The following is a 214,970-nucleotide window of genomic DNA, read 5'->3' on the forward strand; positions in this document are numbered from 1 at the left end:
AGACCTCTTCCGGCTTCTCGACCGGATCGACATCGGTGATGTTGACGACGACCGCCTCGTTGTCCGAGCGCACCAGCACGCATTGCAACGGGTTGTCAGGATCGGCGTTGATCTCCTGGTGCGGCACGAAGGGCGGCACATAGATGAAATCGCCCGGCCCGGCCTCGGCGACGAATTCCAATCGCTCGCCCCAGCGCATCCGCGCCTTGCCGCTCACGACATAGATCACGCTTTCAAGATCGCCGTGATGATGCACGCCGGTCTTGGCATTGGGCTCGATCGCGACGGTGCCGGCCCAGATCTTCTGGGCGCCAACGCGGGCATGGTTGATCGCGGCCTGCCGGAACATGCCGGGTGTCTGCGCCGTGTTCGGGTCGAGCTTGTCGCCGGAGATGACGCGCACGCCGTCATGCTTCCAGCGCGGCTCGCCGTCATGGCCATGATCGTGCGGATGGTCGTGATCGTGGCTCATCGATGCCTCCCGCTCAGCCCTGCTTCGCCGGTCCGGTCGCGACCGGCCGCTCGCCCATGCCCCATTCGGACCACGAGCCATCATAGATCGCCTTGGCCGGCTTGCCGACGGTCTCGAGCGCCGTCGACAGGATCACGGCCGAGACGCCCGAACCGCAGGTCATGATCGAGGGCTTGTCGAGATCGACGCCGGCATCCTTGAACAGCGCGACGATCTCTTCCGGGGACTTCAGCCGGCCATCGCTGGTGAGCTGCGAAGACGGCAGGTTGAGCGAGCCGGGGATATGGCCGGAGGCCAGGCCCGGCCGCGGCTCCGCAGCCTCGCCGCGGAAACGGTCGGCGGCGCGGGCATCGACGACCTGGATCGCCTGCGAGGCGGTGGCGCGGGCCACGTCATCGGCATCGGCGACGGCGCCGTTGTCGAGCCTTGCGGTGAAGCTGCGGGGCTGGCGCGCCTTCGGACGATCTTCCTCGACCGGCCGGCCTTCGGCGAGCCATTTCGGAAAACCACCGTCCAGGATGACCACATCGCGCGCGCCGAAGACCTTGAAGGTCCAGCGCACGCGCGGCGCCGAGAAGAAGCCGAGTCCGTCATAGACGACGATGCGCATGCCGTCGCCGATGCCGAGCGCCCCGACGGCCGCCGCGAATTCGGGCGCCGAGGGCAGCATATGGGGCAGGGACGAGCGGGTATCCTTGATCTTGTCGATATCGAAATGGACCGCGCCCGGAATGCGGCGCTGGGCGTATTCGGCCGCGCCGTCGCGCTTCTGCGCCGGCAGATACCAGGAGGCATCGACCACGACGATATCGGGCGCATTCAGGCGCTCGGCCAGCCACTCGGTCGAAACGAAGACGTCTTCACGGGCCATAGGCGTATCCTCTGGGCATCAGCTTTGGTGATCTCAGGCCAGCGCGATCCGGACGCGCCGGTTCTGCTTGCCCTTCTTCTCGATATCGGTGACCGCGACCGCGCCGATCTCGGCGGTGTTGCGGACATGGGTGCCGCCGCAGGGCTGCAGGTCGATATCGCCGATGGCGACGAGCCGGACCCGGCCCGAACCGCGCGGCGGCTTCACCGACATCGTTTTGACGAGACCCGGATTGGCGTCGAGCTCCTCGTCGGTGATCCAACGCTCGGTCACATCGGCATGGCGCGCGACGAGCGCATTGAGCTTCTCGCTGATTTCGGCCTTGTCGAGCCCGCCTTCGGGAATGTCGAAGTCGAGCCTGCCGTCGCCATCCCCGATCGAGCCGCCGGTGACCGGAAAGGACAGAACGACGCTGAGCAGATGCAACGCAGTATGGATGCGCATCCGCTTGAAGCGGCGCTCCCAGTCGAGCACGACCGTCACCGCCTCGCCGGGCGCAGGCAAGGCCTGCCCTTCGGCCGGGACATGGATGACCCGGCTCTTGTCCTCGGGATCGTAGATCGTGGTGGCGATGGCGATCTGGCTGCCGTCAGTGCGGCGCAGATGCCCGGCATCGCCCGGCTGGCCGCCGCCGGTTGCGTAGAAATTGGTCCGGTTGAGGATGATGCCGCCGCGTTCGTTGACGGCCTCGACCGTCGCAGGCGTTTCCTTGAGATAGGCATCCTGTCGAAAGAGAAGCTCGGTCGGCATGATCTCGTCATTTCGCTGGCGGCGCGGAGCGCCCTTCCGGCGCAGACTGCACCGATTGAGCCAGCCATGCCACCGCGTTGGCGGGATAGCGGGGATGATTTCGGCCGCATGGCTTTCGGTCTGATGATTCGATGCCTAGATGACTGTCCCGCCAACCCGGAGCTGTCATGGCCTTGCCCCGCATGAAGCCGCAGGACGGCATCGCTTGGATCACCGGTGCCAGTTCCGGCATCGGCGCTGCGGTCGCGCTCGAGCTGGCGGCACGGGGCTGGACGGTTGCCGTCACCGCCCGGCGTCTGGAGGTGCTTGAGCGCCTCGCCCGTAGCGCCGAGAATCTGCCGGGCCGCATCGTCGCCCATGCCGGCGACGTGACCGACGCGCAGGGCATGCGGAATGTCAGTGACGCGATTGAGAGCATCCATGGGCCGATCGCGCTGGCATTCCTGAATGCCGGCATCGCGTCGGGCCAGGGCAGGGCGATCGATGTCGAGACGGTCGAGAAGGTGGTGGGCGTCAACCTGCTCGGCGTCGCCAAGAGCTTCTTCGCCGTTCAGCCGCGCATGGTCGCGCGGGGCAGGGGGCAGATCGCGGTCAATGCCTCGCTGGTCGGCTATCGCGGCCTGCCGGGTGCGGCCGCCTATGGCGCCGCGAAGGCGGGGGCGATCTATTTCTGCGAATCGATGCGCTTCGATTGCGAGGCGGCCGGCATCCGGCTGCAACTGGTCAATCCCGGCTTCATCGAGACGCCGATGACGGAGGGCCGCCGTTTCCCGATGCCGTTCCTGCTGACGGTGGAGGATGGCGCCAGGCGAATCGTCGATGGTTTCGAGCGCGGCGGCTTCGAGGTCACGGTGCCGCGCCGCCTTGCCTGGATCCTGAAGGTCGCGCGTCTTCTGCCTTACCCGGTCTATTTCGCGCTGATGAGCCGCTTTGCCGAGCGTAGCGGCTGAGCCAGTCAGCCGTTGCGGATCGCGGCGAAAGCGTCGAGCGCGCGCTGGCGCCCGAAGGCGAGGTCGACGAGCGGGGCAGGATAGGTCTCGCCGATTCGAATGCCCGCCTCGCGCAGCGCCTTTTCCGAGGCCTTCCAGGGCTGGTGGATATCCTTGTCGGAAAGCCCGGCAAGCTCCGGCACCCATTGGCGAACGTAAGCTCCGTGCGGATCGTGGGTTTCGCCCTGGGTCACCGGGTTGAAAATGCGGAAATAGGGCGAGGCATCGGCGCCGGACCCCGCCACCCATTGCCAGCTTGCGGCGTTGTTGGCCGCATCGGCATCGACCAGCGTGTCCCAGAACCAGGCTTCGCCGGCCCGCCAGTCCTGCAAGAGGTGCTTGATCAGGAAGGAGGCAACGACCATCCGCACCCGGTTATGCATCCAGCCAGTTGTCCAGAGCTCGCGCATGCCGGCATCGACAAGCGGGATGCCGGTCTGCCCGCGCTGCCAGCGATGCAGCGCCGCCTCGTCTGGGAGCCAGGGGAAGGCGTCGAATCGCGAATCGTAGTTGCGGGTCGCCAGCTCCGGATTGTGGAAAAGCAGGTGGTGGGAAAACTCGCGCCAGCCGATCTCCGAGAGGAATTTTTCCGCGTCCTGCTCCGATCCTGCGGCTTCGCCGGTGGCGCGGGCGTGGTGCAGAGCATGCCAGACCTGCCGCGGGCCGATTTCGCCGAAATGCAGATGCGGCGACAGCCGCGACGTCGCGGCCCGGTCCGGCCGGTCGCGGTCTTCGGCGTAGCCTGAAAGCCCGCTGCCGAGAAAATCGTCGAGACGCTCCGCGGCGCCCGATTCTCCTGGTGTCCAGGCGGCCCGCAGACCGCCGGCCCAGTCCGGCTTCCGCGGTGCGCGCCCGAGATCGTCAAGCGAGACCGTCAGCGCCTCGATCGAATCGGGCAGCGAGAATGCAGGGATTCGCGCAGGAGCGGCGATCGGAGCAGCCGGCTCGCCCTTCTGGCGGGCAGCACGCCAATAGGGTGTGAACACCTTCATCGGCTGCCCGGTCGTGGTGGTCACCTGCCAAGGCTCGTTGAGCAGATGGCCGTTGAAGCTGCTGACATCGATGCCGTTTCCGGACAACGCCTCCTTGAGCCGGCTGTCGAGTGCGATCTCCTTCGCCTCGTAGCGGCGGTTCCAGGTGACTCGGTTGATCCCTGCCTCTGCCGCAACGCGCGGCAGCAGCTCGGCTGGATCGCCTTTCATCAGCACGAGCCGCCCGTGCCTCCGTGCGAGTGCTTCGCCAAGCGCATCGAGCGAGCGCGACAGCCACCAGCGCGAGGCGCCGCCGATCGGGCGGCGATCAGGGCCTGTATCGAGAATGTACAGACATAAGGTCGGCCCGCCCGCTACGGCAGCGAGAAGTGCCGGGTTGTCCGCCAGCCTCAGATCGTTTCGGAACCAGTGAAGGGTGCGTCCGGTCATCATTCCTCATCCCCGGCACGGCCACGCAGGCCGCAATCCCCGATCAACGCGGCCGAAGCGGAGCGGGACCGGACAAGAGGAAAGATTTTTGGAAGCGATGGCTCGCGGGGCTTCGAAAACGGGCCGGCTTCTGCCGAATCTGTTATCGTCGCTCAGATTTCCAGCGGCAGATGCAGAATATCGGCGACCAGCCAGGATACGCCTGCGGTTCCGGCCATGAGGACCGCTATCAGAATGGCTTCGAACATGACGCTACTCCGCCCCGAACGGGCAGCCGCCACTAACTCAAATTTTAACGATCTGTAAATGAAGTTCTTAAGGCGAATCACAGCCTGAACGATAGCTCCCGATGGACGGCTGTTGAGACGATGGATGCATTGGAGGAAGCCGGTCTCGATCTCGAGCTCGGAGAAATCGGCCGGAGGCTGGATACCCTGTTCAGCGCGCGCCGCCCGCGGCCGGCGCCGCGGCACAAGCCTGCGGCCTTCGAGGTCTCGGCCGCCGAGGCCGGGGCCGGTCGCCTGCGGGTGATGCTGGACGCCAACCTGCCGGAGGCGATCGGCCGGACGATTCTCACGCTGGCGATCAAGCATGGATCGGGCCCGAAGCCAGGCGAGGGCCGGCAGAATGCCGCTTCGGCTTCGTCGGCCGATGCCGCCCGAAAGGACTGACGAGCTTCCCAAAAGCCGCGACGGCGCCTTCGCTGCTTGAGATCGGGAACCCGAAGCCTGTTCGGGCGTCCCTTTCATGATGACTGATCCGAAAAAACCGCCTTTGGATTTTTGGCTCTGGCTGGCCGTCATCGGCCTGACGGTGATCGTCGCGGTGTCGTCGCTGACATTTCCGGAGCGGGTCGCACCGGATTTGTTCCAGCCTTCCTCCACGGCGCGCTGAGAGGGGGGAGGTGCCACCGATCCCGTCGATCGGGCTACCGGACCCTTGCCCTGCCAGCCGCCGCTGCCGGGCACCATGCGAAAATCCGCGAGGACACCATCGGATGCGCAAATGGGCTCCGCAGGCGCAGATCCGCATCGTCGCCGGAAACCGGAACGCCACAGCAGCGATCAAAAGGAGAAAAGCGCAATCATATCAGCGCTTGAGATCTTTGGAGGCCTCGCCCGGAATCGAACCGGGGTGCAAGGATTTGCAGTCCTCTGCGTAACCACTCCGCCACGAGGCCTTCCGGCCAAAACGGCCACGGCCGCTTCAGCGAGAGCGCACTAACCACAAGCCGTGCGCCGCCGCAACCCGGCATCGCAACTTCCACAGCAGCGGCGACAAATCTGCCAGGTCGGCTCGCAAGGGGGTTGCACTATCCGGATCGCGCCGCTAAGACGCCGCCACGTTGTTCCCGGATAGCTCAGCGGTAGAGCAATCGACTGTTAATCGATTGGTCGCAGGTTCGAATCCTGCTCCGGGAGCCAGCCTCCTCCTGACATCGACGGTTCGTCCTTGCTGAACGGCAGAAGCAGCCTGCGGTCAGCCGGCGCTTGCCTTTTGCGCGAGCCTCGAACAGAAAGCTGCCGAAGAACGGCGCGATCGCTGCACCGGTTCGATGCGGCTTCACAGCAGCGGTCGCCCCTTGCAGCACCGGCGTCGTGGACGGAGAGTTCGGGCATGGACGATTTTACCTCGCTGCGCCGCAATATGGTCGATTGCCAGCTGCGCACCTATGACATCACCGACCGGGCCGCGCTGGCGGCTGCGGATTCGGTGCCGCGCGAAGCGTTCGCTCCCGAGAACCTCGCCCATCTCGCCTATCTCGATCAGGCGATTCCGCTGCCGGGCACCGGCCGGGCGCTGATGACCCCGATGGTCGCCGTGCGGATGATCCAGCTGCTCGATCCGCAGCCGGGCGAAGACGCGCTCGAATACGCCGGCGGTTCCGGCTACGGGGCGGCATTGATGGCCCATATGGGCGCCAGGGCCACGCTCTGGGAGCCCGACGCGCCGGCGCGCGCCTTGGCGGAAGCGGCGCTTGTTCGCGCGGGGGCCGCCGGCGTGACGGTCACAGCCACGCAGCCCGGCGATGCCAGCTTCGACACCATCCTCGTCAGCGGGGCCTGCGAAATCGTGCCCGAGGCGCTTTTCCCGCTGCTGCGGCCGGAAGGCCGGCTCATCGTGGTCGAGGGCCTGGGCCGCGCCGCGCGGGTCATGCTCTATCTGAAGTCCAGCGACGCCGTCTCCGGCAGGCCGGTTTTCGACGCGGCGGCGCCGGTCCTGTCGGAGTTCCGCCGTCCGGCGGCCTTCGTTTTCTGAAGCGATTGGTGTCGCATTTTTGCGGCACTGCACGAACGAAACCATTCCGGAGCCGCCCAATGCGTTGGCGGGAGGCGCCGAAACGGTTATGAATTGCAACTCTGCCGAGGCTGGGGCGATGCCTGGGCGCGACTTTCAGTGCGCACATGAGGCGTCCACGTGTATAAAAGCGACGAAAAGACTTCCCGGTTCGGGCTCTCCGCCGTCTTCGCCTTGGCGTTGGCGGGCGGCTGGGTGGGGCCGGTTTCGGCTCAGACGATGGAAGCCGCGCTCGCGCGGGCCTATTCCGCCAATCCCACGCTCAATGCGCAGCGCGCCTCGGTTCGCGCGACCGACGAGAACGTGCCGCAGGCGAAGGCGGGCTATCGCCCGCGAATCACGGCCTCGGCCGATATCGGTGCCAGCATCACGGAATCGGGGATTCCGGCCTTCGCCAGCACCTCGCCGGTCCATACCAACAACGTATCCCGCCTCGGGCCGCGCGGCGCCGGCGTGCAGATCGACCAGAACATCTTCGATTCCGGCAGGACCCGCAGCGCCGTCGGCCAGTCCGAATCGCAGGTTCTCGGCGCTCGCGCCACGCTGCGCAACACTGAGCAGAACGTGCTGCTCGATGCGGCGACGTCCTATATGAACGTGCTGCGCGACACGGCGATCCTGAATCTCAACCGCAATAACGTCGAGGTTCTCGAAGAGCAGCTGCGCCAGACGCGCGACCGCTTTCAGGTCGGCGAAGTGACGCGCACCGACGTGGCGCAGGCGGAAGCCCGCCTATCTTCGGCCCGGTCCCAGGCGATTCTCGCCGAATCGAACCTGAAGACCTCGGTGGCCCGCTTTCGGCAGAATGTCGGCACCGAGCCGCGCTCGCTCGCTCCGGGGCGCCCGGTCGAAAGGCTCTTGCCGAAATCCTTGCCGGCCGCGCTGAACCAGGCCCTGTCGAACCATCCGGCCATCATCGCCTCGCTTCACGGCGTCGATGCCGCCGAGCTCCAGGTCAAGGTCACCGAGGCGGATCTCTATCCGGTGGTCGGCGTGCGCGGCGTGGTCCAGCAGCGCTACGATACCCAGTTCTCCGGCGACAACCGCTTCTCGGCCAGCATCGTCGGCACGCTGACGATCCCGATCTACGAGGGTGGCCAGGTCTATGCCCGGACGCGCCAGGCCAAGGAAACGGCCGGTCAGCGCCGGATCGAGGTCGATACCCAGCGCGACACCGTGCGCGCCGCCGTCGTTTCCGCCTGGGGCGGGCATGAAGCCGCCAAGGCCCAGATCGTCGCCGCCCAGGCGCAGGTCGAGGCGGCCTCCACCGCCTTGTCCGGTGTCCGCGAGGAGGCGAAGGTCGGCCAGCGCACCACGCTCGACGTCCTCAACGCCCAGCAGGAGCTGGTGAGCGCGCGTTCGAGCCTCGTCGTCGCGCAGCGCGACCGCGTCGTTGCGTCCTATGCGGTGCTGTCTGCCGTCGGCAAGCTCTCCGCCCAGTCCCTCAAGCTCAAGGCCGAGGTCTACGACGCCCGCCAGCATTACGAGCAGGTCCAGGGCAAGCTCTGGGGCACGCAGACGCCCGACGGCCGCTGAGCCCCGGCGGGCAGCCTCACACCACGGCGTATTCGAGCAACAGGGCGGATTTCTCCTGTGGGGGAGCCGGTTGCCGCCTTGTCTGACAGCGACGCCGTGGAATACTGCGCTCGTGGAGCAGCGTTGATTCTGTCGGCGCGCCCGGTGTCCAACGGTTAGACTCATGAGCGCGCAAGCCAAGCCCAGCGAACCGTCGATGGAGGAGATCCTTGCCTCCATCCGCCGGATCATTTCGGACGATGAGGCGAAGCCGGCCGATGAGGCTGCAGCGCCGCAGGTAGACGTGGCGCCGGAGCCCGAGCCGGTTGCGGCGATCGACGACGATGTTCTCGATCTCGGAGCCGAGGCAGCCCTGGTCGCAGCGCCGGAGCCCGCGCCGGCCGCACTCCCCGACGATGCCGATATCGCCTTCATCGAGGAGGAGCCCGCCGCGGCCCTGCCTCCGGAACCGCCGGCCCCTGCCGTCGAGCCGCAGCCGGCTCTAGTTCAGCCCGAAGCACGGCCAGAGCCCGCTTCCACGCCAGTCCCCGACATGGCGAGCCTGCTGTCGGATCAGGCCAGCTTCGTCGTGACCAATGCCTTCGGCCAGCTCGCCAACACCGTGCTCAGCAATAATGCGCGGACGTTGGAGGATCTGGTCAAGGACATGCTGAAGCCGATGCTGAAGACCTGGCTCGACGACAACCTGCCGACCATGGTCGAGCGCCTGGTGCGCGCCGAGATCGAGCGCGTCGCGCGAGGCGGCCGAAGTTAAGCCAGCCGAACCGAAACGCGGGAGCCGCGCTTCGGTCGAACCTGCTCAGTTCCCGCTGGCCGCCCGTCGACGCCGTGTCGGCGCGCGTCTCCGCTCGAAAGCGCCAGCCTCCTGCAGCCGCAGCAATCCGTAGCCGAGCATGGCGAAGGCTGTCGCCGGCGCGCCCAGCCGCGAGACCAGCATAGTCAGGCCGACGGCGACCGGGCGGGGGTAACGGCCGGAGGCCGCTTCGACGGCAAACCAGGCCCCGAGGGCATGGACCAAGAGTTTCATCATCGCATCCTGCTCGTCGTTGCGGGGGTCAGAGGGAAACCTTGCGGTTTTCGCCGAGGTCAGGCTTGGCGCCGGTCAGGGCGGCCGCAGCCATCTTGACGCTGGTGACGATCTTGCCGGGGCTGTCCCAGAATTCCGCCATGCTCGGCCGGACGCGCAGCACCCGGATGTTCGGGTCGTTCTCGTCGTCCCAGAACGCCCGGTTGCTCGCATCCCAGAGGTCATGCACGCGCTGGCGGTCGTCGAGCACGGTCGCGGTTCCCGTCACCGAGAGATAGCGCTGGCTATCGGTATCGGCGAAGGCGACGCAGACATTGTCGTTGATCTGGATCTCGTCGTCCTTGTGGTGGCGGCGGTCGGTCAGGAAATAGATCGCATCATCCGCGCGTTCGCCATGGGCGTGCATCGGCCTGGCACGCAATTCATCGCCCTGACCGTCATGGGTCACGAGCATCGCGAACTTGATCGAATCGATCAGGTCCCAGACCCGTATCTGGTCGCTGTGGTGAGGCATGTCGCTCTCCCTGCTGGCTGTCGTTGGCTGCTGCTTGGTCCAACGGGGCGCGGCGCGGCTGGTTCCGTCGCAAAGGCCTCGAGCGAAGCGGAACCACTCGGCGTTTCGCGCGTATGAGGAAAGGCGTGCCGGCATCGGCCCCGCGCCGACGTCACGACGTCGCTCCGATAGTCCTTCTCGATATGGGGTTTGCCATGGCCAAGACCGCAGCCAAAGCCGCGCCACGTAGCGCACCGAAGAGCGCGACGACGGGAAGGGTGGTCAAATCCAGCCGGATCGACCTGGCCTCGAACACCAAGACCAAGGTCATCGGCCTGCTCAACGAGCGCCTCGCTGACGGCATCGACCTCTCGCTGCTGACAAAGCAGGCACACTGGAACCTGAAGGGCCCGGGCTTCATCGGCATCCACCTGATGCTCGATGGTTTCCGCGCCGAGCTCGACACCCATGTCGACACGGTCGCCGAACGCATCGCCCAGCTTGGCGGCATCGCTTTCGGCACGACGCAGACCACGGCCCAGTCGACCTCGCTCAAGCCCTATCCGACCGAGATCGTCGCCGTTCCGGACCATCTCGCGGCGCTGATCGAGCGCTATGCCGCTACCGCCAACAAGGTCCGCGAGGCGATCGACGCCTGCGACGAGGCCGGCGATGCCGATACCGCCGATATCCTGACCGCCTATTCCCGCATGCTCGACAAGTCGCTCTGGTTCCTGCAGTCGAACCTCGCCTGAGGTGCGTGCAGAATGGCCGCGTATCATCGAAAACGTTGACGCGCGGCCCGTGCATGGGTTCTTAAGGCGCGAGACCTTTTTGGCCCATGATTTTCCGGCCGGGGCAGGTTCCCCGGCCTTTCTGCGTTCGAGCGATGCGATGATGGACAAGACTTTCGAACCGGCCGCCGTCGAGGCCCGGATCAGCAAGGCCTGGGACGAGGCGCAGGCCTTCAAGGCGGGCAGGGGGGCGGCACCCGGTGCCGAGCCCTATTGCATCGTGATCCCGCCGCCGAACGTCACCGGTTCGCTGCATATGGGCCACGCGCTCAACAACACGCTGCAGGACGTGCTCTGCCGCTTCGAGCGCATGCGCGGCAAGGACGTGCTCTGGCAGCCCGGCACCGACCATGCCGGCATCGCGACGCAGATGGTCGTCGAGCGCAAGCTCGCCGCCGAGAACCGCACCGACCGGCGCAGCATGGGCCGCGAGGCCTTCCTCGCCGAGGTCTGGAAGTGGAAGGCGGAGTCGGGCGGCACGATCTTCAATCAGCTCCGCCGGCTCGGCGCCTCATGCGACTGGTCGCGCGAGCGCTTCACCATGGACGAGGGGCTCTCGGCCGCCGTCCTCAAGGTCTTCGTCGGCCTGCACAAGCAGGGGCTGGTCTACCGCGCCAAGCGGCTGGTGAACTGGGATCCGAAATTCCAGACGGCGATCTCCGACATCGAGGTGCTGCAGCTCGAGAAGAACGGCTCGTTCAAATGGCAGCGCGGCGGCGAGGAGGCTTTCGACGCAGCCAAGCTCGACAAGGTGCTCAGCCGCGACCCGAACGGCCATCTCTATTATTTCAACTACCCGCTCGAAGGCGTGGCCTACGATGCGGACGACGCTTCGACCTTCATCACGGTCGCGACGACGCGCCCCGAGACGATGCTGGGCGATACCGGCGTCGCGGTTCATCCCGAGAACGAGACGATCGGTCGCCTGATCGGCCGCAACGCCGTGCTGCCGCTTGTCGGCCGCGTCATCCCGATCTTCGGCGACGACTATGCCGATCCCGAGAAGGGCACCGGCGCGGTCAAGATCACGCCGGCGCATGATTTCAACGATTTCGAGGTCGGCAAGCGCCACCAGCTCGACGTCATCAACATCCTCGATGGCGAGGCGCGTATCCTCCTCGCCGGGAACGAGGAGTTCCTGGCCGGTGCGACGCCCGAGGCCGAGACGATGGCCCTCGACGGTGCCGATCGCTTCGCCGCGCGCCGCCGCGTCGTCGAGATGATGGCCGCCCGCGGCCTGCTCGCGAAGGTCGAGCCGCACGCCCACACCGTGCCGCATGGCGACCGTTCCGACGTCGTCATCGAGCCCTGGCTGACCGACCAGTGGTATGTCGACGTCAAACCGCTGGCCGAGCGTTCGATCAAGGCGGTCCGCGACGGCCGCACCAAGATCACGCCGGAAAACTGGACGAAGATCTATTACGACTGGCTGGAGAATATCGAGCCCTGGTGCGTCTCGCGCCAACTCTGGTGGGGCCACCAGATCCCGGCCTGGTTCGGGCCGGACGGCGAGGTCTTCGTCGCCGAGTCGGAAGCAGAAGCACAGACGCTGGCGATGGCGCATTACGGCGACACCGTCGCGCTGAAGCGTGACGAGGACGTGCTCGACACCTGGTTCTCTTCGGCGCTCTGGCCGTTTTCGACCCTGGGCTGGCCGGAAGAGACCCCCGAGCTGAAGCGCTACTATCCGACGGCGACGCTCGTCACGGGCTTCGACATCATCTTCTTCTGGGTCGCTCGGATGATGATGATGGGCCTCAACTTCATGGACGAGGTGCCGTTCCGCGACGTCTACCTTCACGCGATGGTTCGCGATGAGAAGGGCGCGAAGATGTCGAAGTCGAAGGGCAACGTCATCGACCCGCTGACGCTCGTCGACACCTATGGAGCGGACGCGCTGCGCTTCACCTTCGCGGCGATGGCGGCGCAGGGCCGCGACATCAAGCTCAGCACGCAGCGCGTCGAGGGCTATCGCAACTTCGCGACCAAGATCTGGAACGCCGCGCGCTTCGCCGAGCTGAACGGCTGCGCGCGAGCGGAAGGCTTCGATCCGGCATCCGTCAAGCAACCGCTCAACCGCTGGATCCTCAGCGAAGCCGCGCAGGCGGCCGAGGAGATCGCGGCCGGCATCCCGAGCTTCAGGTTCAACGAGGCGGCGGGCGCGGCCTATCGCTTCGTCTGGAACCAGTTCTGCGACTGGTATCTTGAGCTTGCCAAGCCCGTGCTGCAGGGCGAGGGCGTCGATGCCGCGGCGCGGGCCGAGACGCAGGCGACGGTGGCTTATGTCATCGACCTGATCTGCCAGCTCCTGCATCCGTTCATGCCGTTCCTCACCGAGGAGCTCTGGGCGCAGAAGGCCGAGGCCGGCGCACCGCGCAAGCTTACGGAGGGCGACGCCTCGCTGGTCTGCCTGACCCGCTGGCAGAACCTCTCGGCCCTCAAGGACGCCGCGGCAGAAGCCGAGATCGGTTTCGTCGTCGACCTGATCTCGGACATTCGCTCGGTGCGTTCGGAAGTGAACGTTCCGGCCGGCACGCAGGCACCGCTCGTTCTCGTCAATGCCTCGGCTGCGACGCGCGCGGCGATCGAAAGCTGGCGGCCGATGATCGAGCGGCTGGCGCGCATCTCCGACATCGCCTTCGAGGCGGCGGCGCCGGGTCAGTCGGCCCAGATCATCGTGCGCGGCGAGGTCGCGGCGCTGCCGCTGGCCGGGCTGATCGACCTCGATGCCGAGCGTATGCGCCTGACCAAGGAACTCGCCAAGCTCGACCAGGACATCGCAGTCGTCGAGAAGAAGCTCGGCAACCCCGATTTCATGGCCCGCGCGCCGGACGAGATCGTCGAGGAGAATCGCGAGCGCAAGGCTGCGGCCGAGGCCCGCAAGCTCAAGGTCGCGGAGGCGCTGACGCGGCTGGCCTGACCCGGGGTATCGCATTCCGGTCACGCCCGTGTCGTCAAATTGACGCTGATCCAAGAGAGGACTCGCATTCCCATGCGGACCCCGCTTAGATGCGCCCGACGCAAACCCGTCATGCAGAATGTGTGACGGCACAAGGACCGGCTGTTCAGAACCCATGCTCAAGCGAGCCTATGACTGGTGCGTTTCCTACGCCTCCCATCCCGCGGCCCCCTGGCTGCTCTTCGGCCTCACCTTCATTGAAAGCTCGTTCAGCCCGCTGCCGCCGATTCCGCTGCTGATTCCGATGTGCATCGCCCGGCCGGACCGGGCCTGGTTTTATGCCGGCATCTGCTCGCTAGGTGCCGTGCTCGGCGGCTATCTCGGCTATGCCATCGGGGCGCTGCTTTACGAGTCGGTCGGCGCCTGGCTGATCGGCATCTACGGGCTGCAGGACAAGGCCGCTACCCTGATCGCGACCTCGCAGGACTACTGGTTCTGGGTGCTCGTGACCAAGGGCCTGACGCCGATCCCGTTCAAGATCGTCACGATCATGTCCGGCTTCCTGCATTTCGACCTGTGGAAGTTCACCATCGGCATGGTCGTCTCGCGCGCGACCTTCTTCCTGATGATCGCGGTGGCCTTGCGTTTCTACGGCGACGACATCCGCATCTTCATCGAGAAGCACCTGCCGATGACGGCGCTGGCCCTTGTCGTGGTCATCGTCGGCGGCTTCTTCGTGCTGCCGATGGTGCTGTAAGTAGCCGTTACGTCACCCCGCCGCCCTGAACTTTGTGACATCGGCGCAACACCCGGACGGGAACGGTGCCCGGCACCCCAGCGACCTCCACAATCGCCGCGAAGCCGCCACAAACGAAGCCCAGCAAAACGCTGCGTTAAGTGCCTGAGATATATCGAAATCGGGAGTAACGCGCCGGTCCTTGAACGGTTCCGGACGGTTTTCGGGTTTTCGGGGGCGCGATTGCTCCCGGTAGGCGTGGCGTGGCACATCTTCGCGCCGTGCTGATCGGGGGACAGGGCGAGTGGCGATGGACGGGCGTGTGTACGACAAGTCGAGGCTGCCGAGCCGCCATGTGAGCGTCGGCCCGGCCAAGGCCCCGCACCGCTCCTATTATTACGCGATGGGCATGACCGCGAAGCAGATCGCGCAGCCCTTCGTCGGCGTCGCCTCCTGCTGGAACGAGGCGGCCCCCTGCAACATCTCGCTGATGCGCCAGGCCCAGGCCGTGAAGAAGGGCGTCGCCTCCGCCAGCGGCACGCCGCGCGAATTCTGCACCATCACCGTCACCGACGGCATCGCCATGGGCCACCAGGGCATGAAGTCGTCGCTGGCCTCGCGCGAGGTCATCGCCGACTCCGTCGAACTGACCATGCGCGGCCATTGCTACGATGCGCTCGTCGGCCTCGCCGGCTGCGACAAGTCGCTGCCGGGCATGATGATGGCGATGGTGCGCCTCAACGTGCCCTCGATCTTCATCTATGGCGGCTCGATCCTGCCCGGCACCTTCAAGGGCCGCCCCGTGACCGTGCAGGACGTCTTCGAGGCGGTCGGCAAGCATTCGGTCGGCGCGATGTCCGATGAGGACCTGAAGGAACTCGAGGAGGCTGCCTGCCCCTCGGCCGGCTCCTGCGGCGCCCAGTTCACGGCCAACACCATGGCGACGGTCGCCGAGGCGATCGGGCTCGCGCTGCCCTATAGCTGCGGCGCGCCGGCGCCCTACGATGTCCGCGACACCTTCTGCTACACCGCCGGCGAGATGGTGATGGAGCTGATCGCGAAGAACATCCGCCCGCGCGACATCGTCACCCGCAAGGCGCTGGAGAACGCCGCGATGGTCGTCGCCGCGACCGGCGGCTCGACCAACGGCGCGCTGCACCTGCCGGCGATCGCGCATGAATGCGGCATCGATTTTGACCTGTTCGAGGTCGCCGAGATATTCAAGAAGACCCCCTATATCGCCGACCTGAAGCCGGGCGGAAAATACGTCGCCAAGGACATGTTCGAGGTCGGCGGCATTCCGCTGGTGATGAAGAGCCTGCTCGATGCCGGCTACCTGCACGGCGACTGCATGACCGTCACCGGCCGCACCATCGCCGAGAACATGGCCTCGGTGAAGTGGAACGACCAGCAGGACGTGGTCTATCGCGCCGACAAGCCGATCACGGTCACCGGCGGCGTCGTCGGCCTGCAGGGCAATCTGGCGCCGGAAGGCGCGATCGTGAAGATCGCCGGCATGTCCGAGGATCAGCTCGTCTTCACCGGCCCGGCCCGCTGCTTCGACCGCGAGGAGGACGCCTTCGAGGCCGTCCGGAACCGGACCTACAAGGAAGGCGACGTCCTCGTCATCCGCTACGAGGGCCCCAAGGGCGGCCCCGGCATGCGCGAGATGCTGTCGACCACCGCGGCACTCTACGGCCAGGGCATGGGCGACAAGGTCGCGCTGATCACCGATGGCCGCTTCTCCGGCGCCACACGCGGCTTCTGCGTCGGCCATGTCGGGCCTGAAGCCGCTGTCGGCGGCCCGATCGGCCTGATCCGCGACGGCGACATCATCGAGCTCGACGCCATCACAGGAAAGCTCGCAGTCCGCCTTTCTGATGCCGAACTTGAGTCGCGTCGTAAAAGCTGGGCGCCGCGAAAGACCGACTACAATTCCGGCGCGCTGTGGAAATACGCGCAGACCGTCGGCTCCGCCAAAGGCGGTGCCGTCACCCACCCAGGAGGGGCGGCCGAAACCCATTGCTATGCGGATATCTAGCTCAACCATAGCATGCCTGTTCCTGTTGCTGGGTGGCCATCAGGCCGCCCAGGCGCAGGATTTCTCAGGCGCCAAGCCGCTGCCGCCGCGCGCCATTCCGGGCGGGGCGCTGCCGGAGCCTGACGATTCCGTGCCCGGCGGCTCGGACGCTGCGGCCATCGCTCCCGGCCCCAATACGCCGACCGCCCATACCGCGCTGCCGCTCGTGCCCTTCACCAGCGCGCGCGACGCACTCAAGGCCTGGATGCGCGATTCCACGGCCGGCAACAAGGTCGGTGCCGTCCGCGCGCTCGAATACGCGGCCTCGCAGGGCCATCTCACGGCGCAGTACAAGCTCGGCCGGATGTATGCCGGCGGCGAGGGCGTCCCGGCCAATGATCTCAAGGCTTTCGAGTATTTCTCGAAGATTGCGGACGAGAATGCCGATGCGATGCCCGGTACGGCCGACGCCCGGCTCGTCGGCAGCGCCTTCGTCGCGCTCGGCAATTACTTCTCGGACGGCATCAAGGGCAGCTATGTGAAGCCCAATCCCGACCGTGCCTTCGACATGTTCCATTACGCCGCTTCCTATTTCGGCGACCCGGACGGCCAGTACAATCTCGCCCGCCTCTACATGACCGGGCAGGGCGCCAGCCGCGATCGTCGTCAGGCCGCCCGCTGGATGAAGCTCGCGGCCGAGAAGGGCCACGCGCCCGCCCGCGCCGCCTTCGGCGAAATGCTTCTGCGCGGCGGCGAGGGCGTGCCCCGTCAGCCGGTTCTCGGGCTGATGTGGCTCGCCATGGCCCGCGAGGGCGCCGATCCGACCCGCGAGGCCTGGATCATCGAGCGGCACGACGTGGCTTTCGCGGCCGCCTCGGCGAGTGACCGCTCGGCAGCTCTGGCCCTGATCGAGCGCCAGCATCTGGTCAACTCGCGCAACGGCAACGCCGTCCAGAACTGAGCAGAAATACTGTCATTCTCGGGCGAAGCGAAGCGCAGACCCGAGAAGCTCTTGCACGATGAGGCGCCTCTCCGTCCTGAGATGCTTAGGACTCAAGCCCGGGCATGACGTCCGGTTTCTGCCCTCAGTGCAATTCGATCATCACCGGGACATGGTCCGAGGGCTTGTCCCAGCCGCGGACATGCTTGGCGATCCTGACGCCCGACAGCCTGTCCGCCGCTTGCGGCGAGAGCAGCAGATGGTCGATGCGGATGCCGTTGTTCCGCTGCCAGGCGCCGGCCTGATAATCCCAGAACGTGTAGAGCCCGGGCGCATCGGTCGTGCTGCGCAGGGCCTCGGTCAGACCGAGATTGACGAGCCCGCGGAAGGCGGCACGCGTCGGCGGCAGGAACAGCGCATCGCTCACCCAGGCAGCGGGATCGCGGGCGTCGCGCGGCTCGGGGATGACGTTGTAGTCGCCCGCCAGCACCAGCGGCTCCTCATGCTCCATGAGCATGCGGGCATGGGCGGTCAGCCTCTGCATCCAGCCGAGCTTGTAGGGGTATTTCTCGGTGTTGGGCGGGTTGCCGTTCGGCAGGTAGATCGAGGCGACGCGGACCACGCCATCGCCGAGCGGCAGAACGCCCTCCAGATAGCGCGCCTGCTCGTCGCCATCGTCGCCCGGCAGGCCGCGCCGGACATCCTCCAGCCGCGAGCGGCTGAGGATCGCGACGCCATTGAAGGTCTTCTGCCCGTGGGTCTCGACCTGCCAGCCGGCAGCCTCGATCTCGGCGCGCGGGAAATCGGCGTCCACGCATTTGATCTCCTGCAGGCAGAGCGCATCGGGCTCGGCCTCCTTCAGGAAGTCGAGGAGATGGCCGAGGCGCTGCCTGACCGAATTGACGTTCCAGGTGGCGATCCGCACGAGACGCTCCGATTCAAGACGAGCCGCAGGATAAGCGGCACGGTCGCCGTCATGGCAAGCCGGTTTCGACCGCAAACAAAAAACTCCCCGCATCGCTGCGGGGAGTTCTTGTCTGCGATCGCGCTGTCGCCTGCTGTCAGGGGCAGGCGCGAACGACGCCGCGCGCGGCGATATAGGTCCCGGTCTCCGGGTTGTAGCTCTTGAAGCGGCGCGAGCAGTAGGCGACCGCGTCCGTATCCTCGATGCTGTAGCCATAGGCGCGCGGTACGGGTGGGGCATAGACCACCGGCGGCGCGACATAGACCGGCTCCGGCTCGTAATAGACCGGCGGGGGCGGGGCTGCCAGCGCACCGGCAGCGAGCGCGCCGCCGATGATGCCGGCCGCGATACCGGCGCCCACGGCCGGGCCGCGGCGATAGCCACCGTAATAGCGCGGGCCGTAGCCGTAGCGGCGCCATTGCACGGTCTGGACGAGATCGCTGCCGGCCTGCGCCGTGGCGACGGCGGACGTAGCGGGAGCGAGAGGCGCGGCCGATGCAGGAAGGGCGAGTAAGGTGCCACCGGCAAGGGCGGCAGCGACGGCGAGCGTCCTGATCATGACGAAACTCCTCTGCGATACCAGGCGAGCGGAACTCCGCATGTTCCCCCGTTTGGATTCGAATGTAGCGGTCCGGTGACCGCAAGGGAAGCTAGCAGTCAATCCGGGCATAAATGGGCCGTCCCGATCCCGTCGTTTTTGCCCCGAAAAGCAACGCGGGGCTGCTTGCGCGGGCCGAATTTCCTCGCCATCTAGCGTTGCACTGCACACGGACATCTGCCCGAAGGATCGGAACCCACAATGGCGCAACCGCGCGACCCATCCGCCCAGTCTGCCGCGCTTGGCCCCATGAAGCCGCTGCCAGCGCTGATCTTCAGCTCACGCTGGCTGCAATTGCCGCTCTATATCGGCCTCATCGTGGCGCAATGCGTCTACGTCTTCCTGTTCCTCAAGGAGCTCTGGCATCTCGTCACCCATGCCTTCGACTTCAGCGAGCAGCAGATCATGCTGGTCGTGCTCGGGTTGATCGACGTGGTGATGATCTCGAACCTGCTGATCATGGTGATCGTCGGAGGCTACGAGACCTTCGTCTCGCGGCTGCGGCTCGAGGGCCATCCCGACCAGCCGGAATGGCTGAGCCACGTCAATGCGAGCATCCTCAAGATCAAGCTCGCCATGGCGATCATCGGCATCTCGTCGATCCACCTGCTCAGGACCTTCATCGAGGCCGGCAATATCGGCATCGCCGGCAAGACCGCGAACTATACCGAGTCCGGCGTCCTGCTGCAGACGCTGATCCATGTCGTCTTCATCCTGTCGGCCATCGGCATCGCCTGGGTCGACCGGATGACGTCGACGCCTGGCAAGGGTCACTGAACGAGCAGCCCTGAAACGTAAAACGCCCCGCCGGTCCGGCGGGGCGTCTTGCATTTGGGATGATGGCGCCGAAGCTTACTGGCCGCGCCCGGTGCGGGCGGCGAAGCGGATCGCTTCCTCGGCGGCGCGGAACAGGGCCTTGGCCTTGTTGATGCATTCTTCCTGCTCGGAGGCCGGGTTCGAATCGTAGACGATGCCGGCGCCGGCCTGGACATGCATGCGCCCGTCCTTGACCACCGCCGTGCGCAGCACGATGCAGGTATCCATCTCGCCATTGGCGCCGAAATAGCCGATGCAGCCGGCATAGGCGCCGCGCGCATCGCGCTCCAGCTCGTCGATGATCTCCATCGCCCGGACCTTCGGCGCGCCCGACACCGTACCGGCCGGGAAGCCGGCGATCAGGGCGCCCAACGAATCGTGCTTCGGGTCGATCTTGCCCTCGACGTTCGAGACGATGTGCATGACCTGACTGTAGCGCTCGATGAAGAACGAATCGGTGACCTTCACCGTGCCGATCTGCGCGACGCGGCCGACATCGTTGCGTCCGAGATCGAGCAGCATCAGGTGCTCGGCGCGCTCCTTGGGGTCGGCCAGCAGCTCCTCGGCCAGGGCATCGTCCTCGGCCTGAGTTGCACCGCGCCGCCGCGTGCCGGCGATCGGCCGGATCGTGACCGTGTCGTCGCGCAGCCGCACCAGGATCTCCGGGCTCGAGCAGACGATCTGGAAGTCGCAGAAATCGAGATAGCAGAGGAACGGCGCCGGATTGACCCGCCGGAGCGCCCGGTAGAGCGCGAAGGGCGGCAGGGCGAAAGGCGCCTCGAAGCGCTGCGACAGCACGACCTGGAAGATGTCGCCGGCGCGGATGTACTCCTTCGCCTTGTCGACCATCTCCAGATACTCGGCCTCGCTGGTGTTCGAGGTGGTCGCCGGGACCGGCAGGTTAGCGATGTCGATCTCGGCCTCGGCGGGGAGGGCACCTTCCAGCGCCTTCACCACGGCCTCCAGCCGCTCCTGCGCCCGCTCATAGGCGTGGCGGGCACTGAGGCCCGGCATGTGCCGGACCGGGGTCACGACATGGATCTCGTCGCGCACCGCATCGAACACCACCATCAGCGTCGGCCGCGTCAGGATCGCATCGGGCACGCCGGTGCCGGTCTCCTTCGGCTCCGGCAGGCGTTCCATCAATCGGACCATGTCGTAGCCGAGATAGCCGAACACGCCCGACGCCATCGGCGGCAGGCCCTCGGCCTCCGGGATGGCGCTCTCTTCCAGAAGCGCGCGCAGGCTCTCGAAGGCGGGGCGCGGATCGTCCAGGAAGGTCTCGCCCAGAGCCGTGCGGCAGAGCGAGGCCTGCCCGTGATGGCAGCGCCAGATCAGGTCGGGTTCGAGCCCGATCATCGAGTAGCGGCCGCGCACGGCGCCGCCCTCGACCGATTCGAGCAGGAAGGCCGGGCCCGCCGTGGCGTGGCGCAGCTTCAGGAAGGCGGCGACCGGCGTCTCGCAATCGCCGACCAGCACCTGCCGCAGAAGCTGCGGCGCGCCGGTCTCGTAGGTCTGCGCGAAGCGCTCGAACTCCTGGAGAGGCTGCATCGTCAATTCTGCGCCCCACCGGTCGCGTTGCGGAACGCCGCATCATTGATGCTGACGCCGAGCTCGGCCTGCCGCTTCGCGACATATTGCAGCAGGATGTCCTCGCTGACGCTGGACGACAGCAGCCGCTCGAAATTCCCGGCCTCCTGCGTCGTCCGGACATAAGGCGCGACGGTCGCCGAATCGACCTTGAACAGGATGCGCCCGCCATCGGTGCCAGCGGCGGAATTGCTCTTGCCGGCGGTTGTGCCGAAGACCTGGGCGACGACCGTGCCCGGCAGTTCCGGGCGCTGGTCCTGCCGGCCGAGATCAGCAGCCGTCTCGATGGTCAGCCCGGCCGAGGCCGCGACCGCGTCGAAGCTCTCGCCCTTGTCGAGGCGCTCGACGAGTTCGCGCGCCTTGGCCGAGAGCTTCGTCGCCGTCTCGTCGGCGCGCCACTGCGTCTCGACCTCGGCCTTGACCTCGTCGAAGCTGCGCTCACGCGCCGGATCGATCTTGGTGACGTCGAACCAGACATAGCCGGTGTCGCGGGGCAGGCGAATCGCCTCGTTGTCGACGCCGACATCCGAGCGGAAGATCGCCTGCAGCGTGGGATCGCCGCCCGGCAGCGCCTCTTCGCGCGAGCCGTCGGGCTTGCCGAGGCCGGCATTCATCGGCCCAGCAGTGCGCAGCTTGAGATTGAGCTCCGTGGCGATCTCGGCAAGCGGCTTGGCGGAGGCGCGCTGGTCCTCGATCTTGTCATGCAGATCGGTCACTTGGGCAGCGGCGCGGCTCGTCGCCAGCTCCTGCTTCACCTCGGCCACGACCTCTTCGAACGGGCGCACATGCGCAGCATCGACCTTGGTGACGCGCAGCAGCACCGTGCCGAAAGCGCCCTTGACCGGAGCGCTCACGCCGCCTTGATCGAGCGCGAAGGCGGCCTCGCCTACGGCAGGGTCGATCATCTGCTCGCGGGTGAAGGTGCCCAGCGTCAGATCGTTGAAGGCGACGTTCCGCTCGGTCGCGATCTCGTCGAAGGTCTCGCCGCCGTCGATCTTGGCCTTGGCAGCCTGCGCCTCCTCGATGTTCGGGAACGGGATCTGCTGGACGGTGCGCGTCTCGACCGAGGTGAAGCGCTGGGCCTTCGTCGCCTCGTAGCGGGCCTTGGCCTCCTCGTCGGTGACCTTGGACGGATCGGCCAGCGTCTCGGCGGTGATCGAGAGAATGGCGGCCGTGCGGTATTCCGGCGCGCGGAACGCGATCTTGCGATCGTTGAAGAAGCTCTTGAGCTGGTCCTCGCTCGGTGCCGCGATCTCGCCGGCCGCGCTCGCCGGCATGCGGGCGAAGGTGATGGCGCGCTTCTCGTTGCGCAGGCGATTGCCGACTTCCTGCAGCGCGAGCGGGGCGGAGAAGCCGCCCACGACCATCTCCGAGATCTGCTGGCGCAGGATCGTCGAACGCTGGAGCGCGACATAGCTCTGCTCGGTATAGCCGTTCGTGCGCAGCAACTCGTTGAAGCGCGCCGCGGAGAACTGGCCGGCGGCGTCGCGGAAGGTCTGGTCGTCGAAGATCAGGTTGCGGATGGTGTCGTCGGACACCGCCAGCCGCATGCCCCGAGCCGTCTGGTCGAGCGTCGCTTCGGTGAGCAGGCGCGACAGCACCTGCCGATCGAGGCCAGCCGCACGCGCCATCTCGGGCGAGATCTGCCGGCGCTGCTGGCGGATCAGGTTCTGGATCTCGTTCTGATAGGCCGTGCGCATCTCCTCGAGGCCGATCTCGGTCTTGCCGACCCTGGCGACCTCGTTGCGGCCGTAGCCGCGGAAGATGTCGCCCACGCCCCAGATCGCGAAGGAGATGATGAGGAAGCCGAACATGATCGCGATGACGAGCTTCCCAAATAAGCCCTGACCCGCCTTGCGGATGCCCTGCATCATCATCGAAGCTGTCTTTCCCTGAACCTGTCCGTGGCGCGGGAGCGGGCCCGCGCGCGCAATTCTCGGCGCTGCTTATAGGAACCGATGGCGAAAGCCGCAATCGTCCTGCGGCTTTGCACGCGATTGCGGCGCCGGCCGGGCGTTGCTAGAGCCGAAAGAGCTGATTTCAGGAGGATGGACGTGACGCGCAGCATCAAGCCGTTGGTGGCAGGCAACTGGAAGATGAACGGGCTGAAGGCCGACCTCGCCATCGCGGCCGAGGTGGCCAGGGGCTACGACGCGGCGTTGAAGCCGGCCGTCGACCTCGCGATCTGCCCGCCGGCCAGCCTTCTCTTCGCCGCGACCGCCGCCCTGATCGGTTCGCGCATCGCGACCGGCGGCCAGGATTGCAGCACGCAAGGCTCCGGCGCTTTCACCGGCGAAGTCTCCGCGGCGATGCTGGCCGACGCCGGCGCGAGCTTCTGCATCACCGGCCATTCCGAGCGCCGCACGCTGCATGGCGAGACCAATGCGACGGTCAAGGCCAAGGCCGAAGCCGCGCAGAAGGCGCTGCTGGTGCCGATCGTCTGCGTCGGCGAGACCAAGGACGAGCGCGAGGCCGGCAAGGCGCTCGCCATCGTGAAGAAGCAATTGCGCGGCTCCGTGCCGGACGGCGCCACTGCCGCGACGCTCGTCGTCGCCTATGAGCCGGTCTGGGCGATCGGCACCGGTCTCACGCCGACGGCGGCCGATGTTGCCGAGATGCATGAAGCGATCCGCATCGAGCTCGGCCGGCTGCTCGGCAAGCAGGCGGCTGCGGGCGTCCGCCTGCTCTATGGCGGCTCGGTCAAGCCCTCGAATGCCACCGAATTGATGGGTGTCCCGCATGTCGATGGCGCCCTCGTCGGCGGCGCCAGTCTCAAGGCCGAGGAGTTCCTAGCGATCGCCCGGGCCTGTGCCGGTTGAGCATTCCTGTAAATCGGCCGGCGCGCAGGGGTGGCGCTGCCGGCTGGCGCATGTTATGTGCCGCGCCGAATTCGCCTCGATTTTCGAGGAGGAGCGGGTGGCCCTTGGCGGCGGCCCGCGCCATGCCCATTTCGTGAGACCATGCAGAACGTTCTCATCGTCATCCACCTGATCATCGTCGTCGCGCTCGTCGGCGTCGTGCTGCTGCAGCGCTCCGAAGGCGGCGGCCTCGGCATGGGCTCGGGCGGGGGAGGCGGCGTCGGCGGCTTCATGACCGGCCGCGGCCAGGCCAATGCCCTGACCCGCGCGACCGCGATCCTCGCCGGCCTGTTCTTCCTGACCTCGGTCGTTCTGGCCGTGATGGCCACGCGCGGCCGCGTCCAGCGCTCGATCATCGACGGCGCGCCTGCGACCTCCGCTCCGGCCACGCCCGGCGCGCCGGCCGGCCCGAGCGCCCCGAATGCCGGCGGCGTGCTCGACCAACTCCGCCAGATGCAGAACCAGAATCAGGGCGGCGCACAGCCGCCGACGCCGCCAGCGGCGCCGCAGCAGTAACCAGGGCAGGGCCGGGAAACCGGCCCTTCTCTTTTGTGTGATGCAGAAGGCTCAAGGCCGGGTGACCGGCCTTCTCTTTTTGTGGACAAGCGCGCAGAGCAAGGCGGGACTGCTCTGCTGGCGCTTAGCGAATCGAACCCGTGGCGATAGAGGTGTCCTCCCATGACGCGGTATGTTTTCATCACCGGCGGCGTGGTGTCCTCGCTTGGCAAAGGCCTGGCGGCGGCGGCTCTCGCAGCCCTTCTCCAGGCACGCGGCCACACGGTTCGCCTGCGCAAGCTCGACCCCTACCTCAATGTCGATCCGGGCACGATGAGCCCGTATCAGCATGGTGAGGTCTTCGTCACCGACGACGGCGCCGAGACCGATCTCGACCTCGGCCATTACGAGCGCTTCACCGGCCGGCCCTGCAACCGGGGTGACAACATCACCACCGGCCGCATCTACATGGACATCCTGACCAAGGAGCGCCGCGGCGACTATCTCGGCGCCACGATCCAGGTCGTGCCGCACGTCACCAACGCCATCAAGGAATTCATCCTGACCGGCAACGAGGGCTACGACTTCACGCTGGTCGAGATCGGCGGCACCGTCGGCGACATCGAGAGCCTGCCGTTCCTGGAAGCCATCCGCCAGACCAATCAGCAGCTCCCGCGCGGCCAGTGCATCTTCGTGCACCTGACGCTGCTGCCCTATATCCCGACCGCCGGCGAATTGAAGACCAAGCCAACCCAGCATTCGGTCGCCGAATTGCGCTCGATCGGCATCCAGCCCGACATCCTGCTCTGCCGCACCGACCGCGAGATCCCGCGCGAGGAGCGCCGCAAGCTCGCGCTGTTCTGCAATGTCAGGGAGACCGCGGTCATCGAGGCCCGCGACGTCGCCTCGATCTATGACGTGCCGCTCTCCTACCATGCCGAGGGGCTCGATAACGAAGTCCTCGCCGCCTTCGGCATGGATGCCAAGCCCGAGCCAGACGTCACCAACTGGAAGCGCATTTCCGAGCGCGTGAAGAACCCTGAGGGCGAGGTCACCATCGCCGTCGTCGGCAAATACACCGGCATGAAGGACGCCTATAAGTCCCTCATCGAGGCGCTGACCCATGGCGGCATCGCCAACAACGTCAAGGTCAATCTCGACTGGATCGAGTCGGAGGTCTTCGAGAAGGAGGACCCGGCGCCCTTCCTCGAACATGTCCACGGCATCCTCGTGCCCGGCGGCTTCGGCCATCGCGGCGCCGAGGGCAAGATCAAGGCGGCGACCTTCGCGCGCAACCGCAAGGTGCCCTATTTCGGCATCTGCTTCGGCATGCAGATGGCGGTGATCGAGGCGGCGCGTTCGCTAGCCGGCATCACGGATGCCAATTCGACCGAGTTCGGCCCGACCGAGCAGCCCGTCGTCGGCCTGATGACCGAGTGGATGCGCGGCAACGAGCTGGAGCAGCGGGCGGCCAATGGCAATCTCGGCGGCACCATGCGGCTCGGCGCCTATGCCTCGACGCTGGCAGCCGGCTCGAAGATCGCCGAGATCTACGGCTCGACCGAAATCTCCGAGCGCCACCGCCACCGCTACGAAGTCAACATGGGCTATCGCGAGCAGCTCGAGGCGAAGGGCATGCGCTTCGCCGGCCTCTCGCCCGACGGCCTGCTGCCCGAGACGGTCGAGTATCCCGACCATCCCTGGTTCATCGGCGTGCAGTACCATCCCGAGCTGAAATCGCGTCCCTTCGAGCCGCATCCGCTCTTCGCCAGCTTCATCGAGGCGGCGAAGGCCCAGAGCCGCCTGGTCTGATTCAGGACTCTGCGAGCTGCACCGTCGCCCAGGGCAGGCGGTGCTGCTCGAACACCGCCTTGCTCGGCCCGGGAAAATCCGGGTCGGCGAAGGCGCCGATCGCGACCGCGACCATCTCCGGCTTGCGCGACGGCTCCCAGAACACCGTGCTGCCGCAGGCCGGGCAGAAATGGTGCAGCACGCGATAGCCGCTATCGGCCGGGCGCTCGTAGTCGTTGAACTGCCCGGTCACAGTGATGTCGCCGCGCGCGAAGAAGGCCGCGACGCCATAGGCGCTGCCGGTCCGTCGCTGGCAGTCGCGACAATGGCAGAGCGAGACGCTCACGGGCTCGCCGGTGCAGGCGATGCGCAATTGCCCGCAACTGCAGCGGGCCTCCCGGGTCGTCATGCGGCGCATCCTCCTTTTAGATGACGGCTTGTGCGGTTTTCACGTTAGCCTGACTATGTGGCATCGTTGACTGAGAGTCTTCGCATCGGCACGGGGGCAGGGCGCATGACGATCTCGATGGCGGGCCTGCCCGCATTCCTCCTCTATTTCGTCGTCGGCGTCGCGCTGATCGCCGCTTTCGCCGCGGTCTACCTCCGCCTGACCGCGCATGACGAAATCGCGCTGATCCGGGCCGGCAACCTCTCGGCCGCGATCGCCTTCGGCGGCAACCTCGTCGGCTTCGCCGTGCCGCTGGAGAAAGCGATCTCCCAGGCCAGCAGCATTCCCGACTGCGTGCTCTGGGCGGTGGCGGCGATGATCATCCAGTTCGCCGCCTACGGCGTTGCGCGGGTCGCGATCCCCGATTTGTCGCGCAAGATTGAGGAGGACCGTCTGCCGGCCGCCGCGATGCTGGCGGTGATCGCGGTGATTTCGGGCACGCTGGCCGCGGCCAGCATGACGGCGTGAGGCGGCCATGAAGCGCTCCTCGCAGATCGGTCTCGCTGCCGTCGGCGTCATCCTCGTCGCTACCGTATGGTCGATGACATCAGACGATAAGGAGGAGAACCTCGTCTACAACAGCCTGAGCGATTGCCGGGCTGCCGGGCAGCTCACCGCCCAGCAATGCGAGACCGCCTTTGCCGAGGCGACCGCCGCGCGGCTCAAGGATGCACCGAAGTTCCAGAGCCAGAGCGCCTGCGAAACGCAATACGGCGCCAGCGGCTGCAGCTCAGCCAGCATCGGTGGCGCCCAATACTTCATCCCGGCGCTGGCCGGCTTCATGCTGGCGCGCGGCCTCTCCGGCGCGCAGGCGCAGGCGCAGCCCCTGATGCCGCCAACCGCCGCCACTTGCCCGCCGGGCTCGACGCTGCCGGAATGCCAGCAGGCGCGCTCTTCGTCCTCGGGCTCGTCCGGTGGCAGCGGCTACTATGGCGGCAGCAGCCGTTCGCGCGCCTATTCGACCACATCCGGCCGCAGCATCACGGCGGCCTTCTCATCCGGTTCCCGCGGCGGCAGCGCCTCGACGACCAGCACCTCCTCGCGCGGCGGCTTCGGCTCGATCGCGCGCTCCTTCTCCTCGCATTCCTCGTCCTGAGATGCGTCGCGTCGCGCTCTCCCCGCGCCCGGACTGGACCGAGCAGGTCGAGCGGCTCGGCTTCGCCTTCCACACCATCGACGGCGAGACCTACTGGGACGAGAGCGCCGCCTTCGCCTTCACGCTGGAGGAGATCGAGCGCGATATCGAAGGGCCGACGGAAGCGCTCGAACAGCTCTGCTTCGCCTTCATCGAGAAGGCGCTCGACAGCGAGGAAACGCTGACCAGGCTCGCGATTCCCGCCGAGCACTGGGACTATGTTCGCGAAAGCTGGCAGCGCGGCGACCGCAACCTCTATGGCCGGCTCGATCTCGCCTATGATGGGCACGGGCCGGCCAAGCTCCTCGAATACAACGCCGATACCCCGACCGCTCTGTTCGAATCGAGCGTCGTCCAGTGGGACTGGCTGGAGCAGGCGATGGCGCGCGGCGCGATCCCGAAGGGCTCCGACCAGTTCAACTCGCTGCACGAGCGCCTGATCGCGGCCTTCGGAGCCTTACGCGAACCCTCGCCCTATCGCCTGCACCTGACCTGCGTGCAGGATAGTCCCGAGGACAAGGGCACGGTCGACTATCTCGCCGATTGCGCGGTGCAGGCCGGGCTCGACGCGCGCTTCACCTATATCGAGGAGCTCGGGCTGCTCACGGACGGGCGCTTCTGCGACGGCGCCAACCAGCCGATCGAGACCCTTTTCAAGCTCTATCCCTGGGAATGGATGTTCCGCGAGAGCTACGGCAGCGCGCTCGCCGGTTCACGCTGCCAGTTCATCGAGCCGCCCTGGAAGGCCGTCCTCTCCAACAAGGGCCTGCTCGCCTGCCTCTGGGAGATGGAGCCCGGCCATCCGAACCTCCTGCCGGCCTTCTTCGAGGGCGATCCACGCTGCGCGACGCTTTCCGCCCGGCATGTCCGCAAGCCGCTCTATTCGCGCGAGGGGGCCAATGTCACGCTGCTGGAGCGCGGCCGCGTGCTGGACAGCGACGACGGCCCCTATGGCGCCGAAGGCCATGTCCTGCAGGATGCCGCGACCAACCTGTTCTCGTCCGAGGGCAATTATGCCGTGCTCGGCTCCTGGCTCGTCGCCTCGCAGGCCTGCGGCCTGTGCCTGCGCGAGGATGCCTCGCCGATCACCAAGAACACCTCGCGCTTCCTGCCGCACTATATCGAGCCCTGAACGCACGACATGACCGCGCCCTGATCTGTGCTAGCCTTGGGCTCCGATACGCCTGTCGACGGAGCCTGCCATGCCTGCAACAGCCTCAACGCCCCGCGGTCTCGACCATCTCGTCATCGGCGTCCGCGATCTCGATGCCGCCTGGCATTTCTACGAGAAGCTCGGCTTCCGCGTCGGCGCCCGCAACCGCCATCCCTGGGGCACCGAGAACCGGATCGTGCAGTTTCCCGGCTCCTTCCTGGAGCTGGTGACGATCGCCGACGACGCCGCCATCCCGCCCCATGGCGAGCGCCGCTTCTCCTTCGGCGCCTTCGTCCGCGAGGCGCTGGTGGGGCAGGGCGAGGGGCTCTCGATGCTGGTGCTGGAGAGCACCGACGCCAAGGCCGATGCGGCCACCTTCAAGGCACAGGGCATCGGCGATTTCGAGCCCTTCTTCTTCGAACGCCGGGCGAGGCGGCCGGATGGCAGCGATGTCCGCGTCGCCTTCGAACTGGCCTTCGCCGCCGATTCGCGTGCGCCAGAATGCGGCTTCTTCGTCTGCCAGCAATTCGAGCCGCAGAATTTCTGGAATCCGGAATTCCAGCATCACCCCAACGGTGCCACCGCCCTCTCGGCCGTCGTGATGCTGGCCGAGGAGCCCGCCTTCCACCGCGCCTTCCTCTCGGCCTTCAGCGGCGGCGCCGAAGTACTGGAGGGCAACGAGGATTACGTGCTCGCCCTGCCGCGTGGACGTATCGACGTGCTCGATCCCGAAGCCGCGCAGGGCGCCTATCTCGTCGAGCCCGATACGACACCGGCGCGCTTCCTCGGCTTCTGCGTCTCGGTGCCCGATCTGGAAGCCGTGGCGGAGCGGCTGACCGAGAACGAGGTGTCGTTCCAGCGCGGCGACGAGCGGCTCTTCGTCCCGGCCGAGGAAGCCTTCGGCTGCATGGTTGCGTTCGAGCAGGGCTGAAGGCCGCCCTCAAGCCGCAAGAAGTCATTCCGGGCTTGCCCGGAGTGACGAAGTTCTCAGCCCTTCGCCTCGACCGGCGGCAGCGAGGCCAGCAATCCGATCAGCGCCCGGTCGTGCAGCACCACCATCCGCTCCTTCGGCTTCAGCCAGATCGCGGCGTCGTCGATCGTCTCGGCATCGACGAGCTTGGCCTGGGCCACCGCGCGATCGGGCTCGATCTCGCCACGCCGGCGCGATTGGCCATAGGGCAGCATCAGTTCATGGGCGTGGCGCAGTTCCGCATCGGCGTGGAGCGCCTTGATGCCGTCGGCGTCGTCGTAACCAGCCTTCTCGAACTCGGCCTGCAATTCGTTGGCGCGCGTCGCGATCGCGGGCGGGGCGCCTTCCTCCGGCGTCATCAGGAGCTTATGGCGCTTGAGCCAGAGGCCGATCGCGAGCTGGCCCGAAGCCCATGACAGCGGGATCGCCAGCACAAGGCCGACGATCGTCGGGGACATCCAGGCGAAGAGCGAGGTCGCGATCATGAAGGCCGAGAGGCCGGTGACGACGCCGAGTACGGTATGGGTCCGGTGCCGGCGGATGATGTCCTTCAGCGGGATCGAGCCGTCGTCGCGCCGCTGCGGGTTCCAGCCGGTGTCGCGCCCGAGCAGGATCTGGAAGACCGAGCCGGACTGGATCAGCATCATGATCGGCGCGAAGAAGGCCGAGAACAGAACCTCGATCAGCGCCGAGACGATCAGGCGGATCGCGCCGCCGCCGGCCTGCCTGAGCTTGTTGTTGAACAGGGTCAGCAGCAGGCCGAACAGCTTCGGCGCCAGCAGGATTCCCATGGTGATTGCGAACAGGCGCAAGGCGCGCTCTGGATCGAACCGCGGCCAGACGGGGAAGAGCGTGAATTCCTGCGTGAAATACTCAGGCCGCGCGTAGTTGACCTGCAGCACGATCAGGATGCCGACCACGAGCTGCATCAGCCAGAGCGGCGAGGCGAGATAGCCCATGATGCCGGTGGCGAAATGCTGGCGCGTCGGCATGACGAAGCCCTTGCCGCCCATGATCCGCGAATGCTGGAGATTGCCCTGGCACCAGCGCCGGTCGCGCACGGAGATATCGATCAGCGAGGGTGGGCTTTCCTCGTAGGAGCCCGTCAGGTCCGGGAGCATGTAGACCGACCAGCCGGCGCGGCGGATCAGCGCCGCCTCGACGAAATCGTGGCTCAGCACATGGCCGCCGAAGGGCGGCTTGCCCTTCAGGTCCGGCAGGCCGCAATGGTCGGCGAAGGCCTTGGTCCGGATGATCGCGTTGTGGCCCCAGTAATTGCCGTCGCGGCCGGACCACATCGCGAGCCCGGTCGCGATGACCGGGCCATAGACCCGCGCCGCGAATTGCTGCAGCCGGGCGAAGAAGGTGTTGCGGTTGATGATCAGCGGCAGCGACTGGATGATGCCGGCATCGGGGTCGTTCTCCATCGCGGCGGTGAGGCGCACGATGCAGGTGCCGGTCATCAGGCTGTCGGCGTCGAGTACGACCATATGCTCGTAGAGCCCGCCCCAGCGCGTGACGAAATCAGCAATGTTGCCGGCCTTGCGGTGATGGTTCTTCGGCCGGTGCCGGTAATAGACCCGGCTGTTCGGGCCGAGGCGCTCGCGCAGCGCCAGGAAGGCGCGCTCCTCCGCCACCCAGACATCCGGGTTGGTCGTGTCGGAGACGATGAAATAGTCGAAATGATCGCCTAGGCCCGTGGCCTCGACCGATTCGCGGATCGCCGCCACCGCCGCGAAGATGCGGGCCGAAGACTCGTTGTAGATCGGCATCACCACGACGGTGCGGTGCTTCAGCGTTTCGGCCCGGTCCGCCCGGCCCGCGCCGAACATGACGCCGAAGAAGCCGAGCAGCGCGCTGGTGAAGGCGAGCGCGATCCACGAGAAGTTGATCGTGAACAGCACGAGCAGGGCGTACTGCAGCGAGGTCGTGCGGCTGACCGACACGACATTGTACATTTCCCAGGCGCCGAAGCCGGTGAGCACGAGCCCGCCGCCGAAGACGAAGAGGCGCTTCAGCCACGGCGTCTTCCAGTCGCGCGGTGCCGCCGGGGCACGGCGATCCGAATCCGCCCAGCTCCGGAACGACTGCACCGGCATGACCAACGGCTCTTCCGGAGGCGTGGCCGGCTCGCGAGCCGCGCTGTAGCCGCGCTGTTCCGTTTCCATGGCGTCGCGGCGGGTTGCCGTTACCAGGTCCATCGATTCAACCAGGTCTCAGAGACGGGCTGGCCGCCCGATTGCAGGACGAGCCGGAGCTCGGAGAGATTGTCGTTGCCGGGATCGACCTCGAAGCCGACGCGCATCAGCTTGCGCTCCGGATAGGGCCAGAGGCGAACGTTGTGTACGGCGCCGGGCTGGGCCGTGATCGTCGCCCGCGTCGAGGCGATCAGCGCCGCATCGGCCAGCTTGTCGCCGGTGAACTCGACGATGAAGCGCCGCCGGCGCCCCTGCGAGCCCTTGCCTTGCCGCGAACGGGTGGCGAGCGCCAATGGCGGACGCTCCGGCGGCTGCCAGCACCAGGCCTGGCGATAGCTCAGCGAGGTCTCGCTGCCGGCGGCAAGCGGCTGCTTCGGCCGCCAGTACATGATGATGTTCTTGTTCGGCTCGGAATCGCTGGGGATCTCGATGAGCTGCACCGAACCCGCGCCCCAGTCGCCGAGCGGCTCCATCCAGACGCTCGGCCGGAGCTCGAAGCGCTGGTCGTCGTCCTGGAAGGCGGCGGGGTCGCGCTCGCGCTGGACCAGGCCGAAGCCCTTGGGATTCTCGTCGACGAAGGAGGAGACCTGCAAGGTCGCGGGGTTGTTGACCGGGCGGTAGATCCACTCGCCGCCACCCGACTGCATCTGGACGCCCGAGACCTCGCCGATCGAGGGGCGGATATCGTCGAAGACGCGCCGGCTCTGCGGGCCGGACAGGAAGGTCGCGCTGGTGCAGCCGAAGCCGACATGGTCGAGTGCCTGGCGCGCGAACAGCGTCATCTCGACATCGACGAAGGTGACGTCGCCCGGCCGCAACGTCATCCGCACCGCGCCGGCGACGCTCTCCGAATCGAGCAGGCCGTGAATCACCAGCGAGCCCACCGCCGGGCTCGGCCGCTCGATCCAGAACGCCCGGAAGAACGGCAGTTCCTCGCCGCGCGTCTCGCCGGGGCGCAGGATCAGCGCGCGCGCCATCGCGCCGAAATTCTGGCCGCGGGCGAGGGCGCGGAAGAACGTGCCGCCCTGGAAGACCGCGACCTCGAAGGGGCGTTCCAGCCCGGCGGCGATCCGCATGCCGGAGAACTGCAGGTCGGCATTGCCCGTCGGCGGCGCGACCCGTCCGTAATCGAACTTGCTGCGATCGAAGCCGATGCGGCGCACCGTTCCCTCTTCGATCGTGAACAGGCTCACCGGATTGGAGAAGACATAGCCGCGATGCAGAGGCTCGACGGTGAAGCCGCGATTCTCGCCGGCCCAGACCGTGGCGCCCGGCTGCATCCGGATGCCCGCATACTGATCGGCGGGCAGGGCGGCATAGCCCTCCGGCAGGTCGTTCGCGGCAAGCGGAATGAGTGGGCGCTGGGCCAGAGCCCTGGCGGCGTCGACCACCAGCGCGGGGTCGAAACGCTGCCCGTCCACGAGGGAGGGGATGTTGAAGGAAGCTGCGCCGGTCGGCGCTTGCGCTGCGGCCGGGCCGGCCAGCGAGAGCAGCGCGGCGCCGCCGGCGGCGCCTTCCAGAAACTGCCTACGATTCAACGGTGTCGACATGGGATCCAAACTACGCGGCGACGCCCTCGCCCCTCGCGCTTCTAGAGCATTTCCAGTTCGCCTGAAAAGCCTTTCCGATCGGGAAGATGCACGTCTTTTGGATGGTGCGATCCTGCGAATTCAGGCCGGAGCCGGCCCGCGGCGGCGGCCGTCCTCGGATGGTGCCTTTTCGCCGCGATTGAACTTTGGCAAAAGGCGAGCGGATCGGCTATCCACGGCGCCTGCGACGCCGGCATGCGTGAAGTCGATTGTGATGGGCGGACCGTGGTTCAGACATGCCTGCAGGGGAAACGAGAAACATGACCGAAATGCAGTCGGCCCGATCCTGCCTCGCGATCGTCCTGGCCGCCGGAGAGGGCACCCGCATGAAATCGCGGGGGCCGAAGGTGCTCCATGCCGTGGCCGGCCGGTCACTGCTCGGCCATGCGCTGGCGGCGGTTTCGAAGGCTGGCGCGGATGCCGTCGCCGTCGTGATTTCCTCGGAACGCCCCGAAGTCGGCGAAGCGGCGCGCAAGCAGCTTCCGCATGCGCAGATCGCCATCCAGCACGAGCGCCGGGGCACCGCCCATGCCGCGCTCGCCGCGAAGGCCGCCATCGCGGCCGGCCATGACGACGTCATCATCGCCTTTGGCGATACGCCGCTCGTGCGTCCCGAGACCTTTGCGGCCCTCCGTCGCGGTTTGAGAGAGGGCGCCGCCGTCGTTGCGCTCGGCTTCGTGGCCAAGGACCCGACGGGCTATGGCCGCTTCGTCGAGAAGGACGGCCATCTCGAGGCGATCGTCGAACACAAGGACGCCACCCCGGAGCAGCGCGCCATCACGCTCTGCAATGCCGGGCTGATGGCGCTCTCCGGCGCGCACGCCCTCTCGATCCTGGAAGCGATCGGCAGCCACAACGCCCAGGGCGAGTTCTATCTCACCGATGCGGTCGAGGTGGCGCGCAAGCGCGGGCTCGACGCCGTCGCGCTGCGGGCGCCCGAAAGCGAGGTCCAGGGCATCAACGACCGCACGCAGCTCGCTGCGGTGGAAGCGGAGTTCCAGCGGCGCAAGCGCCTCGCCGTGATGCTCGGCGGCGCGACACTGATCGCCCCGGAGACGGTCTTCTTCAGCTATGACACGCAGATCGGCCGCGATGTCGTGATCGAGCCGAATGTGGTCTTCGGGCCGGGCGTGCGTGTCGATGACGGCGCGGTGATCCACGCCTTCTCGCATCTGGAGGGCGCCACGGTCGGTGTCGATGCCAGCGTCGGCCCCTATGGCCGCCTGCGGCCGGGCGCGAAGCTCGCGGAGAAGGCCAAGGTCGGCAATTTCGTCGAGGTGAAGGCGGCCGATATCGGCCCCGGCGCCAAGGTCAATCACCTCACCTATATCGGCGATGCCTCGGTGGGGGCGGCCGCCAATATCGGCGCCGGCACGATCACCTGCAACTATGACGGTTTCAACAAGTCGAAGACGACGATCGGCGCCAATGCCTTCGTCGGCTCGAATTCGTCGCTGGTCGCCCCGGTGACGATCGGCGAGGGCGCCTATATCGGCTCCGGCTCGGTCATCACCGAGGACGTCGCGCCCGATGCGCTCGCCATCGGCCGCGGCCGGCAGGTCGCGAAGGAGGGCTGGGCGGTGACCTTCCGTGCTGCCGCTGCGGCCCGGAAAGCCGCCAAGAAGGCAGCCGAATAGCGCGGAATCGCGGCGGATCGGGCCATCCGCCGTTCACAGTTCGTCATGTAGATTGATTGGGCATGCGCGCCGATCGCGGCTATGCGCTTTGCCGACATCAATCGCTGGAGGGGTTCGCCCATGTGCGGCATCGTCGGGATTCTGGGCAAGGAAGCGGTTGCGACGCAGGTCGTCGAGGCGCTGCGGCGGCTTGAATATCGTGGCTACGATTCCGCTGGCGTCGCGACGCTGGAAGGTGGCCGGCTCACCCGCCGCCGCGCCGAGGGCAAGCTCAAGAATCTAGAGACCCGCCTCTCGAACGAGCCGCTCGAAGGCCTGGTCGGCATCGGCCACACCCGCTGGGCGACCCATGGCAAGCCCAACGAGACCAATGCCCATCCGCATGCGACACCGAAGCTCGCAGTGGTCCATAACGGCATCATCGAGAATTTCCGGGACCTGCGCGCCGAGCTCCAGGCCGACGGCTACGTCTTCGAGACGGAGACCGACACCGAGATCGTCGCCCATCTCGTCACCCGTGAGCTCGACCGCGGCAAGATCCCGGTCGATGCGGTTGCCGCGAGCCTGCCGCGCCTGCACGGCGCCTTCGCGCTCGCCTTCCTGTTCCAGGGCGAGGAAGACCTGCTGATCGGCGCTCGCAAGGGCTCGCCGTTGGCCGTCGGTGTCGGCGAGGGCGAGATGTATCTCGGCTCGGACGCGCTGGCGCTCGCGCCCTTCACCAATCTCATCGCCTATCTCGAAGAGGGCGACTGGGTCGTGCTGCATCGCCGCGGCGCGACCTTCTACGACAAGACCAACAAGCAGGTGGAGCGCCGCGCCCAGCGCGTCGCCGCCGGCGCCTTCCTGGTCGAAAAGGGCAATCACCGCCATTTCATGGCCAAGGAGATCTACGAGCAACCCGAGGTCGTCGGCCATACGCTGACGCAGTATCTCGACATGGCCAACGGCAAGGTGCGCCTGCCGTTCGGCGACCAGATCGACTGGAAGAACCTGTCGCGCCTGACGATCAGCGCCTGCGGCACCTCCTATTATGCCGGCCTTATCGCGAAATACTGGTTCGAGAAACTGGCGCGCCTGCCGGTCGAGATCGATGTCGCGTCGGAGTTCCGCTACCGCGAGGCGCCGCTGCCGGACCAGGGCCTAGCGCTCTTCGTCTCGCAGTCCGGCGAAACCGCCGACACGCTGGCCGGCTTGCGCTACGCCCGTCAGAACGGGCAGGTCATCCTGTCGGTCGTCAACGTGCCGACCTCGACGATCGCGCGCGAGAGCGATGCGGTGGCGCAGACGCTCGCCGGCCCCGAGATCGGCGTCGCCTCGACCAAGGCCTTCGTCTGCCAGCTCGCCGTCTTCGCGTCGCTGGCGCTTGCCGCAGCCCGTGCCCGCGGCACGCTCTCGGCGCAGGACGAGGTCAGCCATGTGCAGAACCTGATCTCGCTGCCGGGGCTGATGGCTCGGGCGCTGGAGCTGGAGCCCGAGATCGAAAAGCTCGCGCGCGAGCTCTCCAAGGCCAAGGACGTGCTCTATCTCGGTCGCGGCACGAGCTTCCCGCTCGCGCTGGAAGGTGCCCTGAAGCTGAAGGAAATCAGCTACATCCATGCCGAAGGTTATCCGGCAGGCGAACTCAAGCACGGGCCGATCGCGCTGATCGACGAGGACATGCCGGTCATCGTCGTCGCGCCCCATGACGCGCTGTTCGAGAAGACCGCCTCCAACATGCAGGAGGTCGCTGCACGCGGCGGACGGATCATCCTCGTCACCGATGCGAAGGGTGCCGCCGAATGCGGCATCGAGCCGGAAGCGACGATCGTCATGCCGGACATGGACCCGACCTTCGCGCCGATCGTCTACGCGCTGCCGATCCAGATGATCGCCTATCAGACGGCGGTTTTCATGGGCAAGGACGTCGACCAGCCGCGCAACCTGGCGAAATCCGTCACGGTGGAGTGACGGCGGCTCAGGCTTCGGGCCGGGTCGAAACGTAGAGGCCCGCGCCGATCAGACACAGCGCCGCCGTCGCAAGAGCGATCGGCGGCGCACTCGTTTGCGTCAATAAGGCGAAACTCAGCGCCATCGAACCGCAGGCCAGGACTTTCGCTCTGCGGGCGATGGCGCCGGTCTTCCGCCAGCGCAGGACATGCGGCCCGAGCCTCGGATGTCCGATCAGCCAAGCCTCGAATCGCGGCGAGGATTGCGAGAAGCACCAGGCCGCCGCGATCAGGAAGATCGTGCCGGGCATCAGCGGCAGGATGAGCCCGACGACGCCGAGCGCCGTGAATACCCAGCCCGCAGCGAAGAGCAGCGGCCGTGACCATCGGCGTCGCGGCTGATCGTCCTCGCTCACGGCCTTACCCTTGCTTGCGCTATCTCTTTGTATTGTCGCATTTTCTTCTCGCGAACCGGTACCCACTTCGCTCGAAAATGCTCTGGGGGCTGGCGGATGGCGCCGCCTCGCTTATCGTGTCATATCGCGGCCCATGCGAGCCGCCGCAAGCAGGCGGGAGGTCGCGCCGGTGTTCTGGGAGAGACGATGACAGCCGGCCCGCCCGATCCCCGCCTCATCCTGCCCGCGGAAATCCTGCGCCCGACCTGGGGCGCTCGCTTGCGCCGCTATTTCCTGACCGGGCTCGTCATCGCCGCACCGCTCGCCATCACGGCCTCGGTGACCTGGTGGTTCGTCAATTTCGTCGACGGGCTGGTGAAGCCGCTCATTCCGAATTCCTACCTGCCTGATTCCTATTTGCCCTATCCGATCCCGGGTTTCGGCCTGGTCATCGCGCTGATCGGGCTGACCCTGCTGGGTTTCCTGACAGCCAATCTCGTCGGGCGCTCGCTGATCCGCGCCGGCGAGGCGATCCTCGACCGCATGCCGGTGGTCCGCAGCCTCTACAAGGGCGTGAAGCAGGTCTTCGAGACCATCTTCTCGCAGTCGGGCACCTCATTCCGCAAGGTCGGGATGGTGCAGTTCCCTCAGCCGGGCATGTGGTCGATCGTCTTCATCGCACAGGAGGCCGCACCCGAGATCGCCGAACGCCTGCCGATTGGTCAGGAACCGGGCGACGAGCAGATCGGCGTCTTCCTGCCCTGCACGCCGAACCCGACCACGGGCTTCTTCTTCTACCTGCCGCGGCGCGAGGTCGTCGAGCTCTCGATCTCGGTCGAGGACGGCGCCAAGCTGATCATGTCGGCCGGGCTGATCCAGCCCGGCGAAAATGGCAAGCCGAAGCTCGAGGGGAAGCCGCCGGTCACCCTGCCCTGAGCAACCTGATCGCGACGTCGCGCTCGAACAGATAGAGCAGCACCCGGATCGCCTGGCCGCGCGGTGTCTCCAGATGCGGATCGCGCTCGATCAGGAGCCGCGCATCGTCGCGTGCGGCTGCCAGCAGGTCGCCATCGATTTCCGGCCGGGCGATGCGCCAGTCCGGCGAGCCCGACTGCTTGGTGCCGAGCACCTCGCCCTCACCACGCAGGCGCAGATCCTCCTCCGCGATCCGGAAGCCGTCTTCGGTCTCGCGCATGATCGTCAGTCGCGCTTCGGCGACCGGGCCGAGCGGCCCCTTGTAGAGCAGCAGGCAGGTCGAGGCGGCCGAACCGCGCCCGATGCGCCCGCGCAGCTGATGCAACTGCGCAAGGCCGAAGCGCTCGGCATGCTCGATCACCATGACGCTGGCATTGGGCACGTCGACGCCGACCTCGATCACGGTGGTCGAGACCAGGATGCGCGTCTCGCCGGCGACGAAGGCAGCCATGGCGGCGTCCTTCTCGCGGCCGGGCATCTGGCCATGGAGCAGCCCAACCTTGCCGCCGAAGATTTCGCGCAGGGCGTCATAGCGCTCCTGCGCTGCGGCGACATCGAGCGTGTCGGATTCCTGCACGAGCGGGCAGACCCAATAGGCCTGCGCGCCGCTCTCGACCGCCCGGCCGATGGCGCCGACGACCTCGTCATAGCGCTCGGAAGAGATCGCACGGGTGACGATCGGCTTCCGGCCGGCCGGCTTCTCCGAGAGGATCGAGATATCCATGTCGCCGAACCAGGTCAGCGAGAGCGTGCGCGGGATCGGCGTCGCGGTCATCACCAGCACGTCGACCGCCTCGCCCTTGGAGCCGAGCAGCAGGCGCTGATGCACGCCGAAACGGTGCTGCTCGTCGACGACGGCGAGCGCGAGATCATGGAAGGCGACACCCTCCTGGAACAGCGCATGGGTCCCGACCGCGATATCGATCGAGCCATCGGCTAAGCCCGCCAGCACCTGCTTGCGGCCGGCGCCCTTCTCGCGCCCGGTCAGCAGAGCGAGCTTCAGGCCGGCCTTCTCGGCCAACGGCGCCAAGCGCTCGGCATGCTGGCGGGCGAGGATTTCTGTCGGCGCCATCAGCACAGATTGCCGGCCGGCCTCGGCGGCGGCGGCCATGGACATCAATGCAACGACCGTCTTGCCCGAGCCGACATCGCCCTGCAGAAGGCGCAGCATCTTCTCGGGCTTGGCCATATCGGAATGAATATCGGCGATCGCCTTGCGCTGGCCCTCGGTCAATTCGAAGGGCAGGGCAGACTGGATGCGGAAGCGCACGCCGCCATCGCCGGTGGTGGCGCGGCCGGCGATCTTCTTCTGCTGGCGGCGCACGAGGGCGAGCGCGATCTGGCTCGCCAGCAATTCGTCATAGCCGATGCGGCGGCGCGCGACGGTGTCGCCCTCGGCGGCCCTGCGGTCGACCGGATGGTGCAGGGCCTCGATCGCCGCATGGAAGGTTGGAAAGTCGCCCTTGGCGAGAAAGGCCGGGTCCTGCCATTCCGGCATCTCCGGGCAGCGCTCGGCCGCTGCCTGCACGGTCCGCATCATCATGCGCTGGCCGATGCCCTCGGTCAGCGGATAGACCGGCTCGAAGGCCGGCAGCGTCGCTGCGAGCTTGGGATCGAGGATGCGCTCGGGATGCACCATCTGGCGCATGCCTTCCCAGAGCTCCAGCTTGCCCGAGATCAGCCGGTAGGCGCCGATCGGCAGGGTCTGTGCCAGATGCCGCGAATCGGCATGGAAGAAGACGAGCGTCACGTCGCCGGTCTCGTCCTCGACGATGATGCGATAAGGCGCCTTCTTGCCGGCGGGGGCGGCGCGATGCTCGCTGACGCGGGCGGTGAAGGTCGCGACATCGCCGATCGGCGTATCCGCGATCGAAGGGCTTGGGCGCCGGTCGACCGCACCGGTCGGTAACTGGAACATCAGGTCAATGACGCGGGCGGGCCGCGTCTCGTCGCCAAGAAACTTGTCCAGAACCTTGCCGAGCTTGGGCCCGACGCCGGAAAGCGTCGTGACGGGAGCGAAGAGCGGATCGAGGATCGAAGGGCGCAAGACGTCTCGGCAATTGTCAGGAGCGCGAAGATCGCAGCCGCTTCGCCGCTGACTTCGCCGGGTTGCATCGCTATATAGCCTGCTCAGGCAGGCTCCGCGACGGGGCCGGCCCATTCGTTATTGCGCCTTCCCCCAGGTTTTCAGCCTGAAGTTTTTCCTGTTCGAGGTTCCCATGTCCGGCTCGACCCGCTCCAGCGCCGATCTCGACCCGCGCCGCCGCAAGATCCTGTTCCGCGCCTGGCATCGCGGCATGCGCGAGATGGACCTGATCATGGGCCGTTTCGCCGACGACGCGATCGCCGGCTTCAGCGATGCCGAGCTCGACGAGTTCGAGCGCCTGATCGAGGTGCTGGACCGCGACCTGCTGAGCTGGGTGACCGGAGAGGCGCCCGTGCCGGCGAATTACGACACGGAGCTGTTCCGCAAGCTTCGGGCTTTCCACCATCACGACAAGCCGATTCATGTGTGAGGGCTTCCACACCCGTCATGGTCGGGCTTGACCCGACCATCTCTGAATTAGTGACCACTCATCCCGAGATTCTCGGGTCAAGCCCGAGAATGACGCGCTTCCGATGAGCATTCCTCCCCCGTCCCAGATCGCAAAGCCGCAGCTCGACCGCCTGCTCGATGCGCTGAACCGCGGCGACAAGCCGACGCTTGCCGGTGTGCCCGACGGATTCGACGCCGTCGTCCTCGCGGATCTCACCCGCGCACGCGCCAAGAAGGCGGAAGGCCCGGCGCTGCTCGTCTTCATCGCGCGTGACGGCCAGCGCCTGCAGGTGCTTGAGAACGCGCTGCAATTCGTAGCACCCGACCTCGAGGTGATGAGCTTCCCGGCCTGGGACTGCCAGCCTTATGACCGTGTCTCGCCGGCGCCGGCCATCGTCGCGCACCGGATGACGACGCTGTCTCGCCTCGCCAAGACCAGGTCCGGCGACCGGCCGCGCCTGCTGCTGACCACCGTCAATGCCGCGCTCCAGCGCGTGCCCGCCTTCGGCAAGGTGGCGTCGGAGAGCTTCTCGGCCGCGCCAGGCAACATGGTCGATATCGAGCAGCTCGCGCGCTGGCTCGACATCAACGGCTATCTCAGAACCTCGACCGTGCGCGAGACCGGCGAATTCGCCGTGCGCGGCGGCATCGTCGATCTCTTCCCGCCGGGCATGCCGGCGCCTATCCGGCTCGACTTCTTCGGCGACACGCTGGAATCGATCCGCACCTTCGATCCGGAGACGCAGCGCACCACCGGGCAGCTCCGTGGGCTCGACCTCGTGCCGATGTCCGAGGCGCAGATGACGAGCGAGAGCATCCGCCGCTTCCGCCAGTCCTATATCTCGACCTTCGGCACGCCCGGCCGCGACGACACGCTCTATGAAGCGGTCAGCGAAGGCCGCCGCCCGGCCGGTCTTGAGCACTGGCTGCCATTGCTGGCGGAGAAGCTCGACACGCTCTTCACCTATCTGCCGGACGTTCCGCTGGTGCTCGACCATCAGGCCGATGATGCGATCGGCGAGCGCATCAGCCTGATCAAGGATTATTACGACGCCCGTAAAGCCGCACTGGAGCAGGGCGGGGGCGGCGGCATTCCCTACAAGCCACTGCCGCCGGATGCGCTCTATCTCTCGCCGACCGACTGGCGCGCGGTGATCGATGCTTCCGGCGTCGCCAGCATGACGCCGTTCCAGCTACCGGAGAGCGAGGGCAAGCTCATCCTCGATCTCGGCGGCAAGCAGGGTCGCAGCTTCGCGGCCGAGCGCACGGCCGATGCCGGCGGCGTGTTCGATGCCGCCGTCGCGCATGTGAAGGCGCTGGAGACTGAGGGCAAGCGCGTCATCCTCGCCGCCTGGTCGGAGGGCTCGCGCGAGCGGCTGGCCCATGTGCTGGCCGACCATGGCCTGAAGAGCACGCAATTGACCGGCTCGTTGCGCGCCGCCTTCGATCTCAAGCCCGGCACGATCGCGCTCGCCGTCTGGGGCTTCGAGACCGGCTTCGAGGCCGGGCGCCTCGCGGTCATCGGCGAGCAGGACATCCTGGGCGACCGCCTCGTCCGGCCGCGCCGCAAGACCAGGCGCCCGCAGGACTTCATCGCCGAACTGTCCTCGCTCGCGCCGGGCGATCTCGTCGTCCATGTCGATCACGGCATCGGCCGCTTTATCGGCCTGCAGACGATCACGGCGGCCGGCGCGCCGCATGATTGCCTCGAAATCCATTATGCCGGCGATTCCAAGCTGTTCCTCCCGGTCGAGAACATCGAGCTTCTGTCCCGCTACGGCTCCGAGGATACGGAAGTTCAGCTCGACCGGCTGGGTGGCGGTGGCTGGCAGGCGCGCAAGGCCAAGCTCAAGCAGCGGATCCGCGAGATGGCCGGCAAGCTCATCCAGATCGCGGCGGCCCGCGCGCTCAAGGATGCGCCGCGGCTCATCCCGCCCGATGGCGTCTATGACGAGTTCTGCGCCCGCTTCCCCTATGAGGAGACCGAGGACCAGCAGAACACCATCGACGCGGTGCTGGACGATCTCGCCGCCGGGCGGCCGATGGACCGGCTCGTCTGCGGCGATGTCGGCTTCGGCAAGACCGAGGTCGCGCTGCGCGCCGCCTTCGCCGCCGCGCTCAACGGCAAACAGGTCGCGGTCGTCGTGCCGACGACGCTGCTCGCGCGCCAGCATTACCGCAACTTCGCCGACCGCTTTGCCGGCTTGCCGGTCAATGTCGGACAGGCCTCGCGCTTCGTCGGCTCGGCCGATCTCAAGGCGGTGAAGCAGGGTGCGCGCGACGGCACGATGGATATCGTCGTCGGCACGCATGCGCTGCTCGGCAAGGGCGTCGACTTCAAGGATCTCGGCCTCGTCATCGTCGACGAGGAGCAGCATTTCGGCGTCGCCCATAAGGAGAAGCTGAAGGAACTGCGTGCCGAGGTGCATATGCTGACCCTGTCGGCGACGCCGATCCCGCGCACGCTCCAGCTCGCCATGACCGGCGTGCGCGAACTTTCGATCATCGCGACGCCGCCGGTCGATCGTCTCGCCGTGCGCACCTTCGTCACGCCGTTCGACCCGCTGATCGTGCGCGAGGCGCTGCTGCGCGAGCGCTATCGCGGCGGACGCAGCTTCTATGTCGTGCCGCGCATCGAGGACATCGCCGACGTCAAGGACTTCCTCGACAAGCAGGTGCCGGAGTGCAAGGTCGGCATCGCCCATGGCCAGATGGCGGCGGGCACGCTGGAAGACGTGATGACCGCCTTCTATGACGGCCAGTACGACATCCTGCTCTCGACCACGATCGTCGAATCGGGCCTCGATATCCCGACCGCCAATACGCTGATCGTCCACCGCGCCGACATGTTCGGACTAGCGCAGCTCTATCAGTTGCGCGGCCGCGTCGGCCGCTCGAAGACGCGCGCCTATGCGCTCTTCACCGTGCCGGCCAACCGCAAGCTGACCGAGCAGGCCGACAAGCGGCTCAAGGTTCTGCAATCGCTCGATACGCTCGGCGCCGGCTTCCAGCTCGCCAGCCACGATCTCGACATCAGAGGCGCCGGCAACCTGCTCGGCGACGAGCAGTCCGGCCATATCAAGGAGGTCGGCTACGAGCTCTACCAGCAGATGCTGGAGGAGGCCGTGGCGGCGCTCAAGGCCGGCATCGAGTTCGAGACGGAGACGCAATGGTCGCCGGCGATCCAGGTCGGCGCGCCCGTCATGATCCCCGAGCACTATGTTGCCGACCTGACGCTGAGGCTGACGCTCTACAAGCGCCTCTCGACCATGGACGACGATGCCGAATTGCAATCCTTCGGCGCCGAATTGGTCGACCGCTTCGGCCCGCTGCCAGAGGAGGTCAACCAGCTCCTGGAGATCGTCGCGATCAAGGCGCTCTGCAAGCGCGCCAATGTCGAAAAGGTCGAGGCCGGGCCGAAGGGCATCATCGTCGCCTTCCGCAACAACGAGTTCGCCAATCCGGAAGGGCTGGTCTCGTATGTCGCGAAGATCGGCACGCTGGCGAAGGTCCGCCCCGACATGCGCGTCGTCTTCATCGACGATTTCGACACTGTCGAGCAGCGCCTGAAGGCGACACGCCGGCTGCTGACCGATCTCGCGCGGATCGCGGAACGGAAAAAGGCGGCCTGAGCGGCCGCCTTTCACCTACAGATCGAAGAACACCGTCTCGTTTTCGCCGGCGAGGTTGATGTCGAGCCACCAGGTCCCGTCCGGCTTGCGCTAGGCGATCAGGGCCTGTCGCGGGCTGCGTGCCACGGTCGAGCGGTAATCCGGCGAGAGCGAGGCTGGCTGTCCGGCATCGAGCCCCGCATAGGGAAGGGGCAGGCTGCTCATGCGGCTTATCTCTCCTCAGCCATGGCTCGGCGCGGGAACGCTGATCGGACGCGCAAGCCTGGACTGCGCGGTCAGCCGGATGCCGGCATTGGCGGCGCCATAGCCGGCATAGCCATCGCGCTGGACGATCTCGAAGAACAGCCCGCCATCCAGCGTCTGCGTATAGGCCTGGCGGAAGGCACCACCGGCATCGCTGTCATGGAGGATGTTCAGCGCCTTCATCGCGTCGATCTCCTGCGCCGTCAGGTCGGAGCGGGCTTCGAGGTCGTCATAGTAGTTCTCGGGGATGGGTAGCATGGCGACGCCATTGGCAACCAGCCGCTTGACGGTCGCGGCGATGTCGTCGGTCGCGAAGGCGATATGCTGCACGCCCGAGCCGAAGAAATCGGTGATGAAGCGGGCCGAGAGCGTGCGGTGGCTCTGCGAGCCGTTGAGGATGAGCCTGAGGCCATGACCGTTCCGGCCGTCGAGCCCGCTCTCGATCACTTGGCTCTGGACCACGCCGCCGGGATCGAGCACGGCCTGGCTCGGCGTCTTCCGCGTCTCGAACAGCGAGGAATAGAACAGCAGCCAGGTCAGCATCTCCTCGTATTGCATGCTCTGCGAGACATGGTCGACGCCGGTGAGCCCGGCATTGTCCGAGGCCTCGCCCGTCGCTTCGAAATCGACCTCCGCCCAGCGGCCCAGCGCCGAAGCCTTGTCGAGGAAATAGAGCAGGCTGCCGCCGAGCCCGCGCACGGCCGGGATGTCGAGCTCGTCCGGCCCGATCGCGCCGGCATGGGGCACGTCGAGCAGGGCCTTGGCGCGCGCGATCGCGGCCTGCGCATCCGGCACGCGCAGGGCCAGCGCACAGACCGAGGTGCCATGCGTGATCTGGTAGCTATGGGCGAAGCCGTCAGCCTCGCTGTTCAGGACGATGCGGATATCGCCCTGGCGCCAGAGATCGACATCCTTGGAGCGGTGCGCGCCGGTGCGTGCGAAGCCGAGCGCGCGCAACAGCCGCTCGAAACCGGGCCGCTCGGCCTCCGACACCGTGAACTCGATGAACTCGACCGCTTCGACAGGGGCGGGTGGCGGCATCGATACGGCGCCGGGTACGGGTTTGCCGACCTGCCGGGCGGTCTCGTCGAGCAGCCAGATCAGGGAGCGATGGCCGTCGAGCGCGACGGAACGCGCGGAACCGGCGCGGAAGCGATCGTTGAAGATCTCCAGCGAGAGCACGCCGTCATAGCCGGTCGCGGCCAGCGCGCGCATGAAGCCGGAGAGATCGAGATCGCCCTGGCCGGGCAGGCAGCGCCAGTGCCGGCTCCAGGAGAGCGGGTCCATCTGCAGCAGCGGCGCATCCGCCATCTGCACCATCTCGATCTTGTCGCGCGGGATCGTGCCGATCGCCGCAAGATCGAGGCCGCGCGCCAGGATGTGGAAGGAATCGAGGATGATGCCGACTTCCGGCCGGTTGGCGCGCCGCACGATCTCCCAGGCATCGCGATAGTCGAAGACATGCCGCCCCCAGGCCAGCGCCTCGTAACCGACGCGAAGGCCGCGCCGCCCCGCGCGCTCGCCGAGCTCGGCGAAATCGGCGGCGAGCCGGTCGATACCCGGCAGGGCTTCCGGCGAGACGCTGGAGCAGACGAAGAGCAGGTCCGTTCCCAGCTCCTGCAGCAGATCGAACTTGCGCTCGGCCCGGTCGAAGACGCGCTGGCGGCGCCCCTCCGGCATGCCCTCGAAATCGCGGAAGGGCTGGCAGGTCACGATGGTCAGGCCGAGATCGGCGCAGATGCGCCGGACCTCGGTCGGCGAGCCGGGGAAGGCGATCAGGTCGTTCTCGAAGATCTCGACGGCCGTGAAGCCAGCGGCGGCGATGGCCTCCAGCTTCTCCTGAAGCGTGCCGGAAACGCAGACGGTGGCGATCGATGGGGTCATAGAATGCCTCCTCTCAAGCCAGTCGCGCCACGGCGCGCAAATCCTCGGCCGTGGTCGAAGGCAAGCCGAAGAATTCCAGATAGGCGGGAATCTGCTCGAACAGCATGTCGGTACCGACCTGCACGGCGCAGCCGCGCGCACGGGCGGCCGCGAGGAACGGCGTGATCTCCTGCGCCATCACGACTTCGCCGACGAAGGCGGAGGCGGGCAGGCGGGAGATATCGACCGGCAGGGGATCGCCGGGCTTCATACCAAGAGGAGTCGCGTTGACGACGAGGTCGAAGCCATCGGGGTCATTCGAGCCGATCGTGACGCGAAGGGCAGGGTAGTGCGCGACCAGCCGCTGTCCGAGTTCCGCGGCTGCGGGCGCATACTTGTCGAACAGACCCAGCTCCGCGACGCCGGCCTTCGCCAGCGAGGCGGCGATGGCCGAGCCGACGCCGCCGGCACCGATCACCAGCGCGCGGGCGCCAGCGAGCTTGTGCCCCTTGCGCAGGACGCCGCGTACGAAACCTTCGCCATCGAACATGTCGCCGGTGAGCCGGCCGTCCGCTTCGAGGCGCACCGCATTGCAGGCGCCGGCAATGGCGGCGGTCGGCGAGAGCGTGTCGACGAGCCCGGTCGTGGTGACCTTGTGCGGCATTGTCACCAGCGCGCCATGGGCGTTGGACAGGCGGAAGAACAGCTTGAGGAAGTCGGGATAGTCTTCGCTGCGGCAACCCATCGGCACGACGACGGCATCGATCCCCTCGCGCTGGAAATAGGGGTTGTAGATCATCGGCGCCTTGAAGCTCTCGGTCGGATAGCCGAGATGGCCGATCAATCGCGTCGTGCCCTTGATCATGCTTTGGCCCTCGCCGGAGCAGGCTCCGGGGCGATCTCGACCGGTGCGCCGCTGCGTGCGGCCCGCTTCACCGCCTCGATGACGGCAAGCGTCGCCAAGCCCTCGCGACCGGAGACGAGCGGTTGTTCCTCGCCACGGATCACCGCGCAGAAATGCCGGACCTGGGCCTGAAGCGGGTCTTCCGGAACGAAGGGGATGCGCTCGCGCCTGAGCGGCTCCCACCAGCCGCGCTTGTCCGCATGGCTCCAGAGTTCGAGCGCCGGGATCGTCAGGGCGCCATGGGTGCCGCCGATCTGGTAGCAGGACTGATCCTGCTGTGGGTAAGCCGGGTTCTCGCCGGTGGTCAGCTCCCAGCTCCAGGGCGAGACGACGGTGTCGGACGCGCTGACCGTCCCGAGCGCTCCATTGGCGAAGCGCAGGATGGCGACCGCGGTCTCCTCGGCCGGATTGCCGCGCACGGCGTTCGAGCTCAATGCCTGCACGCTGACGATCTCGCCGCAGAGATAGCGGAACAGATCGATATCGTGGATCAGGTTGATCAGGACCGGCCCGGCGCCTTCCTGCCGGCGCCAGTCGACATCGAAATAATCGTCCGGCTTCACCAGCCAGAACTGGCCGTTGAGGGTCAGGATACGGCCCAGCCGGCCGGCATCGATCGCCTCGCGCGCTTTCCGGATCATCGGATTGTGGCGGCGGTGATGGCCGACGAGCAGCGGCACGCCGGCCGCCTCGGCGGCCTGGACGAGCTTGCGGGCGCTGTCGACGCTGTCCGCCAGCGGCTTCTCGACGAGCATCGGCACGTTGGCTGCGACCAGCTCCAGCCCGTTGGCGACATGAAGCTGGTTCGGCGTCGCGACGATGACGCCATCCGGCTTCTCGCCGGCGGGGAGCGTGTCGAAACCCGGATACCAGGCGACGCCGATCTCCTCGGCGAAGGCCTTGCCGGCCGGGGCGGGATCGATGATCGCCGAGAGGGCGGCGCCGGGCTCGGCCCGGACATGGGCGGCGTGGCGCTTGCCGATCAGGCCCGCTCCCATCACCGCGATCTTCACCGGAGCCATCGGGGGGTCCTCACGCGGCCGCGTCGGCGATCAGCTTGGCGATGCGCCGCAAGCCAAGCTGATACCCTTGCGTTCCGAAGCCGGCGATGACGCCGTCTGAACGCATGGAGACATAGGAGTGATGGCGGAAGGCCTCGCGCTTATGCACCTGCGAGATATGGCACTCGATCACCGGCCCCTCGAAGGTGTTGAGCGCGTCGAGCAGCGCGACTGAGGTATGCGTGAAGGCGGCCGGGTTGATGACGATGCCGGCCCCATCCTCGCGCGCCTCATGGATCCAGTCGATCAGTTCGTATTCGCGGTTCGACTGGTGGAAGCGCAGCTCGAGCTTCAGCTCTTCGGCGAGCTTGCGGCAGTCGCGCTCGACATCGGCCAGGGTCTCGTGCCCGTAGATATGCGGCTGGCGCTTGCCGAGCAGGTTCAGGTTCGGGCCGTTCAGGACATAGACGAGGCGGGACATCGATCGCATTCCGTTGAAGCGTCCGGACCTTGGCCGGACGGATGTTTCAGTGCTTGTGCAGGATTTCGCCGAGGAACTTCCGCGTCCGCTCATGGCGCGGATTCTGGAAGAACTCCTCGGGCGGCGCCTCCTCGACGATGGCGCCCTCGGCCATGAAGATGACGCGGTTCGCCACCTGGCGGGCAAACCCCATCTCATGGGTGACGCAGATCATGGTCATGCCCTCCTCGGCGAGCGCGATCATGGTGTCGAGGACTTCCTTGACCATCTCGGGATCGAGCGCCGAGGTGGGCTCGTCGAACAGCATGACCTTCGGTTTCATGCACAGCGCCCGCGCGATCGCGACGCGCTGCTGCTGGCCGCCGGAGAGCTGCGCCGGGTATTTCTCGGCCTGTTCGAGGATCTTCACGCGGCCGAGCAGTTGGCGGGCGGTGGCCTCGGCCTCCGCCTTGCTGGCGCCGAGCGAGCGCATCGGCGCCAGCATGCAGTTCTGCAGCACGGTCATGTGCGGGAACAGGTTGAAGTGCTGGAAGACCATGCCGACCTCGCGGCGTACCGCATCGATGGTCTTCGCATCGTCTCCGAGCCTGGTGCCGCCGACCCGGATCTCGCCCTTCTGGTAAGTCTCCAGATGGTTGATGCAGCGGATCAGCGTCGATTTGCCGGAGCCCGACGGTCCGCAAAGCACGATGCGCTCGCCCTTGCGGACCGTGAGACTGATATCGGTCAGGGCCTTGAACTCGCCATACCATTTCTCGACATGCGTCATGGCAATCATGGCATCCGCCCCGGAAGGCTGTGCGGCTGGCGCGTTCATGGCCCTGGCCCCGATTTCTTGGCGATCAGCTCGCGGTGAAGGTGATGCCTTCGAGGCTGTCCGGGAACTTGTGAACCGGCACCTTCATCCACTTGTCGTAGATCTTCTGCAGCTCGCCATTGGCCTTGATCTTGTCGATGAAGCTGTTGATCGCGGCGTTGATCTCCTTCTCGCCGAGACGGGTGCAGGCGCCGTTATAGAGGTTCTGGAATTCGAGCTTGTTCTCGAACTCGCCGGGGCGGGCCTGCTCGATGCGCTGCATGTAGAAGATGTTGCCGCCGATCGCCTGGACCTGGCCGGAGACCAGCGCCTGGATCGAAGGCGCATCGCCGTCATAACGGCGGATCGTGGTGTTGGCGGGCGCGTTCTTGGTCACCTGCGTGTCCTGCGCCGCGCCCTTGGCGACGCCGATCGTGTAGCGGCCCATATCCTCGTTGGTGGTGATCTTGTCCTTCTTCGGGCCGATGAACACGATGGTGTTGGCGACATAGGGCTTCGAGAACTGCACGGCCTTGGCGCGCTCCGGCAGCATCGCCATGGTCGCGAACAGCACGTCGACGCGGCCGGTGGTCAGGGCCGGGATGCGGTTGTTGACCTCGAGCGGCACGAACTCGACCTGCACGCCGAGCTCCTTGGCGAAGAGCGTCGCGATATCGGCATCGAGACCGTCCTGCTTGCCGGCGCTGGTGACGAAGCCCCACGGCGGGTTGTCGCCCTGGATGCCGACGACGATCTTGCCCTTGGCCTTGATCTCGGCCGGGGTGACGGCGAGGGCAGGGGCGCTCAGTACGGCCGGCAAGGCCAAAGCAGCGGCGCCCGCGATCAGGACGCTACGGCGGGTGGTTTTCATCTTTGTCATGTTTCTCTCCCTCTTCGTGTTTGGTGGTTGGTGGTCAGGCGGTGAACGGGTCTGTCAGCGCGCGGCAATGGCCATGCGACGTTCCAGGTGCGAGCCGTAGAGCGAGAGCGGCCAGCACAGCAGGAAGTAGAGGATGCCGACGATCCCGAAGACGAGGAGCGGCTGGAAGATCTGGTTGGAAACGATGTTGCCGGCCCGCGTCAGCTCGGTGAAGCCGACGATCGCGGCGAGCGAAGTGCCCTTGATCAGCTGGACCAGGAAGCCGATCGTCGCCGGCAGCGAGATGCGGATCGCCTGCGGCAGGATCACGTCGCGCATCCGCGAGACATAGCGGAGGCTCAGCGCCTTGGCGGCCTCGGTCTGGCCCTTCGGCACGGCCTCGATCGATCCGCGCCAGATCTCGCCGAGATAGGCGCTGGCATGGAGCGTGAAGCCGATCGCGACCGCGATCCAGGCATCGAGCTTCAGCCCGACCAGCGCGAGGCCGTAATAGACCACGAAGAGCTGCATCAGCAGCGGCGTGCCCTGGAACAGCGCGATATAGCCGGAGGTGATCCGCTCGATCAGCGGCCGGCCGGACACGCGCAGCAGCGCGATGGCGAGCCCGAACACGCCGCCGCCGATGAAGCCGACGATCGAGAGCAGCACGGTCCACTTGAGACCGGTGAGCAGGAAGAGGAATTCGTTCGCTCCCATCGTGCCCTCACTTCACCGGGTAGCTGAAGTAGCGGGTCGAGATCGCGTCGAAGAAGCGCATCATCACCCAGGAGATCACGAGGTAGAACAGCGTGATCGTGCCGTAGACCTCGAACGAGCGGAAACTGTCGGACTCGATCCGCTGCGCCACCGAGGTCAGCTCATAGGCCGAGATCGCCGAGGCGATGCTGGTCGTCAGCGTCAGCAGCACGAACTGGCTGGTCAGCGAGGGGAAGATCGCCCTCAGCGCCGGCTTGAGCACGATCAGCCGGAAGACCTGCGCCTTGTGCAGGCCGAGTGCGAGCCCTGCCTCGATCTGGCCCTTGCCGATCGACTGGACGCCGCCGCGAATGATCTCGATCGCATAGGCGCCGCCATTGATGCCGAGCGCGATGATCGCGGTCGGCGTCGGGTCGAGCCTGAGGCCCGCCAGTGGCAGCGCGAAATAGATGAAGAAGATCTGGACCAGGAAGGGTGTGTTGCGGATGATTTCGACGAAGGCCTTCACCAGCCAGCGCACCGGGGCGATCTTCGAGTCGCGCAGGATCACGCCGCCGACGCCGATGACGATGGCCAGCGCCATGCCGCAGATCGCGAGCAGGAAGGTGCCGAGGCAGCCCATCAGCAGGGCTGGCATCCCGTCGATCACCGGCGTGAAATCGAGCTTGTAGTTCATGGCGCTCCCTAGATCATCGCGCGCTCCACGGGCGCGGTGATCTATCTCCTTGGTGTTGCATCGGATTCATCCGAAAAGTGAAATCCACTTTTCGGTCCGACGCAGTCGCGGTCGACCTTCTCGAAGGGGTCGATCCGGTTCCCGTCTGAAGTCGCGACACCTCTCCTCGGGTGCCTTGGTCGTCAGGCTCGCCGGCTTGCGCTCTGCCGGCGACATGTTAAATGTACCAGATAGTTCATTTGGTCAAGCGCAATGTACCATCTTGTCCATTTCAATGCGTGCGACCCGGCTTTCGCGCCGGTTTCCGATGAGGGAAGCATGAGCAAGGCAGCCTCGACGCAGAAGGTGACGGGCCGCAAGCCGGCGTCCTGGACGCAGGACCCGGAGGGCGTCCGCCGCAACATCCTGACCGTCGCGAAGGAGGAATTCGTCGAGAACGGCCTGAGCGGCGCGCGCGTCGACGAGATCGCGGCGCGGACCGCGACCAGCAAGCGGATGATCTACTATTATTTCGGGGACAAGGAGGGGCTCTACCGCGCCGTCCTCGAGGAGATGTACGAGCGCATCCGCGGCTTCGAGCGCAGCCTCGACCTCGCCAGCCTGCCGCCGGTCGAGGCGATGACGTTGCTGGCGGGCTTCACCTTCGACTATCACGCCGAGAACCCGGATTTCGTCCGTCTCGTCATGGTCGAGAACATCCACCATGGCCGCCATCTCGCAAGCTCGGACCGGATCGCTTCGCTCAACCTTTCGGCCATCGACATGATCCGCGAGGCCTATGAGCGCGGCGTGGCGGCGGGGCTGTTCCGGCCGGGGATCGAGGCGCTCGATATCCACCTGACGATCAGCGCGCTCGCCTTCTATAACGTCTCTAACCGCGCCAGCATCCGCCAGGTCTTCGGGCACGACATGGGCGCGCCCGAAGCGTTGGCCCGCCGCCGCGCGGCCGCGATCGACACGCTCCTGCGCATGCTGCATCCCTGAAGCCTTGCCGGGCCGGGAGGGCAGGGGCATCGCCATCAGGCCCTGGCCGCGACCAGGCCGGCCATCGCCTGGATGGCAAGTTCGTAGCCGGCGGCGCCCATCCCGATGATGATGCCGGTCGCGGTCCGCGAGATCAGCGAGTTGTGATAGATGCTCTCGCGCGCATGCACATTCGAGATGTGCAGCTCGATCTTCGGGCCGTCGAACATCTTGAGCGCATCGAGCAGCGCAACCGAGGTGAAGGTGTAACCGGCCGGGTTGATGATGATCCCGCAGGCCTCGAGCCGCGCCTGATGCACGCTCTCGACCAGTTCGCCCTCGAAATTGGTCTGTCGAAACTCGACCGAAAAGCCGAGCGAACCTGCCTTCGCTTCGCAGCTCTCCCTGATCTCGGCCAGCGTGGTCGAGCCGTAGATATGCGGCTCGCGCTGCCCGAGCAGGTTCAGGTTTGGGCCGTTCAGGATGTAGAGGCGGCGCGATGCGGCCGCGCTTCCCGCTGCGGCGCGGGCCGGCCCTTCCTTCTCCGACATGACGATCTCCCAGGGCGAGATTCTTGGCCTCGCTCGCGTTTCCTGAGCGAAACGTGATACAAGACGAAACAGAGATCAACTGATAATTCATCGATCATCAGTTGATTTATGAGATTGCTGTCCCCGCGCTTGCAAGCCGTAGCGGCGGCTGGCAGGAAGGCGGCGAGGCGGTACGGAGCACCATGACGGACGCGGCATTCGATCTCGGCAGCGATGACATCCCGGCGCTGTCGACCGGCGAGCAGGCCTATGAGCGCATCCGGCACGACATCGTGTTCGGCGTGCTCCAGCCTGGACAGCGTCTGCCGCTCGATCGATTGAAATCGGTCTATGGCGTCGGCATCAGCACGCTGCGCGAGATCCTGAACCGGTTGGCGCCGCAGGGCCTCGTGGTCGCGGAAGGCCAGCGCGGCTTCCAGGTCTCGCCCTGCTCGGTGACGGACCTCAAGGAACTGGCGGATCTGCGCCTGCTGATCGAGAGCAACGCCCTGGCGCAGTCCTTCCAGGCCGGGGATGTCGAGTGGGAAGGGCGCATCGTCGCCGCCCATCACAAGCTTGCCCGGATGGAGCAGCGCCTGCTCGCCGGCGACGAGTCGGGCACGCAAGCCTGGAAACGCTACGATTTCGAATTCCATCAGGCGCTGGTCTCGGCTTGCGGCTCCAAGGCGCTGCTCGATCTCCATGCCGGTATCTATGACCGCTACCTGCGCTATCAGATGGTCTTCTTCGTCTTCTGGGGACCGACCTCGACCGAGGATCACAAGGCCCTGCTCGATTGCGCCCTGCGCCGCGATGCAGCCGAGGCTCAGCGGCTGCTGCACGGCCATATCCATGGCTGTATCGACATGGCGCTGGAGCGCGGCCTGGTCGACTGAAACGGCCGGCTGAGAGTTCTCGCCCGTGCTCTGTCGCCAGAGCGTGGGGAGGTGCCTCACTCGACAGGGAAACGCGCCTCCATCAGCGCGAGCGCTTCCAGCAAGGGCTCGGCATGGGGGCCGAGCGCAGTGAGGATGGAGGCCTCGAAAGCCAGCGCGCGCGGCACGATCTCGCGATAGGCGTGCAGCCCGGGCGCCGTCAGCGACAGGCTTTCCTCGCGCCTGTCCTGCGCGTTCTCGCGTCGGACCAGCCAGCGCCGCTCCTCCAGCGCCCGCACGGCCCGGCTGACCTTAGTCTTGTGCATGGAAGAGTGCTTGCCGATGGCTTTCGCCGTCATCGTGCCGAACTGGGCGAGAGTGGCCAGCACCCGCCATTCCGGCACGGTCAGGTCGTGATGCGGACCGTAGACCGCCCGGAACTGCTGCGAGACCGCCGAACTCAGGCGATTCAGGCGATAGGGCAGGAAGTGCTCGAGTGCGAGTTTCGACATGCCTTGTTAGTTACAAAATCGACAGTTACCAAAGCAACCATCTTGAGCGAAGGCCGTCGCGAGGAGAGGGCGCCCCCATGACCGTTCAGAACCCGGCCCATGCCGGCGGCTCAAAGGCCCCGAGCGCGATCCAGGCGGGCTACATGTCCGGCTTCGGCAATGGCTTCGAGACCGAGGCGCTGCCGGGCGCCCTGCCGCTCGGGCGCAACTCGCCGCAGAAATGCGCCTATGGGCTCTATGCCGAACAGCTCTCCGGCTCGCCCTTCACCGCACCGCGCACCACCAACGAGCGTTCCTGGCTCTATCGCATCCGGCCGACGGTGGCGCATTGGAACGAATTCCGGAAGGTCGATGCCGGCTTCTGGCGCACGGCGCCGGCCCGCGAGGTCGACATGCCGATCGCGCCCTTGCGCTGGAGCCCGATCCTGATCCCGTCGGAGCCGATCTCCTTCATCGAGGGCATCCGCAGCATGACGACCGCCGGCGACGCCGGCAGCCAGGGCGGCATGGGCGCGCATGTCTACCTGATCACGCGCTCGATGGTGGACGCGTATTTCTACAATGCCGATGGCGAGATGCTGTTCGTGCCGCAGCAGGGGGCTTTGCGGCTCTGGACCGAATTCGGCATCATCGACATCGAACCCGGCGAGATCGCGGTGATCCCGCGCGGCGTGAAGATCCGCGTCGAGCTCAGGGGTGGGCCGGCGCGTGGCTATATCTGCGAGAACTATGGCGGCGCCTTCACCTTGCCGGAGCGGGGGCCGATCGGCGCCAACTGCCTCGCCAATCCGCGCGACTTCCTGACGCCGGCGGCGGCCTACGAGGACCGCGACGCGCCCTCGAAGATGTATGTGAAATGGGGCGGCAATCTCTGGGCCGCCGATATCGAGCATTCGCCGCTCGACGTCGTCGCCTGGCATGGCAACTACGCGCCCTACAAGTATGATCTCAGGCGCTTTTCGCCGGTCGGACCGGTCCTCTACGACCATGCCGATCCGTCGATCTTCACGGTGCTGACCTCGCCCTCGGAGACGCCCGGCACGGCCAATATCGACTTCGTCATCTTCTCGGATCGCTGGCTGGTGGCCGAGAACACCTTCCGGCCGCCCTGGTACCATATGAACGTGATGAGCGAGTTCATGGGGCTGGTCTACGGCGTCTATGACGCCAAGACCGGCGGCGGCTTCGTGCCGGGCGGCATCTCGCTGCACAACTCGATGCTGCCGCATGGGCCGGACGTCGACGCCTTCGAGAAGGCGAGCAATGTCGAACTCAAGCCGCACAAGCTCGAGGGCACGCTGGCCTTCATGTTCGAGACGCGGTTCCCGCAGCAGGTCACGGCCTTCGCCGCCGGCTCGGATTCGCTCCAGCGCGACTATGGCGGCTACGGCCATAAGCTGACCAAGCACTTCGATCCAAACAGGCCTTGAGAGGGCGTTACGGTCGATAGGTCAGGTATCGCCAGGTAGAAACAAGACGGCAGCTGCAGCGTCGTGGCTGCCGGTCCTGATGTCAGTCCCAGGAGCGAAGGAAGAGGGCCGAAATCCGTCCAGGCTTGATTCGCATAAGGTATATTATGGAACTAATGTTGATGTAAGTGCGGCCCGGAACGCTGGCGGTTCAGGCTGGGGTCGAGATCGTCATCCCGTCGAACGCCACCTCTGCAATACCGGCCAAGCGCTTGGTCAGACTGGCATAATCCAGATCGACATGAAGGTTGGTCAGGATCGCGCGCCGCGGCTTCAGGCGTGCGATCGCCTCCAACGACTGCGCCAGATGGAAATGACTGGGATGCGGCGTCTCGCGCAGGCAGTCGAGGATCAGCACGTCGAGATCGGCCATCGCATCCATGGCCGCCGCCGGGATCAGATTAACATCCGGCAGGTAAGCGAGATCGCCGAAGCGGAAGCCCAGCGCCTCGTAGTTCGGCCCGTGCTCGACCCGGAACGGCAGCGCCGTGATCGGCCCGCCGGCGCCGTCGATGGTCTGCGGCCGGCCGGCGCTAATCTCGTCGAGGTCGAGGATCGGCGGATAATAGCTGCCGGGCGGCGTCTCGAAGAGATAGCCGAAGCGCGAATGCAGCGAGGCTTGCGTCGTCTTGTCGGCATGGACCCGGATGCGCTGACGCATATGCAGGACGAGCGCGCGCAGATCGTCGATGCCGTGGGTATGGTCGGCATGGTCATGCGTCATCAGCACGCCGTCCAGCGCCGGGACCTCGGCCGAGAGCAGCTGCTCGCGCAGATCCGGCGAGGTATCGACCAGGACGCGCGTCATGCCGTCCGGGCCGGAGCGCTCGACCAGGATCGAGCAGCGCCGGCGCCGGTTCTTCGGCTCGGCGGGATCGCAGGCGCCCCAGCCGGAACCCGGCCGTGGCACGCCGCCTGACGATCCGCAGCCGAGGATGGTGACGGTGAGCGTCATGGCGCCGGATCAAGCCACCTGCGCGACCGGCGCGGCGTGGTCCATCTTCCAGTAGCAGCGCCGCGCATTCTCGGTCGTGATCGCAGCGATCTCGTCGAAGGAAACGCCGATCGTTTCGCCAAGAACCTTCGCCGTTTCAACGACATAGGACGGCTGGTTGCGCTTGCCCCTGAACGGCACGGGCGCCAGATAGGGCGCATCGGTCTCGACCAGCAGGCGCTCGCGCGGGACCATTCGGGCGATCCGGCGCAGGTTCTCCGAGGTCTTGAAGGTCAGGATTCCGGAGAACGAAACGTACAATCCGAGCTCGACGCCGGCCATCGCCAGCGCTTCGCCAGCGGTGAAGCAATGCAGGATGGCGGGGAAGGCGCCCTTCCCCATTTCTTCCCGCAGGATCGTGATCATATCGTCATCAGCCTCGCGGGAATGGATGACGAGCGGCAGCTGCGTGATCCGCGCCGCGGCGATATGCGTGCGCAACCCTTGAGCCTGCGCCGCGCGCGGGCTCGAATCGTAGTGATAATCGAGCCCCGCCTCGCCGATGGCGACGCAGCGCGGATGGCGCGACAGTTCGACGAGGCGCTCGGCCGTGACGTCGAGTTCCTCATGCGCCTGATGCGGATGCGTGCCGACCGAGAACCACACCGACGGGAAACGCTCCGCCAGCGCTGCATAGTCCGCGTAACGCGCGACCCGCGTCGAGATCGTCACCATCCGGCCAACGCCGGCTTCTTCAGCCCGCGCGACATAGGCCGGCAGCTCCTCGGCAAAGTCCGGGAAGTCGAGATGGCAATGCGTATCGATCAGCATCACGCGGCCTGGCCGTCCTCGGGCTCGACATAGCGCGGGAAGATCGCGCTCGGCGCCGGCAGGGCCGCACCGCTGACGAGCCGATGCTCCGCACCGAGCGCCGCGAAGCTGCGGGCTTCGGGCCCAACGCCCAGCAGGTCGAGCAGCTTGCCCGCTGCCTCCGGCATCACCGGCTGCACCAGGATCGCGACCTCGCGCAGCACCTCGATCGTGACATAAAGGATGGTGTCACGACGGGCCGGATCGGTCTTGGTCAGGCGCCAGGGCTCGTTATTGGCGAAATAGCGGTTCGCCTCGGCAACGACGGCCCAGAGATCGGCCAGCACGGTGTGAAGGGCGAAATCCTTCATCGCCTCGCGCGCCTTGGCGAGCGCCGCATCGGCCATGGCGAGCATGGCCTCGTCCGCCTCGTTCAGCGCGCCGCGCGGCGGCACCCTGCCCTCGCAGTTCTTGGCGATCATCGACAGCGAGCGCTGCGCCAGATTGCCGAGATCATTGGCGAGATCGGCATTGATGCGCCCGACGATGGCATCGTGGCTGTAATTGCCGTCCTGGCCGAAGGAGACTTCGCGCAGGAAGAAATAGCGCAACTGGTCGACGCCATAGGCCTCGGCGAGGGCGAACGGATCGACCACGTTGCCGAGCGACTTCGACATCTTCGTGCCCTTGTTCAGCAGGAAGCCATGGCCGAAGACGCGCTTCGGCAGCGGCAGCCCCGCCGACATCAGGAAAGCCGGCCAGTAGACCGCGTGGAAGCGCACGATGTCCTTGCCGATGATATGGACATCGGCCGGCCAGTAATGCGCGCGCGGGCTCGCCGGATCGGGGAAGCCCGTCCCGGTGACATAGTTGTTGAGCGCGTCGACCCAGACATACATGACGTGCTTCGGGTCGCCCGGCACGGCTAAGCCCCAGTCGAAGGTCGTGCGGCTGATCGAGAGGTCCTCGAGCCCGCCCTTCACGAAGGAAACGACCTCGTTCCTGCGCGTCTCCGGCGAGATGAAGTCCGGCACGTCCTCGTAGAGCTTCAGGAGCCGATCCTGATAGGACTTGAGGCGGAAGAAATAGCTCTCCTCCTCGACCCATTCGACCGGAGTGCCCTGCCCGCCCAGGCGCGTGCCGTCGGGCTGGAGCGTGGTCTCCTCCTCGCCGTAGAAGGCCTCGTCGCGCACCGAGTACCAGCCGGCATATTTGGCGAGATAGATGTCGCCATTGGCCTCCATCCGCCGCCAGAGTTCCTGGGTCGAGGGCAGATGGTCGGCATCGGTGGTGCGGATGAAGCGATCGAAGGAACAGCCGAGACGCTGCTCCATCTCCTCGAAGCGCGCCGCGATCTTGTCGACGAATTCCTTCGGCGAGAGGCCGTTCTGGGCCGCCGTGCGCTGCACCTTCTGGCCGTGCTCGTCGGTGCCGGTCATGGCGAAGACGTCGTAGCCGTCGAGCCGCTTGAAGCGCGCGATCGCGTCCGACGCCACCATCTCATAGGCGTGGCCGATATGCGGCGGCCCGTTGGTGTAATGGATCGCGGTCGTCAGGTAGAATTTCGGGGCCGTGGCCATCGTCTGTCCGAAAGCTTCGCTTCACGCTGCGCGCGAGCGGGACACCGCAGACGACAGATCATGAAACAGGGTCATCACGAGCGGGCGGCGGTCGAGATTATAGGTCTCGACCTCGCGCGCCTGCTGTCCAAGCTTTTCCCATACCTCCGCCAGCGGTGCAAGGCGCGCCGGTTGCGCCGCAGCATGCGCGTGGAGGTGGTCGGAGATCCAGCCCTGTATGGTCTCGATCATCACCGCGAAGTCGCGCTCGCCCGCCTTGCCGGCGACATCCTCGGCCAGCGCCATCAGCGCGGCGAGGTCGATCTGCGGCAGGGCATCGAGCCGCGCCCTCACCGCTTCCACCAGCGCCAGCGTCTCGGGATCGACATAGGTCAGCGCGCGCCGCACCGAGCCCTCGGACAGGCTCGCGGCGCGGCGGAGCGCCGAACTGTCGAAGGGCATCTCCATGCGTTCCAGTGCCAGCCGGCCGGCTTCCGCAACATCCGCTTCCGCAAGCGGGTCGAAGGTCAGCAGACGGCAGCGCGAACGGATCGTCGGCAGCATGCGTCCGGGCGCATGGGCAACGATCAGGAACAGCGCCCGCGGCGGCGGCTCCTCCAGAAGCTTGAGCAGGGCATTGGCGGCCGAACGCTCCATATCCTCGGCCGAGTCGACGATGCAGACGCGCCAGCCGCCCTCGGCCGCGCTCGATCCGAAGCGATCGATCACGCGCCGGATCGAATCGACCGGAATGTTGCTGGTGTAGCTCTTGCCATCCGGCTTCGGAATGCGGCGCAGCACATGCAGGTCGGGATGGGACTGCGCCATCACCCGCCGCGTCACCGGATCGTGCTCGGGCATCGAGAGATCGGCGCTGCTGGCTGCCCTCCCCTGCGGATCGCCAGACGCGAGCAGGAAACGCGCGGCGCGATAGGCGAAGCTCGCCTTGCCGATGCCCTCGGGGCCGCCGAGCAGCCAGGCATGATGCATGCGGCCCGAGGCCAGCGCGTCGAGGAAGGTTCGTTCGCGCGCGGTATGGCCGACGAGCGCGAGCGTCTCGCGCGGATGCGGCGCGTTCGGCAGCCGGTCGGGTTCGTCGCTGGTCGCTAGCATCAGGTGTCCGGGTCGATAGGCAGGCGCGCGCGCAGGATATGCCACGCAGCTTCGGCAAGCGCTTCGGGCGGCAGCGTCGCATCGAGCACGGCGCAACGCTGTGGTTCGGCGCTCGCGATATCCAGATAGGCTTGGCGCAGATTACGGTGGAAGGCCAGCGTCTCGCCCTCGAAACGGTCGATCGCCTCGCCCGGCCGACGGCGCTTGGCGGCGCGGGCGAGCCCGATCTCGGGATCGAGATCGAGGATCAGCGTCAATTCAGGCATCAGGCCCGAGATCGTCACGGCCTCAAGTTCGGCCAGCACGGTCTTGTCGAGCTTGCCGAGCACGCCCTGATAGACTCGCGTCGAATCGATGAAGCGGTCGCAGATCACCCATTCGCCGCGGTCCAACGCCGGCCGGATCAGGCTGTCGATATGGTCGATCCGGGCGGCCGAGAAGAGCAGCGCCTCGGCGAAGGAACCGTAATCCCGCGCCTGCCCCGCGAGGATCATCTCGCGGATCGCCTCGGCCTTCGGGGAGCCACCGGGCTCGCGAGTCGTCCGGGCTGTGACGCCGGCCGCATCGAGCCGTTCGCTCAGCGCGCGCGCCAGCGTCGACTTGCCGGCGCCCTCCCCGCCTTCGAGCGTGATGAAATGTCCCTTGCCCATGACGGCCTGCTCAGCTCCGGCTCAGCGCCTTGCGAACCCAGCCGGTCGTGGCCTCGAACAACGCATCCAGCGCCCGGCTCTGCAAGGTGCCGGCCTGCACGCTCTCGGCCGCGTAGAGCGGAATGTCCAGCGTCTTGATGTCGCCGCGTGTCACCACGAGCCGCGCCACCTCCGCCCCTTCCTGGACGGGCACGGCAAGCGGGCCGCGATAGACGATCCGGGCCGCGAGCCGCTCCGTGCCACCCCGCGGCAGCAGCAGGCTGACCGCGCCCTTGCTCCGAAGCGCGACCCGGCCCTTCGCGCCGCCATAGACGCTGGCCTCGCCCACCGTCTCGCCGGCGGCGAAGATCTCGCGCCGCTCGAAAGCGCGAAAGCCCCATTCGAGCAGCTTGCGGGCCTCCGTCGCCCGGTCGCGTCCCGTCTTCAGGCCGTTGACCACCACGATCAAGCGCTGGCCGTTCTGCACGGCAGAGCCAACGAGGCCGAAACCGGCTTCATCGATATTGCCGGTCTTCAGCCCGTCCGCGCCGATATCCATCGCCAGCAGCGGATTGCGGTTCTGCTGACGGATCTTGTTCCAGGTGAACTCGCGCTGGCCGAAGATCTTGTAGAGCTCGGGATAGGTCTTGATGATGTGGTCGGCGAGCAAAGCGAGCTCGCGCGCCGTCACCCGCTGCTGCGGATCGGGCATGCCGGTAGCATTGCGGAAGACAGATTTCGTCAGGCCGAGCCCCCTCACCCGCTCGGTCATGATCCGGGCGAAGGTCGCCTCGTCGCCGGCAATGGCTTCCGCCAGCGCGATCGAGGCATCGTTGCCGGACTGGACGATGATGCCCTGCAGGATGTCGGAGAGCTTGATCCGGCTGTTGATGATGGCGAACATCGCCGAGCCGCCGGACGGAGCGCCGCCCTTGCGCCAGGCGTTCTCGGAAATGCCGATCTCGCTGTCGAGCGAGAGCCGGCCGGCGCTGAGCTCCTGGAAGGCGACGAGCACCGTCGCGAGCTTGGCCATGCTCGCCGGCACCATCAGTTCGTCGGCCGCCTTCTCGTAGAGCACCGCGCCGGTATCCGAATCGAGCAGGACGGCGAAGGGCGCCTGCGACTGGAAGTTCTGGGCCAAGGCGGCAGGGCCTGACGAGAGCAGTCCCAGGGCCAGAACAAGGCCGGCAGCGAACCGGCTGGCCATCCGGAGCGATGCGGCAATCCCTGACTGACGGCAAAAGGCGCTCATGCCTCGATGTGAAGCAGAGCGCCCGCCATCAGGTCAAGCTGGGATCAGTTCCGCGCGAGCGGCTGCAGGGTCTGCGGCGCGAGCCTGTTGAGCGGATGGGTCTTGGCGAGGCGCTCGCCCGCGCCCTTCTCCGGCGCAGCGAACAGGCTCGCCACGCTGGCTCGCGTCGGCGGCAAGGTGGTGCGCAGAGCTGCCGGAACCACGACAGGCCTTGCCGCGTTGGCAATGGTGTCGAGATCGAACGGCCGGCTGGGCGGCAGCGGCGCGGCGCGCAGAGGCGCTTCGTCGACCGGCGTGGAGACGGCCGAGGCTAGGGTCGCGACGACCGGTGTCGAGGGCGTGATCGTTCGCGGCTGCTGCGGAGCATAGGCCTGCACGACCGACGGCAGCGCGGCAGGAGCCGGCTCCGGCTCGGCGGCCGGCTGCGCGTCGAGATCGACGCTGCGGGTGCGCGTGGTGGGCACAGGATCGGCGCTCGCGACCATCGTCCGCGCACTGGTGCCCGGGATCGGCGCGGGCGAGCCATCGGTGCGCAGCGTCGCCAGGAGAAGCTTGTCGTCGGAGCCGGCGAGCGAGGCCTGGCCCAGATATTCCATCTTGATCCGCGCCGTGCCGAGATGGCGGAAAGCGAGCGCGTCGGCGGTCTTCTGGGAGACGTCCATCATCCGGCCGCCATGAAAGGGGCCGCGATCGTTGACGCGCACGATGATCGAACGATTGTTCATCAGATTGGTGACGCGGGCATAGGCCGGCAGCGGCATGGTCGGATGCGCGGCCGAGACGCTGAAACGGTCATAGACTTCGCCATTGGCGGTGCGACGGCCATGGAATGCCTCGCCATACCAGGAGGCGGTACCGATCTGCGAATAGCCCACCGGTTTCTGGAAGGGCGTGTAGCGCTTGCCGGCGACCGAATAGGCCTTGCCGACGAGCTGGCGTCCGCCGCCCTTCGGCACGTCCTCGCCTTCGGCGACCACGCGCGGACTGGCCGTACCGTATTTCGCATGCGAAAAGGCGCCGATCTCCTTGGAGCGGCGCCCGGCCGTCTGGTTGCCGGCGCAGTTTGCGGCGAACAAGCCGGCGAGGATGACACAGCTCACACGGGCGACGGTCGGCATGGAAGAAAACGCTGGCGTCGGTCCGGACATCGTGGAAGCGGTCTCCCGGGCCGAAAAGCGAGCGTCTCGAGTCATTCCGCCAATTCCGCTTTCTGCGCCAAAAACATTCTGTCGGCTCGCCGCCATAGGCGGAGAAGCCGAATCTTCGGCCAATTCCATTAAGGGATCGTTAAGTCGCTAAAATCCGCTGGAAAGCGGACCGCTGAACAGGCCATCCCTGCGCCGTCGGACGGCCACAGAAACGTTCGAAAAGTGACGCATGTCAACCCGAGGCGATCGCCGCCGCCATTTTTCTGTGCAGCGTGACCGACAGGACACGCTCTGGAGCCAGTCCGGATCTCGCATGGAACCGAGCGGTCAGAGGGCCCGGCAGCCCGCATCCGCCGGCCTTCCGGGGTATCATCCCTCGAATCCTTCATTCCCATCTTCCACTTGCAAATCCTCTCACCGGGCGGCATTGAACGGCCGCACGGAAGGGTGGCCGAGTGGTTTAAGGCAGCGGTCTTGAAAACCGCCGTGGGTGCAAGCCCACCGTGGGTTCGAATCCCACCCCTTCCGCCAGCACACCGCTAAGCCGTTGGTTTAGTTTCAGGCGCTCGCGGCGCGAGAGAAACCCTGCAAGCTGCCAAACCATGATCACCCGCTCCGCCGTGGCGGGCGCGATTTCATGCGAATGCCTAGTTCAGGGCGACGATCAGGAACGTCGACAAGATCACCGCCGACAGGGCGAAGACGGAAAACAAGATGGCCTGGAAGATGCCGGAGCCGAATGCGGCGCCGGCAATCGTCGCAGCCACTCCGGCCAGAATCAGAACGGCCAATATCGCTTTGTTTCGCGTTGCTTCGGACAAAGTCATGATGTGCACCCTTTTGGTCGAGGGAGATGTAGCGGCCCGGCCGGAAGCGTCTTTGCGCTGGAGCAAGGACAGAGATGATCTTCGAGCGATCGTCGAGGACGCCCGGTGCAGCGATCGGGGATTGGAACGCCTGTCCTGAGGCGGACGCGGCGCGACGCGAGCGAATAGGACTGCGCCCCGCGAGACGAAATGCGCTAGCGTCGCCTTTCTCTGGATCGACCGGGCAGGACGACATTGAACAGCCGTCAGATCGAAGTCTTCGCCGCGGTCATGAAAGCGGGCACCGTCTCGCGAGCGGCGGAGATTCTCGGCGTCACCCAGCCCGGCGTCAGTCGCCTGGTCGCCGATCTCGAACGATCGCTGGGCTTCGCCTTGTTCGACCGGGTGCGCAATCGCGTCGTGCCGACGCCGGAAGGGCGAACCTTCTTTGCAGAGGTCGAGGCCAATTTCCGCGGCATGGACCGGCTGCGCGCGAGCGCTGCCCGCATTCGCGACTACGGGGCGGGGCAATTGCGCGTCGCTACGCTGTCGGCGCTGAGTTCCTCGATCATCCCCGGCGCCGTGCGGCGCTTCCGCGCGCTGCGGCCGGACGCGACCGTCACGCTGATGGTGCTGCCGTCGCGCGACGTTCGGGACGGGGTGGCGGCCGGCATTTTCGATATCGGCCTCGCCGCCGATGAGATCGACGTGACCGGGGTCGTCCACCAGACCTTCGTCCAGCCGCGCGCGCTCTGTGCCATCCCGCTCGGCCATCCCCTCGCCGAGCGCGAGACGATCGGCCCGCATGATCTCTCCGGCGTCGATTTCGTCGCCTATGTCCCGGAGGATCGCGCCCGGCAGCGCTTCGACATGATCCTGTCCGAGGCCGGCGCCGCGCCGCCGCGCGTCGTGGTCGAGACGATCTACGCCGCGACCGTCTGCGCGCTGGTGGCGGAGGGGGTAGGCGTGGGGCTGGTCAGCCCCTATGCCATCGCCGGCCATGACCAGAGCCAGATCGTGCTGCGGCCGTTCGAACCGCCCGTGCAGAGCCGCAGCTTCCTGATCCTGCCGCCGGACCGGCCGAAATCCGAGCTGGTGCGCGACTTCATCGGCTGCCTCATGGAAGCGCGCTGAGATCATAACATCCCGGCATCGAGCCATGCCTCGGCACAAATTGTAAGGCGGCCCTCCCCGGCTATCCTTCCCCGGAAACGCGCCTGAGACGCGATTGCGAGGGACAACGATGAATTCGACCATGAAGCGGGCTGCCGGGCCTGCAGGCGACGATGCGCGCGCTGAGGCACGGCCTCCCCGCATGAACGCACCAGGCTCTTCCTCAACCAGATCCTCCACTGCGCAGCCCCATCGTTCCCGACCGGAGACCGCCATGACCGCCACCTCGCGCCGCCATCTTCCCCTCCTCCTCGCCGGTGCGCTCACGGTGCTTTCCGGCTTCGCAGGATCGGGCACCTCGCAGGCACAGGCCCAATCCTCCGAATGGGCTGGCAAGAAACTCGTCGTCGGCATCCATAACCGCACGCCCTGGGCCTATCGCGACAAGGACAGCAAGGTCGTCGGCATCCATCCAGACGTGATCCGCGCGGTCTTCGCGCCGCTCGGCGTCAAGGATTTCGAGTTCGTCGTCTCCGATTTCGGGGCGATGATCCCGGGCCTGCTCGCCGGCCGCTTCGACATCATCGCGTCCGGCGTCGCGATCACCCCGCCGCGCTGCGAACAGGTGCTGTTCAGCGAGCCGGATGTCGCGGTGGGCGACAGCCTGCTGGTCAAGAAGGGCAACCCGCTCAAGCTGCATTCCTACGAGGATATCGCCAAGAACCCGAAGGTGCGTCTCGCCGGCGGCCGCGGCTCCGAGAATACGAAGAACGCCATCGCCGCCGGCGTGCCGGAATCGCAGATCTCGCTGTTCCCGAACAACGAAGCCGCGGTCAGCGCCATCCTCGCCGATCGTGCCGACGTCACGACCCTGTCGGTCCCCAGCGCGATCGGCGTGATCGACGAGCAGAAGGTCGAGGGCATCGAGCGCGCCGTGCCGTTCAAGGGCCTGATCAAGCCGAACGGCCAGCCGGCCAAGCTCTATACCGGCACGGTCTTCCCGAAGGGCAGCGCCAAGCTTCGCGACGCCTACAATGCCGAGCTCGCCAAGCTGCGCGCCAGCGGCGGCCTCAAGCCGATCATGGAGAAATACAACTTCACCGCCGACGAGGATGCCGGCCAGGTCACCACGGCGCAGATCTGCGCCGGCAACGGCTGAGCGGCGCAGGCAGCGCCATGAGCTTTCTCGAAGTCCTCTCGGGCATCTTCCAGGGGCTGAACGTCACGCTGACGGTGACGGTGCTCGGCATGCTCTATGCCGTGCCCTTCGCCTTCGCCGCCGGCATCGCCCAGCATAGCTGGCGTGGCCTCGCCTATGGCGCGATTACCACGGTGATCGAGTTCTGGCGTTCGACCTCGGTCGTCATCCTGCTCTACGGCTTCTATTACACGCTGCCCTCCTTCGGCCTGCGGCTCTCGGGGATCACCGTCGGCTCGATGGTGCTCGGCCTGCATATCGGCGCCTATGGCAGCCAGGCCGTGCGCGGCGCCCTGCAGTCGGTCGACAAGGGCCAGAGCGAGGCCGGGCGCTCGCTCGGCCTGCGCGGCTGGCAGATCCTGATGCTGATCGAACTGCCGCAGGCGCTGCTCGCGATGGTCCCGACCTTCATCAACCAGTTCATCCAGCTGGTGAAGGGCACGGCGCTGGTCTCGCTGGTGACGCTGACCGACATGACCTTCCGCGCCAAGGAGATCTCGCAGCTCTTCTACGATCCGCCGAAGGTCTATTTCGCGCTGCTCGTGGCCTATTTCATCCTGTGTTACCCCGCGACGATCATCGGCCGCTGGGTCGAGCGCAAGGTCGGCGCCGGACGGAAGCTCGACCATGCTGTTTGACGCGGGCTTTGCCCTCTCGCTCGTGCCGAAGATCGCCGGCGCGCTCTGGACCTCGATCCTGGTCGCGCTGCTGAGCTGCATCGGGGCGTCGCTGCTCGGCTTCGGTCTGGAGATCGCGCGGCGCAGCAACCGCGTGATGCGCTATGCGATGCGCTTCCTGATCGACTTCATCCGCTCGACGCCGCTGCTCGTGCAGCTCTACTTCTTCTACTTCGTGCTGCCGTCCTACGGCATCAAGCTGCCGGCGCTCGCCATCGGCGTCATCGCGATCAGCATCTATTACAGCGGCTATCTCGCCGAGGTCTTCAAGGCCGGCATCGACGGCGTGAAACCCGGCCAGTTCGAGGCGGCGCGCGCGCTCGGCCTGAAGCGGTTGCAGACCGTCATCCTGGTGATCGCGCCGCAGATGCTGCGCAATATCGCGGCCCCGATGGGCAACTACTTCATCGGCATCTTCAAATCGACGCCCTACCTCGCCGCCATCGCCGTCTACGAAGCCTTCGGCGCGGCGCTCGACATCGCCTCCGACACCTTCCGCTACACCGAGCCGATGGTGGTCGTCGGCGCGATCTTCCTCGCCATCGCCCTCGTGCTCGCCTGGCTCGTCAGGCGGCTGGAGGAGCACCTGCTGCTCTCCGCGAAACGCTGATTCCTGCAGACGGACCGATCATGGATACGACACTTCTTCCGCGGCTGACCGAGTGGCGCCGCCATCTCCACGCTCATCCCGAACTCTCGGAGCAAGAGACGAAAACCTCTGCCTTCCTCCAGGACCGCCTGCGCGAATTGGGCATCCCCTTCGAGGCCGGCATCGGCGGCGCCGGTATCGTGGCGACGCTGTCACGGCCGGGCTCCAACCGGTCGGTCGGCCTGCGTGGCGATATCGATGCCTTGCCGATCGCGGAGCGCAATGACGTGCCCTATGCCTCGCTGAATCCAGGCGCGATGCATGCCTGCGGCCATGACGGTCACGCGGTCGCCCTGCTGGGCGCAGCCGCGATGCTCGCAGCCGATCCCGACTGGAAAGGCACGATCCAGTTCATCTTCCAGCCGGCGGAGGAGAACGGCGCCGGCGCCAGGGCGATGATCGCCGACGGGCTGTTCGAGCGCTTCCCGATGGAGCGTGTCTTCGCCTTCCATAACTGGCCGGGGCTCGAGGCCGGCACCGTCGCCGTCCATGACGGGCCGGTAATGGCGGCGGGCGGGCGCTGGCAGGTGACGCTGCACGGGCTCGCCGGCCACGCCGCGATCCCGCACCAGACACGCGACCCGATCCTGGCCTCGGCGCATCTGATCATGGGTCTTCACACCATCATCTCGCGCAATGTCGATCCCTGCGATGCCGTCGTGCTCTCGATCGGCCAGATTCAGGGCGGCGTCGTCAGCAACCAGATCCCGGAGAGCGTCACGCTCGTCGGCACGTTGCGCACCTATCGGCCGGAGGTGCGCGAGGCCGTCATCAAGCGCATGGAAAACCTGATCGCCGGCACCTGCGAAGCCTACGGCATGCGCGCCGATGTCGAGATCCTCTCCACCGGCCGGTCGATCATCAACACCCCGGCTGAGGTGAAGCTCGCGGTCGCGGCCGGCGAGGCGATCGGCGCGAAGGTCCGCACCGACCTTCGTCCCAGCACCACCGGCGACGATTTCTCCTTCCTGATCAAGGACAAGCTCGGCGCCTATGTCTGGATCGGCAACGGCCCGGCGGGACCGGATGGCGAGCTTCACAACGCCCGCTACGACTTCAACGACGCCATCCTGCCCACCGCGATTGACTGGATGCACGAGGTCGCCCGGCGCGCCCTGCAGGACGACGTTCCCACCCCATAACATCCCGGCATCATGCGATGCCCTGGGCCCGATTGCGGCCTGTTTTCAAAGCTTTGAGTATCAGCCCGACAAGGGAATCCGACCATGCACGACCAGACACTTTGCGTTCATCACCCGGCCGTCGACGAGGAGGGCTACGCCTCGCTTGCCGTGCCGACGCACCGCGCCTCGACCATCGTCTACCCGGACGGCGCGAGCTTCATGGCCCGCAAATATCGCGGCTTCGACGGCTATACCTATGGCCTGCACGGCACCCCGACGACCCGTACGCTGGAAGCGCAGTTGACGGCCCTGCACGACGGCGTGCGCACCGTGCTCGTGCCATCCGGGCAGGCGGCCGTGACCACCGTCATGCTCTCCGTGCTGATGCCCGGCGACAAGGTGCTGATTCCCGATCACGCCTATCCGCCGGTCCGCAGCTTCTGCACCGAGTATCTGGCGCCGCGCGGCATCGCCCATGACTTCTACGATCCCCTGATCGGAGCGGGCATCGCCGAGCTCATCGACGAAACCGTCAAGCTGGTCTGGGTCGAGTCGCCCGGCTCCAATACGATGGAGGTGCAGGACGTGCCCGCCATCGTGGCGGCCGCCAAGGCGAAAGGCGCCCTTGTCGGTTGCGACAACACCTGGGCGACGCCGCTGATCTTCAAGCCGCTGGTGCACGGCGCCGATTTCGCCTGCGAGGCGCTGACCAAATATGTCGGCGGCCATTCCGACCTCCTGCTCGGCTCCATCACCGTCAAGGACATCGCGCTGCGCCAGAAGATGAAGGAGATCCTGCGCGGCTTTGGCATCGGCGTCTCGCCGGACGAATGCCAGCTCGCGCTGCGCGGCATCGAGACCATGGGCCTGCGCGTCGCCCATATGGGCAGGGTCTCCGAGGATTTCGCCCGCCGGCTCGTCGATCATCCCATGGTCGAGCGCGTGCTGCATCCGGCCCTGCCCTCCTGCCCGGGCCACGCCATCTGGAAGCGCGACATGGGGCGCTCCTCCGGCCTCTTCAGCCTCGTGCTGAAGCCCGTCGACGACGAGGCCATGAGCGCGGCGTTGAGCGCGTTGCGCGTCTTCGCCATTGGCGCCTCCTGGGGCGGCACGCGCAGCCTCGTCGCGCCGCAGGCGATCGCGCAGGACCGGAGCGCGACCGCCTGGACCGCGAAAGGCCCATTGCTGCGCATCAGCATCGGGCTCGAGGAACCGGACGAGCTCTGGGCCGATCTGAGCCGCCTGCTGTCGGTGCTCGGGCGGGCGACCGCGAACAAGGCCGCCTGACAGGCGGCAAACGTAAGGCCGCAATGACGACACGGCGCGAGGCTCGCGCCGTGAAGGGAGAATTTTGCCCGCAGACAGCTTCTCAACCACAAAAACGAAGGGGACATACCATGAAGACGGTTCTGACCGGACTGGGCGCCCTCGCGGCAGCCTGTCTCGCCGTGGCACCTGCCGACGCGGACACGCTCAAGGCCATCCGCGACCGCGGCAAGATCATCTGCGGCACCAGCACCGGCGTCGCCGGCTTCTCCACCCAGGATGCCAATGGCCGCTGGCAGGGCTTCGATATCGACATCTGCCGCGCGCTGGCGGTCGCGATCTTCAACGACACGGAGAAGGCTGCCTTCGTGCCGCTGACCTCGAAGGACCGCCTGATCGCCCTGCAAGCCGGCGAGGTCGACGTGCTGCCGCGCACGACGACATGGACATTGGCGCGCAACACCGGCCAGGGCGTCACTTTCACCGGCGTGAACTATTACGACGGCCAGGGCTTCATGGTGCCGAAGAAGCTCGGCGTCACCAGCGCAAGCAAGCTCGACGGCGCCTCAATCTGTGTCGCGCAGGGCACGACGAGCGAACTCAATCTCGCCGACTACTTCCGCCGGACGAAGATGAAATACGAGGTCGCGGCCTTCGGTACGGCGGAGGATGCGCTGAAAGCCTATGAATCCGGGCGCTGCGACGCCTACACGACCGACGTATCGGCGCTTTCGGCCAATCTGCTCAAGTTCCGCGATCCGAGCGAGCATCTCGTGTTGCCCGAAGTCATCTCGAAGGAGCCGCTCGGTCCCTGGGTGCGCAGCGGCGACGATACCTGGTTCAACCTCGTGCGCTGGACCTTGTACGTCCTGATCAATGCCGAGGAGCTCGGCGTGACCAAGGCCAACGTCAAGGAGCTGGCGGAAACCGCGACCAATCCTGAAATCCGTCGCTTCCTCGGCAAGGACGGAAAATACGGCGAAGGCCTCGGCGTGAGCAATGACTGGGCGGTGCGGATCGTAGCCGCGATCGGCAATTACGGCGAAAGCTTCGAGCGCAATCTCGGCATGAGCTCGCCCATGAAGCTCCAGCGCGGCCCCAATGCGCTCTGGACCGAGGGCGGCCTGCAATACTCGCCCCCGTTCCGGTGAGGCGTTCGCGACAGTCCTTGCCGGACCCTAGCCTGCCCGCAGCCACGTCCTCGCGGGCAGCGGGCCGAACCGCTGTCACCCGGCTCCAGCGCCTCCTCCGCGCCCACCAGCTCGAACGGCGATACGCTTTGCCGGCATTGCCGGCATGCTCGGTCCATTCGACGACTGGACGCCCGGGCCCGGCCATGCATTGCTGGCGCGCCAATGAAAACACGGCATTCAATGCCGGGCGCCATTTTGCTGAAAAGGTGGAGGGAATCCCATGAAGGAAGAGGAAATTCGCGGCCTGGTCGCGGGTGTGAAGGACGGCTCGCTGTCGCGACGATCCTTCATGCAGAGAATGGCGGCGGTAGGCATCATGGCGCCGATCGCCAGCCAGATCCTCGCCTGGAACGACGTCGCGATGGCGGACGCCACGGTCAAGTACAAGCCGACCAAGGCCGGCGGCGGCGGCGCCCTCAAGATCCTGCTCTGGCAGGCCCCGACGCTGCTCAATCCGCATTTCGCCGCGGGCACCAAGGACCAGATCGCCTGCCGCGTGTTCTACGAGCCGCTCGCCGGCTGGGACAAGGAAGGCAACCTCTTCCCGCAGCTCGCCGCCGAGATCCCGAGCAAGGCCAATGGCGGTCTGTCTGCCGACGGCAAGACCGTGACCTGGAAGCTGAAGCAGGGCGTGAAATGGCATGACGGCAAGCCGTTCACGGCCGACGACGTCGTCTTCAACTGGGAATATGCCGCCGATCCGGCGACCGCCGCCTACACCACCGGCTCCTACAAAGACATCAAGGTCGAGAAGGTCGACGCCCACACCATCAAGGTGATCTTCAAGGAGCCGACGCCATTCTGGGCCGACCCGTTCGTCGGCGTGGTCGGGATGATGGTCCCGAAGCATCTCTTTGCCGAATACAAGGGCGCCAAGTCGCGCGAAGCCCCGGCCAACCTGAAACCCGTCGGCACCGGCCCCTACAAGTTTGTCGAGTTCAAGCCGGGCGATATCCTGACCGGCGAACGCAATACCGACTATCACGTCAAGAACCAGCCCCAATTCGACACGATCGAGGCCAAGGGCGGTGGCGATGCGGTCTCGGCGGCGCGCGCCGTCCTCCAGACCGGCGAATACGATTATGCCTGGAACCTGCAGGTCGAGGACGAGGTCCTCAAGCGCATGGAGACCGGGGGGCGCGGCAAGGTGGTCGCGGTTCCGGCGGGCGACGTGGAGTTCATCACGCTGAACACGACCGATCCGTGGACCGAGGTCGACGGCGAGCGTTCCAGCGCGAAGACCAAGCACCCGACCCTGAGCGATCCCAAGGTACGCGCGGCGCTGAACCTGCTGATCGACCGCGATTCGATCGAGAAGTTCATCTATGGCCGCGGCGGAATCGCCACGGCGAGCTTCGTCAACGAACCCAAGCAGTTCAAGTCGACCAAGCTCAAATACGAGTTCAGCATCGACAAGGCCAACAAGATCCTCGACGAGGCCGGCTGGAAGAAGGGCGCCGACGGCATCCGCGAAAAGGATGGCAAGAAGCTCAAATATGTCTTCCAGACCTCGATCAACGCCCCGCGCCAGAAGACCCAGGCCATCATCAAGCAGGCCTGCCAGCGTGCCGGCATCGATCTGGAGCTGAAGTCGGTCACGGCCTCGGTGTTCTTCTCGTCGGATGTGGCCAATCCCGACACCTACACCAAGCTCTATGTCGACATGGAGATGTATACCCAGACGCAGCCACAGCCCGATCCGGAGCGCTTCCTCAACCAGTGCGTCTCCTGGGAAATCGCCAGCAAGGAGAACAAGTGGCTGGGCCGCAACGTCTCGCGCTATACCGACCCCGAGGCCGACAAGGCCTACAAGGCGGCGCAGACCGAGCTCGACCCGGCCAAGCGCGCCGCCCTTCTGATCAAGGTCAACGAGATCTTCTGCGAGGCCAACGTGCTTCTGCCGATCATCTCGCGCACCGTCGTCGGCGCCGCCGCCAATAACCTGACGGCGGATATTTCGGGCTGGGAGGTGACCACCTGGAACCTCGCCGCCTGGTATCGCAGCTGAGCCCGTCCCGCTGCCCGGAGGCCGGAGCTTCTCCGGCCTTCCGTTCCAACCTTGCCTCGGCCCGAACCGGGCCGGGGCTGCTTTCGCTCATTCGGGCTGTATCGGCCGCGTCTGGCATGAAGCCGCATCGCGGTTCGATCGACATCCCTTCCTGTTCTTCCGCACCCCGCCCGTCTCGAAGGCAGGGGCTGACGAACACCGCACCCAGGGAGACGCATCGACAATGACGACGAAACGAGACCTGATCCTTGCAACCGCAGCCTTCGCGCTGCTGGCAGCCGCGCCGGCACTGGCGGAGACCTGGCCAGCCCGCCCGATCACCTTCATCGTGCCCTTTCCGGCCGGCGGCGGCACCGATGCCTTCGCACGGCCGCTCGCTGCCCAGCTCGACCAGCAGCTCAGCCAGCGCATCATCATCGAAAACCGCGGTGGCGCCGGCGGCACGGTCGGCGCATCGGCCGCCGCGAAGGCCAAGCCCGACGGCTACACCTTCTTTGTCGGCGCCGCCCATCACGCCATCGCGCCGGCGCTCTATCCGAAGCTCGACTACAGCATCCAGACCGATTTCATCCCGATCGCGGTCATCGCCCAGCCGCCCCAGGTCATCGTCGTCCATCCCGGCAAGGTCCAGGCCAAGACGCTGGCGGAGCTGATCGACTTCGCCAGGAAGAACCCGGAGAAGCTGAACTTCGCCTCAGCCGGCAACGGCACGACGCATCATCTCGCCGGCGAACTCTTCCAGATCTCGACCAAGACGAAGCTGACCCATGTGCCCTATCGCGGCGCCGGGCCCGCCCTGCAGGACACGATCGCCGGCCAGGTCGACCTGCTGTTCGACGGTCTCGGTTCCTCGGCTGCCCAGATCCAGAGCGGCACACTGCGGGCGCTCGCGGTCGCGGCTCCCACCCGCTCGGAAGCCGTGCCCGACGTGCCTACGGCGAAGGAGGCCGGCCTGGAAGGCTTCGAGGTCTCGACCTGGTACGCTCTCTGGGCGCCCAAGGGCACGCCCGCGGAGATCGTGACCAGGATGCGCGACGAGGTGGGCAAAGCCCTCAAGACTCCCGCCATCGAGGCCACCTGGAAGAAGAGCGGCTCGCCGATGCCGACCCTCTCCGGCGACGATTTCGGCAAGTTCGTCACGGCCGAGGTCGACCGCTGGGGCAAGGTCGTCAAGGAGGCGCAGGTCAAGCTGGAGTGAGCCAGGCGGTTGCCCTCACCCCTCCCTTGTTGAATCGACCCGCACAAGGGGCCTGATGCGAGAGGGACGGAGCATGATGAGGCTGGCCGTCATCGGCTTGGCGATCGCGTTGGCCGCTTTTGCCGCGCTGCTGGCCGTGGGCCTCCTCACAGACTTCGCGACCGTGCCCTGCCAGGACGGGGTGTGGGATGCGACCAGGCAACGTTGCATCCCGACCTGAGACGACGCGCGCATCGTTCTATCAGATAAGCGCGCCGTCGTTCGTCTCGTCGTCGCCCGTGCCGTCGATCACGGCACGGGCGACCGTGATCGTGAAGCCGGCTCGCGCCATCGCCGCGAGATCCTTCTGGCGGTTCGCTGCCCGGTCACCGCGCGACCACGGGCCGAGCCGCTTGCGCCGCGCGGCTTTCCGGGCCGCAGCCAATTCCTCCTCGTCGCCGACGCTGCTGGCCTGTTCGGCGAGTTCGCGGCCCACGCCCTTCGCGGCGAGCGTGGCGGCGACGGCGCGCGCCGAACGGCCACGGCGCCTGAGCGTCGCAGCCCTCGCCTCGGCGAAACGCCGGTCGTCGACCAACCCGGAGGTGATGCAACGCGAGACGACATCATCGAGCGCGGCCGCATGCGCAGCCGGGTCCTCGCCATGGTGGCGGCAGCTCAGGGCGACCTTGCGCGCCAGAACCCGGCGCAGTTGCGCAGCCGGCGCGGAATAGCGTTCGAGATAGTGCATCGCCGCGCGCTGGAGGTAATCGGGTGTGATGCGCCGCGGTGCTCGGGCGGAGCGGGCACCCTGCCCTCGCCTATCCCCTTGATCCGTCATACTAATCGTTTGCCGGCTTCTGCCGACCGGCCTTGACGCCGGAGCGCTTTTCCTTCGAGGCGAGCCGGCGTTCCTTCGAGGCCTTGGTCGGCTTCGTCGCGCGCCGGACCTGCGGGCGCACGGCAGCCGCCCGGATCAGCTCCAGCAGCCGCTCCAGCGCCTCCTCGCGATTGCGCTTCTGGCTGCGATGCGCCTGGGCGACGATGACGATCACGCCGTCCTGCGTCAGCCGGCTGCCGGCGAGCTTCATCAAGCGGATCGCGACATCGTTGGGCAGGGACGGCGAGCCGCGGGCGTCGAAGCGGATCTGCACCGCGCTCGACACCTTGTTGACGTGCTGGCCGCCTGGGCCCGAGGCGCGAACGAAACTTTCCTCGATCTCGCTCTCGTCGATCGCGATGGACGGGGTGGCTTGAATCATGGGAGGAGCGTAGCCGAAATCACGGAGACATGCAGCGTTGAAGCCCTCTCGCGACATTGCCGGCCTGATCGAGATCATGGCCGCGCTGCGCACGCCGGGAACCGGCTGCCCCTGGGATCTGGAGCAGGATTTCGCCTCTGTCTCCCCCTACACCGTCGAGGAGGCCTATGAGGTCGCCGATGCGATCGCCCGCGGCGACAGGCTCGATCTCAAGGACGAGCTCGGCGACCTGCTGCTTCAGGTCGCGTTCCATGCGCGCATGGCGGAGGAGGAAGGCTCCTTCGCCTTCCCCGACGTCGTCGAGGCGATCACCAGCAAGCTGATCCGCCGGCATCCGCATGTCTTCGGCGATGCGCGCGATCTCTCGCCTGCCGAAGTGAAGGTGCTCTGGCACCGGATCAAGGCGCAGGAGAAGGCAGCCAAGGCTGCGGCGCGCGAGGCCGCCGGCCTGCCGCCGCAGACGGAGGAGCGCGGCGTGCTCGCCGGAGTGCCCCATACGCTGCCCGCCCTCACCCGCGCCTGGAAATTGCAGGCCCGCGCCTCGACCGTAGGCTTCGACTGGAACGATGCCCGTCTCGTGCTCGACAAGATCCGCGAGGAAACCGCCGAGATCGACGAGGCGCTTGCCGGCGGCGACAAGGCCGCGATCCATGAGGAGATCGGCGACCTGCTCTTCGTCGTCGCCAATCTCGCCCGCCATGTCGATGCCGACCCGGAAGGCTGCCTCGCCGCCGCCAACGCCAAGTTCGAACGCCGCTTCAAGGGCATCGAGGAGGCGCTGGAAGCCGAAGGGCGCACGGCGAAAGATGCCAGCCTCGACGAGATGGAGGCGCTTTGGCAGGCGGTGAAGAAGCGGGAGAAGAGCGCCCGTTAGCGCCTGCCGCGCTTGTTATCCCTGCCGCTCAGCCTCGGGAAAACGGGCCGTGAACGCCCCTTCCCGCTCGAGCGGCAGGCGCACGACGAGCTTCAGCCCGCCATCCTCGCCATCCTCGCGCTGGAGGATTTCGCCATTGGCATGCAGCCAGGCGAGCGACTTGCCGTCTCCGGGCGCGAGTTCCAGCGTGTAGACCGGGCGGCTCGACGCGATCCGCGCTTCGATCGCGCGTGTCAGGCGTTCGATGCCCTCCCCGGTCAGCGCCGAGACCAGCACCGGGCGCGATCCGTCCGGCCGGAGCGTGGCGATGCCGAGCTGGCGCTCGCGTTCGGCCGGGTCGAGCAGGTCGGCCTTGTTCCAGACTTCGATGACGCGCTGGCCATCGTCCGGATTGATCCCGAGATCGCGCAGGATCGTCTGCACGTCGGCGGCTTGCGCCTGCGTGTCCTCATGGGCGACGTCGCGGACATGCAGCAGCACATCGGCCTCGATCGCGTCCTCTAGCGTGGCGCGGAAGGCGGCGACGAGCTGCGTCGGCAGGTCCGAGATGAAGCCGACCGTGTCGGAGAGCATGATCCGCGCGCCATGCGGCAGCTTGATCGCGCGTGCCGTCGGGTCGAGCGTGGCGAACAGCATGTCCTGCGCCAACACCTCGGCCGAGGTCAGCCGGTTGAACAGCGTCGACTTTCCGGCATTGGTGTAGCCGACCAGCGCAACGATCGGATAAGGCACGCGTTTCCGGCTGGCACGATGCAGCGAACGCGTGCGCTTCACGCTGTCGAGATCGCGCTCGATCTTGGTCATCCGTTCCTGGATGATGCGCCGGTCGGCCTCGATCTGGGTCTCGCCAGGGCCGCCGAGGAAGCCGAAGCCGCCGCGCTGGCGTTCGAGGTGGGTCCAGGACCGCACCAGGCGACTCTTCTGGTAGTTCAAATGCGCGAGCTCGACCTGGAGCGCGCCTTCCTTGGTGCGGGCGCGCCGGCCGAAGATTTCGAGGATCAGCCCGGTCCGGTCGATGACCTTGCAGCCAAAAGCCTTTTCGAGATTGCGCTGCTGGACCGGCGACAGGGCGCAATCCATCACGACGAGGCTGATCTCCTCGAGCTTGATGCGCTCGGCCAGTTCCTCAACCTTGCCCTTGCCGAGATAGGTCGCAGGCCGGAGCGCCGTCAGCAGCACCTGCACCGGCTCGACGACCGTCAGGTCGATCGCGGCCGCAAGGCCGACGGCCTCGTCCAGCCGCGCCGCGAAGGAACGCAGATTGGCATCGACCGCGACGCCGCGCTTCTGCGAATAGGGGCCAACGACAAAGGCGCGCGTATTCGCCGCGATGTCGCGTTCGATTTCGTCGAGCGGCTTCGCGCCTGTGACCCGCGTGGCCGCCCGATCCTTGTCGTCCTTGTGGCTTGTCGCCAAATCAGTTCTTGTCCGTTTCCTCGGGCTCGAACAATTGCACCGGATGTCCGGGCATGATGGTCGAGATCGCGTGCTTGTAGACGAGCTGCGAATGACCGTCGCGGCGCAGCAGCACGCAGAAATTGTCGAACCAGGTGACGACACCCTGCAGCTTGACGCCGTTGACGAGGAAGATCGTCAGCGGGATCTTCTGCTTGCGCACATGGTTGAGGAAAGTGTCCTGGAGGTTCTGTGCCCGCTCGGCGGCCATGGGTAGTCCCTGTTGTTGGGATCGCCGATCGGATTAAATCCAGCGATCCAATTCGTTCCGTTTCAGGCCGGGGGCGCATTCCACCAGCGTCGGAACACCGATGCTCCATTAGATCGTCGTCTTCGCCCACAACGCAAGTGCAGCAATGCCGACTTTAGATGCATGCCGCCTGCGTGGCGTGCAACTGGGCATGCGTGACGCGCCTGACGCGTCTCAACCGACGCCGAGCGACTTCAGTTTCCGGTGCAGCGCCGAGCGCTCCATGCCGATGAACTCGGCCGTGCGCGAGATATTGCCGGAGAAGCGCGCGATCTGCGCGATCAGGTATTCGCGCTCGAAGATCTCGCGCGCATCGCGCAGCGGCAGGCTCATCAGGCGCTCGCCGCCCGAGCCCGAGGGCGTCGTCGGCACCATCGCGCCAACCTCGGCCGGCAGCATCTCGATCGTCACCTCGGCCGTCGGATCGCCCTTGGTCAGGATCATCAGGCGTTCGACATTGTTGCGCAGCTCGCGGACGTTGCCCGGCCATTCATGTGATTGCAGCACGGCCATCGCGTCGCTGCCGATCTGGCGCTTCGGCAATCCGCTCGCGATCGAGATCTGTTCCATGAAGAACTCGATCAGCTCCGGCACGTCCTCGCGCCGCTCCGACAGTGGCGGCACCTTGATCGGCACGACGCCGAGGCGGTGATAGAGATCCTCACGGAAATGCCCGTCGGCGATGAGCTGCGCCAGGTCGCGGCTCGACGAGGAGATGACGCGGACATCGACATGGACCCGCGTCGCGCCGCCGACGCGCTGGAAATTCTGGTCGACCAGCACACGCAGGATGCGGTTTTGCGTCTCGCGCGGCATGTCGCCGATCTCGTCGATATAGAGCGAGCCGCCATGGGCCTCCTCGAGCGCGCCGATCCGGCGCGACCGCCCGTCCCCGCCTTCGACGCCGAACAGCTCCTCCTCCATCGTCTCGGGCGTGATCGTCGCCGCGTTGATGACGACGAAGGGCCCGCTCGAACGGGTCGAGGCCTCGTGCAGCGTGCGCGCCGCCAGTTCCTTGCCGCAGCCGGGCTCGCCGGTGATCAACACCCGCGCATTGGTCGGCGCGACGCGATCGATCGTCTGGCGGAGCTGGTTCACGACCGTGGTGCGGCCGACGATGCGGTCCGCCTGGACCGAGCGGGTCTTGAGCTCGCGGACTTCGCGGCGCAGGCGCGATGCCTCTAGCGCGCGCTCGGCGACCAGCACCAGCCGGTCGGCCTTGAACGGCTTCTCGATGAAGTCGTAGGCGCCGCTCTTGATCGCCGAGACCGCCGTCTCGATGTTGCCGTGGCCGGAGATCATCACCACCGCGAGATCGGGGTTGCTCTCCTTGATCAGCTCCAGAACCTGCAATCCGTCGAGCCGGCTGCCCTGCAGCCAGATATCGAGGAAGACGAGGTTCGGCCGGCGCGACGCGATCGCGGCCAGAGCTTCGTCGGCGGAGCCGGCCTTGCGGGTCCGGTAGCCCTCGTCTTCCAGAAGGCCGGCGACCAGATCGCGGATATCGACTTCGTCGTCCACTACCAGGATGTCAGCGCTCATAGGCGTATCCCATTCCTTGAATCCGTGTTGCGCGAGCCGTTTTCCGGCTGGGCGGCCGCATCGCCGCCCTCTGTGTCCTGCGCCGGGCCTGTTTCGGGGAACCAGAGGCGGATGCGCGCGCCCCGTGCACCGCTGGCGGCATCCGGACGGTCGAGCAGTTCGATGCCGCCGCCATGGTCCTCCAGGATCTTGCCGACGATGGCGAGGCCCAGGCCGGTCCCGCCTTCCCGCGTCGTCATATAGGGCTCGAGCAGCTTCTGGCGCTGGTCCGCCGGCAGGCCCTTGCCGTTGTCGATCACGTCGATGACGACCCGGCCGTCGTCAAGGCGGGCCATCTGGACGTCGATGCGCCCCTGCCCGCGCTCATCGGCCGGCACGGCCTCGATCGCCTCGGTCGCATTCTTGATGACATTGGTCAGCGCCTGCGAGATCAGGCGCCGGTCGAAGCGCGCCGGCACCGGGTCCGGAGGCAGCGTCTCGGCGATCGTCGTCTCGGGATTGCCGACCCGCCAGAGGAAGACGATCTGCCGGACGGTCTCGACGATGTCTTCGCGAGCAAGCGACGGCTTCGGCATGCGGGCGAAGGAGGAGAACTCGTCGACCATGCGCCGGATATCCTCGACCTGCCGCACGATCGTGTCGGTGCACTGGTCGAAGACGTCCTTGCCCTCGACGATGACGCGCCCGAACCGGCGCTTGATGCGCTCGGCCGAGAGCTGGATCGGCGTCAGCGGATTCTTGATCTCATGCGCGATGCGGCGGGCGACGTCGGCCCAGGCGGCGGTGCGCTGCGCGGAGACGAGGTCGGTGATGTCGTCGAGCGTCACCACGAGCCCGGCTCCCATCCCCTCGCCCTCCCGCACGGCGCGGATATTGACCATCCGGTCCTGCCCGGCGCGCGTGAAGGCCACCTGGCCGGAGCTCTGGCGCTGGCGGTTCTGCAGCGCTTCCGCGACGAAGCCGGCCACCTCCGGCGCGATCTCGGCGATCGGCTTGCCGAGCAGGCGCCCGCCGGTCCCGAGCAGGATCTCGGCCGAGCGGTTGATCGTCGTAACATGGCCGTCGCCATCGAGGCTGAGCACGCCGGAGGAAACGCCGGAGAGGACCGTCTCGGTGAAGCGCCGGCGCCGGTCGATCACCTCGCTCGCCGTGACCAGGCTGTCGCGCTGGCGGCGCAGCTCCGCCGTCATCTTGTTGAAGGTCTCGCCCAGATGGGCAAGGTCGCCCTCGGATCGTCGGATCGGCACCTGGACGTAGAAGTTGCCACTCGACACCTGGTCGGTCGCATCGATCATCCGCCGGATCGGTGCGACGAGCCCGTTGGCAAAGCTCAGGCCCAGCCAGATCGCCGAGAGCAGCAGAATCAGCGCGATCAACCCGTACATCGAGGCGAAGGCGATCTGGACGCCCTTCCGGCGCGCATCGATCGAGAGGTATTCGACAGCGGCCCCGCGCGCGACCGAGGGGAACTCGACCGCGAGCGGGTCGACCTCTCGCGCGACATGCAGAAAGCTGTTGTCATAGGCCGGCAGCTTCATCACGGCGCCGAAGACGGTGCCCGTCCGCGGGATCACGCAGATCGGCTCCGGCGCGGATTTCGCATCGTCGAAGGCGGCCTGGTCCGGCATCGGCGGATCGCGCAGCACATTAATATTGGCCCGCACGATCACCTTGTCCGGCGGCTGCATGACCGCAGCGACCGGAAGGCCGAGCGCCGTCGCGCGGGAGGTCAGGAAGTTCTCGAACCATTTGCGATCGACGTCGAAAGCGGGCTTCGCCCGGCTCAGGTCGTCGGCCAGCACCCGGATCTCGCGCCCGAGCGAACGGCACTGGCTCGCGGCATAGGCGTCGGCGACCTCGACCGATTTGAAGACGGCATCGCGCATCCGGTCGGAGAACCACGGCTCCAGCCCGCGCTCGATCGTGACGGTGGCGATGATGGCGACGAGAACCGCCGGCAGGGCGGCGATGATGCTGAACAGGCCGACGATGCGGACATGCAGTCCCGCCGCCGCCGCGCCAGCCTTGCGGGCGCGGATCAGCACCGCGGCCTCGAAAGCGACGATGACGACCAGAACCAGAATCAGCAGCGCGTTGAGCACGAAGACGCCGACCACGACCTCGTGCACAGGTGCGATCGGCGTCGCACCGGACAGCACGAGGAAGGTGAGCAGCGCCGAGATCAGCGCGAGCGCGACGACGATTCCGCCGACCCAGCCCGAGACGCGGCGGGACTTCTCCTCGCCACGCGGCATCATTCTGGCTTCGTTGACAGAAGCGGACACGTTTCGCGACAACTCCGATAGGGGCAGGGATCGCAAACCGATCACGCCTGCGGGCGCCACTGATGCGCCGCCGCAACGGTGTTGTCAAAATATGACATTCACAAGGCGGGATGGCCCCGTTTCAGCGTGGCGAGCGCACCACCTGCATGTCGAGTTCGCGAATCTTCTTGCGCAGCGTGTTGCGATTGAGGCCGAGGAGTTCGGCGGCGCGGATCTGGTTGCCGCGGGTCGCGGCCAGCGCCGCGGCGATCAAGGGCGGCTCGATCTCGCGCAGGATGCGATGATACAGCCCCGGCGGCGGAATATTGTCGCCGAACCCGCCGAAATACTGGCCGAGATGGCGTTCGACCGAGCCGGACAGCGTCTCGGTGCGCTCGGACGGCGCCGGGCTATTGGTAAATCCCGGCCCCACCGCTGCAGGCTGCAACTCCGCCTCGATGATCGGCGCGGTGATCGTCTCCTGCGGGTAGAGCGCCGCCAGGCGCCGGACCAGGTTCTCCAGCTCGCGGACATTCCCCGGCCAGCGATACTGCCGCATCACGTCCATCGCTTCCGAATCGACCTGCTTGCGCGGCAGACCTTCCTTCTCGACCAGCGTGAAGAAATGGCGGACGAGGTCCGGGATGTCCTCGATGCGCTCGCGCAGCGGCGGCAGGCGGATCGGCACGACGTTAAGCCGGAAGAACAGGTCCTCCCGGAACAGGCCCTGCGCGATCGAGATGCGCAGGTCCTTGTTGGTCGCCGCAACGATGCGGACATTGGTCCTGATCGGGGTGCGCCCGCCGACCGTGGTGTATTCGCCCTGCTGGAGCACCCGCAGCAGGCGGGTCTGCGCCTCCATCGGCATGTCGCCGATCTCGTCGAGGAAGAGCGTGCCGCCCTCCGCCTGCTCGAAGCGGCCGGACGAGCGCGTCAGCGCCCCGGTGAAGGCGCCCTTCTCATGGCCGAAGAGCTCGGATTCGATCAGGTCCTTCGGGATCGCCGCCATGTTGATCGCCACGAAGGGGCCGTTCTTGCGCTTGCCGTAATCGTGCAGGGCGCGGGCCACCAGCTCCTTGCCGGTGCCGGATTCCCCGTTGATCATCACGGTCAGGTCGATCGGCATCAGGCGTGCCAGCGCGCGATAGACATCCTGCATCGCCGGCGAGCGGCCGATCAGCGGGATGTCCTCGGGCTCGGTCGCATGACCGCGAACCGCCTCGCCCCGCGGCCGCGACAGGGCGCGCCCGACGATGGCGACGAGTTCCTTCAGGTCGAAGGGCTTCGGCAGATATTCGTAGGCACCGCGCTCCGACGCCTTGATCGCCGTCATGAAGGTGTTCTGCGCACTCATCACGATGATCGGCAGTTCGGGCCGCACCCGCTTGATTCGTGGCAGCAGGTCGAAGGCGTTCCCGTCCGGCATCACGACATCGGTGATGATGAGGTCGCCCAGTCCCTGCGCGGCCCAGGTCCAGAGGGTCGCGGCCTGGCCGGTGGTCCTGACTTCATAGCCCGCCCGGGCGAGCGCCTGGTTGAGGACGGTGCGGATCGCGGCGTCGTCGTCGGCGACGAGGATATGACCGGTCGGCATGGGTTGCTTGAGGCCTCTACGTTGCCTGCCCTGACCGGAGTTGGTGCAGGGGCAGGAGTATCCTGAAATGCGTCCGGCGCGGAACGGACTCGCATTCGACGATTCCACCGTGATCGCCGATCACCTTGGCGACAAGTGCAAGTCCAAGGCCACTCCCCTGGGCCTTGGTCGTGACGAAGGGATCGAACAGGTGCTGCACCAGGTCGGCCGGCACGCCCGGCCCGTTGTCGCGCACCCCGATTTCGAGCGGCAGCGCGATCCGTTCCGAAGAGCCGGGAACCTGCAGGCGGATGCCGGGGCGATAGGCCGTCGTCAGCGTGATCTCGCCGTCGATGGCATCTTCGCCGATCGCCTCGGCGGCGTTCTTGACCAGATTGAGCAGAACCTGGACGAGCTGGTCGCGATTGCCGGCGACCGGCGGCAGCGAGGGATCGTAGGTCTCCGTGAAGCGGATATGCCGGGCAAAGCCGGAATGGGCGAGGCGCTTCACATGGTCGAGCACGTCGTGGACATTGACCGCGTCGCGCTCGCTCGGCCGCTCGTCGCCGAACAATTCGACGCGCTCGACCAGCTTCACGATCCGGTCGGTCTCGTCGCAGATGAGCTGCGTCAGCATCCGGTCGGAATCCGGGATCGAGCCTTCGAGCAGTTGCGCGGCGCCCCGGATGCCCGAGAGCGGATTCTTGATCTCATGGGCCAGCATCGCGCCGAGCGCGGTGATCGAGCGCGCTGCCCCGCGATGCGTCAATTGCCTGTCCATTTTTTCGGCAATTGTCCGTTCCTGCAGCATCAGCACGACCGCATCGCCCTGACTGGGCAAGGGAGAGGCAAAGACATCGACGATGTGATCGGTTCCGAGGCGCGGCGTGCCGAGATCGAGGCGGTATTCGCTGACGCTGGCACCGCGACGCTGCACCTCCTCGATCACCCCCAGCACGGGTGAGCCGAAAGCGACGAAATCGTCGATGCGCTGGCGCTTGAGCAGAGCGGCACTCGACTGGAAGAAATCCTCGGCCGCCGTATTCGCATACAGCACGGCATGGCTCTCCCCGATCACCAGAACCGGCATCGGCAGCACGTTGAGTGCCTGGATCTCGATCGGGTCGAGCAGGTAGGCGCTGCGGCCTCCAGGCCCGTTGTCGGTAAACATCGCCGTCATCGCCTCATCCCCTCGGCTCAAGCGGCTTCACGATCGCGGTCGGTCGAGAACAGGCCCGTCAGCGCCGCCAGGACCTGCTTGGGCTGATCCGAGGTCAGAAGGCTGCGGCGCAGCTCGGCATCGGGCCGGCAGCCCTCGGCCACAGCCTCGTCCGCATAGGCGGCGAGATGCTTGCGGGCGTGGCGCACACCATGGGCGATGCCGATCAAGGCCAGCAGGCCTTCGTAATGCTCGCAGGCCAGCGCCAGCTTCTCCGCCAGCGTCGGTGCCCGAAACGCGCGCCCGCCGAGCGCCGCGCCGATCTCGCCGACCAGCCAGGGCCGGCCAAGCGCAGCGCGCCCGACCATGACGAAATCGGCGCCCGACTGCGCGAGGCAGTCCCGCGCATCCGCGACGTCATGGATGTCGCCATTGGCCACCAGGGGGAAATCCCCGGCAGCGCGCACCGCCGCGATGGCCTGCCAATCCGCCGTGCCCTTGTAGAATTGCTGGCGCGTCCGGCCGTGGACCGTGATCATCCGCGCACCCGCCGCAACCGCGCGACGGGCAAGCTCCGGAGCGTTGCGGGAGGCGTCGTCCCAGCCCAGCCGCATCTTGACCGTCACCGGCACGCTGGTGGCGGCAACCGCAGACTCGACCAGCGCAACGGCATGATCGAGATCGCGCATCAGCGCAGAACCGGCCCAGCCGCCCGTCACCTTCTTGGCCGGGCAGCCCATATTGATGTCGACGATATCGGCGCCATTGGCCTCGGCCAGCCGCGCCGCTTCCCCCATCCAGTAAGGATCGCAGCCGGCGAGCTGGACGACATGCGGCGACACGCCCACGCCCTCCGCGCGGATGCGCGCTTCCTCGCTGCCGCGCACGAATTCGTCGGAGGCCACCATCTCGGATACGACGATTCCGGCATGGCTGCGGGCTGCGAGCCGGCGCATGACGATATCGGTCACGCCGGACATCGGCGCCAGGAAGGCGCGGGACGCGATCGGGATACCTGCGATGTCCAAAGGGGCAGCCTGCTTTTAAGGCATTTCTCTGGATGCATATTTATTGGACAATGCTGCGGGAGCGCAAGCGCTTAGAGAGAAATGCTGCATTGCAACAGCGTCGCACCCCCTGCCCCATCGCAGCAGAATTGGTTATGCCATGCGGCCATGACCCGCTTGCAGCCAGAATCCAGCACCGTGCTCCGTCACTCCGATGCGCCCCAGCCCGTCGCTGCCCTGCTCGTCGCAGCTGGCCGCGGCCTGCGGGCCGGCGATGGCGAGCCGAAGCAATATCGCCTCGTCGAGGGGCGTCCCGTTCTCGCCCATGCGCTGACGCCCTTTCTGGCGGAGCCTTCGATCGCGCGCATCGCCGTCGTGATCGGCGAGGGCGACGAGGCGCGCTACACCAATGCCATGGCCGGCATCGACAGCTCCCGGCTTGCGGCCCCGACGCTCGGCGGCGCGACGCGCCAGGCTTCGGTGCGGCGCGGCCTGCTTGCGCTTGCCCGCGAGGGCTTCGACGGCATCGTGCTCGTCCATGACGCGGCCCGGCCCTTCGTCTCCCGCGCCCAGATCAGCGCCGCGATCCACCGGCTCGGCGCCGGCGCCATCGCCGCGATCCCCGCCTTGCCCGTTACCGACACCGTGAAGCGCACCAGCGCCGACGGCCATGTCGCCGAAACCCCGCCGCGCGACCAGCTCGTCACCGTCCAGACGCCACAGGCCTTCCGCTTCAAACCGCTGCTCGACGCCCATGAAGCAGCCGAGGCGGCGCTGCTGCACGGCTTCACCGACGATGCCGCGCTGATGGAATGGGCCGGCCATCCGGTCGCGACCTTCCAGGGCGACCCGGCCAATGTGAAGCTGACGCATGCCGCGGATTTCCTGCGGGCCGCGGCGCACCCCGGCAGGACCCTCGTGACGCGGGTCGGCACCGGTTACGATGTCCATGCCTTCGGTCCCGGCGACCATGTCTGGCTTGGCGGCGTCCGGATCGGGCATGATCAGGGCGTCATCGCCCATTCCGATGGCGACGTCGCGCTCCACGCCTTGACCGATGCCCTGCTCGGCGCGCTCGCCGACGGCGATATCGGCACGCATTTCCCGCCGAGCGATCCGCAATGGCGCGGCGCGGCATCGGCCCAGTTCCTCGCCTTTGCAGCCACGCGGGTCCGCGAGCGCGGCGGGCGGATCGACTTCCTCGACCTGACCGTCGTCTGCGAGGCCCCGAAGATCGGCCCGCATCGCGAAGCCATCCGCGCCGAGATCGCGGCGATCGTCGGCCTCCCCCTCGGCAAGGTCGCGATCAAGGCAACGACTTCGGAACGTATGGGCTTCACCGGGCGACGCGAAGGCCTCGTCGCCCTGGCGACTGCGACGATCCGCCTGCCCGAGGAGGACTAGCCATGTTCGATCTCGATATCCGCTCGCTCGCGGCCGAACTGCTGAACATGAGCATGGAGCGTGGCTTCACCGTCGCCACGGTCGAATCCTGCACCGGCGGTCTCGTCTGCGGTGCGCTGACCGCCATCGCCGGCTCGTCCTCGATGGTCCAGGGTGGCCTGATCACCTACGCCAACGAGGCCAAGGCCGCGCTCGCGGGCGTGCCGATCCTCCTGATCGAGCAGCACGGCGCCGTGAGCGAACCCGTGGCGCGCGCCATGGCGGAGGGCGGGCGCACGCGCCTCGACGCCACGTTCGCGGTCTCGATCACCGGCGTCGCCGGCCCCGGTGGCGGCAGCGCCGAGAAGCCGGTCGGACTGGTCCATTTCGCCTGCGCCGGATCTTCCAGCACGCGCCATCGCGAGCGGCACTTCGGCGAGCAGTCGCGCGACGAAATCCGTCGACTCAGCGTGTTGGAAGCGCTCGACCTGCTGCGCGAGACGGTGCTGACCGGGCCGTGACCGCTCAGGCGCCCAGCACGGGCGCCGCGCCGCGGCCATAGACCAGATCGGCGCGCTTCTCGAAGGCTTCGGCAAACTTGCGGAAGGCCTTGTCGAACATCGCGCCCATCAGCAGGCCGAGCATCCGGCTGGCGAACTCGTAGGAGATGAAGAACCCGACCTCGCAGCCCGCCTCATGCGGCTTGAAGGTCCAGCGGTTCTCGAGATAGCGGAACGGCCCGTCGACATATTCGACGAGGATCTTGAGATTGGCCGGATCGAGCGTGACGCGGCTGGTGAAGGTCTCGCGGATCGCCTTGTAGCCGACGCTCATATCGGCCAGCAGCACTTCGCCGCCGCCCTCGCGCGGCGTGCGCCGCCGCACGGTCAGCCCCTCGCAGAGCGGCAGGAACTGCGGATATTTCTCGACATCGGCGACGAGCGCGAACATCTGCTCGGGCGAGTGCCTCACCCGGCGGGTGCTGTTGAACATCGGCATCGAGGGCGCGCCTTCTCAGCCGCGGCTGTTATGGCCGATACCGATCTGGGCATCGCGCGCTGCACGCAGCTTGGCGAAATCCTCGCCCGCGTGATGCGAGGAACGGGTCAGCGGCGTCGAGGACACCATCAGGAAGCCCTTGGCATAGGCGATCGTCTCGAAGCTCTTGAACTCGTCGGGGGTGACAAAGCGGATCACGGCATGGTGCTTGCGCGAAGGCGCGAGGTACTGGCCGATCGTCATGAAATCGACCTCGGCCGAACGCAGGTCGTCCATCAACTGGAGCACCTCATTCCGCTCCTCGCCCAAGCCGACCATGATGCCGGACTTGGTGAAGATGGTCGGGTCGAGCTCCTTCACCCGCTGCAGCAGGCGCAGCGAATGGAAATAGCGGGCGCCCGGCCGCACCTTCAGGTATTTGCCCGGCACGGTTTCGAGATTGTGGTTGAACACGTCGGGCTTGGCCGCCACGACCACTTCGAGCGCGCCGGGCTTGCGCAGGAAGTCCGGCGTCAGGATCTCGATGGTGGTGCCGGGCGAAGCCTTCCGGATCGCCTTGATCACCTGGGCGAAATGCTCGGCACCGCCGTCCTTGAGGTCGTCGCGGTCGACCGAGGTGATGACGACATGCTCGAGCCCGAGCTTGGCGACGGCATCAGCGACCTTGCGCGGCTCTTCGAGATCGAGTGGCAGGGGCACGCCGGTCTTCACGTTGCAGAAGGCGCAGGCCCGCGTGCAGGTGTCGCCCATGATCATGAAGGTGGCGTGCTTCTTCTCCCAGCACTCGCCGATATTCGGGCAGCCGGCCTCCTCGCAGACCGTGACCAGCTTCTCGGCCTTCACGATCGCCTTGGTCTCGGCCCATTTCGGCGAGCCCGGTGCCTTGACGCGAATCCAGTCCGGCTTGCGCAGCACCGGGTTCTCCGGCCGCTTCTGCTTCTCGGGGTGGCGGATTTCCGTGGCTTGCGCCTTCGGATTGCCGGCATTGGGCCGCGGATCGCGGTTCAGCAGGTCGAGAACAAGCGCCATAACAGGGTCCGGGCTTCAACAGCAGGAGCCGGCCAAAGCCGGCTCCCTCTAGCTAATCCCCAAAGCGCTCTGCCGCAACTGCCGGCCCCGGCAACAGAGCTTCACCTGCGACCGCGGGCCGCGTTCCAGATCACGATGACGATGATCGCGCCGGCGACCGCCGCGACCAGCGTCCGCCAGAAGCCGAAGACCGGAATCTCCAGGAGCTCCGCGACCTTGGCGCCGACAAAGGAGCCGGCGACGCCGACAAGCATATTGGTGAAGAGGCCGTGATCGGACGAGGTCAGGCGCTCGGCGATCCAGCCGGCAAGCAGGCCGATCAGCAGCGTCATGAAGAAGCCATAGCCCGGCTGGGCCATGGTGGCGGCAAAGCTTTCCATCGCGGATATTCCCCTAGCCATGCGCGAATGCGCGCGTACCCAACGGCGTCGGCTGCCGCCGGTTCCACGGGGTGATGGTATCTCAGGCGATGAAACGCGCCAGCAGGATAATCAGGATGGCGCCGATGACCGCCATGCCGGCATCGTCGAGGAAGCCATAGCCGGTATTCAGGCGCCAGCCGGTCAGGCGCACGATGCCCTGCCCGACCAGCATGCCGAGGACGCCGACGACCGCATGGCGGATCACGCCGCCGCCACCGACGATCAGGCTCGCGGCGAAGCCCGTGACGGTGCCGAAGGCGACGGTCGGCACGATGACGCTCCAGTCGAGCGGCAGCGTCCGGCGCGGCGGCAGGATCTCGACCTCCTCGTCGCGGACGACGCGATCGGGCTTGGCGGATTTGCGGGTGCGAGGCGGCATCGGCGCAATATGGAGCGCGGGAGGGCTGGCGCCAAGCGCTCGCTTTCATTCTCGGGCGCCACAGAGCGGCGACCCGAGAAGCTCTTGCAGGATGAGGCTCAGGCGCCCTCTCGTCACGAGATGCTCGGGTCAAGCCCGAGCATGACACGCTCTGGCAATCAGGCGTTCAGGACCTTGCCGTAAGCGTCGAGCACGCTCTCCTTCATCACCTCCGACAGGGTCGGATGCGGGAAGATGGTGTGCATCAGCTCTTCCTCGGTCGTCTCCAGGTTCATGGCGACGACGAAGCCCTGGATCAGCTCGGTCACTTCCGGGCCGACGAGATGGGCGCCGAGCAGCTTGCCGGTCTTGGCGTCGAAGATCGTCTTGGCCATGCCGCTATCCTCGCCGAGCGCCACGGCCTTGCCATTGGCGACGAAGTTGAAGCGGCCGACCTTGATCTCGTGGCCGGCGGCCTTGGCCTTCGCCTCGGTCAGGCCGACGCTGGCGATCTGCGGGTGACAATAGGTGCAGCCCGGGATCATCAGCTTGTCCATCGGATGCGGATGCAGGCCCTTGATCGCCTCGACGCAGATCACCGCCTCGTGCTCGGCCTTGTGGGCCAGCATCGGCGGGCCGGCGACGTCGCCGATCGCATAGACGCCCTTCACATTCGTCCGGCAGAGATCGTCGATGACGATGCAGCCGCGATCTGTCTTCACGCCGAGCGTCTCGAGACCCAGGTTCTCGATATTGCCGACGACGCCGACGGCCGAGATCATGCGGTCCGCCGTGATCGTCTGCTTGCCGCCCTTCTCATCCTCGATATGTGCGGTGACGGAGTCGGCACCCTTCTCGACCTTCGTCACTTTGGCGCCGGTCAGGATCTTCATGCCCTGCTTCTCGAAGGCCTTGCGGGCGAAAGCGCCGATCTCGGCATCCTCGACCGGCACAACCTGCGGCAGCACCTCGACCACGGTCACCTCGACGCCCATCGTCCGGTAGAACGAGGCGAATTCGATGCCGATGGCGCCGGAGCCCATCACGAGCAGCGATTTCGGCATCTTCGCCGGAACCATCGACTCGAAATAGGTCCAGATCAGCTTGCCGTCCGGCTCGAGACCAGGCAGCGCGCGCGGCCGGGCGCCGGTCGCGACGATGATATGGTCGGCGGTATAGGTGCCCTCGCCCTTGGCGTTCTTCGGCGGCGGCGTCTGCGGCTGCATGGCCGGCTTCTTGGTCGGCGCGACGGCGATCGTGCCGGACTTGGTCAACTTGGCCTCGCCCCAGATCACGTCGACCTTGTTCTTCTTCATCAGGAACTGGACGCCGTTGTTCATCCGCGTGGCGATGCCGCGCGAGCGCTTCACGATCGCCTCCAGATCCGCCTTGAACGAGCCTTCCAGCGTCAGGCCGTAATCCTTGGCGTGCTGGCCGTAATGCAGGATCTCGGCCGAGCGCAGCAGCGCCTTGGTCGGGATGCAGCCCCAGTTCGAGCAGATGCCGGCAAGATGCTCGCGCTCGACGATCGCGGTCTTGAAGCCGAGCTGAGCGGCCCGGATCGCGGCGATATAGCCGCCGGGGCCGGAGCCGATGACGATGATGTCGTAGTCAGCCATGGTTTTTCTCCCGCCGCCTCAGACCAGCATCGCCATGGGCTTTTCGATATAGCCCTTGAACGCCGCGAGAAGCTCGGCGCCGAGCGCGCCGTCGACGGCGCGGTGATCGGTCGAGAGCGTCACCGACATCACCGTCGCGACGGCCGGCTGGCCGCCCTTGACGATGACGCGCTGCTCGCCGGCGCCGACCGCCAGGATCGTCGCATGCGGCGGATTGACGATCGCCGCGAAGTCCTTGACCCCGAACATGCCGAGATTGGAGACCGCCGTCGTGCCGCCTTGGTACTCCTCGGGCTTCAGCTTGCGGGCCTTGGCACGTGCCGCCATGTCCTTCATCTCGTTGGAGATCTGCGACAGGCTCTTGTGGCAGGCATCGCGGATGATCGGCGTGATCAGGCCGCCGGGAATCGAGACGGCGACGCCGACATCGGCATGCTTGTGCTTGAGCATGGTGTTGTCGGTCCAGGATACGTTGGCATCCGGCACGGCCCTGAGCGCCAGCGCCAGCGCCTTGATCACCATGTCGTTGACCGAGAGCTTGTAGGCCGGCTTGCCGTCCTTCTCCGGCGCCGCGGCGTTGAGCTCCCCGCGCAGCTTCAGCAGCGCATCGAGCTCACAATCCACGGTGACGTAGAAATGCGGAACCGTCTGCTTGGCCTCGGTCAGGCGGCGCGCAATCGTCTTGCGCATGCCGTCATGCGGAACCTCCTCGTAGGAGCCCGGCTCGAACAGCTTCTTGACCTGCTCGTCGGACGGGCCGCTCGCGAGCGGCGCAGCCGCAGGCTTGGCGGCCGGAGCCCCGGCGGGAGCCGCAGCCGGCGCAGCCTTGGCGCCCCCGCCGGCCTTGGCAGCCTCGACATCCTTCTCGACGATGCGGCCATGCGGGCCGGAGCCCTTGATCGCATTGAGGTCGAGCCCGGCATCCTTGGCAATGCGACGGGCGAGCGGCGACGCGAAGGCACGGCTGCCGTCGGACTTCGCCGGAGCGGATGTGGCGGGAGCTTCGGCAGCCTTGGCGGGCGCAGCCGCCGGGGCTGCTTCAGCCTTCGCAGGTTCGGCCTTGGGAGCTTCCGCCTTCGGCGCGTCGCCCTTGGCGGGAGCCGACACGCTCTTGGCGTCCTCGCCCTCAGCCGCAATCACGCCGATCACCTCGTTGACCGCGACGTCGGCCGTGCCTTCCGGCACCACGATCTTGGCGAGCACGCCCTCGTCGACCGCCTCGACCTCCATCGTGGCCTTATCGGTCTCGATCTCGGCGATGATGTCGCCGGACTTGATCGTGTCGCCTTCCTTCTTCAGCCATTTGGCGAGATTGCCCTTCTCCATCGTCGGAGAGAGCGCGGGCATCAGGATGTTGGTCGGCATCGGTCAGCCCCTCTCAGCGATAGCAGACGGCCTTGGCCGCCGCGACGACCTCGCCGATGTTCGGAAGCGCGAGCTTCTCGAGATTGGCCGCATACGGCATCGGCACGTCCTTGCCGGTGACGCGGGCGACGGGAGCGTCGAGATAATCGAAGGCCGCCTCCATGATCTTCATACCGATCTCGGCGGTGACGCCGGACTGCGGGAAGCCCTCCTCGACCGCGACGCAGCGATTGGTCTTCTGCACCGAGGCGATGACGGTCTCGATATCCATCGGGCGGATCGTGCGCAGGTCGATGACCTCGGCCTCGATGCCCTCCTTGGCCAGCGCCTCGGCGGCGCCGAGCGCATAGGTCATGCCGATGCCGAAGGAGACGATCGTCACGTCCGTGCCCGGACGCACCACCTTCGCCTTGCCGATCGGGACCAGGAAATCGTCCCCCTTCGGCACGTCGAAGGACTTGCCGTACATGATCTCGTTTTCGAGGAAGATCACCGGGTTCGGATCGCGGATCGCACTCTTCAGCAGGCCCTTCGCGTCAGAAGCGCTGTAGGGCATCACGACCTTGAGACCCGGCACGTTCGAGTACCACGCCGCATAGTCATGGCTGTGCTGGGCGCCGACGCGGGCAGCCGCGCCGTTCGGGCCGCGAAACACGATCGGGCAGCCCATCTGGCCGCCGGACATGTAGAGCGTCTTGGCGGCGGAGTTGATCAGGTGGTCGATCGCCTGCATGGCGAAGTTGAAGGTCATGAACTCGACGATCGGCTTCAGGCCGGAGAGCGCCGCGCCGACGCCGATACCGGCGAAGCCGTGCTCGGTGATCGGCGTGTCAATGACGCGCTTGGCACCGAATTCCTGCAGCAGGCCCTGAGTCACCTTGTAGGCGCCCTGGTACTCGGCGACCTCCTCGCCCATGACGAAGACGTCCTTGTCGCGGCGCATCTCCTCGGCCATCGCGTCGCGCAGGGCTTCGCGGACCGTGGTGTTGACGATCTCGGCGCCGGCCGGGAATTCGGAGGAGGAATCATAGGCCTTCGCTTGAGCCGGGACGGTGTCCGGCTTACTGGCGGCGGGCACGTCCTCGCTCTTGGCCTCCGCCGGCTTGGCTTCGGCTTTCGGCTCGGCCTTGGCTTCAGGCGCAGCAGCCTTGCCACCACCGCTGGCCGCAGCCGCAACATCCTCGCCCTCGGCTGCGATGACGCCGATCGGCGTGTTCACGGCGACGTTCTCGGTGCCATCCGCGACGAGGATCTTGGCGAGCACGCCCTCGTCGACGGCTTCGACCTCCATGGTCGCCTTGTCGGTCTCGATCTCGGCGATGATGTCGCCGGACTTGACCTGATCGCCCTCTTTCTTCAGCCACTTGGCCAGTTTTCCTTCCTCCATGGTGGGGGAAAGGGCAGGCATGAGAATGTCGATCGGCATGAACGCACCCGGATTCTAAGACGCGGGGAAAAGGATGAAGGCCGGTAGCGCGGGGCGATCAGCCCCGCGGGGCTTCCAGCAGGATGTCGGTGTAGAGCTCCGACGGATCCGGCTCGGGATCGTGGGTCGCGAACTCGGCGGCATCGTTGACGATCTCGCGCACCTTGGCGTCGATCGCCTTGAGTTCGTCCTCGGCGATCTTGAAGTCGCGGATCAGCCGCGCCCGGACCTGCTCGATCGGATCGTGCTCCTCGCGCATGCGCTGGACCTCGTCCTTGGAGCGGTACTTCGCCGGGTCGGACATCGAATGCCCGCGATAGCGATAGGTCTGCATCTCCAGGATATACGGCCCCTTGCCGGAGCGGGCGTGCTCGATGGCGCGCTGACCGGCCTCGCGGACGGCACGGACGTCCATGCCGTCGACCTGCTCGCCGGGAATGTTGAAGGAGAGGCCGCGGCGGGAGAAATCGGTCTGGGCCGAGGCACGATTGACCGAGGTGCCCATGGCATAGCGGTTGTTCTCGATCACGAACACGACCGGCAGCTTCCAGAGCTCGGCCATGTTGAAGCTCTCGTAGACCTGGCCCTGGTTGGCCGCGCCGTCGCCGAAATAGGTCATCGAGACCGTGTTGTCGCCGCGATACCAGTCGGCAAAGGCAAGCCCTGTCCCGAGCGATACCTGCCCGCCGACGATGCCATGGCCGCCATAGAAATTCTTCTCGCGGCTGAACATGTGCATCGAGCCGCCCTTGCCGCGCGAATAGCCGCCGCGCCGGCCGGTCAGCTCCGCCATCACGCCGCGCGATTCCATGCCGCAGGCCAGCATATGGCCGTGGTCGCGATAGCCGGTGATGACCTGGTCGCCATCCTTGGAGGCCATCTGCATGCCGATGACGACGGCTTCCTGGCCGATATAGAGGTGGCAGAAGCCGCCGATCAGGCCCATGCCGTACATCTGGCCGGCCTTCTCCTCGAAGCGCCGGATCAGCAGCATCTCGCGATAGGCGTGGAGGTCTTCTTCCTTGGTGAAGGTCGGTGTGTTGCTGAGGCTTCCCCCGACCTTGCCAGCGCTTTCCTTGCCCGCACGGGCCTTTGCCGGCTTTGCAGCGGCTTTGGGTTGAGCGGGAGCTTTCGACTTACGCGCAGCAACAGCCATAGGCGGTCCTCCAAGATCATCCGACTATTGTTGTAGAGGATCGGAAAAACCTTGGCGAGGACGCTATCTCGCAATGCAACATGATCTAACCCATTGAAAAAAATGGGTTGATACGTTTTAACTGGAATTGAGTTAATCGATACGTCTGCGACTAAGCGGCGGAGGTATTTTGCCTCAGCGGCCCATGATGACGACGTCGTTCTTATGGGTCCGGCCGAGGATCTCGCGGGCGTTCTCTTCCAGGAGATCGCGATCGACGGCCTCGTTGCGCACCAGAGCGAGTCTCTGCTCCCAGGATTTGCGCTCGGCCGTAAGGGTGGCAAGCTCCCCCTCCATGTCGCGCAGCGACTCCCGGATCGCGCCGCGCGCCTCGAGGCCGCGCGCGCCGTGCTGGGCGTGGAACATGAAATAAGCCACGGCCGCCCCCGAGACCAGGTAGAGGGCCAATGTCACGAAGATAGACCGGAGTCCGCGGCGAATAACCATGGCAGGAACGCTAGGCCGACTTGGTTTCCGCCGGGTTAACGCGGGCATCCGGAAGTGGACGAACCCCACCGCAAAATCGTGCGATCTGCACGGAACGAGTTGACCGGCGCCAATCGGCTCCGTATTCACCGCGCCGGTGAGGGCGGGTAGCTCAGTGGTAGAGCACGTGACTTTTAATCATGTGGTCGTGGGTTCGATCCCCACCCCGCTCACCACAGCCGGATAGCTGCTGCTGCCGTGCAGCGCCGCCCCCGCAGATTCACATCTATCAGCCAAGCCGCCGGGTTACGCCGCCACCCTTGTATGGGCGCGCCGGCCGGCTCGCCGGCCCCGGCAGCAGATAGGCGCCGCCGCCCGCCCCGAGCGCCGGCCAACCCGGATCGGCATAGGCGTTGAGCTCCCAGCAGCGCAGGTGCTCGCGCTCCGCATCGGTCGTGGCATCCGAGCAGGCCGAGACCTGCGAGCGCTGCCAGAATGCGGATGCCGGCCCGCAGATCGCCGCGAGCATCGCCGCCGACAGGGCGGCCGGAATCAGAAACCTACGCATCGCCTGCCCTTCCGGCGCCTTGCATCGAACTCGGGAACGCTCATGATGCCGGCTACGGCCTTGCCGAAGGCTTAAGCGGAAAAGGCATCCGGACATGACCCGCTGCCGATGAGCAGCAGCCATGCGGCTGCAACGAGCGGAACCGGCTTGACCGGCCCGCGTTCGGATCGGCATCGGCAGACGTTCGATCGTCATGGAAGCGTGGCATCGCCCCCGCTTCGCTGCCCAGGAGAACACGCCCGTGAAGCTGCCCATCGTGATCCACACCGAAGAAGACTACGACCGTGCCCAGCAGCGGGTGGAAGAGCTGAACGCGATGCCTGACGGTGCGGAAAAGGAGCGGGAGCTGCACGCCCTCGCGGAGGCCATGCTGGCCTTCGAACTCCGCCGTGACGACGCCGACGACTGACGGGCACACATTCCCCAGGTTCAGGAATCGTTGCTCGCATTGAGTTCCTCCGGGCGCAGCCCCTCGTCCGGCGGCGTCGAGCGCTCCGGGCTGGCCGCCCAGGCGACAAGGATTTCCGCGATCACATCGGCACGCGAGCGGCCTTGCCGGTGAAGCTCGACATGTCGATCGAGCGCCGCAAGCGTGCGCTCGTCGACGGAAAGCGTGACAGGGAGTGTCGGCATCGGAACACCTCGCGCGGCCGAGGTTGGAACAGCGTCGCGGCTGCGGCGTTTCCAACAATGCGGCATTGGACCACGGCTTCGTCCGGCAAGCAATCGCCCGGCATAATCAAGCAAATGCCGCCGGACCGACAGGTCGATGCACCTGCGTGACTTTCTGTGCGGGCTCATTCGGCCGAGGTCTTAAATTCCTTCGCCGCCGATCCGAACAAAACCGCCGCTCGATTGTTCTCATTATGAGCCGCTCTACTGGCGGAAGCATTTTGGAGGAAGATATGATCAGGCATCATCATTTCATGCTGTCGACAGTTGGTGTCGCGATGCTCGCTACAGCCGCCATGGCCCAAACCAGCGCGCCGACGCCGCCGTCTTCAGCGCCCGCCGCGCCGACGGCCGCGCAGACGAGCGCCAGCACCCCGGCCCCGACCAATCTGGCCGGCCAGGGCAAGTGGCGCACGAGCAAACTGATCGGCGTCGACGTGTACGGCCCTGACGACAAGAAGGTGGGTGACGTCACCGAGGTGATCGTCGACAAGACCGGCAAGATCGAGATGGTCACGATCGGCGTCGGCGGCTTCCTCGGTATCGGTTCGAAGGATGTCGCGGTCCCCTTCGACCAGGTGACCTGGAGCGACCAGCCGATGGCCGCGGCAGCCCCTGCTCCCGCTCCGTCCGGCAGCGCCGGCAGCACGGGCGGCGGCATGGCCTCTCCGCCGGCCGCGGCAGCCCCGAAGGCGCCGGCGATGTATCCGGATCACGGCAAGATCACGATGACCAAGGACCAGCTCAAGGCAGCTCCGAGCGTGACCTATTCCGGCACCTGACGGAGCAACGGCCTGAATCTGGCCGGTTAGCTCGAAAGGCCCGCCTCGCGAAAGCGAGGCGGGCCTTGTCCTGCCTGCATCAGGCCGTGGCGGTATCCCGCAGCAGCGGCGGTATGGCCTCTGGCAGATCGTCCGCAATCAGCCCCATTCCAAGCTTCTCCCCGGCACGTCCATGGAGCCAGACGGCTGCGCAACTGGCTTCGAAGGCGGGCATGCCCTGCGCCAGCAGGCCGGCGACCAGCCCGGCCAGCACGTCGCCGGACCCCGCTGTCGCCAGCGCAACCGATCCCGTGACATTGATCGCGCCGCGCCCATCCGGCGCGGCGACGACCGTATCGGCTCCCTTGTAGACGATGACAGCTCCGGACAACGCCGCGGCCTTCCGCGCCCGTTCGAGCTTCGAGGGCTCGGCGGTAATGGCGGGCTCTTCGCCGAACAGGCGCTGGAACTCGCCCTCATGCGGCGTCAACACGGTCCCGCCGCCGCGCCCGCCCAGAAGGCGCACGCCACCGTCGGGGAGTCCTGCAAGCGCGGTCAGGGCATCGGCATCGAGCACCGCCGGCCTCTCATCCGCGATCACGGCCCGCAGCAGATCGTCCGCGCGCGGGTTGAGCCCCAGCGCCGGACCAGCCAGGACAGCGGAAACCCGGCGATCCCGGAGGAAGGCCTCCAGTGCTCCACGATCGGCGACGGCCCGCTGCATCAAGGCGTCCGGCCCGCGCGCCGCATGAACCGGCAAGGCCTCGGGCTCGCAGAGCAGGGTCGCGAGCCCGGCACCGACCCGCAGCGCCGCACGCGCGCTCAGCCTCGGCGCCCCGACGCCGGCAATCCCGCCGGCCAGGACAGCGACCGCACCACGCCGGAACTTGTGTGTATCGGCCTGGTGTTCCGGCCAGGCATGGCGCCAAAGCAGGGGGTCGTTGCGGAAGGCCATGACCCCGACCGCTTCGAGCGCAGGCTGAGCCGGAATGCCGATATCGGCGACCGTCACGGGGCCGCAAAGCGACCGCCCCGGCTGCAGCAGATGGCCTGGCTTCAGCCGGAAGAAGGTGATGGTTTCGCTCGCCTTGACGGCAATGCCTTCCACCTGGCCGGTATCCCCCGATACGCCGCTCGGCATGTCGACGGCAATGACGGGGCGTCCCGCGCCGTTGAGACATGCCACCGCTTCGGCAAATGCCCCGGTCAGCGGGCGCGTCAGCCCGGCCCCGAACAGCGCATCGACGAAGACATCGCCCGGCCTATCGACAAGCGCGTTCAGCGACTCGATCGGTCCGGCCCAGCGCTCCAGCGCGATCACGGCATCGCCGATGAAACCATCCGTGGAACCCGGCAGCACCACGCGAACCCTGAGTCCGCCTTCGCGCAGAAGCCGCGCCGCGACGAAGCCGTCGCCGCCATTGTTGCCCGGCCCGCAGAACAGCGTGACGGCTCCTCCCGCCCCTGCCCGCCTGAGAGCGGCCTCCGCCACCGCACGACCCGCCCGCTCCATGAGCGCGATGCCGGGCGTGCCTGCCGCGATGGCCACGCGATCGGCGGCTGCCATCTGCTGCGTGGTCAGCAAGGCGAGCTCCGCCCTGTCCTTCATGTCGGCGCGTCTGTCGTCCATGCCGCATCTTCAGGCGCCGTCCGGCAGGCCGCAAGCTGCGGCGGAATGCCGCTTATGATCAACCGATATGCACTTGCCCATTTTTTATGCTGTTTATTGCCTTTTTGCCGGGCGCGTTGGCGGGCGCTGCCGCATGGCGGGGCGTCGGCGCCAATGCTATGAGCAGAGGCAAGGCTGCAGGCGTCCAGGGCTGCGGGGTTCGTTCCCGCGCCGGAAGGCTCCGCCAGCTACAGTCCGGCTCGGCCGGATCTCGAGACGCAAGGGAGGCCGGTCGGCGCATGAAGAAGATCGAAGCGATCATCAAGCCCTTCAAGCTGGACGAAGTGAAGGAGGCGCTCCAGGAGGTCGGGCTGCAGGGCATCACGGTCCTGGAAGCCAAGGGCTTCGGCCGCCAGAAGGGCCATACCGAACTCTATCGTGGCGCCGAGTACGTCGTCGACTTCCTGCCGAAGGTGAAGATCGAGATCGTTCTCGCCGACGAGATGCTGGATCGCGCCATCGAGGCGATCACGAAGGCCGCCCAGACCGGCCGGATCGGAGATGGCAAGATTTTTGTATCGAGCATCGAGGGGGTGATCCGCATCCGCACCGGCGAGACCGGCGCAGACGCGATCTGAGGTCGTCTCCCCATCATCGGATAACGAGCCGCAGGCCGGATGGAGCCGGTTGCGGCAGCGTGAATGTGAACATGGCTGGCAAGAGGAATTGCTGAAATGAAAAGCGCCAAGGATGTCCTCAAGGCGATCAAGGACAACGACGTCAAATACGTCGACTTCCGCTTCACCGATCCACGCGGCAAGTGGCAGCACTGGACCTTCGACGTCAGCATCATCGACGAGGACATCTTCGCCGAGGGCACGATGTTCGACGGCTCCTCGATCGCCGGCTGGAAGGCGATCAACGAGTCCGACATGCTGCTGATGCCGGATCCGACCACGGCCGTGATGGATCCGTTCTTCGCGGCTCCGACCATGGTCATCAACTGCGACGTGCTCGAGCCCGCCACCGGCGAACCCTATAGCCGCGATCCGCGCGGTATCGCCAAGAAGGCCGAGGCTTATCTCAAGTCGACCGGCATCGGCGACACCGTCTATGTCGGCCCCGAGGCCGAGTTCTTCATCTTCGACGACGTCAAGATCGCCGCCGACCCGTACAACACGGGCTTCAAGCTCGACGCCGCCGAGCTGCCGACCAACGGCATGACCGATTACGAAGGCGGCAATCTCGGCCACCGCATCGCCACCAAGGGCGGCTACTTCCCGGTCCCGCCGCAGGACATGGCGCAGGACATGCGCGGCGAGATGCTCGCGGCCATGGCCTCGATGGGCGTCGCCGTCGAGAAGCACCACCACGAGGTCGCCTCGGCCCAGCATGAGCTCGGCATGAAGTTCGACACGCTGGTGAAGACCGCCGACCAGCTGCAGACCTACAAGTACTGCATCCACAACGTCGCCCAGAGCTACGGCAAGACCGCGACCTTCATGCCGAAGCCGGTCTATGGCGACAACGGCTCGGGCATGCATGTCCACCAGTCGATCTGGAAGAACGGCAAGCCGCTCTTCGCCGGCAACAAGTATGCCGACCTGTCGCAGGAGTGCCTCTGGTACATCGGCGGCATCATCAAGCATGCCAAGGCGCTGAACGCCTTCACCAACCCCTCGACCAACTCCTACAAGCGCCTCGTCCCGGGCTATGAGGCTCCGGTGCTGCTCGCTTATTCGGCGCGCAACCGCTCGGCCTCGTGCCGTATTCCGTGGACGACCTCGCCGAAGGCCAAGCGCGTCGAGGTCCGCTTCCCCGATCCGATGGCGAACCCCTATCTCGCCTTCTCGGCCCTGATGATGGCCGGCCTCGACGGCATCGTGAACAAGATCGATCCCGGCCCGGCGATGGACAAGGACCTTTACGACCTGCCGCCCCGCGAGCTGAAGAAGATCCCGACCGTCTGCGGCTCGCTGCGCGAAGCGCTGGAATCGCTGAAGAAGGACAACGCCTTCCTCAAGGCCGGCGGCGTCTTCACCGACGACTTCATCGAGAGCTATATCGAGCTCAAGATGCAGGATGTGGCGCGTTTCGAGATGACGCCGCACCCGGTCGAGTTCGCGATGTACTACTCGTACTGAGGGATTTTCGGCCGGCTGCGCAGGCACCGGCCGAGACCGCAGAACATGGAAGGCCGGGGCGGCAACGCCTCGGCCTTTTCGTTGGGCGCGGGCGTCGCGAAGCCGGGTAACCTCGCCTTCACGCGTGATCGGGCAGGTTCGGCGGAGAATTGCTGGATGGCGGTGCTCAGGCTTGCAGACGATCTCGATCAACGGGCGCTTTCTCGGCCAGCCGCTGACCGGCGTGCAGCGCTTTGCGCTCGAACTGACCAGGGCGCTCGACCGGCGGATCGGCGCAGGCGCGCTTCCCGAAAAGCTCAAGGATGCGCGCTGGCGCCTCCTCGCGCCGGAAGACGTCCCCCAGACCGATGAATTCCGGCATATCGCGCTCGAACGCTTCGGGCCGTTCTCAGGCCACCTCTGGGAGCAGACCGCGCTCGCGCGCCGGGCGGCGGGCGACATCCTCGTCGGCTTCGGCGGCAGCGGCCCCCTGCTCCACCGCCGGCAGCTCGTCGTCATCCACGACGTCACCATCTTCCGTCACCCGGAAGCCTTCAGCAGGGCGTACCGCGTCACCCACAAGGCCCTCGGCTTCGGGCTGACGCGAACGGCGCGCATCGCGACGGTCTCCCGCTTCTCGCGCGGCGAGCTCGGCACGATCTTTCATGTCCGCCCGGACAACATTCCGGTGATCTACAACGCCACCGACCATTTCTCCGGGCTGGTTCCGGATGAAACCGTCCTGCCGCGCCTCGGACTCGAGGGCACGAACTTCTTCTTTATGCTCGGTACGCTGAAGCCCAACAAGAACATCGATTTCGCCATCCGCGCCTTCGATGCCCTCGGCGATCGCGGCTGGAAGCTCGTCATCGCGGGCGCTCTCGACCGGAGCGGCGTCTTCAAGGCCGATGCGCCGGCGAGCGCCGACAACCTGATCTTCACCGGGCGGCTGACCGATGCCGAGATCGTCGCGCTCGAACGCCGGGCCCGCGGCTTCGTCTTTCCAAGCCTTTACGAGGGTTTCGGCATCCCGCCGCTCGAAGCGATGACGCAGGACTGCCCGGTCCTGGCTGCGGATATTCCGGCAGTCCGCGAAGCCTGCGGCGAGGCGGCGCTCTATTTCGATCCGCGCGATCGCGCCAGCCTCGAAGACGCGATGCGCCAGATCATGGACGCCGGCGGCGATACCTCCGGGCTGGTCGAGAAGGGCCATGCCAACCTCGCGCGCTTCTCCTGGGACAAGAGCGCCGAGACCCTGTTGTCGACCCTTTCGGACATGGCTGCGCCGCGGCGCTAACCACGCGCATCACGAGATATCCGGTGAAGCACCCGGGCGCCGGAGCAGCGCGGCGACGGTCGCAGCCGTCGGCGGAATGCACAGCAGTATGACCGCCAGCGACACCGGCAGCGATGTCTGCGGCGTGCCGGCATTGGCGAACCCGGCGATGGCGAATGCGGCGAGCGCGCTGCCCAGCGTGAGCCCGGGCCAGCGGAACGGCATCGACAGGAAGAGCGGTGTCCCCACGATCATGGCCACGGCTGCCCCCGCGGCACCGCTGTAAAGCAATCCGGTCAGCGAGCCGCCGGACAAGGCCCAGCCGGCGAGCGAACTCAGGTTGAGCAGGATGGCGTCGGTCACGGCCAGCCCGATGATCGGCCTCAGGCGCTGCGTCAGATGCGCGGGCGTCGGCAGCAGGTTCTGGACCCAGGCCCGCAGCAGCGCGAGGATCGTCACGGCCGGCGCGGCGAGGAGGAAGGTCTCGCGCAGTTCGGCCTTCACCAGCCAGGTCGCGGCCGGCGCCAGCAGGCACAGGATCACTGCCGCCGTTACCAGCGAGCAGTTCGCAAGCTGTGCGTAGTAGCCGCCGAGGCGCTCCCGGAAGGCCGGCGAACCCGGCTCGCGGTCATAGCTTGCGACCAGTTCGGGATAGCGGATCGCATGGAGCGCCGAGACGACCAGAATGAAGGGCCGCTGCAGCAGGTCGAGCGCCAGCAGCGCGCCGGCCGCGCCCTGACTGCCGATCACCGCCGTGATCAGCGCCTTGAGCCCGAGCGGCGCCAGAAGGCTGGCCACGGAGGCTCCGGCCGAAACGCCGCCATAGGCGAGGTACTTCTTCAGCAGATGACGCTGCGGCCGATGGAGCCCTCGCGCCAGCGGGCCCCCGGCAAGCCGCGCCAGCACGACATAGGCGAGGCTTCCGGCCAGCATGCCGGCCACCGCGCCTGAAAGCGTCGGGGCAAGCATGGCTCCGCCGACCGTGCCGATCGCCAGGAGTGACGCCCGGGCAGCCTGCAGGATCGAGAACAGCCGAAAATCCTGCCGGAAGCGCAGCATCGTCAGATGCAGCTCCGAACCGCCCTGGAACACCGCAAAAAAGGCTCCGCCGACGGCAATCCCCGGAGCAACCGCGCCCGACGCGAGAACGCCTGCTCCCGCGAGCAGGCAAAGAGCAGCGCAAACGGCGAAAGCGTACGCGATGACCGAGCGCTGCGCCGTCTCGTCGGGGCCGGGATAGAACCGGCTGCAGGAGAACCGGATCCACTCGAAGACGGCAATGCTGGCGAACTGGCTGATCGTGACGAAGAGCGAATAATGCGTGAAATCCCGCGCCGGCAGGATACGCGAGACCAGCAGCAGCAGCACGAGCGCCAGCACAGCCTGATAGATATAGGCTCCGAGAGCGGCGATCTGGCCCACCGGCGCGACGCTCCGCTCAGGCCGCACGAACAGGCGCGGCAGATAGCAACGCGCCGCTATCGGCCAATCCGCTATCCGTGACGATGACGCGAAACATCCCATTGCCCTCCGGCCACAGGCCTAGGGCATAAAGGTTGATATTTCCGCGCGGCCCGAGGGCGGCTTTCAGGAGAAATGCAGAACCGCAAGCCCGGCCGAAGCGGCGATCGCCGCAAGCCACCAGACCCAGCGCGAGGCATGCGGATCGCTCGCCGCCAGGGGCGTGCCGATGACATCTTCATGACCGAAGGATTCGCCGGCGAGGCGTGCAGCACGCTGCAAACCCGCGATACCCGCAACCGGCACTGACTGACGCGAAGCCACGGCCTTCTCCCCCCCTGTAGACCGATCATAGCGCATTGCGGAAATCCGCATAGGCCTGAACGTGCTGACCATCCTCGGCACGGATGGTTAACGTGGCCTGAACGGCTCGGTTCCGCCCCGCTCTTGCCCAAGCCAGCGACAGGGATGTGACAGGCATGCGATCGCCGGAGACGAGGCGGTTTCGATCCGGGGATGAGGCGTCTATAAGCTGCCCCTGACAGGGCATGACGGACCGCAATGCGCTAGAGTTCGAAGGCGCGAATCAGGAAGCATTTGGTGGCAATGGCGGATAACGGCGATCTTTTCGGTGCGGAGCCGGAGCGGCCCGACGCGGCGAGCCCGAGGCCGGAAGCCCGCTCGCCCGCCGCTGCTCCCAAGGCGCCGCAGCCGCCCGCATCCCCTGCCCGCAACGGCACCCTTTCGGAGACCGGCTACGACGCCTCCGCCATCGAGGTCCTCGAAGGGCTGGAGCCGGTGCGCCGCCGGCCGGGCATGTATATCGGCGGCACCGACGAACGCGCCCTGCATCATCTCTTCGCCGAGGTGATCGACAACGCCATGGACGAGGCGGTGGCCGGCCACGCCACCTTCATCGATGTCGAATTGTTCGAGGACGGCTCGATCGCCGTCACCGACAATGGCCGCGGCATCCCGGTCGACCCCCATCCGAAATTTCCGGGCAAGTCGGCGCTCGAAGTCATCATGACGACGCTGCATGCCGGCGGAAAGTTCGATTCCAAGGCCTATGAGACCTCGGGCGGCCTGCATGGCGTCGGCGTTTCCGTGGTCAACGCCCTGTCGGACCGGCTGGAGGTCGAGGTCGCGCGCGGCAAGACGCTGTATCGCCAGATCTTCTCGCGCGGCCTGGCGCAGGGGCCGCTGGAAACCGTCGGCGCTGTCGCCAACCGGCGCGGCACCCGCGTGCGCTTCCACCCCGACGCGCAGATCTTCGGCGAGGGCGCGGCCTTCTCGCCGGCCCGCCTGTTCAGGATGGCACGCTCCAAGGCCTATCTCTTCGGCGGCGTCGAGATCCGCTGGACCTGCGCAGCGTCGCTGCTGAAGCCCGAGGGCGACGTCGCCGCCGAAGCGGTGTTCCGCTTCCCCGGGGGCTTGCGCGACTATCTCGGCCGCGAGATCGAGGGCAAGGACCTCGTCGCTGAGCCGATCTTCTCCGGCAAGATCACCCGGGAAGGCAGCCACGGCTCGCTCGAATGGGCGGTGGCCTGGCTCGCGACCGGCGAGGACGGCTTCTCCTCCTCCTATTGCAACACGATCCCGACACCCGAAGGCGGCACGCATGAGCAGGGCCTGCGCATCGCCCTGCTGCGCGGCCTGCGCGACCATGCCGAGCGCATCGGCCAGTCCAAGCGCATGGCGCAGGTCACCTCCGACGACGTGATGGCGACCTGCGCCGCCATGCTCTCGGTCTTCATCCGCGAGCCGGAATTCCAGGGCCAGACCAAGGACAAGCTCGCGACGCAGGAAGCCCACCGCATCGTCGAGAACGCGATCCGCGACGCCTTCGACCATTGGCTCGCCGCCGCGCCCCAGCAGGCGCTGCGCCTGCTCGACTGGTCGGTCGACCGGGCCGAGGAGCGCCTGCGCCGGCGCCTCGAAAAGGAAGTCTCGCGCAAGACCGCAACGCGAAAGCTGCGCCTGCCCGGCAAGCTCGCCGATTGCTCGAATGCGGGCGCGGCCGGCTCCGAGCTCTTCATCGTCGAGGGCGACTCGGCCGGCGGCTCGGCCAAGCAGGCGCGCAATCGCTCGAACCAGGCGATCCTGCCCCTGCGCGGCAAGATCCTCAACGTCGCCAATGCCACGCGCGAGAAGCTCAATGCCAACCAGCAGCTCGCCGACCTGATCCTGGCGCTCGGCTGCGGCATCGGCACCCAGTTCCGCGAGGATGACCTGCGCTACGAGAAGGTCATCGTCATGACCGACGCCGATGTCGACGGCGCCCATATCGCTTCGCTGCTCGTCACCTTCTTCTGGCGCCAGATGCCGCGCCTGATCGAGAAGGGCCATCTCTATCTCGCCGTGCCGCCGCTCTACCGCCTCCAGCACGGCGGCAAGAGCGTCTATGCCCGCAACGACGCCCATAAGGACGAGCTGATCGAGACGGTGTTCAAGGGCAAGAAGCCGGAGATCTCGCGCTTCAAGGGGCTTGGCGAAATGATGCCGGCCCAGCTCAAGGAAACCACCATGGACCCGAGCAAGCGCATCCTGCTCAAGGTCATGGTCGATCACGAGGCCAAGGAGGAGACCTCCGACACGGTCGAGCGCCTGATGGGCAACAAGCCGGAAGCGCGCTTCGTCTTCATCCAGGAACGCGCCGCCTTTGCCGGCGAACTGATCGACCTGTGAGTTACGAGCCCTGCATCCTTGCAGGGCTGGGGCTCACGCCCGGCGGGCTGCTCGAGCAGACATTTCCCGGCAGGGTTCGCGCATGTCGAACCCTCCTCACCTCCCGGACCGCCATGATCGCCGACACCATACCTCCTGGGACTGGCCACTGACGGCATGGGCGAGCCTGCTTCCCCTCCATCTCGACGCGACGGCGATCTGGCATCCCCGGTCGGACAGGTATCCTGGGACGACATCCGGATCTTCAACGCCATCGCCGTCGGCGGGTCGATGGCCGTGGCAGCGGCGCGCCTAGGCCTGAGCGAGGCAACGGTCGCGCGCCGGCTGAAGGCCTTCGAGACCGGGCTCGGATTGCAGCTCTTCACCCGCGAGGCCAACCGGCTCGTACCGACCGCGATCGGCATTGAGCTCGCAACCGAGGCGGCCCTCGTGGAAGCCGCCGCCAGGCGCTTCGCGATCCGCGCGGACACGGCTCGCCCGCAAGCCGACGCGCCCGTCCGCATCACCGCCACCACCTCGATCAGCCTGCTCCTGACCATGAACGCAACGGCGATCTCGCAAGCCGCGGGCGGGGTCGAGATCGTCATCATCAGCACACGCAACCGGCTCGACCTGGCGCGCGGCGAAGCCGATATCGCGCTCCGCATGACCCGGGTTCCGGGCGAGCCCGGCCATTACGCACAGAAGGTCGGGCGGCTGATGCAGGCGCTCTATGTTCGCCGCGACATCGATCCCGCGACCGCGCCGATCATCTCGGTCAATCGCGAAACCTCCTCGCGGATCGACGACCACATCATGGCTTATGCCGCCGGCCGCCCGATCGCGGCGCGCGTCGGCGATTCGGCCGCGCGCTACGAAAGCGTCCGCTCCTCCGGGGCGCTGTCGATGGCGCCCTGCTTCATGGGCGATGCCGATCCGACCTTGCGCCGCCTCCAGCCGCCGCCCGAGCAGACCGGTGACGACATCTTCCTGGTTTCGCACGAGGTCTCGCGCCGCAGGCCGGGCGTCGCCGCGGTGCTGAGCGCCCTGCGCAAGCTGTTCAAGGAACAGCAGGCCCGCCTGATCGGCAGAACCGGCGAGAATGCAGGCGATCGCTAAATTCGTCTGCAATCCGGCAAGACTTGGCTAACCATCCTTTTACTGCTGAGGGCGCATGCTGCCGCAAAGCTCGTGATGTCACGGGCCGTGGAGAGTGCGCCATGCGCCTGATCGAACTGTTCTGGAAGAACAATCGCGGCACCATCGCCGCCGATATCGCCAAGGCCGGCGCGGCCATCGCCTTCCTGTCGGTCATCGCCGCGAATTTCCTGTCGAGCCAGACCGCTTCGCTCGACAAGGACCGCCTGGCCCAGGTCAGCCTCGCCGCCTCCAAGCGCGACCCGATGACCACGGGCTCGATCGCCCGGGCGGCGGGCGACACGAAGCTCGACCCCTGCGCCCTGCCCCGCTGATCAGGATCATCCTTGTCATTCCGGCTTCGCGCCTGCGGTGCGCCCCGCAATGACAAGTATCAGCCGAGCCAGCGCAACAGTTCCGCCGTCACAACCTCGGGCACTTCCAGCGTCGACAGGTGACCGCAGCCGGGCACGATCGCCAGCCGTCCGCGAGCACCGACGAGGCCGGCCATTTCCTGCGCTTCGGCAACGGGCGTGATCTCATCCTCCTGGCCCACCAGCACCAGCACCGGAATCGATAGACCTGCCAGCATCGGCCGCGAGTCCGGCCGCTTCATGATCGCCTTTTGCTGGCGCACGAAACCTTCGGCTCCGACATCGTCGGCCATCCCACGCACCAGCAGCCGCAGCGGCTCATCGGTCAGGCGCGCCGGCGCGACCAGTTTCTGCCAGAGCAGTGTCGTGACGTTGTCGAAAGCCCCCTTCTCCGCCAACCCGATCATCTGCTCACGCGGCAGGTTGGTCTCGGGCGTCGCCGGCTTGGCGCTGGTGTCGAGCAAGGCCAGCCGCGTCACGCGCTCCGGCGCCTGCCTGAGCACTTCGAACGCGACATAGCCGCCCATCGACAGCCCGCAGAGCGCGAAACGCGGCGGAGCGGCCGCGAGCAAGCGCTTGACGATGGCGGAAAGCGTGTCATCGCGGGCGTGATCGGCGACCAGGATGGGGCGTCCATCGGCAAGCGCAGGCCATTGCGGAGCATAGAGCGCGGCGTTGCAACTCAGGCCGGGAACGAGAACAAGCGGCTCCTTCATGAGGTTAAAGCAGTCCTTTCAAGGCTAGATGATTGACTTTGCCGCGTTTTCTTTGCATTCCACACGGGTCCGAAGGCGCGCAGGAACTGTCGTCGCGCCAACGCGGTGGTTGAGCAGGTCATCCCGCCGTGTTTCACCGACCCAGAAGAAGCACCATACGCGATGTCATTTGCCGAACTCGGCTTGAGTGAAAAGGTTCTGACGGCCGTCACCGCCGCAGGCTATAGCACGCCGACCCCCATCCAGGCCCAGGCCATTCCGCATGTTCTCGCCCGCAAGGACGTTCTGGGCATTGCCCAGACCGGCACCGGCAAGACCGCGGCCTTCACCTTGCCGATGCTGACCATCCTGGAAACCGGCCGCGCCCGGGCCCGGATGCCGCGCACCCTGATCCTGGAGCCGACGCGCGAGCTCGCGGCGCAGGTCGAGGAGAACTTCACCCGCTACGGCGTCAACCAGAAGCTCTCGGTCGCGCTTTTGATCGGCGGCGTTTCCTTCGGCGACCAGGATGCCAAGATCACCCGCGGCGTCGACGTGCTGATCGCGACGCCCGGCCGCCTGCTCGACCATGTCGAGCGCGGCAAGCTGCTGCTGACCGGCGTCGAGCTTCTCGTCATCGACGAAGCCGACCGCATGCTCGACATGGGCTTCATCCCGGACATCGAGCGGGTCTGCAAGCTCGTGCCTTTCACCCGGCAGACGCTGTTCTTTACCGCAACGATGCCGCCGGAGATCACCCGCATCTCCGAGCAGTTCCTGCACAACCCGGTCCGCGTCGAGGTCTCCCGCCCCGCCACGGCGGCCGCGACGATCACCCAGCGCCTGATCGCCTCCAATTCGCAGGATTTCGAGAAGCGCGAGACGCTGCGCAAGCTCATCAAGGGCGCGACCGACCTGCAGAACGCGATCGTCTTCTGCAACCGCAAGCGCGATGTCGCAACGCTGCACAAGTCGCTGCAGCGCCATGGTTTCCCGGCGGTCGCGCTCCACGGCGACATGGATCAGTACGCCCGCATGGCGGCGCTCGAATCCTTCCGCACCGGCGAGAATCCGATCCTCGTCGCCTCGGACGTCGCGGCGCGCGGCCTCGATATCCCCGCCGTCAGCCATGTCTTCAACTTCGACGTCCCGACCCATGCCGAGGACTATGTCCACCGCATCGGCCGCACCGGTCGTGCCGGCCGCGAAGGCGCTTCCTTCACCATCGTCACCCGCCATGACGACAAGCTCGTCGCGGCGATCGAGAAGCTAACCGGTCAGACCATCGCCTTCGAAGGCCCCGGCCTCGACGCCCTGCCCCCGGGCGAACCGCGCGACGAACGTCGCAGCGGCCGCCGGGACGACAAGCGCTCCTCCTCGCGCGGCGGCCGTGGCCGTCCCGAACGCGGGGCACGCGCCGATTCCAGCGCCGCGCGGCCGGATGCCGATGAGACCGTGGCCGATACGCAGCGCAAGCCGCGCCGCGTGCCGATCCGGCCGGATTCCGAGACGGCCGCGCCCCCGCCCGCCGCGCGCAATCAGGATGCCCCCCGCCGCGGGCGCGGCTCGCATGGCCGCGACGACGATGACGGTCCGCAGGTGAAGGGTCTGGGGGATCATGTCCCGGCCTTCCTGCTGCGCCCGGCGCGCGTCGGATAACGTTACGGCATCAACCGGTTTTTAACGATGTCGACCTAGATTGCCCTTCGCTGCGACGGGCTGACTTTCGCAGCGGACGGGCGCATGCCGCCGTAGATGCGGACAGGATGTCCCGCTTCGATTGTCTTGATCGAAGCTGACGTGGCCGAAGGCCACGACCCGGCTTCATACCGGAATGGCGATGGCATGGACGACCTGGTTTCGGTTCCCGCCCGCACTGATGATCTCGCCGAGCGCGTCGTCGCGGCGATGCGTCAGCACGGCTCGCCAAGCTACCCCCGCGCCTTCGAGGTCTGGTACGCCCATCTGAGCGGCGAGATGCCGGCCGTCAGCATCGCGATGAGCGCCATCGTCACCGGCAGCGACGGCCAGGTCACCGCGGCCGATATCGACAGCCTCTACGAACGCTTCATCTCGACCGAGCGCTTCTCGCGCCAGGCCGAGCGCACCAGCCTGCAGGTTCTCGGCGAGATCGAGGCGATGATGGGGCTGGTCGACAAGGCGCTCGGCTCCAGCGAGCTCTATCACGGCCGTCTCTGTGCCATGTCCGAGGATGTGCCGCCAGCGACGGATCGCCACAAGCTGCGCGAATGGGTCGAGGCGCTGGTGATGTCGACGCGCGAGGAGGTTTCGCGCAAGGCGCAGCTCGAAGCGGAATTGCGCAACAGCTCGAACGAGATCCGCAACCTGCGCGAGGCGCTGGAATCGACCCGCGCCGAGGCCCTGACCGATCCGCTGACCGGCCTCGCCAATCGCCGCCATTTCGAGGAGATGCTGCAGAAGTCGATCGATCAGGCGACGCTGCGCCGCGAGCCCTTCGCGCTGGTCATGGCCGATATCGACTTCTTCAAGCGCTTCAACGACGCCCATGGCCATCTCACGGGCGACCAGGTGCTGCGCCTCGTCGCGCGCACGATGAAGGACAAGTTCAAGGACAAGGCGATCATCACCCGCTTCGGCGGCGAGGAATTCGCCATCATCCTGCCCGAGGCCGACCTGATCGCCGGCAAGTTCGGCGCCGAGACCGTGCGTCAGGCGCTGCTGACCCGCGAACTGATCAAGCGCTCGACCAACGAGAATCTCGGCCGCATCACCATCTCGCTCGGCGTCTCCAGCTATCGCCGCGGCGATACCGCCGGCTCGCTGGTCGACCGGGCCGACCAGTCGCTGATGCAGGCCAAGCGCGACGGCCGCAACCGCACCGTCACCGAGGATGCCCTGGAGACCGCCAGCCGCGTGGCCTGAACAAGCCGGATTCCAGCGGGCTTTAACTCAGGACGCCGCCAGCGCGCTCTCGCTGCGCGGCTTGATCTCGACCGATTCGCCACAGCCGCAGGCCGAAACCTGGTTGGGGTTATTGAAGACGAAGGTCGACGAGAACCGGTCGGTCTTGAAATCGAGTTCGGTGCCGAGCAGGAACAGCACGGCCTTGGCATCGACGACGACCGTCGCGTCCTTTTCGGTCACGATCTCGTCGCCCTTGCTGGTCGCACGGGCGATCTCGAAGGTGTACTCCATGCCGGCGCAGCCGCCCTTCTTGACGCCGACCCTGAGGCCGAGCGCCGGCGCCCCGCCGCCCGCAGACTGCGCCATGATCTCGCGGATACGGGTGGCCGCGGCGTCGGTCAGCGAAATGACCTTCAGGCCCGGTATCGAAAACATTGTGGTCCCTCCTCGACCGGGTTCAAGGCCCGGTGAAGCAAGATTGTTCCCAGTAACATAGGGATCGGCAGGGCTTTCGTCGAGATGCCGCCAGCGCGCCATGCGCTTCGTATCCGCCCCCTGCCCGCCCCACGCATTGCGGAACCGCCCCGCTCATGCACTCTGGCGCTCAAGATCCCCCGAGGCCCCCAAGACCTCTTCCGACAAGACCTCTTCCAAACGGCAGGAAACCCATGGCGCACCGTCTGCACCGCCCCGAATCGCTGCAAGCCCTCGTCCGCGACATGGTCGTGAAGGCCGGCTGGACCGAGGCGGAGGCGCAGGAGACGGCCGATCATCTCGTCCTCGCCAATCTCAGCGGCCATGACAGCCACGGCGTCGGCATGCTGCCGCTCTATTTCCAGTCGCTGGCCGACGGCAATCTCAGCCCGGCTTCACAGCCGCAGACACGCGTCGACACCGCGCCCTTCCTGATCATCGACGGCAAGATCGCGCTCGGCCAGCCCAACGCGCGCAACGCCGTCGACCGGGCCATCACGATGGCGCGGACCGGCGGCGTCGCCATCGTCAACCTGCTCGATTCCCATCATATCGGCCGCATCGGCCATTATGCCGAAGTCGCCGCGGAGGCAGGGCTGATCTCGTTCTTCTGGGTCAATGTCGCGGGCCGCCCACCGATCGTCGCGCCCTATGCGGCAAAGGAAGCCCGCTTCGGCACCAATCCCCATGCCATCGGCATCCCCGTCCCCGGCGGCGAGCCCCTGATCCTCGACTTCGCCACCAGCCGCATGGCCCATGGCAAGGCCCGCGTCGCCCTCAACAAGGGTGAGCAGGTGCCACCCGGCTACATCATCGACGGCGAGGGCCGCCCGACCACCGACCCCGCCCATGTCTTCGCCAGTCCCGATCATCCGCTCGGCGCGCTCCTGCCCTTCGGCGACCACAAGGGTGCCGGCCTCTCGCTGATCGCGGAACTGCTCTCGGCCGGCTTGATGGGCGCAGCCCGCATCGACCAGAAGCCGCAGAAGACCTGGGTGATCAATTCGCTCTTCGGCGTCATCATCGATCCGGCCCGGCTGGAGCCGGACGCGGAGCTGCGCCGCAGCCGCACCGAGAGCTATCTCGCCTTCGTCCGCGCGGCGAAGCCGCAGGACCCGGCCAACCCGGTGCTGGCGCCCGGCGACAAGGAGCGCAAGGTCAGGATAGAACGGCAGGCGGCCGGCATCCCGCTCGATGATGAGACCTGGTCGCAGATCGTGGCCGCTGCCGCGAAGCACGGCATCGACGCCGAGAGCTACTGAGCCAGGAGTTACCAACGCAATGTCGCCTGCGGCCTACAACGCCTTCTGCGCGAGCCTCCCCGCCACGAGCCATGTCGTGCAATGGGGCGGCGCCGATGTCTGGAAGGTCGGCGGCAAGGTCTTCGCCCTCGGCCGGCAGCAGGAGGACGGCGAGATGGCCGTCTCCTTCAAATGCTCGCCGATGGCCTTCGACATCCTGGGCGAGCAGCCGGGCCTCAGGCCTGCGCCCTATCTCGCCTCGCGCGGCATGAAATGGATCCAGTGGCTTACCGGCGAGAGCATGCCGGACGATGCCCTGCAGGACTATCTCGCCGAGAGCCACCGCCTCGTCGCCGCCGGGCTGACGAAGCGGGCGCGGGCCGAACTGGGGCTATAGCAGCGCCTCCCCGCGGAACATCGGCACGCAGCCACCGCCGACCCGCGAGCGGAAGCCGTCCGCAGCACGACGCGACGTGACGTTCAGGCGGCTCGGCCGCCCCATCTCGACGCCCTGCGTGATGCTGTAGGCAGCCTCTTCCCCGCCATCGAGCGACAGGAGCAACGCACCGAGCGTGGCGCTGGCGCTGCCGGTCGCGGGGTCTTCCTAGGTGCCGGCCAGCGGCGCGAACATCCGCGCCCGGACCGCGTTGCCGTCGCGGGCATAGAGGAACAGCGACAGCCGCCCCTGCAATTCGGCATGCTGGCCCTCAAGCGTGCGGAAGGCGGCGAGATCAGGTGCGGCACCGGCGAGCGCGGCGGGCGCGACCTCTGCCAGCACGAATTTCACGCCAAGCGAAGCCTGGACCGGCTTATGACCGCTGGTGACGATATCGGAGAGCGAGAGACCCGCACAGGCGGCGATCCGGTCCGCCGGCAGTTCGACACCGAGTGACAGAGCCTGCGGCGCGGCGATGACGGCGCCCGATACGGCCCCGGCCGCATCGCGCTCGACGGCAATCTCGACCAGCCCGGCCATCTGCTCGAAGCGCAGGACGCCGTTGCGGTCGCGGCCATGACGCGCCAGCACGCAGGCGGTGCCGACATTGGGGTGGCCGGCGAAGGGCATCTCGGCGGTGCGATGGAAGATGCGCACCCGCGCGTCATTGGCAGGATCGTCCGGCGGCAGGACGAAGGTCGTCTCGCTATAGTTCATTTCCGCCGCGAGCGCCTGCATCTGGGCATCGGAGAGCCCGCGTGCATCGGTGAAGACGGCGAGCGGATTGCCGCCGAAGGCGCGATCGGTGAAGACGTCGACGGTTTCGTAGGGAAAGCTGGGCATGGCGGGCTCCGGTGGCGACAATCCTGCGCCCCGTCTTGATGCCATCCTTCTCCGGCCGGGAATAATGAAGGTCGATCATGCGATCGATCACGCGCGCGCGACCGCCGCCGTCACAGCAGGAAATGCAGGCTGAAGCCGATAATGACGAAGCCGGTCGCGACGATCTGCGCGATGAAGAGCGGCTTCAGCCGGAACGCCTGCGCGGCCTGAAATTCGGCGCGTTCCGAGCGCGACATCCGCTCGCGGGCCTTGAACTGTTCGGCCAATGCCGAGGGATCGCTGCTCGCCCCGTCGCGTTCGAGGTCCATCCGCACGGTGATGAAGCCGATGACGAGACCGAGCACGCCCAGGCCGAAGAAGCCGACGAGCCGCAGCGAGGCGTAGAACACGCCGATCAGCAGGGCGGCCAGGAAGGGAAAGACCAGATAATCCCACTTCGTCTCGCGCATAGGGCATCATGCGCGAGAGCAGCGGACGGGTCCAGCCTCACCACATGTCGAGCGCGACCCGGGCCTCGTCGGACATGCGCGACTGGTCCCAGGGCGGATCGAAGGTCATGTTGACCGTCACGCCAGCGACGCCGTTGACGGTGCTCACGGCATTCTCGACCCAGCCCGGCATCTCGCCGGCAACCGGGCAACCCGGCGCGGTCAGCGTCATGTCGATCGTGATCTGCCGGTCGTCGGCGATATCGACGCGGTAGATCAGGCCGAGTTCGTAGATGTCCGAGGGAATCTCGGGATCGTAGACAGTCTTCAGGGCGGCGATAATATCATCCGTCAGCCGGTCGATCTCTTCCGGCGGCAACGCGGTGCCCTTGCCCATGGCGGGGGCGTTCGGCTTGATCTCTTCAGCGACGCTGTCGGTCATCTCTTCAAAGTCCCGGTCAGGCGAACAGGCTCTCGGCCTTCCGCAGGGCATCGACCAGCTTGTCCACCTCTTCGAGCGTATTGTAGAGCCCGAAGGAGGCGCGGCAGGTCGATGTCACTCCATATCGTGCCAAAAGTGGCATGGCGCAATGGGTGCCGGCCCTGACTGCGACACCGGCACGGTCGATCACGGTCGCGACATCATGGGCATGGGCGCCCTTCATCTCGAAGGCGACGATCGCGCCCTTCTCCCGGGCCTTGCCGAAGATGCGGATCGAGTTCATCTCGCCGAGCCGCTCCATCGCGTAGGCGCCGAGCTTGGCCTCATGCGCTGCGATATTCTCGCGGCCGAGCGCCATCATGTAGTCGAGCGCGGCGCCCAACCCCACCGCCTCGACGATCGCCGGCGTGCCGGATTCGAAGCGGTGCGGCGGGTCGTTATAAGTCACTGTGTCTTCACTGACGGTGACGATCATCTCGCCGCCACCCTCGTAGGGCGGCAGCTTGTCGAGCCATTCCTTCTTGCCCCAGAGAATGCCGGAGCCGGTCGGCCCATAGGTCTTGTGGCCGGTGAAGGCGTAGAAATCGCAGCCCAGTTCCTGCACGTCGACCGGCAGATGCACCGCGCCCTGGCTGCCGTCGACCACCAGCGGAATGCCGTAGGAGCGGCAGATCGCAGCAACCTCGGCGATCGGGATGATCGTACCGATCGCGTTCGACATCTGGGTCAGCGACACCACCTTGGTGCGCGGCGAGATCAGCTTCTCGAATTCCTCGATGAGGAAATTGCCATCCTCGTCGATCGGCGCCCATTTGATCACGGCGCCATGACGCTCGCGCCAGTAATGCCAGGGCACGATGTTGGAATGGTGCTCGAGGATCGAGAGGATGATCTCGTCGCCTTCCTGGATCTTCAGGTATCGGCCGAGCGACGAGGCCACCGTGTTGAGCGCGCCGGTGGAGGAGCGCGTAAACACGATCTCCTCCAGATGCGCTGCGTTCAGGAAGCGGCGCGCACTTTCGCGAGCCGCCTCATAGGCTTCCGTCGACGCGTTGGCGAGATAGTGCAGGCCGCGATGGACATTGGCATAGTCCTCCCGCATCAGCCGCGTCATCGCCTCGATCACCGCCTCGGGCTTCTGGGCCGAGGCGGCGTTGTCGAGATAGACCAGCGGCTTGCCATAGACTTCCCGGCCGAGGATCGCGAAATCCTTGCGGATCGCCTGGACGTCGTAGGGCTTCGCCAGCGCGTTCATGGCTCAGGCCTTTCCGGGCGAGGCCGGGGCCTTGTCGGCGACCAGCACGCCGCCATGGCCCCAATCCTCGCGCTCGATCTCCTGGATCACGATATGGGTGTTCTGCGGATCCTTGCCGAGCACGCGCACCAACGTTTCGGTGAAGGTCTTGACGATCTCGGCCTTCTGCGCGCGGGTCGCGCCCTTGGTGATCTGGACGTTGATATAGGGCATCAGACGGTACTCACCTCGGAAGCGGCCTCGCGGGCCTTGAGCCACGTTTCGACCTCGGTCATCACGAGATCGCGCACATCCTCGTCGGCGATGAACTCGACCGCCTCGCCGGCGAAGGCCTGCAGCACCAGCGCCTCGGCCTGCGGCCGCGGCAGACCGCGCGCCATCAGGTAGAAGAGCTGGTCGCCGTCGATCTGCGCGACCGTCGCGCCATGGCCGCAGACCACGTCGTCGGCGAAGATCTCCAGCTCGGGCTTGTTGTACATCGACGCGCCGTCGTTCAGCAGCAACGCGTTGCTCTTCATGCTGCCATCGGTCTTCTGGGCATGCTGGCGCACGATGACCTTGCCCTGGAAGACGCCGGTCGCCTCGCCGCTCGCGATCGTCTTGAACAATTCGCGGCTGGTGCCGTGCGGCACCTCGTGGTCGACGATCAGCGTCACGTCCGAATGCTCGGAGCCACGCAGCAGGTTGACGCCGCGCAGGCCGATCTCGGTGTGCTCGCCGGCATAGCGGACGAAATGCTGCTGGCGCACCGTGCCGGCATTGCAGATCAGCGCGAAGGAATCGAACTTCGCGTGAGCGCCCACCGTCGCGAGCAGGCTCTGCACCTCAACCGTCGCCGCCTGCTGGCGGGTGACGATGCGGACGTGCTGGATCTCGCTCTCGTCGCCGGTCTCGAAGACGATCGCGCCGTTGATCTGTTGCGCGGCCTTGCCCGCCGCTTCGCTGACCTCGACGACCGTGCCCTTGGCTCCCTTGCCAGCGAGCACGACCGAGCGATGGAACACCGCCCGCTCTTCCTCGCCCGAAGCGAGCGCGACGATCACGATCCGCTGCTCCACCTCGACGCCATCGGCGATCTCGATAAACACGCCGTCGCGCATCAGCGCGGTATTGAGCGCGAGGCCCGTATCGTCGTTACCGACCGAGGGGCCGGCGAGGATGCGGGTCAGGTCCTCGCGCGGCGAAACCAGCGCCTCGGCGAGCGACTGCACCGAGACGCCTTCGGGGATCGCGTCGAGCGTGGAGAGTTCCGGCGCAAAGATGCCATCGACCAGTACAAGGCGCAGGCCGTCGAGCTTCAGCGCCGCAAGGCGAGCCTTGACCGCCGCCGTGACGGCGGCGCCGCCGGCAAGCGGGCGCGCCTCGCGCAGCAGCGTGCGCAGATCGGTATAGCGCCAGGATTCGAGCCGGCGATGCGGCAGGCCCTTGGCCTCGAAGCCAGCGAAGGCATCCTCGCGCAGCTTGCGTACGGCCGGGCCGCCCGGCAGCTCGGCCTTGCTGTCAGCGTATTGCTGAACGAGCTGCTGTTCGGCAGCCGTCTTCAGCGGGGTGACGATGGCCATCAAGCAGCCTCCCCATAGGCCGCGTAGCCCGACTTCTCGAGCTCGAGCGCCAGCTCCTTGCCACCGGTCTTCACGATCCTGCCCTTAGACATGACGTGGACGGTGTCCGGCACGATATGGTCCAGCAGGCGCTGGTAGTGGGTGATGACGAGGAAGCCGCGGTTCTTGTCGCGCAGCGCATTCACGCCCTCGGCGACGATCCGCAGCGCGTCGATATCGAGGCCGGAATCGGTCTCGTCGAGGATGCACATGGACGGCGAAAGCAGAGCCATCTGAAGGATTTCCATGCGCTTCTTCTCACCACCGGAGAAGCCGACATTGAGCGGGCGGCGCAGCATGTCCTTGGCGATTCCGAGCTTGTCGGCGGCGGCGTTGACCTGCTTGATGAAGTCCGGCGTCAGCAATTCGTCCTGCCCGCGCGCCTTGCGCTGCGCGTTCATCGCGGCCTTCAGGAAGGTCATGGTGGCGACGCCGGGAATTTCCAGCGGGTACTGGAAGGCGAGGAAGATGCCGGCGGCAGCGCGGGCATCGGCCTCCATCTCCAGCACGTTCTCGCCGTTGAGCAGGATCTCGCCATCGAGGACCTCATAGTCCTCCTTGCCGGCGATGACGTAGGACAGGGTCGACTTGCCGGAGCCGTTCGGCCCCATGATGGCGGCGACCTCGCCGTCGTTCACGGTGAGGTTCAGGCCGTTGAGGATCTGCTTGTCCTCGTCGGCGATCTTGACGACCAGATTGCGAATTTCGAGCATCGTTTCGTTCCTGTGTCATCCCGTGCGCGGTGCTGCGCGAGGCTGTGCGCCGCTGATGCGGGATCGTTTTGTCCAGTGATGGTCCTGATGACGGCCCGCATCTGCGCGGCAGCACTTTCGTGCCGCAGCGCGTGCGGGATGACCGCCCTTATCCAACCGAGCCTTCGAGCGAGATCGTGATCAGCTTCTGCGCCTCGACGGCGAATTCCATCGGGAGCTGCTGCAGCACCTCCTTGACGAAGCCGTTGACGATCAGCGCCACCGCCTCCTCCTCGGAGAGGCCGCGCTGCTGGCAGTAGAACATCTGGTCCTCGCCGATCTTCGACGTGGTCGCCTCATGCTCGAAGATCGCGGTGGCGGTCTTGGCCTCGATATAGGGGATGGTGTGCGCGCCGCACTGGTCGCCGATCAGCAGCGAGTCGCAGTTGGTGAAGTTGCGCGCGCCCGTCGCCTTGCGATGGGCCGAGACGATGCCGCGATAGGTCGAGTCCGACTTGCCGGCGGCGATGCCCTTGGCGATGATCTTCGAGGTCGTGTTCTTGCCGAGATGCAGCATCTTGGTGCCGCTATCGACCTGCTGCATGCCGTTCGACACCGCGATCGAGTAGAACTCGCCGCGCGAGCCGTCGCCGCGCAGGATGCAGGACGGATATTTCCAGGTGATCGCCGAGCCGGTCTCGACCTGCGTCCACGAGATCTTCGAGTTCTTGCCGCGACAATCGCCGCGCTTGGTCACGAAGTTGTAGATGCCGCCCTTGCCCTCGGCATCGCCGGGGAACCAGTTCTGCACGGTCGAGTACTTGATCTCGGCATCGTCGAGCGCGATCAGCTCGACCACCGCGGCGTGGAGCTGGTTCTCGTCGCGCTTGGGTGCCGTGCAGCCTTCGAGATAGCTGACATAGGCGCCCTCGTCGGCGATGATCAGCGTGCGCTCGAACTGGCCGGTATTCTGCTCGTTGATGCGGAAATAGGTCGACAGCTCCATCGGGCAGCGGACGCCCTTGGGAATGTAGACGAAGGAGCCGTCGGTGAAGACCGCGCTGTTCAGCGTCGCGAAATAGTTGTCCGTCACCGGAACGACCGTCGCGAGGTACTTCTTCACCAGCTCAGGATGCTCCTGGATCGCCTCGGAGATCGAGCAGAAGATCACGCCGGCCTGCGCCAGCTCCTTCTTGAAAGTGGTCACCACCGAGACGGAGTCGAACACCGCATCGACCGCGACGCGGTTCTCAGGGGCGACGCCGGCCAGGATTTCCTGCTCGCGCAGCGGGATGCCGAGCTTCTTGTAGGTCTCGAGAATGGCCGGATCGACCTCGTCGAGCGATTGCGGCGAGGCGCCCTTCTTCGGCGCGGCGTAGTAGTAGAGGTCCTGGTAGTCGATCGGCGGATAGTTGACGCGCGACCAGGTCGGCTCGGTCATGGTCTTCCAGCGACGGAAGGCATCGAGCCGCCATTCCAGCATCCATTCCGGCTCGTTCTTGCGCGCCGAGATGTAGCGGACCGTGTCCTCGGTGAGGCCCTTGGCCGGCTTGTCGACCTCCAGCTCCGTGACGAAGCCGTATTTGTACTCGGTCACGTCGATCGACTTGACCTGATCGATGGTCTCCTGGACCGCTGCCATTTCTCAGTCTCCAGTGCGGGTTCAAGGCCCGCCGGTTTGGTCTTCGTGTTGCGGAACGCTTCAGGCGGCAGCCTTGGCGCTCCGATCGGGTTGCGCGGTCACGAGCTTTTCGTAGGCCGCGAGAAAGCGATCGATATCTGCCTCGCAGGTGGTCCATCCGAGCGACGCCCGCAAGGCCCCCGCGCTCATGGCCGGGTCGATTTTCATCGCATCGAGCACATGCGAGCGCTTGACCTTGCCGGACGAGCAGGCCGAGCCGGACGACAATGCCGCGCCGACGAGGTCGAGTCTGATCAGAACGGTCTCGGCCTTGAAGCCCGGCGTCGCGAAGGCGCTGGTATTCGGCAAACGCAGCGTGGCCTGAGCGAAGATCGCCGTCTCCGGCGACAGCGCTGCAAGCCCCGCCTCCAGACGGTCTCGCAGGCCGGCAAGCCGCGCGGCTTCCTCGGCCAGAAGCTTGCCAGCGATCTCAGCCGCTGCGCCGAAGCCGATGATTCCCGGCAGATTTTCGGTTCCGGCACGCCAGCCGCGCTCCTGCCCGCCACCACGCATCGGCTTGTCCGCGAGCTCGAGCGCGCCGGTGCGGAAGACGATCGCGCCGATGCCCTTCGGGCCGCCAATCTTGTGCGCCGAGAACGTCAGCACATCGGCGCCGAGTGACATGATGTCGATGGCGATCTTGCCCGCCGCCTGCACGGCGTCGCTATGCATGAGGCTGCCATGGCGATGCACGATGGCGGCCGCCTCGGCGACCGGCTGGATCACACCGGTTTCGTTATTGGCGAGATGGATCGAGACGAGCGCGCGGGCGCCGGGGTTCTCGGTGACGAAGCGGGTCAATCGCGCGTCGAGCCAGGCGAGATCGACCAGCCCGTTGTCGTCGACCGGAATTTCTTCCGCCATGCCGCGCGGGAACCGATGCCCCTCGCGCACGCAGGCATGTTCGGTCGCGCTGTGAAGCAGAAGCGCCGCGGGCGTGCGCACGCAGTCGCGGCCGCCATCGCAATCCATCAGGCCCGGCGAGAGCACCGCGACATTCGCTTCCGTGCCGCCGCTGGTGAAGACGATGTTCGAGGCCTTGGCGCCGACGAGCTTCGCGACCTGCTCGCGTGCACGCTCCATGGCGGCCCGCGCGGCACGCCCCTCGCCATGGACGGAGGACGGATTGCCCGGCAGCGTCAGCGCATGCGCGACCGCTTCCACCACCTCGGGTCGCACCGGGGTCGTGGCGTTGTGGTCGAGATAGGCGCGTCCCGCCGTCACGATCCTGCCTGCTCCATCCTCGTCATCGGCGCCCACTGATACGAAATGCTTGAAATCGCACCTGTGCGCCGTGCTATAGCCGCCCATCCGAACCGGCCGGAACGGTCGAAACGCGGCTCGCAGAAGCGGTCCACCGTTTTGTTCTCGACTTGTTCACGGCTGTTAGAACTATTCTAAGCGCTCTTCATCTAGGGCGCGCATGGTGGCGCCGTCAAGGGTGGCCGGGTTTCGAGCAGGCATGCGCCCGCTTTCTGCCCGCCCGCGCCGGCACTGCCGCAAGAAGCGGTGAGACGATGCCAGAGGTTATCTTCAACGGGCCGGCAGGCCGGATCGAGGGCCGCTACCAGCCGGCCAAGAAGCGGGGTGCACCGCTCGCGATCATCCTGCACCCGCACCCGCAATTCGGCGGGACGATGAACAACCAGATCGTCTACAACCTGTTCTACACCTTCGTGAATCGCGGCTTCTCGGCACTGCGCTTCAACTTCCGCGGCGTCGGCCGCAGCCAGGGCCATTTCGACCATGGCGCGGGCGAGCTCTCGGACGCCGCCGCCGCGCTCGACTGGATGCAGGCGCTCAACCCCGAGGCTAAGAGCTGCTGGATCTCCGGCGTCTCCTTCGGCGCCTGGATCGGCATGCAGCTCCTGATGCGCCGCCCGGAGATCGAGGGCTTCCTCTCGATCGCGGCAATGGCCAACCGCTACGACTTCTCGTTCCTGGCGCCCTGCCCGTCCTCGGGCCTGTTCGTCCATGGCTCGGAGGACCGTGTCGCTCCGGTGAAGGAGGTGATGGCGGTGATCGAGAAGGTGAAGACCCAGAAGGGCATCCAGATCGAGCACACGGTCGTCGAGGGCGCCAACCACTTCTTCGACGGCAAGGTCGATGTGCTGATGGAGCAGGTCGGCGTCTATCTTGACGGCAAGGTCGGCCCCGAAATCCTCAAGAGCGAGCAGGAACAGGCCTGAGCCTGCCTGCTCAAGGAGACGGGTGGGTCAGCCCCCGGCTCGACGCCATGACGGGCAGCGTCATCTGCGCTGCCCGCGCCTCCGTCAGTATCCAGTCGCGGAACAGCCTGATCTTGCGCTCGCGCTGGCGTTCCGTCGGATAGACGATCCAATAGGCCCATGCGTCGCGCACGACGTGCTCGACGGCATAGACGAGCCGCCCGGCGGCGATGTCATAGGCAAAGAGCTCCGGCACGGCCATCGCGACGCCATGGCCGCGCATCGCCGCCTGGACGCTCATCGCCTGCATTTCCAGCGACATCGTCCGCCCGCCAGGCCGGGGCATGTCGAGACCGAGATCGGCGAACCAGTCCTTCCAGGCCCCCTCGTCGGCGCTGAGCAGCGGCGCTCGCAGCAGATCGGCCGGCTCGCGCAATTGCAGCCGCTCGCGCAGCTCCGGCGAACAGAGCGGCGCGTAATGGCAATCGAACAGCTTCTCCGCCGTCACGCCGGGCCATGAGCCCGGCCCATAACGCACGGCAAGGTCGACGGCCTCGGTGGTGAAGTCGACGAGATGCTGCGAGGTCCTGACGCGCACCGCGAATTGCGGGTTCTCCATCTGGAACTGTGCCAATCGCGGTGACAGCCAGGTGATCGCCATCGTCTGCAGCGAGGAGATCGTCAGGACCGTCTGGTTCTCCTCGCAGATGTCGCGGAACACCGTCCCGATATCGGAAAGCGCCTTGCCGACCGGGCCGGCGAGCCGCTGACCGATCGCGGTCAGCACGACCTGGCGCGGCTGGCGCAGGAAGAGCGGCGCCCCGACCCGGTCCTCCAGCAGCCTGATCTGATAGCTCACGGCCGCCTGCGTCATGCCGAGTTCCTCGGCGGCGCGGGTGAAGTTCTGGTGGCGTGCCGCAGCCTCGAAGACGCGGACCGCGGCAAGAGGCGGAAGCTTGGGCGGCGGCGGATGCGAAGGCATGCCGAAGCATAAGCTCTCTTTATGACAGGTGGCAATCTTCCGCTTTGTCGCCGCGCCGCATCTGGCCCAGATTCACCTCACATCAGCGGGCGGTAGCGCCCGCCTCCGAGAGGATACCATCATGACCTGCGCCTCCCATGCGGCGCCGCTGGAGACATCCGGCGGCTCGTCCCTTCTGCACGGCCTGCTCACGCTCTGGCAGCGCCATCGGAAAACCGAACGCACGCAGCACCGGCTCGCGACGCTCGATACCCGCGCGATCTGCGACCTCGGCCTCCCGCGCGACATCGTGGAGCTGCCACACCCGCACGACACCGCCGATATCTGGCTCGGCCGCATTCCCGGATGAGGTTGAGAGCGCCTTTGCCGCAAAAGCGATTTCCACTTTTCGGCCCGATGCTCTAGACGACGGCGGAACGACATCCAGCAGATCGCAAGCCGCCATGACCACCTACAAGTCCGATTTCCTGCGCGTTCTCGACGAGCGCGGCCTCATCCATCAGGTCTCCGATCCGGCAGGCCTCGATGCTCTGTGCCGGCAGGGAACCCAGACGGCCTATGTCGGCTATGACGCGACCGCGACGAGCATCCATATCGGCAACCTGATCTCGCTGACGATGCTCTACTGGTTCCAGGAGACCGGCCACCGCCCGATCACGCTGATGGGCGGCGGCACCTCCATGGTCGGTGACCCCTCCTTCCGCGACGACCAGCGCAAGCTGCTGACCGTCGAGGAGATCGCCACCAATATCGAGAGCATCAAGCGCGTCTTCGGCCGCATCCTGCGCTATGGCGACGGGCCGACCGACGCGATGATGGCCAACAACGCCGACTGGCTGCTGAAGCTGAACTATGTCGAGTTCCTGCGCGATGTCGGCCGGCATTTCTCGGTCAACCGCATGCTCTCCTTCGATTCGGTGAAGCTCAGGCTCGACCGCGAGCAGTCGCTGTCCTTCCTCGAGTTCAACTACATGATCATGCAAGGCTACGACTTCACGGAGCTCAACCGGCGCTATGGCTGCCGCCTGCAGATGGGCGGCTCCGACCAGTGGGGCAACATCATCAATGGCGTCGACCTCTCGCACCGGATGGGCGGCCCGCAGCTCTACTGCCTGACGACGCCGCTGCTGACCACCTCCTCCGGCGCCAAGATGGGCAAGACCGCCAATGGCGCCGTCTGGCTCAATGCCGACGTCTTCAGCCCCTATGATTTCTGGCAGTATTTCCGCAACACCGAGGACGCCGATGTCGGTCGCTTCCTCAAGGTGTTCACGCGCCTGCCGCTGGACGAGATCGCCCGGCTCGCCGCACTCGACGGCGCCGAATTGAACGAGGCGAAGAAGATCCTCGCGACCGAGATCACGGCGATCGTCCATGGCCGCGAGGCGGCCGAAGCCGCCGCCGAAACCGCGCGCAAGACCTTTGAGGAAGGAGGGCTTGCCGCCGACCTGCCGAGCGTCGCGATCGCGCGGGCCGAGGTCGAGTCGGGCATCGGCGTGCTCACCGCATTCGTGAAGGCGGGGCTGGTGCCCTCGACCGGCGAGGCCCGCCGTCAGGTCAAGGCCGGCGGCTTGCGCGTCAACGACGCGGTCGTGACCGATGAGCGCGCGCTGCTCGGCCTCGGCGACCTGACGTCAGAAGGCGTGATCAAGCTCTCCTTCGGCAAGAAGAAGCACATCCTGCTGCGCCCGGAGTAAGCTCTTCGCCTGTCATCCCGTGCGCGGTGCAGCGCGAAGCGATGCGCCGCAGACACGGGACCGTTTTACGAGAAGGCGCCTCTTTCTGGTGACGGTCCCGCATCTGCGCAGCAGCACTTCGTGCCGCAGCGCGTGCGGGATGACCGGCGGATAGCAATGCCGCACCTTACTTGTCAGGCGCCTCAGCGCGGCTGCGTCTGCCTCGGCTTCTGCGCCGGCGCGCCGCCGAGCGGATCGACGAAGCGGCGCAGGATGCCGGGCGCCAGGGCCGAGAGCGGATTGATCGACATGGTCGGTGCGCTGGCGGCGCCGGAGATGCGGAAATTCACCGCGAAGAGCCCGCCATACTGGCTGCCGCCGCCGAGCAGCGCGCCGACGACGGGCACCTGGGCGAAAGCGTTGTTGAAGGCATAGCCGGGCACGAAGGTCCCGCCGATATCGACGCGGTCGCGGCCATAATCGACATGCCCCTGCAAGGTGAATCCGACCTGCTGGCCCCAGATCACCATGTCGGAAACGTCGAGCCGGCTGGCCGAGCGGGTGAATTCGGCCTTGAGCTTGGTGAAGGCGACCTCGCTCACGTCGATGTGCTGCTCGGCCGCGCCATCGCCCGCGAAGGCCCGCGACGACTGCGCGCCGACCACGCGGCGCAGCGCCGGCTCATCCCGGACCATGAAGTTGCGGAACAGCAGGTCGCCGCTCTGGTTCTCTCCCGGTCCCAGCGTGAGCATGAGATCGCCGCCATGGGCCTTGTTGTAGAGATCGAGGAAGCGCAGCAGCGAGCCGCCGTTCTCCGACTGGACGACCAGTTGCCCGCCCTCGCCCTGGCGGCCCTGCCGGGCGGAAACATCGGCCTTGCCGATCCGGCCCTGGAAATTCGCGGAACGGATATCCCCCCCGCGCTTCGCGAGTTTCAGCGTACCGCTGGTGATCGCCTCGCTGTTGAAGCCGGTCAGGATCGGCACGTCGAGATCGACGTCGTAATCGCCGCCCTTGGCCCCGGACTTAGCTCCCTTGCCCGACGATCCCGGGCGTTGCAGGTCTTTGATGAAGGGGCGAAGGTCGGCGACCGCGCCCCGCACCGTCAGCTTGACGACGCTGCCATCCCGCCGTGCATCGACCTTCAGGTTGTCACCCGGCGACAGGCGGAACTGGGAGAAGCTCGCACTGTCCAGCCCGTTCTGCTTGTTCAGCTCGATTCGTCCCTTGATCAGGGCCGAGCCCGCCTCGAGCGAGAAATCCTCCAGGTCGGGGCCATCCGCATCCGCGACATAGGCGAAACCGACCTTGCCAGGCCGCCCCGACGGCTTGCTCAGCCCGGGAACGACACCGTCGAGCGCGACCTTGGCGAGATCGATCTCGACGCGCGGCGGCTGCTCCGCGCCCTTGCCGAGCGACTTGACCACTTTCACCGGTAATGTCCCGGAAATCCCGCTGTCAGTGCCGAAGCCGCGTCGCTGCCGGGCCGCGGCATCGAGCGCAAGCTGCAGAACTGCTTCGCCCTGCCCCTTGCCGTTCTGCTTGAGCTCGACCTGCGCCTTGTCGCCGCCGACCCGCGCATCGCCACGCAGCGACAGCCCGTTGCGATCGAGATTGACGGCGAAGCTGCCGGCGTCGAGCTTCTCGGTTCCCAGAAGCGTGTCGGAAGCGACGCTCGCGAGCGATCCGGTGCCGGTCACGACGACCTCGTCCGGCTTCAGGTCATCGGCAAGCGGCAGGGTGATGCCGACCTTGAGGTCGCTCGTGCCCTTGATCGCCGCCGGGTCGATCTTGCCGGGGTTGAACTCCTTCAGGGCCGGAAAGGCGAAGAGCGCCGCCAGCGCATCCATCGAGCCGACCGAGCGGAAGCCGATCCGCGCCTGTGCGCGGTGCACATGATAGTCGGGCATGGCGAAGCTGCCCTCGCTCAACTCGAGCTTGCGGCCACCGCCGAGCTCGGCCGTCGCCTTGCCGATGGCGAGCTGGACGGTGCTGCCACCGACCCGGCCGGACACGGTCGCATCGACCAGAGGCGGCAGACCCGGATCGGGGAGATAGCGGACGCGGTCGGCATCGATCATCACCGAGAGCGCAGCATCGGGCATGCCCTCGCCCCTGAGCAGGCGGGCGTGATCCTCCGGTGCCAGGTCGAGATCGACCGACAGCGACTTGATGCGCCCCGCCGCGAGCTGCCGCCGCAACGTGCCGTGCACATCCGGCGAGGTGAAGGCAGGCCAGATCGCGAGCAGCGCGCGGGGATCGGAATCGCTCGCCTTGATCGCGAAGCGCTGCAATGGCGAGCCGTTCACCCGCTGAACCATGGCCGACATGTCGACGGTGGCGAGCGGCCCGCGCAACGAAACGGAGTCGATGGTCACGGCATTATTGGCAGGGTCGAGCTTGACCGCGGCCTTCAGGCTGTCGATCTGGACCGGCGGATCGGCGTCGACGCCGGCAAGCTGGCCCTTGGCATCCAGTGCGATGCGCCAGCCGCCATTATCCTCGCGCAGCGAGCCCGTCGCCGAAAGCTGCGTCGCCCCGGCCTTGATCTCGCTGCGGACGATGTTGAGCTCGGACAGGTCGGCGCCGCTCGCCATCTCGATATCGGCCGAATCCAGGGCGAAGGACGAGACCGGGCTTTCGGGAAAGCGCAACGTGCCGGACCGAACCGCGATCCGGGCGGTGATCGACTTCTTGCCGTCCGGGGACTGCCGCAAGATGGCGCGCCCCTGCAGCGGCAGGCCCTCGACCAGAACGCCGCCCTTTCCAAAGGCGAGCGCGACCGCTTCCGCCGGCTCGAAGCGCAGGATATCGATATCGGCGCGCTGCGTACCGTCGGCCTCGGTCGACAGATCGACGGCGAGCTCCTTCCAGCGTTGGCCGGTGCGCCCCTTCATCGTCATCCGCGTGCCGCGGTGGGCGATGCGGGTCAGCTTGATCTCGACATCCTCCAGCCCGGCCTTCTGGCGCCCTTCCGGGTCGACCAGCGAGAGCCGCGCCCCGTTCATGCCGGCTTCCTCGAGCGATCCGAGAATGCCGTCGCCGCGCGCCAGCGTCGAAATCGCTCCCATGATGCCGGTGAAGGCGTTCCACTGCGCCGCATCCGGGACGCTGGGCTGCGGCGGCGTCTCGGCCGGCGCCGAATCGGCGTTGACCACGAGGGCGCCGTCCTTGGTGACGCCGAGGCGGACATTGACGCCGCGCAGGTCGACCGAGACGAGCTTGATCTCGCCCCTGAGCAGCGCGAGCGGCGCATAGCCGAGAACCGCTTCCGGCGCCCGGATCACGGCGCCGCTGACATGCTGGAACGAAACCTGCCGGACGCGCAGTTGCGAATGCCCGTCGATGCGGCCGAGCTCGGCCGAGGCTGCCGTGACCTTCCAGTCAGGTCCCAGGCGCGCCTCGATGGCAGCCGTGATGCGCCCTTCCAGCCCCGACAGCGGTACGATGCCCGTGACCATGAGCGTCGCTGCCGCCCCCGCCAGCACCAGCACGGCGACCGTGACCGCGACGCAGATGGTGACGAGACCCGCCTTGGCGCGCCGCTTCACGATCGCGACATCGCAGGCTTCGCTCGCGGGCAGCGCTTCGCCTTGCCCCGCAGCCACAGCCCTTGCTTCCTGGTCTGCCAAAATCCGCGTGGTCCTCTTCGGCGCCTGCGCCGGCTCGTGTCAGGGTGCGGCCGATCGCCCCTTGCCGCAATCCCTGAAGGCGGCATGCATGTCGATGCGGTCAGACGAAGCGATTCGGCAATCCGGAAACGGAATCACCCGACGATTCGCAGGTTTTTGCCGCGAGCCGTCCCGCCATGCCGGGTCACGCGCTCCATGCAGCGAGAAGGCGACGAAAGGAAGGCGGCGGCCATGGCATTGCAGGAAGGCGACAAAGCGCCGGATTTCACGCTGCCCCGCGACGGCGGTGGCGAGATCGACCTTAGCGCGCTGCGCGGCCGCAAGGTCGTGCTCTACGCCTACCCCAAGGACAACACCCCCGCCTGCACCGAGGAGGCCATCGCCTTCAATCGCCTGCGCCGGGAATTCACGGCCTGCGGCACCGAGATCATCGGCGTTTCGCCCGATTCGGCGAAGAAGCACGGCAATTTCAAACGCAAATACGAGCTCGACTTCCCGCTCCTCGCCGACGAGACGCAGGCTCTGGCGAACGCCTACGGCATCTGGGTCGAAAAGAGCCTGTACGGCCGGAAATACATGGGGGTCGAACGCTCGACCTTCCTGATCGATTCCGAAGGGCGCCTCGCCCGGATCTGGCGCAAGGTGAAGGTTGCCGGCCACGCCGAAGAGGTGCTCGCGGCCGCCCAGGAACTTTGAAGCATCGCAGGAGCGTTGTGCGTGCCGGGATTTGCGAAAGATTAACCCTAACAATGTCTGATGAGGGTATCGGCAGCGTGATTATCGGTTCCGCGTATGCATCATCAGTCCCAGACAGCTCCCGCCCTCCCGACCGTCGGCCTGGTCTCCCACAAAACCTATACGGTGCGCCGTTCCACCATGCTCGCAGGACTCGCCTGGCTCGCCCTGAGCACGGCCTGCAGCGGCGGCGCCGGCTGGTACATCCTCAGCAGGGATGATCTTGCCGCGAGGCTGATCGCCCGCGAGACATCGCGCCAATACGCCTATGAGGATCGGATCTCCGCGCTGCGGGCCGATATCGACCGCTACGCCAGCCGCGCCCTCCTCGATCAGGACGGTGTCGAATCGCGCGTCGACGAACTTGCCAGCCGGCAGGCCGAGATCGAATCGCGCCAGTCGCTCGTGGCGGCGCTCACCGACACCTTGCAATCCAATGGCCTGATGCCGGCCGCGAAGCTGCCGCTGCGCTCGCAGGTCATCAAGCCCGGCGAACCGATCCGCGCCTCCGGCGTGACCAGTTTCGCCCCGATCCTGCCGGGCAAGCCGACGCCCGCGCCCGAGACACCTTCGCTGCGCGGCGCCGATAGTGGCTGGCAGTCCGGCGAAACACCGGCCGAGCCCCCGGCGAAGCGTGTCGATGCCGCCTTGACGAAGCTTGACGGCGCCATGGCCAGGACGTCCAACGCGCAGCTCTCGACGCTGAAGGAGATGGACGAGACCCTCGCCGTGACGCAGAAGCGCCTGCGCAGCGCGCTCGCCGAAACCGGGCTTGACGCCGATCGCCTCGCCGCACCGGCGGCCTCGGCCGGCGGCATGGGCGGCCCCTTCGTGCCGGTGAAGCTCGACCCGTCGGAGAGCCCCTTCGCGGCCACGCTCAGCGCCCTCCAGCCGCGCGTGGCGTCGGTCCTGCGCCTGCGCGGCGTGATCGAACAGTTGCCGCTCTCCCGGCCGATGGCCGGCGATCACGACTTCACCTCGAATTTCGGCTACCGCACCGATCCCTTCACCCGCGGTCTCGCCATGCATACCGGCGTCGATTTCCGGGCCGAGACCGGCTCGTCGGTCCTGGCGACCGCACCGGGCAAGGTCGTGGTGGCCGAGTACAATGGCGGCTACGGCAACATGGTCGAGGTCGAGCATGCCAATGGCCTGAGCACCCGCTACGCCCACATGTCGGCGATCTCGGTCTCGACCGGGCAGATGGTCAAGGCGGGGACCGTGGTCGGCCGGGTCGGCACCACCGGTCGCTCGACCGGACCGCACCTGCATTACGAAACCCGCATCAACGACGAGCCGGTCGACCCGACCCGCTTCCTGCGTGCCGGCGGCAAGCTGCTCGCGAAGGCGCTCTGACAGGACCAGCCCGAAATGAAAAAGGCCGCGCTTCGGGCGCGGCCTTTTTTGTTCGCCTTGGCAGCCGAGACTAATCGATATCCTCGACTTCCACCTCGGTGCCGTAGACGCGCTGTGCCAGCGACGCCTCCATGAAGGCATCGAGATCGCCATCGAGCACCTCCGACGGCGCCGTCGAGCTGACGCCGGTGCGCAGGTCCTTCACCAGCTGATAGGGCTGCAGCACATAGGAGCGGATCTGGTGGCCCCAGCCGATATCGGTCTTGGAGGCCTGCTCGGCATTGGCCTTGTCCTCGCGCTTCTTCAGCTCGACCTCGTAGAGGCGCGCGCGCAGCATGTCCCAGGCCTTGGCCCGGTTCTTGTGCTGTGAACGCTCCTGCTGGCAGGACACCGCGATTCCGGTCGGGATATGCGTGATGCGCACCGCCGAATCTGTCGTGTTGATGTGCTGGCCGCCGGCTCCCTGCGCGCGATAGGTGTCGATGCGGCAGTCGGATTCGTTGACGTCGATGACGATGCGGTCGTCGACGACCGGATAGACCCAGATCGACGCAAACGAGGTCTGCCGCCTGGCATTCGAGTCAAAGGGCGAGATGCGCACGAGACGGTGCACGCCCGATTCGGTCTTCAGCCAGCCATAGGCGTTATGACCCTTGAACTGCAGCGTCGCCGACTTGATGCCGGCCGTATCGCCATCCTGGTACTCGAGCGTCTCGACCTTGAACTTCCGCCGCTCGCCCCAGCGCCGATACATGCGCAGCAGCATCTCGGCCCAGTCCTGGCTCTCGGTGCCGCCCGCGCCGGGATGAATCTCGACATAGGTGTCGAGCATGTCGGCCTCGCCCGAAAGCAAGGTCTCGACCTGCAGCCGCGCCGCTTCGTCCTGCACGGCCTTGATCGCCTGCTCGCCCTCGGTGACGGTGGCCTCGTCGCCCTCCATCTCGCCGAGTTCGATCAGCGTCAGCGCGTCGTCGAGCTCGCGCTCGAGCTTGCCGATGCCCTCGATCTGGGTTTCCAGCGAGGTGCGCTCGCGCATCAGCTTCTGCGCGGTTTCAGCATCGTTCCAGAAATCGGGTCCCTCGGAGAGGGCGTTGAGTTCCGCTAGGCGGCGTTGAGCGGCATCCCAGTCAAAGATGCCTCCTCAGCAGTCCGATCGACTGCTTGGCGTTATCGAGTTGCGTCTGGATTTCGGGGCGCATGATTCCGTCTGGACGTCCTTGTGAGCTGAACTTGAGCGCTGAGATAGGGGCGAAAGCCGGCGCTGTAAACGCCCGAGCGATCATCAGCGCGCCGGGTCGAGGCGACTATGATCGTCGGCCCGAAAGGAAAAACGCCCGGAGTCATCTCCGGGCGTCAAAAACCTGCTGTCAGCTCAGTAGAGCCCACCAGTGCCGGAACCGACGGCGCGGCCGCCGCCTCCCGGCCCGACATTGAGCGGCGCGCTGCCGTCGCCGGCAGCACCGATCACCGAATAGCTGTCCGGCGGCGCCGTGCCCGGCTTGAAGGCTTCGAGAATGCCGCCCTCGCCGCCGGCGCGCATGCCGGTGCGGGGGTCGACGCGGATCAGCTTGATGCCGGCCGGCACGCGGAACGGCGTCGCCGGCTTGTCCTTCAGCGCCGCGCTCATGAAGTCGCGGAAGATCGGCGCGGCATACTGGCCGGCCGTCGCCGAGGTGCCGAGCGACTTCGGCTTGTCGAAGCCCATATAGACGCCGACGGCGAGGTCGGGCGAGAAGCCGACGAACCAGACGTCCTTGGCATCGTTGGTCGTGCCAGTCTTGCCGGCGAGCGGCTTGCCGACCGACTTGACCACCGTCGCCGTACCGGCGTTGACCACGCCCTCGAGGATCGAGACCATCTGGTAGGCGGTCAGCGGATCGAGGACCTGCTCGCGGTTGTCGACCAGGCGCGGCTCCGGCTGATTGGCCCATTTCTCGGCATTGCAGCCCTCGCAGACCCGCTGGTCATGCCGGAAGATCGTCGAGCCCGAGCGGTCCTGGATGCGGTCGATCAGGGTCGGCCGGATTCGCTTGCCGCCATTGACCAGCATCGAATAGCCCGCGGTCATCCGCATCACGGTGGTCTCGCCGGCGCCGAGCGACATCGACAGCACCGGCTGGAGATCGTCATAGACGCCGAAGCGGCGTGCATATTCGGCGATCAGCGGCATGCCGACATCCTTGGCGAGCCGCACCGTCATCAGGTTCTTCGAGAACTGGATGCCGTAGCGCAGCGTGCGCGGTCCGGTCGATTTGCCGTCGTAGTTCTCCGGGCGCCACATACCGAGCCCCGCCCCCTGATCGATCTCGATCGGCGCGTCCAGGATGATGCTGGACGGGGTGTAGCCGTTGTCGAGAGCGGTCGCGTAGACGAAGGGCTTGAACGAGGAGCCGGGCTGGCGCAGCGCCTGCGTCGCGCGGTTGAACTCCGACTGATCGTGACTGAAGCCGCCGACCATCGCGAGCACGCGGCCCGAGAACGGGTCCATCGCGACGATGGCGCCGTTGACCTCGGGCAATTGCCGCAGCCGCGCATAACCCGGCCGGCTCTCCATCGGCTCGACATAGACGACGTCGCCGACGGAAACGACCTGCGAGATGCGGCCGCGGCGGGTCCATTTGATGCCGTCGGCGGCGAGCGTCAGGATCTGGCGCTCCTTGTTGAGATGACCGGCGGTATCGCGCAGCGGATGCAGGCCGAGCTTGGCGCTGTCGCCGTTGACGTCGAGCACCACCGCGAGCCGCCATGGCGCCACGTCGCCGAGCACCGGCAGTTCGCCGACCACGGCACCCCAGTCTTGGCCGCCAAGGTCGATCTTCTGGATGGCGCCGCGCCAGCCGCGCGCTTCGTCGAAGCGCACCAGCCCATCGACCAGCGCCTTGCGGGCCATCAACTGGGTCTTCGGGTCGACGGTGGCGCGGACCGAGAGGCCGCCTTCGAGCAGCTTCTTCTCGCCATAGCGGTCCTGCAATTCGCGCCGGATCTCCTCGGCGAAGTAGCCGGCGGCGATGTTGTTGGGCGAAACCGTGCGCGGGTTGACGCCGAGCGGCTGCTTCTTCGCCTCTTCACCCGCCTCGCGCTTGGCATAGCCGTTCTCGACCATGCGATCGATGACGTAGTTGCGGCGCTCGATTGCGCGGTCGCGGTTGCGGAAGGGATGGAGGTCGGAGGGCGCCTTCGGCAGCGCTGCAAGGTAAGCCGCTTCCTGCAGGTTCAGCTCATGCACCGACTTGCCGAAATAGTTCAGTGCCGCGGCGGCGATGCCATAGCTGCCCTGCCCCGGCGCCGGGGCGCCGAGATAGATCTCGTTCAGGTAGAGCTCGAGGATCTTGTCCTTCGAATAGGTCGATTCGAGCTTCAGCGCGACGAGCGCCTCACGAATCTTGCGTTCGATCGACTGCTCGGGGCTGAGGAAGAAGTTCTTCGCGACCTGCTGGGTAATCGTCGAGGCACCCTGCGGCCGACGATTCGCGCCTCGGTTGCGGAAGTTCGAGATGGCGGCACGAACCAGACCTTCCGGATCGACGCCGATATGCTTGTAGAAATTCTTGTCCTCGGCCGAGAGATAGGCGTCGATGAGCAGCTTCGGCACGGCCTGGATCGGCAGATAAAGGCGGCGTTCGCGCGCATATTCGGCGATCAGGCTGCCGTCGCCCGCATGGACGCGCGTCATCACCGGCGGCTCGTAGTTCCTGAGCTGGGCATAGTCCGGCAGATCCTGCGAGTAATGCCAGATCAATCCGCCGGCGATGGCGGCGCCGATCACGAAAGCGATCGCACCGGCGGCGAACAACCATCCGAAGATTCGCAGAATGAACCGCATCTCAGGCCCTGGACCCCGTAATTCTCACCGGCGGGCGCCGGATCGGGGCGCTTCGCAAATCAAAGCTATAACATGACGGAGATGGCGGAACCGTGGCTTCGCGACCACATTCCGCACCATCCGACAGTCCTCGGAACGCTACGCAGGCACGCCGCCGACGATTCGGCCGCTTCCCCATCCCTGCCGCCGATCCCGGCCGGGCGCAACCGGAGCGGCTAGTTCCGGTTCTCGGCCGCCTTGCCGACGGAAGCCCGCTCGCGGGCGAAATAATCCTCGATCGCGGAAGAAACGGCGGTCACCGCCTTGCCTCGCCATTCCGGCGAATTGAGCAGTTCGGCATCCTTCGGGCTCGACATGTAGCCGAGCTCGATCAGCACCGACGGCACATCCGGCGCGCTCAGCACCCAGAACCGTGCCGAGCGTAGCGGGACCTTGTGCATCTTGATCGAACCGCCGAGCTTTTCGACAAGATTGCGCGCGAAGACACCGGTGAAGGTCCGCGTCTCGCGCCGGGCGAGATCCTGCAGGATGCCGGCGACATCCTGCAGTTCCTCGCTGGTTTCCAGTCCTGCGGCGGCATCCGCCTCGTTTTCCTTGGCCGCAAGCCGGGCGGCCTCGGCGTCCGTCGCACGCTCCGAGCGGGTATAGACGGTGGCGCCGCGGACCTCCTGGGCCTGGGTCAGCGAATCGGCATGGATCGAGACGAACAGGTCGGCCTGCTCGCCGCGCCCGATCTGCACGCGATCGCCGAGCGAGACGAAACGGTCGTCGTCGCGGGTCATGACGACGCGATAGCGGCCGCTGGCCTCGAGCTGCTCCTTGAGTGCCTTGCCGAAGGCGAGAACCACCACCTTCTCGGCGATGGCAGCAACCGTCGCACCCGGATCGATACCGCCATGGCCGGGATCGATCACGATGGTGCGGCGCGTCTCGCCGGCAGCCTTTGCGGGTGCCGTGGCAGGAGCAACCGGTCCCGGCCTGCGCACCTTGTCGGCCTCGGCCAGGAACTCCGCCCGCGCGACCTTCTTCAATTCGATCGTCAGTTCGCCGAAGCCGCCCCGCACCGTCTTCACCTCGGCCTTCGCGATGACGGCGGGATGCGACAGGTCGATGATGATTCGGGCCTTGTCGGCGGTGAACAGGCCGTAGCGATAGCCGCTGACGAAGCCGGCGCTGCGCTTCACCGAAGGCCGGATCTGGAAATTGGTCGAGGGCAGTTCGACGATGACGCGGTCCGGGGAGACCTGCACCCAGGCATCGACCGCGACGGCCGAGGACAGCATCATCGAAAGGCTTACGGTCTCGCCGTTCTGCTCGATACGGGCGTCGGTCGCGACCGGATACTCGCTCTGCGGCCGCGGCTCGGCCTTCGTCTCCGCCCAGGCCGGCGAAAAGCCGGTCGCCAGCAGGCAAGCGACGGCGAGCACGCACCGCAGCGCCCGGGATCGCCACGGCGCATCGCAACGGCTCGAATCGGCGCGGCGGATGCACGAGAACAGGTGAAAGATCCCGCTTATTGTTACGAGGGTTTAACCATAACGGGGCTGAAATCCTAACAGCCCGTTACCATCTCTTCCCGAGACCGTGAACCGCCCTGCCGAGGGCGGCGTGAGATGCACGCGTCATGTGACTTGCAAATCACTATCACCTGTCTGTAATGGAACAGGTTGCTTGTCAGCCTGCCCGAGGGACACATCCGGATCGTGCGATCCGTCGGCGTCCGAAGCAGGCTGGGCTGCCGCTCCGGACCGGAGTGGCGGCAACAAGACGACCGCAACGGATCGTCCGCAGACGGTTGGCATCGGGATTGCGTGTTTTCTGCGCCCTGCCCTGTCTTGCGAGCGTGCAAACGCGATGCGCCTGGCCGCCCGGCCGGAGCATCGCAGGTCAGGACAGATGACGGGGCATAAGACGCCGCTAGCACCATCGGTGAACCGTCCGAACCTGCGGAACCGCGCCGGGCTTTGCGCCCGGGTGGCTGTTCCGAGCCGCCTTCCTGTCTCGACCGCTTCCTTCTCCCTCCTGCAACATGCCGGCTCATCCCGGTCTTTTCGCGGCGCCCCTGCCCGCGGCGGCGGACTAGCATCCGTAGCCGCGCGGCCCTGGTTGGCGGCCGCGCCAATGGAAACGACTTATGGCCAACAAGATGCTTATCGATGCCACCCACCCGGAGGAGACCCGGGTCGTGGTGGTCCGCGGGTCCCGCGTCGAAGAATTTGATTTCGAATCCGCCAGCCGCAAGCCGCTGCGCGGCAATATCTATCTCGCCAAGGTGACGCGGGTGGAGCCTTCGCTCCAGGCCGCCTTCGTCGAGTATGGCGGCAACCGCCACGGCTTCCTTGCCTTCTCCGAGATCCATCCCGACTACTACCAGATCCCGGTCGCCGACCGGCAGGCGCTGCTCGACGACGAGGCCCGTGCCGAGCGTGACGAAGAGCGCGACGAGGAGAAGCGCGAGAAGCGCGGTCGCCGCGACCGTGGCCGCCGCGGCGATCGCGACAACCGCGCCAAGAAGGCCGCTGCCGACGAGACCGTTTCGGCGGAAGTCGAAGCGACCGGCGAGGACGTCCAGGTCGAGACCGACGGCAAGGAAGCCGCCATGGTCAACGAGGGCGCGCCCGCCTTCGGTGAGTATTTCGCGCCGGATGTCGCCGAATCGACCACTGAGGACGCCGCTGCGAATGCTGCGCCGCTGACCTTCGAGACCGTCTCCGTCGAAGCGACCGAGGTTTCGGTCGAAGCGCCGGAGGGCTCGGACACCGAGGCCCGCAAGCCGTCCGAGGACGACGGCGACGACGAGAACGGCAACGAGGAGACCGAAGAGGCTCCCGAGCAGCTCGGCGGCGGTGACGCCCTCGACGACATGCCGGAGCGGCGCCAGCGCAGCCACCGCCGCCAGTACAAGATCCAGGAGGTGATCAAGCGCCGTCAGATCATCCTGGTCCAGGTCGTCAAGGAAGAGCGCGGCAACAAGGGCGCGGCGCTCACCACCTATCTCTCGCTGGCCGGCCGCTATTCGGTGTTGATGCCCAACACCGGCAAGGGCGGCGGCATCTCGCGCAAGATCACCAATGCCGAGGACCGCAAGCGCCTCAAGGAGATCGCGACCGAGCTCGAGGTTCCCGAGGGGATGGGCCTGATCCTGCGCACGGCCGGCGCCTCGCGCACCAAGGTCGAGATCCGGCGCGACTACGAATATCTCATGCGGATGTGGGAGAGCGTGCGCGAGCTGACGCTGGCTTCGGTCGCTCCGGCGCTGGTCTATGAGGAGGGCAACCTCGTCAAGCGCTCGATCCGCGATCTCTACAACAAGGATATCGACGAGGTTCACGTCGCCGGCGAGGAGGCCTATCGCGAGGCCAAGGACTTCATGCGCATGCTCATGCCGAGCCAGGCCAAGAGCGTGAAGGCCTATCGCGAGCAGACCCCGCTCTTCGCCTCCTTCGGCGTCGAGAGCCAGCTCGACGCGATGTTCTCGAACACGGTCACGCTGAAATCCGGCGGCTATATCGTCATCAACCAGACCGAAGCGCTGGTCGCGATCGACATCAACTCCGGCCGCTCGACCCGCGAGCACAATATCGAGGACACCGCCCTCAAGACCAATCTCGAGGCGGCGGAGGAAATCTCCCGCCAGCTGCGCCTGCGCGATCTCGCCGGCCTCATCGTGATCGATTTCATCGACATGGAGGAGAACCGCAACAACCGCGCCGTCGAGAAGAAGCTGAAGGAGTGCCTGAAGGACGACCGCGCCCGCATCCAGGTCGGCCGCATCTCGGCCTTCGGACTGCTCGAGATGTCGCGCCAGCGCATCCGCACCGGCGTGCTCGAATCGTCCTCGGTGCCCTGCCCGCACTGCGCCGGCGCCGGCATGATCCGCTCGACCTCTTCCGTCGCGCTGCAGATCCTGCGCGCGCTGGAGGAGACGCTGATCAAGAGCGCCGCGCACAATCTCACCGTCCGGACCCGTCCGGAGGTGGCGCTCTATGTGCTGAACCAGAAGCGTGCCCATCTCGCCGATCTCGAGACCCGCTTCGCCATCGCGATCACGATCTCGACCGACGCGAACCTGCTGGGCACGCGCTATTTCGAGGTCGAGCGCGGCGAATTCGTCGGCAATGAGGGGCGCGTCGTCCCGATCAGCTTCAAGGCCGAGGCGATCGCGTCGGATGTCGATGACGAGGCGCTGGATGCCGCCGCGGAAGCGGCCGCTCTCGACGCCGAGACCGGCGGCACCGAGACCGCCGCCGCCGAGGCTCAGGACCAGTCCGAGCGTGGCGAGGGCGAGAATGGACGCCGTCGCCGTCGCCGCCGCCGCCGCCGGCGTGGCGGCGAGCGTGACGAGCAGGGCCAGCAGCTCGACGGCGCGCAGGGTGACGACGAAGGCGACGAGAGCGAGGAAGACGGCGACGACGCCGCCATCCCGGCCACGGCAACGGCCGAGCCGGCTGCCGAAGCCGCCGCCGAAGTCGCCCCGGAACCGGTCGTCGAGGAGCCTGCGGCCGAGCCCGCCAAGCCGAAGCGCAGCCGCGCCCGCAAGCCGAAGGCCGAGGCCGCCGAGGAGACCGAAGCCAAGACCGAGACGGTCGCCGCCGAGGTTGCTCCGATCGAGGCCGAGAAGCCCAAGCGCAGCCGCTCGCGCAAGAAGGTCGTGCCGATCACCGAGGGGGGCGAAGCCGCTGCGGAAGCTGCTCCCGCTCCTGTCGAGGCCAAGGCCGAGGCCCCGGTCGCTGCTCCCGAGACCGCGGCGGCCCCGGCCGAGCCCGCTCCGGCGCCGGAACCCGCACCCGTTCGCGCACCTGCCGAGGAGCCCGTCGCGGTCGTGCTGACCGAGCCGGACCCGGACCGGCCGAAGCGTGGCGGCTGGTGGAACAGGCTCGCCGGCCGCTCCTGATCGCGCCGCCGAATTCCAACGCATGAAAGAAGCCCGCTGCGTTGCGCAGCGGGCTTTTCCGTTTCACGGGTTCGGCAAATCCGCTCAGCCCGCCGCCGGCACCAGCGGGGTCGGCGGCGGCACGGTCGAGATCGCCGCAGCCGCGTGGCTCTGGGCGCCGCCCTCGCCGCCGCGCACGGTCACCGCATTCGAGGCGAAAGGCACGCGAGCATCGTTCAGGGCGCGGTAGACTCGCTTCAGCGCCTCGCGCTGCAGCATCGATGACTGGTTCGGCTTGCCGGTGAATTTCAGGCGGATGACGATGGCGCTATCGGTGATGTCGGCGACGCCCTGCATCTTCAGCGGGGCGATGAAATGCGGCCCGTACTCGGGGTCCTCCATCAGCGCGATGCCGGTCTTCTTGATCGCCTTGCGGGCCTGCTCGATATCGGCGGAATGGTCGAGGCGGACATTGAACTTGATGGTCGCCCAGTCGCGGCTGGCATTGGTCAGTGACTGGACCTGGCCGAAGGGCACGGTGTGGATCTGGCCGCTCTGGTGGCGCAGCTGCATCGAGCGCAGCGAAATCTTCTCGACCGTGCCCTTGAGCCGGCCGGTATCGACATATTCTCCGACCCGGAACGCATCCTCGAGCATGAAGAACACGCCCGAGACGATGTCGCGCACCAGCGCCTGGGAGCCGAAGGAGAGGGCGAGACCGAGGATGCCAAAGCCGGCGAGCAGCGGGCCGATATCGACGCCCAGCCGCGACAGCACGATGAGGATGGTGAGGCCGAGCACCGCGCCCAGAACGACGCCGCGCAAGACCGGCAGCACCGTCGCCAGCCGGCTCGGCACGCTCTCCTCATGCGGAACGTCCTCGTCGCCGGGTCCGACGACGTGTCGCCGCGGCGTATAGGCGTCGAAGAATGCATGCAGGAAGACCAGCGCCACCCAGCCGACGAAGGCGAAGATCGCGACACCGGCCGTCTGGCGCATCACGGCGGCGAACTGCGCCGAACTGACGCCGAGCAGCAAGCCGGCCCAGAGGCGCGACAGCACGAAGAAGCCGGCGGCCCATAGCACGCCGACAGCCGCCGCACGCAGGGCCGCGCCACTTGCGCGCGTCATCGGGGTGACACCTTGCTCCGCCTCGCGCCGCATCGCATGGCAGCGCAGCAGGCTGGCAACGCCGACGGCAAGGATCGGGATCAGGACGATCGCCACCTGCGTCATCGCCGAGGCCTCGGCCCAGCGCCCGCCATTCGACATCATCGCGGCGGCGCTGCTGACCATCCACAACAAGGCCGTCGTGGCGATGTAGAACCAGGCTGTGCCGGTCGCGATCAGCCGCCGGATCGGGCCCGGTTCGGAGGAGCCCGACAAGACCAGCGCGGCTAGATCGTGCCGCCCGTCATGGAACCACCAGATCTTGAACAGCGTGATGAGAAGGCCTGTCAGCGCAATCAGCCCCGTCACGGGCCGCGGCCCCGCGCTGACGTGATGGGAGAGCAGGATGCCGGTCACGATCAGCGGCGTCAGGATCGCGTAGACGACGAGCCGCCGGAAATGCACCTCGGCGCGCGGCAGCGGCATGATCCGCCGTTCCGGCGCGCCGGGTGCGAGCAGGAAGCGGCCGACGGCCATATAGAGCGCGCCGATCGCCGCACCGTTCGCGCCGGTTGTGAGGGCGATATTGGCGAGATCACTCTCCGAGAGCCAGGCATTGCGGGCGACCCGCGCCACAGCCAGAGCGATCAGAATGGTCGCGACATCCTGGAGCAGGCCCCAGGACGAGGCGATGAGGCGGGGCGTGAACTCCGGCCCCGCAGGCTGCATCTTGCGCGCGAACCAGCGGGCGCTCGCGATCCGGAAGGCGAAAGCGGCCGCGAGCGCCAGGCAGATGATTCCGAAGACGCGCCAGCCGGCGGTTGCTCCTTCGCGGCCATTGAGATTGCGCAGCCAGACACGTCCCCAGCTGTCCGGCAATTCGCCGATCGCGGGAATGGAGGCGCCGCCATATTCGACGCCGTCGATAAAGCGGTCGACGAGGGCACTGACCTCGGCCTGGAAGCCCTCCTCATCCGCCATCGACGGAGCGGGCGCGGGCTGAGCGGCGGGTTTTACCTTGCCGGCGGGCTCCGCTGGCGCTGTCGTAACGGGCGTGGCCGTAGCGACGCCTCCGACCCGGATCTCGACCTGCCGTCCAGGAGCGGACAGGGCATCGACCATTTTGCGGATCGCCTCGGGTGTCTCGTCGCCGCGCAGGTTGAGAACGACCGAGGATTGGCCCTGAGCCGAAGCGGGAGTGATCGGCAACAGGAATGCGAAAGCAAGCGCCAGCCAGCCGAGAAGAACGGCCCATCGGATAACGCTTCGCCGCGGGACGGATGCGCCCGGTGCAGCGACGTTCATGACAAGCCTCCACGCTATCCCACAGCGGCAGAATGTGAGGCTTCCCTGAAATCTGGCAAGCGGTTTCCGAGGCCGCGCGCGCCGTCGCTCAGCGCTTTTTCATCCAGGTGCCGATCCGCGTCACCGCCTCCTCGCATTCACTGAGCGAACCGGCGAAGGAGAGCCTAATCGTGCGCGCCCCGCGGGCCTCGTCGAAATCGAGCCCGGGCGTGATCGCGACGCCGGCCTCTTCGAGGACGCTGCGGCAGAAGGCCATGGAATCGTTCGAGTGCCGGCCGATGTCGAGATAGATGTAGAAGGCCCCATCCACCGGCAGGAAATCGCCGAGACCGATCTCCGGCAATGCCTTCAGCAGGAAGCTGCGGTTCGCGGCATAGCCGGCCTTGATCGCCTCGCATTCCGCGGTCGCGTCGAAAGCCGCCTCGCCCGCCACCTGGCTGAGATAGGGCACCGAGATCGAGAAATTCTGCTGCAGGCGTTCGATCGTGCGCACGAGGCGCTGCGGCACCACGAGCCAGCCGACGCGCCAGCCGGTCATGCAATAATACTTGGAGAACGAGTTGACGACGATCGCGTCGGGGTCGGCGGCGAGCGCCGTCGTCGCCGGAGTCTCGTAGGTCAACCCGTGATAGATCTCGTCCGAGATGTACCAGAGCCCGAGCTTGCGGCAGCAGGCCGCGACATCGGCAATGGCTTCAGGCGTCATCACCACGCCGGTCGGGTTGGCCGGGCTCATCGTCAGCACCCCGGCAAGCGGCTTTTCGCGATGGGCGCGCTCGATCAGGTCCGGCGTCAGGGCGAAGCGCGTCTCGGGGCCGACCTCGATCGCCACCGGCTCCAGCCCGAGCGCGATCAGGATGTTGCGATAGGCCGGATAGCCCGGCGCCGTGATCGCGATCCGGGCGCCCGGCTGGAAGCAGGCGAGGAAGGCGAGGATGAAACCGCCGGACGACCCCGTCGTCACCACGACGCGCTCGGCCGCCACCGCGACGCCATAAGCATCCTGATAGTAGCGCGCGATGCGCTCCCTCAGCGAATCCGTGCCGAGCGCCTGCGTATATCCGATCCGGCCGTGTTCCAGCGCCCGGCTGGCGGCAGCGCGGATCGAGGCCGGCGTCGGCGCCGAGGGCTGTCCGACCTCCATATGCACGACCGAGCCACCGCGGCGCTCGATCGCTGCCGCCTGGTTCATCACATCCATGACGATGAAGGGCGCGACGCGCTCGGCGCGTTCGGCCAGGGCGGGCAAGGCGGCGGGCACGATCAGGGGCTTCGACATCGGCTTGTCCGGGTTCGCGAGGAGGCGTGATCGCGTAGCCGAGCCGAAGGCGGCCTGCAACCATCGGCCGCGACCGCTGGCAGAGCTGTGATTTGACCTTCACCCCGCGAGGACCCACAAGCTCGCGCCCAGACGCATTGCTTCCGCCAGCGTAATCCAGGCCGGCGGCTCTGAAAGGATGACGAGATGGCTTTCCCGACCCTGACCAGCCTGGCACGCGCCTGCCTGCGGCCTGCCGCCGTCGCGCTGAGCCTCTGGCTCGCGGCCTCTGCCGCGCCGGCCATGGCGCAGGGCCAACCGCTCTCGCCCGAGCAGCGCAAGGCGGTGACCGACCTGATCCGCGAGACGATCCTGAAGAACCCCGAGATCATCCAGGACGCCCTGATCGAGCTGGAGCGGCGCAACACGGTCGCCCAGGCCGATGCCCAGCGCAATGCGGTCGCCGCCGAGAAGGCCCGCATCACCGATCCCGCGACCTCGGTCATCATCGGCAATCCCGAAGGCGACATCACCCTGGTCGAGTTCATGGATTACAATTGCGGCTTCTGCAAAAGGGCGATGGAGGACGTTACCGCGCTCTCCAAGGCCGATCCGAAGCTGCGCGTCGTGCTCAAGGACTTCCCGATCCTCGGCCCTGATTCGGTCGAGGCCAGCCGCGTCGCCGTCGCCGCGAAGAACCAGCTCCAGGGTCCGAAATATTTCGAGTTCCACAACAAGCTGATGGCCGTGAAGGGCAAGGTCAACGCCGCCAAGGCACTCGAGATCGCCAAGGAGGCCGGTGCCGATCTCGCCCAGTTGAAGAAGGACATCGAGGCGCCCGCCACCAAGGCCGCGATCGCCGACACCGTCGCGCTCGGTGACCGTCTCGGCCTCACCGGCACGCCCGCCTTCATCATCGGCGACGAGATCGTCTTCGGCGCTGTCGGCCAGGCCGCCCTCAAGGCGAAGATCGATTCCGTGCGCCGCTGCGGCAAGACCGACTGCGCCGGCTGATCAGCCATTTCAATATGATCCAGTGGGCCGGCAGGGTGCTTCAGGCTTCCCCTGCCGGCTTTCAACGTTTATGAGGGCGGCTCCTGCCGCCCGCGCGCGGTGCCGGAATCAACGCCCCCGATGGTCGCCGTCCACGTCCTGAACGGACCCAACCTCAACCTGCTCGGAACCCGCGAGCCCGGAACCTATGGCGCGGTCACGCTGGCCGGCGTCGAGGAACGTTTGCGCCGCAGGGCCGAGGCGGCCGGCGTGGAGCTGACCTTCCGCCAGACCAATTTCGAGGGCGAGTTCGTCACCTTCATCCAGCAGGCGGGGCTGGCCGGCGCCGGCGTCGTCATCAACGCGGGCGCCTATACCCATACGTCGGTCGCCCTGCGCGACGCGATCAAGGGCGTCGATGCGCTGGCGATCGAGGTCCATATTTCGAACGTACATGCAAGCGAGGAATTCCGGCACCATTCCTACATGGCGCCGGTCTGCGTCGGCGTGATCTGCGGCTTCGGCGTCGCGAGCTACGACCTGGCTTTCGACGCGATCGTGCCGCTGCTGGAAAAGCGGGCAGCGAAAGCCGCCTGAAGCCCATTGAACGGGAGCACGGCTAAGGCCGCCGCTCCCATCCGAATATCCGAAGAAGACGGTGATACCCGCCATGGCGACCAAGAGCCCGATCGACCCCGAACTTGTCCGCGAGCTCGCCGAGCTTCTGAACCAGACTGATCTCACCGAGATCGAGGTCGAGAAGGGCGATCTGCGCGTCCGCGTTGCCCGCAACATCACCGCGACCGTCCAGGTCCCGGCCGCCGTCGCCGCTCCGGCGATGGCAATGCCGGCTCCGGTCGCAGCTTCCGCCGTCGCCTCGGCCGAGGCCAAGCCGACCGCCGCCCATCCCGGCGCCGTGCCCTCCCCGATGGTCGGCACCGCCTATCGCCGCCCCTCGCCCGATGCCAAGCCCTTCGTCGAGATCGGCAGCGTGGTGAAGCAGGGTGAGCGCATTCTGCTGGTCGAGGCGATGAAGACCTTCAACGACATCGTCGCGCCCCGCGCCGGCAAGGTCACGGCCATCATGGTCGAGGACGGCCAGCCGGTGGAATACGGTGAGCCGCTGCTGGTGATCGAGTGAGCGTGGCGCCGCGCGCCGTCGGGTCCGATTTGGGTTTCAAGATGTTCGACAAGATCCTGATCGCCAACCGTGGAGAGATCGCGCTGCGCGTGCTGCGCGCCGCCAAGGAGCTCGGTATCGCGACCGTCGCGGTGCATTCCACCGCCGACGCCAACGCCATGCATGTGCGCCTCGCCGACGAGAGCGTCTGCATCGGCCCGCCGCCGGCCCGCGAGAGCTATCTCAACATCCCCGCCCTGATCGCGGCCTGCGAGATCACCGGCGCCGATGCGGTCCATCCCGGCTACGGCTTCCTCTCGGAGAACGCCCGCTTCGCCGAGATCCTGGAGCAGCACAACATCGCCTTCATCGGCCCCAAGGCCGAGCATATCCGCAGCATGGGCGACAAGATCGAGGCCAAGCGTACCGCCAAGCGCCTCGGCATTCCCTGCGTGCCGGGCTCCGAAGGCGGCGTCGCGGATGACCAGGAGGCACTGAAGATCATCCGGGAGATCGGCTTCCCGGTGATCATCAAGGCCGCTTCAGGCGGCGGCGGCAAGGGCATGAAGGTCGTCCGCAGCGAGGATGAACTGTCCGTGCTGCTCTCCACCGCCCGCAGCGAGGCCAAGGCCAATTTCGGCGACGACGCCGTCTATATCGAGAAATATCTCGAGAAGCCGCGCCATATCGAGATCCAGGTGCTCGGCGACGGTCGCGGCCATGCGATCCATCTCGGCGAGCGCGACTGCTCGCTGCAGCGGCGCCACCAGAAGGTCTGGGAGGAAGGCCCCTCGCCTGCCCTCAATGCGGGCGAGCGCGACCGCATCGGCGAGGTCTGTGCCAAGGCGATGCGCGAATTGCAGTATCGCGGCGCCGGCACGATCGAGTTCCTCTACGAAGACGGCGAGTTCTACTTCATCGAGATGAACACACGCATCCAGGTCGAGCATCCGGTCACCGAGATGATCACCGGGATCGACCTCGTCAACGAGCAGATCCGCATCGCCGCCGGCGCGCCGCTCTCGCTCAAGCAGTCGGACATCGTCATCGAGGGCCATGCCATCGAATGCCGGGTCAATGCCGAGCATCACGCGACCTTCCGCCCCTCGCCCGGCAAGATCGCCTCGTTCCACACGCCGGGCGGCCTCGGCGTGCGCGTCGATTCCGCCGCCTATCAGGGCTACACGATCCCGCCGCATTACGATTCGCTGGTCGGCAAGCTGATCGTCCACGGCCGCAACCGCGACGAATGCCTGATGCGCCTGCGCCGTTCGCTCGACGAGTTCGTCGTCGACGGCGTCGACACGACGCTGCCGCTGTTCCGCACGCTGGTGCGCAACCCGGACATCCTCAACGGCGACTACAACATCCACTGGCTCGAGAAATTCCTCGCCGCCGGCGGCATGGGCGAGCCGGAAGCCTGAGGCTTCAGGCAGTTCCGAAACGACAAAGCCCCCCGCATCGCGAGGGGCTTTTTTGCATTGCTGTTCCTTCAAACCTGAAGCGCGGGTCATCCCGGGCGGAGCGAAGCGCACACCCGGGATCCATGCCGGAGCGCTTCCAGGAAAGGTTCAGGCATGGATCCCGGGTCTCCCTACGGTCGCCCGGGATGACAGCGCGTTCCTGGAAAGCGCCAGGCGCTTCAGATCGTCTCCAGCAAGCCCTTGATCAGCGCCTGGCGCGGCGCGATCGACGAGATCAGCCCGTATTCCTGCAGCGTATGCGCGCCATCGCCATCGATGCCGAGCCCGTCCAGGGTGGGCACGCCGAGCGCCGCGGTGAAGTTGCCGTCCGAGCCGCCGCCGGTCATCGGGCAATCCTGCAGGTCGAAGCCGGCGTCAGCGGCAACCTTGCGGGCCAGCGCGAACAGCTCCGCCACCGCGGCCGACTTCTCATAGGGCGGCCGGTTCATGCCGCCGGTGATGCGCAGCGCGACATCGGGATCATGCGGCTTCAGGCTGAGGATCCGATTCTCCATCATCGTGCCGTCGGCGAGCGTGGTGACGCGGCAATCGACGCTGAACCAGGCGTGCTGCGGGATGACGTTGGCCGCCGTGCCGCCACCGACCAGCGCGACGCTGGTGGTGATGCCGCGTGCGTAATCGGTCATGCCCTCGACAGCGAGGATCTGGTGCGCCGCCTCGCGGATGGCGCTGCGCCCATCGGCATGGCGCGAGCCGGCATGGGCCGGCCGGCCTTCCAGCCTGACGTCGAACCGGCCGACGCCCTTGCGCGCGGTGACGATCTTGCCGCCCTCGCGGGCCGGCTCGGTGACCAGCACCGCCTTGGATCCCCGGCCGATCTCCTCGATCAGCCCCCGGCTGGTCGGCGAACCGATCTCCTCGTCGGGCGTGAACAGGAAGACCATCGGCCGCCTGGCCGAGCCGGCAGCCGCGACCTGCTTGAAGCCCTGCAGGGCGAGCCAGGCGCCGCCCTTCATGTCGTAGACGCCGGGACCGTAGAGCCGGTCGCCATCGACCCTGACGGGCAGTTCCTTGGCGCTGGTCCCCACCGGATGCACCGTGTCGAGATGCGACATCACCGCGACGGCGGGCTGGCCGTTGTCGAGCCCGGCGCGCAGCACGACCATATCGCCGAGGCCGTCGCGGCCGGGAATGCGCTCGACCGCGATCGGCAGCCCCGCAACATCTTTCTGGACAAGGTCCATCATGCCGTTCACGCCGGCTGGATGGCTGGTGGGACTTTCGAGCGCGACCCAGACGGAGAGCGCGGCGGCGGAATCTTGCTGTTTCATGGGGCGATGTTCACCGAAGAAGCCCTTGCCACGCAAGGCGGTTCGTATGCGTCTTGCGCAGGCCGGAAACGCAAGCCGGGGTAGCGAGCGGGCGGGCGAGGCCGCAGCGGGAGGCGCAAGCCTCTCCACCTGGCCCCATCGGCCGATGACCGGAGGTCCCCAATGGAAGCCCTGCGATGGCCTCTCGCTGCCCGCAACCGAAAACCCGCGAATTCTCCGGAGGCGGACGCGTGAAGCCCTTTTCCGGTGATCGTTTCGCAGAGACGATGAATTCTGCTCTTGCCAAGCCGGATCGCATTGATTAGACCCCGGCTCACCAACGCGGCGCGGCCCAAAGCGCCCTGTCGTTGGGGGATCGTCTAACGGTAGGACCCCAGACTCTGACTCTGGTTGTCTAGGTTCGAATCCTAGTCCCCCAGCCACTCGCGTGGCTCGGCCAAGCCGAAATCACCATTTGCAAGCGGGTCCACAGGCGCGTTTCGGCGTGCCTCGATCACCGGTCGTAGGGCGCTTCCCTTTCGGTCATGAAACCGTCGCCGCGGCCCCCTCCAGGAACACCTCGAGGCACAGCCGTGCGTGACGAGCGCGCTCCTCGACCGTCAGCAGCCGGTCGCCGGGAAAGCGCTTGATCAGCACGGAGAAGATCATGTCCATCAGCATCCGGGCCAGCGCATCGGCCGGAAAGGCGCGAAGCCTGCCCTTCGTCTGCTGAGCGACGAGCCAGTCCTCCAGAAGCCGCAGGGCCGGTTCGGAGCCCTCCTGCACGATCATCTCCCCGATCTCGCTGAAGCGGTCGGAATCGGCGAGGACGAGCCTGACGAATGCCAGCCGCTCGCGATTGTCGATCTCGCCGATATCGAGCCGGAAGATCGCAGCCAGCACGTCCGGCAGCGGCAGGTCCTCGTCGGGATCGCGCGGCAGCGCCAGCATCGAGCGCCGGTGATCGGCCACCATCACGCGAAAGAGGTCGGTCTTGGCCGGAAACAGCCGGTAGAGCGTCCGCTTCGAGACGCCGCAGCGCGCCGCAACCGCATCCATCGTCGTGGCGCCATAGCCGGCATCGAGGAACAGGTCGCGGGCGGATTGCACGATTCGCTGCCGCTCGGCCTCGTCGGAACGCGTCTTCGGGCGTCCGCGCGCCCGGGTCGACGCGGATTTTTCGCTCATTTCGCAGCTTGTCTCGATCATGTCCGTCATCAAGCCGCATTCTTGGGTTTGACAGCGGCGGAAATCAAGAGATAAGAAACCCTTCAGTTTCCAAAAAGAGATCCCGCATGCCGGCCGAGCGCGCTTCTTCCTCTTCCCGCCACGCCTTACCGAGCGCGCTGCTCCTCGCAGCGGTGCTGGCCGCCTGCAATTCCGAGAAGGCGGCGGCACCCCCGCCGCAACCGCAGATCCAGGTCAGCGTCGTCACATTGCATCCGCAGCCCGTGGCGATCACGGCCGAGCTGCCCGGTCGCGTCTCCGCCAGCCTGATCGCCGAGATCCGGCCGCAGGTGAACGGCATCATCAAGTCGCGGCTTTTCCGCGAGGGCAGCGAGGTCAAGACCGGCGACGTGCTCTACGAGATCGACCCCTCCCCCTATCAGGCCGCTCTCGACAGCGCCGTCGCCGCCCAGCACAAGGCCGAGGCCGCCGTCGCCAATGCGCAGGTGCGGGCCGATCGCTATCGCGAATTGCTCCAGCGCAACGCCGGCAGCAAGCAGGACGCCGACGACGCCGCGGCGACGCTAGGCCAGGCCCAGGCCGATGTCGCGGCCGCCAAAGCCAATGTCGAGGCCGCCCGGATCAACCTCGCCTATACCAAGGTGACGGCGCCGATCGACGGGCGCATCGACAAGTCGGCACTGACCCAGGGCGCGCTGGTCACCGCCAACCAGGCGGCGGTGTTGACCACGATCCGCAAGCTCGACCCGATCAATGTCGACGTCACCCAGTCGAGCACCAACCTGCTGAAATTCCGCAGCGACATCGCCTCGGGACGCTTGAAATTCACCGGCCCGAATGTCGCGGTGAAACTCAAGCTCGATACCGGCGACGCCTATGCGCAATCCGGCAAGCTCGAATTCGCCGAGGCGAACATCAACGAGACCACCGGCACCTTCAGCGTCCGCGCCGAGTTCCCCAATCCGGAGCGGCTGCTGCTGCCCGGCATGTTCGTGCGGGCGGAAATCCAGGAAGGCATCGCCGAGAACAATTTCCTGCTGCCCCAGCGCGCCGTCGGGCGCAACACCAAGGGCGAGGCGACCGCGAAATTCGTCTCGGCCGAAGGCAAGGTCGAGGAGCGCGTGCTGGTGACCCGCCGCAATATCGGCAACAACTGGCTGGTCGACAGCGGCGTCAAGGACGGCGAGCGCATCATCGTCGAGGGCGGCCAGCTCGTGCGGCCGGGACAGACCGTGACGGCGAACGAGGTCAGCGTCGACGAGGCCACCGGCGAGCTCAAATCAGCCAATCGCCGGGCCGAACTGCCGGCCGGCAACACGGCGAAGAACTGACCCCATGTCGCGCTTCTTCATTGAACGGCCGATCTTCGCCTGGGTCGTCGCCATCGTCATCATGCTGGCGGGCCTGCTCGCCCTGCGTACCCTGCCGATCTCGCAATATCCGCAGATCGCGCCGACGACCGTCCAGATCAGCGCCAATTATCCCGGTGCCGACGCGCAGACCGTCGAGAACTCGGTGACCAAGGTCATCGAGCAGGGCATGACCGGCCTCGATAACCTGCAATACATGACGGCGACCTCGACCTCGACCGGCAACGCCCAGATCACCCTGACCTTCAACAGCCAGGCCGATCCCGACGTCGCGCAGATGCAGGTGCAGAACAAGCTGCAGCTCGTCACCCGGCAATTGCCCTCGGTGGTGCAGAGCACCGGCATCTCGGTCGCCAAGGCCTCCACCGGCTTCCTGATGGTCGTCGCCTTCGTCTCGAAGGACGGGCGGATGTCGACCACCGACCTTGCCGATTATGTCGACTCGACCCTCAACGACACGCTGAAGCGCGTCGAGGGCGTCGGCACGACCCAGCTTTTCGGCGCCGGCTATGCCATGCGCATCTGGCTCGACCCCGACAAGCTGCGGAAATACGCGCTGATGCCCGCCGACATCGCCGCGGCGATCGAGGCGCAGAACACGCAGGTGTCGGCCGGCCAGCTCGGCGGCCTGCCCCAGGTCAGCGGCCAGCAGCTCAACGCCACCGTGACCGCGCTGTCGCGGCTCCAGACGGTCTCGCAATTCGAGAACATCATCCTCAAGAGCGGCGCTTCCGGCTCGATCGTCCGGCTGAACGACGTCGCCCGCGTCGAGCTCGGCGCCAAGAGCTACGACACCGTCTCGCGCTATAACGGCCAGCCGACGACCGGCCTCGCCATCAGCCTCGCGACCGGCGCCAATGCGATCGACACCGCCAAGGCGGTGACCGCGACGATCGAGCGCCTGAAGCAGACCCTGCCGGAAGGCGTCGAGGTCACCTACCCCTACGACACCACGCCCTTCGTGACGCTCTCGATCGAGAAGGTCGTGCACACGCTGTTCGAGGCGATCATCCTCGTCTTCATCGTGATGTACGTCTTCCTGCAGAACCTGCGCGCGACCTTCATCCCGATGCTGGCGGTGCCGGTCGTGCTGCTCGGCACCTTCGGCGTGCTGGCGCTCGCCGGCTATTCGATCAACACGCTGACGATGTTCGCGATGGTGCTCGCGATCGGCCTGCTCGTCGACGACGCCATCGTCGTGGTCGAGAATGTCGAGCGCGTGATGCAGGAGGAGAAGCTCTCGCCCAAGGAAGCGACCATCAAGTCGATGGGCGAGATCACCGGCGCGCTGGTCGGCATCGCCACCGTGCTCTCGGCCGTGTTCGTGCCGATGGCCTTCTTCGGCGGCTCCGTCGGCGTGATCTACCGGCAGTTCTCGGTGACGATCGTGACCGCGATGGCGCTCTCGGTCGTCGTCGCTCTGGTGCTGACGCCTGCGCTGTGCGCGACGCTGCTCAAGCCGGTCGGCGATCACGGCCCGCGCAAGGGCTTCTTCGGCTGGTTCAACCGCAATTTCGAGCGCACCACCAACGGCTACCGCTCCGGCGTCGCCGGGATGATCGGGCGGCCGCTGCGCTTCCTGCTCCTCTTCCTGGTGATCACCGGCGGCATGGTCTGGCTCTTCGCCCGCATGCCCTCCTCCTTCCTGCCCGACGAGGACCAGGGCATCCTCCTGACCAGCGTGCAGCTGCCCGTCGGCGCCACGCAGGACCGGACGCTGCGCGTGCTCGACGAGGTCCAGAAGCATTATCTCGAAAAGGAGAAGGACCTCGTCGAGGGCGTGCTGACGGTCGCCGGCTTCGGCTTCGGCGGCCAGGGCCAGAATGTCGGCCTCGCCTTCGTCAGGCTGAAACCCTTCGCCGAGCGCGTCGGCAAGCAGGCGACGGCCCAGGCCATAGCCGGCCGCGCCATGGGTGCGTTCCGCTCGATCAAGGACGGCACGGTCTACGCTCTGGCTCCGCCGGCGATCCAGGGCTTCGGCAACACCGCAGGCTTCGATTTCTACCTGCAGGACATCGCCGGCGCCGGCCACACGCGCCTGATGGAGGTCCGCAACCAGTTGCTTGGCCTCGCGGCGCAGAGCAAGCAGCTCACCGGCACCCGCCCGAACGGGCAGGAGGATACGCCGCAATACGCGGTCGAGATCGACCAGGAGAAGGCGAGCGCGCTGACCCTGCCGCTCGCCGCCATCAACAACACCCTGTCGACGGCCTGGGGCTCGGCCTATGTCAACGACTTCATCGACCGTGGCCGGGTGAAGTCGGTCTATGTCCAGGCGGATGCCCCCTTCCGCATGCAGCCCGGCGATATCGGGCGGTGGTATGTGCGCAACCAGGGCGGCGAGATGGTGCCGTTCTCGGCCTTCTCCAGCGGGCGCTGGGACTACGGCTCGCCGCGGCTGGAGCGCTATAACGGCTCCGCCGCCGTCCAGATGCAGGGCGCCGCCGCCGCTGGCGTCAGCTCCGGCGCGGCGATGGACGAGATCGACCGCCTGATGACGCAACTGCCGAACGGCTTCAGCCATGAATGGACCGGGCTGTCCTTCCAGGAACGCCTCTCGGGCAGCCAGGCCGTGGCGCTCTACGCCCTCTCGATGCTGGTCGTGTTCCTCTGCCTCGCCGCGCTCTACGAAAGCTGGTCGGTCCCCTTCGCCGTCATGTTGTCGGTCCCGATCGGCATCTTCGGCGCCCTGCTCGCGGCGACGCTCTTCGGCCAGACCAACGACGTCTATTTCAAGGTTGGCCTGCTGACGACGATCGGCCTGGCAGCCAAGAACGCGATCCTCATCGTCGAGTTCGCGATCGAACAGGAAGCCAAGGGCAAGGGCCTCGTCGAGGCGACGCTGGAGGCGGCCCGCCAGCGCCTGCGGCCGATCCTGATGACCTCGCTCGCCTTCGTGCTCGGCGTGACGCCTTTGGCAGTCGCCACGGGCGCTGGCTCGGGCAGCCAGAACGCGATCGGCATCGGCGTGATGGGCGGCATGATCGCCGCGACCGTCCTTGGCGTGTTCTTCGTGCCGCTGCTCTATGTCGGCGTCGTGCGCCTCGTCCGGCGCTGGCGCCGCACGGAGCCCGCGGCAGTGACCACCGCCGAATGAATGGCCGGGCGCGGCCGGCAACGGCTGCGCCCTCCCGAGGAAGCTGCTAGACTGACGCGATGACTGAATTCCCCCACATCATTCGCTCGCCTCTATCGCAGTCCTTCACCCATGACGGCCTGACCGTGCGTGTGGAAATCTACAAGATCGAGGGCACCGACGGCTGGACCCTCGAACTCATCGACGAGGATGGCGGTTCGACCGTCTGGCAGGACGCTTTCGCCACCGACGCCGACGCCTTCGCCGAGTTCACCGACGGTGTCGAGCAGCTCGGCCTCGACCGGCTGATCAATCCCGACGACGACGACCTCGCCACCGTGCACTGAACGGGGCGCCGCCTCACCATGCGCTATACCGACGAACTCGATGCGCTCCGGGCCGCCCGCGACGCGCTGCGCCGCCGGATCGCGGAGCGCCTTGCTCTGGAAGCTGGCGCACCTGTCGAAGGCGCGTCGCTGGAAGCCTGGCTGACGGCCGCCGACGAAGCGGTCGAGACTTGGGAGAGCGAAGGCGAGGAGGCGCAGGATTCCCGCGCCTTCCGCCCGATCGGGCCGCTTCAGGACCTGCTGACGGACCATGCCGCGCTCGTCGAGCGGATCGCCGAGACGCTCGACCGGCGCCTGTCCTAGTTCAGCCCCAGCATCCGCCGCGCCAGCCCCGGATCGCCGCCGCCGGCGAAATCGTCGAAAGCGGTCTCCGTCACGCGGATGATGTGGTCGGCGATGAAGCGGGCGCCCTCGCGGGCGCCGTCCTCGGGATGCTTCAGCGCGCATTCCCATTCGAGCACAGCCCAGCCCTCGAAGCCGTATTGCGCGAGCTTGGAGAAGATCGCCTTGAAATCGACCTGCCCGTCGCCGAGCGAGCGGAAGCGCCCGGCCCGGCCGATCCAGGGCGAGAAGCCGGAATAGACACCCTGCCGGCCTTCCGGCCGGAACTCGGCATCCTTCACATGGAAGGCGCTGATGCGCTCGTGGTAGATGTCGATGAAGGCGAGATAGTCGAGCTGCTGCAGCAGGAAATGCGAGGGATCGTAATTGATCCGGCAGCGCTGGTGCCCGCCGAGCCGGTCGAGGAAGAGCTCGAAGGTGGCGCCGTCGAAGACGTCCTCGCCCGGATGGATCTCGAAGCCGACATCGACGCCCTGCTCCTCATAGGCATCGAGGATGGGCCGCCAGCGCCGCGCCAATTCGCCGAAGGCTTCCTCGACGAGCCCCGCCGGCCGCTGCGGCCAGGGATAGAGGAAGGGCCAGGCGAGCGCGCCGGTGAAGCTGACCGAGCCGGCCAGCCCGAGCCGGCGCGAGGCTTTCGCGGCGAGCTTCATCTGCTCCACCGCCCAGGCCTGCCTCTCCTTTGGCTTGCCGCGCAGTTCCACGGGCGCGAAGACATCGAAGGCGGCATCATAGGCTGGATGGACCGCGACGAGTTGGCCCTGGATATGGGTCGAAAGCTCGGTGATCGTGACGCCGTTCTCGCGCGCCACGCCCGCGATCTCGTCGCAGTAATCCTGAGACGCAGCCGCCTTCTCCAGATCGAAGAAGCGCTTGTCGCCGCTGGGCAATTGCACGCCGCGATAGCCGAGCCCGGCGGCCCAGGCCGTGATGCCGGTCCAGCTGTCGAACGGCGCCTTGTCGCCGGCGAACTGGGCAAGAAAGATCGCGGGGCCCTGCATCGTCGCCGGCATCGTCTGCTCCTTCATCATTGGGCGCAGCTTCGCCAAGGATCGACCGCACGTCCAGATCACGCTCGCGCGATCTCCGTCTCACCTTCAATTTAACTTCCGCCTGAATTAGGTTGAAGTTCGGTCTTGAGCTGTTTCGAGACCATCCCATAGCCTGCATCGCAACGGCCACCACAAGGCCGAGCGGGAAACAACAGGAGGCTGCGATCGCCCTGCCCTGGCACAGGCTGAGCCCGGACGAGCTTGCGCTGCTCGAGGCCACCTTCTGGTCCGGGGGCGCCGCCCGCCATGCGCTCGCCGACAGCCTGCAGTTCTCGCGCAGCAAGACCAATGCGATCGCCGCCGGATTGATCGAGGAAGGCCTGCTCGACGAGGCCGGCGTCCAGCATTCCACCGGCGGCCGGCGGCCGGAGACACTCTGCGTCCATCGCCGTATCGGCGTGCTCGTCGGCATCGATATCGGCGCGACCAGCCTCGACATCGCGCTGCTCCGCCCCGATCTCGGCATCATCGCCCGCCACGCGCAGGAAGCCGATGTTCAGGCCGGCCCCGGCCCGATCATGGCCCGCCTGCGCACTTTGTTGCCCGCAATGCTCGCCGAGAACGGTATCGCGCCGGATCGCGTGCTCGCCGTCGGCATCGGCGTGCCCGGCCCGGTCAATTTCGCCGCCGGCCAGCTCGTCAACCCGCCGCTGATGCCGGGCTGGGACAGCTATGCCATCCGCGAGGACCTGCGCGAGATCACCGACGCGCCGATCTTCGTCGATAACGACGTGAACCTGATGGCGCTCGGCGTGCTCTGGCGCCAGCGCAAGCAGATCGAGAACTTCCTCGTCATCAAGGTCGGCACCGGCATCGGCTGCGGCATCGTCTGCCATGGCGAGCTCTATCGCGGCTCGAACGGCTCGGCCGGCGATATCGGCCATATCTGCGCCGATCCCGAAGGCCCGCTCTGCCGCTGCGGCAATCGCGGCTGCGTCGAGGCCATGGCCGCCGCACCCGCCATCGTCGCGATGGGACTGGAAGCAGCCCAAGCCGGCCGCAGCCCCGCTTTGGCAGACCGCCTCGTCACGAAAGGCCAGCTCGAAGCGGCCGATATCGGCGCCGCCAGCCGGGCCGGCGATGCCGAGGCCGACGCGATCGTGCGCCGCTCCGGCCGTCTGATCGGCCAGGTGCTGGCCGCGCTCGTCAATTTCTACAACCCGTCGCATATCTTCATCGGCGGCGGCGTCTCGGCGATCGGCCCGATGTTCCTCGCCGCGATCCGCCAGAGCGTGAACCAGCGCTCGCTCGCCCTTTCGACGCGCCATCTCGAGATCACCTCCGCCCCGCTCGGCCCTGAGACCGGGCTGATCGGCGCCGGCGTGCTCGCTATGCGCGAGGCGCTCCGTGCGGGAGGCCCGGCATGAGCGCTACCGCGGGCCTCGCTGTCGGTTTCGACGGCATCGTCAAGCGTTTCGGCCCGGTCGAGGTGCTGCATGGCGTCTCCTTCGATCTCGAGCCTGGCAAGGTCTACGGGCTGCTCGGCGAGAACGGCGCCGGCAAGTCGACACTGATGAAGATCCTCGCCGGCTACGAGCAGCCGAGCGAGGGGCTCGTCCTGATCGACGGCGAGCCAGCAGCCTTCGCCGGTTCTCGCGAAGCCGAGGCGAAAGGCATCGTCCTGATCCATCAGGAGTTCAACCTGGCCGATGACCTGACGATCGCCGGCAACATCTTCCTTGGGCATGAGCGCCGCAAGGGCTGGCTGCTCGACGAAGACGCGATGCGCAGCGGGGCACAGACCGCCCTTGATCAGGTCGGGCTGGCGCGGGCCCCCGATACGCCGGTGCGGCGCCTGATCGTCGCCGAGAAGCAGCTCGTCGAGATCGCCAAGGCTTTGTCACGCAAAGCCCGCCTGCTGATCATGGACGAACCGACCGCCACGCTGACGCCGTCGGAGGCCGGAAAGCTCTTCGCCTTGATCGAGCGGATGCGGGCCGAGGGCATCACCGTCATCTACATCTCGCACAAGCTCGACGAGGTCGAACGCATCACCGACGAGGTCATCGTCATGCGCGACGGCCGCTTCGTCGGCCGCGCCCCGACGGCCTCGCTCACCCGCCACGCCATGGCGACGATGATGGTCGGGCGCGAGATCGCCGATCTCTTTCCCGAGAAGATCGCGGCCGATTCCGCGCTGCCGCCGGCCCTGGCGGTCGAGAATTTTTCTGTGCCGGGCTGGGCCAGCGACATCTCGTTTACCGTGCGGCCGGGCGAAATCCTCGGCTTTGCCGGTCTGGTCGGCGCCGGGCGCACGGAGCTGTTCGAAGGCATACTCGGTCTGAGGCCGGGCAGCGGCACGATCAGGCGCGACGGCAAGCTGATCCAGCTCCGTTCGCCGCGCGACGCCACCCGTCACGGGCTCGCCTATCTGAGCGAAGACCGCAAGGGCAAGGGCCTGCATATCGACTTCCCGTTGCGGCCCAACCTCACGCTGATGGCGCTGGAACGCTACGCGAAACCACTGCTCGACCACGAGGCCGAACAGCGAGCGCTGGAAGCCGCCATCGGCGAATTCGGCATCCGCGCCGGTTCGCTCGGCATGAGGGCCGCCTCGCTCTCGGGCGGCAACCAGCAGAAGCTGGCGCTCGCCAAGGTGCTGCATCCCGAACCGCGTGTACTGATCCTCGACGAGCCGACGCGCGGCGTCGATGTCGGCGCCAAGCGCGAGATCTATTTCCTCATCCAGAAGCTCGCCGCCCAGGGCCTTGCCCTCATCGTCATCTCCTCGGAGCTGATCGAGCTGATCGGCCTCGCCCATCGCGTGGCGGTGATGCGCGAGGGCCGGCTGGTCGCGACGGTCGAGGGCGACGAGATGACCGAAGCGACGATGATCGCCCATGCCACAGGGACCCGCCATGTCGCAGCCTGACACCGCAGAGCGAGCCGAGGCCCGCGCCCGCGAGGCGACCGTCCCGCTCGGCGACCGCATCGCCGCTTTCGGGCCGATCATCGGCCTCGTGCTGCTCTGTGCGGCTGGCGCCACATTGAACAGCGATTTCGCCACGCTCGACAATGCGCTGAACGTGCTCACCCGCACCGCCTTCATCGGCATCATCGCGGTCGGCATGTGCTTCGTCATCATCCTCGGCGGCATCGACCTCTCGGTCGGCTCGATGGCAGCGCTGATTGCCGGCTGCGTCATCCTCTTCATCAACTGGGCGGCCAGTGCCTTCGGCTCGCCGCTGATGGCGGTGATCGGTGGGGCTGCGCTCGCAGTCGTGCTCGGCGGTGTCTTCGGGCTGCTGCACGGCATCCTGATCGCAAAGGGCCGCATCGAACCCTTCATCGTCACCTTAGGAACGCTCGGCATCTACCGGGCATACCTCACCTATTTCGCCGATGGTGGAGCGCTCACCCTCGACAACGCCTTGGCCGATCTCTACGCGCCGGTCTATTATGGCAGCTTCCTCGGCGTGCCGATCCCGGTCTGGGTCTTCCTGCTGGTCGCGCTGCTCGGCGCGCTCATCCTGAACCGCACGATCTTCGGCCGGCATGTCCAGGCGATCGGCTCGAACGAGACCGTGGCCCGCTACGCCGCTGTCGATGTCGAGCGCGTCAAGATCCTCACCTACATGCTGCTCGGGCTCTGCGTCGGCGTCGCCACGCTGCTCTATGTGCCGCGCCTGGGCTCGGCCTCGCCGACGACCGGCCTGCTCTGGGAGCTTGAGGCCATCGCCGCGGTCATCGTCGGCGGCGCGGCGCTCAAGGGCGGCCATGGCAGCATCACCGGCACGGTCATCGGCGCGATCCTGCTGTCGGTGATCAGCAACATCCTCAACCTGACGAGCCTGATCAGCGTCTATCTCAACGCCGCCGTGCAGGGCTTCGTCATCATCACCGTCGCGTTTTTGCAGAAAGGCCGCCGCTGAAGGCGGTCAACCAGGGAGAGAAGCGATGTCCACGCAGACCAGACGCAGCCTCATGCTCGCCACCGCCGCGGGCCTCGCCTTCGCCGCGACGAGCGCGGCAGCCGAGCCCGTCAATCTCGGCGTTTCCATTCCCGCCGCGACGCACAGCTTCATGGGCGGCATCAACTACTGGGCGAACCAGGCGAAGAAGGATCTCGAGGCCAAGCACAAGGACCTCAAGATCACGATCCGCACCGCCGCCAACGCCATCGAGCAGGCCAACCAGCTCCAGGACCTGAGCACGGTCACCAAGATCAACGCGCTCGTCGTCTTCCCGTTCGAATCGGCGGCGCTGACCCGGCCGGTCGCCAATGTGAAGGCGAAGGGCGCCTATGTGACGGTGGTCGACCGCGGCCTGACCGACACCTCGGCGCAGGATGCCTATGTCGCCGGCGACAACACCGCCTTCGGCAAGATCCCGGCCGAGTACATCGCCAAGACGCTCGGCGGCAAAGGCAATGTCGTGGCGCTCCGCGGCATCCCGACGACGCTCGACAACGAGCGCATGGACGCCTTCAACGCCGTGCTGAAGGGCCATCCCGACATCAAGCTGCTCGACGCCAAATACGCCAACTGGAACCGCGATGACGCCTACAAGGTCACGCAGGATTTCCTGACCCGCTTCAAGGATATCGACGCCTTCTGGGCGGCCGATGACGACATGGCCTTCGGCGCGATCCGCGCCATCGACCAGGCCGGGCGCAAGGACATCAAGGTGATCTTCGGCGGCGCCGGGGCCAAGGACATGGTCAAGATCATCCTCGACGGCAAGGATCCGCGCATCCAGGCCAATGTCAGCTACTCCCCGAAATTCATCTATGAATCGATCAAGTTGACGGCGGAAGCTCGCCTGAAAGGCGAGAAGCTGCCGGCGACCACGATCATCCCCTCGGTGCTGATCGACAAGAGCAACGCCAAGGAGTTCTACCACCCCGACTCGCCGTTCTGAGCGGCAGCACCCTCCGGCCGCCGCTCCGGCGGCGGCCGCATCTCCAAGAACATCAGGTCACGCGATGAACGACGAACCCGCGCCAAGGCTGCGCTATGCCATGATCGGCGGCGGCCGCGATGCCTTCATTGGCGCCGTGCACCGCCATGCCATCGCGCTCGACGGGCAGGCGGAGCTGGCTGCGGGCGCCCTCTCCTCGACGCCCGAGCGCGCCCGTGAATCCGGCCGCGCGCTGGGCATCGCCGATGCGCATAACCACGCAAGCTGGCAGGCTCTGCTCGAAGCCGAGCTCGCCCGCCCGGCCTCCGAGCGCGTCGATCTCGTCGTCATCGTCACGCCGACCGACACGCATTTCCCGATCGCGCAGGCTTTCGCGGAAGCGGGCTTCCACGTCGTCTGCGACAAGCCACTGACCCATACCAGCCAGCAAGCCGGGACGCTGGTCGAGACGGTCGCCCGCCAAGCCACCGTCTTCGGGGTCACCTATAACTACACCGGCTATCCCATGGTCCGTCAGGCGCGCGAGATGGTGCGCTCGGGCGCACTCGGCGCCATCCGCAAGGTCGTGGTCGAGTATAATCAGGGCTGGCTCGCGACCGCGCTGGAGGCCACCGGCAACAAGCAGGCGAGCTGGCGCACCGACCCGGCCCGCAGCGGCATCGCCGGCGCGCTCGGCGATATCGGCTCCCATGCCGAGAACCTCGTCTCGTCTGTGACCGGGCTGCAGATCGAGGAACTGGTCGCCGACCTCGGCGCGCTCGTGACCGGCCGTGCGCTCGATGACGATGCCAGCATGCTGCTGCGCTTCAAGGGTGGCGCGCGAGGCGTCCTCGTGGCCTCGCAGATCAATGCCGGGCTGGAGAACGATCTGCGCCTGCGCGTCTCCGGCGAGAACGGAACGCTGGAATGGCGGCAGGAGGAGCCGAACCGGCTCGTCCATCACCGCCGCGAGGGGCCGACCGAGATCTTCACGCGCGCCTCGTCCTGGCTCTGCGAAGCCGCCCGCCGCGCCGGGCGCATCCCGGCAGGCCACCCGGAAGGCTTCATCGAGGCCTTCGCCAATATCTATCGCGGCGTCTTCGCCGATATCCGGGCGCGCAAGGCCGGCACGACAGCCGACCCGCTCGACGCGGACTATCCGAAGGTCGGCGACGGCGCGCGCGGCGTGCGCTTCATCGAATGCGCCGTGGCGTCCTCGGCGGAGCGACGCTGGCTGCCCTTCTCAGGTTGAGCTCAACGTCCGCCTGACGCTATCGCGCCAGCCGGCGACCTTGCGCTTGCGCTCGCTGGCGGCCATGGCCGGCGAGAAGCGCCGTTCCAGCCGCCACATGTCGGCGAATCGATCGGGCTCCGGCAGCAGGCCGGCATCGAGCCCGGCGAGATAGGCCGCGCCGAGCGCCGTCGTCTCCAGAACAGTCGGCCTGTCGACGGGCAGGTCGAGGATGTCGGCGAGCCGCTGCATCGTCCAGTCTGAGGCGACCATGCCGCCGTCGACCCGCAGCACCGACTGCTTGCCCGCGCCGGCGTCCGGCCAGTCGGCCCGCATCGCCTCGACGAGGTCGAGCGTCTGGTAGCAGACGCTTTCCAGCGCGGCGCGTGCGAACTCGCGCGGCCCGGAATTGCGGGTCAGTCCGAATAGCGCTCCGCGCGCATGCGCGTCCCAATGCGGAGCGCCCAAGCCCACGAAGGCCGGCACCAGATAGACGTCCTGCTCGGGATCGGCGGCCTCTGCCAACGACCCGGTCTCGCTCGCCCTTTCGATGATGCCGAGCCCGTCGCGCAGCCATTGCACGGCCGCGCCGGCGATGAAGATCGAGCCTTCCAGCGCATAGGTCCGCTGGCCGTCGAGTTGGTAGGCGACGGTGCTGAGCAGGCGATGTTTCGAGCGCACCGGCATGTTGCCTGTGTTGAGCAGCGCGAAGCAGCCAGTGCCATATGTCGATTTCACCATACCGGGCGAGAAGCAGGCCTGCCCGATCGTCGCCGCCTGCTGGTCGCCAGCAATTCCGCGCACAGCGATCGGCGCCCCGAAAAGCTCCGGCGCGGTATCGCCGAAATGCGCGGCGCAGTCGCGCACTTCAGGCAGCAGCGCTGCCGGAATGCCGAACAGGTCGAGCAGATCGGAATCCCAGGCGCCGCGGCCGATGTCGAACAGCATGGTGCGTGCGGCATTGGTCGCATCGGTCGCATGCACGGCCCCGCCGGTTAGCCGCCAGAGCAGGAAGCAGTCGACCGTACCGAAGGCAAGCTCGCCCGCTTCCGCCCGGCGCCGGGCTCCGGGAACGTTGTCGAGCAGCCAGGCGATCTTGGTGGCGGAGAAATAGGGATCGATGCGCAGGCCGGTCCGCTCCGCGACAAGCTCTTCATGACCGGCAGCGACGAGCGCCGCGCAGGCCTGCGCCGTGCGCCGGTCCTGCCAGACGATGGCGCGGTGGATGGCCCGGCCCGTCCGGCGGTCCCAGATCAGCGTCGTCTCACGCTGGTTGGTGATGCCGATGCCGGCGATATCCGCCGCGCTCGCGCCGCCCTTGGCAAGGGCCTCGCGTGCCGTGGCCAGCACGCTCTCCCAGATATCCTCCGGCTCGTGCTCGACCCAGCCCGAGGCCGGGAAATGCTGCGGGAACTCGCGTTGGGCGCTGGCCACCACGCCGAGCGATGCATCGAACAGGATCGCCCGCGAGGAGGTCGTGCCCTGGTCGATGGCGAGGATATGTCTGGCGGCCATGTCGGTTCCCTGCCCTGTCTTGCGTCAAGCCGGCGGAGACTGGCCGATCAGCCGGTTCCCGCGCAAGCGGTCCGGTGTCCGGCAAGTCTCCCAGCGGGCAAGGTTCTGCTTGGCATGTCGTCTGCCCTGTAGTTAGCTTGATCACGAAGCAGGGCCGCGCCGTGTTGCGGCCCCTGTCCGTGCTCCAGGGCATAGGACAGGTTGAGGGATTGGGATCGGTGGCGGTCGAGGACCGGCAACAACGGGACGTCACGTCAGTGGCGCCTCCGCAAAGAAGCAACGCCGATCCGCAGCGGGCCGGTGCGGTTCCGTCTGTCACGCCGTTCAGGAGCTTCGAGCAGCCCTCTGCCCCGCGTCCACCATCCGCGACCTATGCGGCGCTCGATCTCGGCACCAATAATTGCCGCCTGCTGATCGCCCGGCCGGCGCAGCACGGCTTCCGCGTCGTCGATGCCTTCTCCCGCATCGTGCGCCTCGGCGAGGGCCTGGCCGCGAGCAGCCGCCTCGCCGATGCCGCGATGGACCGCGCCGTCGAGGCGCTGAAGATCTGCCGCGGCAAGATGGCGAATCGCGGCGTCACCCGCGCCCGGCTCGTCACCACCGAAGCCTGCCGCGCCGCCACCAACGGGCTCGAGTTCATCCGCCGCGTCGCGGCGGAGGCGGAACTGGCACTGGAGGTCATCGACCAGCGCACGGAAGCCGCGCTCGCCGTCTCCGGCTGCGCTGCTCTGACCGATCCGGCCGCCGAGAGCGTTATCGTCTTCGACATCGGTGGCGGCTCGACCGAGATCGTCTGGCTCGGCGGCCGCAGCGAGGCGCGCGATCCCGCCGCCCGCATCCGCGAATGGGCCTCGCTTCCGATCGGTGTCGTTACGGTCGCCGAGCGCTATGGCGGCATCGAGGTCAGCCGCGAGTTGTTCGAGCGGATGGTCGATGACTGCGCGCAGGCGCTGGCGCCCTTCGCGAAGAAGGCGGCCGGGGCCAAGGACTCCCGCAGCTTCCATCTGCTTGGCACCTCCGGCACGGTCACGACGGTCGCCGGCATCCATCTAGACCTGCCGCGCTATGACCGGCGCGAGGTCGACGGGCTGTGGATGCATCAGCGCGACATCCTCACGGTGATCGACCGCCTGATCGAGATGGACTATGCCGCCCGGGCGGCGAATGCCTGCATCGGCCGCGAGCGCGCCGATCTGGTGCTGGCCGGCTGCGCGATCTTCGAGGCGATCCGCCGCGCGTTCCCGAGCGAGCGCGTCCGCATCGCCGATCGCGGCCTGCGCGAGGGCATCCTGCTGCGCATGATGCATGAGGACCGCGCCTGGTGGCGGCGGAAATAGGTTCGACACGATGAGCACCGGAAAATCGGGCGGCAAGACCGGCGGCAAGCCTGCCGGCGCGCGCGACATGCGCGTCAAGGTCAAGAAGGCCGGCAAGCTCAAGCATTCCTCGCAGCTCTGGCTCGAGCGCCAGCTCAACGACCCCTACGTCAAGCGGGCCAGGGAGATGGGCTACCGCTCGCGCGCGGCCTTCAAGCTCGAGGAAATGGACGACCGCTACAAGTTCCTGAAATCCGGGCAACGTCTGGTCGACCTCGGCTGCGCGCCGGGCGGCTGGTGCCAGATCGCCGCCAAGCGCATCGGGCTGGAACAGGGCAAGGGCTATATCGTCGGCATCGACTTGCTCGCCGTCGACCCGATTCCCGGCGTCGACCTGATCCAGATGGATTTCATGGCCGATGAGGCGCCTGCCCTGCTGACCGAGCGTCTCGGCGGCCGAGCCGACGGCGTGATGTCCGACATGGCCGCCAACACCACCGGCCACAAGAAGACCGACCACCTCAAGATCATCGCGCTCGCCGAGGCCGCGGTCGAATTCACGCATGACGTGCTGGCGCCGGGCGGTTTCTTCCTCGCAAAACTGTTCCAGGGCGGCGAGAGCGCCGAACTCCTTGCCATGCTGAAGCGCGACTTCACCACGGTGCGCAACGTCAAGCCGGCGGCGAGCCGCGCCGATTCCTCCGAGCTTTACGTGCTGGCGACCGGGTATCGGCGGAAGAATACGGAAGATAGCGGGCGCGACGAAGCCGAATGACGGTCGGCCTGCCGCATTTTGCCGATATCGATGCGTTCGACGACTGGCGCGGCCAAGCGAATGACTGGCTACCTGCGGCGCTCGATATCGCCGGCGCGGCGGGATTGCCCGTGGCCGATGTCACCGTCTTCGGCACCGGGACGAACCTCGTCATCGGCCTCGGCCCGACGCTGATCCTAAAGATCTTCCCGCCCCTGCTGCGGAGACAGTTCCTGGCGGAGCGTGCCTCGCTGGGGCAATTGGCGAACAGGCTGCCGCTGCCGGTTCCCGAGCTCGTGGCCGAAGGCGAGCGCGACGGCTGGCCCTGGCTTGCGATGACGCGGCTCGACGGCGCGCTCGGCTCGGAAGTCTGGCCCGGTCTTACCGAAACCGCGAAGGAGCGCATCCTGGCCGAGATCGGCGCGACGATCGCCGCGGTTCAGGCTGTGCCACCCGGTCCGATCGCCGCGCTCGGCCCTGATTGGCCCGCCTTCATCAGCGGCCAGATCGCGCATTGCCGGGCGCGCCAGATCAGGCTCGGCCTGCCCGCACGCTATCTCGAAGAGCTCGACGAGCTTCTGGCGGCAGCGTCGACCGCCGTTCCCCGCGACATCGACCCGGTTATCCTGACAGGCGAATACATCCCCGAGAATTTCCTGCTGGCAGAGGGTGGCGACGGCTGGCATCTCGCCGGCCTGTTCGACTTCGGCGACGTCTTCGCCGGCCTGGGGGAGTATGATCTGCTCGGTCCCAGCGCCTTCATGACCGAAGGCCGGCCCGGCCGGGTGCGCGCGCTCTTCGCAGGCTACGGTTACGGTCCGGACCGCATCGACGATGCGCTGATCCGGCGGCTGCTGATTCTCACCTTCCTGCACCGCGCCAGCGATCCGGTGGGCAAGATCGCGATCGCCGACTGGCCGACGAAGGCGAAGACTCTGGAGCAGCTCGGCCGGATGATGTGGCCGCGCTGACGTCGACCTGCTGCCGCCGGACAGGAACCTGCCGTCACTCCGGGAAGACATCCCGTGGCAAGTGGCGCGGATCATATGTGCCCGGCGCGTTCCGCGTCACGGAAGCCCAGATCCAGAAGCCGAAGCCGCCGAGGCCGAAGAGCGGCCCAGCCACCTCGAAGAACCCGGCCCTGCCGCTCAGGCCGATGTAAAGAACCGTCAATCCGGCGCCGCCGAAAATCACGGCGGCGATCAGCGTCACGACGATCAGGAAATGGTGGCGCCCCTCGGGAATGCCGCGCCGGAACGCGATAGCACCATGCCCGCCCGCGACGAGGCGGCGGTGCAGATCCTCGATGAAGGCGATGAAGGTGGTATCGCGCTGCGGATCGTCCACGCCCCAGGGGCTGCTGGAATGGACGAAGAGCGGCCGGCCGGCACTGAAGGTCAATTCCGCCAGGGCTTCCCACGGCGAACGCGGCCCGCCATTGACCGCCTGCAGGCGCACGCTCGTGAGATTGGCGAAGGGCCGCAAGCCCGACCGACCGTCAAGCTCATAAGAGATGCCGTCCGCGCTGAGCGTCAGTTCGGTTTCGGCCAACTTGAGCCGGGCCGCGCCGTTGCCGACGCAGAGATTGTAGCGCGTCTCGTCCGGGGGAGCGGGCGCCGCTTGCATGCCCTGACCTTGCGGCAAGACAGGGAATCTCGCAAGTTAGTCGAGCGGCTTCTGCTCCGCGATCGCCTCGGCGGTGACCTTGCGCGCGCTGACCGGGACATGGCCGGAAACCTCGGCGCCGGCATCCGGGGCGAGCTGCATCATCCAGAACACCGACGACGCCGAGATCAGGCCGACGATCAGGAAGGCCGGCCAGAAATCCCCGGCTGCAAGCGTCGTGCCGCCATGCAGGACATGGGCGCTCTCCAGGGCGAAGGCACCGATCGTGACGCCGATGCTCAACGAGAGCTGCTGGGCCACGCCGGACAGGCTGGTCGCGCTCGACATCTCGCGATTGGAGACGTCGGCATAGCTCAGCGCGTTGATGCCGGTGAATTGCAGCGAGCGGAAGCAGCCGCCCACCAGCAGCACGGACAAGATGATCGCGTGCGGCGTCGTCGGCGTGAACAGGCCGGAGGCCGCGAGGAAGGCGGCGCCGATCACGGCGTTGACGGTCAGCACCCGCCGGAAGCCGAAGCGCGTCAGGATGGACTTCGCCAGCGTTTTCATGATCAGCGCGCCGGCCGCCGAGACGAAGGTGATCAGGCCGGACTGCAGCGCATCAAGCCCGAAGCCGAGTTGCAGCATCAGCGGCAGCAGGAACGGAATGGCCCCGATGCCGGTCCGGAAGACCGAGCCGCCGATCACGCCGGTCCGGAAGGTCGGAATCCGAAACAGCGACAGGTTGAGCACCGGATAGGGCACGCGCTGCGCATGGAACCAGTAGGCCGCCAGCGCCGCAGCGCCGCCCAGCACGCAGGCATAGGATACCGCCTCCGGCACCAGATGGCGGCCGCCCGTATTGAGCCCGAGCATCAGGCTGGCGAATCCGAAGGAAGAGAGCAGGAAGCCGCGGATATCGAGGGGCGGAACGTCCTCCTCGCGGACATCCTCGAAGAACAGGCTCGCCAGCACCAGGCCGACGAGGCCGATCGGGATGTTGATGAGGAAGATCCAGCGCCAGTCGAAATAGGTGGTGATGAAGCCGCCGAGCGGCGGCCCGACGACAGGCCCGACCAGAGCCGGAATCGTCAGATAGGCGAGTGCCCCCACGATCTCCGACTTGCTGACGCTGCGCAGGATGACGAGGCGCCCGACCGGCACCATCATCGCCCCGCCCATACCCTGGATGAAGCGCGCGCCGACGAAGGCGCCGAGCGAGTTGGAGACCGCGCAGAGCAACGAGCCCAGCATGAACACGCAGAGCGCCGAGCGGAAGATCGTCCGGGCGCCGAAGCGATCCGCCATCCAGCCGGAGATCGGGATGAAGACGGCGAGACTGACGAGATAGGAGGTCAGCGCCAGCTTCAGCGCGATCGGGTCCTCGCCGAGCGATTTCGCGATCACCGGCAGCGAGGTCGCGATCACCGTCGAATCGGTGTTCTCCATGAACAGCGCACAAGCGACGATCAGGGGCAGGAGTTTGGAGCGCTGCAAGACGTCGGACCTTAGGATTTCGGGCCTTCCGCGCCGCCGAATTAGGCGCGTTTGAAATCATAAGCTCGGCTATTAATGCCATGTGCACGGAGTGACGAGAGCGAAATCGCGGTTTATCGGCCGATTTGCCTGCTGCCTGCGCGCTTCCGCCATGCGCCAGAATTATGGCTCGGCGGCAAGCACAACGCCGCCATGCATTGAGCTCCCTCCTTCGCTGCCTGTGGCAGCCCCATCTCCCTGATGCCCGGCTGGAACCGGGCCGTCGCGAGGGGCGCGCGCCGTCAACCTCGGAGAAGCGCCATGATCAGCATCTCACCTGTATTCGCCGCCGCCCATCGCCTGTCCCCCGGCCTGCCCGTTCTCGGCATCGCCCTCCTTGCCGGCTTGAGCTGGGCGCCGAATCCGGCCGCAGCCGCCTCCGCTGGCTGGCAAAACGGCTGCCAGTTCAAGACGATTCCCGGAAGCGGCGGCGAAGGCCTGCGCTATGACGAATGCCTGCGGCTGGAAACCTGCCAGCAGATGGCCAATGCCGCAGGGCGGACCATCTTCGCGGCCGGCTGCTTCGGCATCGCGCCTGACGCGCCCGTCCATCCCGTAGCGGCTCGCCTGGCCCGCTGATCCGGGCGACGCTGGCGGAAACGGCGCAGCCTTTCACTCGCGCCGTTTCCGCACTGCAAAAGAATCCGTCCCGATGCACTAGCGGCCCCGCCACGCCCGTGCTAACGGGCCTCGTCAACTCGGCAATGGGCCTTTCGCCCTGCCCCTTTGAAAAGCCGGCCTCGCCCGGCGGTCGGAGTTGACGATGACGCTTTCCCTCGACGGTCTGATTCGCGACGGCCTTACCTTCGACGACGTGCTGCTCGAGCCGGGCCCGTCCGAGGTCATGCCGGCGGATGTCGACATCCGCACCAGGCTCACCCGCACCATCTCGCTGAACCTGCCGATCATCGCCTCGGCCATGGACACGGTCACCGAGGCCCGCATGGCGATCGCCATGGCGCAGGCCGGCGGGCTTGGCGTCATCCACCGCAATCTCGACGCCGACCAGCAGGCCGCCCAGGTCCGCCTCGTCAAGAAATTCGAATCGGGGATGATCGCCAACCCGATCACCATCCATCCCGACGAGACGCTGGCCGACGCGCTGGCGCTGATGAAGAACAACGGCATTTCCGGCATTCCGGTCGTCGAGCGCGGCCCGCAGGGTCACCACGGCAAGCTCGTCGGTATCCTCACCAACCGCGACGTGCGCTTCGCCGCCAACCCGGCCCAGCCGGTTTCGGAGCTGATGACCAAGGAGCGCCTGATCACGGTGCGCGAGGGCGTCAATCCCGAGGAGGCGCGCCGCCTGCTGCACCAGTTCCGCATCGAGAAGCTGCTCGTCGTCGACGATCACTACCGCTGCATCGGCCTGATCACCGTCAAGGACATGGAGAAGCAGGTCGCCCACCCGAACGCCGCCAAGGACGCGCATGGCCGCCTCCTCGCCGCCGCCGCGACCACGACCGGCGACCAGGGCTTCGAGCGCTCAGAAATGCTGATCGATGCCGGCGTCGACCTGATCGTCGTCGACACCGCCCATGGCCACTCGGCCAAGGTGCTGGAAGCCGTCAGCCGGGTGAAGAAGCTCTCCAACTCCGTCCAGGTCATCGCCGGCAACGTCGCCACCGCCGGCGGTGCGCAGGCCCTGATCGATGCCGGCGCGGACGCCATCAAGATCGGCATCGGCCCGGGCTCGATCTGCACGACCCGCATCGTCGCCGGCGTCGGCGTGCCGCAGCTCACCGCGATCATGGATGCCGCCTCCGCCGGCGCGAAGGCCGGCGTCCCGGTCATCGCCGATGGCGGCATCAAGTATTCGGGCGACCTCGCCAAGGCGCTGGCGGCCGGTGCCTCCTGCGCCATGGTCGGCTCGCTGCTGGCCGGCACCGACGAGACCCCCGGCGAAACCTTCCTGTACCAGGGCCGCTCCTACAAGGCCTATCGCGGCATGGGCTCGGTCGGTGCGATGGCGCGCGGCTCGGCCGATCGCTACTTCCAGCAGGACATCAAGGATTCGCTGAAGCTCGTACCGGAAGGCATCGAGGGCCAGGTCGCCTACAAGGGCCCGGTCTCGAATGTGCTGCACCAGCTCGCCGGGGGCCTGCGCGCTGCTATGGGCTATGTCGGCGGCAAGGACCTCGCCGACTACCAGGCCAAGGCGCGCTTCATCCGCATCACCAGCGCCGGCCTGCGCGAGAGCCACGTCCATGACGTGACCATCGTCCGCGAGAGCCCGAACTACCCGACCCGCTCTTGAGTCATCGCGGGCATTGTGCAGCACTGGCCCGACTCATCCAGGCCGGTGCGACACGAGGCGACGCGCAACCATGACTCTCAAGCTGATCTATCCGACGCTGGCGATGATCTTCTGGATCTTCGTCGTCGGCGTCGTCCTCGCCCTGCGTCGCAAGACCGCCTTCACCAGCGGCGCCGTCCGGCCCGACGAGGTCACGGTCTCGACCGAGCGCTACCCCGTCCCGGCCCGGCTTGCCGCAGCGAACTTCACCAACCAGTTCGAAACACCGGTGATCTTCTTCGCGCTCGTGATGATCGCGATGGAGACCGGCGCGACCGGCTATGTCATGGCGCTCCTGGCCTGGCTCTATGTCGCGACCCGCGTCGTCCACACCTTGGTCCATATCGGCCCCAACCCACTGAAGCTGCGCGGCGCGATCTACGGCATCGGCGTCATCGCGCTGTTCTGCATGTGGCTCGGGGTGCTGATCTCCGTGCTCTGAGAGACCGGGCCTGCCTCGCCTCGCTCCCGTTAAGCATTCCACCCGTTTCCGCCGGCTGCGAGCCGGGAAGCGTTGAAGCTTAACGAAAAGTAAACTACACCCCGAATGGCGGCGGACGGTGGACAAGCGTAGTTTGGAGTGACGCGATGTTTCGTGTCCGTGAAGTCCCGGCGCGGGTTTTCGCCCGCGACGGTGAGGTTCTGGCTGCCGTTTCCGGCAAGACGAAGATCGCAAGGCGCAGCCCCGCGGCACGCCTCCTGGCGCTCGCCGCGCTCGGGGTCGCGCTCGGCTCCGGGGGCATCGTGCTGACGGCCTCGATGGTCCAGGCCGAGGGCGATGCCGGCGCGCGTGAATTCATCATGCAGGAAGCCGCGCGCCGCACCGAGCAGACGCGCCTGCGGAATGCCGCCTACACCTCGACACGCTATGCCCCGCAAGCCAATGCCTATGCGCCCGCCGGCCATGGCTGGCGCCTGCCGCTCATGCAGACATTGCCGGACGGCCGCCTCGCCCACCCGCCGGTCGACCTCAACCCCTTCCGCAAATCGGCCCGGAAACCCGCCGAGCGGCGGCGCAAGGTCGCGGGCACTGCGACCGCCTCGCTCGATGCCGTCACCGGCGCAGCAAACCGGGCCCAGACGTTCTGCGTCCGCCTTTGCGACGGTTTCCCCGCTCCCATCGGCTATCTCCGTGCGCCCGCTGACATGAAGGCCCATGAAGCGCTGTGCCAGGCGGCGAATCCCGGCGTTCCGGTCAAGGTCTTCAGGATGGCCGCAGGCGCGACCGGCATGGCTGACGCCGTTGCGGCCGACGGCAAGCGCTATGGCGCCCTGCCGATGGCCTTCAGCCATGAGAAGGCGGCCGACCCGGCCTGCCGGTCCCCCATCGTCCAGGTCGGCGAACGACGGATCTCCCTGCTGCGCGACATCACCTTGCGGCCGGGCGACAGCGTCGTGCTCGACGGCAAGGTTTCGACCTTCACCGGCGGTTCGAGCTGGCCCTATAGCCGGCGCGACTTCCGCGACTTCCGCACAGCGTCGGAACTCAGCAAGTCCCAACGCAAGCAGATCGACGAGCGGGTCGGCATTTCCCGAATGGAAGCGCAGGAGCGCAGCGTCCGCCGCCAGATGCGGGTCCGCGAGGCGCGTCTGCATGACGATACCTTCGCCAGCGACGCGATCCTGCGCGGCACGGTCGATCCGACGGCACGCGAGTCGGCCCGGCTGATCCCGCTGCCGACGCGATAAGTGTCGAGACTTTCGACGCTCCTTGTCCGTCCGGGACTTCGCGTCTCGGGCACGCCCCGGAATGACAACGGCTTGGGCCTGATGCGAGCCGGTATTGCGCCCCTGTTCGACAGGAAGCTGACGGCCCCAGCCGCGGCAGGTCGCCTCATTCAAAAGATGTACGACCGGATCGCGTGCGAAATCTCTTCGTCTTTCCAAGGCAATGCTTGATTTATTAGAATTCGTCAAAATAAGAAGTTAGCTAGAATTCGTCTAAGACATTGATATCATAGGATTACTTCATTGACGCCCCCTGCCGGGCGTTCTATCGCTCGCCCGTCGCGCTGATCGCGCCCATCGACGGAGCAGAAGAATGATCGCAAAGACCTATCTCCACGCCCTGGCGCTGTCGTCCTGCCTGCTGGCCGCCCCGGCCTTCGCGCAGGGTGTGAACCTCTACACCACCCGCGAGCCCGCCTTGCTCAACCCGGTGCTGGAAGCCTTCACCAAGGATACCGGCATCAAGGTCAACGCGGTCTTCCTGAAGGACGGCCTGCAGGAGCGCATCCGCGCCGAAGGCGCCAACAGCCCGGCCGACGTCATGCTGATGGTCGATGTCGGCGAAATCAACGCCGCGGTCGATGCCGGCATCACCCAGCCGATCAAGTCCGCGGTCGTCGACAAGACCGTTCCGGCGCAGCTTCGCCCCGACAACAACTGGGTCACGCTGACCAAGCGCGCCCGCGTCGTCGTGGTCTCGAAGGAGCGCGTCAAGCAGGACGCGATCACCTATGAGGACCTCGCCGACCCCAAGTGGAAGGGCAAGTTCTGCATCCGCGCCGGCCAGCACCCCTATAACAACGCGCTCTTCGCCGCCTATCTCGCCCATCACGGCGCCGAGAAGACCGAGACCTGGCTCAAGGCCGTGCGCGCCAACGCCGCCCGCAAGCCCGGCGGCGGCGACCGCGACGTCGCCCGCGACATCCAGTCGGGCCTCTGCGACATCGCCATCATCAACACCTACTATATCGGCCTGATGAGCCAGGCGAAGAACGAGCAGAAGGGCTGGTTCGACGCGATCCAGCCGCTCAAGACCACCTTCGCCGGCGGCGGCACCCATGTGAACGTCTCGGCCGCCGCGCTGGCCAAGAACGCTCCGAACAAGGACAACGCCGTCAAGCTGGTGGAGTACATGCTCGGCGACAAGGCGCAGGCCCTCTACGCGAACGGCAATTTCGAGTTCCCGGTCAACCCGGCCGTGACCGACTCCGCTGCCGTCAAGCTTCTCGGCGCCGTCAACCCGGACAAGCTGCCGCTCTCCGAGGTGGCCAAGCAGCGCAAGGCCGCGGCGAACCTCGTCGACAAGGTCGGCTTCGACAATTGAGCCTGAGCCAGCCGCTCAATCAGCAGCGACGGTCGCCATTCTCGTGGCGGCCGTCGACGCGTTTTGCCTATGCGGCGATCGGAGGCGCGGCGCTCGTGCTGCTGCCGCTGCTCGCGCTCGTCGCCACCGCATTGTCCTCGCGGCAGGCGGCCGAGATCTGGCCGCATCTCGCCGCCAACGTCCTGCCGACAGCCCTCGTCCAGACCAGCCTGCTGCTGGTCGGCATCGGCACGGCCTGCGCCGTCATCGGCGTCGGCACCGCCTGGCTGGTGACGCAGTATGATTTCCCGGGGCGGCGCTCGCTCGAATGGCTGCTCGTGCTGCCGCTGGCGCTGCCGACCTATCTGACCGCCTATATCTACGTCGAGTTCCTCGGCTTCCAGGGGCCGCTCCAGAGCGCGTTGCGCGCCGCCACCGGCTGGCGCTCGCTGCGCGACTACTGGTTTCCCGATCCGCGCAACCTGCCGGGCGCGATCGCGATCATGGCGATCGTGCTCTACCCTTACGTTTATCTCAGCACGCGCGCGCTGTTCAGCGTGCAGGGCGCCAGCATCGTCGAGGCCGCGCGCAATCTCGGCGCGGCGCCCGGCCGCCTGTTCTGGCGCATCGGCCTGCCACTCGCACGACCGGCTTTGGCCGCCGGCCTGACCCTCGTCCTGCTGGAGACGCTGAACGATATCGGTGCCACCGAATATCTCGGCGTCCGCTCGCTGACGCTCTCGATCTACACGACCTGGGTCAATCGCGGCTCGCTGCCCGGCGCAGCCCAGATCGCCTGCGTCATGCTGCTGATCGTCTTCGCGCTGATCCTCGCCGAGAGGAAGCTGCGCGGGCAGCGCCGCTTCGCCCTGCCGGTCCGCCAGCCCCGACCGGTGACGCGCCGGCCGCTGCACGGGCGCAGCGCCGCTCTGGCCGCCCTCGCCTGCGTCCTGCCCGTGCTGTTCGGTGCCGCCTTGCCGATCGGCTATCTCCTCACCGAAATCCTGCAGCGTGGCCTGCTGGCGCAGTTCGACGCCGCGCTGTTGCGGCTTCTCGGCAATGCATTGCTGCTCTCCGGCCTCGCATCGATCCTGGTCGTGGCGCTTGGGCTCGGCATCGCCACGGCCAGCCGCAGTGGTCGCGAGACCTGGCTGAAGCCCCTCGCCCGCATTGCCAGCCTCGGCTACGCCGTGCCGGGCACCGTGCTCGCGCTCGGCCTGCTGATCCCGCTCGCGGCCTTCGACAACCTGCTGGCCGATGCCGCATCCGCCCTGTTCGGCCTCAAGCCGGGCCTGATCCTGATCGGCTCCGGCGCCGCGCTCGTCATCGCCTATACCGTGCGATTCCTCGCCATCGGGGTCTCCGGCGTCGAGAGCGGGCTAGCGCGGGTCTCGCCGCGGATCGACGATGCGGCCCGCGCGCTTGGTGCCGCCGGGCCGGAGGTGCTGCGCCGCATCCACTGGCCGCTGGCCCGACCGGCCATCGCCGCTGCCGGGCTTCTTGTCTTCGTCGACTGCCTCAAGGAATTGCCGGCAACGCTGCTGCTGCGCCCGCTCAACGTCGACACGCTGGCGACCGTGGTCTACGGCCATGCCTCGCGCGGCGTCTTCGAGGATGGCGCGCTGGCGGCGCTGCTGATCATCCTGGCCGGGCTCTATCCAGCCTTCGTCCTGGCGAAAGCCGGCACGAATCGCGCGGGATAGCCGGCTTTCCCGCCTCGACAAGCCCTCGGCATCGGCCTAAACCCTGTGCCGCCAGGGGGCTGGCTGAATTTCGGCCCGGTGCCGATTCGGAAGTCCATGACCAGACGCGCTGCGATCATCGCCTTCAGCCTCGTCGTCGCCATCGGCCTGCTCGGTTCGCGGTCGTGGGACGTTGCGCTGGGCCGTGTCCAGCGCGCAGCCGTCAGCGCGATCGAAGAGCGGACCGGCTTCGTCGTCAAGGCGATCGAGCGCGCCGAAATCGCCCTGCTCCCGCTACCCCGCATCAGCCTGTCGCAGGTCGCCTTCAGCCAGCGCGACGGTGCGCTCTCCGGCGAGGCCGTACGGGTCAAGGCGCAGTTGCGCCTTCTGCCGCTGCTGGGCGGGCGGATCAGCTTCGACCGGGTCGATCTGATCGCGCCGCGGATCGACGTCGCCGTTCCTGCCGGAAGTGACGGCGTCACCGAATGGCTCAGCACCCCGCTCGCCGAATTCGAGCGGCTGCAAAGCCAGAGCAAGATCGTCATCCGCTCGGGCTCTGTCTTCCTGCGGGCGAATGGTGCGATCCAGAGCGTCGTACGCGATCTCGATCTCGTCATCGACGAGCGCAGCCTTAACGAGCCTCTCGCCCTGTCCGGCTCACTCAACTGGCGCGGCGTACCGACCGATGTGAGCCTGCTCTGGCCGATGGTCGGAGGCAGCGCCAAGACCGCTCTCTCGGCGACCTCCTCCCTGCTGAAGCTGCGCTTCGAGGGCACGCGCTCCGGCCCCGGCGCACCGGTGATCAACGGTCTGCTTGCCCTTTCCACACCTTCGCTTCCCGAGCTTTTCGGCTGGTTCGGCGAGGAATCGCGGCTGGCCTCGGCGCTTGGCACCGTTGCGGTCTCGTCCGACATCCAGGTGAAACCCCGCGAGGTCTCGTTCAACAACGCCATCGTCAGTCTCGACGGCGAGCGCCTCGACGGCGCGATCAAGCTTGCCGATGCCGGTGGACGCTTCGCGCTGTCGGGCACGCTCGCCGGCGTGACGCTCGATCTCGGCCGGCTTGTCGATCGACTGCCGGTCCCGGTCGTCGATGCAGCCGATACCGCGCCCTTCGACCTCGATGCCTGGACCGCGCGCGACATCGATCTGCGGATATCGGTCGACTCCGTCCGTCTGAAAGGCGCAAAGCTCACCGACGTCGCGACCTATCTCCTGGTGAAGAAGGGCCGGTTCGAAACCGGCCTGCTGCGGGCCAGCGCCTATGGCGGCAGCGTCAAGAGCCGTTTGCTCGCGGTCGGCGTTCCCGCCGGCGTCGACGTCAAGCTCCAGGCCGGCCTCGACAAGGTGAATATCGGCCAGGCTGCTTCCGACCTGCCGCAACTGGCGCGCCTCAGCGGCACCGGCGGCCTGCAGCTCACGCTCGATGGCGTCGGGCGCTCCTTCGACGAGTTGCTGGGCTCGCTCACCGGACGGGCCAACCTCGCGGCCCGGCAGGGCGAGATCGGCGGCGTCGCCTTCGGCGAATTGCTCCGCCGCGCCGAACGCAGCCCGGCCCAGGCTCTGCGCGAATGGCGGCAGGGCAAGACGCCGTTCGAGACGATCTCGGTCAATGCCGGGATCGCCGGCGGCCTTCTCGCCCTGACCGAGGCGCAGATGACCGGCTCGAACTACCGCTTCAACCTCGCCGGCAGCGCCTCGCTGCGCACCCGCAACCTCGACATGACCGCGCTGCTCACCTCGCCGAACGGCAACTTGAAACTGCCCTTCCGGCTCAAGGGCCCGATCGATGTTCCCGCCTTCGATATCGAGGCCGAGGCCTTCCTCAGCCCCGCCGGCGCCTCCCTCGTGCCGACGCTGCTGACCCGGTAGCTCCCAATCCGCTTTCGCGCTCCCCCGAAATCCGCTCTGATGCGACCGGACCTTGTTGCGGCGGCGGGAAGGATGCGGCGATGAAGATGTGGCTCATGGGCGCTCTCGCGCTCGCAGGATGGATGACGGCAGGCATGGCCGACGCGCAGGAACCGACGGTCGAGAAGAAGGTCTTCGAGCTCGCGAGCTTCACCACCCAGAGCGGGCGGGCGCTGAAGAATGTCCGCGTCGGCTGGGAGAGCTACGGCACGCTCAACGCCGACAAATCCAACGCCGTGCTGATCTGCCATTTCTTCTCCGGCAACTCCCATGCCGCCGGCAAATACGACGCCAGCGACGCAGCGCCGGGCTACTGGGATGCGATCATCGGCCCCGGCAAGGCGATCGACACCAACAAGTATTTCGTCCTGTCCTCGGACACGCTGGTGAACCTCAACACGGGCGACCCCAAGACCACCACCACCGGCCCGGCCTCGACCAATCCCGATACCGGCAAGCCTTATGGCCTCGATTTCCCGGTCGTCACGGTGCGCGACTTCGTCGAGGTTCAGAAGGCGTTGGTCGAAAGCCTTGGTATCAGGAAGCTCGCGCTCGTCGCCGGCCCCTCGATGGGTTCGCTCCAGACCTTCGAATGGGCGGCAAGCCATCCCGAGATGGTCGCCAAGGCCATGCCGGTGATCGGCGCCGGCGAGGCCGATGCGATGCTGATCGCCTGGCTCGACGTCTGGGCCGCGCCCATCCTCGTCGACCCCAACTGGAACAATGGCGACTACTACGGCAAGACGCCGCCGCTCGCCGGCCTCGCCAAGGCGCTGACCGCTGTGACGCTGCAGGCCAATCACCAGGACTGGGCCAATGCCACCTTCGGCCGCCGCCCGGCCAAGGAGGGCGAGGAGCCCGGCAAGGCGCTCGCCAACAGGTTCCAGGTCCAGAGCGTGCTCGACAATGCCGGCATGGCCCGCGCCAAGGTCTCGGACGCCAACCATTTCCTCTATCTCGTCAAGGCGAACCAGCTCTTCGCGGCCGGCGGCACCTCGCTCGCGGACGGCATGGCGAAGATCAAGGCGCCGATGCTGCTGATCACCCAGCCGAAGGATCTCGTCTTCACGCCCGACATGGTCGCGACCACGGTGAAGGCGGCCAAGGAGGCCGGGCGCGACATCACCCACGCCACCATCGACGGCAGCCGCGGTCATCTCGACGGCGTGATCTCGATGAAGCAGGCCGAGGGCGCGATCCGGGCTTTCCTGGAGAAATAGGCGGTAGCAGCCGGCCGCTCACGCCGCGGCCGGCTCCTCCATCCTGTGGACGATCCGGTCGATCAGGCCCCATTCCAGCGCCTCTTCCGCCGTCATGAAGCGGTCGCGGTCGAGCGTGCGCTCGACCTCCTCGTAAGTTCGCCCGCAATGCTCGGCATAGAGCCGGGTCAGCCGGTGCTTGGTCTGCCGCATCTCCTCGGCATGGATGAAGATATCGGAGGCCTGCCCCTGGAAGCCGCCGAGCGGCTGATGGACATGCAGGCTCGCATTGGGCAGCGCCCCGCGCTCGCCCGGCTCCCCGGCCATCAGCAGGAACGAGCCCATCGAGCGCGCCGTGCCCATGCACAGCGTATGCACGGGCGAGCGGATGTAGCGCATCGTGTCGTACATGGCGAAGCCGCTGGTCACCACGCCGCCCGGCGAGTTGATGTAGAGATGGATCGGCTTCTTCGGGTTCTCGGCTTCCAGGAAGAGGAGCTGCGCGCAGACCAGCGCGCTCATCGCGTCATTGACCTCGCCGTTCAGGAAGATGATCCGCTCGCGCAGCAGCCGCGAGTAGATGTCGAACGAACGCTCCCCGCGGCTCGACTGCTCGACGACCATAGGGACGAGTTGCATCGCTTCGCGCATCGGCGAACTCCAAAGTCTTGGGGAATGGATGGTGAGGTTTTTGCGGCGTCTCAGGCGGCGGCGCGCATGAGCGGTGGCCCGTTGCTGTTCGCCGGGATCAGATCCTGTCCGACGCGGCGATCGGTCAATTCATGGATCACATGCAGGCTGCTGCCGCCTGCCTCGCTGGCGTCGATCCGGAACGTGACCACGCTCTCCAGGAACGGCGGTTCGTTGTCGCGCATCCGATAGCGCAGCGCCTCGCCCGGCGTGACGATGCTCGGCTTGGGATCGGCCAGCTCCGCCTCGGGCAGCCAGTGCTCACGCAGGCCGGGCATGCTGAGCGCGCGCCAGAGCTTCTCGGGCGGCTCGTCGAAATGGAATTCGAGGACGAGTGGATCGGTCGCCGCTTCGCTGTCGCCGCCGCTCATTGATCCATCTCCTTGAGCAAGGTCCTGAGATCGTCGATCCGCGCCGGCCAGAAGGCGCGGTATTTCGTCAGCCAGCGCGCGACCAGCGCGAGCCCCTCCGGGTCGACCCGGTAGTTGACGAAGCGTCCCTGCCGCTCCTCGCGAACGAGGCCCGCCCCCCGCAGGACCGCGAGATGCTGCGACATCGCCGGCTGGCTGATCGCCATGCCCTCGCGCAACGCGCTGGCATTCAGGCTGCCCGCCGTAAGCTTGTCGAGGATGGCGCGCCGCGTCGGATCGGCCAGAGCCTTGAAGATCTCGTTCTCGATCATGCAGTCACATAAGCATTCACTTATGTGATACGCAAGAGCTTTTGTTCGGGTCACCCGCCCAGGCCCGCCAGCATCGCCGCCTCCTTCTCCCGGATGCGAGGCGTGAGCCCTGTGCTAGCTTGTCACGAGCACCGAGCAGGGCACGAAAGGGTACGCGATGAGGATGACGAGACCGAGAATTCTCCTCCTCTGCGCCGTCCTGTCGTCTCCCGCATGGGCCGCCTGTACGGAGCCGCCGGCCGGTTCGGCTCAGGCTCCTGCCCTGTCACCGCCGCTGAGCCAGGCCGTAACCGGCGCCGGCCGCCTGCAATTCCATTCAGCGCCGGACAGCGCATGCCCCATGAAGGGCGTCTTCATCATCCCGAAGGACGCGGTCATCACTTATGCGCAGACACGGGATGGCTGGTCGTCGGTGATGTATCTCAATCCCAGAACCGGCAGCGACGTCAGTGGCTGGGTCAGGTCTGCACGATTGAAGACGGTCGGGACCATGGGGCCGAAGCACTGATTGCTGCGCACGAAGCTACGAAATCTGCAACGGGTCGCGATCAGACACCAGACCGTTCTCCATTCGCGATCTGTTCCGGGATTGGCTCTTCGTCGGACGACGCGTCCGCGCCACGCTGCCCCACGACGCCGAACGGCTTGGAACGGGCATATTCGACGTCCCGCGATATCGCGGTATCCGTCTTGATGGGACGGCCTCGGATTCGATCTCGAAGCATCCTTATGGGCGCCTCAACGAAAAGGTCCGACAGCCAAGCTACGGCAAGGGAGAGCGCAATCACCGCTGCCACAGTCCAATAGGAGGCAGGGAGAAGCGCATACGCGAAAACCAGAACAACATACTGCTGCAGATAGAGCGGGAAAGACAGGTCGCCGATCCGTCGGTCGATGCGGCTCCAGGGTACTGGTAGCTTCACCGGAATGAGGATGAGGAAGATGAGCGTTAGAATGAAGAACAGGATGGAATGAACGGTGTTGTGCACTTCGGTAAGCTGCCGCGCCGGCAGAAATGACGGCATGCTCATCTCTGTGCAGGTCCAGAGGCATAGAGCGAACAGGGCAGCAACGATGCCGTAGCTGAGCCATGACGGTGCACGCGTGGTGAGATAGGCCGCTATCCCGAGAGCAAAGTAAGGCACGAATCCAAAGAGACCGGGCCCCTTTTGGTTCAAGGCGGCCGTGAACATGAGAGCTGCCACGATCAAAAGCGTGACATAGGACAGGCGTCGCTGATAGGCCCCGATCCACAAGGTGACACCCAGAAGGCTGTAAAAGAAAACCTCGACTCGCAAAGCCCAGACATATGGGATGAAAGGCGGTCGATCCTGACCGTAACCCGGCAACATCATAAAGAAATTGGCGAATATATTATCTATGGATAGAATTTGATCTTCAGAATACGGCACAAGCTTATTCGGTAGAAAATTTGTAATCAGGGCCGCAGCCATGGCAATTACGCCAATGGATAGCGCTAAGGACATCACATATTGAGGCACGATACGCAGGGCGCGGTTTGCAGCGAACTGCAAAGGTCGCTTCCAATAGATATTCTCCGCAGCCTCTGTGATGACGAAACCGGAAAGAACGAAAAAGACGAGAACCGCAACTGAACCAGTTGCCCAGCTCCAGTTTGCCTGCATCTCGGCTGGCCCGACATGGCCGACATGTTGGAGGAGAACAAGCAGAGCCAGTAATGTCCTAAGCGTCCCAAACGGTCTGTAAGGCATAGCTGCCTCCCCCTCGTCCGTAATCGAGCCGATCACACGAAAAGGTTCTTGATGGTTGGCAAGAACGCGGGCGGTTCCAGGCGGCGGTGCAGCCTTCAATCCGAATGACCGGAAGGTCGATCAGCGAGCTGCAAGTGGTCTAGCGGATGAAGCCGGAAGAGCTCGATGCGATGCTTCGTAACGGCGAGGATGAATGACCGCCAGGGTCGAAAGCAGCCCTTCCAACCCGCCCCTACCCCGCCAGCGCGGCGGCCTTGATCCCGTCGATCACGAACTGCACGGCGAGTGCCGCGAGGATCACTCCCAGCAGGCGCGTCAGCACGATATTGCCGGTGACGCCCAGAAGCTTCGCGATCGGCGTCGCCGAGAGGAAGACCAGAAGACAGGACAACACCACCAGCCCGCAGATCACAGCCAGCGTCGCCAGCAGCAGCGGGTCGCCGCCGGCGCGGCCGGCAAGCAGGATCATCGCCGTCAGCGCGCCCGGCCCCGCCATCAGCGGGATCGCCAGCGGGAAGGCTGCGACATTGCGGATATGGTCCTGGGTGATCGCGGTATCCGCCGTCTGCTGCTTGCGCTCGGTCCGGCGCTCGAACACCATTTCGAAGGCGATCCAGAACAGCAGCAGCCCGCCCGCGATGCGGAAGGCCGGCAGCGAGACGCCGAGCGCCTTCAGCACGATGTCGCCGGCCACGGCGAAGAAGGCCATGATGCAGAAGGCGATGATCGAGGCGCGGATGGCGACCTGCCGCCGCTCGCTTTCCGACATCCCGCGCGTCAGCGACAGGAAGATCGGCGCAAGGCCTGGCGGGTCGAGCGTCACCAGCATGGTGACGAGGGCTGCGGTGGCGAATTCGACGAACATGGCGCCACATCAGCATGCCGCAGGCCCGCCGTCACGCGCCAAGAAAGGCCGGAATATGGCAGCGCGCCGGAAGGCATCTGAAAATCATCCGTAAGCCACTGAATTCGCTTGGATAATTTTTGCTTGGACAGCGCCCGCTTTTGCTGGCTTCTCCTGCCGGAATCGGATAGCCAGAAGGCTGAAAAACCAGCAGGAATCGGGACATTTCCCCTTGAGCGACGATACCGACGACAAGCGCGACAACGCCCCGGATTTCGGCGGCGACATCAAGCCGATCGCGATCACCGACGAGATGAAGAAGAGCTATCTCGATTACGCCATGAGCGTGATCGTGAGCCGCGCTCTGCCCGATGTCCGCGACGGCCTGAAGCCGGTCCACCGCCGCATCCTGTTCTCGATGCACGAGAACAAGAACGTGCCCGAGCGGCCCTACACCAAATGCGCCCGCATCGTCGGCGACACGATGGGTAAGTACCATCCGCACGGCAATCTCGCGGTCTATGACGCACTGGTGCGCATGGCGCAGGATTTCTCGCTGCGCCTGCCGCTGATCGACGGCCAGGGCAATTTCGGCTCGATGGACGGCGACAGCGCCGCCGCCGATCGTTACACCGAGGCCCGCCTCGACAAGGCGGCGATGCCGCTGCTGGAAGACCTCGACCTCGACACGGTCGATTTCCAGCCGAACTACGACGGCAAGGAGCACGAGCCGACGGTCCTGCCGGCGCGCTATCCCAACCTGCTCGTCAACGGCGCCGGCGGCATCGCCGTCGGCATGGCCACCAACATCCCGCCGCACAACCTCGGCGAGGTCATCGACGCCTGCGTCGCCTATATCGACGATCCCGAGATCTCGATCGACGACCTGATCGAGATCGTGCCGGGCCCGGATTTCCCGACCGGCGCCTCGATCATGGGCCGCAGCGGCATTCATTCGGCCTATCACACCGGCCGCGGCTCGATCGTGATGCGCTCGAAGACGCATATCGAGGAGATGCGCAAGGAGCGCGAGGCGATCGTCGTCACCGAGATTCCCTATCAGGTGAACAAGGCGACGATGGTCGAGAAGATCGCCGATCTCGTGCGCGAGAAGCGCATCGAGGGCATCTCGGACCTGCGCGATGAATCCAGCCGCGAGGGCGTGCGCGTCGTCATCGAGATCAAGCGCGACGCCGTCGCCGATGTCGTGCTGAACCAGCTCTACCGCTTCACGCCGCTGCAGACCTCCTTCGGCGCGAACATGGTCGCGCTGAACGGCGGCCGTCCGGAGGTTCTGAACCTCAAGGACTTCATCTCGGCCTTCGTCGAGTTCCGCGAGCTGGTCGTCTCGCGGCGCACGCGCTACCTGCTCAACAAGGCCCGCGAGCGCGCCCATGTGCTCTGCGGCCTGGCCACCGCCGTCGCCAATATCGACGAAGTCATCCGCCTGATCCGCACCGCACCGACGCCCGCCGCCGCGCATGAATCCCTGATGGCACGCGACTGGCCGGCCGAGGACATCGCGCCGCTGATCGCGCTGGTCGACGATCCGCGCCACCCCATCAATCCGGACGGCACCTACCGGCTCTCGGACGCGCAGGCCAAGGCGATCCTCGAGCTGCGCCTGTCGCGCCTCACCGCTCTCGGCCGGGACGAGATCGGCGACGAGCTGGAGAAGCTCGCCAAGGAGATCGCGGACTATCTCGACATCCTGCGCTCGCGCGCCCGCATCCAGTCGATCGTCAAGACCGAGCTCGCCGAGGTGAAGGCCGCCTTCGCCACGCCGCGCCGCACCGAGATCCAGGACTGGGGCTCCGACCTCGACGACGAGGACCTGATCGCCCGCGAGGACATGGTCGTCACCGTCAGCCATGGCGGCTACATCAAGCGCGTGCCGCTCTCGACCTATCGGGCGCAGCGCCGCGGCGGCAAGGGCCGCTCCGGCATGGCGACCAAGGACGAGGATTTCGTCGCCCGCCTTTTCGTCGCCTCGACCCATACGCCGGTGCTGTTCTTCTCCTCGGAAGGCCAAGTCTACAAGGAGAAGGTCTGGCGCCTGCCGCTTTCCGCGCCGAACGCCCGCGGCAAGGCACTGGTCAACATGCTGCCGATCGAGGCCGGCGAGCGCATCACCACAATCATGCCGCTGCCAGAGGACGAGGCGAGCTGGGAGACGCTCGACGTGATGTTCGCGACAGCCTCGGGCGGCGTGCGCCGCAACAAGCTCTCCGACTTCGTCAACGTCAACCGCGCCGGCAAGATCGCGATGAAGCTCGACGAGGGCGACCACATCGTCGACGTGCAGATCTGCACCGAAGGCAATGACGTGCTGCTGACGACCGCCCTCGGCCAGTGCATCCGCTTCGCGGTGCCGGAGGTGCGCGTCTTCAAGGGCCGCGACTCCACCGGCGTGCGCGGCATCAACCTGGCCAAGGGCGACGAGGTGATCTCGCTCGCGATCCTGCACCATCTCGATGCGACTCCGGAGGAGCGGGCGACCTATCTCAAGGACGCCGCCGCCCAGCGCCGCGCCCTGACCGGCGAAGGCGAGGAGACGACGGAGCCCGTCGCCGATGGCGAGGAAGCCGCCGGTGAGGTTGAACTCGGGGCCAAGCGCCTCGAGATGCAGCTCGCCGAGCAGTTCATCCTGACCATCTCGGAGCGCGGCTACGGCAAGCGCACCTCGTCCTTCGAGTACCGGGTCACCGGGCGCGGCGGCAAGGGCATCGTCGCGATGGTCGTGAACGACCGCAACGGCAAGCTCGTCGCCTCCTTCCCGGCCCTCGACTCAGACCAGCTCATGCTCGTCACCGATGGCGGCCAGCTCATCCGCGTGCCGGTCGATGCCGGCCCGGACAACCGCATCCGCATCGCCGGGCGCTCGACGCAGGGCGTGACGGTGTTCAACACCGCCAAGGACGAGAAGGTCGTCTCGGTCGAGTGCATCAACGACGATGGTGAAGGTGACGAAGACGCCGAGGCAGGCGACGCGGCGCCGGGCGGCGAGCCCACGGAAGGCTGATCCGTCAGTCTGTTGCGGCCATGGCTTCAGGCAATATCTGAAGCCATGGCGGGGCGGACTCGCCAGACTGGCCCTGGTAGGCGCGTCATTCTCGGGCGAAGCAAAGCGCAGACCCGAGAATCTCCTGCCGAAGAGGCGCTCCTTCGCGAGATGCTCGGGTCAAGCCCGAGCATGACGAGGCTGGCCATTCCGGCAGCCCTCGTTTGACTCAAGCCCCGCCCCGCGCTCCCATCGCCCCATGAAGGCTCGTTCCGTGCCCGTCCGCACCCCTGCGATCACGCCGGAGATCATGCTGCGCGCCTATGCCGCTGGCATCTTCCCGATGGCGGAGAGCGCCGACGATCCCGGCCTGTTCTGGGTCGAGCCGGAATTGCGCGGCATCATTCCGCTCGACGGCTTCCACCTCTCCACGCGGCTTGCCCGCACGGTGCGCTCGGACCGCTTCGAGATCAGGGTCGATACCGCCTTCGACGCCGTGATCGCGGCCTGCGCCGAGGCCAAGCCGGACCGCGCGGAAACCTGGATCAACCCGCGCATCCGCGAAATCTTCGGCGCGCTCTTCACGCTCGGCCATGTCCACACGGTCGAATGCTGGCGCGAAGGCCGGTTGGTCGGTGGCCTCTATGGCCTCTCGCTGGGCGGCGCCTTCTTCGGCGAGAGCATGTTCCATCGCGAAACCGACGCCTCGAAGGTCGCGCTGGTCCATCTCGTCGCCCGATTGAGGCAGGGCGGCTATCGTTTACTGGATACCCAGTTCCAGACCGGCCATCTCGCGCAGTTCGGCACGATCGAGATTCCGCGCGACGGCTATCGCCGCCTGCTCGACGACGCCCTGCTGCATGTCGGCGACTGGCACGCCTGGCCTGCTTCAACAGCGATGAACGGCCGGGAGGCCCTCGCCCGGATCTGAGCGCCGGATCGCCTTACTGGCAGTGGCAGGATCAGCCGCCGCCGGCGGTCGGATCGCGGCCCGGCGAGGGATTGGTCGGGAAGAAGCGCTGGCTCGGCCGCTGCGGCTGGACCGGCACGCCGCGTGGCGGCTCGACATCGATACGCCCGCCGCGCGGCGGCGAAGCGGGCTGCTGCGCGGCCGGAGGCTGGTTGGGCGTGCGTGGCCGGCGCGGGTCTTCGGCTGGCGGCGCCTCCGGTTCCTTGGGATCGACGACGAGCTCGGTGCCGCCTTTGCAGTCGGTCAGCCAGGCATCGTAGATCGCGTGCTCGACGCCGTGCAGGCCCGGGCTCGCCGCATACATCCAGCCGGTGAAGATGCGCCGGTACTCGTTCTTGACCGTGACCTCGTCGACCTCGACGAAGGCGTCGGTCTGCGGTGCCTCGGTCGGCGGCCGCGTCCAGCAGACTCGCGGCGTCAATTGAAGTGCGCCGAACTGCACGGTCTCGTCGATCGCCACCTCGAAGGAGATGATGCGGCCGGTGATCTTGTCGAGCCCGGCGAAGACTGCGGTCGGATTGCGGATGCGGTCGGCCTGTGCCGGGCCCGTGGCCGCCAGCGTCGCCAGAGCGCTCGAGGCGAGGCCTGCCAGGATCGGGAAACGAAAGAACGACGGCATGCGGGCGCGAATCTCTTCGACAGCGCGGAAGGACCGCGATGGCGCGCAGTAACACGGCAATCGCAGCGGAAAAAGGGCATGGCCCCGGAAAGCTTGGGGTATGCCGGGCAAACCTCCGGCTGGCAGCAAAAAGGCCACCCCGAAAGGGGCGGCCCGGTATTTCGCAAGCTCGGCTTGCAGGCCTTCTCTCAGAGGCGGCCTTCTCTCAGCGGCCGGGCGTCCAGGCCTGGTAGTCGCCGGTTGCGGCCGGGCGCTCGCCCTCCGCGAGCGTCGAGCCCTGCGGGCGATAGGCCAAAGCCGTGCCGGTCCAGTTCTGCTGGTGCGGCTGCTGCCATTCACGCGGCTGGTAGCTCTCCTCGGAGGGAGCGACATCGACTGTATGATGCAGCCAGCCATTCCAGCCCGGCGGCACCTTGGAGGCTTCCGCATCGCCCTTGTAGATCACCCAGCGCCGCTGAAAGCCGAGCGCCTTGTCCTTCACCCCACCGGCGGTGCGGTAATAGACATTGCCGAACTCGTCTTCTCCCACCCGCTCGCCGAAGCGCCAGGTGTGGAAACGCGTGCCGATCGTCTGGCCGTTCCACCAGGTGAAGATCTGCAGCAGCCAGTCCTTCATCGTCCTCAAGTCCGTGCGCGCGATGCTGAAACAATCGGGCGACTTATGGCTCCCGCACTGCCCGCTGTCCAGTCCGCGATAGGCCGGCTGTGCCGACCACGCGATGTTCGCCCCTGGCGGCAGCGCAATCGAATGCGCCCCCGCCGTGGGCGCGGCTTCCCCTGCCCGACTTGCCCGCCGCGAGCCGCGGATCGGTAAACCTGTGCACCTGTGAGTCGTTCGCCACGATTCGGCCGCGATTCGGATCGGCCCGCCGCGCTGCATTCGCCGGAAGTGCTCCGAGATCAGCCACTTCCGGGGGGCTTTGAAAGCGGAGCACACGGCTGGGTCCCGGACCCACCGGATTTAGCGTCCGTCAACCATGATAGCGGGGATTTTAGGGACTGCGCTTCCTCCCGCACTGTGGCAATCTTGCCGAGCAGCCTCCGATTCCCCGGCGATTTCCGAGGCTTAGCGGGCGCCTTGCAACTTATCCCCGTAACCCACATATCTCTACCAGATGTCGTGTCCACAGGGATCGATAGACACTATTCCTTGACGCCAGGCCGGCATCTGCACTAGATTTTGACCATCGCATGACGGCCGGCGGCACCCCCTCTGGATGACTGCGAAACCCTAGTTTTCCAGTGTGTTCCGGGCCTGCCGCCGCATCCGCCATCAACAGCGGAAGCGAACGGATTTGCGCGGGCATTTTGGGCGCGTCCGGGACCATCGGCGGGGCCACACCGCCGGGACCCACAGGGCATCGAACCGAGTTTGGGCTGACATCAGGAGCCGGTGATCAACCGGCCGCGCGTGGCTTCAAGGCAAGTCCGCGGCAGATCAAGGGATGAAGATCATGCGCATCGAGCGCCGCTACACCTCCGCCGGACAGTCGCCCTATGCCGCGATTCCGTTCCGATCGGCCGTCAGCGAGATCAAGAACCCGGACGGCTCCGTCGTTTTCCGGCTGGAAGGCATCGAGGTTCCCGACGCCTGGTCGCAGGTCGCCAGCGACGTGCTCGCGCAGAAGTATTTCCGCAAGGCCGGCGTGCCGGCGCGCCTGAAGAAGTTCGAGGAGAACGACGTCCCCTCCTTCCTCTGGCGTTCGGTCGCCGACGAGGCCGCTCTCGCCGAATTGCCCGAGGGCGAGCGCTACGCCTCCGAAATTTCCTCCAAGCAGGTCTTCGACCGCCTCGCCGGCTGCTGGACCTATTGGGGCTGGAAGGGTGGCTATTTCTCCTCCGAGGAGGATGCCGCGGCCTTCCATGACGAGCTGCGCTTCATGCTCGCCACCCAGCGCGTCGCGCCGAACTCGCCGCAATGGTTCAATACCGGCCTGCACTGGGCCTATGGCATCGACGGCCCCAGCCAGGGCCATTTCTACGTCGACTTCAAGACCGGCAAGCTGGTGAAGTCGAAGTCGAGCTACGAGCATCCGCAGCCGCATGCCTGCTTCATCCAGGGCGTGCAGGACGACCTCGTCAACGAGGGCGGCATCATGGACCTCTGGGTCCGTGAGGCCCGCCTGTTCAAGTATGGTTCCGGCACCGGCTCGAACTTCTCGATGCTGCGCGGCGAAGGCGAGAAGCTCGCTGGCGGCGGCAAGTCCTCGGGCCTGATGTCCTTCCTCAAGATCGGCGACCGCGCCGCCGGCGCGATCAAGTCGGGCGGCACCACCCGCCGCGCCGCCAAAATGGTCGTGGTTGATGCCGACCATCCGGATATCGAGGCCTATATCGACTGGAAGGTGAAGGAGGAGCAGAAGGTCGCCGCCCTCGTCACCGGCTCCAAGACCGTCAAGAAGCACATGAAGGCCGTGCTCAAGGCCTGCGTGAACTGCGAAGGCGATGGCGATAGCTGCTTCGACCCCGAGCAGAACCCGGCCCTGAAGCGCGAGATCAAGCTCGCCCGCAAGGCGCTGGTGCCCGACAACTACATCAAGCGCGTCATCCAGTTCGCCAAGCAGGGCTACAAGGACATCTCCTTCGATACCTATGACACCGACTGGGATTCCGATGCCTATCTCACCGTCTCCGGCCAGAACTCGAACAACTCGGTCTCGCTGACCGACGATTTCCTGCGCGCCGTCGAGACCGATGCCGACTGGAACCTGACCGGCCGCACCACCGGCAAGGTCATGAAGACCCTAAAGGCCCGCGACCTCTGGGAGAAGATCGGTTACGCCGCCTGGGCCTCGGCCGATCCCGGCCTGCACTTCAACTCGACGATGAACGACTGGCACACCTGCCCGGCTTCCGGCCGGATTCGGGCGTCCAACCCGTGCTCCGAGTACATGTTCCTCGACGACACCGCCTGCAACCTGGCCTCGGCCAACCTGCTGCAGTTCTACGATACCGAGACCAAGGCCTTCGACGTCGCGGCCTATGAGCATCTCTGCCGGCTCTGGACCGTGGTGCTCGAGATCTCGGTGACGATGGCGCAGTTCCCGAGCCGCGAGATCGCCGAGCTCTCCTACGAGTACCGCACGCTCGGCCTCGGCTACGCCAATATCGGCGGCCTGCTGATGACCATGGGCCTCGGCTACGACTCAGACGAGGGCCGCGCGCTGGCCGGCGCCCTCACCGCGATCATGACCGGCGTCGCCTATGCGACCTCGGCCGAGATGGCGGGCGAGCTCGGCCCCTTCCCCGGCTACAAGAAGAACGCCAGCCACATGCTGCGCGTCATCCGCAACCACCGCACCGCGGCCCATGGCCTCGCCGACGGCTATGAGGGCCTGAGCGTCACCCCCGTCCCGCTCGACCATGCGACGCTGGCTCGTCTCGGCGGCTCGGCCGTGACCATGGCGGAGCGCTCGCGCATCGTCTGGGACGAGGCGCTGGAGCAGGGCAAGCGCTACGGCTACCGCAACGCCCAGGCGACCGTGATCGCGCCGACCGGCACGATCGGCCTCGTCATGGATTGCGACACCACCGGCATCGAGCCCGATTTCGCCCTGGTGAAGTTCAAGAAGCTCGCCGGCGGCGGCTACTTCAAGATCATCAACCGCGCCGTGCCGGACGCGTTGCGTGCGCTCGGTTACCGCGAGGCCGATATCGCCGAGATCGAGGCCTATGCCGTCGGCCATGGCTCGATGAAGCAGGCGCCGGGCGTCAATCCCTCGACGCTGCGCGCCAAGGGCTTCACTGACGAGAAGATCGAGGCGGTCGAGAAGGGCTTGAAGAGCGCCTTCGACATCAAGTTCGTCTTCAACAAGTGGACGCTGGGCGAGGACTTCCTCACCGGCACGCTGAATGTCCCGGCCGAGAAGCTCAACGACATGTCGTTCGAGCTCCTGCCCTTCCTCGGCTTCAGCAAGGCCGAGATCGAAGCCGCCAACGTCCATGTCTGCGGCGCGATGACCCTGGAAGGCGCCCCGCATCTCAAGACCGAGCACTACAACGTCTTCGATTGCGCCAACCCCTGCGGCCGCATCGGCAAGCGCTATCTCTCGGTCGAGAGCCATATCCGCATGATGGCGGCGGCCCAGCCCTTCATCTCGGGCGCGATCTCCAAGACCATCAACATGCCCAACGACGCCACGGTCGAGGACTGCAAGAGCGCCTATATGCTCTCGTGGAAGCTGGCGCTGAAGGCCAACGCCCTCTATCGCGACGGCTCCAAGCTCTCGCAGCCGCTGAACTCGGCGCTGATCTCGGATGAGGACGACGAGGCCGACGACGCGGTCGAGACGCTGGTCGCCCAGCCGATGGCGGCCCGCGCGACCCAGATCTCGGAGAAGATCGTCGAGCGCATCGTCGAGCGCATCGAGCGCAAGCGCGAGCGCGAGAAGATGCCGGATCGCCGCACGGGTTATATCCAGAAGGCCACGGTCGGCGGCCACAAGGTCTATGTCCATACCGGCGAATATTCGGACGGGCGCCTCGGCGAGATCTTCATCGACATGCACAAGGAGGGCGCGGCCTTCCGGGCGATGATGAACAACTTCGCCATCGCGGTCTCGCTCGGCCTGCAATACGGCGTGCCGCTGGAGGAGTATGTCGAGGCCTTCACCTTCACCCGCTTCGAGCCCTCGGGCTTCGTCGCCGGCAACCAGTCGATCAAGAACGCGACCTCGATCCTCGACTACGTCTTCCGCGAGCTCGCGATCTCCTATCTCGGCCGCAACGACCTCGCCCATGTCGACCCGAGCGAGATCGGCCATGACGTGATGGGCAGCGGCGTCGGCCAGGACAAGGCGCCGGATGCGACCGCTCCGATCACCTCGACGCCGCTGGCCTCGACGGGTTTCCGCCGCGGCAAGCCGATCTCCTTCCACGCGATCCAGGGTGGCGTGGCGGCTCCGGCGGTCGAGACCGTCGCCCGCGGCGGCGCGGCTCTGACCGCACTCGCCACCATCGGCGCGACCGCGCTGAAGGAGGAGCCGGAGACCTATGGCGAAGCGGAGATGGCCAAGCTCGGCTTCTCGGCTCCGGCCGCCCAGCCGACGGCCTCGGAGCGGCGGGCCGAGGCGATCATGAAGGGCTATGTCGGCGACTCGTGCGGCGAATGCGGCAACTTCACCCTGGTCCGCAACGGCACCTGCCTGAAGTGCAACACCTGCGGAAGCACCACCGGATGCTCGTGAAATGAGAGGCGAATGTCACGGAGGTGCGGAAGCCCAATTAGCGCGGCACAAATCAGAATGACGAAAATGAAAATCCGATTGGTATCAATTCGTTAGACTGAGTTACGACTGAAGTTCATCCGGTTTCATCTGACACAACAAGAGTTCCAACCGGCTGATAAAAGCGCACTGGCGGCGAGGCGACTATTCCTCGCCGCCAAATCGCAGAGGGAACATTCGATGAACATTATTTGAGAGCCCGAGGCTCAAGGAGCTATATCGATGCCAGCGAAGACCCTGCATTTTAAAGTCGGCAACGGCGACATGACGCTGATCGAGACTGCGTCAGGCCGGAAGATTCTCGTCGACATCAATATCTGCGCAGCGGACGAGCCCACCGACGAACGCCCCGATGTCGGTGAACAGCTCCGAGACCGGCTGGAACGGGACGCGGAAGATCGTCTGTATGTGGACGCTTTCCTGCTCACTCACCCCGACCAAGACCATTGCCGAGGACTCCGGGAGAACTTCCATCTCGGTCCGCTGAGCGATTGGTCGGTGGATGACGACACGATCGTAATCAGGGAGATGTGGAGCTCACCCATCGTTTTCCGGCGAGCTTCCAAGAATCATAAGCTCTGCGAAGACGCGAAGGCCTGGTGCTCGGAAGCGCGGAGGCGTGTCGCTGTCTTTCGTTCTGGCGCGACCGTTGCCGATGGTGATCGCGTTCTCATTCTGGGCGAGGATATCGACGGCAAGACCGATGACCTGACCTCGATTCTCGTGAAAACCGACGAGGTTTTCCGAAAGATCTGTGGGGCTTTCGACACCACGTTCCAAGCCACGCTCCTGGCACCAATGATCGCCACCGACGATGAGGAGGAAGAGCTCCTTTCGAAAAACGAGTCGAGCGTCGTCGTGAATCTGTGGTTGGCGTCGGGAGGCTATCTGGACGCGGCCAAGTACCTTTTGGGCGGAGACGCCGAGGTGGCGATCTGGGAGAAGCTCTGGGATAGGCATCAGGACAAGCCCTCTGAGCTTGAATACGATATCCTGCTGTCCCCTCATCACTGTTCCTGGCACAGCTTATCGTGGGATAGTTGGTCCGATTTCGGAGACGACGCGCAGGTGTCCCCTAAGGCCCGCCTCGCGCTGAGCCAGACCCGCCAGGGTGCCGAAGTGCTGGCAAGCAGCAAGCCCATTGAAGACGACGACGATGACCCGCCGTGCATCCGCGCGAAACGCGAGTATGAAGGGATAATCAAGGAGGCTAGCGGCTCCTTCACCTGTCTCGCTGACGTCAATGGGCCCGCCCCCTATGAGCTCGAAGTAACAGCCGGCGGCCCGAGACCAGCCGAGCGGAAGAAGGCGTCGGTTTTCGCAGCCCCGTACATCACAGGCGGCGCAGGCGCAGCCACCGGAAGTTCGACGGCGCTCGGCTCGCAGCCGTTCAAGCACGGTTGAGAGCAATCGTGGAACTGCGGGAATCCGTTGCTCGCGCACTGCGACAGCTCGCCGACCATCCGCGGGTTACCGCGGTTGGTGCTCCGCAAATTGCTGCCGGGGCCGTCCGGGTTGTCGTCGATTTCGATACCAATCTTCCGAACAGATGGAAGGCGCGGGGCCACAGCGACTGCGGCGTGAAGGCGGTCGAGCCAATCACCTTCATTTTCACCAAGTCCTACCCCGCGGACGCGCCTCTAATCTGTCTCCGGGATGATTTCGATCGAGGTCACCCGCATATCCAACCCGGACCGTCCTCCATCCCTCCTGTCCCGTGCTATGTCGATGGTCAGACACGGGAATTCATGCGCCTGCAGGGGATTCGCGGCATCGCAGATCAGCTATCCCGTTGGCTTGAGAAGGCTGCGTTTGGTGCACTCATCGGGGAGGATGATGAGTGGGAGCCAACGCGGCGAGATAACATCGACGACGTCGTCGTTTTCGACGCATCGGCCGTCCGTCAGCTCCCCAGGCGAGATGCCGGAGCAGTCTTTGTCGGTTCGATCATCATCAAGGATGACGAGGTCGAGCCCAAAAGCGATCGGCTGAGTATCTGGCTCGCGTCCGAGCAGCTGGCTCTGAATGAGAAGATCTTTCAGTCGCTGGGAGCCACCGGAGGAATCGCCCCTGCCCTTGGGATAGTTGCTTGGTCAGGGCATACCTCCTCAGGGGCTCCCTTCGTCGCCAAGGATTATCGCCCGGAGACGGTCACAACGCTGGCAGAGCTCATCGAGCGCGGTGGGGAGCTCGGATGCCGTGAACCTTTGGTCGCGCAGCTCGACCTTTTGCGACGCCGCATCGATGGCCGCCCGCTTCGGCGATCTCTTTTTCTCTCCGTCGTGCTCCTTGCCAGGAGACCGAAGACCGTCCTTGGCCAGGGATCATTTTGGGAACTGTGTCCATACCTCATCGAAGTCAGATCCGGAGACGATCTCACGAAGCCAAAGACCGTACCGGTGCGAATGCTGATGCACCGCGACCAAATATCGGCGGCGCTGCTTAGGCGTGCATCTGGCTTGAATGAAGTTGGTGAACGCTCCTGGACCCTTCTTGGATGCGGAAGCGTCGGTTCGAAGCTGGCGATCCATCTCGCCCGCGAAGGTCGCGGACCGTCGATGCTCGTCGATCGTGACCGCTTGAATCCCCACAACTATGCCCGGCATGCCCTGCTGCCCATGGGCGAATCCGAGGCCATGTTGAGCTGCTCGAAATCCGGACAGCTCATGGGGGCGCTACGGGGGCTGGGCCAGAAAGCGGAAGCATTCGGTGGCGACATTGTCGGCGCTTCCCTGAACGACGATCCCGCGCACCGCAGGAAACTATGGGGAGGTGATCGGTCGTTTCTGGTCGATGCAACGGGATCGCCCACCATTACCGAAGCTCTGTCTCTGCCCAACGTGATCCAGGATCGGCCCCGCGCCATCGAGACCAGTCTCTTGGGAGGCGGCAAGATCGGCTTCATGGGTATCGAAGGCCCCGAAAGTAATCCGTCTCTGCTCGATCTGACCGTCGAAGGCTATCGGCTACTGGGTGCAGATCCGGCTGCCCGCGAAGCGGCCTTCGGGCATGAGGCACAGACCATCGCAGTCGGACAGGGCTGTTCGTCGGTTACGTCGGCGATGCCCGATAGCCTTATCAGCACGCTGACCGCCCCAATGGCGTTGGAGCTCGGCCGACTGCACCGTGATGGCCTGCCCTCCGGCGCTGGCGCTTTGCTTCTAGGCACGTTTGCGTCCGACGGACTGTCCTTGCACTGGGAAAGGACGCGGATAGAGCCCTTTCATCAAGTGAGTGAGCACGGGATGACGCGCACGACCCGGCTCAACGCTCGGGTCGTCCATCTGATCGATCGCGAAATCGCTCGACGCCCGGGTGTTGAAACCGGCGGCGTTGTAATGGGGCGATACTCTGAAATCGGCGACGTCTTCCACGTGGTCGATATCTTTCCGGCTCCGACCGACAGCAAGTTCAGCGCATCCCAGTTCGAGCTCGGCGTGAGCGGCCTTTCGAAGGCGCTTCAGGCATCCTCCGATCTCTACCGTGGCGCGATCTACCCGATCGGAACCTGGCACAACCATCTGGCTGACAGCGGCCCTTCCCGAACTGATGTGATGACTGCCATCAGCTTGGCACTAGCGCAACTTTTCCCGGTGCTGATGCTGATCCGAACGCCGAGCCGCTTTCGGTTCTTGTCTCTGGAAGGTCGCCTGGAAAGCCTTCACCCAAGAAGAAGTTCAGCAGCATGATCGGCCTCGTCGACCGTTATACACTCCTTGCCCGGGTGGGGCCTGCCGTTTTGGTGGGTATGGCGGCTTGCCTCGCGGTGACGGCTTGGATTCCTTTCGCGGAATGGCCGATCAAGCTAGCCGCTGGCAGCACGGTAATCGCGATCGTTGCGATGGTTCTCGGCCAGTTGGTTCGGGATGCCGGAAAGGCCATCGAGAAGCCCTTGTGGGCCAAATGGGGTGGACCGCCTACGGCGCGGATGCTGCGGCATCGCGACGAAACCGTTCGGCCAGGCTTGAAGGCGTCCCTCCATGCCCGGATGGTCGAGCTGGGCTTTGTCGAACGGATGCCCACCAAACAGGAAGAGGACGAGGATCCGGCTGGCGCCGAACTGCTCTACGAGACCTGTTCTGACCGCTTGCGCAACAAGGCGCTGGAGCTGAAGGCGAAGCCGCCTTTCGACGTGGTACATCAGGAGAATATTTCCTACGGATTCCGTCGCAACCTGCTCGGAATTAGGTCCTACGCGCTTTGCATTGTCGCGGCCTCCTTTCTCGGTGCTGCGGCCGCATTTCTTTTTGGGCGGCATCCATACCTCGAGGCCGGGGGGATTATCGTGATCGCCGCAGCGATCCTGGCAAGCGCCAATGAAAGTGCACTGAAGAGAACCGCAGACAACTATTCGGAGCGGCTGCTCAACGCGGTCGATGCGATACCCCAACAAGCTCGAACAGCAGCAACCCGTCACCGCGAGAATTCCGCGGGCCCCAGAGTGCGCCAGCTGAAATGACGAAGACGCGAGATGATTTCAGCGCCCGGACGAAGAACGATCTGGCGCTGCGCGCCAGTTACGTCTGCTCTTTGTGCAAATGCCCAACGGTCGGACCGAGCGACGAAGGGGCCAGTGCCGTGACGATGATCGGTGTCGCCGCGCACTTTTGCGCCGCCGCTCCGGGATCCGGAGCGCGCCGGTATGACCCAATGATGACGCCCGAGCAACGGTCTCATATCGACAACGGGATATGGCTGTGCGCCTCATGCGGCGTCCTGATCGACCGGGACGAGAAGCGCTACACGGTCGATGCCCTCCGCAAGATCAAGCGCAAACACGAAAGCTCGCGCCGTATTGGAGCATCGGGTTCGGACGCCGAAGGCGACCTCATCGCCATCGGCCAGGAAATCGTCGCCGTTGGCAGTGTCGTCCGCTCCGGCCCAGACAGTACACGGGTTCGTGTGTCTCACTTTGTGAGCGGATCGGCTCGCGATCTCTGGTCGCTCAACCGGGACTTCGAAAGATGGCTACCTGAACGGCGCTACGTGCTGTTTAACGAACTCGGGTTCGGAGGATTGCTCGCCGATCCGGCGGTAGCCATAGCGTCCATAGCGGGTGGCGAGCTCGACAATGTCGGCGGTGAGCGCCGCATCGTCAGTGCGACCCTTCGGAACCTTGCGTTGCGTAGATCGATGCTGCCCCAGAACCCGGCACGCCAACCGCTCCGACACGTCGAACTTCTCGATGACGTGGCCGATGCAGCGACGGCGACGGGCGGGGCTCAGTAGTTTCCCGAGGCGGCCTCTTTGAGGATCAGCTTCTCCAACGTCAGATCCGAGACGGCTTTGCGCAGCCGCTCGTTCTCCTTCTCCAGATCCTTCAGGCGCTTCACCTGGTCGGACTTCAGCCCGCCAAACTCCTTGCGCCAGCGGTAATAGGTGAACGCTGTCACGCTGATGGCCCGGATCGCCTCCGCGACCGGGCGCCCCTGGGACAACAGCACGTCGACCTGCCGCAGCTTCGCGACGATCTCTTCAGGCTTGTGCTTCTTCTGCGCCATAGCGGCATCCTCCAAAGGCTCAAAAAGCCTACTTCAGGGAGGGCCACTTTTCAGGGGGCAGGCCATGGACGCCCGGCCCGAGCCGGGCGTCCAATATGACTCTAAGGCATTCCGATCATAGCTTGCTGCCGAGGTTGTCGCTTCCCGTCGCCAGCTGGCTTGTGTTGCAGCGATCAGTTGAGCCCACCTCCCATTCCTGACACTGACAATGGCCGCTATCGGGCAGGCGGGTTGGAGTGCAACCAGACGGTCGCGACTGGCGCCCTTCTGTCATTCACGGTTATCGGTCAGCCGCCGGGGCCGCGATCGCGCCGATACGCACGCGTCGCAAGCCTTGACCACCAGAAACGACGTTCTTCGATTTATCCTGCTGGCCTATTGTGTGCTTCCTTGCCAAAGAACGGAGGCGATTATGCGGGCTTTTTGGATCGCTCTTCTTTGCACGGCGATATCGACGGCAAGCTTGGCGGCAGACACCCTGGCACGGGCTCGCGAAACAGGTACGTTGCGGCTTGGCTTCCGGGTTGATGCGCCGCCGTACTCCTATCGTACGACCAGGGGAGACCCATCCGGATATATCGTCGATCTCTGCCGCGAGGTCGCTGCCAGCGTGAAGAATACGCAAGGTATCGCTTCACTCAAGATCGAGTATGTCGAGGTCTCTTCCACGGATCGCCTGGAAGCGCTGCGTGATGGAAGGGTCGATCTTCTTTGTGACCCGACTTCGATGACCATGTCGCGGCGCGCCATCGTTGATTTTTCACTCCCGACCTTCATTGATGGCGCCGGAGTTCTCCACCGGAGTGACGAAGTCGTCCGCCTCGAGGATCTGCGCGGCAAAAAGGTCGGCGTATTACGAGGCACGACGACCGAGGAAGTCCTGAAGGCCACCTTGGCGCAACTCGGAATCCAGGCCGAGATCATTCCGATGCCGACGCATCCTGACGGTGTCCGGAGCCTCTCCGCAGGAAAGATCGACGCCTATTTCGCGGATCGCGGGATCCTCAGCTATCATCTGCTGAACAGCCCGAGCCGCTCTGGCATGAAGCTTTCCGACCAGTATTTCACGTTTGAGACCTACGCGCTGGCTCTGCCGCGCGGCGACGAAAAGCTGCGTTTGCTCGTCGATGCCACGCTGGCGGAGCTCTATCGCACGGATCGCGTGAAGGAGATTTATGCCCGTAGCTTTGGGAGCTTCCCGCCCGATCAGTTCACGCGTGCCCTCTTCGTCATCAATGGCGTGCCGAAGTAAGCGCGCGTCAGCGAACGTTACATCTGCGGACGCACGGGCGTCCGATTTCCGGGCCATAATCCAGTGGCTTCGCACTTCGTCGCAAATGAGATTGGCAGCTCGCTCAATACGAGAAGCAGATCGCCATGGCCAATTTGATGGCCTCCCCTGCGGCGTGGCGCGCAGGGCACGAGGCATCATGCCAGCGGATTCAGGAAGGGCTTTGCCGGAAGTATGCCCGGACAATACAGATCCGAGATGGCAGGAGCGGTTTCGGCGAGACTGCTTGAGCGGGGGGCGCCTGCAATCTCACAGGCCTGCGCCGATCCGCAGTGCCTCCTCTGCCTCGCTGATCCGGTGGGATAGCGGCATCGTGACGTCCTGGCCGGGCTGCGGACGCAGGGCGCGCAGGGCCAGATCGCAGACGCGGTCGGTAAGTTCCGATAGGGATGCGGCGGCATGAAGGGGCAGGACCGCCAGGGCGGCCTCGGCGAAGAGATCGCGGGCATCGATGACGTGCTCGGGCGCCAGTTCCGGAAACGCCGCGAACACCGCCGCCAGGCCGCCACCATGATCGCCCGTGCGCGCGCCAAGAGCTGCGATGAAATGCGCGAGATCGTGCTCGAATTCGGACCAGCGGTTGCCGACGACGCGATCGAGCGGGCGACGCAAGCCAGAATGGGCGCGCAGCCGCTCGCTCAGGGTAGCGACGACGTCATGCAGGCTGTCCTCGTCGAGGCCGAAGGCTTGTTCGAATACCAGTCGCATCGTTGGCCGCTCCCTTCTGCCGCCCCAGAGCCCTTGAAGGCCGCCACGATGATCCGCCTCAAGCCGCCGGCGCGATGCCGAAATCCGCCGGGTTCAGCATCAGATCGGCCAGGGTGTAGCAATCGATCGTGGCGAGGAAGGCGGCCAGCGCCTCGTGAAGAACGCCCTGGAGCCGGCAGCGCGGCGCGATCGTGCAGCCATTGCCGCCGCCGAAGCACTCGACCAGCGCGAAATCCGGTTCCGTCAGGCGCAGGACCTCGCCGATCCCGATCTCCGACGGCGCCTTGGCCAGGGCGAGCCCGCCGGAGCGACCGCGGACCGCCCGGAGGAACCCGGCCCTGGTGAGCTGGTTGCAGACCTTCATCAAATGCGTGCGCGAAATCCGATAGGTGGCAGCGGTCTCCTCGATCGTGATCAGGCGCTCATTCCGGCTCGCCGCATACATCAGGACCCTGAGTGAATAATCGGAAAATTGCGTCAGTCGCATCAGGCATCCCGAATGTTCCGGCCGGCCATTCCGTTAGGTCGTTGCCTTACGACGGGACGTGGGCGAGACGGGACGTGGGCGAGACGGGCCTGGCCTTGCAGCCCTTCCGCGCCATGCGGGGCCGCGCCCTGACGTTCTCGCCGACATGTCTCAAATCCGCGAGACGACTGCGCGCGCAAACCGCGCGAGCGTTAGGCGAAGACCATGACGAACGCCATTCCGACAACGACCAGAACAAGTCCCCATATCAGCATCGGCACCAACGTGCTGGCGGTGCCGGAAGTGTCACGCGGTCGGCCGATCATGGCTGGCTTCCCTTGAAAGATATATTCTCAATCGATCTTTATCGTGGAAAAGATGCATTGTAAATTCCGGTTTCACGCTGAGCTGCCATGGCGCGACGCCGCGGCATGCAATCTCCCAACGCATGAAGGTCTGCTTCGGCCGGAGGCGGAGAGCGGCATCGTTCAAGCGAGCGATCCATGACGGGAGGTTTGAGCCACCGCAACGAACGTCGCCACCAACGGGTCGATAGTCGCGTGGAAGCTTGGAGGTTGTCATGCAGATCGTCGAAGCGGTTCGCCAGTGGTGGCGCGTTCAATCCTACCTGAAAAAGCTCGAAGCTCTCGGTCCGACGGCGATGGCCGAGTTGGCCCGGGACAATGCCATTCCCGAAGCTGATCTGCGCCAGCTCGTATCCCGCAGCGACACAGATTCCGCACTGCTTCCCCGACTGCTCGTGCGCCTGGGGATCGACCCCGAACAACTGGCTCGCAGGCAAGCGAGCGTGATGCGGGACATGGCGATCGTCTGCGCGGGATGTGCGATGACACGCCGATGCCGCAGCGACCTCAGCCAGCAAGACGCTCCCCTGCGCCACGGGCGATATTGCCCGAACACGGAAACCATCAAAGCGCTGCGTCAAGGTTCCAGACCGATCTCGTGACCAGGCGGATCCTTGAGCACTGCTGATCCAGCTGTTGCTCATGCCTGCGCTTTACGCAGACCAAGAGCCGCCGCCAGATACCGAGCATGATCTGCCCGCGATCGAGTGGAGTGCTCGAATGCAAAACAGGTCGGGCAAGGGTGAGGTAGCGGCAGCTTGGCATGGGTCGACGGCGCCATTGCCGCGATCGAGGCGGACCAGAGCCGCTCCGCCGACACGCATCTGTGGAAGCTGGATGTACCGGCGCTGACGGGGTTGAGCTGTATCTGAAGGATGAATCGACGCAGGCTCGCTGCATTGACCGGAACAACCCTGTACAATGTCTCGCGCATCCTGACCGGTTGGGAGCGGCGTGGCACCCTCGCCGGCAGCCGGCGGACGCTGGTGGTACGCGACATCCCCGCACTGATGAACCTGGCGACCGCGGCATAGGTCGATCGCAATCTCTGAAGCCGGCTCCCCTACGCCGACAGAAAGCGCTCGGGAGGTAGCCTCCTCCCTGTTTGCCCAAACGCAAAGAAGCCTCCGGGCCGCCTCGCTATCACCGGCTCGCCCCTGCCTTCCGCATACGGGCTTTCACGCGCCGGTTTCGCCGGCATCCCCGCAAGCCCTCGCAACGGAAGGGTGAACGCATGTCCGAACGTCTGACAAAGGCGGGAGCCCGAAATGTCTTCTACGGCGGATCGATCTTCTTCTTCGCTATCTTCGTCGGGCTCACCGCCCATAGCCACTGGTTCATGCGGACGCAGTCGACCGATGAATCGACGCTGACCCCGGCCGTCGCCCGCGGCAAGCATGTCTGGGAGCGCAACTCCTGCATCAACTGCCACACGCTGCTCGGCGAGGGCGCCTATTTCGCGCCCGAGCTCGGCAATGTCTGGAAGCGCTATGGCGGTGACAAGGATGCGACCGGCGCGCGCGAGAGCCTGAAGGCCTGGATGGCGGCGCAGCCGACCGGGATCGAGGGCCGGCGCCAGATGCCGCAATTCAACCTGACCGAGCAGGAACTCAACGATCTCGCCGATTTCCTAGAATGGACGAGCCGGATCAAGACCCAGAACTGGCCGCCCAACGATGCCGGCTGAGATGTCGCGACAGGAGAGAGCCATGCCAGGCTACAATACGACGAGATATCAGACCCAGAGCGTCGCGATGCTCTATTTCTACGGCGCGCTTGCGCTGTTCGTCGCGCAGGTCGCCTTCGGGGTCGTGGCGGGATTGATCTATGTCCTGCCCAACACGTTGTCGGTCGTTCTGCCTTTCAACATCGTGCGCATGATCCACACCAACGCGCTGGTGGTGTGGCTGCTGCTCGGTTTCATGGGCGCGACCTATTACCTGCTGCCGGAGGAGGCGCAGACCGAACTCTACAGCCGCAAGATCGCGGTCATCCAGTTCTGGCTGTTCTTCGTCGCAGCGGCGGTCGCCGTCGTCGGCTATCTCTTCCGCATCCATGAGGGCCGGGAGTTCCTGGAGCAGCCCTTCGCGATCAAGGTCGGCATCGTCGTCGTCGTGCTGATGTTCCTGTTCAACATCACCATGACCTCTCTGAAAGGCCGCAAGACCACGGTCACCAACATCCTGCTCTTTGGCCTCTGGGGCCTGGCGATCTTCTTCCTCTTCGCCTTCTACAACCCGGTCAACCTGGCGCTCGACAAGATGTACTGGTGGTACGTCATCCATCTCTGGGTCGAGGGCGTCTGGGAGCTGATCATGGCTTCCGTGCTGGCCTTCCTGATGATCAAGCTCAACGGCGTCGACCGCGAGGTCGTCGAGAAGTGGCTCTACGTCATCGTCGGGCTCGCGCTGTTTTCCGGCATCCTCGGCACCGGCCACCACTACTACTGGATCGGTGCACCTGGATATTGGCAGTGGATCGGCTCGCTGTTCTCGACGCTCGAGGTCGCGCCCTTCTTCACCATGATCCTCTTCACCGTCCAGATGACCTGGAAGGCCGGCCGTAACCATCCCAACAGGGCGGCATTGCTCTGGTCGGTCGGCTGTTCGGTGATGGCCTTCATCGGCGCCGGCATCTGGGGCTTCCTCAACACCTTGTCCTTCGTCAACTACTACACCCACGGCACGCAGTTGACGGCGGCCCACGGCCACCTCGCCTTCTTCGGCGCCTATGTGATGCTGAATCTCGCGGTGATGGCCTACGCCATTCCCGAGCTGAAGAACCGCGCGCCCTACAACCAGTGGCTCTCGATCGCGAGCTTCTGGCTGATGGTGCCCGCAATGATGGTGATGACCTTCGCGCTGACCTTCGCCGGCGTGGTGCAGGCGCATCTCCAGCGCGTGCTCGGCCAGTACTTCATGGAGGTCCAGGATCAGCTCGTGCTGTTCTACTGGATCCGGCTCGGCTCCGGCGTCGTGGTGGTGATCTCGGCGCTGATGTTCGCCTGGGCCGTGCTGGTGCCCGGCCGCGAGCGCAGCGCCGGCGCCATCGCTCTCGCCCAACCGGCAGAATGACGCCTCCGCCCGCCGGCCACCGGCCGGCGGGCTGCTGCCCTCCTGATTGCACTGGATGCCCGCGATGAACATGATCCCGCGCCCGCCGACCCTGGCCTCCGCCGACACCATCGACATTCCCGCCTACACCGCCTCCGGCAACGAGCGCTTCCTGTTCGAGAAGGCCTGGGAGCGGCGTCTGCCGCTGCTGCTGAAGGGCCCGACCGGCTCGGGTAAGACCCGCTTCGTCGCGCATATGGCGGAAAAGCTCGGCCTGCCGCTCTTCACGGTCGCCTGCCATGACGACCTCTCGGCCGCCGATCTCACCGGTCGCCACCTGCTCAAGGGCGGCGAGACCGTCTGGGTCGACGGCCCGCTGACGCGGGCGGTGCGTGAGGGCGGGCTCTGCTATCTCGACGAGATCGTCGAGGCCCGCAAGGACGTGGCGGTGGTGCTGCATCCGCTCACCGACGACCGGCGCATCCTGCCGCTGGAGCGCACCGGCGAGCTGCTCTCCGCCCCGCCCGCCTTCATGATCGCGGTCTCCTACAACCCCGGCTACCAGAACCTGCTGAAAAACCTGAAGCCCTCGACCCGCCAGCGCTTCGTCTCGATCAGCTTCGACTTCCTGCCGCGCGAGCAGGAGACCGCCGTAGTCGCGCGGGAAAGCGGCCTCGACGAAGCTGCGGTCGTACCGCTGGTCGACCTCGCCCGGCGCCTGCGCACGCTCAAGGGCCAGGATATCGAAGAGGGCGTCTCGACCCGCCTCATCGTCTATGCCGCAAGCCTGATCGCGGCCGGCCTGCCCCGACAGGAAGCCGTGATGGCCGCGATCATCGAGCCCCTCACCGACGAGCCGGAAGTCCGGGCCGGGCTGGTCGAAATCGCCCGCGCCGTTCTCGGCTAGGAGCCTGCCATGCTGGACTTCCTCGAAATGGAAGAGACGGTTGGGCGCTTCTGGCACAGGCTGGTCGGCGACACCGCGAGCCTGCCGCATCATCCGCAAGCCGCAGTGACGCTCACGAGCATGGCACCGACGCTCGCGGTCTGCTTCCACGGCTTCGGCGGCGAACCCGGTGTCCGGATTGTCCCAGCGCGCGAACGCGCCGCCGGCCACCGGCTCAACCTGCGCCAGCGCATCGGCCTCGGGGAGGAAAGATTGGCGCAGGCGCTGCGCACCCCGGATAGCCTGCAACTACCGGCACAGATAACGCTGTTTCCGCAGCCCGGATTGAATCGCGACCTCTATGTCTGGCTCGCCGCGGCCATGGCCGCGGTACCTCCTGCTCCCCTGACGCAGACCGATCCGCTTCGGCGCGACCTCGCGCTGATCGCCGCGGCGCGCGCACTGGTCGCGACGGTTCTCAAGGCCTTTCCCGGCCTTGTCCCGGTCTATCGCCGATTGGCGGACGCCTTAGTCGCCAGCCGCCGTCGAGAGGGCCTGCCAGCGACAGAGGCAAAGGTGGAAGCGTTGATCTGTGAGCTGTTGCGAGGCGAGGCGGTCGACTTGTCCCCGGCAAACTGGAAGGCGTCCGCTCCGTCTGGCTATCTACCCGCGCTCGGCGTGCCGCTTTGGCCCTTGGCAAGCGCAGTGGTTCCAGCCCGAACGCGCCGCCGCGGCGAGGAGCAGCAGCCGCCGGCCTCGGTCAAAGCCGAGGAGCAGATGAAGGCCTATGCCGCCAGCCGCGACGAGACGGCGGAAGAATGGCGCGAGCGCAGCCCCTTCATCCTCAACCGCTTCGAGAAGATCCTGGCGATGTCGGAGATGGTCGCGGTCGACCGCCCTTCCGACGACGGTGAGGAACACGATCCCGAGGCCGCCGCCGAACTCGACGACATGGTACTGAGCGAGCGGAAGGGCCGCCCGGCCTCGCGCTTTCGCTTCGATCTCGATCTGCCGCCGGAAGCGATGGACGAGACGGCCCTGGCCGGCGCCCTGACCTATCCGGAATGGGATTTCCGCAGCGCCTCCTATCGCGAGGATCACTGTCGCGTGCTCGCCGCCATGGCGCAGCAGGAGTTGGTGCCCCCGGTGCAGGATGCCGCGACACGTGCGCTGGTGCGCCAGGTTCGCCGCCGGTTCGAGGCGCTGCGTCCCTTGCGCGAGCCGCAACGCGGCCAGGTCGACGGCCCCGACCTCGATCTCGACGCGGTGGTGCGTCGCCAGGCCGATCTGGCTGCCGGCGGCTCCGGCAGCGACCGCATCCATCTGGCGAGCCGGCCGCAGGCGCATGACCTCGCCGTGACCACGCTGATGGACGTTTCGCTCTCGACCGATTCCTGGTTCGACGATCTGCGCGTGCTCGATGTCGAGAAACAGGCGCTCACCGTCTTCGCCCACGGGCTCGCCGCCTGCGGCGACCGCCACGAGATCCTGACCTTCACCTCGCGTCGGCGCGAGTGGGTTCGAATCGAGACGGTGAAACGTTTTGACGAGGCGATGGGGCCGGCAGTCGAGGCCCGCATCGCCGCGCTGAAGCCCGGCTACTATACCCGGATTGGCACCGCGATCCGCCATGCCGCTGCCGGCCTCAAGGCACGGCCTGACCGGCGCAAGCTCCTGCTCGTCCTCACCGATGGCAAGCCCAACGATATCGACCATTACGAGGGCCGCTTTGCCATGGAGGATACCCGCATGGCGGTGATCGAGGCGCGCCGCGCCGGCATTTGCGTCTTCGCCGTCACGGTCGACCGCGAGTCGCGCGCCTATATCCCGCATCTCTTCGGCCGCAACGGCCATGCCGTGGTCTCGCGGCTCGACCGCCTGCCAGCGGCCCTGCCGGCGATCTACCGCGCGCTCGCGACGTGAGGACAGCTGCCATGACCGACGCTCAGATGGGACTCGTCGTCGCCACGCCCGCGATCATCGTGATGGCCCTGCTGCTCTACCGGATGGGCGTGCTGCAGAAGGGTGGGCTCGCCACGGCGGTACTCGCCTCGCTGGCTATCGCGGTCGTCCTCTTTCTCGAACAGTGAATAGGCCAACTGCAGACTCTTTGAGCCTAGACAAATTGCCCGAGGCCCGGTTCGGCTAGGTTCAATGACACCCCGCGTTGGGGCCTTACTGGAGCCGGAAAACATGACCATCCTGCCTCTCGAACCGCTGGATGTGCGCACCATCCCGCCAGTCGTGCGCCATGCTACGATCTTCGGCATCATGGAGCGGCTCTCCTCCGGCGACGCTTTCAGGATCATCAACGACCACGACCCCGCGCCGCTGCGCCGCCAGATCGAAGCGCGTTATCCCGGCGCCTATTCCTGGGATTATATCGTGCAGGGCCCGGAGATCTGGCAGGTCGAGATCGGCCGCAACGAAGCCGGCGCCCAAGAGGCCCAAGAGCATGCCGCCGATTGCGGCGGTCATGAGGAAGGCCATTCCTGCACCTGCGGCCACTGAGCCCAGAGACCTGGAGACCGCAGCCATGCCGATGGCGTCGCTGTCCCGCTGGACGATGAGCTATTTTGCAGCCGCCCTCGCCTTCCTGCTCGCGGCCGAAGCGCTCGCCATCGCCGGTATCGGCTATCCCGCCGCCGGCCTCGCGGAGCCCGCGACGCTCGTCCTCGTCCATCTCGTGGCGATCGGCTGGCTCAGCCTCGCCATGGCCGGCGCGCTGTTGCAATTCGTGCCGGTGCTGGTCTCCCGCCCCCTCGCTCTCCCCGGCCTCGCCTTGCCGGCCCTGTTCGTGCTCATCGCGGGCCTCATCCTGCTCTGCGCCGGCTTCGCTACGCTCGCCGGCTGGATCGAGGCCCCGCTCGACCTGCTGCCGCTGGGCGCCGGCTTCCTGCTCGCCGGCTTCTCCCTGCTCGGCCTGATGCTGGTTACGACGTTGCTGAGTGCACGGCCGATCACCCTGTTCGCTCGTTTCGTCCTCACCGGCCTCGCCTGCCTCGCGGTCACGGCGTTGAGCGGTGCGACCTTCACGACACTCCTGTCCGGACGCGGCGGCTGGCTAGGTACGATCACCCTGCTTCCCGACGGCCTGCCTTTCCACGCCTTGCTCGGCCTAGGCGGCTGGCTCGGGCTGATCGCCATCGGCGTCAGCTATCGCCTCTTCGTCATGTTCATGATGGCGCCCGAACCACCTGCGCGCCGCGTGCGCCCGGTCCTGCTGCTCGCCAGCCTGGGGCTCGCCCTCGCCTTCGCCGGCCTCGCCGCGCCTTTCGCGGGCATCGAACCGGGCGCGGTATGGATCGCGGCAGCGCTTGCCGTGCTGATTCTGGCCGGCGTCTTCTACGGCCGCGACATCCACGCGCTCTATTGCACCCGCCGGCGCAAAACGCTCGAAATCAACATGCTCGCCAGCATCCCGGCCTTCGTCGCACTCGGCCTCGGGGTGGCACTGTTGCCGGTCGCCGTTCTTGCCCATGCCGGCGACGGCTTGATCGCCGCGCTCGTCTTCCTGATCGCCCTCGGCTGGCTCGGCGGCTTGACGCTGGCGCAGCTGGTGAAGATCGTCTCCTTCGTGACCTGGCTCGAAACCTATGCGCCCCGGCTCGGGCGCGGCCCGGTGCCGCGCGTCGGCGATCTCGTCGCCATGCCGCGCACCGGCTGGTGGTTCCTGCTCTATTATGGCGGGATCGCACTGGCGGCAGCCGCGCTCGCCATAGAGACGATCGACGGCTTCCGAGCGACCATGGCGCTCTGCCTGATCGGCACTGCCGGCCTCGTCGCCGAGCTGATCCGCATTCGCCGCTTGTCGCAGATCAAGGCGGTCGACCGGCCGCCGGCACATGAACGCCCCCGGCTCTTGGCCGCGCGGGCCGAGGAAAGGAGACCTGTCCATGTCGAAGCCGGAAGCATCGCCCATCCGCGAGCTTGACGTGCGCCCGATGTTGCGGAGCGGCGAAGAACCATTCCAGGCGATCATGGACGCCGTCGACGCGCTCGCGCCGGGCGAGTCCCTGCGCCTCGTCGCGCCCTTCCGGCCGGTGCCGCTGTTCTCGGTGATGGCCAATCGCGGCTTTTCCGCCAGCGACCGCCCCCTCGACGACGGCGACTGGGAGGTCGTGTTCTCGCCGGTCGCCGGAATGCAGGCCGATGCCGGGCTCGCCACCGGCAGCAGCCCCGCCGCCGTGTTCTGGGGCGATCCCGTCGAGGAACTCGACCTCGTCGATCTCGAGCCGCCGGAGCCCATGGTTCGCATTCTCGAAACACTCGAAAGCATGCAGCCCGGCGATGTGCTGTTCGCGCTGCTCGCCCGCGAGCCGGTCTTCCTCTTCCCCGAGCTGGCCAAGCGCCAGCACGAATGGGCCGGCAATTTCGACGCGTCCGGTTCGGCCTATCGCCTGCTCGTGCGCCATGGTGGCGGGAGGGCGCACGTATGAGCGCCCATCTCGAACGCCTCGTCGGGATCGCGCTGCGCGATGTGCTCGACCCCGAGATCGGCCGCAGCGTCGTCGATCTCGGTCTAATCTACGCGATCACGGCCGCCCCGGACGGCGCCGTCACCATCACAATGACGACGACCACGCGCGGCTGCCCGCTCGCCGGTTTCCTGAAGGAAGCCGTGGCCATGGCCGCCGGTGCGGTCGAGGGCGTCGTGGCCGTCACGGTGACGCTGACTTACGAGCCGGCCTGGGAGCCGACGATGATCGCCGCCGAGTGAGATCCCGGTCAGGATCGTCGAAAATGTTGTGCTGCAACAAAGACGGATTTCGCCAGGCTCCTAAAGTCTTCATGACCGGTCGAACTCCGGTCTACTGGCAAGGAGACAAGCCATGGGCCAAGGGCTCAAAATGGGCGAAGAACTCAAACTGACCCGCCGCAGCATTCTGGCGGGAGCGGCAGCCACGGGGGCGATCGTCCAGGCCGCTTCCGCCCCGGCTCAGGCGCAGGCCGTGATGACCAAGGCCACCGCCGCCGATATCGCCAGGCTGCCGCGCGTCAAGCCGAAGCTGGTCGATCCTCCCTTCGTGCATGCGCATGAGCAGATCGCGACCGGCGGGCCCAAGCTCGTCGAATTCGAGATGACGATCCACGAGAAGAAGATCGTCATCGACGATGCCGGCACCGAGACCTTCGCCTTCACCTTCAACGGCACGGTGCCCGGCCCGCTGATGGTCGTGCACGAGGGCGACTATGTCGAGCTGACGCTGATCAACGCCGAAACCAACGAGCTGATGCACAATATCGACTTCCATTCGTCGACCGGTGCGCTCGGCGGCGGCGGCCTGACCGAGGTCAACCCCGGCGAGAAGGTCGTGCTACGCTGGAAGGCCACCCGGCAGGGCGTGTTCGTCTACCACTGCGCCCCTCCCGGCATGGTGCCCTGGCACGTCACCGCCGGCATGAATGGCGCCATCATGGTGCTGCCGCGCGACGGGTTGAAGGATGGCCAGGGCAAGGCCCTGAGATACGACAAGGTCTATTATGTCGGCGAGCAGGACTTCTATGTCCCGCGCGACGAGAACGGCAAGTTCAAGCGCTATGCCAGTGTCGGCGAGTCACATGAGGATGTCGTCAAGGCGATGCGGACGCTGACCCCGACCCATGTCGTCTTCAACGGCAAGGTCGGTGCTCTGACCGGCAAGAACGCACTCACCTCCAAAGTCGGCGAGACCGTGCTGATCGTGCATTCGCAAGCCAATCGCGACACGCGGCCCCACCTGATCGGCGGGCACGGCGACTATGTCTGGGCCACCGGCAAGTTCCGCAACCCGCCGGAGCGCGACCTGGAGACCTGGTTCATCCCAGGCGGCTGCGCGGGCGCGGCGCTCTATACCTTCCTGCAGCCGGGCATCTACGCCTATGTCAACCACAACCTGATCGAGGCCTTCGAGCTCGGCGCCGCCGGCCATTTCAAGGTCGAGGGCGAGTGGAACGACGACCTGATGAAGCAGATCCTGGCTCCGGCCGGCATCTGACCGTCCCCTGCCTCCCCGTCATCCGGCGGGGAGGCGCTTCTTCCCGACAGGGATTTTGATCATGGCCACCACGCTGCGCCCAACGCTGCCGGGGCTGACGACCTCGCTCGGCCTCCTGCTCCTCACCGGGGCCGCCGCCCTCCTGCTGGCCGCGCCGATCCGCCGGCCCGCGCCCGCCGTTCCGCTGCCCCAGACGGCGATCGTTCCGCCCGCGACACTGCTGCACCGCCTCGACGGCGAATACAGCCGCGCCGGCCGCCCGGTCGACGCACCCCGCGTCACGGTCACGATCCGCGAGCCGCTCGAGATCATGCGCTATCAGGTGACAGCCGCCGATTACGCGCGCTGCATCGCAGCCGGGGCCTGCAAGCGCCTCGACAGCCCGGCGCCGCGCGGCGACCTGCCCGCGACCGGCGTCAGCCACGCCGACGCCACCGACTATGCCGCCTGGCTGACGCGCGAGACCCACGCGGTCTGGCGTCTGCCGACCGACCGCGAATGGGCACATGCCGCCGGCTCGCGCCTCGTCGACGATGCCCGCGGCCTCGACGCCGACGCCAGAAATCCGGCCCGGCGCTGGCTCGCCGATTATGAGCGCGAGGCCAACCGCAAGGCGGCGAGCGACCCCGCCCCACGGCCCGTCGGCAGCTTCGGCGCCAACGAGCACGGCGTCCACGACATCGCCGGCAATGTCTGGGAATGGACGCAAACCTGCCTGCGCCGCGTCTCGCAGGACGCCGCCGGCCGCACGACCGGCGAGACCAGCAACTGCGGCATCTACGTCGTTGAGGGCCAGCACCGCGCGCCGATGACCTTCTTCATCCGCAATCCGAAGAGCGGCGGCTGCTCGGTCGGCACTCCGCCCGACAATCTTGGCTTCCGGCTGGTCCGCGAGCACAACTGGCGCGACCACCTGCCTGCGGGTCTCAATCGACTGCTGCCGGTATGACCGTCACGGTCGCCAGCCGCAGCTTGGACGGCGCCAAGCCGACGTCCGAAGGCGGCACGGAGCTTTTGCTCTGGGTTCTCGTCTGGAGCGAGCTCGTCGTCTTCGGCGCCCTGCTCGGCGCCTTCCTGCTGCTCGGCATGCTCGATCCGCCTGCCCTGACGACGCTGCACCGGGCGCTGGATCTGAACCTCGCCGGCATCGCTACCGCCGTACTGATGACCAGCGGCTTTTTCGCAGCCTGCGCAGCCTATGGCCGCAATCCGCGTCGCAACCTCATTGCAGCCGCGCTCGGCGGCTTTGTCTTTTGCGGGCTGAAGATCGCAGCCTTCGCCCACGAACTTCCGGCGCTCGGGGCGATGGAAGGGCGGCTCGCCGAGCTCTATCCGCTCATCGTCGGCTTCCATTTCGCGCATGTGCTGTTCGTCGCCGGCTTGCTGCTGCTCGTCGCCTGGCGGCCAGCACCGAGCCATGTCGCCACAGTGGCCACGGTCTGGCACGTGATCGACCTCGTCTGGCTCCTGATCCTCCCCGTCATCTATCTCGGTTGAAATGCACTCTACCCGTGACCTGCCGCTTCCGGTTGCCCTCGTCGGCCTGCTTGTTGCGACGGGTTTGAGCCTATTTGCAGCGCCTCATCTCCCTGCCGAATTTCGTGGGCTCGCCATCGCCGGACTCAGTCTGACGAAGGCCGTGCTCGTCGTTCTGGGCTTCATGCGGCTGCAGCGCGAGAGCCGCGCGCTGGCCGGGGCACTCATTGCCTATGCCACTCTTGTCTGCCTGCTGGCGGGAGGCAGAATCGCCCTCGCTGGGCTATCGTGATATACTTGAACGGCCGGAACGATTGCTGTCTTATTTCTCTTTTAGCGTAAGATCGTTGATCGCGGGGTTTTCTCGAGCCCACCGCAGGGGAGGCAACAGCATCGTGGCCATGGACCGCAGCGTGCTGCGTAGCATTCCGCTCTTCGCGGCGATGAACGATGCCCAGCTCAACCTCATGACGGCGCAGTCCAGCGCGCGGCGGGTCCCTCAGGGTGAATCCGTGTTCGAGCAGGGCGACCCGGCCAAGGCCTTCTACCTCCTGTTGCACGGTCGGCTGAAGGTGACGCAGGTTACGCGTGACGGCCAACAGATCATCGTGCGCATCGTCCATCCCGGCGACCTGTTCGGCTTCACCAAGGCGCTCGGCCGCAGCGACTATCCGGGTACCGCGACGGCGGCCGTCGACAGCCTCGCCGCCAGCTGGCCGACCGAATCCTGGGACAGCTTCGTCGAAAGCAACCCGCAACTGGCGATGAGCGCGATCCGCACCATCGGCCAGCGCCTGGACGAGGCCCATACCCGCATCCGCGAGATGTCGACCGAAGAGGTCGAGCGCCGCGTGGCCCATGCCGTGCTCAGGCTGGTCGAGCAGGCCGGCAAGCCCGTCGAGGCCGGCATGCGCGTCGATTTCCCGATCTCGCGGCGCGACATCGCCGAGATGACCGGCACGACGCTGCACACGGTCTCCCGCATCCTCAGCGCCTGGGAAGTG

Annotated in this window: 195 protein-coding genes, 5 tRNA genes and 3 pseudogenes (1 of these 203 only partly in view); 111 read left to right on the forward strand and 92 right to left on the reverse strand. The window is 66.4% G+C overall.

The window, feature by feature from the left end; genetic code table 11:
- The 3 genes in view from BLQ70_RS17825 to BLQ70_RS17835 are tightly spaced (at most 33 nt apart) and all read right to left on the reverse strand, a layout consistent with a single transcriptional unit that may run on beyond the window.
- Positions 1–472: the 5' portion of a cupin domain-containing protein gene (locus tag BLQ70_RS17825; RefSeq protein ID WP_091859323.1), read on the reverse strand. It extends 38 nt beyond the left edge of the window; 472 of the gene's 510 nt are visible here — the first part of the coding sequence; its start codon is at positions 470–472; its stop codon lies off the left edge, out of view.
- A 13-nt stretch (positions 473–485) separates the two neighbouring features.
- Positions 486–1,343, reverse strand: a complete 858-nt coding sequence (gene sseA / locus BLQ70_RS17830; protein ID WP_091859326.1) for a 3-mercaptopyruvate sulfurtransferase — start codon at positions 1,341–1,343, stop codon at positions 486–488.
- Positions 1,344–1,376: 33 nt separating this feature from the next.
- Positions 1,377–2,093, reverse strand: a complete 717-nt coding sequence (locus tag BLQ70_RS17835; RefSeq protein WP_091859329.1) for an alanyl-tRNA editing protein — start codon at positions 2,091–2,093, stop codon at positions 1,377–1,379.
- 167 nt (positions 2,094–2,260) lie between these two features.
- On the opposite strand from BLQ70_RS17835, the gene BLQ70_RS17840 reads away from it, so the two are divergent.
- The gene (locus BLQ70_RS17840; RefSeq protein WP_061967941.1) at positions 2,261–3,043 is read left to right on the forward strand and encodes an SDR family NAD(P)-dependent oxidoreductase; all 783 of its coding nucleotides are present in this window, start codon (positions 2,261–2,263) and stop codon (positions 3,041–3,043) included.
- Positions 3,044–3,048: 5 nt separating this feature from the next.
- On the opposite strand, the gene BLQ70_RS17845 is transcribed toward BLQ70_RS17840, so the two are convergent.
- Complete coding sequence (locus tag BLQ70_RS17845; RefSeq protein WP_091859755.1) at positions 3,049–4,503, reverse strand: cryptochrome/photolyase family protein; 1,455 nt, start codon at positions 4,501–4,503, stop codon at positions 3,049–3,051.
- Positions 4,504–4,871: 368 nt separating this feature from the next.
- Between BLQ70_RS17845 and BLQ70_RS17850 the strand changes: the two genes are divergently transcribed.
- Together BLQ70_RS17850 and BLQ70_RS25675 are read left to right on the forward strand one after the other, a co-directional pair.
- On the forward strand, positions 4,872–5,174 hold the full coding sequence (locus BLQ70_RS17850) for a hypothetical protein (protein ID WP_091859332.1): 303 nt from the start codon (positions 4,872–4,874) through the stop codon (positions 5,172–5,174).
- A 76-nt stretch (positions 5,175–5,250) separates the two neighbouring features.
- Complete coding sequence (locus BLQ70_RS25675; RefSeq protein WP_156407100.1) at positions 5,251–5,397, forward strand: hypothetical protein; 147 nt, start codon at positions 5,251–5,253, stop codon at positions 5,395–5,397.
- A 212-nt stretch (positions 5,398–5,609) separates the two neighbouring features.
- Here BLQ70_RS25675 and BLQ70_RS17855 read toward each other — a convergent pair.
- A tRNA-Cys gene (locus tag BLQ70_RS17855) sits at positions 5,610–5,683 on the reverse strand.
- A gap of 169 nt (positions 5,684–5,852) precedes the next feature.
- Between BLQ70_RS17855 and BLQ70_RS17860 the strand changes: the two genes are divergently transcribed.
- The 4 genes from BLQ70_RS17860 to BLQ70_RS26300 all read left to right on the forward strand — a co-directional run bounded on the left by BLQ70_RS17860 (position 5,853) and on the right by BLQ70_RS26300 (position 9,091).
- Positions 5,853–5,927: transfer RNA gene (locus BLQ70_RS17860), tRNA-Asn, on the forward strand.
- Positions 5,928–6,120: 193 nt separating this feature from the next.
- Positions 6,121–6,762, forward strand: coding sequence for a protein-L-isoaspartate O-methyltransferase family protein (locus BLQ70_RS17865; RefSeq protein ID WP_061967937.1), 642 nt, complete (start codon positions 6,121–6,123; stop codon positions 6,760–6,762).
- 159 nt (positions 6,763–6,921) lie between these two features.
- Positions 6,922–8,337, forward strand: coding sequence for a TolC family outer membrane protein (locus tag BLQ70_RS17870; RefSeq protein WP_061967935.1), 1,416 nt, complete (start codon positions 6,922–6,924; stop codon positions 8,335–8,337).
- A gap of 196 nt (positions 8,338–8,533) precedes the next feature.
- On the forward strand, positions 8,534–9,091 hold the full coding sequence (locus BLQ70_RS26300) for a DUF2497 domain-containing protein (RefSeq protein WP_091859335.1): 558 nt from the start codon (positions 8,534–8,536) through the stop codon (positions 9,089–9,091).
- Positions 9,092–9,136: 45 nt separating this feature from the next.
- On the opposite strand, the gene BLQ70_RS17880 is transcribed toward BLQ70_RS26300, so the two are convergent.
- Entirely contained in the window at positions 9,137–9,364 is a 228-nt protein-coding gene (locus tag BLQ70_RS17880) for a hypothetical protein (RefSeq protein ID WP_113585417.1), read from the reverse strand.
- A gap of 28 nt (positions 9,365–9,392) precedes the next feature.
- Entirely contained in the window at positions 9,393–9,878 is a 486-nt protein-coding gene (locus tag BLQ70_RS17885) for a pyridoxamine 5'-phosphate oxidase family protein (protein ID WP_091859338.1), read from the reverse strand.
- 194 nt (positions 9,879–10,072) lie between these two features.
- Here BLQ70_RS17885 and dps point away from each other — a divergent pair, with 194 nt between their 5' ends.
- From dps to BLQ70_RS17910, 5 genes are all read left to right on the forward strand, one after another.
- Entirely contained in the window at positions 10,073–10,612 is a 540-nt protein-coding gene (gene dps / locus BLQ70_RS17890; RefSeq protein WP_091859340.1) for a DNA starvation/stationary phase protection protein Dps, read from the forward strand.
- Positions 10,613–10,751: 139 nt separating this feature from the next.
- The gene (locus tag BLQ70_RS17895) at positions 10,752–13,571 is read left to right on the forward strand and encodes a valine--tRNA ligase (RefSeq protein WP_091859757.1); all 2,820 of its coding nucleotides are present in this window, start codon (positions 10,752–10,754) and stop codon (positions 13,569–13,571) included.
- Between the two features lie 154 nt (positions 13,572–13,725).
- Positions 13,726–14,307 carry a YqaA family protein gene (locus BLQ70_RS17900; RefSeq protein WP_061967927.1) on the forward strand — a complete coding sequence of 194 codons (582 nt, stop codon included), beginning with the start codon at positions 13,726–13,728 and terminating at the stop codon, positions 14,305–14,307.
- Between the two features lie 289 nt (positions 14,308–14,596).
- Positions 14,597–16,327 carry a dihydroxy-acid dehydratase gene (gene ilvD, locus BLQ70_RS17905; protein WP_091859343.1) on the forward strand — a complete coding sequence of 577 codons (1,731 nt, stop codon included), beginning with the start codon at positions 14,597–14,599 and terminating at the stop codon, positions 16,325–16,327.
- Between the two features lie 25 nt (positions 16,328–16,352).
- Positions 16,353–17,267: a tetratricopeptide repeat protein gene (locus BLQ70_RS17910; RefSeq protein ID WP_244512070.1), complete on the forward strand. Its 915-nt coding sequence runs from the start codon at positions 16,353–16,355 to the stop codon at positions 17,265–17,267.
- Between the two features lie 124 nt (positions 17,268–17,391).
- Here the strand turns inward: BLQ70_RS17910 and xth are convergent, their stop codons facing one another.
- Together xth and BLQ70_RS17920 are read right to left on the reverse strand one after the other, a co-directional pair.
- Entirely contained in the window at positions 17,392–18,171 is a 780-nt protein-coding gene (xth, locus tag BLQ70_RS17915) for an exodeoxyribonuclease III (protein ID WP_091859349.1), read from the reverse strand.
- Positions 18,172–18,307: 136 nt separating this feature from the next.
- Complete coding sequence (locus BLQ70_RS17920; protein ID WP_061967920.1) at positions 18,308–18,769, reverse strand: BA14K family protein; 462 nt, start codon at positions 18,767–18,769, stop codon at positions 18,308–18,310.
- 288 nt (positions 18,770–19,057) lie between these two features.
- On the opposite strand from BLQ70_RS17920, the gene BLQ70_RS17925 reads away from it, so the two are divergent.
- Positions 19,058–19,585: a TIGR00645 family protein gene (locus tag BLQ70_RS17925; protein ID WP_244492838.1), complete on the forward strand. Its 528-nt coding sequence runs from the start codon at positions 19,058–19,060 to the stop codon at positions 19,583–19,585.
- A 75-nt stretch (positions 19,586–19,660) separates the two neighbouring features.
- Here the strand turns inward: BLQ70_RS17925 and trpE are convergent, their stop codons facing one another.
- Together trpE and BLQ70_RS17935 are read right to left on the reverse strand one after the other, a co-directional pair.
- Positions 19,661–21,175, reverse strand: coding sequence for an anthranilate synthase component I (gene trpE / locus BLQ70_RS17930; protein WP_061967917.1), 1,515 nt, complete (start codon positions 21,173–21,175; stop codon positions 19,661–19,663).
- Positions 21,176–21,177: 2 nt separating this feature from the next.
- Entirely contained in the window at positions 21,178–23,091 is a 1,914-nt protein-coding gene (locus tag BLQ70_RS17935; RefSeq protein ID WP_244512071.1) for a peptidylprolyl isomerase, read from the reverse strand.
- Positions 23,092–23,268: 177 nt separating this feature from the next.
- Between BLQ70_RS17935 and tpiA the strand changes: the two genes are divergently transcribed.
- From tpiA to BLQ70_RS17950, 3 genes are all read left to right on the forward strand, one after another.
- Positions 23,269–24,033, forward strand: coding sequence for a triose-phosphate isomerase (gene tpiA / locus BLQ70_RS17940; RefSeq protein ID WP_091859762.1), 765 nt, complete (start codon positions 23,269–23,271; stop codon positions 24,031–24,033).
- A 141-nt stretch (positions 24,034–24,174) separates the two neighbouring features.
- On the forward strand, positions 24,175–24,588 hold the full coding sequence (gene secG, locus BLQ70_RS17945) for a preprotein translocase subunit SecG (protein ID WP_061967913.1): 414 nt from the start codon (positions 24,175–24,177) through the stop codon (positions 24,586–24,588).
- A 162-nt stretch (positions 24,589–24,750) separates the two neighbouring features.
- Positions 24,751–26,379, forward strand: a complete 1,629-nt coding sequence (locus BLQ70_RS17950) for a CTP synthase (protein WP_061967911.1) — start codon at positions 24,751–24,753, stop codon at positions 26,377–26,379.
- A gap of 1 nt (position 26,380) precedes the next feature.
- Here BLQ70_RS17950 and BLQ70_RS17955 read toward each other — a convergent pair whose 3' ends face one another.
- Positions 26,381–26,767, reverse strand: coding sequence for a GFA family protein (locus BLQ70_RS17955; protein WP_091859765.1), 387 nt, complete (start codon positions 26,765–26,767; stop codon positions 26,381–26,383).
- A 105-nt stretch (positions 26,768–26,872) separates the two neighbouring features.
- Between BLQ70_RS17955 and BLQ70_RS17960 the strand changes: the two genes are divergently transcribed.
- The 4 genes from BLQ70_RS17960 (at position 26,873) to BLQ70_RS17975 (ending at position 30,025) form a co-directional block, all read left to right on the forward strand.
- Positions 26,873–27,274: a DUF350 domain-containing protein gene (locus tag BLQ70_RS17960; protein WP_091859354.1), complete on the forward strand. Its 402-nt coding sequence runs from the start codon at positions 26,873–26,875 to the stop codon at positions 27,272–27,274.
- Positions 27,275–27,281: 7 nt separating this feature from the next.
- Positions 27,282–27,902 carry a DUF1190 domain-containing protein gene (locus BLQ70_RS17965; protein ID WP_091859357.1) on the forward strand — a complete coding sequence of 207 codons (621 nt, stop codon included), beginning with the start codon at positions 27,282–27,284 and terminating at the stop codon, positions 27,900–27,902.
- Position 27,903: 1 nt separating this feature from the next.
- Complete coding sequence (locus BLQ70_RS17970; protein ID WP_091859360.1) at positions 27,904–29,073, forward strand: glutathionylspermidine synthase family protein; 1,170 nt, start codon at positions 27,904–27,906, stop codon at positions 29,071–29,073.
- Positions 29,074–29,143: 70 nt separating this feature from the next.
- Positions 29,144–30,025, forward strand: a complete 882-nt coding sequence (locus tag BLQ70_RS17975; RefSeq protein WP_091859364.1) for a VOC family protein — start codon at positions 29,144–29,146, stop codon at positions 30,023–30,025.
- A 56-nt stretch (positions 30,026–30,081) separates the two neighbouring features.
- Here the strand turns inward: BLQ70_RS17975 and mdoH are convergent, their stop codons facing one another.
- Both mdoH and BLQ70_RS17985 read right to left on the reverse strand, forming a co-directional pair.
- Positions 30,082–32,265: a glucans biosynthesis glucosyltransferase MdoH gene (gene mdoH / locus BLQ70_RS17980; protein WP_425284602.1), complete on the reverse strand. Its 2,184-nt coding sequence runs from the start codon at positions 32,263–32,265 to the stop codon at positions 30,082–30,084.
- Entirely contained in the window at positions 32,253–33,812 is a 1,560-nt protein-coding gene (locus tag BLQ70_RS17985; RefSeq protein WP_082617430.1) for an OpgD/OpgG family glucan biosynthesis protein, read from the reverse strand. The genes mdoH and BLQ70_RS17985 overlap by 13 nt, the downstream gene beginning before the upstream one ends.
- Before the next feature lie 308 nt (positions 33,813–34,120).
- Here BLQ70_RS17985 and glmU point away from each other — a divergent pair, with 308 nt between their 5' ends.
- Both glmU and glmS read left to right on the forward strand, forming a co-directional pair.
- Positions 34,121–35,488 (forward strand): bifunctional UDP-N-acetylglucosamine diphosphorylase/glucosamine-1-phosphate N-acetyltransferase GlmU, encoded by a 1,368-nt coding sequence (gene glmU, locus BLQ70_RS17990; protein ID WP_091859768.1) that lies wholly within the window; start codon positions 34,121–34,123, stop codon positions 35,486–35,488.
- Positions 35,489–35,608: 120 nt separating this feature from the next.
- Positions 35,609–37,435 (forward strand): glutamine--fructose-6-phosphate transaminase (isomerizing), encoded by a 1,827-nt coding sequence (gene glmS / locus BLQ70_RS17995; protein ID WP_091859370.1) that lies wholly within the window; start codon positions 35,609–35,611, stop codon positions 37,433–37,435.
- Between the two features lie 7 nt (positions 37,436–37,442).
- Here glmS and BLQ70_RS18000 read toward each other — a convergent pair whose 3' ends face one another.
- Positions 37,443–37,829 carry a YbaN family protein gene (locus tag BLQ70_RS18000; RefSeq protein WP_091859373.1) on the reverse strand — a complete coding sequence of 129 codons (387 nt, stop codon included), beginning with the start codon at positions 37,827–37,829 and terminating at the stop codon, positions 37,443–37,445.
- Between the two features lie 186 nt (positions 37,830–38,015).
- On the opposite strand from BLQ70_RS18000, the gene BLQ70_RS18005 reads away from it, so the two are divergent.
- Positions 38,016–38,744, forward strand: a complete 729-nt coding sequence (locus BLQ70_RS18005; protein ID WP_091859376.1) for a DUF502 domain-containing protein — start codon at positions 38,016–38,018, stop codon at positions 38,742–38,744.
- Here BLQ70_RS18005 and recG read toward each other — a convergent pair.
- Complete coding sequence (gene recG, locus BLQ70_RS18010) at positions 38,731–40,830, reverse strand: ATP-dependent DNA helicase RecG (RefSeq protein WP_244512072.1); 2,100 nt, start codon at positions 40,828–40,830, stop codon at positions 38,731–38,733. The two genes, BLQ70_RS18005 and recG, sit on opposite strands and share 14 nt — an antisense overlap.
- 172 nt (positions 40,831–41,002) lie before the next feature.
- Here recG and BLQ70_RS18015 point away from each other — a divergent pair, with 172 nt between their 5' ends.
- Both BLQ70_RS18015 and mfd read left to right on the forward strand, forming a co-directional pair.
- Positions 41,003–41,299 (forward strand): FAD assembly factor SdhE, encoded by a 297-nt coding sequence (locus tag BLQ70_RS18015; protein WP_047577233.1) that lies wholly within the window; start codon positions 41,003–41,005, stop codon positions 41,297–41,299.
- Between the two features lie 103 nt (positions 41,300–41,402).
- A complete protein-coding gene (mfd, locus tag BLQ70_RS18020) occupies positions 41,403–44,951 on the forward strand; it encodes a transcription-repair coupling factor (protein ID WP_091859382.1) in 3,549 nt (1,182 codons plus the stop codon).
- A gap of 90 nt (positions 44,952–45,041) precedes the next feature.
- On the opposite strand, the gene BLQ70_RS26250 is transcribed toward mfd, so the two are convergent.
- From BLQ70_RS26250 to BLQ70_RS18065, 9 genes are all read right to left on the reverse strand, one after another.
- Complete coding sequence (locus BLQ70_RS26250; RefSeq protein WP_091859385.1) at positions 45,042–45,155, reverse strand: hypothetical protein; 114 nt, start codon at positions 45,153–45,155, stop codon at positions 45,042–45,044.
- A gap of 15 nt (positions 45,156–45,170) precedes the next feature.
- Complete coding sequence (locus BLQ70_RS18030; RefSeq protein ID WP_091859388.1) at positions 45,171–47,078, reverse strand: bifunctional sugar phosphate isomerase/epimerase/4-hydroxyphenylpyruvate dioxygenase family protein; 1,908 nt, start codon at positions 47,076–47,078, stop codon at positions 45,171–45,173.
- 13 nt (positions 47,079–47,091) lie between these two features.
- Positions 47,092–47,922: a shikimate dehydrogenase family protein gene (locus BLQ70_RS18035; protein ID WP_091859391.1), complete on the reverse strand. Its 831-nt coding sequence runs from the start codon at positions 47,920–47,922 to the stop codon at positions 47,092–47,094.
- Positions 47,919–48,983 (reverse strand): Gfo/Idh/MocA family protein, encoded by a 1,065-nt coding sequence (locus tag BLQ70_RS18040; RefSeq protein WP_091859394.1) that lies wholly within the window; start codon positions 48,981–48,983, stop codon positions 47,919–47,921. Before BLQ70_RS18040 ends, BLQ70_RS18035 begins: the two co-directional genes overlap by 4 nt.
- A gap of 10 nt (positions 48,984–48,993) precedes the next feature.
- The gene (gene aroQ / locus BLQ70_RS18045) at positions 48,994–49,443 is read right to left on the reverse strand and encodes a type II 3-dehydroquinate dehydratase (RefSeq protein WP_061967887.1); all 450 of its coding nucleotides are present in this window, start codon (positions 49,441–49,443) and stop codon (positions 48,994–48,996) included.
- Between the two features lie 46 nt (positions 49,444–49,489).
- The gene (locus BLQ70_RS18050; protein WP_091859397.1) at positions 49,490–50,221 is read right to left on the reverse strand and encodes an amino acid ABC transporter ATP-binding protein; all 732 of its coding nucleotides are present in this window, start codon (positions 50,219–50,221) and stop codon (positions 49,490–49,492) included.
- A 64-nt stretch (positions 50,222–50,285) separates the two neighbouring features.
- Positions 50,286–51,119 carry a transporter substrate-binding domain-containing protein gene (locus tag BLQ70_RS18055; RefSeq protein ID WP_091859401.1) on the reverse strand — a complete coding sequence of 278 codons (834 nt, stop codon included), beginning with the start codon at positions 51,117–51,119 and terminating at the stop codon, positions 50,286–50,288.
- Between the two features lie 54 nt (positions 51,120–51,173).
- Positions 51,174–51,815, reverse strand: a complete 642-nt coding sequence (locus BLQ70_RS18060) for an amino acid ABC transporter permease (RefSeq protein ID WP_091859404.1) — start codon at positions 51,813–51,815, stop codon at positions 51,174–51,176.
- Positions 51,816–51,822: 7 nt separating this feature from the next.
- Positions 51,823–52,491: an amino acid ABC transporter permease gene (locus BLQ70_RS18065; protein WP_061967879.1), complete on the reverse strand. Its 669-nt coding sequence runs from the start codon at positions 52,489–52,491 to the stop codon at positions 51,823–51,825.
- 318 nt (positions 52,492–52,809) lie between these two features.
- Between BLQ70_RS18065 and BLQ70_RS18070 the strand changes: the two genes are divergently transcribed.
- Entirely contained in the window at positions 52,810–53,475 is a 666-nt protein-coding gene (locus BLQ70_RS18070; protein WP_061967878.1) for a TetR/AcrR family transcriptional regulator, read from the forward strand.
- A 35-nt stretch (positions 53,476–53,510) separates the two neighbouring features.
- Here the strand turns inward: BLQ70_RS18070 and aroQ (BLQ70_RS18075) are convergent, their stop codons facing one another.
- Positions 53,511–54,005, reverse strand: a complete 495-nt coding sequence (gene aroQ, locus BLQ70_RS18075) for a type II 3-dehydroquinate dehydratase (protein ID WP_091859407.1) — start codon at positions 54,003–54,005, stop codon at positions 53,511–53,513.
- 182 nt (positions 54,006–54,187) lie between these two features.
- On the opposite strand from aroQ (BLQ70_RS18075), the gene BLQ70_RS18080 reads away from it, so the two are divergent.
- Positions 54,188–54,880, forward strand: a complete 693-nt coding sequence (locus BLQ70_RS18080; protein WP_061967873.1) for a GntR family transcriptional regulator — start codon at positions 54,188–54,190, stop codon at positions 54,878–54,880.
- Between the two features lie 56 nt (positions 54,881–54,936).
- Here the strand turns inward: BLQ70_RS18080 and BLQ70_RS18085 are convergent, their stop codons facing one another.
- Entirely contained in the window at positions 54,937–55,371 is a 435-nt protein-coding gene (locus tag BLQ70_RS18085; RefSeq protein WP_091859410.1) for a MarR family winged helix-turn-helix transcriptional regulator, read from the reverse strand.
- Positions 55,372–55,448: 77 nt separating this feature from the next.
- On the opposite strand from BLQ70_RS18085, the gene hmgA reads away from it, so the two are divergent.
- Positions 55,449–56,801, forward strand: a complete 1,353-nt coding sequence (gene hmgA, locus BLQ70_RS18090) for a homogentisate 1,2-dioxygenase (protein WP_091859413.1) — start codon at positions 55,449–55,451, stop codon at positions 56,799–56,801.
- 190 nt (positions 56,802–56,991) lie between these two features.
- On the opposite strand, the gene BLQ70_RS18095 is transcribed toward hmgA, so the two are convergent.
- From BLQ70_RS18095 to BLQ70_RS18125, 7 genes are all read right to left on the reverse strand, one after another.
- Positions 56,992–57,795, reverse strand: coding sequence for an MBL fold metallo-hydrolase (locus BLQ70_RS18095; protein ID WP_091859416.1), 804 nt, complete (start codon positions 57,793–57,795; stop codon positions 56,992–56,994).
- A 9-nt stretch (positions 57,796–57,804) separates the two neighbouring features.
- Positions 57,805–58,605, reverse strand: coding sequence for a TatD family hydrolase (locus BLQ70_RS18100; protein WP_091859419.1), 801 nt, complete (start codon positions 58,603–58,605; stop codon positions 57,805–57,807).
- Positions 58,605–60,164, reverse strand: coding sequence for a methionine--tRNA ligase (metG, locus tag BLQ70_RS18105; RefSeq protein ID WP_091859422.1), 1,560 nt, complete (start codon positions 60,162–60,164; stop codon positions 58,605–58,607). The genes BLQ70_RS18100 and metG overlap by 1 nt, the downstream gene beginning before the upstream one ends.
- Positions 60,165–60,185: 21 nt before the next feature.
- Positions 60,186–61,256, reverse strand: coding sequence for a DNA polymerase III subunit delta' (locus BLQ70_RS18110; protein WP_091859425.1), 1,071 nt, complete (start codon positions 61,254–61,256; stop codon positions 60,186–60,188).
- A complete protein-coding gene (tmk, locus tag BLQ70_RS18115) occupies positions 61,256–61,906 on the reverse strand; it encodes a dTMP kinase (RefSeq protein ID WP_091859427.1) in 651 nt (216 codons plus the stop codon). Before tmk ends, BLQ70_RS18110 begins: the two co-directional genes overlap by 1 nt.
- 10 nt (positions 61,907–61,916) lie before the next feature.
- Positions 61,917–63,092, reverse strand: a complete 1,176-nt coding sequence (locus BLQ70_RS18120; RefSeq protein ID WP_091859430.1) for a D-alanyl-D-alanine carboxypeptidase family protein — start codon at positions 63,090–63,092, stop codon at positions 61,917–61,919.
- 89 nt (positions 63,093–63,181) lie between these two features.
- On the reverse strand, positions 63,182–64,255 hold the full coding sequence (locus BLQ70_RS18125; RefSeq protein ID WP_244512073.1) for a septal ring lytic transglycosylase RlpA family protein: 1,074 nt from the start codon (positions 64,253–64,255) through the stop codon (positions 63,182–63,184).
- Between the two features lie 471 nt (positions 64,256–64,726).
- On the opposite strand from BLQ70_RS18125, the gene BLQ70_RS18130 reads away from it, so the two are divergent.
- Positions 64,727–64,816 (forward strand) — tRNA-Ser (locus tag BLQ70_RS18130).
- Between the two features lie 116 nt (positions 64,817–64,932).
- Here the strand turns inward: BLQ70_RS18130 and BLQ70_RS25420 are convergent.
- The gene (locus tag BLQ70_RS25420) at positions 64,933–65,112 is read right to left on the reverse strand and encodes a hypothetical protein (RefSeq protein WP_139163580.1); all 180 of its coding nucleotides are present in this window, start codon (positions 65,110–65,112) and stop codon (positions 64,933–64,935) included.
- Between the two features lie 234 nt (positions 65,113–65,346).
- Here BLQ70_RS25420 and BLQ70_RS18135 point away from each other — a divergent pair, with 234 nt between their 5' ends.
- From BLQ70_RS18135 to BLQ70_RS25680, 10 genes are all read left to right on the forward strand, one after another.
- On the forward strand, positions 65,347–66,225 hold the full coding sequence (locus BLQ70_RS18135; RefSeq protein WP_091859437.1) for a LysR substrate-binding domain-containing protein: 879 nt from the start codon (positions 65,347–65,349) through the stop codon (positions 66,223–66,225).
- 253 nt (positions 66,226–66,478) lie between these two features.
- Positions 66,479–67,363 carry an ectoine/hydroxyectoine ABC transporter substrate-binding protein EhuB gene (ehuB, locus tag BLQ70_RS18140; protein ID WP_091859440.1) on the forward strand — a complete coding sequence of 295 codons (885 nt, stop codon included), beginning with the start codon at positions 66,479–66,481 and terminating at the stop codon, positions 67,361–67,363.
- Positions 67,364–67,380: 17 nt separating this feature from the next.
- On the forward strand, positions 67,381–68,040 hold the full coding sequence (locus BLQ70_RS18145) for an amino acid ABC transporter permease (protein WP_061967852.1): 660 nt from the start codon (positions 67,381–67,383) through the stop codon (positions 68,038–68,040).
- Positions 68,030–68,689, forward strand: a complete 660-nt coding sequence (gene ehuD, locus BLQ70_RS18150) for an ectoine/hydroxyectoine ABC transporter permease subunit EhuD (RefSeq protein WP_061967850.1) — start codon at positions 68,030–68,032, stop codon at positions 68,687–68,689. The genes BLQ70_RS18145 and ehuD overlap by 11 nt, the downstream gene beginning before the upstream one ends.
- A gap of 20 nt (positions 68,690–68,709) precedes the next feature.
- Positions 68,710–69,870, forward strand: coding sequence for an amidohydrolase (locus BLQ70_RS18155; protein ID WP_091859443.1), 1,161 nt, complete (start codon positions 68,710–68,712; stop codon positions 69,868–69,870).
- An 84-nt stretch (positions 69,871–69,954) separates the two neighbouring features.
- Complete coding sequence (gene metC / locus BLQ70_RS18160) at positions 69,955–71,139, forward strand: cystathionine beta-lyase (RefSeq protein WP_091859446.1); 1,185 nt, start codon at positions 69,955–69,957, stop codon at positions 71,137–71,139.
- A gap of 110 nt (positions 71,140–71,249) precedes the next feature.
- Positions 71,250–72,269, forward strand: a complete 1,020-nt coding sequence (locus BLQ70_RS18165; protein WP_091859449.1) for an amino acid ABC transporter substrate-binding protein — start codon at positions 71,250–71,252, stop codon at positions 72,267–72,269.
- A gap of 262 nt (positions 72,270–72,531) precedes the next feature.
- Positions 72,532–74,319, forward strand: a complete 1,788-nt coding sequence (locus tag BLQ70_RS18170) for a peptide ABC transporter substrate-binding protein (protein ID WP_091859452.1) — start codon at positions 72,532–72,534, stop codon at positions 74,317–74,319.
- Positions 74,320–74,542: 223 nt separating this feature from the next.
- On the forward strand, positions 74,543–75,517 hold the full coding sequence (locus tag BLQ70_RS18175) for a Bug family tripartite tricarboxylate transporter substrate binding protein (protein WP_091859455.1): 975 nt from the start codon (positions 74,543–74,545) through the stop codon (positions 75,515–75,517).
- A 73-nt stretch (positions 75,518–75,590) separates the two neighbouring features.
- Positions 75,591–75,737 carry a hypothetical protein gene (locus BLQ70_RS25680; protein ID WP_170843455.1) on the forward strand — a complete coding sequence of 49 codons (147 nt, stop codon included), beginning with the start codon at positions 75,591–75,593 and terminating at the stop codon, positions 75,735–75,737.
- A 21-nt stretch (positions 75,738–75,758) separates the two neighbouring features.
- On the opposite strand, the gene BLQ70_RS18180 is transcribed toward BLQ70_RS25680, so the two are convergent.
- Positions 75,759–76,244 (reverse strand): regulatory protein RecX, encoded by a 486-nt coding sequence (locus BLQ70_RS18180; protein ID WP_244512074.1) that lies wholly within the window; start codon positions 76,242–76,244, stop codon positions 75,759–75,761.
- Between the two features lie 91 nt (positions 76,245–76,335).
- On the reverse strand, positions 76,336–76,755 hold the full coding sequence (gene arfB, locus BLQ70_RS18185; RefSeq protein ID WP_061967840.1) for an alternative ribosome rescue aminoacyl-tRNA hydrolase ArfB: 420 nt from the start codon (positions 76,753–76,755) through the stop codon (positions 76,336–76,338).
- 37 nt (positions 76,756–76,792) lie between these two features.
- On the opposite strand from arfB, the gene mazG reads away from it, so the two are divergent.
- On the forward strand, positions 76,793–77,629 hold the full coding sequence (gene mazG, locus BLQ70_RS18190; RefSeq protein WP_091859461.1) for a nucleoside triphosphate pyrophosphohydrolase: 837 nt from the start codon (positions 76,793–76,795) through the stop codon (positions 77,627–77,629).
- 15 nt (positions 77,630–77,644) lie between these two features.
- Here mazG and hflX read toward each other — a convergent pair whose 3' ends face one another.
- The 7 genes from hflX to dusB all read right to left on the reverse strand — a co-directional run bounded on the left by hflX (position 77,645) and on the right by dusB (position 86,900).
- Entirely contained in the window at positions 77,645–78,973 is a 1,329-nt protein-coding gene (hflX, locus tag BLQ70_RS18195) for a GTPase HflX (protein ID WP_170843462.1), read from the reverse strand.
- 73 nt (positions 78,974–79,046) lie between these two features.
- The gene (gene hfq / locus BLQ70_RS18200; protein WP_038365847.1) at positions 79,047–79,295 is read right to left on the reverse strand and encodes an RNA chaperone Hfq; all 249 of its coding nucleotides are present in this window, start codon (positions 79,293–79,295) and stop codon (positions 79,047–79,049) included.
- Between the two features lie 213 nt (positions 79,296–79,508).
- Complete coding sequence (gene ntrX / locus BLQ70_RS18205; RefSeq protein ID WP_061967836.1) at positions 79,509–80,876, reverse strand: nitrogen assimilation response regulator NtrX; 1,368 nt, start codon at positions 80,874–80,876, stop codon at positions 79,509–79,511.
- Positions 80,873–83,161, reverse strand: a complete 2,289-nt coding sequence (locus tag BLQ70_RS18210; protein ID WP_244492836.1) for a sensor histidine kinase NtrY-like — start codon at positions 83,159–83,161, stop codon at positions 80,873–80,875. Before BLQ70_RS18210 ends, ntrX begins: the two co-directional genes overlap by 4 nt.
- Before the next feature lie 121 nt (positions 83,162–83,282).
- Positions 83,283–84,734, reverse strand: coding sequence for a nitrogen regulation protein NR(I) (gene ntrC, locus BLQ70_RS18215; RefSeq protein ID WP_091859470.1), 1,452 nt, complete (start codon positions 84,732–84,734; stop codon positions 83,283–83,285).
- A gap of 16 nt (positions 84,735–84,750) precedes the next feature.
- Positions 84,751–85,884 carry a two-component system sensor histidine kinase NtrB gene (locus BLQ70_RS18220; protein WP_082617450.1) on the reverse strand — a complete coding sequence of 378 codons (1,134 nt, stop codon included), beginning with the start codon at positions 85,882–85,884 and terminating at the stop codon, positions 84,751–84,753.
- A 26-nt stretch (positions 85,885–85,910) separates the two neighbouring features.
- On the reverse strand, positions 85,911–86,900 hold the full coding sequence (gene dusB, locus BLQ70_RS18225; RefSeq protein WP_280140823.1) for a tRNA dihydrouridine synthase DusB: 990 nt from the start codon (positions 86,898–86,900) through the stop codon (positions 85,911–85,913).
- A gap of 147 nt (positions 86,901–87,047) precedes the next feature.
- Here dusB and BLQ70_RS18230 point away from each other — a divergent pair, with 147 nt between their 5' ends.
- Both BLQ70_RS18230 and BLQ70_RS18235 read left to right on the forward strand, forming a co-directional pair.
- Positions 87,048–88,283 (forward strand): bifunctional 2-C-methyl-D-erythritol 4-phosphate cytidylyltransferase/2-C-methyl-D-erythritol 2,4-cyclodiphosphate synthase, encoded by a 1,236-nt coding sequence (locus tag BLQ70_RS18230; protein ID WP_091859472.1) that lies wholly within the window; start codon positions 87,048–87,050, stop codon positions 88,281–88,283.
- 2 nt (positions 88,284–88,285) lie between these two features.
- The gene (locus tag BLQ70_RS18235) at positions 88,286–88,783 is read left to right on the forward strand and encodes a CinA family protein (RefSeq protein WP_091859475.1); all 498 of its coding nucleotides are present in this window, start codon (positions 88,286–88,288) and stop codon (positions 88,781–88,783) included.
- A gap of 4 nt (positions 88,784–88,787) precedes the next feature.
- On the opposite strand, the gene BLQ70_RS18240 is transcribed toward BLQ70_RS18235, so the two are convergent.
- The 9 genes from BLQ70_RS18240 to BLQ70_RS18280 all read right to left on the reverse strand — a co-directional run bounded on the left by BLQ70_RS18240 (position 88,788) and on the right by BLQ70_RS18280 (position 97,089).
- Complete coding sequence (locus BLQ70_RS18240; protein WP_091859478.1) at positions 88,788–89,261, reverse strand: type II toxin-antitoxin system RatA family toxin; 474 nt, start codon at positions 89,259–89,261, stop codon at positions 88,788–88,790.
- A 15-nt stretch (positions 89,262–89,276) separates the two neighbouring features.
- On the reverse strand, positions 89,277–90,290 hold the full coding sequence (gene lipA / locus BLQ70_RS18245) for a lipoyl synthase (protein WP_091859481.1): 1,014 nt from the start codon (positions 90,288–90,290) through the stop codon (positions 89,277–89,279).
- 101 nt (positions 90,291–90,391) lie between these two features.
- Positions 90,392–90,670: a GlsB/YeaQ/YmgE family stress response membrane protein gene (locus BLQ70_RS18250; RefSeq protein WP_061967823.1), complete on the reverse strand. Its 279-nt coding sequence runs from the start codon at positions 90,668–90,670 to the stop codon at positions 90,392–90,394.
- Between the two features lie 82 nt (positions 90,671–90,752).
- Positions 90,753–91,091, reverse strand: coding sequence for a GlsB/YeaQ/YmgE family stress response membrane protein (locus BLQ70_RS18255; protein WP_091859484.1), 339 nt, complete (start codon positions 91,089–91,091; stop codon positions 90,753–90,755).
- Between the two features lie 158 nt (positions 91,092–91,249).
- On the reverse strand, positions 91,250–92,689 hold the full coding sequence (gene lpdA / locus BLQ70_RS18260) for a dihydrolipoyl dehydrogenase (RefSeq protein ID WP_091859487.1): 1,440 nt from the start codon (positions 92,687–92,689) through the stop codon (positions 91,250–91,252).
- A gap of 18 nt (positions 92,690–92,707) precedes the next feature.
- Complete coding sequence (locus tag BLQ70_RS18265) at positions 92,708–94,054, reverse strand: pyruvate dehydrogenase complex dihydrolipoamide acetyltransferase (RefSeq protein ID WP_091859491.1); 1,347 nt, start codon at positions 94,052–94,054, stop codon at positions 92,708–92,710.
- A gap of 13 nt (positions 94,055–94,067) precedes the next feature.
- Positions 94,068–95,480: a pyruvate dehydrogenase complex E1 component subunit beta gene (locus tag BLQ70_RS18270; RefSeq protein WP_091859494.1), complete on the reverse strand. Its 1,413-nt coding sequence runs from the start codon at positions 95,478–95,480 to the stop codon at positions 94,068–94,070.
- 58 nt (positions 95,481–95,538) lie between these two features.
- A complete protein-coding gene (pdhA, locus tag BLQ70_RS18275; RefSeq protein WP_061967814.1) occupies positions 95,539–96,636 on the reverse strand; it encodes a pyruvate dehydrogenase (acetyl-transferring) E1 component subunit alpha in 1,098 nt (365 codons plus the stop codon).
- Between the two features lie 174 nt (positions 96,637–96,810).
- Positions 96,811–97,089, reverse strand: a complete 279-nt coding sequence (locus BLQ70_RS18280; protein WP_244492834.1) for an FtsB family cell division protein — start codon at positions 97,087–97,089, stop codon at positions 96,811–96,813.
- A gap of 173 nt (positions 97,090–97,262) precedes the next feature.
- Between BLQ70_RS18280 and BLQ70_RS18285 the strand changes: the two genes are divergently transcribed.
- Positions 97,263–97,337 (forward strand) — tRNA-Lys (locus tag BLQ70_RS18285).
- Positions 97,338–97,390: 53 nt separating this feature from the next.
- On the opposite strand, the gene BLQ70_RS18290 is transcribed toward BLQ70_RS18285, so the two are convergent.
- Positions 97,391–97,669 (reverse strand): hypothetical protein, encoded by a 279-nt coding sequence (locus BLQ70_RS18290; protein WP_091859497.1) that lies wholly within the window; start codon positions 97,667–97,669, stop codon positions 97,391–97,393.
- A 241-nt stretch (positions 97,670–97,910) separates the two neighbouring features.
- On the opposite strand from BLQ70_RS18290, the gene BLQ70_RS25685 reads away from it, so the two are divergent.
- On the forward strand, positions 97,911–98,078 hold the full coding sequence (locus BLQ70_RS25685; protein WP_156407096.1) for a hypothetical protein: 168 nt from the start codon (positions 97,911–97,913) through the stop codon (positions 98,076–98,078).
- 20 nt (positions 98,079–98,098) lie between these two features.
- On the opposite strand, the gene BLQ70_RS18300 is transcribed toward BLQ70_RS25685, so the two are convergent.
- Positions 98,099–98,302: a hypothetical protein gene (locus tag BLQ70_RS18300; protein WP_091859500.1), complete on the reverse strand. Its 204-nt coding sequence runs from the start codon at positions 98,300–98,302 to the stop codon at positions 98,099–98,101.
- 272 nt (positions 98,303–98,574) lie between these two features.
- Between BLQ70_RS18300 and BLQ70_RS18305 the strand changes: the two genes are divergently transcribed.
- Positions 98,575–99,123 (forward strand): PRC-barrel domain-containing protein, encoded by a 549-nt coding sequence (locus tag BLQ70_RS18305; RefSeq protein WP_061967806.1) that lies wholly within the window; start codon positions 98,575–98,577, stop codon positions 99,121–99,123.
- Positions 99,124–99,202: 79 nt separating this feature from the next.
- Here BLQ70_RS18305 and BLQ70_RS18310 read toward each other — a convergent pair whose 3' ends face one another.
- Positions 99,203–100,732 (reverse strand): NAD(P)H-hydrate dehydratase, encoded by a 1,530-nt coding sequence (locus BLQ70_RS18310; protein WP_244512076.1) that lies wholly within the window; start codon positions 100,730–100,732, stop codon positions 99,203–99,205.
- Between the two features lie 278 nt (positions 100,733–101,010).
- Between BLQ70_RS18310 and BLQ70_RS18315 the strand changes: the two genes are divergently transcribed.
- From BLQ70_RS18315 to BLQ70_RS18325, 3 genes are all read left to right on the forward strand, one after another.
- Complete coding sequence (locus BLQ70_RS18315) at positions 101,011–101,349, forward strand: P-II family nitrogen regulator (RefSeq protein WP_061967805.1); 339 nt, start codon at positions 101,011–101,013, stop codon at positions 101,347–101,349.
- 96 nt (positions 101,350–101,445) lie between these two features.
- Positions 101,446–102,855 carry a type I glutamate--ammonia ligase gene (gene glnA / locus BLQ70_RS18320; protein WP_061967803.1) on the forward strand — a complete coding sequence of 470 codons (1,410 nt, stop codon included), beginning with the start codon at positions 101,446–101,448 and terminating at the stop codon, positions 102,853–102,855.
- A 172-nt stretch (positions 102,856–103,027) separates the two neighbouring features.
- Positions 103,028–104,131, forward strand: coding sequence for a glycosyltransferase family 4 protein (locus BLQ70_RS18325; RefSeq protein WP_091859502.1), 1,104 nt, complete (start codon positions 103,028–103,030; stop codon positions 104,129–104,131).
- A 9-nt stretch (positions 104,132–104,140) separates the two neighbouring features.
- On the opposite strand, the gene BLQ70_RS18330 is transcribed toward BLQ70_RS18325, so the two are convergent.
- Both BLQ70_RS18330 and BLQ70_RS18335 read right to left on the reverse strand, forming a co-directional pair.
- The gene (locus BLQ70_RS18330) at positions 104,141–105,532 is read right to left on the reverse strand and encodes a hypothetical protein (RefSeq protein WP_091859505.1); all 1,392 of its coding nucleotides are present in this window, start codon (positions 105,530–105,532) and stop codon (positions 104,141–104,143) included.
- A gap of 165 nt (positions 105,533–105,697) precedes the next feature.
- A complete protein-coding gene (locus BLQ70_RS18335) occupies positions 105,698–105,895 on the reverse strand; it encodes a hypothetical protein (protein WP_139163581.1) in 198 nt (65 codons plus the stop codon).
- A gap of 282 nt (positions 105,896–106,177) precedes the next feature.
- On the opposite strand from BLQ70_RS18335, the gene parE reads away from it, so the two are divergent.
- The 3 genes from parE (at position 106,178) to BLQ70_RS18350 (ending at position 109,710) form a co-directional block, all read left to right on the forward strand.
- Complete coding sequence (parE, locus tag BLQ70_RS18340) at positions 106,178–108,259, forward strand: DNA topoisomerase IV subunit B (protein WP_091859509.1); 2,082 nt, start codon at positions 106,178–106,180, stop codon at positions 108,257–108,259.
- Positions 108,260–108,415: 156 nt separating this feature from the next.
- Positions 108,416–109,357: a LysR family transcriptional regulator gene (locus tag BLQ70_RS18345; protein ID WP_091859512.1), complete on the forward strand. Its 942-nt coding sequence runs from the start codon at positions 108,416–108,418 to the stop codon at positions 109,355–109,357.
- A gap of 101 nt (positions 109,358–109,458) precedes the next feature.
- Positions 109,459–109,710 (forward strand): hypothetical protein, encoded by a 252-nt coding sequence (locus BLQ70_RS18350; RefSeq protein WP_061967792.1) that lies wholly within the window; start codon positions 109,459–109,461, stop codon positions 109,708–109,710.
- Positions 109,711–109,769: 59 nt separating this feature from the next.
- Here BLQ70_RS18350 and BLQ70_RS18355 read toward each other — a convergent pair whose 3' ends face one another.
- Positions 109,770–110,465: an alpha/beta fold hydrolase gene (locus BLQ70_RS18355; protein ID WP_091859514.1), complete on the reverse strand. Its 696-nt coding sequence runs from the start codon at positions 110,463–110,465 to the stop codon at positions 109,770–109,772.
- 162 nt (positions 110,466–110,627) lie between these two features.
- On the opposite strand from BLQ70_RS18355, the gene BLQ70_RS18360 reads away from it, so the two are divergent.
- The gene (locus tag BLQ70_RS18360) at positions 110,628–112,103 is read left to right on the forward strand and encodes a DEAD/DEAH box helicase (protein WP_061967789.1); all 1,476 of its coding nucleotides are present in this window, start codon (positions 110,628–110,630) and stop codon (positions 112,101–112,103) included.
- Positions 112,104–112,289: 186 nt separating this feature from the next.
- On the forward strand, positions 112,290–113,348 hold the full coding sequence (locus tag BLQ70_RS18365; protein ID WP_142115599.1) for a GGDEF domain-containing protein: 1,059 nt from the start codon (positions 112,290–112,292) through the stop codon (positions 113,346–113,348).
- A 27-nt stretch (positions 113,349–113,375) separates the two neighbouring features.
- Here BLQ70_RS18365 and BLQ70_RS18370 read toward each other — a convergent pair whose 3' ends face one another.
- Positions 113,376–113,765, reverse strand: coding sequence for a HesB/IscA family protein (locus tag BLQ70_RS18370; RefSeq protein ID WP_091859520.1), 390 nt, complete (start codon positions 113,763–113,765; stop codon positions 113,376–113,378).
- A 233-nt stretch (positions 113,766–113,998) separates the two neighbouring features.
- Between BLQ70_RS18370 and BLQ70_RS18375 the strand changes: the two genes are divergently transcribed.
- Together BLQ70_RS18375 and BLQ70_RS18380 are read left to right on the forward strand one after the other, a co-directional pair.
- Complete coding sequence (locus BLQ70_RS18375; protein WP_170843456.1) at positions 113,999–115,066, forward strand: malate/lactate/ureidoglycolate dehydrogenase; 1,068 nt, start codon at positions 113,999–114,001, stop codon at positions 115,064–115,066.
- Positions 115,067–115,085: 19 nt separating this feature from the next.
- Positions 115,086–115,442, forward strand: a complete 357-nt coding sequence (locus BLQ70_RS18380; RefSeq protein ID WP_091859526.1) for an MmcQ/YjbR family DNA-binding protein — start codon at positions 115,086–115,088, stop codon at positions 115,440–115,442.
- Here the strand turns inward: BLQ70_RS18380 and BLQ70_RS18385 are convergent.
- From BLQ70_RS18385 to BLQ70_RS18425, 9 genes and pseudogenes are all read right to left on the reverse strand, one after another.
- A pseudogene (locus BLQ70_RS18385) lies at positions 115,437–116,324 on the reverse strand (PhzF family phenazine biosynthesis protein). The gene BLQ70_RS18380 and the pseudogene BLQ70_RS18385 sit on opposite strands and share 6 nt — an antisense overlap.
- Positions 116,325–116,434: 110 nt before the next feature.
- Positions 116,435–116,773, reverse strand: coding sequence for a hypothetical protein (locus BLQ70_RS18390; protein ID WP_091859529.1), 339 nt, complete (start codon positions 116,771–116,773; stop codon positions 116,435–116,437).
- Between the two features lie 37 nt (positions 116,774–116,810).
- The gene (locus BLQ70_RS18395) at positions 116,811–117,194 is read right to left on the reverse strand and encodes an SUF system Fe-S cluster assembly protein (RefSeq protein WP_061967776.1); all 384 of its coding nucleotides are present in this window, start codon (positions 117,192–117,194) and stop codon (positions 116,811–116,813) included.
- 16 nt (positions 117,195–117,210) lie between these two features.
- Positions 117,211–118,449, reverse strand: coding sequence for a cysteine desulfurase (locus BLQ70_RS18400; RefSeq protein ID WP_091859532.1), 1,239 nt, complete (start codon positions 118,447–118,449; stop codon positions 117,211–117,213).
- Positions 118,450–118,452: 3 nt separating this feature from the next.
- Positions 118,453–118,662 (reverse strand): tautomerase family protein, encoded by a 210-nt coding sequence (locus BLQ70_RS18405; RefSeq protein WP_061967772.1) that lies wholly within the window; start codon positions 118,660–118,662, stop codon positions 118,453–118,455.
- A complete protein-coding gene (gene sufD, locus BLQ70_RS18410) occupies positions 118,662–120,011 on the reverse strand; it encodes a Fe-S cluster assembly protein SufD (RefSeq protein ID WP_091859535.1) in 1,350 nt (449 codons plus the stop codon). Before sufD ends, BLQ70_RS18405 begins: the two co-directional genes overlap by 1 nt.
- A complete protein-coding gene (gene sufC / locus BLQ70_RS18415; RefSeq protein ID WP_061967769.1) occupies positions 120,011–120,763 on the reverse strand; it encodes a Fe-S cluster assembly ATPase SufC in 753 nt (250 codons plus the stop codon). Before sufC ends, sufD begins: the two co-directional genes overlap by 1 nt.
- A 148-nt stretch (positions 120,764–120,911) precedes the next feature.
- A complete protein-coding gene (gene sufB / locus BLQ70_RS18420; protein ID WP_061967767.1) occupies positions 120,912–122,384 on the reverse strand; it encodes a Fe-S cluster assembly protein SufB in 1,473 nt (490 codons plus the stop codon).
- A 60-nt stretch (positions 122,385–122,444) separates the two neighbouring features.
- Positions 122,445–123,650 carry a cysteine desulfurase family protein gene (locus BLQ70_RS18425; protein ID WP_170843463.1) on the reverse strand — a complete coding sequence of 402 codons (1,206 nt, stop codon included), beginning with the start codon at positions 123,648–123,650 and terminating at the stop codon, positions 122,445–122,447.
- A gap of 290 nt (positions 123,651–123,940) precedes the next feature.
- On the opposite strand from BLQ70_RS18425, the gene BLQ70_RS18430 reads away from it, so the two are divergent.
- The gene (locus BLQ70_RS18430) at positions 123,941–124,612 is read left to right on the forward strand and encodes an alpha/beta hydrolase (protein ID WP_061967766.1); all 672 of its coding nucleotides are present in this window, start codon (positions 123,941–123,943) and stop codon (positions 124,610–124,612) included.
- Between the two features lie 10 nt (positions 124,613–124,622).
- On the opposite strand, the gene gcvA is transcribed toward BLQ70_RS18430, so the two are convergent.
- Complete coding sequence (gene gcvA, locus BLQ70_RS18435; protein WP_091859540.1) at positions 124,623–125,573, reverse strand: transcriptional regulator GcvA; 951 nt, start codon at positions 125,571–125,573, stop codon at positions 124,623–124,625.
- A 121-nt stretch (positions 125,574–125,694) separates the two neighbouring features.
- Here gcvA and BLQ70_RS18440 point away from each other — a divergent pair, with 121 nt between their 5' ends.
- Positions 125,695–125,922, forward strand: coding sequence for a hypothetical protein (locus BLQ70_RS18440; protein WP_091859544.1), 228 nt, complete (start codon positions 125,695–125,697; stop codon positions 125,920–125,922).
- Positions 125,923–126,016: 94 nt separating this feature from the next.
- The gene (gene tyrS, locus BLQ70_RS18445; RefSeq protein ID WP_091859547.1) at positions 126,017–127,270 is read left to right on the forward strand and encodes a tyrosine--tRNA ligase; all 1,254 of its coding nucleotides are present in this window, start codon (positions 126,017–126,019) and stop codon (positions 127,268–127,270) included.
- A 182-nt stretch (positions 127,271–127,452) separates the two neighbouring features.
- Here the strand turns inward: tyrS and BLQ70_RS18450 are convergent, their stop codons facing one another.
- Complete coding sequence (locus BLQ70_RS18450) at positions 127,453–130,857, reverse strand: hypothetical protein (RefSeq protein WP_091859550.1); 3,405 nt, start codon at positions 130,855–130,857, stop codon at positions 127,453–127,455.
- 255 nt (positions 130,858–131,112) lie between these two features.
- Here BLQ70_RS18450 and BLQ70_RS18455 point away from each other — a divergent pair, with 255 nt between their 5' ends.
- Positions 131,113–131,577 carry a peroxiredoxin gene (locus tag BLQ70_RS18455; RefSeq protein ID WP_091859553.1) on the forward strand — a complete coding sequence of 155 codons (465 nt, stop codon included), beginning with the start codon at positions 131,113–131,115 and terminating at the stop codon, positions 131,575–131,577.
- A 96-nt stretch (positions 131,578–131,673) separates the two neighbouring features.
- Positions 131,674–132,972, forward strand: coding sequence for a M23 family metallopeptidase (locus BLQ70_RS18460; RefSeq protein WP_091859556.1), 1,299 nt, complete (start codon positions 131,674–131,676; stop codon positions 132,970–132,972).
- 70 nt (positions 132,973–133,042) lie between these two features.
- Here BLQ70_RS18460 and prfB read toward each other — a convergent pair.
- The 3 genes from prfB to BLQ70_RS18475 form a co-directional block, all read right to left on the reverse strand.
- A protein-coding gene (gene prfB / locus BLQ70_RS18465) for a peptide chain release factor 2 (protein ID WP_139163582.1) occupies positions 133,043–134,171 on the reverse strand; the annotation gives its coding sequence in 2 pieces (ribosomal slippage) (positions 133,043–134,101 and positions 134,103–134,171; 1,128 coding nt in all).
- 173 nt (positions 134,172–134,344) lie between these two features.
- A complete protein-coding gene (locus BLQ70_RS18470) occupies positions 134,345–136,795 on the reverse strand; it encodes a penicillin-binding protein 1A (protein WP_091859561.1) in 2,451 nt (816 codons plus the stop codon).
- A gap of 215 nt (positions 136,796–137,010) precedes the next feature.
- Positions 137,011–138,222, reverse strand: coding sequence for an N-acetylmuramoyl-L-alanine amidase (locus BLQ70_RS18475; protein WP_091859564.1), 1,212 nt, complete (start codon positions 138,220–138,222; stop codon positions 137,011–137,013).
- 707 nt (positions 138,223–138,929) lie between these two features.
- Here BLQ70_RS18475 and BLQ70_RS18480 point away from each other — a divergent pair.
- Complete coding sequence (locus BLQ70_RS18480; protein ID WP_091859567.1) at positions 138,930–141,689, forward strand: Rne/Rng family ribonuclease; 2,760 nt, start codon at positions 138,930–138,932, stop codon at positions 141,687–141,689.
- An 84-nt stretch (positions 141,690–141,773) separates the two neighbouring features.
- On the opposite strand, the gene BLQ70_RS18485 is transcribed toward BLQ70_RS18480, so the two are convergent.
- Positions 141,774–143,987: a mechanosensitive ion channel family protein gene (locus BLQ70_RS18485; RefSeq protein ID WP_170843457.1), complete on the reverse strand. Its 2,214-nt coding sequence runs from the start codon at positions 143,985–143,987 to the stop codon at positions 141,774–141,776.
- Positions 143,988–144,171: 184 nt separating this feature from the next.
- Positions 144,172–145,362: a pyridoxal phosphate-dependent aminotransferase gene (locus BLQ70_RS18490; protein ID WP_091859778.1), complete on the reverse strand. Its 1,191-nt coding sequence runs from the start codon at positions 145,360–145,362 to the stop codon at positions 144,172–144,174.
- A gap of 186 nt (positions 145,363–145,548) precedes the next feature.
- Between BLQ70_RS18490 and BLQ70_RS18495 the strand changes: the two genes are divergently transcribed.
- The 4 genes from BLQ70_RS18495 (at position 145,549) to accC (ending at position 148,878) form a co-directional block, all read left to right on the forward strand.
- Positions 145,549–146,355, forward strand: a complete 807-nt coding sequence (locus tag BLQ70_RS18495; RefSeq protein ID WP_061967744.1) for a DsbA family protein — start codon at positions 145,549–145,551, stop codon at positions 146,353–146,355.
- 120 nt (positions 146,356–146,475) lie between these two features.
- On the forward strand, positions 146,476–146,931 hold the full coding sequence (gene aroQ, locus BLQ70_RS18500; protein ID WP_091859573.1) for a type II 3-dehydroquinate dehydratase: 456 nt from the start codon (positions 146,476–146,478) through the stop codon (positions 146,929–146,931).
- Between the two features lie 73 nt (positions 146,932–147,004).
- Positions 147,005–147,475 carry an acetyl-CoA carboxylase biotin carboxyl carrier protein gene (accB, locus tag BLQ70_RS18505; protein ID WP_091859575.1) on the forward strand — a complete coding sequence of 157 codons (471 nt, stop codon included), beginning with the start codon at positions 147,005–147,007 and terminating at the stop codon, positions 147,473–147,475.
- Positions 147,476–147,516: 41 nt separating this feature from the next.
- The gene (gene accC, locus BLQ70_RS18510) at positions 147,517–148,878 is read left to right on the forward strand and encodes an acetyl-CoA carboxylase biotin carboxylase subunit (protein ID WP_061968307.1); all 1,362 of its coding nucleotides are present in this window, start codon (positions 147,517–147,519) and stop codon (positions 148,876–148,878) included.
- 218 nt (positions 148,879–149,096) lie between these two features.
- Here the strand turns inward: accC and BLQ70_RS18515 are convergent, their stop codons facing one another.
- Positions 149,097–150,209, reverse strand: coding sequence for a M20 family metallopeptidase (locus tag BLQ70_RS18515; protein ID WP_091859577.1), 1,113 nt, complete (start codon positions 150,207–150,209; stop codon positions 149,097–149,099).
- Between the two features lie 348 nt (positions 150,210–150,557).
- Here BLQ70_RS18515 and BLQ70_RS18520 point away from each other — a divergent pair.
- A tRNA-Gln gene (locus tag BLQ70_RS18520) sits at positions 150,558–150,631 on the forward strand.
- 100 nt (positions 150,632–150,731) lie between these two features.
- Here BLQ70_RS18520 and BLQ70_RS18525 read toward each other — a convergent pair.
- Entirely contained in the window at positions 150,732–151,376 is a 645-nt protein-coding gene (locus BLQ70_RS18525) for a TetR/AcrR family transcriptional regulator (protein ID WP_244512077.1), read from the reverse strand.
- Between the two features lie 107 nt (positions 151,377–151,483).
- Between BLQ70_RS18525 and BLQ70_RS18530 the strand changes: the two genes are divergently transcribed.
- The 4 genes from BLQ70_RS18530 to BLQ70_RS18545 are packed head-to-tail and all read left to right on the forward strand — an operon-like array spanning position 151,484 to position 156,472.
- Complete coding sequence (locus BLQ70_RS18530) at positions 151,484–152,707, forward strand: efflux RND transporter periplasmic adaptor subunit (RefSeq protein ID WP_061967737.1); 1,224 nt, start codon at positions 151,484–151,486, stop codon at positions 152,705–152,707.
- Between the two features lie 4 nt (positions 152,708–152,711).
- A complete protein-coding gene (locus BLQ70_RS18535) occupies positions 152,712–155,843 on the forward strand; it encodes an efflux RND transporter permease subunit (protein ID WP_091859582.1) in 3,132 nt (1,043 codons plus the stop codon).
- Between the two features lie 59 nt (positions 155,844–155,902).
- Positions 155,903–156,169 (forward strand): hypothetical protein, encoded by a 267-nt coding sequence (locus tag BLQ70_RS18540; protein ID WP_091859585.1) that lies wholly within the window; start codon positions 155,903–155,905, stop codon positions 156,167–156,169.
- 18 nt (positions 156,170–156,187) lie between these two features.
- A complete protein-coding gene (locus tag BLQ70_RS18545) occupies positions 156,188–156,472 on the forward strand; it encodes a hypothetical protein (protein ID WP_091859588.1) in 285 nt (94 codons plus the stop codon).
- Here the strand turns inward: BLQ70_RS18545 and BLQ70_RS18550 are convergent.
- Positions 156,469–157,524, reverse strand: coding sequence for a sugar phosphate isomerase/epimerase family protein (locus BLQ70_RS18550; protein WP_091859782.1), 1,056 nt, complete (start codon positions 157,522–157,524; stop codon positions 156,469–156,471). The two genes, BLQ70_RS18545 and BLQ70_RS18550, sit on opposite strands and share 4 nt — an antisense overlap.
- Before the next feature lie 110 nt (positions 157,525–157,634).
- On the opposite strand from BLQ70_RS18550, the gene BLQ70_RS18555 reads away from it, so the two are divergent.
- The 5 genes from BLQ70_RS18555 (at position 157,635) to BLQ70_RS18575 (ending at position 163,654) form a co-directional block, all read left to right on the forward strand.
- Entirely contained in the window at positions 157,635–158,930 is a 1,296-nt protein-coding gene (locus tag BLQ70_RS18555) for an ROK family protein (RefSeq protein WP_210184321.1), read from the forward strand.
- A complete protein-coding gene (locus BLQ70_RS18560) occupies positions 158,927–160,435 on the forward strand; it encodes a sugar ABC transporter ATP-binding protein (RefSeq protein WP_091859591.1) in 1,509 nt (502 codons plus the stop codon). The genes BLQ70_RS18555 and BLQ70_RS18560 overlap by 4 nt, the downstream gene beginning before the upstream one ends.
- Positions 160,422–161,435, forward strand: coding sequence for an ABC transporter permease (locus BLQ70_RS18565; protein WP_091859594.1), 1,014 nt, complete (start codon positions 160,422–160,424; stop codon positions 161,433–161,435). The genes BLQ70_RS18560 and BLQ70_RS18565 overlap by 14 nt, the downstream gene beginning before the upstream one ends.
- A 25-nt stretch (positions 161,436–161,460) precedes the next feature.
- Positions 161,461–162,423, forward strand: a complete 963-nt coding sequence (locus BLQ70_RS18570; protein WP_091859597.1) for a substrate-binding domain-containing protein — start codon at positions 161,461–161,463, stop codon at positions 162,421–162,423.
- 64 nt (positions 162,424–162,487) lie between these two features.
- Positions 162,488–163,654 carry a Gfo/Idh/MocA family protein gene (locus tag BLQ70_RS18575; protein WP_091859600.1) on the forward strand — a complete coding sequence of 389 codons (1,167 nt, stop codon included), beginning with the start codon at positions 162,488–162,490 and terminating at the stop codon, positions 163,652–163,654.
- On the opposite strand, the gene glpK is transcribed toward BLQ70_RS18575, so the two are convergent.
- Positions 163,646–165,148: a glycerol kinase GlpK gene (gene glpK / locus BLQ70_RS18580; RefSeq protein WP_091859604.1), complete on the reverse strand. Its 1,503-nt coding sequence runs from the start codon at positions 165,146–165,148 to the stop codon at positions 163,646–163,648. The genes BLQ70_RS18575 and glpK overlap by 9 nt on opposite strands.
- Positions 165,149–165,366: 218 nt before the next feature.
- On the opposite strand from glpK, the gene BLQ70_RS18585 reads away from it, so the two are divergent.
- Genes BLQ70_RS18585 through BLQ70_RS18595 form a run of 3 tightly spaced genes read left to right on the forward strand, consistent with a single transcriptional unit; the run spans position 165,367 to position 168,189 of the window.
- Positions 165,367–166,485 carry a Ppx/GppA phosphatase family protein gene (locus tag BLQ70_RS18585; protein ID WP_425284608.1) on the forward strand — a complete coding sequence of 373 codons (1,119 nt, stop codon included), beginning with the start codon at positions 165,367–165,369 and terminating at the stop codon, positions 166,483–166,485.
- 10 nt (positions 166,486–166,495) lie between these two features.
- Positions 166,496–167,239, forward strand: coding sequence for an RlmE family RNA methyltransferase (locus tag BLQ70_RS18590; protein WP_091859608.1), 744 nt, complete (start codon positions 166,496–166,498; stop codon positions 167,237–167,239).
- A complete protein-coding gene (locus BLQ70_RS18595; protein ID WP_091859611.1) occupies positions 167,236–168,189 on the forward strand; it encodes an aminoglycoside phosphotransferase family protein in 954 nt (317 codons plus the stop codon). The genes BLQ70_RS18590 and BLQ70_RS18595 overlap by 4 nt, the downstream gene beginning before the upstream one ends.
- 34 nt (positions 168,190–168,223) lie before the next feature.
- Here the strand turns inward: BLQ70_RS18595 and BLQ70_RS18600 are convergent, their stop codons facing one another.
- Both BLQ70_RS18600 and BLQ70_RS18605 read right to left on the reverse strand, forming a co-directional pair.
- The gene (locus BLQ70_RS18600) at positions 168,224–168,844 is read right to left on the reverse strand and encodes a hypothetical protein (RefSeq protein WP_091859613.1); all 621 of its coding nucleotides are present in this window, start codon (positions 168,842–168,844) and stop codon (positions 168,224–168,226) included.
- 36 nt (positions 168,845–168,880) lie between these two features.
- Complete coding sequence (locus BLQ70_RS18605; protein WP_061967714.1) at positions 168,881–170,320, reverse strand: DHA2 family efflux MFS transporter permease subunit; 1,440 nt, start codon at positions 170,318–170,320, stop codon at positions 168,881–168,883.
- A 300-nt stretch (positions 170,321–170,620) separates the two neighbouring features.
- On the opposite strand from BLQ70_RS18605, the gene BLQ70_RS18610 reads away from it, so the two are divergent.
- The 8 genes from BLQ70_RS18610 (at position 170,621) to BLQ70_RS18645 (ending at position 180,499) form a co-directional block, all read left to right on the forward strand.
- Positions 170,621–170,938, forward strand: a complete 318-nt coding sequence (locus tag BLQ70_RS18610) for a hypothetical protein (protein WP_091859616.1) — start codon at positions 170,621–170,623, stop codon at positions 170,936–170,938.
- A gap of 184 nt (positions 170,939–171,122) precedes the next feature.
- Positions 171,123–172,616 (forward strand): IMP dehydrogenase, encoded by a 1,494-nt coding sequence (gene guaB / locus BLQ70_RS18615; protein ID WP_061967710.1) that lies wholly within the window; start codon positions 171,123–171,125, stop codon positions 172,614–172,616.
- A gap of 70 nt (positions 172,617–172,686) precedes the next feature.
- Positions 172,687–173,097, forward strand: coding sequence for an MAPEG family protein (locus BLQ70_RS18620; protein ID WP_061967708.1), 411 nt, complete (start codon positions 172,687–172,689; stop codon positions 173,095–173,097).
- Between the two features lie 146 nt (positions 173,098–173,243).
- Positions 173,244–174,344, forward strand: a complete 1,101-nt coding sequence (locus BLQ70_RS18625; protein WP_091859618.1) for a DUF2865 domain-containing protein — start codon at positions 173,244–173,246, stop codon at positions 174,342–174,344.
- Positions 174,345–174,696: 352 nt separating this feature from the next.
- Positions 174,697–175,707: an extracellular solute-binding protein gene (locus tag BLQ70_RS18630; RefSeq protein WP_091859621.1), complete on the forward strand. Its 1,011-nt coding sequence runs from the start codon at positions 174,697–174,699 to the stop codon at positions 175,705–175,707.
- Positions 175,708–175,802: 95 nt separating this feature from the next.
- The gene (locus BLQ70_RS18635; RefSeq protein ID WP_244512078.1) at positions 175,803–177,389 is read left to right on the forward strand and encodes an ABC transporter permease; all 1,587 of its coding nucleotides are present in this window, start codon (positions 175,803–175,805) and stop codon (positions 177,387–177,389) included.
- Between the two features lie 96 nt (positions 177,390–177,485).
- Positions 177,486–179,240: an AsmA family protein gene (locus BLQ70_RS18640; RefSeq protein ID WP_091859627.1), complete on the forward strand. Its 1,755-nt coding sequence runs from the start codon at positions 177,486–177,488 to the stop codon at positions 179,238–179,240.
- Between the two features lie 80 nt (positions 179,241–179,320).
- Positions 179,321–180,499 carry an E22 family MetX-like putative esterase gene (locus BLQ70_RS18645; protein ID WP_091859630.1) on the forward strand — a complete coding sequence of 393 codons (1,179 nt, stop codon included), beginning with the start codon at positions 179,321–179,323 and terminating at the stop codon, positions 180,497–180,499.
- An 18-nt stretch (positions 180,500–180,517) separates the two neighbouring features.
- Here the strand turns inward: BLQ70_RS18645 and BLQ70_RS18650 are convergent, their stop codons facing one another.
- Genes BLQ70_RS18650 through BLQ70_RS18660 form a run of 3 tightly spaced genes read right to left on the reverse strand, consistent with a single transcriptional unit; the run spans position 180,518 to position 181,850 of the window.
- Positions 180,518–181,129 carry an ATP-dependent Clp protease proteolytic subunit gene (locus BLQ70_RS18650; protein ID WP_091859633.1) on the reverse strand — a complete coding sequence of 204 codons (612 nt, stop codon included), beginning with the start codon at positions 181,127–181,129 and terminating at the stop codon, positions 180,518–180,520.
- A gap of 50 nt (positions 181,130–181,179) precedes the next feature.
- The gene (locus BLQ70_RS18655) at positions 181,180–181,539 is read right to left on the reverse strand and encodes an SRPBCC family protein (protein WP_091859637.1); all 360 of its coding nucleotides are present in this window, start codon (positions 181,537–181,539) and stop codon (positions 181,180–181,182) included.
- On the reverse strand, positions 181,536–181,850 hold the full coding sequence (locus BLQ70_RS18660) for an ArsR/SmtB family transcription factor (protein WP_091859639.1): 315 nt from the start codon (positions 181,848–181,850) through the stop codon (positions 181,536–181,538). The genes BLQ70_RS18655 and BLQ70_RS18660 overlap by 4 nt, the downstream gene beginning before the upstream one ends.
- Positions 181,851–182,190: 340 nt before the next feature.
- Between BLQ70_RS18660 and BLQ70_RS25825 the strand changes: the two genes are divergently transcribed.
- Complete coding sequence (locus BLQ70_RS25825; RefSeq protein WP_210184322.1) at positions 182,191–182,358, forward strand: hypothetical protein; 168 nt, start codon at positions 182,191–182,193, stop codon at positions 182,356–182,358.
- A 40-nt stretch (positions 182,359–182,398) separates the two neighbouring features.
- Here BLQ70_RS25825 and BLQ70_RS18670 read toward each other — a convergent pair whose 3' ends face one another.
- Together BLQ70_RS18670 and BLQ70_RS18675 are read right to left on the reverse strand one after the other, a co-directional pair.
- Positions 182,399–183,682, reverse strand: a complete 1,284-nt coding sequence (locus BLQ70_RS18670) for an acyltransferase family protein (RefSeq protein ID WP_139163583.1) — start codon at positions 183,680–183,682, stop codon at positions 182,399–182,401.
- 133 nt (positions 183,683–183,815) lie between these two features.
- Positions 183,816–184,448: a MarC family protein gene (locus BLQ70_RS18675; RefSeq protein WP_091859645.1), complete on the reverse strand. Its 633-nt coding sequence runs from the start codon at positions 184,446–184,448 to the stop codon at positions 183,816–183,818.
- Positions 184,449–184,659: 211 nt separating this feature from the next.
- Here BLQ70_RS18675 and gyrA point away from each other — a divergent pair, with 211 nt between their 5' ends.
- The gene (gene gyrA, locus BLQ70_RS18680) at positions 184,660–187,449 is read left to right on the forward strand and encodes a DNA gyrase subunit A (protein ID WP_280140825.1); all 2,790 of its coding nucleotides are present in this window, start codon (positions 184,660–184,662) and stop codon (positions 187,447–187,449) included.
- A 238-nt stretch (positions 187,450–187,687) separates the two neighbouring features.
- Positions 187,688–188,359: a leucyl/phenylalanyl-tRNA--protein transferase gene (aat, locus tag BLQ70_RS18685; RefSeq protein ID WP_091859648.1), complete on the forward strand. Its 672-nt coding sequence runs from the start codon at positions 187,688–187,690 to the stop codon at positions 188,357–188,359.
- Between the two features lie 31 nt (positions 188,360–188,390).
- On the opposite strand, the gene BLQ70_RS18690 is transcribed toward aat, so the two are convergent.
- Both BLQ70_RS18690 and BLQ70_RS18695 read right to left on the reverse strand, forming a co-directional pair.
- The gene (locus tag BLQ70_RS18690) at positions 188,391–189,017 is read right to left on the reverse strand and encodes a DUF2155 domain-containing protein (RefSeq protein WP_061967689.1); all 627 of its coding nucleotides are present in this window, start codon (positions 189,015–189,017) and stop codon (positions 188,391–188,393) included.
- A 205-nt stretch (positions 189,018–189,222) separates the two neighbouring features.
- Complete coding sequence (locus BLQ70_RS18695) at positions 189,223–189,633, reverse strand: NADH:ubiquinone oxidoreductase subunit NDUFA12 (RefSeq protein WP_061967688.1); 411 nt, start codon at positions 189,631–189,633, stop codon at positions 189,223–189,225.
- An 838-nt stretch (positions 189,634–190,471) separates the two neighbouring features.
- On the opposite strand from BLQ70_RS18695, the gene BLQ70_RS18700 reads away from it, so the two are divergent.
- The 4 genes from BLQ70_RS18700 (at position 190,472) to BLQ70_RS18715 (ending at position 198,701) form a co-directional block, all read left to right on the forward strand.
- A complete protein-coding gene (locus BLQ70_RS18700) occupies positions 190,472–194,203 on the forward strand; it encodes a vitamin B12-dependent ribonucleotide reductase (RefSeq protein WP_091859791.1) in 3,732 nt (1,243 codons plus the stop codon).
- 261 nt (positions 194,204–194,464) lie between these two features.
- Positions 194,465–195,646 (forward strand): ComEC/Rec2 family competence protein, encoded by a 1,182-nt coding sequence (locus BLQ70_RS18705; protein ID WP_210184323.1) that lies wholly within the window; start codon positions 194,465–194,467, stop codon positions 195,644–195,646.
- A gap of 8 nt (positions 195,647–195,654) precedes the next feature.
- Positions 195,655–197,931, forward strand: a complete 2,277-nt coding sequence (locus BLQ70_RS18710) for a Mov34/MPN/PAD-1 family protein (RefSeq protein WP_170843458.1) — start codon at positions 195,655–195,657, stop codon at positions 197,929–197,931.
- A complete protein-coding gene (locus BLQ70_RS18715) occupies positions 197,928–198,701 on the forward strand; it encodes a hypothetical protein (protein WP_091859655.1) in 774 nt (257 codons plus the stop codon). Before BLQ70_RS18710 ends, BLQ70_RS18715 begins: the two co-directional genes overlap by 4 nt.
- Positions 198,702–199,267: 566 nt before the next feature.
- On the opposite strand, the pseudogene BLQ70_RS18725 reads toward BLQ70_RS18715, so the two are convergent.
- Positions 199,268–199,743, reverse strand: a pseudogene (locus BLQ70_RS18725) (transposase); the annotation flags it as partial.
- Positions 199,744–200,155: 412 nt separating this feature from the next.
- On the opposite strand from BLQ70_RS18725, the gene BLQ70_RS18730 reads away from it, so the two are divergent.
- Positions 200,156–200,995, forward strand: a complete 840-nt coding sequence (locus BLQ70_RS18730) for an amino acid ABC transporter substrate-binding protein (RefSeq protein ID WP_170843459.1) — start codon at positions 200,156–200,158, stop codon at positions 200,993–200,995.
- Positions 200,996–201,283: 288 nt separating this feature from the next.
- Here BLQ70_RS18730 and BLQ70_RS18735 read toward each other — a convergent pair whose 3' ends face one another.
- Both BLQ70_RS18735 and BLQ70_RS18740 read right to left on the reverse strand, forming a co-directional pair.
- The gene (locus tag BLQ70_RS18735; RefSeq protein ID WP_091859664.1) at positions 201,284–201,742 is read right to left on the reverse strand and encodes a hypothetical protein; all 459 of its coding nucleotides are present in this window, start codon (positions 201,740–201,742) and stop codon (positions 201,284–201,286) included.
- Positions 201,743–201,800: 58 nt separating this feature from the next.
- Complete coding sequence (locus BLQ70_RS18740; protein ID WP_091859667.1) at positions 201,801–202,229, reverse strand: RrF2 family transcriptional regulator; 429 nt, start codon at positions 202,227–202,229, stop codon at positions 201,801–201,803.
- A 559-nt stretch (positions 202,230–202,788) separates the two neighbouring features.
- On the opposite strand from BLQ70_RS18740, the gene BLQ70_RS18745 reads away from it, so the two are divergent.
- The 17 genes and pseudogenes from BLQ70_RS18745 to BLQ70_RS18820 form a co-directional block, all read left to right on the forward strand.
- Positions 202,789–203,175: a DUF6455 family protein gene (locus BLQ70_RS18745; protein WP_091859670.1), complete on the forward strand. Its 387-nt coding sequence runs from the start codon at positions 202,789–202,791 to the stop codon at positions 203,173–203,175.
- Between the two features lie 156 nt (positions 203,176–203,331).
- Positions 203,332–203,459: pseudogene (locus tag BLQ70_RS25425) on the forward strand (PLP-dependent cysteine synthase family protein); the annotation flags it as partial.
- Positions 203,449–203,607, forward strand: coding sequence for a helix-turn-helix domain-containing protein (locus BLQ70_RS18750; protein WP_091859672.1), 159 nt, complete (start codon positions 203,449–203,451; stop codon positions 203,605–203,607). The pseudogene BLQ70_RS25425 and the gene BLQ70_RS18750, both read left to right, overlap by 11 nt.
- Positions 203,608–203,807: 200 nt before the next feature.
- The gene (locus BLQ70_RS18755) at positions 203,808–204,260 is read left to right on the forward strand and encodes a c-type cytochrome (RefSeq protein ID WP_091859675.1); all 453 of its coding nucleotides are present in this window, start codon (positions 203,808–203,810) and stop codon (positions 204,258–204,260) included.
- A gap of 22 nt (positions 204,261–204,282) precedes the next feature.
- Positions 204,283–205,647 carry a cbb3-type cytochrome c oxidase subunit I gene (locus BLQ70_RS18760; RefSeq protein WP_091859678.1) on the forward strand — a complete coding sequence of 455 codons (1,365 nt, stop codon included), beginning with the start codon at positions 204,283–204,285 and terminating at the stop codon, positions 205,645–205,647.
- Positions 205,648–205,717: 70 nt separating this feature from the next.
- Complete coding sequence (locus BLQ70_RS18765; RefSeq protein ID WP_425284614.1) at positions 205,718–206,533, forward strand: CbbQ/NirQ/NorQ/GpvN family protein; 816 nt, start codon at positions 205,718–205,720, stop codon at positions 206,531–206,533.
- 9 nt (positions 206,534–206,542) lie between these two features.
- Complete coding sequence (locus BLQ70_RS18770; RefSeq protein ID WP_091859685.1) at positions 206,543–208,435, forward strand: nitric oxide reductase activation protein NorD; 1,893 nt, start codon at positions 206,543–206,545, stop codon at positions 208,433–208,435.
- An 11-nt stretch (positions 208,436–208,446) separates the two neighbouring features.
- A complete protein-coding gene (locus BLQ70_RS25690) occupies positions 208,447–208,602 on the forward strand; it encodes a hypothetical protein (RefSeq protein ID WP_091859687.1) in 156 nt (51 codons plus the stop codon).
- A 103-nt stretch (positions 208,603–208,705) separates the two neighbouring features.
- Positions 208,706–209,023, forward strand: coding sequence for a DUF2249 domain-containing protein (locus BLQ70_RS18780; RefSeq protein WP_425284612.1), 318 nt, complete (start codon positions 208,706–208,708; stop codon positions 209,021–209,023).
- A gap of 25 nt (positions 209,024–209,048) precedes the next feature.
- Complete coding sequence (locus BLQ70_RS18785) at positions 209,049–210,446, forward strand: hypothetical protein (RefSeq protein WP_210184324.1); 1,398 nt, start codon at positions 209,049–209,051, stop codon at positions 210,444–210,446.
- On the forward strand, positions 210,409–210,951 hold the full coding sequence (locus BLQ70_RS18790) for a DUF2249 domain-containing protein (RefSeq protein WP_091859689.1): 543 nt from the start codon (positions 210,409–210,411) through the stop codon (positions 210,949–210,951). Before BLQ70_RS18785 ends, BLQ70_RS18790 begins: the two co-directional genes overlap by 38 nt.
- On the forward strand, positions 210,948–211,232 hold the full coding sequence (locus BLQ70_RS18795; RefSeq protein WP_091859692.1) for a metal-sulfur cluster assembly factor: 285 nt from the start codon (positions 210,948–210,950) through the stop codon (positions 211,230–211,232). Before BLQ70_RS18790 ends, BLQ70_RS18795 begins: the two co-directional genes overlap by 4 nt.
- A 130-nt stretch (positions 211,233–211,362) precedes the next feature.
- Positions 211,363–212,490, forward strand: a complete 1,128-nt coding sequence (gene nirK / locus BLQ70_RS18800) for a copper-containing nitrite reductase (protein ID WP_091859796.1) — start codon at positions 211,363–211,365, stop codon at positions 212,488–212,490.
- 61 nt (positions 212,491–212,551) lie between these two features.
- Complete coding sequence (locus tag BLQ70_RS18805) at positions 212,552–213,439, forward strand: SUMF1/EgtB/PvdO family nonheme iron enzyme (RefSeq protein WP_091859695.1); 888 nt, start codon at positions 212,552–212,554, stop codon at positions 213,437–213,439.
- On the forward strand, positions 213,436–213,987 hold the full coding sequence (locus BLQ70_RS18810; protein WP_244512079.1) for a cytochrome c oxidase subunit 3 family protein: 552 nt from the start codon (positions 213,436–213,438) through the stop codon (positions 213,985–213,987). Before BLQ70_RS18805 ends, BLQ70_RS18810 begins: the two co-directional genes overlap by 4 nt.
- Position 213,988: 1 nt before the next feature.
- On the forward strand, positions 213,989–214,258 hold the full coding sequence (locus tag BLQ70_RS26255; RefSeq protein WP_091859698.1) for a cytochrome C oxidase subunit IV family protein: 270 nt from the start codon (positions 213,989–213,991) through the stop codon (positions 214,256–214,258).
- 103 nt (positions 214,259–214,361) lie between these two features.
- The coding region (locus BLQ70_RS18820; protein ID WP_091859800.1) for a Crp/Fnr family transcriptional regulator at positions 214,362–214,970 on the forward strand (609 nt) is incomplete at its 3' end.

It is taken from the genome of Allobosea robiniae, assembly GCF_900102525.1.
Classification (GTDB): domain Bacteria; phylum Pseudomonadota; class Alphaproteobacteria; order Rhizobiales; family Beijerinckiaceae; genus Allobosea; species Allobosea robiniae.

Excerpts from the sequence above, each read along its gene's own strand:
- mdoH (WP_425284602.1), bottom strand. The coding sequence starts at position 32,265 with ATGGACCTGGTAACGGCAACCCGCCGCGACGCCATGGAAACGGAACAG.
- BLQ70_RS18650 (WP_091859633.1), bottom strand. The coding sequence starts at position 181,129 with ATGCGCGAAGCGATGCAACTCGTCCCTATGGTCGTCGAGCAGTCGAGC.
- glnA (WP_061967803.1), top strand. The coding sequence starts at position 101,446 with ATGAAAAGCGCCAAGGATGTCCTCAAGGCGATCAAGGACAACGACGTC.
- ehuD (WP_061967850.1), top strand. The coding sequence starts at position 68,030 with ATGCTGTTTGACGCGGGCTTTGCCCTCTCGCTCGTGCCGAAGATCGCC.
- BLQ70_RS18220 (WP_082617450.1), bottom strand. The coding sequence starts at position 85,884 with ATGTTTACCGACAACGGGCCTGGAGGCCGCAGCGCCTACCTGCTCGAC.
- BLQ70_RS18180 (WP_244512074.1), bottom strand. The coding sequence starts at position 76,244 with ATGCACTATCTCGAACGCTATTCCGCGCCGGCTGCGCAACTGCGCCGG.
- BLQ70_RS18560 (WP_091859591.1), top strand. The coding sequence starts at position 158,927 with ATGAGCGCTACCGCGGGCCTCGCTGTCGGTTTCGACGGCATCGTCAAG.
- tmk (WP_091859427.1), bottom strand. The coding sequence starts at position 61,906 with ATGGGCAAGGGACATTTCATCACGCTCGAAGGCGGGGAGGGCGCCGGC.
- BLQ70_RS18745 (WP_091859670.1), top strand. The coding sequence starts at position 202,789 with ATGCAGATCGTCGAAGCGGTTCGCCAGTGGTGGCGCGTTCAATCCTAC.
- BLQ70_RS18715 (WP_091859655.1), top strand. The coding sequence starts at position 197,928 with ATGATCGGCCTCGTCGACCGTTATACACTCCTTGCCCGGGTGGGGCCT.
- BLQ70_RS18805 (WP_091859695.1), top strand. The coding sequence starts at position 212,552 with ATGGCCACCACGCTGCGCCCAACGCTGCCGGGGCTGACGACCTCGCTC.
- BLQ70_RS17845 (WP_091859755.1), bottom strand. The coding sequence starts at position 4,503 with ATGACCGGACGCACCCTTCACTGGTTCCGAAACGATCTGAGGCTGGCG.
- BLQ70_RS18255 (WP_091859484.1), bottom strand. The coding sequence starts at position 91,091 with ATGCCGCCTCGCACCCGCAAATCCGCCAAGCCCGATCGCGTCGTCCGC.
- BLQ70_RS18575 (WP_091859600.1), top strand. The coding sequence starts at position 162,488 with ATGAACGACGAACCCGCGCCAAGGCTGCGCTATGCCATGATCGGCGGC.
- BLQ70_RS25420 (WP_139163580.1), bottom strand. The coding sequence starts at position 65,112 with ATGACTTTGTCCGAAGCAACGCGAAACAAAGCGATATTGGCCGTTCTG.
- BLQ70_RS18735 (WP_091859664.1), bottom strand. The coding sequence starts at position 201,742 with ATGCGACTGGTATTCGAACAAGCCTTCGGCCTCGACGAGGACAGCCTG.
- BLQ70_RS18100 (WP_091859419.1), bottom strand. The coding sequence starts at position 58,605 with ATGCTGATCGATACGCATTGCCATCTCGACTTCCCGGACTTTGCCGAG.
- BLQ70_RS17835 (WP_091859329.1), bottom strand. The coding sequence starts at position 2,093 with ATGCCGACCGAGCTTCTCTTTCGACAGGATGCCTATCTCAAGGAAACG.
- pdhA (WP_061967814.1), bottom strand. The coding sequence starts at position 96,636 with ATGGCTGTTGCTGCGCGTAAGTCGAAAGCTCCCGCTCAACCCAAAGCC.
- BLQ70_RS18365 (WP_142115599.1), top strand. The coding sequence starts at position 112,290 with ATGGACGACCTGGTTTCGGTTCCCGCCCGCACTGATGATCTCGCCGAG.
- BLQ70_RS18440 (WP_091859544.1), top strand. The coding sequence starts at position 125,695 with ATGACCTGCGCCTCCCATGCGGCGCCGCTGGAGACATCCGGCGGCTCG.
- accC (WP_061968307.1), top strand. The coding sequence starts at position 147,517 with ATGTTCGACAAGATCCTGATCGCCAACCGTGGAGAGATCGCGCTGCGC.
- BLQ70_RS17965 (WP_091859357.1), top strand. The coding sequence starts at position 27,282 with ATGAAGCGCTCCTCGCAGATCGGTCTCGCTGCCGTCGGCGTCATCCTC.
- lpdA (WP_091859487.1), bottom strand. The coding sequence starts at position 92,689 with ATGGCTGACTACGACATCATCGTCATCGGCTCCGGCCCCGGCGGCTAT.
- glmS (WP_091859370.1), top strand. The coding sequence starts at position 35,609 with ATGTGCGGCATCGTCGGGATTCTGGGCAAGGAAGCGGTTGCGACGCAG.
- BLQ70_RS18265 (WP_091859491.1), bottom strand. The coding sequence starts at position 94,054 with ATGCCGACCAACATCCTGATGCCCGCGCTCTCTCCGACGATGGAGAAG.
- nirK (WP_091859796.1), top strand. The coding sequence starts at position 211,363 with ATGGGCGAAGAACTCAAACTGACCCGCCGCAGCATTCTGGCGGGAGCG.
- BLQ70_RS18595 (WP_091859611.1), top strand. The coding sequence starts at position 167,236 with ATGACGGTCGGCCTGCCGCATTTTGCCGATATCGATGCGTTCGACGAC.
- ntrX (WP_061967836.1), bottom strand. The coding sequence starts at position 80,876 with ATGAGCGCTGACATCCTGGTAGTGGACGACGAAGTCGATATCCGCGAT.
- BLQ70_RS18395 (WP_061967776.1), bottom strand. The coding sequence starts at position 117,194 with ATGACCGACAGCGTCGCTGAAGAGATCAAGCCGAACGCCCCCGCCATG.
- ilvD (WP_091859343.1), top strand. The coding sequence starts at position 14,597 with ATGGACGGGCGTGTGTACGACAAGTCGAGGCTGCCGAGCCGCCATGTG.
- BLQ70_RS17920 (WP_061967920.1), bottom strand. The coding sequence starts at position 18,769 with ATGATCAGGACGCTCGCCGTCGCTGCCGCCCTTGCCGGTGGCACCTTA.
- BLQ70_RS18785 (WP_210184324.1), top strand. The coding sequence starts at position 209,049 with ATGCCGATGGCGTCGCTGTCCCGCTGGACGATGAGCTATTTTGCAGCC.
- BLQ70_RS18250 (WP_061967823.1), bottom strand. The coding sequence starts at position 90,670 with ATGGAAAGCTTTGCCGCCACCATGGCCCAGCCGGGCTATGGCTTCTTC.
- ntrC (WP_091859470.1), bottom strand. The coding sequence starts at position 84,734 with ATGCCGACCGGTCATATCCTCGTCGCCGACGACGACGCCGCGATCCGC.
- BLQ70_RS18375 (WP_170843456.1), top strand. The coding sequence starts at position 113,999 with ATGGCGCACCGTCTGCACCGCCCCGAATCGCTGCAAGCCCTCGTCCGC.
- BLQ70_RS18565 (WP_091859594.1), top strand. The coding sequence starts at position 160,422 with ATGTCGCAGCCTGACACCGCAGAGCGAGCCGAGGCCCGCGCCCGCGAG.
- BLQ70_RS18705 (WP_210184323.1), top strand. The coding sequence starts at position 194,465 with ATGCCAGCGAAGACCCTGCATTTTAAAGTCGGCAACGGCGACATGACG.
- BLQ70_RS26255 (WP_091859698.1), top strand. The coding sequence starts at position 213,989 with ATGCACTCTACCCGTGACCTGCCGCTTCCGGTTGCCCTCGTCGGCCTG.
- BLQ70_RS25675 (WP_156407100.1), top strand. The coding sequence starts at position 5,251 with ATGATGACTGATCCGAAAAAACCGCCTTTGGATTTTTGGCTCTGGCTG.
- lipA (WP_091859481.1), bottom strand. The coding sequence starts at position 90,290 with ATGGCGCTTGTTCTCGACCTGCTGAACCGCGATCCGCGGCCCAATGCC.
- BLQ70_RS17850 (WP_091859332.1), top strand. The coding sequence starts at position 4,872 with ATGGATGCATTGGAGGAAGCCGGTCTCGATCTCGAGCTCGGAGAAATC.
- BLQ70_RS18780 (WP_425284612.1), top strand. The coding sequence starts at position 208,706 with ATGACCATCCTGCCTCTCGAACCGCTGGATGTGCGCACCATCCCGCCA.
- tyrS (WP_091859547.1), top strand. The coding sequence starts at position 126,017 with ATGACCACCTACAAGTCCGATTTCCTGCGCGTTCTCGACGAGCGCGGC.
- BLQ70_RS18515 (WP_091859577.1), bottom strand. The coding sequence starts at position 150,209 with ATGAAACAGCAAGATTCCGCCGCCGCGCTCTCCGTCTGGGTCGCGCTC.
- BLQ70_RS25680 (WP_170843455.1), top strand. The coding sequence starts at position 75,591 with ATGATGAGGCTGGCCGTCATCGGCTTGGCGATCGCGTTGGCCGCTTTT.
- secG (WP_061967913.1), top strand. The coding sequence starts at position 24,175 with ATGCAGAACGTTCTCATCGTCATCCACCTGATCATCGTCGTCGCGCTC.
- BLQ70_RS25690 (WP_091859687.1), top strand. The coding sequence starts at position 208,447 with ATGACCGACGCTCAGATGGGACTCGTCGTCGCCACGCCCGCGATCATC.
- BLQ70_RS18810 (WP_244512079.1), top strand. The coding sequence starts at position 213,436 with ATGACCGTCACGGTCGCCAGCCGCAGCTTGGACGGCGCCAAGCCGACG.
- BLQ70_RS18370 (WP_091859520.1), bottom strand. The coding sequence starts at position 113,765 with ATGTTTTCGATACCGGGCCTGAAGGTCATTTCGCTGACCGACGCCGCG.
- BLQ70_RS18155 (WP_091859443.1), top strand. The coding sequence starts at position 68,710 with ATGGATACGACACTTCTTCCGCGGCTGACCGAGTGGCGCCGCCATCTC.
- BLQ70_RS18655 (WP_091859637.1), bottom strand. The coding sequence starts at position 181,539 with ATGAGCGGCGGCGACAGCGAAGCGGCGACCGATCCACTCGTCCTCGAA.
- BLQ70_RS18230 (WP_091859472.1), top strand. The coding sequence starts at position 87,048 with ATGACCCGCTTGCAGCCAGAATCCAGCACCGTGCTCCGTCACTCCGAT.
- BLQ70_RS18630 (WP_091859621.1), top strand. The coding sequence starts at position 174,697 with ATGATCGCAAAGACCTATCTCCACGCCCTGGCGCTGTCGTCCTGCCTG.
- BLQ70_RS25825 (WP_210184322.1), top strand. The coding sequence starts at position 182,191 with ATGAAGGGCGTCTTCATCATCCCGAAGGACGCGGTCATCACTTATGCG.
- BLQ70_RS18055 (WP_091859401.1), bottom strand. The coding sequence starts at position 51,119 with ATGACAAAGATGAAAACCACCCGCCGTAGCGTCCTGATCGCGGGCGCC.
- BLQ70_RS18640 (WP_091859627.1), top strand. The coding sequence starts at position 177,486 with ATGACCAGACGCGCTGCGATCATCGCCTTCAGCCTCGTCGTCGCCATC.
- BLQ70_RS18625 (WP_091859618.1), top strand. The coding sequence starts at position 173,244 with ATGTTTCGTGTCCGTGAAGTCCCGGCGCGGGTTTTCGCCCGCGACGGT.
- BLQ70_RS18355 (WP_091859514.1), bottom strand. The coding sequence starts at position 110,465 with ATGAAGGAGCCGCTTGTTCTCGTTCCCGGCCTGAGTTGCAACGCCGCG.
- BLQ70_RS18430 (WP_061967766.1), top strand. The coding sequence starts at position 123,941 with ATGCCAGAGGTTATCTTCAACGGGCCGGCAGGCCGGATCGAGGGCCGC.
- BLQ70_RS18040 (WP_091859394.1), bottom strand. The coding sequence starts at position 48,983 with ATGGCTCCGGTGAAGATCGCGGTGATGGGAGCGGGCCTGATCGGCAAG.
- BLQ70_RS18060 (WP_091859404.1), bottom strand. The coding sequence starts at position 51,815 with ATGGGAGCGAACGAATTCCTCTTCCTGCTCACCGGTCTCAAGTGGACC.
- BLQ70_RS18770 (WP_091859685.1), top strand. The coding sequence starts at position 206,543 with ATGCTGGACTTCCTCGAAATGGAAGAGACGGTTGGGCGCTTCTGGCAC.
- BLQ70_RS26250 (WP_091859385.1), bottom strand. The coding sequence starts at position 45,155 with ATGAGCAGCCTGCCCCTTCCCTATGCGGGGCTCGATGCCGGACAGCCA.
- metG (WP_091859422.1), bottom strand. The coding sequence starts at position 60,164 with ATGGCCACGGCCCCGAAATTCTACCTGACGACCGCGATCCATTACACC.
- BLQ70_RS18145 (WP_061967852.1), top strand. The coding sequence starts at position 67,381 with ATGAGCTTTCTCGAAGTCCTCTCGGGCATCTTCCAGGGGCTGAACGTC.
- dps (WP_091859340.1), top strand. The coding sequence starts at position 10,073 with ATGGCCAAGACCGCAGCCAAAGCCGCGCCACGTAGCGCACCGAAGAGC.
- sufC (WP_061967769.1), bottom strand. The coding sequence starts at position 120,763 with ATGCTCGAAATTCGCAATCTGGTCGTCAAGATCGCCGACGAGGACAAG.
- BLQ70_RS18460 (WP_091859556.1), top strand. The coding sequence starts at position 131,674 with ATGCATCATCAGTCCCAGACAGCTCCCGCCCTCCCGACCGTCGGCCTG.
- BLQ70_RS18240 (WP_091859478.1), bottom strand. The coding sequence starts at position 89,261 with ATGCCGATGTTCAACAGCACCCGCCGGGTGAGGCACTCGCCCGAGCAG.
- BLQ70_RS17925 (WP_244492838.1), top strand. The coding sequence starts at position 19,058 with ATGAAGCCGCTGCCAGCGCTGATCTTCAGCTCACGCTGGCTGCAATTG.
- guaB (WP_061967710.1), top strand. The coding sequence starts at position 171,123 with ATGACGCTTTCCCTCGACGGTCTGATTCGCGACGGCCTTACCTTCGAC.
- BLQ70_RS18675 (WP_091859645.1), bottom strand. The coding sequence starts at position 184,448 with ATGTTCGTCGAATTCGCCACCGCAGCCCTCGTCACCATGCTGGTGACG.
- BLQ70_RS18345 (WP_091859512.1), top strand. The coding sequence starts at position 108,416 with ATGGGCGAGCCTGCTTCCCCTCCATCTCGACGCGACGGCGATCTGGCA.
- BLQ70_RS18620 (WP_061967708.1), top strand. The coding sequence starts at position 172,687 with ATGACTCTCAAGCTGATCTATCCGACGCTGGCGATGATCTTCTGGATC.
- BLQ70_RS18030 (WP_091859388.1), bottom strand. The coding sequence starts at position 47,078 with ATGACCCCATCGATCGCCACCGTCTGCGTTTCCGGCACGCTTCAGGAG.
- BLQ70_RS18165 (WP_091859449.1), top strand. The coding sequence starts at position 71,250 with ATGAAGACGGTTCTGACCGGACTGGGCGCCCTCGCGGCAGCCTGTCTC.
- BLQ70_RS18700 (WP_091859791.1), top strand. The coding sequence starts at position 190,472 with ATGCGCATCGAGCGCCGCTACACCTCCGCCGGACAGTCGCCCTATGCC.
- BLQ70_RS18110 (WP_091859425.1), bottom strand. The coding sequence starts at position 61,256 with ATGCTAGCGACCAGCGACGAACCCGACCGGCTGCCGAACGCGCCGCAT.
- BLQ70_RS18080 (WP_061967873.1), top strand. The coding sequence starts at position 54,188 with ATGACGGACGCGGCATTCGATCTCGGCAGCGATGACATCCCGGCGCTG.
- BLQ70_RS17960 (WP_091859354.1), top strand. The coding sequence starts at position 26,873 with ATGACGATCTCGATGGCGGGCCTGCCCGCATTCCTCCTCTATTTCGTC.
- sufD (WP_091859535.1), bottom strand. The coding sequence starts at position 120,011 with ATGGCCATCGTCACCCCGCTGAAGACGGCTGCCGAACAGCAGCTCGTT.
- BLQ70_RS18170 (WP_091859452.1), top strand. The coding sequence starts at position 72,532 with ATGAAGGAAGAGGAAATTCGCGGCCTGGTCGCGGGTGTGAAGGACGGC.
- BLQ70_RS17880 (WP_113585417.1), bottom strand. The coding sequence starts at position 9,364 with ATGAAACTCTTGGTCCATGCCCTCGGGGCCTGGTTTGCCGTCGAAGCG.
- BLQ70_RS18305 (WP_061967806.1), top strand. The coding sequence starts at position 98,575 with ATGATCAGGCATCATCATTTCATGCTGTCGACAGTTGGTGTCGCGATG.
- BLQ70_RS18730 (WP_170843459.1), top strand. The coding sequence starts at position 200,156 with ATGCGGGCTTTTTGGATCGCTCTTCTTTGCACGGCGATATCGACGGCA.
- BLQ70_RS17950 (WP_061967911.1), top strand. The coding sequence starts at position 24,751 with ATGACGCGGTATGTTTTCATCACCGGCGGCGTGGTGTCCTCGCTTGGC.
- BLQ70_RS18400 (WP_091859532.1), bottom strand. The coding sequence starts at position 118,449 with ATGAACGCGCTGGCGAAGCCCTACGACGTCCAGGCGATCCGCAAGGAT.
- arfB (WP_061967840.1), bottom strand. The coding sequence starts at position 76,755 with ATGATTCAAGCCACCCCGTCCATCGCGATCGACGAGAGCGAGATCGAG.
- BLQ70_RS18760 (WP_091859678.1), top strand. The coding sequence starts at position 204,283 with ATGCCAGGCTACAATACGACGAGATATCAGACCCAGAGCGTCGCGATG.
- BLQ70_RS18390 (WP_091859529.1), bottom strand. The coding sequence starts at position 116,773 with ATGCGCGAGACGAAGTGGGATTATCTGGTCTTTCCCTTCCTGGCCGCC.
- BLQ70_RS18095 (WP_091859416.1), bottom strand. The coding sequence starts at position 57,795 with ATGACGCTCACCGTCACCATCCTCGGCTGCGGATCGTCAGGCGGCGTG.
- aroQ (WP_061967887.1), bottom strand. The coding sequence starts at position 49,443 with ATGTCCCGCCTCGTCTATGTCCTGAACGGCCCGAACCTGAACCTGCTC.
- hfq (WP_038365847.1), bottom strand. The coding sequence starts at position 79,295 with ATGGCCGCCGAGCGGGCACAGAACCTCCAGGACACTTTCCTCAACCAT.
- BLQ70_RS18175 (WP_091859455.1), top strand. The coding sequence starts at position 74,543 with ATGACGACGAAACGAGACCTGATCCTTGCAACCGCAGCCTTCGCGCTG.
- BLQ70_RS18600 (WP_091859613.1), bottom strand. The coding sequence starts at position 168,844 with ATGCAAGCGGCGCCCGCTCCCCCGGACGAGACGCGCTACAATCTCTGC.
- BLQ70_RS17955 (WP_091859765.1), bottom strand. The coding sequence starts at position 26,767 with ATGACGACCCGGGAGGCCCGCTGCAGTTGCGGGCAATTGCGCATCGCC.
- BLQ70_RS18750 (WP_091859672.1), top strand. The coding sequence starts at position 203,449 with ATGAATCGACGCAGGCTCGCTGCATTGACCGGAACAACCCTGTACAAT.
- BLQ70_RS18755 (WP_091859675.1), top strand. The coding sequence starts at position 203,808 with ATGTCCGAACGTCTGACAAAGGCGGGAGCCCGAAATGTCTTCTACGGC.
- BLQ70_RS18120 (WP_091859430.1), bottom strand. The coding sequence starts at position 63,092 with ATGGCCAGCCGGTTCGCTGCCGGCCTTGTTCTGGCCCTGGGACTGCTC.
- BLQ70_RS18495 (WP_061967744.1), top strand. The coding sequence starts at position 145,549 with ATGGCTTTCCCGACCCTGACCAGCCTGGCACGCGCCTGCCTGCGGCCT.
- mfd (WP_091859382.1), top strand. The coding sequence starts at position 41,403 with ATGAGCATTCCTCCCCCGTCCCAGATCGCAAAGCCGCAGCTCGACCGC.
- BLQ70_RS18300 (WP_091859500.1), bottom strand. The coding sequence starts at position 98,302 with ATGCCGACACTCCCTGTCACGCTTTCCGTCGACGAGCGCACGCTTGCG.
- BLQ70_RS18270 (WP_091859494.1), bottom strand. The coding sequence starts at position 95,480 with ATGCCGATCGACATTCTCATGCCTGCCCTTTCCCCCACCATGGAGGAA.
- BLQ70_RS18035 (WP_091859391.1), bottom strand. The coding sequence starts at position 47,922 with ATGATCAAGGGCACGACGCGATTGATCGGCCATCTCGGCTATCCGACC.
- BLQ70_RS18005 (WP_091859376.1), top strand. The coding sequence starts at position 38,016 with ATGACAGCCGGCCCGCCCGATCCCCGCCTCATCCTGCCCGCGGAAATC.
- BLQ70_RS18795 (WP_091859692.1), top strand. The coding sequence starts at position 210,948 with ATGAGCGCCCATCTCGAACGCCTCGTCGGGATCGCGCTGCGCGATGTG.
- BLQ70_RS18765 (WP_425284614.1), top strand. The coding sequence starts at position 205,718 with ATGATCCCGCGCCCGCCGACCCTGGCCTCCGCCGACACCATCGACATT.
- glpK (WP_091859604.1), bottom strand. The coding sequence starts at position 165,148 with ATGGCCGCCAGACATATCCTCGCCATCGACCAGGGCACGACCTCCTCG.
- BLQ70_RS18350 (WP_061967792.1), top strand. The coding sequence starts at position 109,459 with ATGCGCCTGATCGAACTGTTCTGGAAGAACAATCGCGGCACCATCGCC.
- BLQ70_RS18550 (WP_091859782.1), bottom strand. The coding sequence starts at position 157,524 with ATGCCGGCGACGATGCAGGGCCCCGCGATCTTTCTTGCCCAGTTCGCC.
- BLQ70_RS18085 (WP_091859410.1), bottom strand. The coding sequence starts at position 55,371 with ATGTCGAAACTCGCACTCGAGCACTTCCTGCCCTATCGCCTGAATCGC.
- BLQ70_RS18535 (WP_091859582.1), top strand. The coding sequence starts at position 152,712 with ATGTCGCGCTTCTTCATTGAACGGCCGATCTTCGCCTGGGTCGTCGCC.
- BLQ70_RS17865 (WP_061967937.1), top strand. The coding sequence starts at position 6,121 with ATGGACGATTTTACCTCGCTGCGCCGCAATATGGTCGATTGCCAGCTG.
- BLQ70_RS26300 (WP_091859335.1), top strand. The coding sequence starts at position 8,534 with ATGGAGGAGATCCTTGCCTCCATCCGCCGGATCATTTCGGACGATGAG.
- BLQ70_RS17935 (WP_244512071.1), bottom strand. The coding sequence starts at position 23,091 with ATGATGATGCAGGGCATCCGCAAGGCGGGTCAGGGCTTATTTGGGAAG.
- BLQ70_RS17975 (WP_091859364.1), top strand. The coding sequence starts at position 29,144 with ATGCCTGCAACAGCCTCAACGCCCCGCGGTCTCGACCATCTCGTCATC.
- BLQ70_RS18480 (WP_091859567.1), top strand. The coding sequence starts at position 138,930 with ATGGCCAACAAGATGCTTATCGATGCCACCCACCCGGAGGAGACCCGG.
- BLQ70_RS18570 (WP_091859597.1), top strand. The coding sequence starts at position 161,461 with ATGTCCACGCAGACCAGACGCAGCCTCATGCTCGCCACCGCCGCGGGC.
- parE (WP_091859509.1), top strand. The coding sequence starts at position 106,178 with ATGGCGGATAACGGCGATCTTTTCGGTGCGGAGCCGGAGCGGCCCGAC.
- BLQ70_RS18310 (WP_244512076.1), bottom strand. The coding sequence starts at position 100,732 with ATGGACGACAGACGCGCCGACATGAAGGACAGGGCGGAGCTCGCCTTG.
- aroQ (WP_091859407.1), bottom strand. The coding sequence starts at position 54,005 with ATGTCGGAGAAGGAAGGGCCGGCCCGCGCCGCAGCGGGAAGCGCGGCC.
- BLQ70_RS18540 (WP_091859585.1), top strand. The coding sequence starts at position 155,903 with ATGACTGAATTCCCCCACATCATTCGCTCGCCTCTATCGCAGTCCTTC.
- BLQ70_RS18380 (WP_091859526.1), top strand. The coding sequence starts at position 115,086 with ATGTCGCCTGCGGCCTACAACGCCTTCTGCGCGAGCCTCCCCGCCACG.
- ehuB (WP_091859440.1), top strand. The coding sequence starts at position 66,479 with ATGACCGCCACCTCGCGCCGCCATCTTCCCCTCCTCCTCGCCGGTGCG.
- BLQ70_RS17885 (WP_091859338.1), bottom strand. The coding sequence starts at position 9,878 with ATGCCTCACCACAGCGACCAGATACGGGTCTGGGACCTGATCGATTCG.
- BLQ70_RS18470 (WP_091859561.1), bottom strand. The coding sequence starts at position 136,795 with ATGCGGTTCATTCTGCGAATCTTCGGATGGTTGTTCGCCGCCGGTGCG.
- sseA (WP_091859326.1), bottom strand. The coding sequence starts at position 1,343 with ATGGCCCGTGAAGACGTCTTCGTTTCGACCGAGTGGCTGGCCGAGCGC.
- accB (WP_091859575.1), top strand. The coding sequence starts at position 147,005 with ATGGCGACCAAGAGCCCGATCGACCCCGAACTTGTCCGCGAGCTCGCC.
- BLQ70_RS17840 (WP_061967941.1), top strand. The coding sequence starts at position 2,261 with ATGGCCTTGCCCCGCATGAAGCCGCAGGACGGCATCGCTTGGATCACC.
- BLQ70_RS18645 (WP_091859630.1), top strand. The coding sequence starts at position 179,321 with ATGAAGATGTGGCTCATGGGCGCTCTCGCGCTCGCAGGATGGATGACG.
- BLQ70_RS18050 (WP_091859397.1), bottom strand. The coding sequence starts at position 50,221 with ATGATTGCCATGACGCATGTCGAGAAATGGTATGGCGAGTTCAAGGCC.
- BLQ70_RS18525 (WP_244512077.1), bottom strand. The coding sequence starts at position 151,376 with ATGAGCGAAAAATCCGCGTCGACCCGGGCGCGCGGACGCCCGAAGACG.
- BLQ70_RS18610 (WP_091859616.1), top strand. The coding sequence starts at position 170,621 with ATGATCAGCATCTCACCTGTATTCGCCGCCGCCCATCGCCTGTCCCCC.
- BLQ70_RS18315 (WP_061967805.1), top strand. The coding sequence starts at position 101,011 with ATGAAGAAGATCGAAGCGATCATCAAGCCCTTCAAGCTGGACGAAGTG.
- BLQ70_RS18695 (WP_061967688.1), bottom strand. The coding sequence starts at position 189,633 with ATGAAGGACTGGCTGCTGCAGATCTTCACCTGGTGGAACGGCCAGACG.
- BLQ70_RS18065 (WP_061967879.1), bottom strand. The coding sequence starts at position 52,491 with ATGAACTACAAGCTCGATTTCACGCCGGTGATCGACGGGATGCCAGCC.
- BLQ70_RS18405 (WP_061967772.1), bottom strand. The coding sequence starts at position 118,662 with ATGCCCTATATCAACGTCCAGATCACCAAGGGCGCGACCCGCGCGCAG.
- metC (WP_091859446.1), top strand. The coding sequence starts at position 69,955 with ATGCACGACCAGACACTTTGCGTTCATCACCCGGCCGTCGACGAGGAG.
- BLQ70_RS17895 (WP_091859757.1), top strand. The coding sequence starts at position 10,752 with ATGATGGACAAGACTTTCGAACCGGCCGCCGTCGAGGCCCGGATCAGC.
- BLQ70_RS18070 (WP_061967878.1), top strand. The coding sequence starts at position 52,810 with ATGAGCAAGGCAGCCTCGACGCAGAAGGTGACGGGCCGCAAGCCGGCG.
- BLQ70_RS18290 (WP_091859497.1), bottom strand. The coding sequence starts at position 97,669 with ATGCGTAGGTTTCTGATTCCGGCCGCCCTGTCGGCGGCGATGCTCGCG.
- BLQ70_RS17900 (WP_061967927.1), top strand. The coding sequence starts at position 13,726 with ATGCTCAAGCGAGCCTATGACTGGTGCGTTTCCTACGCCTCCCATCCC.
- BLQ70_RS17985 (WP_082617430.1), bottom strand. The coding sequence starts at position 33,812 with ATGTCGACACCGTTGAATCGTAGGCAGTTTCTGGAAGGCGCCGCCGGC.
- BLQ70_RS18545 (WP_091859588.1), top strand. The coding sequence starts at position 156,188 with ATGCGCTATACCGACGAACTCGATGCGCTCCGGGCCGCCCGCGACGCG.
- sufB (WP_061967767.1), bottom strand. The coding sequence starts at position 122,384 with ATGGCAGCGGTCCAGGAGACCATCGATCAGGTCAAGTCGATCGACGTG.
- hmgA (WP_091859413.1), top strand. The coding sequence starts at position 55,449 with ATGACCGTTCAGAACCCGGCCCATGCCGGCGGCTCAAAGGCCCCGAGC.
- BLQ70_RS18660 (WP_091859639.1), bottom strand. The coding sequence starts at position 181,850 with ATGATCGAGAACGAGATCTTCAAGGCTCTGGCCGATCCGACGCGGCGC.
- BLQ70_RS18790 (WP_091859689.1), top strand. The coding sequence starts at position 210,409 with ATGTCGAAGCCGGAAGCATCGCCCATCCGCGAGCTTGACGTGCGCCCG.
- BLQ70_RS18590 (WP_091859608.1), top strand. The coding sequence starts at position 166,496 with ATGAGCACCGGAAAATCGGGCGGCAAGACCGGCGGCAAGCCTGCCGGC.
- aroQ (WP_091859573.1), top strand. The coding sequence starts at position 146,476 with ATGGTCGCCGTCCACGTCCTGAACGGACCCAACCTCAACCTGCTCGGA.
- gcvA (WP_091859540.1), bottom strand. The coding sequence starts at position 125,573 with ATGCCTTCGCATCCGCCGCCGCCCAAGCTTCCGCCTCTTGCCGCGGTC.
- BLQ70_RS18015 (WP_047577233.1), top strand. The coding sequence starts at position 41,003 with ATGTCCGGCTCGACCCGCTCCAGCGCCGATCTCGACCCGCGCCGCCGC.
- BLQ70_RS18125 (WP_244512073.1), bottom strand. The coding sequence starts at position 64,255 with ATGCCGACCGTCGCCCGTGTGAGCTGTGTCATCCTCGCCGGCTTGTTC.
- trpE (WP_061967917.1), bottom strand. The coding sequence starts at position 21,175 with ATGCAGCCTCTCCAGGAGTTCGAGCGCTTCGCGCAGACCTACGAGACC.
- glmU (WP_091859768.1), top strand. The coding sequence starts at position 34,121 with ATGCAGTCGGCCCGATCCTGCCTCGCGATCGTCCTGGCCGCCGGAGAG.
- aat (WP_091859648.1), top strand. The coding sequence starts at position 187,688 with ATGAAGGCTCGTTCCGTGCCCGTCCGCACCCCTGCGATCACGCCGGAG.
- BLQ70_RS18740 (WP_091859667.1), bottom strand. The coding sequence starts at position 202,229 with ATGCGACTGACGCAATTTTCCGATTATTCACTCAGGGTCCTGATGTAT.
- BLQ70_RS18530 (WP_061967737.1), top strand. The coding sequence starts at position 151,484 with ATGCCGGCCGAGCGCGCTTCTTCCTCTTCCCGCCACGCCTTACCGAGC.
- BLQ70_RS18490 (WP_091859778.1), bottom strand. The coding sequence starts at position 145,362 with ATGTCGAAGCCCCTGATCGTGCCCGCCGCCTTGCCCGCCCTGGCCGAA.
- BLQ70_RS18690 (WP_061967689.1), bottom strand. The coding sequence starts at position 189,017 with ATGCCGTCGTTCTTTCGTTTCCCGATCCTGGCAGGCCTCGCCTCGAGC.
- BLQ70_RS18360 (WP_061967789.1), top strand. The coding sequence starts at position 110,628 with ATGTCATTTGCCGAACTCGGCTTGAGTGAAAAGGTTCTGACGGCCGTC.
- BLQ70_RS17970 (WP_091859360.1), top strand. The coding sequence starts at position 27,904 with ATGCGTCGCGTCGCGCTCTCCCCGCGCCCGGACTGGACCGAGCAGGTC.
- BLQ70_RS18455 (WP_091859553.1), top strand. The coding sequence starts at position 131,113 with ATGGCATTGCAGGAAGGCGACAAAGCGCCGGATTTCACGCTGCCCCGC.
- BLQ70_RS18235 (WP_091859475.1), top strand. The coding sequence starts at position 88,286 with ATGTTCGATCTCGATATCCGCTCGCTCGCGGCCGAACTGCTGAACATG.